This window comes from Kitasatospora sp. NPDC059795 (assembly GCF_042732175.1).
Taxonomy (GTDB): Bacteria; Actinomycetota; Actinomycetes; order Streptomycetales; family Streptomycetaceae; genus Kitasatospora.
In genome coordinates this window covers 543288-766996 of the sequence record NZ_JBHWID010000001.1, presented here as the reverse complement: position 1 = coordinate 766996, position 223709 = coordinate 543288, and the positions used below count along the sequence as shown (strand labels likewise).

Sequence of the window (223709 nt, the reverse complement as noted above, 5' to 3'; positions counted from 1 at the left end):
GGGCCACCACCCGCGCGGAGTCGTCCAGGGACAGCGCGCCGCTGACCGCGGCGGCGGTGACCTCGCCGACGCTGTGCCCGAGCACGGCGGCCGGTTCCACGCCGTGGGAGCGCCACAGCGCGGCGAGCGACACCGTCACGGCGAACAGCAGGGGCTGCACCACGTCGGCCCGGTCCCCGGCGGGTGCGCCCGGCGCGTCCGGGTCGCGGAGCACGTCGATCGGCGACCAGTCGACGAACGGTTCCAGGGCCTGCGCGCACGCGTCCATCCGGTCGCGGAACACCGTGGAGGTGTCCAGCAGGTCCACCGCCATCCGGGGCCACTGCGCGCCCTGTCCGGGGAACACGAAGGCGACCCGGCGGTCTGTCCCTGCGGCGCCCTCCAGCAGGCCGGGCATGCTCCTGCCGTCGGCGAGCGCGTCCAGCCGCTGGAGGAAGCCGTCACGGCCGTCCGCGACCAGTGCCGCCCGCCGGCTCCCCTCGGACGCGGTGTGCGCGAGGGTGAACGCGATGTCCTGGGAACTCCAGTCGTCACGACCGGCCAGGTACGCGTGCAGGCCGCGCGCGCCGGCCGCCAGCGACTCCTTGCCGCTGCCGGCCAGTGTCCACAGCAGCAGTGCTTCCGTACCGTCGGGGTGCGTCATCGTGACTTCGGACTCCTTCACGGAGGTCAGGACCATCAGTCGCCGGATCGTGGCGGGGTGCCCGCTCCCACGGGTCGCGCGTCGGCCGGGACGCCTTCGTCAGGTCCGGCGGGTGCCGCTGCCGGGCGTGCGACGTCGATCTTGCCCAAGCCGGATAGCGTCCCGATATCGCAGGCCGCGACACGGCGCGGGCCCGGGGAGCGGGCGGGTCGCGGGGCGGCGGGAGCACCGCGCGCACCCCGTTGGGGCAGGTCAGCCGTCCGTTCCTGCGGACCGCTGCGGAACCGGAGTGCGCGCCACCCCCAGCTCCTGCCAGATCCCGTCCAGCGCCGCGACGAACGCCTCGACCTCCGCGGGCTCGTGGACGGCGCCGGGCGCGCTCCGGAGGATCTCCTGGCCCGTGCGCACGCTCGGCGCGTTGATCGCCTGCACGTAGATGCCGTGGCGTTCCAGCAGCAGGGCGGAGATCCGCCGGGCGAGTGCGTCGTCCCCGACGAAGATCGAAACGATGTGGGACCCGTCGGAGACGAAGGGGATGCCGCGTTCCGTGAGCAGCCGGTGCGCCAGTCGCGCGTTCTCGTGGAGCCGGTCGCGCTCCTCGTCCGAACTGCGCAGGTGCCGGACCGCGGCGAGCGCGCCCGCCACGACCGCCGGAGGCAGGGCGGTGGTGAAGATGAACGAGCGGGACAGGCCGCGCACCGCGTCGACCAGCTCGGCGGGACCGGCGATGTATCCGCCGGTGGTGCCGAATCCCTTGGCGAGCGTTCCCATGATCACGGTGAACTCGTCCGCGATGCCCAGGCTCGCGGCGATGCCGGCTCCCTCCGGCCCGTACATCCCGACCGCGTGGACCTCGTCGAGGAAGGTCATCGCGCCGTACTCGCGGGCGATCCGGGCGATCTCGGCGAGCGGGGCGACATCACCCGCCATCGAGTAGACCGACTCCATGACGATCATCTTCGGCCGGTCGGGATCGACGGCGGATATCAGCTCTTCCAGATGCGCCGTGTCGTTGTGGCGGAAAATGTGCTTCTCGGCGCCGCTGTGGCGGAGTCCGTCGATGATCGAGGCGTGGTTCATCTCGTCGGAGAAGACGACGCAGTTCCCCAGCCGGCCGGCCAGGACCGTGAGGGCTCCGTCATTGGCGGTGTATCCGGAGGTGAAGAGAAGGGCGTCGGCCTTGCCGTGCAGATCCGCCAGTTCCTTCTCCAGCAGCACGTGGTAGTGATTGGTCCCGCCGATGTTCCGGGAGCCGCCCGAGCCCGCGCCGTGGTCGTCGAGGGCTTCGCGGGTCGCCGCCAGGACCAGCGGGTGCTGGCCCATCCCCAGGTAGTCGTTGCTGCACCACACGCTGATCTCGGAGGTGATCCCGCCTCGCACGCTCCGGGCCGCCGGGAATTTCCCGGCGTGCCGGCCGATCTCCAGAAACTCCCGTTTCGCCTCCGCGGACCCGCCTTCCTTCATATGGCGCGAGAAGAGCTCCAGGTAATGGTTCATGGCCACCCTTTTCTCCGAGGACTGCGCCGATGCGGCGCCGGACCGGTAGAGGGAATTGTCCCAGAACGGGATATCACTTCGATGGCGCGGCCTGCGACAATTACACTCGCTCATTCGTTCCTGACAGACCCGCTATTCGCGTTGTACGCTGTGCGGAAATTCCTCGGAACGACGCCACTGGAGCTCTCTATGCCGTCGGACGGAACGTATGTCGGCCAAATCCTCGAAGTGATCTCCGCAGAACCGGAGAAAGTGGTCCTGTCCTGGCGCGACCGGACACTGACCGCGGCGGAGCTGACCGCCCTGGTCCGGTCGGCCGCGCAGGCCCTGCACCGGCACGTCGGCGGCAGCGGCGGCAGCGGCGGGAGCGCCGTGGTCGCCGTCCTGACCGTCACCAACACCGCCCCGACCCTGGTCCTGCGGTACGCCGCGAACCTGGTCGGCGCCACGGTGGTCCACTTGCACACCACCAACGCGGTCGATCCGGCGGACCGCATAGCGGCCGGCGCCAAACTCAAGATCCTCCGGGAGACCGGTGCGACGCACCTGGCCGTCGACGCGGAGAACCTCGCGACCGCCCGTGAGCTGCGCGAGCAGCTGGGCACCCCGCTCACTCTCGTCGCCCTCGGCGATCTCGGCCCCGACGTCCTGGACCTGACGACCGGCGACCCGGACGCGCTGGATCCGGCCGGCATCGAGATCGGGCTCGACCGGCCCGCGGTGGTGACCTACACGAGCGGGACGACCGGCGCACCGAAGGGCATCGCCTTCGACTTCCGGACCCGCAACGGCTTCATCTCCGCCGGACTCCAGATGCGCTGGCGGTCCGTCTACCTGGCCTTCCTCCCGCTCAGTCACTCCAGCGGCGCCGCGGCCGACGACTCACTCGCGTCCGGCGGCTCGGTGGTCCTGCAGGAGGGCTTCGACCCGGGCGACGCGCTGCACGCCATCGCGCAGCACGGGATCACCCGGATGCTGCTCTCCCCTCCCCAGCTGTACCTGCTCATGGACCGTCCGGAGGTGGGCTCGACCGACCTCTCCAGTCTTCAGATGGTCACGTACGTGGGCTCCCCCGCGTCCCCCGAGCGACTGGCCGAGGCGGTCAAGGTCTTCGGCGACGTGCTGATCCAGGTGTACGCGACCAGCGAGGCGGGCTTCGTCAGCATGCTCTCGCCCGCCGAGCACCTCGACCCCCGGCTGCGGGTCACGGTCGGCCGCCCGATGCCCGGCTGGGTCCGGATCACCGATCCGGACGACCACCGCGACCTGCCGCTCGGCGAGATCGGCGAGGTCTGCGTACGGTCGCCCTTCACGATGAAGGAGTACGTGGCCGAGCCCGAACTCACCGCCCGGACCGTACGGGACGGCTGGGTGCACACCGGCGACCTCGGCTTCGTCGACGGTGACGACTACCTCCACCTGCGCGGCCGGATCGGCGAGGTGGTCAAGACCAACGGCATCAAGATCCACCCGGTGACGGTGGAGAACGCCCTGCTGGCCCACCCCGATGTCGTGCAGGCCGCCGCCTTCTGCGTCCGGGACCAGGACCGGATCGAGTACCTGCACGCCGCCGTGGTGCTGCGCGAGGCGGGCACGGCCGGCCCCGACGACCTGGCGGAACACGTCCGGGCCACCCTCTCGCCCAAGCACGTCCCCGCGCGGATCCACGTCCGCCCCACGCTGCCCCTCACCGGCGTCGGCAAGCCGGACAAGGCGCGGCTGGCCGCGGAAGCGAGCGGGTGAAACCCCCATGACCCTCTCCGTGGCAGCCATCCTCGCCGAGTCCGCGCTACGGCGACCGGAGCACCCGGCGATCGTGTCCGGCACCCGGAAGATCACCTACCGCGAGCTGTGGGACGGGGCGCGGAGGTACGCGGCGGTGCTGCGCGCGCGGGGCATCGGCCCCGAGGACAAGGTGGCGCTGCTGCTGCCCAGCACCCCGCACTTCCCGCTGGCCTACTTCGGCGTGCTCGCGCTCGGCGCGGTCGCGGTCCCGGTCCACGCCCTGCTCCGGGCGGACGAGATCGCGTACGTCCTGAAGGACTCCGGGGCGGCGGCACTGATCTGCGCCGCCCCGCTCCTCGCCGAGGGCGGCAGGGCGGCGGAGACGACCGGCACACCCGTGCTCACCGTCATGGCGGACGAAGAGGACGGTGCCCGCGCGCCGCGGCTGGACGCGCTCGCGGCGCGGAGCACCCCGATCGACCGTCAGGTGCCGCGCGACCCCGAGGACATCGCGCTGGTCCTCTACACCTCCGGCACCACCGGCCGCCCCAAGGGCGCCCTGCTCACGCACCTCAACGTGGTGATGAACGTCGACACGACCATGCTGTCGCCGTTCGACTTCACCGCGGACGACGTCCTGCTCGGCTGCCTGCCGCTGTTCCACACCTTCGGCCAGATCTGCGGCATGAACACCTGCTTCCGGGCGGGGGCGACCCTGGTGCTGATGCCGCGGTTCGACGGACCGGGCGCGCTGGACCTCATGGTGCAGGAGGACTGCACCGTGTTCATGGGGGTCCCGACGATGTACACGGCGCTCCTCGACGCGGCCCGCACCGACCCCCGCAGGCCCCCGCTCGACCGCGTGTTCTCCGGCGGCGCCGCGCTGCCGGTGGCGGTCCTGGACGCGTTCCGGGAGACGTTCGGCTGCCCGGTCCTCGAAGGGTACGGACTCACCGAGACGTCTCCGGTGGTGGCCTACAACCAGAAGGCGTGGCCGCTCAAGCCGGGCACGGTGGGCCGGCCGATCTGGGGCGTCGAGGTCGAGATCGCCAGGGCGGAGGTGGAGGACAGGATCGAACTGCTGCCCGCCGGCGAGACCGGGGAGATCGTCATCCGGGGGCACAACGTGATGGCCGGCTACCTGAACCGGCCGGAGGCCACCGCCGAGGCCGTCGTGGACGGCTGGTTCCGCTCGGGCGACCTCGGCGTCAAGGACGACGAGGGCTACCTGTCCGTCGTCGACCGCAAGAAGGACGTGGTGCTGCGCGGCGGATACAACGTCTACCCGCGCGAAGTGGAGGACGTCCTGGCCCGCCACCCGGCAATCGCCCAGGCAGCCGTCATCGGGCTCCCCCACCCCGTCCACGGCGAAGAGGTGTGCGCGGTGGTGCGGCTCCGCCCCGGCACGACGCCGGACCCGGCCCTCGGCGCCATGATCGTCGCCTGGAGCAGGGAACGGATGGCGCCGTACAAGTACCCGCGCCGGGTGGAGTTCGTGGACGCCTTCCCCCTCGGCCCCAGCGGCAAGATCCTCAAACGGGAACTGACCGCCCACCTGGCCGCCGCGGACCCGGACAACCCACCGCACCCGCACTGAGCCCGGGCCCAGCCGGTCCAACGCCGAGGGTGGCCCAACGGCCCCTACTGCCGGTGGCGATGGCCGTCCTCGGGACATCGTCCCGGCTCGTCGATGAGGTTGCGCCGAACGCGGGCGATTCTGCCGAGCGTCGCGAGGGAGTCGTTCGAGCCGCCCAGGAGCGAGGGGGCGTTGCCGACGAAGCGGGCGCAGACGCCGATGTGCGAGCGGTAGACCTCGTCGAGCGCCCTCCGCAGGACCGGGTCCGCCCGTCCCCGCCCGTCCCCGGGCAGCCGGGGCGCCTCGCCCCAGCAGCGGAGCCGCTCGACCAGGACTCGGTGGAGTACGACCCGGACGCGTGCCGCCGGTGCCGCTCTTGCCGGTGGCGACCGGGCCGGTCCCGATGTACCCGCCGGTGCCGCCGCCACCACCGTTGCCGCCGTTGGCGGTGACGGTGATCCCGTTGACGGTGACGGTCGTGTCGCCACCGGCCCCGCCTGCGCCACCGGCCCCGCCGCCCGCACCGCCCGCACCGCCCGCACCGCCCGCACCGATGGTGATGGTGACGGCCACGGTGCCGCTGGTCCCGTCGACATTGTTGATCACGCTCTGGACGTAGCCGCCCGCACCGCCGCCACCCCCGCCTTGACCCCCAGTCGCCCGGCGACAACCAGCGCTGCACGTCAGACGGTGGACAGGCCGCGCTGTTCGTTCACCGAAAGGCACCTCAGCAGCGGCGGTGAACGACGTGTGGTCCCCGGCAAGTCCCCAAAAGTCCCGCTCCGATCTCGTCGCAGCGATTGATCCGGGCCCACCTCTACGGCTCTGTCGGCTTGCCGAGGAAGGACGGCGGAGGCGAGCTCCCCGGGGCCGGGGCGGCCGGCGGGTGCGGTGGTGGACTTTTTTTCTTGACGGTCGAAAATATCTCCGCCAGACTCTGGCCCGTGCAGTGTGTCCGGCGGGGTGAATGGAGTACGACGTGGCCGCTCTGACGGCTCTGGTCCCGGATCAGACAGGGGCTCAGGTCTTCGCGCAGGTGCTCACCGCCGGGCCGATGTCCCGCACGGTGATCGCGCAGCGGCTGGGGCTGTCCCCCTCGACGGTGACCCGGCTGCTGACGCCGCTGATCGAGGAGGGCTATCTCAGCGAGACCGGCCGGCAGAGCGCGACGGGCCTGGGCCGGCCGCAGCGCCTGTTGCGGGTCAACACCGAGCAGCACCTGGCGATCGGCATCCAGATCGCGCGCACCCATGTCGCGGCCGTGCTCACCGATCTCGGCGCCCGGACCCTCCTCCGACTGGAACAGCCCCTCGACTCCCCGGACCCGGCCCGGGCCCTGGCGGTGGCGGCGGAGCTGACGGCCCGCCTCGAAGCCGGGGCGCCGTCCGCCGGTGCGAAGCTCCTGGGCATCGGCGTCGGCGTGGGCGGTCACATCGACACGGCGACGGGGGTGTGCCGGTCGGCGGTGCGTCTGGGCTGGACGGATGTCCCGATCGCCGCTCCGCTCAGTGCCGCCACCGGGCTGCCGGTGGTGGTGGACAACGACGTCAACGCCCTGGTCATCGCCGAGAGGTGGTTCGGCGAGGGGCGGGACGTCGATTCGTTCGCGGTGGTCTCGGTGGGGCGCGGCGTCGGTGGGGCGCTGATGCTCCACGGGGTGCTCCACTCGGGGGCCGGCGGGCTGGCCGTCGAGTTCGGGCACCTGCCGATCGCCCCCGACGGGCCGCTCTGCGCGTGCGGCAACCGGGGCTGCGTGGAGGCGCTGGCCTCCTCGGACGCGGTCCTGCGGATGTTCCGCGAGGCCGGCGGTCGGCCCGACGCCGACTACGAGACCGTCACGGAGCTCGCGCGTTCGGGCCCGGAGGCCGACCGGTCGGCCGCACTCTCGGCGTTCGCCACGGCCGGGGACGCACTCGGGCGCGGCCTGGCCTGCCTGTGCAACCTGCTGAACCCGGGGCTGGTGGTGCTCGCGGGCGAGGGTGTGGTGGCCCATGAGCACTTCGGGCCCGCCATGACGGCCGCGCTGGAGCGCCATGCCGTCTCCACCGCGGCCCGGGACTGCGTGATCAAGATCGACCGGGCCAGCGAGACCCTGTGGGCGCGGGGAGCCGCCTGCCTGGTCATCCGGGAAAGCGTGAGTGCCCGCCGGGCCTGATTCCATCCCCCACTCCGGCGGAATTCCCTCCGGATTGTTTCAGTAATTTCCATACCGTCCCCAGCCCACTCCGAACCGGCTTTCGGCAGGCACTGAGCTGCCCGAATCAGCTGTTCAGCGCCGTGGGCCGTCGAGCCATGCGCAAATTCTCCGCTCGAATTCGGCCGCAAAAACCTGGCCTCGAAGTATTGACCCGCCCCGTCCACGGGTGCTGAATGATCTCCGTAATTTCCGAACGCGACTGCGTGCCGCCGCCCCGGCCGCGTCGCCCGGATCATCTCCCAGCGAAAGAAGTCCCCCATGCACTCCTTCGCCCCCAGAGCCCCCAGAGCCGCCAGAGCCGCCACCGGCGCGGCGATCCTGTCCCTGGCCCTACTGGCCACCGGCTGCAGCTCCGACACGGCCGCCACGTCGGCCCCGACCGGGCCGGTCTCCATGGAGTTCTGGGGCTGGGCACCCGGCTACGACAAGCTCACCGACCAGTGGAACGCCGCCCACCCCGACATCAAGGTGACGTTCAAGCAGATCCCGTCCGGCGCCAAGGGCGGCTACGACCAGATGACCAACGCGATCACCGCGGGCAAGGCCCCGTGCCTGGCGCAGGTGACCTACAACGACATCCCGTCGATGCTGGTCAAGAACGCGCTGATGGACATCACCCCGTATGCCTCCGGTGACACGGGCAAGTACCTGGACTGGACCGTCGCGGCCTCGTCGGCCGGCGGCAAGGTCTACGGCATCCCCGTCGACACCGGCCCGATGGCGCTGTTCTACCGCACCGACCTGTTCCAGAAGTTCGGCATCGCCACGCCTCCGGCGACCTGGGACGAGTACGCCGCCGACGCCGCGAAGGTGCACGCGGCCGACCCGGGCGTCGCCTTCGGCACCGCGCCCCAGGACGCCTACGACATGGCCGGACTGTCCTGGCAGACCGGCAAGTCCTGGTTCGGCACCAAGGACGGCGCCTGGCAGGTCTCCATCGACAACCCGGGCACCCAGCAGGTCGCCGGGTTCTGGCAGGGCCTCAAGGACAGGAACGAGGTGATGAACAGCGGCAACGCCTGGGACCCGAAGTTCAACAAGGCCTCGGAGACCGGGCAGGTGATGACCTTCGTCAACGCCGCCTGGGCCGTGCCGGGCATCAAGGGCGACCTCAAGGACCTGGCCGGCAAGTGGGCGGTGGCCCCGATGCCGACCTGGGCCGCGGGCGAGTCGACGAGCGCGGACTCCGGCGGTTCCGCCACCTCGGTGCTGACCGGCTGCAGGACGCCCCAGCAGGCCGAGCAGTTCGCCGCGTTCCTGTCGAGCGACCCGGCCGCGGTGAGCACCGGCATCTCGGTCGGCGGCCTGTACCCCGCCGCCAAGGCCGGTCTGGACGACCCGCTGCTGTCGCAGGGCGATCCCTACTTCGGCGGCCAGAAGATCTACGACGTCTTCAAGCGGTCCGCGGCGAACATCCCCACCAACTGGGTGGTCGGTCCGACCTTCGGCCAGGTGGAGGCGGACTACTCGGACGCCATCGGCAAGGGCGGCTACGCCCAGGCGACGACCACGGTCCAGCAGAAGACGGTCGCGGCGCTCAAGAGCTTGGGGCTCCCCGTGTCCGGCGGCTGATGTCCGAGGGACGTCAGCTGTCCGAGGACTCCGCGGCGCCGATCGAGGGGGCGGCGCCGCGGGGCCGCCCCCACCCCGTCGCAACCGTGCGAGGAACCCACACCATGAACGCCAGGACCGCACCACCGCCCGCACCGGCCACCGCCGCACCGGCGGCGGCCGGGCCCCGCCGCCGCCACCGCCACCGGACCGCGCTCAGCGCCGCCGGCTTCCTGCTTCCGTTCGGCGCCCTGTTCACCGCGACCATGCTCGCGCCGATCGGCTACGCGATCTGGCAGAGCTTCTACCAGGTCCACCGCCAGGGCCTGTTCGGCGGCGCGCAGACCACGCGGTTCGCCGGACTCGACAACTTCTCCCAGGCCCTGCGCGACAGCGACTTCACCGCCTCGCTCGGCCGGGTGGCGCTGCTGGGCGTCGTCCAGGTGCCGGTGATGCTGGGGCTCGCACTCCTCCTCGCGCTGCTGCTGGACTCGCGCTCGGCCCGGCTGCGCAAGACCTTCCGGATGACCTTCTTCCTGCCCTACGCCCTGCCCGGCGCGATCGCCGCAGTGATGTGGTCGTTCCTGCTGGTCAAGGACCTCTCGCCGTTCACCGGACCGCTCGCGGCGATCGGGGTGCACACCGACTTCCTGTCGGCCGGCTGGCTCCCGGTGTCGATCGGCAACATGATCACCTGGGGCTGGACCGGCTACAACATGCTGATCATCTACTCGGCGCTCCAGGCGCTGCCCGCCGAGGTGGTCGAGGCGGCGGCCCTCGACAACTGCACCGGCTGGCGGCTCGCCTGGCACGTCAAGATCCCGATGGTGCGACCCGCCCTGGTGCTGACGACGGTGTTCTCCATCATCGGCACCGCCCAGCTCTACACCGAGCCGTCCGTGCTCGCCGCCGCGCGGATCCCGGGCGCCTCCAGCAGGTTCAGCCCGATCATGAACACCACGCTCACCGCCTCCCAGGCGAACCCGAACCTGGCCGCCGCCGAGTCCGTGCTGCTGGCCCTGATCACCCTGGTCCTCTCCTTCGGGGTCCTGAAGTTCACCCAGCGAAGGATGGCCGACGCATGACCACCAGCCGGAGCCCGCTCGCCGGGCGACTCGTCGTCAACGCCGTGCTGGGCCTGATGGCCCTGTACACCCTGATCCCGCTCTGGTGGCTGTTCGTCTCGGCGTCCAAGGGCGAGGGCTACCTCTACCGGGGAAACCCGCTGTGGTTCTCCCACTTCGACCTGGGCGCCAACATCGGCCGCGTGTTCACCTTCCAGGACGGGATCTTCTCCTCCTGGCTCGTCAACAGCGCGCTCTACAGTCTGGTCGGCGCGGCGGTCAGCACCCTGCTGTCCGTCATGGCCGGCTACGCCCTCGCCAAGTACCGGTTCCGGGGCCGCGAGTCGGTCTTCAACGTCATCCTGGCGTCGGTGCTGATACCCGCGCCGCTGTTCGCGCTCCCGCTGTTCCTGATGCTGGCCGAGCTCCACCTCACCGACACCTACTGGGCCGTACTGATCCCCAGCTTCGTCAGCCCGTTCGGCGTCTACCTCTCCCGGGTCTACGCATCCTCGTCCGTCCCCGACGAACTGCTGGAGGCGGCGCGCATCGACGGCGCGGGCGAGCAGCGGACCTTCTTCCGCATCGCACTGCCGGTCATGACACCGGCACTGGTGACGATCTTCCTGTTCCAGTTCGTCAGCGTCTGGAACAACTACCTGCTGCCCGCGCTGCTGCTCAACGACGCGTCCAAGCTGCCGGTCACCGTCGGCCTGGTCCAGTGGCGCTCGGAGTTCGCCAACGGCGTCTCCCCGATGCTCCCGATCGTCGGAGCGTTCGTCTCGCTGGTCCCGCTGCTCGTCGCCTTCGTCGCCCTGCAGCGCTTCTGGCGCACCGGTCTGACCGCGGGCGCCGTGAAGTAACCACTCCCCCGTTCAACGGCTCGGACACGTGGACCACCGCCGCCCCACACACCACCCGCGACCCACTGCCCGCCACCCACCGAAGACGACCGAAAGCAGCGAACGCATGACCGTGCGACCCGCCCTCACCGTTGACGGCCCCCGCTTCCTGCGCGGCGACCGCGCGCACCACGTGGTCTCCGCCGCCGTGCACTACTTCCGCATCCACCCCGACCTGTGGCACGACCGGCTGCTGCGGCTTCGCGCCATGGGCTGCAACACCGTCGAGCTGTACATCGCCTGGAACTTCCACCAGCCCACGCCGGGCCCGGCCCGGTTCGACGGCTGGCACGACGTCGCCGCCTTCGTCCGCGAGGCCGACGCGCTCGGCCTCGACGTGATCGCCCGCCCCGGCCCGTACATCTGCGCCGAATGGGACCTCGGCGGCCTGCCGGCCTGGCTGCTCGCCGACGAGTCGATGCACCTGCGCACCGGCGACCCCGCCTACCTGGCCGCCGTCGACCAGTGGTTCGACCAGCTGATCCCCGTCCTCGCCGACCTCCAGGCCTCGCGCGGCGGCCCGATCGTCGCCGTCCAGGTCGAGAACGAGTACGGCAGCTACGGCAACGACCGGGCCCACCTGGAACACCTGAAGGACGGCCTGCTCGCCCGCGGCATCGACTGCCTGCTCTTCACCTCCGACGGCCCCGAGCCCCGGATGCTGGCCGGCGGCACCCTTCCCGGTGTGCTGGCCACCGCCAACTTCGGCTCCCGGCCCGACGAGGCCTTCGCCGAGCTCGCCGCGTTCCGCCCCGGCGAGCCGCTGGTCTGCATGGAGTTCTGGAACGGCTGGTTCGACCACTTCGGCGACCCGCACCACGTCCGCGACAGCGAGGACGCGGCCGAGACACTCGACGGCATCCTCGCCGCCGGCGGCTCCGTCAACATCTACATGGGCCACGGCGGAACCAACTTCGGCTGGTGGGCCGGCGCCAACCACACCGGCAGGACCCTCACCGAGCCCGGCTACATGCCCACCATCACCAGCTACGACTACGACGCGCCCGTCGGCGAGGCCGGCGAGCTGACCGAGAAGTTCCACGCCTTCCGCGAGGTCATCGGCCGCTACCTGCCGCTGCCCGAGGCCGAACTCCCCGCCCAGCCGCGCCGGGTGGCACCGCAGAGCGCTCCCGCCACCCGCGTGGCGGCCCTGCGCGACCAGCTCGGGCTGCTGTCCGTCGCGGCACACCGTCCGGCTCCGGAACCGATGGAGAAGCTCGGCCACCACCGCGGGCTCGTCCACTACCGGCACCGCGTCACCGGCCCCGCCGGGCCCGCCACACTGACCGTCGACGGCATCCGGGACCTGGCGCAGGTCTTCCTGGACGGGAAGCCCGTCGGCGTGCTGGAACGCGACGACGCGAGCCCGACCCTCGAACTGGTCGTCCCCGAAGGCGGCGCGGAACTGGAGATCCTCGTCGAGCCCTTCGGGCGGGTCAACTACGGCCCCCACCTCGCCGACCGCAAGGGGCTGACCGCCGGCATCCGACTGGACCACCAGCACCTGTTCGGCTGGGACATCCGGGTGCTGCCGCTCGACGACCTGACCCCCCTGCCGAACGCCCTGCCCGCCGGTTCCGATGCCACCGCCGGACCCGCCTTCCACCGCGCCGACCTGCAACTGCCGGAGGCCGCCGACGCGTTCCTCGCCGTCCCCGGCAGTGACCGCACCCTGGTGTGGGTCAACGGGTTCCTGCTCGGCCGCCTGCGGACCGAACAGGGCCCCCAGGTCACGCTGTACGCCCCGGCGCCCCTGTGGCGCGCGGGGAACAACGAGGTCCTGGTCCTGGACCTCGCCGGAACTGCCGCACCCCTCACCGTGGAACTGCGCGCGCAGCCCGACCTCGGACCCACCGCACCCGCGCCCCGGTCCTGACCGCACCAGGGACACCGGCCCGTTCCGCGCCCGCCCGGCAGGCGCCCCCCAGGAACGACGCCCGCGACCGGATGTCAACTGTGGTTCCGGTGACGGGGGTTCGTTCACCGACCGGCTGCTCCGCTGCCTCTCTGCGCGTCATCGTGTCTCCGCTCCCGCACCCGCCAACGACAGGTCGCTGCCGGCGGTGGGTGTCGGGAGGCGTCGGAGAACACGGCGTTCACCGGAGTCCTCGGGCGCAGTCGACTGCACCTTCGCCCGGCGGCGGCCCGCCGTCCGCCGCTGGTAGCGTGGGCGGAAAAGGGGTGGTGGGGGGCGTTGACGACGAGCGGGGGCGCTGCCCGGCAGCAACGGCGGTCGGGGCAGGCGGAGTTCGTGCGGCGGGCGGTCCGGTCGTTGCGGTACCTGCTGGCGGTCGGCGGGACGGCGGTGCTGGCCCTGTTCGGCCTGTACGCGCTCCTGGCGGTGTTCGCGCTGAGTCTGGTGGGCCCTGGGCTGGCCCTGCTGCCGCTCGCGCTGGCCCGGCTGCGGCGGGTGGCGGATGCCCACCGGCGGCGCGCGGGGCGGTGGTTGGGCTGCGAGGTGCCGTCGTCGTACCGGCGGGTGGAGGGCGGGGTGCTGGCCCGGGCGCAGACGATGCTCACGGACCGGGCGACCTGGAGCGACCTGCTGTGGCTGCTCGTGCATGCCGTGTTCGGCACGGTCGGCGCGGCGCTGGTTCTGGGGCTGTGCACGGGGGCGACGAGCTGGCTGACCGTTCCGCTGTGGTGGCAACTGGTGCCCGAGCCCCCGCAGTTCATGGTCTGGGAGATCGATTCGTGGGGGGCTGCCCTGGCGGCGTGCCTGGCGGGCGCGGCCTACGGCGCGCTGGCCGGCTGGCTGTTGCCGTGGTGGGCGCAGCTGCACGCGCTGCTGACCCGGGCGCTGCTCGGTCCGCGCAAGCACCGCACTTCGTTGGCCGAGCGGGTCGCGGAGCTGACCATCACCCGGGCCGAGGCGCTGGAGGCGCATGCGGCCGAACTGCGGCGCATCGAGCGGGACTTGCACGACGGGGCGCAGGCCGGGCTGGTGTCGGTGGCGCTGCGGCTGGCGGTGATGAAGCAGGTGCTGCACAGCCATCCGGAGAAGCTGCCGGAACTCATCGACCAGGCCCGGGACTTGACCGATCAGGCGGTCAAGTCGCTGCGCGGGGCGGTCCGTTCGATCTACCCGCCGGTGCTGGTCGACCACGGTCTGGCGGAGGCGGCCCGTTCGCTGGTGGCGGCCTGCCCGGTGCCCACCAGTCTGGACGTCGAGCAGGACGCCGGGGGGAGTCGGGCGCCGGTCGCGGTGGAGGCCGCGGCCTACTTCGTGATGTCGGAGGCGTTGACGAACGTCGCCAAGCACAGCGGGGCCGCGGCCGCCCAGGTGCGTCTGCGGATCGCCGGCAGCGGGATCCGGATCTGCGTGCGGGACGACGGCAGGGGCGGCGCGGGGGCCGGCCCGGGCCCGGAGCCGGGCAGTGGGATCAGCGGCATCCGGCGTCGGGTCGCCGCGTTCGACGGCCTCACCGACCTGCAGAGCCCGCCCGGCGGGCCGACCGAACTTCGAGTGGAGCTGCCGTGCGGATCGTGATCGCCGAGGACAACGCCCTGCTGCGGGAGGGCCTGGCGCTGCTGCTGACGAGCGTGGGCCACGAGGTCTGCGCGACCGTGGAGGACGGCGACGGGCTGCTGCCGACCCTGCTCGACCACCGTCCGGACATCGCCGTGCTGGACGTCCGCCTGCCCCCGACGTACCGGGACGAGGGGTTGCGCGGCGCGGTGGCGGCCCGGGAGCAGCTGCCCGACCTGCCGGTCCTGGTGCTCTCCCAGTACGTCGAACACGTCCGCGCCGCCCAGCTGTTGAGCCACGGGGCGTCGGGCGTCGGGTACCTGCTCAAGGACCGGGTCGGGCGGGTGGAGGAGTTCCTCCAGGCGCTGGAGCGGGTGGCGGGCGGCGGGGTCGCCATGGACCCGGAGGTGATCTCCCAGCTGATGGTGCGCCGCACCCGGAACGACCCGCTGGACGCGTTGAGCCCGCGCGAGCGCGAGGTGCTCTCGCTGATGGCGGAGGGGCACGGCAACGGCGTCATCGGGGGGCTGCTGTTCATCGCGGAGACCTCCGTGAACAAGCACATCGGCAACATCTTCGCCAAGCTCGGCCTCCCGGCGACCGACGGCGGCCACCGCCGGGTGCAGGCCGTCCTGACCTACCTCAACTCCCTCGACGCCCGGGCCGACTGAGCGCGGCACCCCACTGGGCGCTGCATCCGGGCTGAGCTCAGCACCCGCCGGGTGGGTGCAGAAAAGTGCACCTCGAAGACGGTAGTCCGCACGAATGCGCGGGCCGGACCGGCGGCGTTAGTTTCGCTGCACGGCGGACGGACGGTCCTCCGCCGCACCGACCGCGCAGCGAACAGGAGAGCCGCCGATGTCCGATTGGCAACCTCAGAAGGAACGCCCGCTCTGGCCCCGGATCCTGCTGGTCGTCGTGGTGGCGGGCGTCTGCATCAACGTGACGCTCACCCTGTTGTAGCGCCGCTCGCCCCGGGCACCGCGCGCCCCGGGCACTACGAGCCCGCCCCTCCCGCACCCTGGATGCATCGCCATGAAACTGTCAAACTTCGTGCCTCGCACCCGAGTTGGAGAGGAACGCGCCATGCCCGAGCTCACCCCACGCAGACCGCTCGCCCAGCGGCTCCGGGCCCTGCTCACCCTGCTGATCCTGGCCGCGACGGCACTGCTCGCCGGCCCGGCGCCCGCTGCCGTCGCGGCCGGCAACGAAGCCGACGCGTACTACATCGGGGCCGACGGCGGCCTGTGGAGCTACCACTACTCGGCCACCGCCAACAGCTGGACCACCGCCACCCGGATCGGCCCGGCCTCGCTCGCCCCGCCCGGTGCGCGGGTGGCCGCGATACGGCTGCCCGGCCACCGGCCCGCCGTGTACTTCACGGCGACGGACGGCTCGGTCCTCCAGTACTGCGGCGACCACCCGACCACCGATCCGTACCCGCTCAGCGGCCCGGGCAGCGCCCAGCCCGGCGGCCGGATATCCGTGGCCTGGGCGAGCAGCCAGCTGACGTTGGCCACCGCCGGCTGGGCGGGCCTCGCGGCAGCGCCGACCGCCACCGCCTCGCTGTTCACCGACCCGTGCCTCCAGTACGCGGTGGACTGGCGCCAACTCCCGCCCTCCGCCGGTTACCCGACCGCCACGGAGTCCGCCACCTACGCGATCGCCGGCCGCGCCGGCATCCTCACCGTCGGCGACTCCGGTGCGGTGACGGTGAGTTGGACGTCGCAGGCCAGCGGCAACATGACCACGTACACCATCGCCCCGGCCGGCAGCGCCCGACCGAACGCGGGCATCGCCGTCGCCCCCGGCACCTCGTCGAGCACCTTCTCGGTGTTCTACGCGGGCCGCGACGGACGCCTCAACCAGGCGACGATCAGCGCCGGCGCGGGCCGCAGCGGCGCCCTCCAGCCCAACACCACCGCCCCGGCGGGCACCGTCCCGGACGGCGCCGTTCTCTCCGCCGCCAAGAACGCCTCCGGCACCGCCGTCGGCTACGTCGCCACCGACGGCGCCGTCACTCTCGCCCACCTCTCCACCGCCGGCCTGTGGCAGAGCACCGAGGCCGTCAGCGCCGCCGGCTTCTCCACCCCGGGAGGCTCCGTCGCCATCTCCGACGTCGACGGCTATCCGGCCTGCGGCACCAACGGCCCCGTCCCCGTCCACTTCGGCCCCGTCCGCGGCCCCTCCCCCGACCCGTGGGTCACGGCCGGCCCGAACGTCTCCCTCGGCGCCCTCATGACGTTCGCGTAGCCGGTCGACCACCTTCGTACAGCCGGTCGATCACGTTCGTACCGCCGGTTGCCGTCCACGGCAACGTCGGCACGGTGAACGTCGCCGAACACCGCCTCTGCAACCAGGCCCGCCTGGCCCTGACCGCCATCGCCGGAGCCGGCAAGCCGGTAGTCATCTGAAATCCACAGGGTCCGCACAGAGGGGAGCCGCCCGGCCGATCGCCGGGCGGCTCGAATGCGTTGGGGCGCAGCCGCGCGGCCGGGTGTCAGTCCGCCGCGCGGCCGGCCGTCAGTCCGCCAGGGTGCCGCGGTAGCCGACGGGGCCCTCGTTGGGGAACTGCGCGGTGCCCTGGAAGCTGTTGCCGTTGTCGAAGAAGGTAACGCTGCCGCTGCCCGCGTCGCCGTTCCACGTGACGGTGGTGCCCGTCGCGGGTGCGCCGTCGCCGGGGGCGACGTCGCTCCGGTTGGCGATGCTGAGGGTCAGCGGCGCGTCGTCCTGCCAGCCGCCGCCACCCGTGTGGATCTCCGTGTTGTACGTGGCCATCTCCGTGTCCTTCCTCGTTGACCGTCGGAGGGTGGAACGCGTGGTCTCCACGCGGGTCCACCGCTCCCAACGCCGCCACCGGGATCGGGGGCACGGACGGTCGCCCACTCCAACCCGTTCGCGTCACCGTCATCGCATCAACCTGACGTACCGTCAACTCCTGTGCTACGGAGGACAGATACTGTGCAACCGATCCTGGTCACCGGTGCCGCCGGTCGCGTCGGCGCCGTCGGCCGGTCCGTGGTCGAGACGCTGCGACGGCGCGGGCTGCCGGTCCGCGCCCTGGTGCGCCGTGACGACGAACGTGCGCGCGCGTTGCGCGCCACCGGCGCGGAGGTCGTCGTCGGCGACCTGACCCGTACCGGCGACGTGGCCGGGGCGCTGGCCGGCTGCGCGCGGGTCTACTTCGGCATGGGGGTGTCCGACCAGTACCTGCAGGCCGCCCTCACCACGGCGGCCGTGGCGCGGGAGGCGGCGCGGCCGGAGGTGTTCGTCAACATGTCGCAGCTGACGGTCTCCGAGCTCGGGGTGTCCGACACCGGCGAGTCGCACCAGCAGCGGCAGCAGTGGCTGGTGGAGCAGGCCCTCGGCTGGTCGGGGCTGCCGGTGGTCGAGGTCCGGCCGACCGTGTTCCTGGAGAACCCGCTGTTCCGGGCCGGTCTGTCCGCCGTCGCCACCGCCGACGCCGTCCGACTTCCGCTCGGCCCGACGGCCCGGACGTCCCCCGTGGCGGCGGCGGACGTCGCCGAGGTCGTCGCCGAGATCCTGGCCGACCCTCAGCCGCACGTCGGCCGCGCCTACGAACTGACCGGCCCCCGCACGCAGGACGGCCCGGCCATCGCCGCCGAGGTCTCCGCCGCGCTCGGCCGGCCGGTCGCGTACACGGACGTCCCGCTGGACGAGTGGATCGAGCGCGATCTGAGACCGCTCGGTCTGCCGGAACACGCCTTCCAGCACATCGCCACCATGGCCCGCCTGCATGCCGAGAACCGCTACGACCGGCATGCCGACGGCGTCCGCCAGGTCACCGGCCGCCCGGCCACCGGCATCGGCGACTGGGTCCGCCGGAACGCCGGGCTGCTGTCGGGACCCGGGCGGGCCTGAGCACAGCACCCGACCTCGTACCGTGCCCGCCGGCGCCGGCCGAGTTGACCCTCTCCTGGCGTCAGGGTTCAGCATGGGGCCTGTTCGAAGGGAGAACGGGTGTGGCCGATCAGGGCGTGAGCTATTCGGTGGGGCAGGTCGCGGGGTTCGCCGGGGTGACGGTGCGGACCTTGCACTACTACGACCGGGAGGGGCTGCTGTCTCCGAGCGAGCGGAGTGCGGCGGGCTACCGGCTGTACAACGACCGGGACTTGGCGCGGCTCCAACAGATCCTGTTCTACCGGGAGTTGGGATTCCCGATCGAGGAGATCCGGAGCATCCTCACCGACCCGGGGGCGACCGCGCTGGCGCACCTGCGCGAGCGGCACCGCCAACTCAACGAGCAGATCACCAAGTTGCAGAAGCTGGTGGAGGTCGCCGAGCAGGCCATCGAGATGGAGCGGACCGGCGTCCGACTGTCGCCCGAGGAGCGCTTCGACATCTTCGGCGAGGTCCGCTGGGATCTGAGCTACGCGACGGACGCGCAGCTGAAGTGGGCGGACAGTGCGCGCCAGCGCGAGTCGATGGAGCGGGCGGCCCGGCACAGCAAGGAGGACTGGCGGCAGCTGATGGCCGAATCGGCGTCCTGGCGGCGGGAGTTGATCGTCGCATTCGAGGACGGCCAACCGGCCGACGGGGAGCGGGCGATGGACCTGGCGGAGCAGCACCGGGCGCATGTGGAGCGGTGGTTCACGCCGTGTCCGCCGGAGTCGCACCGGGCGATCGCGGCCGACTACCTGACCGATCCGCGGGCGTTCGCGATGCTCGTGCCGCCGCCCGAGCAGCTGCCCGGGCTCGCCGCGTTCCTGCACGCCGCGATCGAGGCCAACGCCCGTCGCACCATGGAGGGTTGAGTCTTTCATGCGCATTCTGGTCACGGCGGCGGGGTCGCACGGCGATGTCGCGCCGTACACGGGGTTGGGCGTCCGGCTGGCGGAGGCGGGGCACGAGGTCGCGTTGGCGACGCACCGCAGCTACCGGGGGGTGGTGGAGCGGTGCGGGTTGGAGTTCCGGGAGCTGCCGGGCGATCCCCGTGGCGGTGGGGGGAGTTCGGGGAAGGGCGGGATGCTCCGGCGGGCGAAGGAGTTCGTCGGGGAGCTGGGCCGGGGTATCGCGGAAGTCGCGGAGCCGGGGGCGGACGTGCTGCTGCTGTCCACGTCGACGGCACCGCTGGGGTGGCACGTGGCGGACGCGACGGGCACGCCCAGCATGGGGGTGTACCTCCAACCGGTGGAGCCCACGGGAGAGTTCGGGCCGGTGGTGGGTGGCGGCCGGTCGCTCGGGCGGTGGGGGAACCGGGCGGCGGGACGGGCCGCGCTGGGGGTGGTGGACCGCCTCCACCGGGACGCCGTCGCGGAGTTGCGCACCCGACTGGGCCTCCCGCCGCTGACCGGACCGGCGATGCGGCGCAGGCTCGCGAACCGGCAGTGGCCGGCGCTGCACGGCTTCAGCTCCGCGCTGGTGCGCCGCCCGGCGGACTGGCGTCCGGGCCTGGACGTGGTCGGCAACTGGTGGCCCGCCGCGCTCGATCAACTCCCGGACGAGGTCGAGGAGTTCCTCGCGGATGGGCCGGCGCCGGTGTTCATCGGCTTCGGCAGCATGGGCGCGGGCCAGGGCGAACGCCTGGGCCGTCTCGCGGTGCAGGCGCTGCGCGCGGCGGGCCGGCGGGGCATCCTCCAGTCCGGCTGGGCCGGGCTGGCACCGGAGGCGGAGACGGACGACGTGCTGACGGTCGGCCCGCTCGACCACGCCGCGCTCTTCCCGCGGGTGGCGGCGGTCGTCCACCACGCGGGCGCGGGCACCGCGGCGGCGGCGCTGCGCGCGGGTGCGCCGTCCGTTCCCGTCCCGGTGACGGCCGACCAGCCGTTCTGGGCCCGCCGGTTGACGGCCGTCGGCGCGGCCGTGGCGCCGATCCCGTTCGCGGACCTCACGGTGGAACGCCTCGCGGCGGCGATCCGCCTCGCCGTCGACGACCCGTCCCACCGCGAGCACGCGACGGCGGCCGCCGCCCGGATGGCGAAGGAGGACGGCGCGGGACGCGTGCTGAACGCCGTCGCCCGGCTCGCCCGCCGCACCGGGGCCTGAGCGGCACCCGGCCGGTACCGGAACCGGCCGACCCGCCCCGCCCCGCCCGCGAGCCCGTCGCGGCCGGGGCCGGGGCCGGAGCCGCAGCCGCAGCCGCGGCCGGACCCGCGGCCGGACCCGCCGCCGGGACGGTCAGGCGTCGGAGTAGCTGAGGTCGCCGACCGACCAGGCGCTGATGTCGCCGATGGCGATGCGGTACATGCCGCCGGTGTGCGGGAGGCCGAAGTTGCCCTGAAGGATCCTCGCCCGGTGCAGGTGCAGGTGGGTGGGGCGGGCCGGCGGGCCTTCGACGGGCGGGGCGAAGAGGGCGGCGAAGGGCTTCAGGTGGTCGGAGGCCTCCAGGACGTCGGCCACGCGTTCCCACCACAGGGCCACCGGGGCGAGCCTGCCGGTGATGACGGCGCCGGGGACCACCACCGTGAGGGACATCTGGTTGCTGTGCTCGGATTCGACCATCGAGGCGATCTGGACGAGCAGCCCATCGGGGTTCGACATGCACTCCAGCGTAGGACACGCCCCCGCGCGTGCCCATGCTCCCGGGCCGAGCCGCCCGCGACCGCCCGCAGCCGCCCGTATCGTCGCAGGTCAAGGGCCGAACGTCCCGGCTTCGGGCGGCCGAACAGTCCATGATCATCTCGTCTACACGTGTGGTTAGCCTGGCGTTCATGGAGTTCATCAGCAGCGGCGCTCCGCGCACCGCCACCCCCACCGCCCTCACCGCCGCCCACGTCCTCACCGTCGGCGCCCACGGCGAGGACGCGTTCAGCCCGGAGTACGACCGGCTGCTCGCCCGCCACCACGCGATGCGCTTGCGTCGCAGCATCCTCGCCCCGCCCGGCCGGTCGTCCGGCCCACAGCGGCCGTCGGTGGAGCCGCCCGAGCCCGGGGACCGGGACTTGATCGTCCGCCACCTCACGCCGCTGCTGCCGTTCGACTCCCTGATCGAAGTGCTGTACGACGCGATGTTCCTCCGCCGGCCGTACCTGCGGCGGCTGTTCCCGGAGTCGATGGAGTTCCAGCGCCAGCACCTGGGGCACATGTTCCAGCACCTGATCGACCACCTCGACCGGCCGGACGAACTCGACGGCAAGCTACGGGCGTTGGGCGCGGACCACCGCAAGCTCGGGGTGTGGCCGGCGCACTACGAGGCGTTCGAGGAGGCGCTGACCACCGCACTGCGGGTGCGCGGCGGGCGGGCCTGGACCGGGCAGGTCGAGGCGGCCTGGCTGCGGATGCTGCGGTTCTCGGTGGCGGCGATGGTCGCGGGCGCGGAGGCCGCGTCCACCGAGCCGCCGTTCTGGCACGGCGAGGTGGTCGGCCACGAGCGGCGCCGCCCGGACCTGGCGGTGCTGCGGGTGCGCACCGGCGAGCCGTACCCGTACCGGGCGGGCCAGTACGCGGCGTTGGAGTCGCCGCTGCTGCCGCACACCTGGCGCACCTACTCGGTGGCGTGCGCGCCGCGCGAGGACCGGGTGCTGGAGTTCCACGTCCGCCGGACCTCGCCGGGCGGGCTGAGCGCGGCGCTGGTGGACGGCACCGGCGTCGGCGACCAGGTCCGGGTGGGCCCGGCGCGCGGCGAACTCTCGCTGGACGGCGACGGTTCGGACGTGCACCGCGACCTGCTGCTGATCGGCGGAGGGACGGGCCTGGCGCCGATGAAGGCCCTGGTGGAGGAGTTCGCGGCGGCGCACCGGGCGCGCGGCCGGCGGGTGCGGCTGGTGGTCGCGGCGCGCGGCCGGGACGACCTGTACGACTGGCCGGCGATGGTCGAACTCGCCGCCAACCGCTCGTGGTTGGAGCTGACGCCGGTGCTCGGACCGGACCTGGAGGGCCTGGCCGCGCTGCTCCGCGGCCACCAGAGCCTGCCGGGCCTGGCCCTGCTCAGCGGCCCGATCGGGATGGTCGCCGGCGCACGTTCGCTGCTGCTGGACGCGGGTGTGCCGGACCACCGGATCCGCTACGACGGCGCGACCCGCGGCTCCCGCTGAGGGGCCGCCCCGCCGCGGCCGGCCGCCCGCTTCCCGGGCCGCCCGCCGCTCGTTCCACCGGCCGGTCCGCCGCGACCGGCCACCCGGCCCACCGCCGGGCCCGTCGGCCGGTTCACCGGAGCCGGCCGCCCGGCCCACCGGCCGGTTTCACCACCGTGCCCGCAGGCCGGTTTCGCCACCCGGCCCACCGGCCGGTTCGCCGTCAGGCCCCGCCGAACGGGGCCGTTCGGCCCTTCCGCCGCGGTTTCCGGCTTGGGGACAGTGACAACCCTGGCCATCTGGTCGGCGTTTTGTGTGTTTCCGGCCCGCATGCCGCGGGCCGGTCGGGTTGGGCGTGGGTGCCCGGAGAGGCCGTGCGATGGAATCCGACGAGGTCATGCTGGCTGTCCGACTCACCACCGCCGACCGGACGCTGCTGCGGCGCCTGGCCCACGGGCACCGCGGCGACGTGTCCGAGGTGGTGGCGGACGCCCTGCTGGACGTCCTGCCGTCCGTGCTCACCGGCGGTACGCCCCAACTCGCCGACGAGCTCCGGCGGTTCGCCCCCTGCGCGCTGACGGTGTGGCTGCCGCCGGAGCTCGCCGAACTGCTCCCGGCGCTCGCCGACCGGATGACGGACCTGAGCGGCGTCCGCCCGGGCTCGCCGTGCGCGGCGCTGGGCGCGGCGGTCCGGCTGTGGCTGCGCCAGGACCCGGCCCGGCTGACGGCCGGCCTGCGCACCCTGCACAACACGGACGCGCGCCACCGCCACGCGCACCCCGTCGCGGCCTGACGCACCGCCACTTCCCTCCGACGCACAGGCGCGTCCCTTTCCGACCGCCTATCGTCCGACTACGCCCTCTTGCGTCCGATACGTGCATGTTTGTGCACCGTTCGCGACCAGGTACCCGATCACCGCGCCACCGCCGCACCACCACTGCGCACCGCCGACAACCGCCGAGAACTGCCGAGAACCGCCGCAACCTGGCGGTCCGTCAGTCCCTCCCGCCCCCGGGCCGTTCGGCTCGCGGGGCCCCGGGGACCGGGGACGCCCGGCCGTCCCGGGCGGGACCATCGGCCCAAGTCCGGGGCCTGGCGCAGGAACGAGCATGGAGCGCCGCCGCTCGACGGGGTTGCTCCACTCCCCGGAAGCACCCGCGGACCGAGCGGTCCGGCACTGCGCCGCCGCCCGGATCCGGACGACGTCACCGGTCTCCTGTCATGGCAGGTGACGGCCGGTCGGGCGGCGGCGCCACCAGGTTCGGCAAGGACGAAGGAGGGCGGCCGATGGCTGCCATTGAGGCGAGTCGGGACACGGCCGAGGCCGTACCCCGGCGCACACCGGGCAGCGCGCTGGTGCGGATGCTCACCACCACCGATCACAAGACGATCGGCACGATGTATCTGGTCAGCGCGTTCGGGTTCTTCCTGATCGGCGGTGTGATGGCGCTGGTGATGCGCGCCGAGCTCGCCCGCCCGGGCACCCAGATCCTGTCGAACGAGCAGTTCAACCAGGCGTTCACCATGCACGGCTCGGTGATGCTGCTGCTGTTCGCGATGCCGCTGTTCACCGGTTTCGCGAACTGGATCATGCCGCTGCAGATCGGCGCGCCCGACGTGGCGTTCCCTCGGCTGAACATGCTGTCGTACTGGATGTTCATGTTCGGCTCGCTGATCGCGGCGGCCGGCTTCCTCACCCCGCAGGGCGCGGCGGACTTCGGTTGGTTCGCCTACGCGCCGCTGTCGGACGCGGTGCACTCGCCGGGCGTCGGCGCCGACATGTGGATCATGGGCGTGGCGTTCAGCGGCTTCGGCAGCGTGCTCGGCGCGGTCAACTTCATCACCACGATCATCTGCATGCGCGCGCCCGGCATGACCATGTTCCGGATGTCGATCTTCGCCTGGAACGTGCTGCTGACCTCGCTGCTCGTGCTGATGGTCTTCCCGGTGCTGGCGGCCGCGCTGCTCGCCCTGGAGATGGACCGCAAGTTCGGTTCGCACGTCTTCGACCCGATGAACGGCGGGCCGATGCTGTGGCAGCACCTGTTCTGGTTCTTCGGCCACCCGGAGGTGTACATCCTGGCGCTGCCGTTCTTCGGCATCGTCTCGGAGATCATCCCGGTGTTCAGCCGCAAGCCGATGTTCGGCTACTCGGGCCTGATCGCCGCGACCATCGCCATCGCCGGCCTGTCGGTCACCGTGTGGGCGCACCACATGTACGTCACCGGCCAAGTCCTGCTGCCGTTCTTCTCGTTCATGACCTTCCTGATCGCGGTCCCGACCGGCGTGAAGTTCTTCAACTGGGTCGGCACCATATGGAAGGGCTCACTGTCCTTCGAGACGCCGATGCTGTGGGCGACGGGCTTCCTGGTCACCTTCCTGTTCGGCGGTCTGACGGGCGTCCTGCTGGCCGCGCCGGTGCTGGACTTCCACGTCTCCGACTCGTACTTCGTGGTCGCGCACTTCCACTACACGCTGTTCGGCACCGTGGTGTACGCGATGATGGCGGGCTTCCACTTCTGGTGGCCCAAGTTCACCGGCAAGATGCTGGACGAGCGCCTCGGCAAGATCACCTTCTGGACGCTCACCATCGGCTTCCACGCCACCTTCCTGGTCCAGCACTGGCTGGGCGCCGAGGGCATGCCGCGCCGCTACGCCGACTACCTGGCCGCCGACGGCTTCACCGCGCTGAACACCGTCTCCACCATCGGCTCGTTCCTGCTCGGCCTGTCGATCCTGCCGTTCCTCTACAACGTGTGGAAGACCGCCAAGTACGGCGAGAAGGTCACCGAGGACGACCCGTGGGGCTGGGGCCGCTCGCTGGAGTGGGCGACCTCCTGCCCGCCGCCGCGGCACAACTTCACCAAGCTGCCGAAGATCCGCTCGGAGTCCCCCGCGTTCGACCTGCACCACCCGGAGATCGCCGCGCTGGACTACCTGGAGAACCACGGCAAGCCCGCGCCGCACCTCGGCGACGTCACCCCGGCCACGTTCGACCTGCCGGAGCGCGAGCGCCGTCGCCTCGCCGCGTCCTCCTCCGAGGACTGACCGGCTCCCCCGTCCGTCGGACCACAGCCCGACGGGCCATCGAACGCCGTCCCCGCCCCGCCGTATCTCCCGGTCCGGGCGGGGCGGGGACGGCACCCCTCAGCTCTGGAGGAACCCGCCATGGCCCACCCCGTCCTGGCCCTCGGCACCGCCGCCGTCACCGCCGCCGGCAGCGCCTGGTACCTGCCCGCGCTGCTCGACCTGCGGGCCGGCGCGGACCGTCCGCGCACCGCCCGCCTCGCCGCCGCCGGCTGCCTGCTGTGGTGGGCCGGCCTGGCCGCGGCCGCGCTGCTGCTCACCGCCCCGCTCAGCTGGCACATTCCGCTCGGCGCGGCCCTGACCGGCGCGCTGTCGGGTGCGGCGCTGCGCGTGCTGGCCGCCGTCGAGCGGCACGCCGACCGGCGCGAACAGGACCGCGCCTGGGGCTCCCTGCCGTACGACCTGCCCACCGTCCGGGGCGTGCGACCGTCCGCCGCCACCGTCGGCTGGGTGACGGGCGGACTCGCGGTGGCCGCCGCCACCGCCGCCGCGACCCTGCTCGCCGGACGCCCGGGGCCGACCGGCTCCGCGGTGGTGACCGTCGCCGGGTCGGTCGGGCTGTGCCTGCTGATCCTGCTCGTCGCCCTGAACCGCACCCGCCCGCACTGACCCCCCGCGCTTGGAGGAAGCACAGCCATGGACGTCGCCGAGTCGATCACCCTGCACCCGGCCGGACTGCCGGGCGAGGCGGCCGCCCTCGCCCGGGCCCGGATCGCCACCGTCGCGCAGGACGCCTCCGCGCTGGTCGAAGCCGTCCGGATCCGCCTGGCCGGCGCGCCGGGACGGGTGCTCGCCCAGGTCAACGCCGAGGTGGACGGACGCCGGGTCCGGGTGCAGCTGGCCGCGCGCGGCATCGGCGAGGCCGCCGACCGGCTCGCCGACGAACTGTGCCAGCGCATCCGCACCGTCTCCGCGAGCTGGCGACCCCGGCCCTGGCCCTCCGCGACCGCCCGCGCCGTCGACCTGCCCGCGACCGGCAGCGAGCGCATCGTCCGCGTCAAGTCGCCTTCGCTGGTGTGGTGTTCACCCGACGCGGCGGTCCGCACCCTGGACGCCATGGACTACGACGTGCACCTGTTCACCGACCCCGCCACCGAGACCGACGCCGTGGTCCACCGGGTCGGCCCGACCGGCTACCGCCTGGCCCGCACCCTGCCCGCCGCACCACCGCAGCGGCCCGCCACCCCGCTCACCCTCAGCCCGCACCCGGCCCCGCCCCTGACGGAACAGCAGGCCGCCACCCGCCTCACCGCCGCCGAACTCCCCTACCTCTTCTTCACCGACCCCACCACCCGCCGCGGTCGCCTCCTCTACCGCCGCCTCGACGGCGACCTGGCCCTACTCGTCCCGGCCGGCTGAAAACCCTGGTGACCGCCTCGTCCGCTGGACTGCCTCCCGGCGGGCGCGCTCCTCCAGCAGTCCGGCAGCGTCTACGGAGACGTGCTCACCGGCCGCGAAGGGCGAGTTCATGTCGTGGGCCCACAGCCCGCGGGCGACGGCGTGCGGCACCTCGTGGTCGAAACACGGCTCGTAGTCGACGATCGGCAGCAGCAGTCGCGTCATTGAGCAGGTCTGGGCATCCCCGGCCACGTACCTCTCGTGCTCGCAAAGCGCAGGCAAAGTACGATAGTTGCCGTTCGAAACCCGAATCTGTGAGGAGTGCCCCCGGATGGTGTTCAAGCGGCTTCTCGGTGCCCTGGGCGTCGGCGGACCCGGCGTCGACACGGTGCTGTCCACCCCGGCCGTCCAGCCGGGCGGCACTGTGCACGGGCAGGTGAACCTGGTCGGCGGTGAGCGCGAGGCCCAGATCAACGGCATCACGCTCGGGCTGGTCGCCCGGGTCGAGATCGAGCACGAGAACGGGGAGAGCCACGCCGTCAGGGAGTTCACCCGGGCGCAGGTCTGCGGCCCGCTGCGGCTGGCCGCCGGGGAGCAGCGCGCCGTCCCGTTCGCGCTGCCGGTGCCGTGGGAGACGCCGCTGACGGCGGTCGGGGGCCACCACCTGGCGGGCATGGCGCTCGGGGTCCGTACCGACGTGGACATCGCCGGCCAGTTGGACCGGGGGGACAGCGACCCGCTCGCGGTGGAGCCGCTGCCGGTGCAGCAGCGGGTGCTGGAGGCGATGGTGGCGCTCGGCTTCCACTTCCACCGGGCCGATCTGGAGGCCGGCCGGATCCACGGCACCGGCCAGACGCTGCCGTTCTACCAGGAGATCGAGTACCGGGCGGCGCCGCAGTTCGCCCGCCGGTGCAACGAGGTCGAGCTGTCCTTCGTCACCTCGCCCCACCAGGTGGAGGTGGTGCTGGAGTTCGACAAGCGCGGCATGTTCCGCAGCGGCGACTCGGTGCGCACGTTCCGACTGGACCACGCCTCCGGCGGGCACGACCTGACCGGCACGGTGGACGGCTGGATCCGCGGCGTCCTCGGCCACTGACCGGCCCGGGAGCGGCCCGGGCCGGGCCCGGGCTTTCGGCCGGGCAGGCCCTACAGCCAGTCGCGCTTCTTGAAGATGAGGTAGAGGCCGCCGCAGACCACGCCCATCAGGGCGATGGCGAAGGGGTAGCCGAAGGCCCAGTGGAGTTCGGGCATTTCTTCGAAGTTCATGCCGTAGACGGTGCCGATGAGGGTGGGGGCGAAGAGGATGGCGGCCCAGGAGGAGATCTTCTTGATCTCGTCGTTCTGGGCGTGGCCGGCTTCGGCGAGTTGCTTCATCTCCTCGTTCTGGCGCTGGGAGACCAGGGTGCCGTTGACGGTGAGGATGTTCTGGAGCATCTGACGGAAGCCGTCGACGCGTTCGGCGGCGTAGGTGGCGTGGTCGGCGACGTCGCGGAGGTAGCGCTGGAGTTCCTCGTCGGTGCCGTACTTCTGGAAGCCCGCTTCGAGGGCGCGCATGATCTCCAGGAGGGGGCCGGTGGCGCGCTGGAGTTCGATGACCTCGCGGGAGAGTTCGTAGATGCGGCGGGAGACCCGGGGGTCGCCGCCGAAGACCTCGGTCTCGATCTCGTCGATGTCGTGCTGGAGGCCCGCGATGACGGGGGCGTAGCCGTCGACGACGGCGTCGAGGACGGCGTACAGGACGGCCTCGGGGCCGAGCGCGAGCAGGTCGGGGTCGGCTTCGAGGCGGCCGCGGATCATCGACAGGTCGGGCGACTGGGAGTGGCGGACCGTCAGGACGAAGTCGGGGCCGACGAAGAGGTGGATCTCGCCGAAGTCGACCTCTTCGACGTCGTCGAGGTAGCGGGCGGCGCGCAGCACCACGAACAGGGTGTCGCCGTAGCGTTCCAGCTTGGGGCGCTGGTGGGCCACGATGGCGTCCTCCAGCGCGAGTTCGTGGAGGTCGAACTTCTCGGCGGCTTCGACGAGTTGGGCCTCGGCGGGCCGGTAGAGGCCGATCCAGGCCATGGTGCCGGGCTTGCCGGGGAGCTCGCGGTAGATCTCGGCGAGGCCGGCCGGCGTCTCTATCCGCCGCCCGTCGCGGTACACGGCGGCGTCGACGACGGAGCCCTCGACGGAGGCGGGACCGCGGTCGTCGGAGTTCTGCTCGGAGCGCGGGTCCATGGAGTGCTCGGGCGCGGCGGTGTGGTCGGCCACGAGCCGGGGGCTGCGGCTGAAGGGTCGCTTGCTCGCGCGCACGGCGCGCACACGCCAGTCGGACATGGCGGGTACCTCCACGGGTCTGGTTCCGTCACGCCTCCGCACGGCGGGGGGGACGGGCGACACCGGACGGTCCGCGCGACAGCAGGGCCCGCGTTCAGCGGGCGGTGCGGGGGCGGGGGTTCCGGGTGCCGGGAGTGGGTGAGAACTGCCCGGAGCGGGGCCGACTTCGGCCCGGACTACTGCACTCCACTGCTCTCACCTCCGCATTCTCGGGACGCACCGGGGCGTCACGACCGTCGCCCAGTGTAGCCCCGCACGCGCCCGCCCCCGGCCGGGGCCCTCGCCGGGGCCCGCACCGGAGCCCGCACCGGGGCCGCACCGGGCCCCCGGCACGGCCGCACCGAGCACAGGACGCGCCGAGCACGGCCGCACCGACCGCCGGGAGCCCGGCGGCCACCGTCCGGGAGGGTGGCACTCGCAGGGTTACCTTGGGCCGCAGACTCGCCCGGTCCCCCGGGGCACACTGATGCGTATGGACACTTCGGCGGATCTCGGTGAGTTCCTGCGCAGCCGACGGGCGTTGCTGCAGCCGCAGGACGTAGGTCTGAACGCGACGGAATCCCGCCGCCGGGTGCCGGGGCTGCGCCGCGAGGAGTTGGCGCTGCTCGCCGGGGTGAGCGTCGCGTACTACACGCGGCTGGAGCAGGGCCAGAGTGTCAACGCCTCGGACGGGGTGCTGGACGCGGTGGCCCGCGCGCTGCGCCTGGACGGTGACGAGCACGCCCACCTGCACGCCCTGGCCCGTCCCGACCGGGCCTCGGCGGGCCGGAGTTCGACGCCCAGGCCGGAGCGGGTCCGGGCGTCGACGCGGCACCTGATCGCGGCGCTGGACCGCATCCCGGCCGTGGTCCTGAACCACCGCTACGACTTCCTGGCGTGGAACCCGCTGGGGCACGCCCTGCTGGCCGGGCACCTCGACCCGTCCGCGCCGGACCTCCCGGCCGAGCGTCCCAATCTGGCCAGGCTGCTGTTCCTCGACCCGCACACCCGGGAGCTGTTCACGCACTGGGAGGCCGAGACGAAGGTCGCCGTGGCGGCTCTCAGGCTGACGGTCGGGCGGTACCCGGAGGACCGCCAGCTGGCCGAGCTGGTGGGTCAGCTGGCCATCCACAGCCCGGAGTTCGCCTCGCTGTGGGCCCGCCACCCGGTGCGCGAGTGCACGGCCGGCACCAAGTCCTTCCACCACCCGCTGGTGGGCGAGCTCGACCTGGGCCTGGAGAACCTGCGCCCCTCGGACAGCAGCGACCACCGCATCCTGCTGTACATCCCCGAGCCGGGTTCCCCGTCCGCCGCCGCCGTCGACCTGCTGGCCGGCACTCTCCAGCGCTGACGGTCAGCCGGCGTTGTCGTCCAGGAGTTCGCGGGTGCGCCGCAGCAGGGCGTGGCGCACCTCGTCGGGCGCCAGCACGCGCAGGGGCGTGCCGAGGCCGAGCAGGTACCGGGCGAGGCCGTCGGCGTCGGGTCCGCCGATCTCGGCGACGGTCGCGTCGGGGCCGTCGGGGCGGTGGGTGCCGACGGTCGGCGGGATCAGTTCCAGCGCCCGGTCGAGGGGCAGCGGGAGCCGGATCGTCACGTACACCGGGTAGTCGGCGCGGGCGAGGGAGTGGAAGACCAGCAGGGCCGGGTCGGGCGGGTCGGCGAGTTCGACGGGGCGCCCGGTGGAGTGGATGCGGGCGACCCGGTCGGCGCGGAAGGTCCGCCATTCGCCGCGGGCGACGTCCCGGGCGACGAAGTACCAGTGGCGGCCGGTGCTGACCAGGCGGTACGGGTCGACGTCCCGGACGGTGGCCGTGCCCTGCCGGTCACGGTACGAGAGACGGCTGCGTTCGCCGCGTCGGCAGGCCGCGGCCAGGTCGAGCAACCGGCCCTGGGCGAGCGGGGGTTCGCCGGTTCTGGGGGTGTGCACCAGGGCGGCGTCGAGCTCGCCGAGCCGGTCCGCGATCCGCGACGGCAGGACCTGGCGGAGTTTCAGCAGCGCGGACAGCGCGGCCTGGTCGCCGCCGAGGACTCCGCTGAGCGCGGCTTCGCGCAGTCCGACCGCGACGGCGAGCGCTTCTTCCTCGTCCAGGATCAGCGGCGGGACGCGCGAGCCGGCGCGCAGCCGGTAGCCGCCCCACGGTCCGGGGTCGGACTCGACGCCGTAGCCGAGGTCGCGGAGCCGGGCGATGTCGCGCCGCACGGTGCGGTCGGTGACGGCGAGCCGGCCGGCCAGTTCGCCGCAGGTCCAGGAGGGGCGGGTGGACAGCAGCGAGACCAGGCGCAGCAGTCGGGCCGAGGTGGTGATCACGTCCGGAAAGTGTGCCGGACGACCAGGACCGGACCTGTCCTGGTCGGGTCGTAGCGTCCTGCCCATGAGCACCGGGAGCATCTCTTCGATCCGCTGGTCCGCTGTCACGTTCGACTGCGCGGACCCTGCCGCACTGGCCCGTTTCTACGGCGAGGCCGCCGGCCTGCCCGTCCTGTACGCCACCGACGGGTTCGTCCTGCTGGGCCGGGACGGCACGGCGGGCCTGGGCTTCAACCGGGTGGCCGACCACCGTCCGCCGAGCTGGCCGGACGTGTCCGGGGCGAAGCAGGCCCACCTGGAGTTCGGCGTCGACGACCTGGACGCCGCGCAGGCCCGGCTGGTCGCGCTGGGGGCGGTCGTCCCCGACTTCCAGCCGGACCCCGGTCGCTGGCGGGTGCTGCTGGACCCGGCGGGCCACCCGTTCTGCCTCTCCACCCTGGCCTGAGCCGGCCCCGGGCCGCGTCGCCCCCACCAGAGCCCCGAACGCCCCGGCCGAAGTCCCCGGCCCGAACACTCCGGCCGCGTTACCCCAGCAGAGCGCCGAGCGGACCGGCGATCAGGTGGTAGTGGGCGAGGAACGCCGTGAACGCGCAGCAGGCCAGGGCGGTCAGGGTCATCGCGAGGCGGCCGGGCAGTCGCCACCAGTGCCGCAGCCAGCCGGCGGCGGCGCCGGCCGTGACGGCGAGGGCGGCGAGCGGGAAGGGCGCGCCCCACCAGGTGGGGGCGAGGGCGAGCGGGGTGCCGAGCGGGACGGCTTCCATCATGGCGTTGCCGTCGGAGACCAGGGCGAGCAGCGCGGCGAGGAATCCGGCGGCGAGCACGCCGGCGAGGGCGGCGGCGGCCCGGGCGGCCTGTGCGGGTCGCGGGTGGGCGGGGTGGCGGCGCAGGCGCCGGGCGAGTGCGGTGGCGGGGACGGCGACGGCCGCGCCGAGCAGGACCGTCAGGGCGGCGAACAGGACCGCCAGGCGCGGGCCCGGCCGCTCGCGCCAGGTCAGTGCCCGGTACGCGGTGGACGGGTTGTCGGAGGCGCTCAACACGCCGTCATGGAAGGCGATTTCGGCCTGTCCGTCGCGTTCGCGGTAGCGGTCGCCGCCGAGCGGCAGCCAGTGCTGTTCGGGGTGCCGGGGGTCGAGTGCGAGGCCGTCGGTGCGCAGTCCGCTGCCTTCGGCGGTGACGGTGACGGAGCCGAAGAGTTCCTCGGTGCGCATCAGGCTGTCGCGGCTGACCCTGGCGGCCCGGTACGTCCCGGCGACGCGATCGGCGTCGGCGGGGCTGCCGCTGCTGCCGCCGGCGGCGGGCGGCCGGGCGCCGGGGAGGGCGTCGACGACGGCGCGGATCAGTTCCTTGCCGTCCCAGTTGGCGCTGCCGTCGACGCCGTCGCCGTTGTAGACGACGTAGATGCCGATGCCCTGTTCGGGCAGGATCAGCAGGTTGCCGTGGAAGCCGGGCAGGTCGCCGTCCTTGAACCAGCCGGTGAAGCCGTCGCGCGTCCAGCCTTCCCAGGCGTAGCCGACGCCGGGCAGGTCGGGGTGCTGCCGGTAGTGGGTGGTCTGCATCAGGCGGGCGGCGGCGTCGGGGGCGAGTTGGGCGCGCATCCAGCGGGCCATGTCGGCGGCGGTGGTGACGCCGCCGGGGCCGCTGGGCGTCCAGGGGCCGTACTGGCCGTGTTCCTCGACCCAGCCGTCCGTGCCGTCGGGCCGGTAGCCGCGGGCGGGTGGCAGGCCGTCGGGGTGCGGCTGGGCGAAGGAGGTGCGGGTCATGCCGAGCGGGTCGAGGACGGCCGTGCGGAGCTGTTCGGCGAACGGGCGGCCGCTGACGCGTTCGACGACCAGGCCGGCGAGGGCGGTGCCGTAGTTGTCGTAGGCGACGACGGTTCCGGGCGGCCGGACCCGGGCCGGGCGGTGCCCGGCGAGGCTGTCCTCAAGGCTCGAAAGGCCTTGGGGTGTGGCGGAGTTGACGCCGACCAGGTCGCTGTCGAAGCCGGCGGTGTGGGTGAGCAGGTGGCCGGTGGTGACGGGGTGCCCGGGGTAGCTGTCGGGGATGCGGTTGGCGGGCGGCAGGTACCGGTTGACGTCGGCGGCGGGGTCGAGCTTCCCGTCGGTGATCAGTCGGGCGGCGGCCTGCGCGGTGAACAGCTTGGCCAGCGAGCCGAGGTAGAACTCGGTGCGTTCGGGGTCGACGGGCGTCCGGGCGGCGGTGTCGGCGACGCCGTAGCCCCGGGTGAGCACGCTCCCGTCGGCGCCGACCACGGCCACGGCGGCGCCCGGTATCCGGTCGCGGCCCAGCTGCGCCGTCACCGTCCGGTCGATCAGCTCCCCCAGCGGGGCCGGGACGGCGGCGTGGGCGGGCGCGGCGGCGGGCAGCAGGGCGGTGACGGCGAGGGCGAGGACGGCGGCGGTGCGGCGCTTGATCATGCGTCAACGATGGCTCCGGGCAGGGCGGTCGGGGCAGTGCCCGGCGCATCCGTCGGCATGCATTCTGCACGTCCCCCAGGTGCGGAACCCCCGTGCGGAACCCACGTGCGGAACCCACGTGCGGAGCGCCCGAGTGCGGGCCCCGGGCGGTCAGAGCTCGCAGTACCTGACGCAGAACTCGTGCGGCGCCTCGCCGGCGAACTCGCAGCAGGGGGGTTCGTCCTCGCCGTCGTTCCCGAACTCGTCGCGGTTGCGGAACTCGGTCACGATCCGGTCGCCCTCGATGCGCGACACCCCTACCTGCTTGGCGAAGTCCACTTTCAGCAGGTCGGTCTCCAGGGCCAGGCACCGCACCGAGTACCGTCGTGCGGCGCCCGGGTGCTTCGCGAACACCGCGTCCAGATCCTTGAAGAACTCCGGGTCCCGTTCCGGCCCGCAGCGGGCATGCCCAGTCATGGCGACCTCCTCGGACTCCGTGGCTCCTCTCCACCCTCCCGCCGTTGCCGCAGCGGCGCGCGCCCGCGCGGTCCACCGGCCGGCCGGGGTGCCGACGCCATGATCAACTCGGGCACAATGGCCGGGTGTTCGGGGGAACGAAGGACGAGGACGAGGGCCTGCCGGGCCCGGTGGTGCTGTCGCTGGTGCTGCTGGGCGCGATGTTCGGGATGGCCGCGCCGGCCGACGGCGGGTGGTGGCCCGCGCCCGCCGCGCTGGTGGCGCTGGCCGTGCAGGCGGTGCACTGCCTGCCGTGGACGACCCGGCTGCGCGGCGCGTGGACGCTGGCCGCCCAGCTGCTGCTCGCGCCCTGGTCGGGCGTGCCCGGCTTCGCGGCCGCCTCGGTGCTGCTGCTGGTGCGCCGGCCGGTGCGCTGGGTGCTGTTCGCGGTGATCGTGGCGGGCGCGGCGGCGCTCGCCGGGGACGGCGGCTACCGGGCGGCGAACGGCGCGAGCAACGCCCTCGCCCAGGGCCTGACGGTGTACGCGCTCACCCGGCTGTTCCACCTGTACGCCGAACTCCACGCCGCCCGCGACCGGTTGGCGGCCGCGCAGGTCGCCCGGGAGCGGCAGCGCGCGGCCCGCGAACTGCACACCGCGATCGGCGTCCCGCTGGCGGCGGTGCTGCGGCTGGCCGCCGACGGCGACGCCGCCGCCGTCGCGGCCACCGCCCGCCGGGCCGCCGCCCGGGTCCGCGCGACACCCGAACCGCCGCCCCCGGCCCCCGCGCCGGACGGCCCGATGCCCGCGCCGGTGCTGCCCGTCCTGGTCGCCGTCCACCTCGGCTACCTGGCGGCCGGCGTCGCCCTCCTCCTCGACCTCGACCTCTCGGTCGGCCAACTCGCGCTCTGCCTGGCCGCGTTGACGATCGTCACCGGCCTCCAGGTGCACCACTCGCTGCCCCGCCCGCCGGGGGTGCGCCCGCCCGGGTACGGCTGGACGTGGGCGCTGCAGTGCGTCCTCGCGGCCGCGGTGCTGTTCGGCCCGGACGGCCCGCACCCGCAGCTGCTGGCCTTCGCCGCCGCGTCCGCGCTGGTGCTGCTGCCGCCCGCCGCCGGCTGGCCCGCGTTCGGCGCGGCGGTGCTCGCGGCCGGCACGGTCGACGCGACGGCGGCCGTGGACGTGGTCACCATCGCGCTGGTCTACTACGGCCTGACGCTGCTCACCACGCTGGTGCACCGGGTCCGCGAGGCCCGCCGGGCGCTGGCCGAACTGGCCGTCGCCCGGGAGCGGCGGCGGATCGCCCGCGACGTCCACGACCTGCTCGGCTCGGGCCTGACCGCCGTCGCCGTCACCGCCGAACTCGCCCTGTGCGAGCCCGCCGCCGGCCACCTGCCGCGCGCCGCCGCACTCGCCGAACGCACCCTCGCCGAGCTGCGCGCGATCCCCGCCGACCACACCGAACTCGACCTCGACCGCGAACTCGCCTCCGCCCGGGCACTGTTGGCCGCCGCCGGGATCGAGCTGCGGCTCACCGGCGCCCCGGAGAGCATCCCCGCCACCGCCCGCCCGCTGCTCGCGGCGGTGCTCCGCGAGGGCGTCACCAACCTGCTGCGGCACAGCCGGGCCACCCACTGCGCGCTCGCCCTCCACCCGGGCGGCCTGCGCCTCACCAACGACCGCCCCCGTCCCGGCCCGCACCGCCCGGGCGACGGCACCCCCAACCTGACCGCCCGCGCCGCCGCCCACGGCGCCGCCCTCACCAGCGGCCCGGCCGGCCCCGACCACTGGACGCTGGCCGTCGCCCTGGACCGCTGAGAACCGGCAGGCACCGATGGGTGATCGAGCGCACCGAACGAGGTGCCTTCTTAATCGAGTGCGAGCGCCCAGATCCGGGTGATACAAGGTCTGCGTGACTGAGCATCTCCAATTTCCCACCCTGCTGCGGATGATCGACGAGCGGTCCGCCGCGTTCCGCGCCGCCGTCGCCGCGGCCCCCAGCCTCGACGCCGACGTCCCGTCCTGCCCGGGTTGGACGCTGTACGACCTGGCGAACCACCTCAGCGAGGGGGACCGCTTCTGGGCCTACATCGTGCTGAACACCGCGCCGGGCGACGAGCGGCCGAGCAAGGACGGGCGGGCGGCGCCCAGGGAGCGCGAGGCGCTCATCGCCTGGCTGGCCGACTCGACGGAGCAGCTGCTCGCCGCTCTGCGCGAGGCCGGCCCGGACCGGGGCTGCTGGGCCTGGTGGGAGCCGCTGGCCTCGCCGCACACGGTGGCCGCCGTGGCCCGCCGCCGCGTCCCGGAGTCGCTGATCCACACCTACGACGCCCAGTTGGCCTCCGGTGCCCCGCAGGAGCTGCCGACGACCGAGGCGGTCGACGCCGTCGACGAGTTCCTCTCCACCGTCTGCACCGGCACGAACCCGTGGCCGAACGAGCCCTCCACCATGGACTACCACACAGCCGAGGCCGGCTCCTGGCGCCAGACGGTGGACGCCGCCGGTTCCCGCTTCATCCGCCTCGCCGCGGCGGAGGCCGCCGGGAGCAAGCCCACCGCGGCCGTCTACGGCACGGCGAGCGAGATGGCCCTGCTCATGTACATGCGCATCCCGGTCGGCTCGCTGCGGATGGAGGGCGACGCCGACCTGATCCAGCAGCTCCAGGACTGGGACTGAGTCACAGCGCGGCCGCGACCGCCGCCGAGGCGTGGATGCGGGTGGTGGGGAAGACCGGCACCGGACTGTCCTCGGCGCCGACCAGCAGTTCGATCTCCGTGCAGCCGAGGATCACGCCCTGCGCGCCAGCCGCCACCAGCTCCGCGATCACGCCCCGGTACGCGGCGCGGGACTCCTCGCGGACCACGCCGAGGCACAGCTCCTGGTAGATCACCCGGTGCACCAGCTCCCGCCCGGCCGCGTCGGGGACGATCACCTCCAGGCCGTGCCCGGCGAGGCGCTCGCGGTAGAAGTCCTGCTCCATGGTGAACGCGGTGCCGAGCAGCCCGACCCGCTCGACTCCCGCCGCCAGCACGGCTTCCGCCGTCGCGTCGGCGAGGTGCAGCAGCGGGATGCCGATCGCGGCGGCGACCTGGTCGGCCACCTTGTGCATGGTGTTGGTGCAGATCAGCAGCAGGTCCGCGCCGGCCGCCTCGACGGACCGGGCGGCGGCGGCGAGCAGTTCGCCCGCCTCCTGCCACCGGCCGGCGGACTGGAGCTGTTCGATCTCCGCGAAGTCCACCGAGTGCAGCACGCACTTGGCGGAGTGCAGCCCGCCGAGCCGCTCCCGGGTGAGCTCGTTGAGCAGCCGGTAGTACTCCGCCGTGGATTCCCAACTCATGCCACCGAGCAGGCCGATCGTCTTCATCGCGCCAGCCTGCCACACCCGGCCCGCCGGTCCGGCCGCGCGCCCTCGCGCGCCCCCACGCCGGAGCTCGCACCTCAACGCGCCGGTGGATCGGGCGGTCGGCGACCGGTTTTGCCGGGAATGCCCCCGGATGAACCAATCGCACGACCCGGGAGAGTGTCCGGTGACCGCAGTGATCCCCCCGAACGGCAGCCCCACCGACCCGGCCGTCCCCGCCGTCGTCTTCGACGCACCGTTCTCCGACAGCTCCCAGTGGGCGGCCGGCGCCTCCTCCGCGTACCCGCCCGACGGGCGCAACAGCGGCGACAACAAGCTCGACCACCTGGTGCCGGGCTTCGGGCCGGACGGCGACGAGTTCGCGGCGGTCCGGGAGAACCCGTTCAGCTGGCGCACGCCGCTGGTGACCACGGAGAACACCCGGGGCAACTTCGAACTCCTCCCGGAGGACGTGCTGGAGGCGCAGTGCCTGCTGTCGGCCACCCAGGGCGCCTGGCCGGCGATCTGGACCTGGGGGCGGGACGTCGCCCCCGGCCGCCCGCAGCGCGGCCACGGCGAGGTGGACCTCTTCGAGTACCACCCCGACCACCCGCAGATGCTGGAGCTCAGCAACCACGTCAACCCCGGCAACCCCGCCTACCTGGACAACCTGGTCACCCCCGACACCTGGTTCACCCTCACCTGCCGCTTCGGCGCCGGCTCCGTGGACTGGTCGATCGACGGCCGCGCAGTCCACTCCGACGCCCGCGGCGTCGGCGCCGGCTGGCGCGCCTGGATCATCGTCAACCTCTCGGTCTCCGCCGGCCAGTGGGGCCACCTCCGCCCCCGCCCCGACATCCGCCGCATCTCCTGGCACTGCCGAAACCTCCGCGTACTGCGCAACACCCCACCCCAGAAGGGCAGTTGACCGCTCGCCCGGACAGGCCCTGGCGCGACGGCGCCGCTGGGCGGTGTCCTGGCGATCACGGGCGGAGCCGGATGACGAGCAGTGGCTGCGGTGACGGTTCCGATGGGCAGTGGAGGAGCTACCCGGGCCGGGTCAGGCCAGGCAGGTGGTGGCGTAGTACTCGATCGCGGTGTGCTGGTACTCGGCCAGGCCGGGAGTGACAGCCTCGTAGGCGGCGCGCCAGGACGGGTTCTGGACGCAGCCGAGGCCCATGGCGCGGAACTCGTCGGGCGTGACGGGGTGCAGCTCGGCGAGCGCGCGGCACTGGGCGTCGATCTCGGCCTGGACGGAGTCGGCGGAGGCCGGGGTGCCGGCCGCCAGCAGCTCCGCGAGGCGGATCATCCCGGCCGTTCGCCCCCGCTGGCCCGCCCCGAGCTCGGCGGCGTCCATCGTCGCGCTGCGGCGGTCGGTCGCCTCGACGAGCTCGGGGAAGTTCTGGAGGCCGTCCTCGTACTGGTCGGGCTGGACGCCCTCGAAGAGATTCTCCGGGCGATTGATGGTCATGGGCTGGCCGTCCTTTCGGGATCGTTCCAGGTCGGCGAGGGTGCGGGCGACGGTGGCGGCCAGGGTGTCCAGCCGGTCCCGTTCGGCGAGGAGACGGCGGACCGGTCCGCACCCGGTGCAGAATCCCGTCGATCACCTGCCGATGGTCCCGCCACCGGCCACAACGCCTGTTGCTCACCTGCAGGACCGGCCGCAGCCGTTCCCACTCGGCATCCGTCGGATCACCCCGCCCCACGACAAGTGCAACGATCCAATCGAATGAAAGTCACATGATCGACCGGACAAGTCCTAGCGGGCGGCCGCCGGGGGGAGCCAGCCGGACTCGCGGGCGATGCGGACGGCGTCGAGGCGGGTGCGGGCGTCGAGTTTGATCTGGGCGGCGGCCAGGTAGTTGCGGACGGTGCCGGGCGACAGGTGGAGGCGTTTGGCGATCTCGCGGGGCTCGCAGCCGTCGGCGGCCAGCGCGAGGGCCTGGGCCTCGCGTTCGGTGAGGGGGCTGGCGGGGGCGGTCAGGGCGCGGGCGGCGAGCTCGGGGTCGATCGCGGTGCCGCCCGCCGCGACCGTGCGGATCGCCTCGGCGAGGCGCTCGGGCGGCGCGTCCTTCGGCATGAACCCCGTCGCCCCGGCGGCCAGCGCCGCCCGCAGCACCTCGGGCCGCCGATGCGCCGTCAGGATCAACACCCCACACCCGGGCAACCGTTCGCGCAGCACGCCCGCGTTGGTCAGCCCGTCCGTCCCGGGCATGTCGACGTCCAGCACCGCGACGTCCGGCCGGTGGGCGAGCGCGGCGGCGAGCACCTGGTCGCCGTGACCGGTGTCGGCCACCACCTCGATGTCACCGGCGTCCGACAGCAGCGCCCGCAGCGCACCGCGCACCAGGTGCATGTCCTCGGCCAGCAGCACTCTCACCATGACCGCCCCGATCCCCCCGTCGACACGAAGCGCCCAGAATACCCGCGCCCGACCCCACCGGACGCTCCGCCGGACGCCCCACCGCAGGGTGAGAACCGGAGGTCGGACGAGCCTTCCGGGCCCCAGTCGCACGGCCGCCGGGCCGGAATGATGAACTGGAGGGGTGAGCACCGACCTGAAAACCATCGAACCGCCGCTGCCGGGGACAGCTGTCGAGCGCCGCCCCGCCCCGGTCGTCCGGTGCCGTCGGTGCCACCGGCCGCTGCACTCCCCCGAGTCCCGCTGGGAGAAGCTCGGCCGGCACTGCGCCGACGCGCCCGAGCGCACCCGGGTCTACGTCATCGACCAGGACCAGCTGCCCGGCACCTGATCCCCCCGCACTCACCGACCCGTCAGCACGTCGGCCAGCTCGCAGCCCTGCACCGTCGCCGGGTGCAGCGGCGGCCCGTCGTACTCGGCGCGCCGCTCGCGGTCCAGCACCCCGCCCTCGAACACCGCCGCCCGCACCGCCCGCGCCAGCCGCGAGCCCCAGTGCGAACGCGGCCCGCCGAACGGCTCCACCGGCTCGCCCGCCACCGGCGTCCGCACGGCGACGCAGATCGCGTCCGACGGCGTGCCCGAGCAGTCGCGGCCCGCCTCCAGCAAGGCCTGCACCTTCGCCTCGGTGGCCGTCGCCAGCAGGTTCACCAGCCCGGCGTCCGCCACCGCCGCCGGCACCACCGCCAGCACGTTGATCGTCCCCGGAACGAAAGCAACCCGCTTGCCCGGCAACGGAATTGACGACCCGTCAGGCTGAGCGGCGGCCCACGTGGGCACCCCGATGCCGGTGGTGACCACCGCCGTCACGCCGCCGTCCTCCGCCCAGGTGCAGGCGTCCACCTCGGCGGCCGTCATCAGGCCCACGCCCGGGCCCACCAGGCCCTGCGCGGCGGCGAGTTCGGCCAGGTGCGCGTCCGGGTCCATCCGCCCGTAGCCGGCCCGGACCTGCGCGTTGAGGACCCAGTGGCGCTCGCCGAGGCCGCCGCCGAGCACCCCGGAGCTGACCATCCGCCAGCCCGGCCCGGCCCGCCACACCAGCAGGTGCCGGCACCCGCCGTCCTCGATCCGCCCGGCCCGCTGCACCGTCACCGGCCGCCCGTCCACACCGACCCCGCCTCTCGTTCCGTCCGCCGTCGAACGGCCACCCAATCACACCGCCCCGCCGACCTGGCACGGGGATTGGCCGCGACGCGACCCGATGCGGCAGAGTGTCCGGCATGACCGCGCAGCCCTCCGCCCCCGTCTCCGCCTCCCGCGCCCCGGCGGCCGGCGCCCGCCGCCGCCCGGTGCAGCAGCGCAGCCAGGAGCGGTACGAGCGGCTGCTGGACGCCTGCGCGGGCCTGCTCGACGCGGTCGGCCCGGGCGGGCTGACCACCAAGGAGGTCGCGCAGCGCGCCGAGGTGCCGATCGGCACCCTGTACCAGTTCTTCTCCGGCAAGGACGGCCTGCTCGCCGCCCTCGCCGAACGCAACCTGGCGGTCTTCCTGGACGGCCTGGCCCGCCGGGTGGACGCCGCCGGACGCCCCGGCGTCGCCGAGTTCACCGACCTCGCGGTCGAGGAGTTCGTGGCGATGAAGCGCACCCTGCCCGGCTTCGGCCACCTCGACTTCGGCCTGGTCGACGCCCTCCCCTCCTCCGTCGAGGACCTGCACATGCTCGACGCCGAACTCGACAACAACGCGGCCGTCGCCCTGCGCCTGCGCACCATCGGCGGCGAACTCTTCTCCGCCCCCGGCTACGCGCTCGCCCTGCGGGTCGCCATGGAGTGCGCGGACGCCGTCCTCAAGCTCGCCTTCCGCGCCGCCCCGGACGGCGACCCGCAGCTGATCGCCGAGTGCAAGCGCCTGGTGCGCAGCTACCTCGCCACCCCGCCGGCCGAGCTCGCCGGCTGACCGACCGCGCCGACCGACCTCGCCGACCCCGCCGACCGACGCCTCCCGCGGGCCGATCTCCCCGGTGGGCCGACCGTGTGCCGACCGTGTGCCGACTGCGGGCCGACCGTAGGCCGAGTGCGGGCTGACCGGTTCCGCCATTGCACCGCCCGGAGCGCCGCCGCACAGTGGAAACAGGGGTCCGCGGAAGCAGGGGTCCGCCCCCGCGTCCCACCGGTCCCGGCCAGCAGCCGCCGGCCGCTCGGCCAGGTCCCGCCGAACCGCAGGAGCAGCCATGCAAGCCACCGTGGGAGACCACGTCCACATGTACAGCAGGTCGGTCGGCATGACCGACCGCAAGGGCGAGATCGTCGAGGTGCGCGGCACCGACGGCGAGCCGCCGTATCTTGTCCGCTTCGAGGACGGCCACGCCGGCCTCGTCTACCCCGGCCCCGACTGCGTCGTCGAGCACCGCCTCGCCGAAGAGCAGCGCTGATCCCGGGCCTCGGCCCGGTGGGAGGAGCGGTCCGCCTTGCCCCCACCCCTGCCGGGCCCGCTGGCCCAGCTCGCGCCACTGCTGGACGACTACGGCTACCTGGCGGTCGGCGTCCTGGTGTTCCTCGACAACTGCGTGATCCCGGTGCCCGGCCAGACCATCCTGGTGCTGGCCGCCGTCTACGCGGGCGCCGGGCAGCTGTCGCTGCCGGTGGTGCTGACCGTCGCCGTGCTGGCCGCGTTCGCCGGCAACGGCCTCGCCTACCTGATCGGACGCACCGGCGGACTGGCGTTCGTCCACCGCTGGGGACGCTACCTGCGGCTCACCCCCGAGCGCCTGGCCCGCGCCGAGGACTTCTTCCGCCGCCGCGGCACCCTGGTGGTCACCGGCGCCCGCTTCGTCGACGGCCTGCGCCAGACCAACGGCGTCGTCGCCGGCACCACCGGCATGCCGTGGCGGCGCTTCCTGCCCGCCAACGCCGCGGGCGCCGTCCTGTGGGCGGGCGTCTGGGCGGCGGTCGGCTACTCCGCCGGCAGCAACATCACCGTCCTGTACCGGCAGGCCGTCCGCTACCAGGTGCTGCTGCTGATCGCCGTCCTCGCCGTCCTCGCCCTGGTCGCCACCCGCGCCTGGCTGCGCCACCGCCGCCGTCGCCGCCCGGTGTACGACGCCGGCAGCCGCATCCCGCACCAGGACAGCGGCGAGGACGTCCCCGCCGACGGCCGGCACTGACGCTCCGTCGACACCTGCTGGTCAGCGGCCGGTGGCGGCCGGTGGCGGGCGGTGATCACCGCGCTCGCGGGGCGCCGACGTCGCCGACGTGCACCATCGTGGCGCGCAGTCGGGCCGCCCGCCCCGATCGCGCCCGACGGCGGATCGCGCCCGACGGCGCCTCGCCGCCGCTCAGCGGAAGTTGACCACCTCGAAGGCCGCGGCGAACGTCGTCCCGAGGCGGGCCCCCGCCATCCGGCCCATCGACTCCAGGAACTCGGCGGCGTTCGCCATCTCGCCGCTCAGACCTGCCAGATACGCCCGGTGGGCCTCCAGCGAGGCGACGCCGGCCGCGAACGTCCCGGTGATGTCGACACCGTGCCGCCCGTCCGGCGACCCGGCCGCCCACACCTGGCGGACGCCGTTCCACGGCTCGTTGCCCTCGGCGAGCAGTTCCCGGAACACCCACCGGTTCCCGGCCGCCGGCACCGCGTCCAGCGTGGCCCGCCCTACCGCGATGTGATCCGCCTGGTTCGGGAACACCCCGCCGTACGTGTCACGGAAGTTGGTCGTGATCACGATCTCCGGCCGGTGCCGCCGGATCGCCCGCGACAGGTCCCGGCGCAGCGGCAGCCCGTACTCCACCATGCCGTCCGGGTACCCGAGGAACTCCACGGTGTCCACCCCGACCAGCGCCGCCGACTCGACCTGCTCCCGCTCCCGTATCGGCCGGCACTGCTCGGGCTCGATCCCGTCGATCCCGGCCTCGCCGCTGGTGACCATCAGGTAGCTGATCCGCTTGCCCTGCGCCGTCCATCGGGCGACGGCCGCGGACGCGCCGTACTCCATGTCGTCCGGGTGGGCGACGATCGCCAGGGCGGTGCTCCAGTCCTCGTCCAGCGGGCTGAACGGGGGCTGCTGCTCGGTGGGGTTGCTGCTCATGGTGCTGCCTCTCGCGCTCAGTTCGCGGTCCGGATCGCGTAGTTGAAGTCGGCGTGCCCGAAGTGCCGCATCAGCGTCATCCAGAACGGCATCAGCATCTCCGTCCCCCGCGCCGCCTCGATCCCGCCGAGGTCCAGCACCCGCCCCGCCGGCCAGCCGAACTCTCCCAGTAGCGCCGTGACCTGCGCCTTCGCCTCGGCGTTCTCCCCCGCCACGAACAGCTGGTGCTCGCCGGGGATCCGGTCCGGGTCCACCATGACGGTGACGGTGACGGTGTTCAGCGCCTTCACGACGCGGCTCTCGGGCAGCGCGCGCTGAAGCTGCTCGCCGACGCTGTCCGTGTTGACGGGGTCGAGCGTCATCTCCCCGGTCGGCGAGAACACCAGCGGGTTCGACACGTCGAGCACGGTCTTCCCGGCGAGGTGCTCCGACCCGGCCAGGTCCACCGCCGACAGTGCGACGGTGCCGGAGGTGGCGACGATCACCAGCTCCCCGAACTCGGCCGCCTCCGCGAACGTCCCGGCCCGCCCGCCCTGCCCGCTGCGCTCCGCCCAGTCGACGGCCGCGTCGTTGCCCTTGCTCCGCGACCCGAGAACGACCTCGTGCCCGAGCGCGACCAGCTTGCTGCCGAGAGTCTGCCCGACCGTCCCCGTGCCGAGAATTCCGATCCGCATTCCCACTCCGTCCCCGTTCGACCCGACCCGAAAATCCGAACGCACCCTACCCGAGCCCACTTTGACCCGCAGTCAGAACCCGCCCGCCCCCACAGGCCCGTCCACCCCCACAGGCCCGCCCACCCCACAGGCCCGCCCGCCCCCACCCCCCACCATGCGACCCCCGCCACCCCCACGCCACCCGCACCGACGCGACCGCCGCCGGGAGGCACCACTCGCCCGCCCGGAGCCGGCCCCCGGCGGGACGCGCCCGTCCTGCCCCGCCGGGCCGGCTCGGAAACCTGCACGCCGGGGGCGTGGAAAGCGCTTACCGAATGCCCTCCCGGACCGTTGACGCCCCAGCGGGAAAGCGCTTACCGTCGGGCAGCCGGAAAGCGCTTTCCCACCCCCTCCCGGAGGCGTCGTGCCCCTGCCTGCCCTCTCCCGTCGCACCCTGATCCAGGCCGGCACCGCCGGTGCCCTCACCCTCGCCGTCGCCGGCCCCGCCACCGCCACCGCCGCAGGTGCCGCGACCGCCGACCCGTACGAGACCCTCCGCCTGCGCTGGCTCGCGCTCCTCACCGGCACCGGGTTCGACCCGGCCGCCGACCCGTTCGCCTCCGCGCTGCGCGCCCTCGGCGACCGCGCCCGCACCCAGCAGCAGGCGATGGCACCGACCGCCGGCTCCCTCTGGCCGGACCTCCCTCTGGGCTCCGTCTCCGCGAACATCACCGGCAGTTTCGTCCGCCTCCGCACCATGGCCCTCGCCTGGGCCCAGCCGGGCACCGGCCTGACCGGTGACGCGACTCTCGCGGCGGCCGTCGCCGCAGGCCTCGACCAGCTCTGCGCCTCCGCGTACACCGCCACCGCGACGACCTACGACAACTGGTGGGACTGGCAGATCGGTTCGCCGCAGGCGCTGCTCGACACCTGCGTCCTCCTCGCGCCCCGGCTCACCACCGACCGGCTCACCGCCTACTGCGCGGCCGTCGACCACGCCGTCCCCGACTCCAAGGTCTCCGCCTACTCGGGCACGAGCACCGGCGCCAACCGCGTCGACCTCTGCCGCGTCCTCGCCCTGCGCGGCGTCGTCGGCAGGAGCGCCGCGAAGCTCGCCACCGCCTCCGCCGCGCTGTCCCCGGTCTTCCCGTACGTGCTGACCGGGGACGGCCTCTACCCGGACGGCTCGTTCGTCCAGCACACCTGGGTCCCGTACACCGGGTCCTACGGCGAGGTGCTGCTCAGCGGCCTGAGCCGCCTGTTCGCCCTGCTCGCCGGCTCGACCTGGGAGGTCACCGACCCGCAGCGCCAGAACGTCTTCGACGCGGTGGATTCGGCCTACGCGCCGTTCCTCTTCAACGGCCTCGTGATGGACTCGGTCGTCGGCCGGGCCAGCAGCCGGGGCCTCCAGTCCTCCGACCTCCTGCACCTCCAGCAGGACGACCACGGCCGGGGCCACACGATCATCGGCCACATCCTCCGACTGGCGAACTCGGGCGCAGCCCCGGCCGACCGGTCCGCGCGCTGGCGGGCGGCAGTGAAGGGCTGGATCGCCCGCGACTACTACCGCCCGTACCTCTCGGACGCGGCCGTCGACGTCCCCGAACTGGCCCGCGCCCAGGCCCTCGTCGCGGACGGCGCGGTCGCACCGGCCGCCGAGCCGGTGGGCACGCGGGTGTTCGCGATGGACCGGGCGGTGGCGCGGCGCGCCGACTGGGCGGTCTCGTTGTCGATGTGCTCGGCGCGCACGACGTTCTACGAGACCGGCAACGGCGAGAACGTGCGCGGCTGGCACACCAACAACGGGCTCCTCGCCTGGTGGAACGCGACGACCGGCAACGGCCAGTACGCCGACGCGTTCTGGCCGACCGTCGACCCGTACCGCCTGCCGGGGACGACCGTCTCGACGAAGAAGCTCGCGGACGCGGCCGGCGGCGCCTGGGGCGCGGCGCGCCCGGACAGCGGGTGGGCGGGCGGTGCGAGCGACGGCACGTACGCGGCGGTGGGGCAGGCGGTGCGCGGGCTGTCGTCGACGCTCTCGGGCTGGAAGTCCTGGTTCCTGCTGGACGATTCGGTGGTCTGCCTGGGCGCGGGCATCAGCTGCGCCGACGGCGTGCCGGTCGAGACCGTCGTCGAGAACCGCAACCTCGGCGCGTCCGGCACGCACGCGCTCACCGTGGACGGGGCGGCCCAGCCGACCGCCCTCGGCTGGTCGCAGCGGTTCACGGGCGCGAAGTCGATGACGATCGCGGGCTTCGGCGGCTACGTCTTCCCCGGCGGCGCGACCGTGCAGGCCAAGCGCGAGGCCCGCACCGGCAGTTGGCACGACATCAACTCCGGCGGCAGCTCGGAGGCGCTGACCCGCCGCTACCTGACGCTCTGGTTCGACCACGGCGCCGACCCGTCGAACGCCGGCTACGCGTACCTGCTGCTGCCGGGCGCGGACGCGGCGGCGACAGCGGCCCGGGCGGCGTCCCCGACCGTCACCGTGCTGGCCAACTCGTCCTCCGTTCAGGCGGTTTCGGACTCCGCCTCGGGCGTGACGGCGGCGAACTTCTTCACGGCGGGCAGCGCCGGCCCGATCACCGTCTCGGCGCCGTGCTCGGTGCTGGTCCGCGAGTCGGGCGGCACGCTGAGCGTCTCGGTGGCGGACCCGTCCCGCACGGTCGCCGCGGTGCAGGTGACGGTGGCCCGGCCGGGCTACGTCTCGGCGGACCCGGCCACGGGCGTCACGGTGCTGTCGGCGGGCCCGGCGGTGCAGCTGCTGGCGGAGCTCGGCGGCACCCAGGGCGCGAGCCGCACGGTGACGCTGCGCACCTCCGGCGCGGCGGCGGCGGCGAACGCCGCCCTGCTCGCCCCGGTGCAGGACACCTACGTCCGGGACGGCTCGTACGGCGACGCCAACTACGGGACGGCGAACGTGCTGACGGTGAAGAACACCGCCACCACGGCCTCCGGTTTCTCCCGCCGCGCCCTCCTCGCCTTCGACACCTCGCAGGTGACGGGGACGGTGCGCCGCGCGGTGCTCTGGGTGCGCGGCGTCGTCGCCGACTCGGGCGGCACCGAGACGGACCTCCAGGCCTTCGCCACCGCACCCGGCGGCTGGCAGGAGACGGCGGCGACGTGGAACCGCTGCCCGGCCCCGGCCGCCGCGCTCGGCACCGGCCGGATCTCCACGGCCGCCGACTGGATCGCCCTGGACGTCACCGCCGCCGTGACCGCCGACCCGGCCCTGACCCTGACGATCGGCCAGCCCGCCGGCCGCGTGGGCCTGGCCGTGAACCTCAACAGCCGGGAGAACACGGCCTACCCGCCGATCCTCCAGGTGATCACCACCGGCTGACCCTGCCGTACCCGCGCCCGCCATCCGCACCGTCGCCGAACTCCGCGCCCAGAACGCGGAGTTCGGCCGTTCGGGAACCTCGCCGAGCCACCGCTCGTCGGTCGACCGCCCTTGGCGAGAACACCTATCGCGATATATCGTAAGTTCTCGTCGCCGCCCCTTCACGGGCGGCCCTTCGCCACGCTCAGAACGGGAACCCATGCCAGGAGAGATCTCGCCCGCCGGGAAGCCCTCCGGCCTCGGCACCCACCCCGAACTCCGGGCCTCCCACGCGGACCGGGACCGGACGGCCGACATCCTGCGCGTCGCGGCGGGCGACGGCCGGCTCACGTCGGACGAACTGGACCAGCGCCTGGAGGTCGCCCTCTCGGCGCGCACCGTCCGCGAACTGGCCGAGCTCACCGCGGACCTGCCGAGCATCTCGCTCTCCGGCGACGGGGTGGTCGCGGAGGCCAAGGACGTCCTGCGGATCGAGCAGAAGTGGAGCGCGGTCAAGCGGGAGGGCCGCTGGGTGGTGCCGCGCCGCCTGGAACTCGACCTGGAGTGGTGCAGCGTGACGCTCGACCTCACCCAGGCCGTGATCACCCGGGGCACCCTGGAGATCGACATCGACATGCGCGGCAAGAACCTCACCCTGATCGTCGGCCCGGGCATGGTGGTCGACACCGACGCCCTGATGCTGGAGCACAGCCGCGTCAAGAACCGGGCCCAGGCCCCCGCCGGACCGACCACCCTGCACGTGTCGCTGACCGGCGAGAAACGCTTCGGCCGCGTCCTCGTGCGCGGCCCGCGAAAGTCCCTCCGCCGCGACCGCTGAACCGCCGGCCCCGACCGCCCTTGCCCGGCGGTCGACCCCTGCCAGGCGGTCGGCCCCGGCCCCGGCGGTCGGCCCCGGCCCCGGCGGTCGGCATAGTGGGTGCAGACCCGCTCCCCAGTTCCGGAGGATTGTCGATGGACGCGCTCCACCCCCGCCTGCTGGTCGCCGACTTCGCCGCCTGCTTCGCCTTCTACGACGCCGTCCTGCCCCCGCTGCTCGGCGCGCACCTGGCCAAGGGCACGACACAAGGCCCGTACGCCAACTGGGACTTGGGCGACCAGGCGGTCCTGGTCCTGTTCGACCGGGCGGCGATGGCCGCCACCCTCGGCACCGCCCCGGCTCCCGCCGACGCGGCCCCGGTCGACACCGGCATGTTCGTCTGTCGGGTCGCCGACGTGGACGCCGCGTACGCGCTCTGCCTGGCCCACGGCGGGACGCCCGTGCTGCCGCCGACCGACCGGCCCGAGTGGGGGCCGACGCTGCGCAGCGCCCATCTGCGCGACCCGCAGGGCACGCTGATCGAGCTTCAGTCGTACTGATCGCGGGGGCCGGTCAGTACGCTGGCGGGGTGTGCTGGAGCGCCGGGGCCGATCTGCTCGTCGGCGCCGCCGTCTCGGCGGTCGGCGTCGCCACCCTGCTGCGCACCCGGACTCCCCGCCAACTCCCGCTCGCCGCACTGCCGTTGATGCTGGGCCTGCACCAGCTGGCGGAGGCGGGCGTCTGGTCGGGCTGGGCATGGGCCCGCACGGTGTGGGCGGTGATCGCGCTGCCGCTGCTGCCGGTGTACGTGCCGGCCGCGGTGTGGTGCGCGACAGGCCGCCGCTCGGCGGCCTGGTTCACCGCGCTCGGCGCGGCGGTCGCCGTCCCCTTGGCCGTCGCCCTCGCCCGGCGCCCGGTGTCGGCGCACCCGCACGGCCACACCCTCCAGTACGCCGTCGGCGTCCCGGCCGCCGGCCTGCTGCTGGCGGGCTACCTGATCGCGACGGTGGGCGCTCTGCTCTGCTCGGGCGACCGCCTGCTGCGCCGCCTCGGCGTGGTCCTCGGCGCGGGCGCGCTCGTCTGCGGCCTGCTGTGGCGGCTGGCGTTCGTCTCCACCTGGTGCGCGCTGGCCGCCGTCACCTCCGCCCTGCTGTACGACCGGGCGCGAAGATCACCGGCCTGACCCGGCCGCGTCGATGAGCGCGAGCGCGTCCTGCACCGAGCCGCCCGGGTCGGGTACGGGGTACAGCACGGGCGGTGCCGTGCGGGTGGCGTCGAGCAGCAGGGTCAGGCGCTTGAGCCGTTCGGCGCCGCCGGCCCGGAAGGTGGGCAGGCGCAGCGCGGCAGTGAGGCGCAGCGCGGCGTCGGAGAGCAGCGGGAACGGGATGGCCTGGTGGGCGCGAACGCGGCCTGTTGGTCGGGGCGTTGGCCGCCGCCTCGCTCTGCGGCACCCGCACGGCCCTCTGGGCGGCCTGCGCGCTGACGGCGGTGGCCCCGGTGGTGGTGCTCTGCTCGCGGGTGCGCGGCCTGCGCCGCCTGGACGAGCTGGACGTACCGAACGCACCGGACGCACCGGACGCGCCGGACGCGCCGGAGGAGCAGGCGGACTGACTGTCCGTCAGTCCGACAGGCGGACGAACCGCCGCCCCGCGTCCAGCAGTCGGGGCAGCGCCTGCGCGTAGCCGGGTCCGGTGCCCGCGTCGGAGTGGTTGAAGTGGCTGATCACCACCGCCCCGGGCGGGGCCGCGCCGACCGTGCGGGCCACCTGCTCGGCGGTGAACGTCGCCCCGCCGTCGCCGTTGACCGCGAACCCGGCCACCCGCTCGCCGAGTTCGCCGACGATCCGCACCGCGACCTCGTCGTAGTGCGCCGTCCCGGAGCGGAACCAGCGCGGCGGCCGGCCGAGCAGGGCGGACAGTTTCGCCGCGTTGTCCGCCACCTCCCCGTAGGCGTCCGCGGCGTCCGCGGTACCGGCGATGCCGTACGCCGAGCGGCCGGTGACGGACAGCGGGCGGTGCGCGGTGCCGTGGTTGCCGAGTTCGAACAGCGGGTCGGCGGCCAGGTCGCCTAACGGACCGGGGTTGGCGTCGATCCACCGGGCGTTCAGGAACAGCGTGGCGGGCACCCGGTGCCGGCGCAGCGTGTCGATCAGCGCCGCGTCGTAGCCGTCCCCGCCGGGCCCGCCGCACGCGTCGAAGGTCAACGCCAGCGCCCCGTCCGGCACCTCGGCCACCACCCCGGGCAGGTCCGTCCCCCACCGGGTGGGCCGCTGCCCGGCGTACCGTGCGATCACCTCCTCCCGACCGGGCGCGGCAACGGACGAGGACGACGACGGCGAGGGAGACAGCGACGGCGACGGCGAGGGTGGCACCCGCGCAGGCGCGACGGACGCCGGCGGCCCGGAGCGCGCGCACCCCGCCGCGAGTCCGAGGGCCGCCGCCAGCACCGTCCGACGTCCGCAGAACATTCCGCCGCTCCTCACTGTTCGTCAACGTCCATCGTGACCGCCGCCACGAGTGTCACTTCCGGGCCGGGCCGGTGCCATCTGCGAAGCTCAGCCGTATGGCTTCTCCCTCTCGACCGCACTATCTGCAGTGGACGACCATCGCCCCGGTGATGGCGTTCCTGCTGCTCCTGGCGACCTGGCACCGAGAACTTCCGTGGCCGGTGGTGACGTTGGTGGCGGTCTTCCTGGCGGTGTCGGTGGTGGCGGCCGTGCACCACGCGGAGCTGATCGCGCACCGGGTCGGCGAGCCGTACGGCTCACTGGTGCTGGCGGTCGCGGTCACCATCATCGAGGTGGCGCTGATCGTGACGCTGATGGCGGACGGCGGCGACAAGAGCGCGGGTCTGGCCCGGGACACGGTGTTCGCCGCCGTGATGATCACCTGCAACGGCATCCTCGGCCTGTCGATCCTGGTCGGCGCGTTGAAGTACCGGGAGGCGGTGTTCAACGCGGAGGGCACCGGCGCGGCGTTCGGCGCGATCGCGACGCTGGCGACGCTGAGCCTGGTGCTGCCGACGTTCACCACCTCGACGCCGGGCCCGCAGTTCTCCCCCACCCAACTGGCGTTCGCGGCGACGGCGTCGATCGTCATCTACGGCCTGTTCGTGTCGACCCTGACGATCCGGCACCGCGACTACTTCCTGCCGGTGACGCCGGCGGGCGAGGTGATCGACTCGCAGGACGACCACGCCGAGCCGCCGTCCCGCAGGGAGACGCTGATCAGCGTCGGCCTGCTGTCGGTCGCCCTGGTCTCGGTGGTCGGCCTGGCCAAGGGCGTGTCGCCGACGATCGAGCGCGGGGTGGCGTCGGCGGGGCTGCCGAACGCGGTGGTCGGCGTGGTGATCGCACTGATGGTGCTGCTGCCGGAGTCGATCGCGGCCGTCCGGGCGGCGGTCCGCAACCGGGTGCAGATCAGCCTCAACCTGGCGCTCGGTTCGGCGCTGGCCTCGATCGGCCTGACCATCCCGGCGGTCGCGGTGGCCTCGACCTGGCTGAGCGGTCCGCTCGAACTCGGCCTCGGCGCCAATCACATGATCCTGCTGGCCCTGACGGTCGCGGTCGGCACCCTGACCGTCATCCCCAAGCGCGCCACCCCGCTCCAGGGCGGCGTCCACCTGGCGATCCTGGGCGCCTACCTGGTTCTCGCGGTCAGCCCCTGACCTCCTGAGACCTCTTTGTCGGACGAACGGTGGCGGGTGCGAACACGCACCCGCCACCGCCGTTCCGGAGCAGGAAGGTCACTCCACCGTCACGCTCTTGGCCAGGTTGCGCGGCTTGTCCACGTCCCGCCCGAGGGCCACGGCCGCGTGGTAGGCGAGCAGTTGGAGCGGGATGTTGAGCAGCAGCGGGTCGAGTTCCGGCTCGCTCTTCGGGACCACCACGCAGTGGTCCGCGAGCCGCGCCTCGATCGGGCGGTGCGCGACGGCCAGCACGCGCCCGGAGCGGGCCTTGATCTCGCCGAGCGCGGTCAGGTTCTTGTCGAGCAGTTCGTCGTCCGGCACCAGCGCGACGGTCGGCAGCTCGGGGCTGATCAGCGCCAGCGGTCCGTGCTTCAACTCGGAGGCGGGGTACGCCTCGGCGTGCACGTAGGAGATCTCCTTGAGCTTCTGCGCGCCCTCCCGGGCCACGGGGTAGCCGCGCACCCGGCCGATGAACATCATGCCCTGGCTGTCGGCGTACTCGGCGGCGAGCGCCTCGATCGCCTTCTCCTGCCCCAGGACCTCGCGGATCTGCTCGGGCAGCGCCTTCAGCGCGCCCACGATCCGCCGGCCGTCGGCGGGCGACAGGTCGTGGATCCGGCCGAAGTGCAGCGCCAGCAGGGCGAAGGCGATCACGGTGGAGGTGAACGCCTTGGTGGAGGCGACCGAGATCTCCGGGCCGGCGTGCAGGTAGATGCCGCCGTCGCACTCGCGGGCGATCGCCGAGCCGACGGTGTTGACCACGCCCAGCACCCGCCCGCCCTTGCGCTTGATCTCCTGCACGGCGGCCAGCGTGTCGTAGGTCTCGCCGGACTGGCTGACCGCGACGTACAGGGTGTCGGCCTCGATCACCGGGTTGCGGTAGCGGAACTCGGAGGCGGGCTCGGAGTGCGCGGGGATCCGGGCCAGCTCCTCGATCAGCTGCGCGCCCATCTCGCCCGCGTAGTACGCCGACCCGCAGCCGAGGATCTTCACCCGGCGGATCTCCCGCAGCTCCCGGGCGTCCAGGTTGAGCCCGCCCAGGTGCGCGGTGGCGAACCGCTCGTCGAGCCGCCCGGACAGGGTGCGCTCGACGGCGCCGGGCTGCTCGTGGATCTCCTTCAGCAGGTAGTGCGCGTACCCGCCGGTGTCGTACGAGCCGATCTCCCAGTCGACGGTGGACGGCTGCCGGGTGACGGTCCGGGCGTCCTCGGTGAACGTCCGGAAGCCGTCGGCGCGGACCGTCGCCAGCTCGCCGTCCTCCAGGTGCACCACCTGCCGGGTGTAGCGGACCAGCGCGGACACGTCGGACGCCGCGAACATCTCCTTCTCGCCGATGCCGAGCACGATCGGGCTGCCGTTGCGGGCCACCACGATCCGGTCGGCCTGCTCGGCGTCCAGCACCGCGATGCCGTACGTGCCGACGACCAGCTTCAGCGCGGCCCGCACCGCGTCCTCCAGCTCGCCGCCGTCCGCGCGGTGCGCGGCGATCAGGTGGGCCAGCACCTCGGTGTCGGTCTCCGAGCGGAACACCGCGCCGTCCGCCGTCAGCTTGGCGCGCAGCTCGTCGGCGTTCTCGATGATGCCGTTGTGCACCACCGCGATCCGGCCGTCGTTGTCGGTGTGCGGGTGCGCGTTCTCGTCGGACGGGACGCCGTGGGTCGCCCACCGGGTGTGGCCGATGCCGACGCCGCCCTTGAACCGGGCCGGCAGCGCCGCCGCCAGGTCCGCGACCCGGCCCTTGACCTTGCACACCTTCAGCTTCGCCGGGACGGACTTGGTGGCGGGGGCGACCACCGCCACGCCCGCCGAGTCGTATCCCCGGTACTCCAGACGCTGCAGGCCTTCCAGCAGGAACGGGGACGCGTCCTTGGGGCCGATGTAGGCCACGATTCCGCACATGGGCGTGGACTCCTGGTGTTCGAGGTTTTGTCAGGTGGACGCGGGGCCCGATCAGCCGTAGACCATCCGCCGCAGCTGCCGCACCGACAGCTCCGGCGCGGCCACCCGGCGGGCGGCCAGCTCCGCGCCGACGCGGGCGAAGATCCGATCGTTGGTCAGGCCCCTGGCCTGGAGCTCACCGTGGCGGCGGCGCACGTACTCCTCCGTGGTCTCGGAGAAGTACGCCAGCACCTCCGCGACGACCCGCGCCGCCTCCCCGGGGGCCAGCGCAGTGGTCCGGGCGAGATGGGCGAGCAGGTCCTCATGAGGGTGCGGTGAGACAGGCACGGTCGGGGAGCCTAGGCGGGAAGTGTCCATTTGCCAAAGATTCTGCCCGATTTCGGGCAGGACCGCGCACCAAAACCGTCACGGTACGGTGAGCGCATGCGCGCACTGGAGCTGGACGACGACCGGGTGAGGGCCCTGCGCACCGGGGGGCAGGGCCTCGGCCGCCCCTTCTCCTCCGCCGCCGAGACCGTCGAACGGGTCGTCGGCATCCAGGCCCAGGACGCCCGCGCCGGGGCCCTGGGCATCCGTGTCCGCACCCACGCCCTCACCGCGGCGGACCTCCGGCGCGCCCTGGAGGTCGACCGCACCCTGGTCCGCGGCTGGTTCCTGCGCGGCACCCTGCACACCGTCACCACCGCCGACCTGCACTGGCTGCTCGACCTGCTCGGCCCGCACGTCCTGCGCCTGAGCGCCCGCCGCCACCGCGAACTCGGCCTCGACGAGAACCTCTGCGACCGCGCCGAGACGGTGATCACCGACGCCCTGGCCGCCCAAGGCCCCTGCACCCGCGCCGAGTTGACCCGGCGCCTCGCCGACGCCGGCCTCCCGGCGGACGGCCAGGCGCCGTTCCACCTGATCCGCCGGGCCGCCCTGCGCGGCCGGATCTGCTTCGGCCCCGACCGGGACGGCGACGCCACCTACGTCCTGCTCGCCGACTGGCTGCCCGACGCCCCCGGCGACGGCCCCACCGGCGACGCCGCCGTCACCGCCCTGGCCCGCCGCTACCTGCACGCCCACGGCCCGGCCGCCCCCGAGGACTTCGTCGGCTGGTCCGGCCTGCCCGCCTCCGCCGCCCGCCGCGCCTGGCACTCCCTCGACCTGCTCCCCGTCCGCGTGCAGGACCAGGACTGCGCCCTGCCCGCCGACCGCGCCGACGAACTCGACGCCGCCCCGGGCCCCACGCCCGACCTCCGGCTACTCCCGATGTACGACAACTACCTTGTCGCCCACCGCACTTCGGCCCTCTCCGTGCCGGCCGCACACCAGAGGCAGGTCCGCCCGGGCGGTGGCCTGATCCGCGCCGCCGTCCTCGCCGACGGCCTGGCCTGCGGCACCTGGTCCTGGCGTCGTGACCACGCCGACGTCACCCTGTTCGACCCGACGGCCGCACCCGGTCTCGCCGCGGGCATCGCCGCCGAATCCGCCGACATCGCCCGCTTCCTACGACCGGCCTGGACACCGCCTCCCGCGACTGCCCTGTAGTCCGCGTTTGAACACGTCCGATTTCCCGATTCGGCGTCAGGGGAACTGGCCCATGCGCACGTTGAACCTCCCGTCGGGCCCCCGGTGGGCGATCGCGGCACTCACCCCGCTCGCCCTGATCGGCCTCGGGATGTTCGCCGCCAACCCGGACTACGCGGACGCCGCCGCCCCCGCCCGGTTGTCGGTGCTGGCCGTCGCGCTGCTCGCCCTGGCCCTGCTCCGGGACGAGGGGAACGACATGTACGGGCCGGAGGCCCCCGCGATCGTGCTGGCGATCGTCACCGGGCTCTGGGCCTTTCTGGTGCTCGGCACCGGCCGCCACCCGGCGGCGAAGCTCCGGCGGCATCCGGGCGCAACCGATGGGCTCCGTGACGCGTAGTGCATGGGGGACGGCCGAACGGGTGAGCGGGGCGCACCCAAGGGAACGAGGCCGTCGTTGAAGGACGGTGCGCGGTCGGTGTTCGGGTGATGGTGGCCCGGCGCTTGCATCCGTCGGCGGTGTCCGGGCGGGGGTTTCCGGTGGTCACGCCGCAGGATGGGCCGCGTACTGTCCGTGTCGATCACTGGGGGACTGTCCGTCATGCAACCGCGTGTGTTCGCCGTCGTCACCGCCGTCCTGCTGGCCGCGCTCGGCCTCGGGTCGGTCCTGGTCACCGACTGGACGCCCAAGCCCGCCTCCGCCGCCGTCTCCCCCGCCGGCCAGGTCGGCCGCACCGACCCCGCCCCCGGCGCGGCGTCCCCCTCGCCCACCGGCGACCCGGCGGTGTGGACCCGCTCCACGCTCCGCAACAAGCTGATGGCCGAGATGGACGCCGGCGACCCCGGCGTCGCCCTCGCCGACCTCGACAGGATCACCAAGGACAAGCCGTACACCGTGCGGTTCTGCCACCCGATCGCGCACGAGCTCGGCCACGCCGCCGTCCAGCGCTACCACCAGGACTTCCAGAAGGTCATCTCCTTCCCGCACGAGACCTGCGCGGCCGGCTACCTGCACGGCGCGGTCGAGGAGATGCTCGCCAACTCGCAGGACCCGCAGAGCGACATCCTCACCCTGTGCGCCCCCGCCAACAAGGGCCCCTGCATCCACGGCGTCGGCCACGGCATCATGTTCGTCACCAAGCAGGACATCCCCTCCGCCCGCGACCTGTGCAACAAGTTCCCCTCCGAGAGCCGCCGCATCACCTGCTCCGAGGGCGTCTTCATGCAGCTCTTCGCCCCCGACGAGGAGGACGAGAAGGCCAAGGCGAACCTCCCTGCGGACAAGATCGCCGCCGAACCGCTGTACCCCTGCCCCGAGCAGCCCGCGCTCTACCAGTCGGCGTGCTTCTTCTACGCCCCCACGTACTTCCTCTCCTCGCACGACTACGCCAACCACCCCGAGGTGTTCGCCCAGGCACTCCAGTGGTGCCTGAACGCGAAGGCCTCCGGCGGCGAGAACGACTGCTCCCGCGGCGTGGGCTCGCGCACCATGAAGTACAACCTCGACCGCGAGGACTGGGCGGCGCAGCAGTGCGCCACCGCGAAGGACGCCTGGCAGCGCAAGGCCTGCGCGCAGGGCCTGGTGAGCTACTACACCGTCAACTACACGGACAACGGCGCGGCCGGCCGTCTGTGCAGCAAGATCACAGACAAGGAGATCCAGGGCTACTGCCGCTCCGCGGGCGGCCTTTCCAGCACCCTGGACTGAAACGACCGTCGGGCAGGTCACGACGGAGGTCACTTCGCGGGAGGCGGGACACCGCATCCTGTGTGTTTGTTCGCCAGCGCCCGGAGGATGCGCGACGTCACGTGGTGGTCCATGTCCATCTCGGGCAGCTCGCTCGTCCGCACCACCCGCACCGCGCTGTACTCACCGTCGGACAGGGGCCGCATCAGAAGCGCGTCGACGGGCCTGATGGTGCCACGGAAGGATCTCATCAACATGTCCGCCACTCCGATCAACCGAACCGCCGCAAACTGGTTCAAGTCCAGCTACTCCAACGGTCAGGGTGCGTGCGTGGAGATCAGCACCGACTACGTGTCCTCTCACGCCACGCTGCTCGTCCGGGACAGCAAGGACCCGGACGGACCCGCGCTCAGCTTCTCCCCTTCCGCCTGGGGCGCCTTCGCGGAAGCGGCGGGGAACGGGACGTTCGGCGACGCCTGAGCCCAACCTGCGTACTCCACAGATCAGTTGATCCCCCGACGCCTTCGCCGGGGGATTCGCTGTTCCTGCGCCGAGCGCGAGCAGGTCGACCTCCGGGGTGCGGCGGCGAGTGGCACGTGCGGACCGGCGCCGGAACGGCCCTGCCCCGGCCGCGCCCGCAGGCTCTCGCACCCCGCTGTTCTACCCTTCCCTCCCATGAACGACGACTTCCGAAGTGCCGCTCAGGCAACCGCGCAGCTGGTGGCGGACTATCTCGACGCGCTGCCCTCGCGCCCGGTGTGGCAGCCGATGGACCCGGCGGAGCGCTCCGCGTTGCTGGAGTTGGAGCTGCCGGAGGACGGCGCGGGCTTCGACGAGCTGCTGAAGACCGTCGAGCAGCGGATCATGCCGCACCCGATGGGCAACGGGAACCCGCGGTTCTTCGGGTGGGTGAACTCCTCGCCGCAGCCCGCGGGCGTCCTGGCGACTCTCGCCGCGTCCGCGATGAACCCCAGTTCCGCCGGCGGCGACCACGCCGATGTGCATCTGGAGCGGGCGGTGGTCCGGTGGATGGCCGAGCTGGTGGGCTTCCCGCACCCGGCCGGCGGCGGTCTGCTGACCTCCGGGACGTCGATGGCGACCATCGTCTGTCTGGCCGCGGCCCGCAATCGCGCCGCCCGCGCCGCGGGGTGGGACGTCCGCGAGGACGGTCTCGCGGGGATGCCGCCGCTGGTGGGGTATGTCACGGGCGAGGCGCACAGCTGCGTCCGCAAGGCCGCCGAGCTGCTCGGGCTGGGCTCGAAGCACCTGCGGGTCGTGGCGGCCGACGCCGAGGGCCATCTGCGCCTGGACAGCCTGGAAGCCGCCGTCGCCGAGGACCGCGCCGCCGGCCGTCTCCCCTTCCTGGTGGTGGCGTCCGCGGGAACGGTCGGCACCGGCGCGGTCGACCCGTTCGAGCCGATCGCCGATCTCGCGGCCCGCGAGGGCCTCTGGTTCCACATCGACGGCGCGTACGGCGCGTTCGGCGTGCTGGACGGGACGATCGCGCACCGCTACCGGGGCCTGGAGCGCGCCGACTCCCTCGCGCTGGACCCGCACAAGTGGCTGGGCGTGCCGGTGGACTGCGGCTGTGCGCTGGTGCGCGACGCGCAGGAGTTGCGGGGGACGTTCAGCCTGGTGCCGTCGTACCTGCGGGACGAGGACGCGGGCGGTCTCGGGTGGTTCTCGGAGTACGGGACGGAGCAGACCCGCCCGTTCCGGTCGCTGAAGGTGTGGGCGTCGATCGCGCACCGCGGCCGTTCGGGCGTGGCCCGGGACATCGCGCACTGCACGGGCCAGGCCCGGCGGCTGGGCGAGTGGGTCGAGCAGGACCCGGAGTTGGAGCTGCTCGCGCCGGTGGAGACGTCGATCGTCGCGTTCCGGTACCGCCCGGCGGGTGTCGACGAGGCGCGCACGCAGGAGCTCAACTCCCGTCTGCCGGTGGCGATCCAGCAGCGCGGCCGGGTGTTCGTGACGGGCGCGGTGTACCGCGGGCGGGAGATGCTGCGGGCGTGTCTGCTGAACGCGTCGACCACGGACGCGGATCTGCGGCTGCTGCTGGACGAGGTGAAATCGGCCGGTGCGGAACTCCTGGACCGGGGCCGCACGTCAGAATGATCGCGGGAGCGGATCAGCGCCGATCCGACGGGGGCCCGCGCAGACATTAACCGTCGGGTCACGGGGGGTTCGTGATCGTGAAACAGCGGAGCGCCACCATTCAGGCATGGATGACACGGCGTACACCCACAGAAACGCAAAGCGACAGCACCGTTGGCGCCGGGAGGCGGTCGAGCTCGCGGCGGTGTTCAGCGCCGTCGCGGCCGCCGACCTGGTCGCGAACGTCGTGGTGCACGGCCACGACGGGCCGGTGCTGCTGTTCGCCTCCGCCGGGGCGCTGCTCGCCGCGGTGCTGTTCCGCGTCCGGCTGGCGCACCGGCACCCGCCCGGCCCGGAGGCCCTCGGGCCGCCGGGCGGGGAGTCCGAGGTGACGTCCGCGGAGGAGCAGACCGCGTTGTGGCGGCTGCGGACCAGCGTCGCGGACGCGCCGGGCAGTCTGGCCCGGGTGTGCGGGGCGCTGGCGGAGCGGCGGGTGAACATCGTCTCGATGCAGGCGCACCCGCTGCCGGACTGCACGGTGGACGAGTTCATCGTCCGTGCGCCGGCCGCGCTGACCAGGGCCGAGCTGGCGGCGGCGGTCGCGGCGGGCGGCGGCTGGGACATCTGGTCGGACCGGGCGGACGCGCACGAGCTGGTGGACGTGCCCCGGCAGGTGCTGGCGCTGGCGACGCGCACGGCGTTGGACGCGGCGGAGCTGCCGGTGGCGTTGCGGCAGCTGTTCGGGCGGGCGGCGATCCGGCAGTTCCCGGGGCGGGGCGCGGCGGTGCAGCCCGGCGTGGACGGGCACGTGATGCGCCTGCCGTTGCCGAACGGGGACCTGCTGGAGCTGTCCCGGCCGAACCTGCCGTTCACGCCGACCGAGTTCGCCCGGGCGCGGACGCTGGTGGAGCTGGACACCGTGCTGGGGCCCCGGGTGCCGCAGGTGGCGGCGCGGATCAGCCGCCCGGCGGGCGACGACCTGACGGTGCGGCGGGCCACGCCGGCCGACCGGGAGGCGGCGCTGGCGATGCACGCGCGGTGCTCGCCGGAGTCGTTGCGGCGGCGCTACCACGGCCCGGTGAAGGACGCCGACCGCTACCTGAACCACCTGCTGGACCCGCGGCACGGGCAGACCCTGGCGGTGGAGACCGCGCAGGGCCGGCTGGTGGCGCTGTCGCACCTGATGTGGGACGACGAGGGCGCGGAGATCGCGCTGCTGGTGGAGGACGCGTGGCAGCGCCGCGGCCTGGGCGTGGACCTGGTGCGGCGGATGGCGGCGCTGGCGCTGGAGTCGGGCGTGGGCACGGTGTACGCGGTGACCACGGCGGCGAACACGGGGCTGATCTCGACCATGCGGCGGCTGTCGGCGCCACTGGACTACCAGGTGGAGGAGGGCACCCTGGTGATCACCGCGCACCTGGCGGAGGCGGCGGAGAAACTGCCCGCCCCGTGGGCGGCCCGCTGACGTCCGGTCGGCCCGGCGGCGGATCTCCTTGATCCGCTTCCGGGCCCGCTGCGGCGCGGCCCTGTCCGGGGGCGGCGCGGGCCGGTAAGTTGCCCCTGCTCAAGTGTGCGGGCGGGAGTCGGTAGGCTGAGTCCGTCCCTGCCGCCCGGGGACCGTCTGAACGGCCCGGGCGGTGCCGCAGCAAGGAGGAACCCCTGAGCATGCCAGGCACCGATTCGGAAGCCGCGCGCGACGCCTCGCTGCCCGCCCGCGCAAAGATCGCCGTGACGGCCGGCAAGATGGCGGCCGCGCTGTCCCAGAAGGCCGGTCGCGGCAGCGGGTCGGTGATCGGCGGCAAGGTCGCGCTCAAGCTCGACCCCGATCTGCTGAAGACCCTCGCCGAGCACCTGGACGTGGTCCTGGTCAGCGCCACCAACGGCAAGACCACCACGACCCGGCTGATCGCCGAGGCCCTGCGCGCGGCCGGCCCGGTGGTCTCCAATGCGCTGGGCGCGAACATGCCGGCCGGTATCACGGCGGCGCTCGCGGGCGGCACCGACGCCAAGTTCGGCGTCATCGAGGTGGACGAGAAGTACCTGCCGATGGTCGCCCGGGACACCCGGCCGAAGGCCATAGCGCTGCTGAACCTCTCCCGTGACCAGCTCGACCGGGCCGCCGAGACCCGCATGATGGCCGAGAAGTGGCGCGAGGGCCTGAAGGACACCGAGGCCGTGATCATCGCCAACGCGGACGACCCGCTGGTGACCTGGGCCGCCTCGTCCTGCAAGAAGGTGGTCTGGGTGGCCGCCGGGCAGGCGTGGAAGGAGGACGCCTGGTCGTGCCCGTCGTGCGGCGGTGTGATGCAGCGTCCGGGCGACGACTGGTTCTGCGGCGACTGCGGTTTCCGCCGCCCGAACCCGCACTGGGCGCTCCAGGGCACCCACGTGATCGACCCGCACCGCGGCGCCTGGCCGATCCAGCTCCAGCTGCCGGGCCGCGCCAACCTGGCCAACGCGACCAGCTCGGCCGCCGTGGCCGCGGTGTTCGGCGTGGCCCCGCAGGTCGCGCTGCAGCGCATGCAGTCGGTGGCCGCGGTGGCGGGCCGCTACGACGTGGTGCAGTACCGCGGCCGCGACATCCGGCTGCTGCTGGCGAAGAACCCGGCCGGCTGGCTGGAGACCTTCTCGCTGATCGACGGCCCGCCGGCGCCGGTGCTCCTGTCGGTGAACGCGATGGACGCCGACGGCACCGACACCTCCTGGCTGTGGGACGTCGACTACGAGCGCCTGGCCGGTCACCCGATCTTCGTGATGGGTCAGCGCAAGCTCGACCTGGCGGTCCGCCTGGAGGTCGCCGGCCTGCAGTTCCAGGTCGTCGACTCGCTGGCGCAGGCGGTGGACGCCGCGCCCGAGGGCCGCATCGAGGCGATCGCCAACTACACGGCGTTCCAGCAGCTGCGCAAGGCCGTGGTGGCCTGATGAGCGACCAGCACTTCCAGTCGTACGGCCAGCAGCCGTACGCCGGGCAGCAGTTCGACGACCAGCAGCAGCACCAGCAGCAGCAGCACCAGCAGCAGCAGTACGGGCAGGCCCAGTACGGCGAGCAGCAGCAGCACTACGGCGAGCAGTCATACGGTGAACAGGCGTACGACGAGCAGCAGCAGTACGCCGAGCAGTCGCAGTACGGCGGGCAGCAGTACGCCGAGCAGTCCTTCGCGGAGCCCCAGCAGCAGTACGGCGAGCAGCAGTTCACCGGGCGGCGGCGCGGGTTCGACGAGCCGCAGCAGCAGTACGGGGGCGGTGCGCCGGAGGCGGCGCCGCAGTTCGGGAGGTCTTCGAGGATGAGCGAGAGCAGCCTGCGGGTGGTCTGGGTGTACCCGGACCTGCTGTCCACGTACGGCGACCGCGGCAATGCGCTGGTGGTGGAGCGCCGGGCGCAGCAGCGCGGTCTCGGGGTGACGCGGATCGACGTGCGCTCCGACCAGTCGGTGCCGACCAGTGGCGACATCTACCTGATCGGCGGCGGTGAGGACCGTCCGCAGCGGCTGGCGGCGGAGCGGCTGCGCAACGACGGCGGGCTGGTCCGGGCGGCCGAGAACGGTGCGATCATCTTCTCGGTCTGTGCGGGTTTCCAGATCCTCGGCCACGAGTTCATCAACGACCTGGGCGAGCGCGAGGCGGGCCTCGGCCTGCTGGACGTGTGGACGGCCCGTGGCGAGGGCGCGCGCTGCGTCGGCGACGTGCTGGCGGAGGTCGACCCGCAGCTGGGTCTGCCGCAGCTGACCGGCTTCGAGAACCACCAGGGCGTCACGCATCTCGGCGAGGGCGTGAAGCCGTTCGCCACGGTGCAGGTCGGCCGGGGCAACGGCACCGGCGACGGCACCGAGGGCGCATGGCGCGACACCGTGTTCGGCACCTACCTGCACGGTCCGGTGATGGCCCGCAACCCCGCCGTCGCCGACATGCTGATCAAGCTGGCGCTGGACGTGAACGCGCTGCCGCCGGCCGACACCACCTGGTACGACGCGCTGCGCACCGAGCGGATCGCCGCTGCGGCCCGCCCGGCGTGACGTTCGCCCTTTGCCCGGTGGACGGCTGACCGCCATGTGGTCAGCCGTCCGCCGCGGAACAACTTCATAGCAGAATGAATCAGGAGACCCGGGCGCAACACCCTCCTCGGCGGTCGGGTCGCAGTTACGTGAGGTGCGTCGAGGAAGCCGCCCCCGCGTCGGTTTCGGCCCGGCCGGACGCAGGAACCGTATGCTGTGCAGCAGGTCCGATTCGGGCACTATGTCCGTTTCTCAACCACCAGTCCGGCCGTCCGAATCCTGCTCGGGAGTTGGCAAAGCAATGCGTATTGGTGTCCTGACCAGCGGCGGTGACTGCCCCGGCCTGAACGCCGTCATCCGTTCCGTGGTCCACCGGGGGGTGGTCGACCACGGCGACGAGATCATCGGCTTCGAGGATGGCTGGCGCGGTCTTCTGGAGGGCGTGCACCGCCCGCTGACGCTCGACTCGGTGAGCGGCATCCTCGCCCAGGGCGGCACGATCCTGGGTTCCTCCCGGGTCCAGCCGAGCCACCTGCGCGACGGTGTCGAGCGCGCCAAGAAGTACTGCGCGGACCTCGGCATCGACGCGGTCATCCCGATCGGCGGCGAGGGAACCCTGAAGGCCGCGAAGCTGATGAGCGACGCGGGCCTGCCCGTGGTCGGCGTGCCGAAGACCATCGACAACGACATCGCCTGCACCGACGTCACCTTCGGCTTCGACACCGCGGTGTCGGTGGCCACCGAGGCGCTGGACCGGCTGAAGACCACCGCCGAGTCCCACCAGCGCGTGATGGTCGTCGAGGTGATGGGTCGCCACACCGGCTGGATCGCCCTGAACGCGGGCATGGCGGCCGGCGCGCACGCCATCGTCGTCCCCGAACGGCCGTTCCACATCGACAAGTTGACGGACGTGGTGCGCGAGCGCTTCGACCGCCAGAAGAAGTTCGCGATCGTGGTGTGCGCCGAGGGCGCCAAGCCCGAGCCCGGCACCATGGTGTGGGAGGAGGGCACCAAGGACATGTACGGCCACGAGCGGTTCACCGGCATCGCCACCCAGCTCTCCCGCGAGCTGGAGCACCGCCTCGGCAAGGAGGCCCGCCCGGTCATCCTCGGCCACACCCAGCGCGGCGGCACCCCGACCGCCTACGACCGGGTGCTGGCCACCCGCTTCGGCTGGCACGCCGTGGAGGCCGCGCACCGCGGCGCGTTCGGCCACATCACCGCGCTGCAGGGCACCGACATCCGCCTGGTGCCGCTGGGCGAGGCCGTCGCCGAACTGAAGACCGTCCCCTCGGACCGCTACCTGGAGGCCGAGACCGTCATCTGACGGTCCGTCAACTCCCGCCCCCGGGGCGCGTCGTGGCCCACCACGCGCACCCCGGGGGTTAGCCTTCGCCGCATGGAGATCCTCGCGTACGGCGTCCAAGCAGACGAACAGCCGCTCCTGGAGAAGGCCTTCGCGGGCCGGCACCCGCTGCGCACCCTCGCCGTGTTCCTCAACCACGACACCGCCCCGCTCGCCGCCGGCTACCCGGCCGTCAGCAGCAGCGTCAACGACGTCCTGGACGCCCCGACCCTCGCCGTCCTCGCCGCCGGCGGCACCCGGGTCGTCGCCCAACGCGCCACCGGCTTCAACAACATCGACCTCGACGCCGCCGCCGAACTCGGCCTCACCGTCGCCCGGGTCTCCCACTACAGCCCCTACGCGGTCGCCGAGCACGCCTGGGCACTCGCCCTCGCCGTCAACCGCCGCCTCACCCGCGCCGCCAACCGCTCCCGCGAGTTCGACTTCCGCCTCGACGGGCTCCTCGGCCGCGACATCCACGGCATGACCGTCGGCGTCATCGGCACCGGCAAGATCGGCGAGTGCTTCGCCCGCATCGCCGCCGGCTTCGGCACCCACCTGCTCGGCTGGGACATCGCGCCCAACCCCGCCTGCGTCGACCTCGGCATGGCCTACACCGAACTACCCGAACTCCTCACCCGCGCCGACCTGATCAGCCTCCACGTCCCCCTCCTCCCGGCCACCCACCACATCATCGACGCGGCCGCGCTGGCCCGGATGAAGGACGACGCCATCCTCGTCAACTCCAGCCGCGGCGGCCTCCTCGACAGCGCCGCCCTGGTCGAGACCCTGCGCACGGGACGCCTGGCCGGCGTCGGCCTCGACGTCTACGAGGAGGAGACCGGCGTCTTCTTCACCGACCGCTCCATCCAGGGCATCACCGACGACACCCTCGCCCGCCTCATCACCTTCCCCCAGGTCCTCGTCACCAGCCACCAGGCCTACTTCACCCACACCGCCGTCGGCCAGATCATCGACGCCACCCTCCGCAACATCGACGACTTCGCCGCCGGCCGCACCAACGAGAACACCCTCGTCCCGCGGAACTGACCCGAGCCCGCGCCCAGGGGCCACCAGCGGTCGATGTCGACGAGGTAGAACGTGCAGGGTCCGGTCGAGGAGACGGCGACACATTCAGCCGGTCACGCCATGTAGCGGATATGACACTTTACGTGAGCACATCGTGCAGGCATGAGACACCCACATCACACCCTGCGCGCTGCCTGCGCCCTCGCTCTGAGCTCCGGCCTGGCCCTGGCCGTTCCCGCCGCCTGCGCGGCCCGGGCCCTGCCGTCGGCGGTGACGGCCCCGGGCGGCACGGTGGACTTCGTGTTCACCGGCAACCCCGAGTCCGTCACCATGCCCGACGATGTGTGCCAGGTGGACGTGACCGCGTTCGGCGGCGCGGGCGGCGACGCGGTCTACGGGTCGCCGGGCGGCCTGGGCGGCGAGGTCCGCGCGACGCTGGACGTCCACAGCGGGCAGGTGCTGACCGTGAACGTGGCCGGCGCGGGCAGCGGCGGCAGCCTCACCGACGGCAGCCCCCCGCACGGCGGCTACGGCGGCGGCCGCCAGGGCGGCGCCTACAACAACGAGCCGTCACCGGGCAACGGGGCCGTCGCGGCCGGCGGCGGCGGAGCGACGACCGTCGCCCTCGACAGCGCCACGGTCGTCGTCGCGGGTGGCGGGGGCGGCGGCGCGGGCAGCTTCGCCGACGACGGCACCGGCGCGGGCGGCGCGGGCGGCCAGAGCGGCGAGAGCGGCATGACGCCCGCAACTCCGGGCTCCGGCCAGGGTGGCGCGTCCGGCGGCACGGGGGGTGCGGGCGGCGCGGGTGGGACTCCGACGTTCGACGGAGACTCGCCGGGCGTGGCGGGCGGGTCCGCGAACGGCATGACCGGCGGGAACGGCGCGCTCAACGTCGGCGACCCCCACATGGGCACCGGCGGAGCCGTCGGTGGCGGAGCCGTCGGTGGCGGAGCGGGCGGTTCCTCCACCGGCTCCACGCTGGGCGGCGGGGGCGGCGGGGGCGGCTCCAGTCTCGGCGCCGCCGGAGCCCAGTTCACCACCGGCGTCCGCAGCGGCAACGGCGAAGTCCAGCTCCAATGGCTGCCCTGCGGCCCCAGCCCCAGCCCCAGCCCCACGCCGAGCCCCACGCCGAGCCCCACCGGCGAAACCTCGACCGCCCCCGCGCCGACCCCGACCGGCCCGGCCCTCCCCGAAACCGGATCGCCCTCCACCGGCCCCCTGGCCATCGGCGCCGCACTGATCGCCGCCGCCGGCGCCGTACTGATCCGCTTCGGCCGAAGCCACCGCAGACACTGACCGGCGCAGGACCCCGCCGCCGGCGCGAACTCACCCTCCACAAAGGCGACTTCGCGCAGCGCATGCACACGATGCGGAAGAACGGCCACTTCCTCCACCGCCGCACCCGACCGGAGCAATGTCACGGTCGGGTAACGGCGGCTCTTTTCTGTGACCCCGCGCGTCCCTGCACCCGTGTAGAGGTCAGAGCCGCGTTCGAGCGGGTCCGCATGGCCGGCGTGCGAAGACGACGACAGAAGTGAGTTCAGAGATGAAGGACTTCCGCTTGGACCTGAGCGACGAGCTGTCCGAGCTGACGCCGCCGCCCCTGGGTGACGTGGTGGCGGAGGCGACCAGGAAGGGCCGCCGCGCCCGCCGGGTGCGGACGGTCGGGCAGGTGGCCGGGTCGGCGCTGGCGATGGCGGCCGTCGTGGCGCTGGCCGGCAGCCAGTTGCACGGCACCGGTGGCGGGAACGGGCTCGTCGGCCCGGCGGCGGGCGGCGCGCCTGCCCCGATCGTCTCGGCGGGCCCGTCCTCGACCCCGTCGCCGACGCCGTCCGGCGCCCTGGTCCGGGTGAGCGGCACGGCCGTGCTCGCGACGGTGCTGGACTCCCTGCCCGCCGGCCTGGAGACCAGCGGATACGCCGCGAACAACGCGACCGAGGCGCACGGCAAGTACGCCGCCGACGTCCCGGTCGCCCAGGTCAACGTCAAGACTCCGGCGGGCCTGGGCATGATGCGGGTCTTCGTCGGCTCCGCGTCACCCGACGCCAAGTGCACGACGTTCGACGGCTGCCGCCGGGACAAGTACGGCCAGCAGGTCCGGGTCACCCACATCGATGACAACTGCATCCAGAACACCGTGGTCACGGTCCGCCACGCCGACGGCACCGCCGTCACCGTGCAGATGGCCACCTGCCTGGCCCGGGAGGGCAGGACGAACCCGCCCGGAGTCCTCCCGCTCACCGAGGAGGCCGCCGCCGAACTGGCCGGGAACCCCGCCTTCCACAACATGATGACGCCCGCCCAGGGCGCGGCCGCGGACGCCCGCTTCCCGTCGCTCCCGCAGTTCGACTGACCTGCCCCGCTGCGGCCCCGGGACCTCCGGGGCCGCACTCCCTTTTACTCGGGATCCACCGCACGCACGATCAGGGGGCACTACTGGTGCGGAAAGAAGCAGAGTTCACCGCGTTCGCGGAGGCCGGAGCGGTCAGACTGCGCCAGATCGCCTACCTGATGTGCCGCGACTGGCACCTGGCCCAGGACCTCACCCAGACGACGCTGACCAAGATGTACCTCGCCTGGCCCCGGATCACCCGCCGGGACCTCGACCCGTTCGGCTACGCCCGCAAGGTGCTGCTCAACAGCCTGCTCGACCACAAGCGCCTGCGCAGCACCGGCGAGGTGGCGATCGACCGGGTCCCCGACCGAATCCCGGACACCGTCCACGAGGGCGTCTCGGCGGACACCCGGCTCACCCTGATCGACGCTCTCGCGCTGCTCACCGCCAGGGACCGGGCGATCGTGCTGCTGCGCTACTGGGAGGACCACACCATAGAGGCCACCGCCGAGATGGTGGGGGTCAGCAACTCCGTGGTGAAGACCCAGAGCATGCGCGCCCTGGCCACCCTACGGGCCCACCTCGGCGAGGACCGCGCCGATCTCTTCGCCTCCTGACCTGCCTGCCCCGCACCGGAGGGCCCAGCGGAGGGCCCTGCGTGGGCTCCGTCTACTGCACGTCAGTGGCGATCACGGTCCACGCGTTGGTGGACGTGTCGTCCAGCCGGAGGTCGAACGCGAAGGTGATCGGCCTGCGCTCGCGCGCGTCACCGCGGAGCACCTGCTCGCTGCGCCGGTCGACCTCGTAGTAGACGCCCTCCGCGTCGACCGAGACACGGAAGACGATCGGGTCGCGCGAGACCAGCGAGCGCACCGTGACCGACCTGACGACGGCGTTGCGCATGACGGTTCGGTTGACGGTGCGCACGGACGTGAAGTCCAGGCTGCCGTCGTTCATGACCCACTCCTCCAGGAACCGCTCGACGGCGACCTCGAGAACAGCCTTGTCGAACCGGCCGTCGAGCACGCTCAGATCGCCGACGGCGGTGTCGGCATCCGTGCTCCAGGAGATGTTGGTGAGCGACAGGATGTCGCTCACGCCCCTGACCGCGGTCCTCCCGGCCACCTCCAGCACCGCCTCGCGAGCGACCTCCTTCTGGTCCCAGCTGTCCGTCTCGATGGCGTCGGTCAGGTGGTGCGCGCCCTCGGCCGCCTGCTCGACCGACGACACGATCCACTCCCCGGCCGGGTTCTTGCGCAGCGTCCAGTACTCGACCGGGCGCGTCGAGCCGTCCTTGCGCACGGCGTCCGTGCCGTAGCCGCGGCGTACGTAGTCGTTGAGCGTCGCGGTGATCCGGAACGTGACGGTGTCGTTCACCTCGCCCGCGCGATTCGCGACGTCGACCAGCTGGACCACCGGGCCGGAGACGATCTCCACCACGTTGACCTCGCCGCGCGACGCGTAGTCGTGCAGCTCGTCCGCCCACTTGCCGTAGAGCACCGGGGACAGGATCTGCTGCAACATGGCGTGATCGTTGCGGGTCCAGGCCTGCTGGGCGGTCGTGTACAGCCAGACGGCCCGCTGCTCCAGCGCGGCGCGATCGAACGTCGCATCCGTGTCGGCGATGGCGTCGACCCGGGCCCCGACCTGGGCGGCACGCTCGTCCGCCTGCGCGTCCGCGCGGTGCGCCGTACGGTCCGACACCGTGTTCAGATCGGCCGCCTGCTTCGCCTTCCGGCGCCGGTACCTGATCCACACGATCAGCAGGATCACGGCCACGATCACCAGCAGCGGGAAGATCCCACCGCCACCGCCACCGGCCACGAACCCGTAGCCGAACCCGCCACCGGTCGACCCGTGGAAACCACCGCCCCCACCGCCACCACCCCCGAACCCGTGGCTACCGCCCCCACCCCGCGCATACGCGAGCGTCGGGCTGCTCAGCGCGACGACACCAGCAACCAACGTTATCCACCGACGGGCGCGCACCGGGCTCCCCCTTCACGAATCAGAGCTCCTCCCCGCGAGCCTACAAGCCAGACCGCCCGAACGGCGGGCTGCCCCTGCCCCCAGGGACCGGAAGCCGCCGGCCGGGGCGCACGGGGGTCGCGAAACCGGAGCAGGTCAGTAGGCCCAGGTGGATCCCGTGCCCCGGTACTCCTCAACGGGGATCGGTGTGGTGCCGTCGCGCATGCGGTCGGTGGACAAGAGGCCGGCCGGGGACGGCGACGATCGGGCGTGATCGGCGAGAACAGCGCGACGGCCACCGAGGAGTCCGGGGGCAGGCCGGCTCTCTCCAGGACATGCGTGAGGGCCGCGACAACAAGCTGGCGATCGCCGGGCTCGGCAACGCCAGTCTTCCTGCTCCCCGCGTCCGCAGAGATGCTGGTCGGCGTGCACCGGGGCGTGCCCAGTCGCGTGCGGGTGGGCCTGTTCAAGGCGAGGAGGGTCGGCGGAAGGCTGCAGCGTTCTCCGATGCCCACTGTTGGAAGGGCCTGGCCGCTGAGCCGGTGACCTGCGCAACCGTGTCGCGCACCTGTTGCAGTGCCTCGTTGACGTCTCCGCCCATCACATCGAGCACCGCATCCGCAGTCCTGGCGCCGAAGACCGCGGCCATCCGGGCGTGGGCCTCCTCCCGGTCGATCTCGGCGAACGGCACCTCCTGTCCGAGCGCCGCCGCGACGGACTCGACCTGCTGACGGGCTGTCACCTGTTCCGGACCGGTCAGTGCGTATGTCCGGCCCCGGTGGCCGGGCTCGGTCAGGGCGACGCGCGCCACGGCCGCGATGTCCGCGGGGTGGATCGTGGGCAGCCCGATGTCCGCGTACGGCATGCGGACCGTTTCCCGCTCGCGGACCGACGCCGCCCACATCAGGGCGTTCGAGGCGAACTGTGTCGGCCGCAGGATCGTCCAGGCCATACCGCTGCCCTGGAGCAGCCGCTCGACAGCGAGGTTCTCCGCGGCGGGGCCGAGGTGCGGATGGGTCTGGACGGTGATGGACGAGACGAGCACGACATGCTCCACGCCCGCCTGCCGGGCGGCCTCGATGATGTCGGCGTCCGGGCCCAGGCGCGACACGAGGAACAGCGACCGCACACCCTCCAGAGCGGGTTTCAGTGACGCCGTCTCGGCGAAGTCGCCCTCGACGACCTCGACCCCTTCAGGGAACGCGGCCCGTGCAGCGTCACGGGTGAGCCCTCTGATCGGGCCGGCACCGCACGCCTGCAGTTCCTTCAGCAGAACACTTCCGATGTTTCCGGTGGCCCCTGTCACGAGGATCACGAGCGTCTTCCCCCTCCGTCGGACGAGCAACTGGAAGGGACCCTAGAAATTCAAGCGCGCTTCAAGTCAAGGCGGCGCCGGACCGCCGAAGCAGTCGCCCGGATCAAGCACCGCTCCCCGCGCGACCGAGGATGGTCCCGCGAGCGCGTCGGTCAGCTGAGTTGGCTCTTGGTCAATCGGGCGCGCTCGCCGAACGCTCTTGTGCGCCCTTCCGGGCTCGGCGCGGGGGCGGGACGATGATGCCCGGTCGGGGGCGGTTCGGCCGGGCATCGGGGAGGTGGGGTCATGGGTGAGCATGAGAAGCCGACGCCGGATCCGGGGACGGGGACGCCTCCGCCGGGCAACGCGGACGGCAAGGTCGACAAGCCCCAGCCGGGCACCGGCAAGCACAAGAAGTAGAAGGGGAAGCACGGTGACCGCGGTCGACAACACCACGAGCCCGTCCACGGCCGGCGTGTGGCGGCAGCGCCTCGACGCGGAGATGGCGCGCACCGGGCAGTGGCCGGAGCGCTCGCCGTGGATCCGCCCCGCGGTCGCCGCGCTGCCACGGGACCTGTTCGCACCCGGCCGGCTGTGGGACTGGGACGGCCACGCCTGGCAGCCCGTCGACCGCGACACCGCCCCCGAAAGGTGGCTGGAGCTGCTATACAGCCACCCGAGCCGGCCCGCGGTCACCCAGATCGCCGACGACCTGCCGTCGTCCAGCCTGTCCGCGCCGGCCGTCGTGGTCGACATGCTCGACTCGCTGCTGTTGGAACCCGGCCACCGCGTCCTGGAACTCGGCACCGGCACCGCGTGGAACGCCGCGCTGCTCGCCCACCGCGCCGGGCCGGGCCAGGTGACCTCGATCGAGGTCGACCCCGGCCTCGCTGCGGCCGCCGCCGCCCGCCTGCGGGCCGCGGGCCTGGACGTGCGCGTGCGGGAGGGTGACGGCGGCTCAGGTCTGCCCGACGGTGCACTGTTCGACCGTGTCATCGCCACCTACGCCGTCGAGCGGATCCCCTGGACGTGGATCGAACAGACCGCACCGGGCGGGCGCCTGGTCGTGCCGTGGGGCCGGCTCGGCCACGTCGCCCTCACCGTCGCCGACGACCACAAGAGCGCGACCGGCTGGCTCCAGGGCCTGGCCCAGTTCATGCCCGACCGGACCACTACCGTCGGCATCCCGGTCCGCGGCTTCACCGACCTCCGCCGCAGCGCCCCGCCCGGCCCCGAAGAGCGCACCGACCGGGATCCGGCCGAACTCGAGGACTGGGACCTGCTGTTCCACCTGCGGGTCGCCCTCCCCGACGTCCGGGTGGAGACCGCGGTCGACGAGGACGGGGTGTCCGCGTGGATCCACGACGGCGTCTCGTCCTGGGCGACGCTGTCGTCCACGCCCGACGGCGTGTTCGTCCACCAAGGCGGCCCCCGCCGCCTCGCCGACGAGATCGGCGCCGCCGGGGACGAATGGGCCGGGCTCGGCCGCCCGGAGGTGTACGACTACGGCATGACCGCCACACCCCACGAGCAGTGGGTGTGGTTCGGCGACCCGGACACCGGACCACGCTGGCCCGCGTCGGCCTGACCCCACGCCAGCGGCGACTTCACCGGCAGATGGGAAGGCCTCCGCCCACTCACCTGAGCAAGGGGACAGACGGTGGCTCCCCGCCCACGCGGGGATGGTCCGTGGGCCAGACGTCAACCAGGTCTGCCGCAACGCTGCTCCCCGTGCACGCGGCGGGAGGTGACGGCGGAGCGCGTCACGCTGCGCGGGCTCCGCGGCCGTGGCCCTGTCGCCGGGGTGCTGCGCCACCGAGGCCGTTGGGCAGCTCTCCCTGCGCGGGATGGTGCTCGACCGTGGGGCAGCACGGATGCTACGGGGCGGGCACCAGGGCGCAGCGGCTGTTCTCGGGGCCCGTGTCGCCGCCGAGCTCCTCTGCCAGGGCGCGTCCGAGATCGCCTCCGGCCCCCTGAAAGCCGGCCTGTGTCGGCCGGATCGCCGGCCGCAGCAACGAGAGCGCCCGTCCCGGAGAGCCGACTCACCTGCGGAGGAGCACTACTCCCGCCACGGCCGTCGCCGTCAGCAGGGCTGTCGCCAGGGCGTGGATGGCCACGGTCCGCTTCTCCGAGTGGTGTTCGGCGGCTCGGTCCAGGGTGAAGTCGGACGGGTCGGCGGCCGTGTAGTGGACCTTGACGTCGCGGCCGTGCGCGCCTGCGGGGTCAGGGAGGTGGGAGGTGCAGTGGGCGGTGACGGTGGTGCCCTCGTGGGTGGTGAAGGAGACCACCGGAGTGATGGTGGTGGTGGGGCCGTCGTCCGGGTCGACTCTGATGTCCTTGAGGACGGCGACGACCCGGCCCGGCACGGTCTCCATCGCGGCCAGCCGGTTGAGGCGGGTGTTCCTGACGCGGACCGCCCAGGGCAGTTGGACGGCGCCGAGGATCGCCGGCGGCCCGCCGGAGCCGATCAGTGCCCACGGCCACCCCCGGTCGATCGCAACGAGGACCACCAGCCCGACGTAGACCAGGAAGAGCGCGAAGGCAGGCCGGCCGAGTCCGCGCGACGGCTGCTCGGGGGCGTGGGAGAACCGGTAGGCATGCGGTCGGCCCCGCGGATGGCTGACGCCGATCTCGCGGCCCTCCCACGCCGCGGTGATCATCTCGCCGCGCTCGCCGTCGTTCGTCACGGTGACCTCCTGTCCGGAGGCCGGGTCGCGGTAGCTGATCACCACCGATATCCCGCCCAGCCGCGACCCGCCGTGCCGTGGCGCCCGCACCCGCTCGATCCGCCCGGTGAGCCGGACCGTCCGCTGCGCCTTGGTCAGGCCGGCCAGCGACATGCCGACGCCGATCAGCGCCGCCGCGCCCCACACCGCGCACCACAGCACCAGCCACTCGTGCCACCCCATGTGCCCCATCCCTCGTCCCCCATCCCTCCGATCCGGTCAACTGCCGTTGCGCCGCAGGACGTTGCCCTGCCCGTCCGCCTCCAGGCTGCCCGCGCCCCGGTCGCCGGTCACCATGACCCGGAGGGTGAGCCTGCCGGTGAGGCCGTCGGCGGTCAGCTGCCAGCTCTGCGGGGAGCCGGTGCCGAGGGTGGTGCCGGCGTCCTCGACCAGCGCGGCGACCCGGTCGAAGGGCAGCGCCCGCGGGTCGAACCCGGCGACCTGCCCGCCGGCGGGCGCGAAGACGATCGTCAGCAGGCGCTCCTGGACGACGACGGTGAGCGCCCGGCGCGTCTCCCCGTCCTGCGTCAACGACTCGACGGCGGTGCGCAGTTCGCCCTGGTCGAGCATGGATCGGCCCGCCCCGAGGGCGACCGTTCCGGTGGCCGACGTCACGGTGGTGGTGGACGTGGTGACGGTGGTGGTGGACGACGTGACGGTGCCGGACGGTTGCGGCGCGGCGCCGGACCCGTCGGGGCCGAACGGGTCGGCGCCGGACAGCAGGAGCACGGAGGCCGCGCCGAACAGCAGGCCGAGCACGGTGAGGACCCCGCCGACGCAGCCTTTCCGGGCGTCGCCCGTCATGGCCGGGCCGGGCACCGAGTCCAGGTGCGCGTCGGCGGCCCGTTCCTCCCAGGCCGGTGTCGGCCGGGTCACGATCCGGACCTTCCACGGCCGTTCGGGCTCGTACTCGACCACCACGATCCCGCGCGGGCGGTAGTCGGGAAGCTCGGAGACGTGGACGCCCTGCCGGATCGCGACGCGGTACGCGGGCCCGTCGTCCGGAGCGACGGTCAGATCGAACCGGACCGGCACCTCGGTGGCCTCCCCGGCGACGGCCTCCCGGCTCTCGATCATCGCGAGCGCCGTCCGCGGCACGGCGGCCCTGTCGCGGGCGCGGCGCGGCAGCGTGCCGAGGAAGAACAGCAGGCCGTACGCCGCGGGCAGGGCCAGCCCCGTGACGACGAGCGACGCCTTCCCGACGATGCACCCTCCGATGAAGGCGGCCAGCGACCCGCCGATCACCCCACCCGTCAGAAAGCCCAGCGCGAGGCCGCCGGGCGTGGCGCGCGGGGGTGTGGCAGTCGTCATACGGGTGATTGTGCACGTCGTGGGTAACGGCCGACAGAGTGTGGGCGGACCGGCGCCGGCGCACCCGGCGGAGGCGGGTCCCCGGGGGTGCTGGCCGACGTTCCGTAAGCGCCGCCTAGGCTTGGGTCCGAACGAAACGAAACCGGAGCAAACCGGACCCGGGCCGACCGGGGCCGGAACGGACCTCACCGGCGGCGCGGCGACGCGGCGGCGGACGGCATGACGAAAGCGGGGCCGCCCGATGGGCGACGGCATGGACGGCATGGCCGGGATGCACCACCACGGCGGTAGCCCTCTGCCGCCCTACTCCTTCTCGAACGCGATCGGGTGGTCGCCGGACTGGCCGTACCTGGCTTTCTGCGGGCTCCTCCTCGGCCTGTACCTGGCCGGGGCCGTCCGGCTGTGGCGGCGCGGGGACAAGTGGCCGGTCGGCCGGATGGTGGCCTGGACCGCCGGTGTCGGCACGGTGTTCCTGGTCACCAACACCAAGCTCAACGACTTCGGCATGGTGCTGTTCAGCGCCCACATGATCCAGCACATGGTGCTGTCCATGCTGTCGCCGATCCTGCTGCTGCTCGGCGCGCCGATCACGCTCACGCTGCGTTCGCTGCGTCCGGCCCGCAAGGGCAGCGGCCGCGGCCCGCGCGAGCTGCTGGTCGCGCTGCTGCACAGCCGCCTGGTCCGGATCGTCTCGCACCCCGCGTACACCATCCCGATCTTCATCGCGAGCCTGTACGGGCTGTACTTCACCCCGCTGTTCGACTGGCTGATGCAGTACCAGCTCGGGCACCTGGCGATGATGCTGCACTTCCTCGCCGTCGGCCTGCTGTTCTTCTGGCCGATCATGGGCGTCGACCCGGGCCCGCACCGCCCCGGCTTCGTGATGCGGATCCTGGAACTGTTCATGGGCATGCCGTTCCACGCGTTCTTCGGCGTGGCCGTGATGATGGCCTCCGGGCAGCTCGTCACCACCTTCTCCGGCGCGACGGCGCCCCCCGGCACCGACCTGCACGCCGACCAGCAGCTCGCCGGCGGCATCACCTGGGCGTTCGGCGAGATCCCCACCGCGATCGTGCTGATCGCGCTCACCCTCCAGTGGGCCAAGTCCGAGGAGCGGCAGGCCCGCCGCCGCGACCGTGCCGCCGACCGCGACGGCGACGCCGAGCTGGTGGCGTACAACCAGTACCTGGCCTCGCTGAACCGCGGTGCCACCAGCTGATCGTCGTTTCTTCGGATCCGCCCGGGAGCTCCTCCCGGGCGGATCCGCTGTTTTCCGGCGTCCTTCGCTCTCGGGGCCCAGCGCTGTCGGGGGTCCTGCTTCGGGGCCTTACCGGGTCTCAGCCGATGCCCTGGCGGTCGGGGGTGAGCGCGAACGCCCGGTTCTGCTCGTCCGGGACGGACTCGGTGACGGCCCGTTCCAGCAGCCGGCGCTGGTTCAGCAGCGGGGCGCGCCGCGGTTCGGGGACGATCCGCAGCAGGTCGTCCAGGGCGGCGACCAGGCGGCGGGTGACCTGGGGCTGGCCGGCGCCGCAGATCCGGATCTCGGTGAACGCCAGGTCCACCGTCGCCTCCCAGCCCGGCACCGGCTGCACCAGCCGCACCGCGCCGTCCGCGTCCCGGTGGCGCAGCTCGCCGAGGTGCAGCGGGGCGAGGACGGCGAGCAGCTGATGGATGCGGTCGACGGCCTGCACAGCGGTGGTGGGGTCGTTGACGGCGGGCGACAGGGCGCGGATGGCGATGTCGACGAGCTGGCGGAAGCCGAAGCCGAGGTCCTGGTGCATGGTGCGGTCCACGCCGACGTTCAGCGCCGTGGTGATCCAGCCCGGCCGGGGCGGGGTGCCGCCGGCGACCAGCACGGTCGGGGTGCCGGACGCGATGAAGTCGCCGATCCGCGGCACCAGGTGCAGCACCGTCCCGTGCCGCCGCGCCACCCGCACCAGGCGGCGGATGTTGACGTCCCGCAGCACGCCGGCCCGTCCATCGTGCAGCAGCGTCGGCCCCTGCGGGGCGGGGCCGTCCGCGACCTCCGGGGCGAGCCAGCGGTACGCCAGCAGCACCTGCAGCGACTCCCGGGTGACCCGGTCGATCACGTGCGGCACCCGCAGCAGCCGCAGCGTCGCCTGCACGTACAGCACGAACAGCGCCAGGCTCAGCATCACCAGGACGAGCGCGACCACCGTCGAGACGATCGGCACCGAGACGGCGCGCGTCGGGTCGGTGGTCTCGTCGTAGCCGAGCTGCACCAGCAGCGTGAAGACGAACGTCGCCAGGCAGGTCGAGAACGTCGCCTTCGTCAGCCGGCTGCGCACGTACAGGCGCAGCACCCGGGGGCTCATCTGACCCGCCGCCATCTGCAGCGACACCAGCGAGATCGAGAACACCACGCCGATGAACGTCAGCATCGCCGAGCTGACCGTCGACACCACGCTCTTCGCCGCGGACGTGAACGACAGCAGGGTGTCGGCCGTCTGCTCGGCGGTGGCCACCGCGAAGATCTCCCGGTCGACGAGATCCGTCAGCCCGGCCAGCAGCACCGCGCCCACGCACGCCACCAGCGGCGCGAACCAGAACGACTCCCGCAGGTGCTCCCGCAACGGCGACAGCGCCCGGTACCGCGGCCGCCGGCGCCTCCCGCTGTGCTGCTGCTCCTCGCTCATCCCGCCAGGCTAGCCACGCCGCTCCCCCGGCCCCGGCAAGGACGCAGCCGTTCTCCTGCGGGCATACAAGGGTGGTGGGGATGTGACGGCGGGCCGGGAAAATCGCTGTCCGGTCGCCGGGGGGCGGTGGTAGACATCCGGCGTGCAGAAGAATCTTGAGTTTCCCGACCTGCTGCGACTGATCGACGAGCGGTCGACCGCCTTCCGCGCCGAGGTCGCCGCCGCGCCGGATCTCGACGCGCCGGTGCCGACCTGCCCCGGGTGGACGCTGTTCGATCTGGTGAAGCACCTGGGTGGGGGAGACCGTTTCTGGGCCGCCGTCGTCGCTGCGGGGCCCGCCGACGGTCCCCCGGCCGAGGCGGTCGCTGCGCGCGCCGCGCTGGAGGTGCCGCAGGAGCGTACGGCGCTGCCGGCCTGGCTGGCCGCGTCGACGGAGCTTCTGCTGAGCGCCCTGCGCGAGGCCGGGCCGGAGGCCGGTTGCTGGACGTGGTGGCCGGTGTCGCAGTCGCCGGTCACGGCCGGCGGTGTCGCCCGGCACCGGGTCCAGGAGACCGCGATGCACACGTACGACGTCCAGGTCGCCGCGGACGCCCCGCAGCCGCTGCCCCTCGACGTGGCACTCGACGGCGTGGAGGAGTTCCTGTTCACCGTCTGCGCCACGCCGGCCGCCTGGCCGCACAAGCCCACCGCCTTCGACTTCCACGCCACCGAGGGCCACTCCTGGCGCCTCACGGTCGACGGCGACGGCGCACGCACCACCCGCATCCCCACGCCCACGGCCACGCCCACGGCCCCCACCGGCGAGGACGCGAACGCGGCCGGCGCCTCCGTCCACGGCACGGCCAGTGAGCTGGTCATCTACATGTACGACCGCATCCCGGCCAACTCCCTGCGTGTGGACGGAGACCCCGGACTGCTCGACCTGCTCCGCGCCTGGGAGCCGGAGGAGTAGGACGCAGCGGAGGCGCCGACTGCCAGTCAGAACGTTGGCACGACAGTCAGCACGGATCTCACGGCGGGTACGGGGGCCGTCTCATGAGCGGGGACGGACGAGCGTGCAGTGCGCGGTCGAGGCCGCCGCCGGATTCCGGCGTTCGCCTCCGCACGTCCGTGCGTGTGGGGGACGCTGGTCGGCATGACGGACACGGGCACGGACGCGAACTTCAGGAGCCGCACACCCGAGGAGATGGAGCTGCCGCTCGACCTGGTCGAGCGGATCAGGCTGGTGTGCAGGCTGCTCGCTCTGCCGGTCGCCGAGCGCAGCGGCGCCCCTGGCGTACAACTGCGCCGTGACGACCCGTGGCGGCCGGGCGAGGTGGCCGACCACGTCACGGTGTCGTGGGGCGTGACGGACGAATTGATGGACGCCGACGAGTTCCGGCCCGTGGACACGACGAACCCCTCGCTGTACGACGCCACCGACATGCTGGAAGAGGCGCTGGTGCGGGCACTCCGCCTCGGCGGGCTGGACGTCGTGCGCGCCGAGGACACCCGCGAGTGGCACGTTCGACGGATCACCGGGCCGTCTCCGCTCGACTGATCGTCGTTGTCAGGACGCTGTCCGGTTCGCGCCGGCCGCCGCCGTGAGGACGTCGAGCAGGGGGGCGGCGTCCGTTTCGTCGGGGCCGCTGAGGCAGAGGCGGTCGGCGAGGGGGGCGTAGCGGTGGTGGAGTTCGCGGGCGACGGTGGTGGGGTCGCCGGTGAGGGCGAAGGTGGTGAGGACGGTGTCGTCGATCAGGTGGCCCATTTCCTGCCAGCGGCCGCGGACGGAGAGGGGGTGGAGTTCGTCCTGGAGGTCGGCCCAGCCGTGGGTTTCGAGGACGGGGCGGTAGGCGGGGGTGGAGGCGTAGAAGGCGAGGCGTTCGCGGACGAGGCGGAGGTTGGTGCGGTACTCCTCCTCGGTGCGGCCGGTGGCGACGAGGACGTTGGCGACCACTTCGAACGGGCGGGTGGTCCACGGGGCGTTCTCCGCCTCGGACTTGGCTCGGGCGGCGCGGACGGCCGGCAGGACGGCGGTGGCCAGGTGGTGCGGCGAGCCGAAGGGGTGAGCGAGGAAGCCGTCGGCGGCGGCGCCTGCGGTGGCGGTCATCAGCGGGCCGACGCCCGCGAGCAGCAGCGGCGGGGGCTCGAAGGGCAGCGGGGCGGGCGCGAAGACCGGTGTCATCAGGGTGTGCTGGTAGAACTCGCCCCGGAAGGCGAGGCGTTCGCCGGTCTGCCAGCTGTGCCAGACGGCCCGCACGGCGGCCAGGTATTCGTGCATGCGGGCCGCGGGGCGGTCCCACGGCATGCCGAAGCGGCGGACGATGTGGGGTTTGATCTGCGTCCCGAGGCCGATCGCCGCCCGTCCGCCGGAGCTCTCGTGCAGGCCCCACGCCTCGTAGGCGAGTGTCATCGGGGTGCGGGCGAAGGCGATGGCGACGCCGGTCGCGAGGCCGATCCGGGTGGTGCGGTCGGCGGCGCGGGCGAGTTGCAGGAACGGATTGTGCGAGGTCTCCGACAGGACGAACCGTCCGGCGCCGCGTTCCTCGGCTTCGCGGGCCAGCGCGGGTGCGGTGGCGGGCAGCGGCGGTGCGGCGAGGTCGATCTGCATGGGCGGACACTCCTGCGGGACGTACGGCGGTATGACAGTACGGCGGTATGACGGTGCGGCGGTATGACGGTGCGGCGGTGTGACCGTCCGATGCTATGCGGCGCGCGCGGAGGGCCCGTCAGGACGGCAGGACGAACGGCGACGGGGTGACCGAGGCGATGCTTCCGTCGGGGCGCTTGGAGGGCGTCGGCTCGTCCGGGTCCTGGGGGTTGACGCAGTAGATCAGGACGGTGTCGCTCGCCGGGTCGAACGAGACCTCCGCCTCGCCGCGTGCCAACACCAGCACCTTCGCGAGCTCAGGGGCGGCCACCCAGGAGGCGTTCGCGGGCACGTACGGAGCGAGCGAGGCGGGCAGTCCGGTGCCGCCGGCCGGCATGTCGTCGGCGTTGAAGGTGGGCGCGCTCGCGGGTCGGCTCGTTCGGCCGGCGAGCAGGCGGTCGACCTGGCCGGGCTTCAGGTGCAGTACGGCGTGCAGCGGGTGCTCCTGCATCGGGACCAGGTCGCGTTCGGAGCCGGGAAAGAACATCACGAACTGCGCGCTCTCCAGTTCGCCGAAGCGGTGGAAGCGCTTCACCATCGGCGCCAGGTCGGTGCGCAGGCCGGTGGTCTGGGAGGCGGCGTACTCGGGAGTCTCCCGGTAGGGCGTGCCGTTGGCCTCGAAGGCAATCAGCGTGCCGAGGGCCGTCCCGAGCACCAGGAAAGCGCTTACCGCCATCGTCCGTCGCCGCACTGCCCGTCCCCTTTTCGCCCCCGAGCCGGCCGAACGCCGCCCCGCCCACGTGTCGGCCCCATGCTGGCCGACCGCACGCAGACGATCATCAGCTCGAAGGATGACCCGCCCGGTCGGCGTACACCCGGAGGACGACACCGACCTCCACGGCCACGCCGCCCCGCCGCCCCGCCGTGCGGACGCCCCCGACCACACCGCCCCGCTCACCGGCCTCTACGGCCGCGTCGCGCCCCCGGTCATGACGACCCCCGGTCGCACAGCGCGTCGTCCACCAGGCGGTTCTCGGCCTCGGCGATCCGGGCGACGTCGTCCGGGGAGGCGATGAGGACGCCCGACAGCGAGGCCGTGACGGCGCGGCGGCCGTCGGCGGTGACGCCGGTGGCGGTGATCCAGCCGGCGTCGCCTCCCTCGTGGCCCCAGTAGAGGCCGCCGCAGGACAGCGGGCGGGAGAACAGGCCGAGGCCGTCGCGGGCGCCCGGCATCAGCTGTTCGAAGTCCTGGCCGACCGCCACCGTCTGCTGCATCAGGGCGAGTTGGGCGGGCGGGAGCAGTCGGCCGCCGAGCAGGGCGGTGAGGAAGCGGTCGAGGTCGGCGGTGGTGGAGATCAGGCCGGCCTCGCCGTTGGCGCCCATGCCGACCTGCTCGGTGACGTCCACCAGCGGGCCGCCCTCGGTGAAGCGCTGGTAGGTGGCGGCGTGCGGCTGCGGGACGGCGGGGTCGGCACCGGGCCGGCTGGTGTGGTCGAGGGCGAGCGGGCGCACGATGCGGTCGTGCACCTCCTGGTGCCAGGGGTGTCCGGTGACCCGTTCGACGATCATGCCGAGCAGGACGTAGCCGGTGTTGTTGTAGCTCCACTGGGCGCCGGGCGCGAAGTCCGGCTGGTGGGCGGTGGCGCGGGCGACGGTCTGCGCGGCCGTGGTGCTGTCGTTGCGGTGCTGCTGGAAGTCGTCGGCGGAGGTGTAGTCGGGGTAGTCGTCGTGCAGGCCGCTGCGGTGCTGGAGCAGGTCGCGGACGGTGATCGTCCGGCCGTCGTTGCCGTTGCCGGCCACCACGCCGGGCAGTCGGCTCTCCACCGTGTCGTCCAGTGAGAGCTTTCCCTCGCCGACGAGTTGCAGGACGACGGTGGCCACGAAGGCCTTGGTGACGCTGGCGATCCGGAAGTAGCCGTCGGCGGGCACGGGCTGGCGGGACGTCACGTCGGCGACGCCGGCGACGGCGGTCCGGTCGGGGTGGCCGGGGGTGGTGAGGCGGGCCTGGACGCCGGTGACGCCGAGGGCGGTGAGCGCGTCGACGTCGTGCTGCAACCGGTCCTGCCGGTCGGCGGCGTCGGCGCCGAGCAGGCCGACGGTCAGCGCCCCGGCGGCGAGGACGGCGAGGGCCGACAGCAGGAGGGTCCGGCGGCGGCGGGGAGCGGAGTTCGGTGTGGTGGTCATGGCCGTTGACGCTAGGCCGAGCCGGTCGGTGCGGTCGGTACCCCGCACGGGTGGAAAAAGAGGGTGGCAGGCTGTAGTGCCGGGCCGGGTGACGATCACTCAGACTTGTCCGAATGAACGATCAAGGGGGCGGCCGGCTGCCGGCACGGTGGCGCGGCCTCGGATATCTGATCACCGGCCTGGCCGCGGCCGTGGCCACGCTCGTCGTACTGCCGGTGCTGCTGGCGCCGGGGGCGGCGCGGGCCTGTGCGTCCTGGCACCGGCGCCGCGCCGACCGCCTGCTGGCCGCGCAGCCGTCCGGGCCGGTCCGGGCCGGCGGGTGGCGGCTGCTGGCATGGGTCGGCGCGAGCACCGGCACGGGTCTGGCGTTCGGGCTGGTCTCCGTGGTGTGCGCGGGCAACGCGGTGACGGCGGCCGTCACCGTCCCGCTCTGGTGGGCGCTGCCGCCCGGCACCCGTGCGGGCGGCTTCGCGTTCGGCGCGCCGTTGACCGGCTGGGGCGCCGCGTTGACGCTGGGGACGGCGCAGGCGGCGGTGTTCGCCGCGTTGACGTACCTGCTGGCGCCGGTGCTGGCGCGGCTGCACGCCCGGCTGTGCGTGGCGCTGCTGTCGCCGTCGGCGGCCGACCGGCTGGCCCGGCAGGTGGCGACGCTGACCGAGACCCGTACCGGCGCGATGAACGCGCACGGCGCGGAACTGCGCCGGATCGAACGGGACTTGCACGACGGCACCCAGGCCCGGCTGGTGGCGATCGCGATGCGGCTCGGCGTGGCCCGCGAACTGCTGGGCGAGCAGCCGGAGTTGGTGGAGAAGCTGTTGGCGGAGGCGCAGCAGGGCACGGAGGACGCGATGGCGGAGCTGCGGGCGGTCATCCGGACGATCTATCCGCCGATCCTCGCCGACCGGGGTCTGGCGGGGGCGTTGGCGGCGCTGGCGGCGGGGGCGGCGATCGGCGCCGACCTGGAGGCAGGCGAGCTCGGCGAGGTTCCGGCGGCGGTGGAGGCGGTGGCGTACTTCGCGGTGGCCGAGGCGCTCACCAACGCGGCCAAGCACAGCGGCGCGGCCCGGGCGGGCGTTCAGGTGGCCCGCGTGGGCGACCGGTTGACGGTGGTGGTCGCGGACGACGGGGCGGGCGGCGCGGACGAGTCGCGGGGCACCGGCCTGGCGGGGATCCGGCACCGGGTGCTGGCGCTGGACGGTGTGGTGCGGGTGGACAGTCCGGTCGGGGGTCCGACCGTGATCGAGGTGGAGCTGCCGTGCGGGTCGTGATCGCCGAGGACAATGTGCTGCTCGCCAGTGGCCTCGAACTCCTGTTGACGGCAAAGGGTTTCGAGGTGGTGGCGATCGCCGCCGATGCGCCGGCCTTCCTCGTCGCGGTCGAGGAGCACCGTCCGGACGTCGCCATCGTGGACGTCCGTCTGCCGCCGGACTTCCGCGACGAGGGCGTCCGGGCGGCGATCCGGGCCCGCCGCCGGAGGCCGGGTCTGCCGGTGCTGGTGCTGTCGCAGTACGTGGAGCGGCAGTACGCGGGCGAGTTGGTCTCGGACGGGCGCGGCGGTGTCGGCTACCTGCTGAAGGACCGGGTGGGCCGGGTCAGCGAGTTCGTGGACGCGCTGCGCCGGGTGGCGGCGGGCGGGACGGTGATGGATCCGGAGGTGATCGGCCAGTTGCTCACCCGTCCCGCCCATGACCCGACCGCCGCGCTGACGCCGCGCGAGCGGGAGGTGCTCGCACTGATGGCCGAGGGCCTGGACAACGCGGGCATCGCCGCCCGGCTGGTGATCACCGACAACGCGGTGCACAAGCACGTCGGCAACATCTTCACCAAACTGGGCCTGTCCCCGGCGGACAGCGGGCACCGCCGGGTGCTGGCGGTGCTGAGCTACCTCAGCCGGCCGTGACGGGTGGTCACTCCACGACCTCGGCGCTGACCAGGACGACGTCCTCCTTGGGGACGTCGGCGTGGCCGGCCTTGGAGGCGGTCGGCACGGCCTCGATCGCGTCGACCACGTCCTGGCCCTCGACGACCTCGCCGAACACCGCGTAGCCCCAGCCGGGGCCGGACTTGCCGGTGTGGTCGAGGAAGGCGTTGTCGGCGACGTTGACGAAGAACTGCGCGGTGGCGGAGTGCGGGTCCGAGGTGCGGGCCATCGCCACCGAGTACTTGGTGTTCTTCAGGCCGTTGTCGGCCTCGTTCTGGATCGGGGCGCGGGTGTCCTTGCGGCGCAGGCCCGGCTCCATGCCGCCGCCCTGGACCATGAAGTTGTTGATCACCCGGTGGAAGACGGTGCCGTTGTAGAAGCCGTCCTGGACGTACTGGAGGAAGTTCGCGACCGTCGCGGGCGCCTTCTCCGCGTCGAGGCGGATCACGATGTCGCCGTGGTTGGTGTTCAGCTTGACCTTGGACAAGACAACCTCACTGGGGATGACGGAATGGTCCGCCCATCCTCGCAGGCCCCGCGGGCGGCGACGCCGCGGGACCCGCAGGACCCGCCGGAGGCACCGGCGGCGAGCGCGTCGGCGACGAGCGCGTCGGCGACGTGGACGCTGCGGGCGGCCCGGGCGGGCGCCGCGCGTGGGCGGCGGACGTCCCGCACACGTACGAGGCAGTGGCGGCGGGCGTCGAGGCGTTACTGATGGTCCGTCATCCCACGCACCGATACGGCCACTTGTGGACCGCGAGTGGCATTGATCGACATCGCCGTCGCGTGGCATTGTCGCCTGACACCCCGTGGCCGACCGGCCCCGTAGCGTTGGGAGACGAGCACATGAGCACGCACAGCCCGTGGACGGCCCGGACGGTGGCCGCGGCCGGAGTCGAACTGCACTGCCGCGACTGGGCGGGCGCGGCCGACGCGCGGCCGGTGCTGCTGCTGCACGGTCTGGCGGGGCACGTCGGCGAGTGGGACGTGCTGGCGGCGGCCCTCGCCCCGGCGCACCGGGTGGTGGCGGTGGACCAGCGCGGCCACGGCCGCTCCACCCGCCGCCCGGAGGATCTCGGCCGGGAGGCGTACGTGGCGGACGTGCTGGCGGTCGCGGACGCGCTCGGCCTGGAGCGCCCGCTGCTGGTGGGCCAGTCGCTGGGCGGGCACACGGCGCTGCTGGCGGCCGCCGCGCACCCGGGGCGGTTCGCGGGCGTGGTGCTGGTGGAGGCCGCCGCGGCGGCCTCGCCGGACGCGCCGGCGGAGATCGGCGCGCTGCTGGCGTCCTGGCCGGTGCCGTTCGCGGAGCGCGCCTCGGCGGTGCGGTTCTTCGGCGGCGGGCCGCTGGGCGAGGCCTGGGCGGACGGCCTGGAGCAGCGCGCGGACGGCTGGTGGCCGCGGTTCGACACCGAGGTGATGGTGGCGGCGCTGGACGGGAACGCCGTCCGGGACCGCTGGGAGGACTGGGCGGGCGCGGCGCACTGCCCGGCGCTGCTGGTGCTCGGCGAGCACGGCGTCGTTCCGGCGGCGGACGCGGACCGGATGCTGGCGCTGCGCCCGGACGTGCACGCGGCGAGCCTGCCGGGCGCCGGGCACGACGTCCACCTGGAGCGCCCGGCCGAACTGCACCGCCTGGTCGCGGAGTTCCTGCACGCGCTGCCCGCGTGACGGCGCGCAGCGGGCCCCACCGGTACGGGAGACCGGTGGGGCCCGGGGGCGTCGACGTCAGCGCACGGCGTACGCGTCGGTGACGGTCTGGGTGACCTTGGCGCCGTCCGCCGAGGTCAGGGTGATCCGCAGGCTGACGTTCTTGCCGGAGGCGCCCGCGTGGTCGAGGACGGCGACCCTGTCGGCGCCGACGGCGGCGTCCGTCCAGGTGGCGCCGCCGTCGTAGGAGTACGCGAGCTTCGCGTCGGTCAGCGCGCCGGGGGTGTAGCCGCTCTGGCCGGTGGCGGAGAGCGCGATCCGCAGCGGCCCGGCGGCGGCGGTGTTGTTGCCGTCCAGGTCGATCCGGTAGTCGGGGAACAGCAGCGGCAGCGACTGCGAGTACGCGTTCGGGTCGCCCGCCGAGCGGAAGCCGAACTCGGTGCGGACGGCGGTGGAGCGCTGCCACAGGTCGCGGTGGTACATCCGGGACTGGTCGAGCACCAGGGTGTAGTCGCGGGCCTCGGCCGGCAGCTCCCAGACGTCCATCGGGCCGAACCAGGAGCGGCCCAACGACTCGCCGCCGCTGAAGAGTTCGACGGTGCCCAGGTCGCCGAAGTAGGCCTGGCTGCCGGTGTGGTCGGCGTTGCCGTCGCCCCACAGGGTGCGGGTGAGGTCGACGCCGATCAGGTCGGCCTGGCGTTCGCCGACCAGCAGCGCGGAGCCGTCGGCGGCACGCCCGGCGGTGGGCCGCAGCACGCCCCGGTACCACTCCTCGGTGCGCTGCTGCCCGGCCTGGTAGCGGCGCGGCAGGTCCTGCATGAACTCGGCGAACGGCCAGCTGCTCTGCCCGTCGTGCAGCCAGGTGGTGTCGTCGGCGGTGTAGCGGGCGGTGCGGGTGGACGGGGTGGCGACCAGGCCCTGCGCGACGGCGGTGCCGCCGTACGGGTTCCACGGGCGCTGGACGGTGAGGTAGTCGCTCATCCGGACGGGCGTGCCGACGGAGTGCCAGTTCTCGGTGACGGTGGCGAGGTCGCGGTCGCGGACGGTGTGGCGCTGCTTGCCGGCGATCGAACCGGTGTCGTGGAACGCCAGGTTGTACACGTAGGGGCTGTCGGCGGCGGAGGTCCAGCCGAGGGTGACGGCGCCCTTGCCGAGGGCGGCCTTCAGCGCGGCGGCCTGGTCGGCGGTGATCGGCAGCACGGGCGCGTCCAGGCTGATGTCGTTCTTGCCGAACACGCCGGGGGTGTTGCGGTACGTCAGCACGCCGACGGCGCCGGCGTTCTTGGCGTTGGTGGAGACGGTGCGCTGCGAGGTGCCGTCGTCGGGGACGAGGACCAGCTTGCCCCTGGCGTCGGCGGCGGCCAGGTCGGCCGGATCGGCGCTGGCGGCGGAGGCGAGCAACGCGCTTCCGGTGTGCGGCAGTTGGGCCTCGTCGGCGTACTGGGCGTAGTGCGGCTCCAGGGTGAGGCCGGCGCCCTTGAGGACGACCTCGGGGGCGGCCGTCCGCAGGTAGCTGCCGAACTCGAAGCCGCCGGTGCGGGCCTTGCCGGAGCCCCAGGCGGAGAGTTCGACGGGCAGCGGGCCGGTGCGCACGCCGGTGGAGTCGACCCACTTGTCGCCCCACCAGCGGCCGAGTTCGAGCGCGCCGCCGCGCACCTGGACGTCGCGGTCGGCCTGCACCTCGATCCGGGCGGCCTGGCGGGCGTCGAGCGTGAGGACGGTGTCCTTGGTGAGCTGGATCTCGGGCATGGCGAGCGCGGTGACGCCCTTCGCCGCGGCCTCGCCGGTGGGGTCGCCCCGCTCGGGGGTGACCACGAATCCGCTCAGCGCGTACGTGCCGGGGCGCAGCCGGTAGACGATCTCGCCGTTGGCGTTCGGGGCCTGGCGACTGCCGGTGGCCTGGCCGAGGTCGACCATGGTGATGCTGGTGCCGAAGTCGGCCGCGGCGGGCTTGCCGTCGCGGTCGATCAGCTTGACCCGGACGGCGAGGGTCTCGGGCTCGACGTACGCGTTGAACGGGGTGGAGACGGTGGCGCCGTCGTCGGCGGTGGCGAGCACCCGGCCGGTGACGTCGCCGTACTGGCCGCCCGTCAGCTTCGCGCTCGCGTCGAGGGTGAGCGGCACCTGCACGGTGGCCCCGGCGGCGACGGTGATCCTCTCGGCGCCGAGCTTGACGAACTTCGACTTGATCGCGGACTCGTCGTCGCCGTCGGTGCGCTGCACGCTCAGCCTGAGCGTGACGGGCTTGTCGGAGGTGTTGGTGTACGGGAGTTGGACGGTGCGGGTGTCGGACTTCCGCTGCGGCCAGGCGAAGTCGCCGAAGCCGACGGCGGGCGCGCCGAGCACGCTCTGGCCGGCGGCGACGTCGACGCGCAGCCGGCCCGCGCCGGTCTGCTGGACGTCGCCGGGGACGGTGGCCAGCGCCGAGGACACCAGCGCGGCCTTGAGCTGCGCGGCGCTCCACTCGGGGTGGCGCTGCTTGACCAGGGCGGCGCTGCCCGCGACCAGCGGGGTGGCCATCGAGGTGCCGGACATCGAGGTGTAGGCGTAGACGCCGCGTCCGCCGGCGGCGGCTCCCTTGACGTCGACGCCGGGCGCGGCGATCTCGGGCTTCAGGGTGTGCGCGCCGGTGACGGAGCCGTGCGAGGAGAACGCGGCGGTGCTGTCCTTGGCGTCGACCGCGCCGACGGTGAGCACGGCGGGCGCGCAGCCGGGCGAGCTGACGGACTGGTAGCTGCCGAGGTTGCCGGCGGCGACCACGAACAGCGCCTTGGACTGTTCGGCGATGCGCTGCGCGGCCACCGACATCGGGTCGGTGCAGTCGCTGGGTTCGGGGCTGCCGAGGGACATCGACACCACGTCGGCGCCGGAGTCGGCGGCCCACTGCATGCCGGCGATGATCTGGGAGTCGGTGCCGGAGCCGCCGTCGTCGAGGACCTTGCCGACCAGCAGCCGGGCCTGGTCGGCGACGCCGCGCTCCTTGCCGCCGGAGGCCTTGCCGGTGCCGGCGATCTCGGAGGCGACGAAGGTGCCGTGGCCGACGGCGTCGTGCACGTCCTCGTCGACGGTGTCGCCGGTGAAGTTGCGGCGGGCGTCGACCTGTCCGGTCAGGTCGGGGTGCTGGTCGTCGATGCCGGTGTCGAGGACGGCGACCTTGACGCCCTGTCCGCCGAGGCCGGCGGCCCACGCGGCGGGCGCGCCGATCTGCTTGTTCTCGGCGTCGTTGGCGGTGCGGACCTTGCGGTCCAGCCAGAGCTTGGTCAGGCCGTCGCGGCCCTTGCCGTCCGGGCCGACCAGCTGGTTCCAGGTCTTGGCGGCGTCGTCCTTGGCGGGCGCGAACGCCACGCCGTCGACGGCCTTGAGCTGCTTGGTGCCGGCGGCGCGGGCGCGGGCCTGCGGGCTGGCGTCGGCGGCCTTCGCGTCCCGGTAGGTGGCGATCAGCGGCAGCGTCCGGGCGTTCCGGTCGTCGTAGCCCTGGCGCAGCAGCGCGGTGACGTTGAACAGGCCGCGGTCGACGGTGCCGGCGGCGAGCGCGGCGGAGGCGTGCTGCGGAATGACGTACTGGTCGCCGTTCTCCTGCTGGGTGAACGTCAGCGGGACGTTGCCGTGCCCGTCGGGCAGCACGGTGACGGTGGTGCGGCCGTCGTTCCCGGTGCTGACCTGCACCCGGTCGCCGGTGATCAGGGTGACGGTGCGCGGGGCGGCGCTCTGGCGTCCCGTCAGGGTGGAGTCCGGGGTGCCGGGCTGGGCGGCGAGGGCCTGCCCGGTCGAGGTGAGCGTGCCGGTGGCGAGGATGCCCGCCGCCGCCAGGGCCATCGCGCCGCGTATGCGCGCCGTTCGTGTCATGAACGCCTCCAGGTTCGGGTCATGGCCGGTGAGCCTGGCAGAAGACGGGACTGACCGGTCATGATGTGCGCTGGCGGATCACCGCCCGGCGGCAAACCGCCACCCGCCCGCGGGCGGTGCGGGCGGGCGGCGGGCGGGTGGTCCTGGGGACGGCGGAACGGAGCGCGGATGCTGGCGGCGATAGGTCTGGACGAGCACGCCGAACGGGTCTACACCCACCTGGTGGCCCACGGCCCGGCGTCCCGCGCCGAACTGGCCGCCCGCTGCGGCCCGGTGCCGACCGGCTCGCTCGAACTGCTCCAGGCCTGCGGGCTGGTCGCCCCTGGCGCCGACCTCCGCTACACCGCCGCTCCCCCGGCGGTCGCCCTGGAGGCGCTGCTCACCGGCCGCCGACACGCCCTGCGGGAGGCCGAGTTGACGGCCTCCACCCTCACCGAGGCCTACCGGTCGGCGACCTCGCGCGCGGGCCGGGCGGACCGCGACCTGGTGGAGGTGGTGGCCGGGCGGGCCGCGATCAGCCACCGCGTCACGCAGTTGCAGGCCGGCGCGGAGCACGAGCTGCTGGCGCTGGTGACGGGCCGTCACCAGGTGGTGGCCGCCGACGAGACCGGCGCGGAGTCGGCGGCGGTGGAACGCGGCGTCACCTACCGGGTGGTGCTGGAGCGCCGCGCCCTGGACGAACCGGGCGCGGCGCAGCCGCTGTTCGAGGCGATGGACCGGCAGCAGCACATCCGGGTGGTCGAGCAGGTCCCCACCAAGCTGATCGTCGCGGACCGCTCCCTCGCCCTCGTCCCGCTCACCGACTCCACCGCCGACCCGGTCGCGCTGGTGGTCCGCGCGCCCGCCCTGGTCACCGTCCTCACCGTCCTGTTCGAACAGACCTGGGAGTGGGCCCACCCCCTCGGCCGCACCGGCCCCGCGACCGTCGCCGTCGGTCCCGTCCCCGCGGGCGAACCCGACGAGACCGACCGCCGCATCCTCGCGCTCCTGCTCTCCGGCGCCACCGACCCCGCCGTCGCCAAACAGCTCAGCCTCGGCCTGCGCACCGTCCAACGCCGCATCAGCCGCCTGATGTCACTGGCCCGCGCCGACACCCGCATCCAACTCGGCTGGCAGGCCCACCGCCGCGGCTGGGTCGACTGACGGCGCCGGCCGGTACCGTCGGGGGGCGTGATCACCCCTACGGCCGCGCCCCGCACCTTCGACCAGGACGCGCCCGACGCCGCGCTCGCCGCCCTCCTCGTCCTCCTCGCCGACCGCGGCGGCTGACCTACCGGGCGTCGCCCAGCAGCAGGGCCGCCTGCCGGAAGCGCTCGCCCTCGCCGGGTTCGCGCACGGTGCGGGCGATCTCGCCGAATCCCGCGTCGCGGAACAGCCCGGCGAGGGCGTCGACCGGCCAGCGGTACGCGGTGGCGACCCTGTGGTCGAAGGGGACGGGGTGCTCGGTGTCGGCCGCGAAGAACCCGGTCAGCAGTCGGCCCCCCGGGGCCACCACGCGCCGCAACTCCGCGATTGCGAGCGGGAGTTGCCCGGGCTTCAGATGGATCAGCGAGTAGCGCGCCAGCACCGCGCCCAGGCTCCCGCCCGCCAGCGGCAGGGCCAGCAGCGTGCCCCGCACGAACGCTTCCCCCGGCCGCGCCAGCCGCGCCTGTGCCAGCATCCCCGCCGACAGGTCGAGCCCGAACGCCCGGACCCCGAGCCCGCTCAACAACGCCGTCGCCTCCCCCGGCCCGCACCCGAGATCCCCGACCGGCAGTCCGCCCCCGACCACCGCCGGAGCCGCCACCAGCTCCCCGATCAGCGTCAACTCGTCTTCCCGCCCGGCGAGTTCACCGGTAAACAACTCCGCATACAGCTCCGCCACCACGTCGTACGCCTGCCCGACCCCGCCCCGGCCGTCCGCCATCCCCGCCGCCTCCCGTTCCGCGAAAGCGCCGAGCCTAGCCGCAGAGCCCGCAGGTTCGCGCCGATCCGGCAGGCCCGCAGGCCGGACGTGTGGTCGCGCAGGTCCGGCAGGCCGGCAGGCCGCCGCGGTGGGAAAACCGGTTGCGGGTGGCCGGGCCGGGGTGCGTAGACTCCGCCCGTGGCCGTCGTTGCGATCTCTCGCCGATTTACCGGCCCCCCGGCTCCCGATGGGCGCCGCTGGGGTCGGGTTTCGTCGCGCCGGTAGGCGGGCGGGTCGGGCCCGGGCAGCGGGTCGTGCCCAGGGGCCGGGGGGGTGTGTTGTTCGCCCACCGAATTCCGCCCCGAGGCCCCGGAGGCCGCACCATGTCCACTGCCGTTCCGCTGTCCGCCGATCAGCTCGCCCGTGATCTCGCCGTCCGCGACCTGACCGATCCCGCCGCCGGCCCGCACGCCCTCCAGCTGCTGGTGGAGCGCGCCGCCGGCGCTCTCGCCCGGCTCTGGTCCTGCCGGGCGCGGGTGCACCGCGGTGAGCGGATCGTCACCGTCGCCGACAACTACGACCACCTCAACTACCGTGCGGACGACGTCACTCGGGACACCCGCTACACCCGCTACGTGGACGACCGCCGGATGCTGCGCAGCCACTCCAGCGCGCTCGTCCCGGGCGCGCTGCGTGCGCTCGCGGCGGAAGCGACTGCCGACGACGTCCTGTTGGTCTGCCCCGGCCTGGTGTACCGCCGCGACAGCATCGACCGGCTGCACACCGGCACCCCGCACCAGCTCGACCTGTGGTACCTCACCCGTCGGCAACTCCCCGCCGGCCCGGCCGACTTGACGGGCATGATCGCCGTCCTGGCCGACGCCCTGCTGCCCGGCGCGGCGTACCGCACCGAGGCGCGCGTCCACCCGTACACCCGCGCCGGCCGCCAGCTCGACGTCGAGGCCGGCGGCGAGTGGGTGGAGGTCGCCGAGTGCGGGCTCGCCCACCCGGGGGTGCTGGCGGCGGCCGGCCTGGGCCCGGAGTGGAGCGGGCTGGCGCTCGGGATGGGGCTGGACCGGGTGCTGATGCTGCTCAAGGGCATCCCGGACATCCGGCTGCTGCGCGCGACCGACCCGGCGGTGATCGCGCAGCTCGCCGATCTCGCCCCGTACCGCCCGGTGTCCGCGCTCCCGCCGATCCGCCGCGACCTGTCGATCGCCGTGGACGGCGCCGACCTCGCGGAGGACCTCGGCGACCGCGTCCGCGACGCCCTCGGCGCGGACGCCGACTGCGTGGAGACCGTGGAGATCCTCTCCAGCACCCCGTGCAGCGCTCTCCCCCCGCAGGCCCTGGCCCGCCTCGGCGCCCGCCCCGACCAGCACAACCTGCTCGTCAAGGTCGTTCTGCGCCCCCTCCACCGCACCCTGACCGACGCCGAAGCCAACGCCCTGCGCGACCGCGTCTTCGCCGCTCTCCACCAGGGCACCGCCCACCAGTGGGCGACAACCCCCTGATCACGGCCGCACCTCCGCCACGACCGGCCCGCCGGCCCGCCCGGGCCGGCCAACCCGCCTCCGCCGCAAGGGAAGTGAGCGCCTACTGGAGGTAGCGGGCGACGCGCGCCTCCAGCGCGGCCCGGGTCTCCGGCCACTCGCTGTCGATGATCGAGAAGATCGCGGCGTCCCGCAGCCCGCCGTCCTCGCCGGGCACCCAGGAGCGGCCGGACTTGCGCAGCACGCCCTCGAAGCGGGCCCCGACGGCGGCGATCGCCGCGCGCGAACGGGCGTTGCGGGCATCGGTCTTGAGGTCCACCCGGGCCACGCCCCACTGCTCGAACGCGTGCCGGAACAGCAGCAGCTTCGCCTCGGCGTTGATGCCCGTGCCCTGCGCCGAGGCCGCCAGCCAGGTGAACCCGACCTCGACGGCGAACAGCACCTCGCTGTCCGGCAGCGTCCGCGGCTCCCAGTACGCGGTCACCCCGACCGCCCGACCGCCGGCCGCCGAGATCTGCGCGTACGGCGCGAGCCGCCCGTCCGCGGCCCGCGCGTGCTGCGCCTCGATGTACCCGGCCACCTCCTCGGGCCGCGGCACCCAGGTGAACCCGTAGCTGTCCCGGGCCTCGCCCACCGCCCGCGCCAACTCCCCCGCGTGGCGCTGCTCCAGCGGCTCCAGGCGCACCAACTGACCTTCCAGCACCGGCCCTTCGAGTCGGTACCCCATCTGCAGCTCCCCCTTCGTCCGACCTCGTTCCGCCCGGCAGCCAACCGCCGGGCCCGGGTGGCCGTCAACCGGGTTTCGGCATGCGAACGGCGGGCCCGCCCCCGTCCTGGGCGGGCCCGCCGGGTCTGTGGCGGGTCAGGCGTCGGGGGCGAGTTGGGCGAGGGTGTCGAGCAGGGCCGTCTCGGTGGCGGCCTTGTCGAGGCCGAGGCCGGTGAGGATGCCGGTGCCGGCCTCGTACTCGAGGAGGGCGAGCAGCAGGTGCTCGGTGCCGACGTAGTTGTGTCCGAGGCGGAGGGCCTCGCGCATGGTCAGTTCGAGGGCCTTCTTGGCGCCGGCGTCGTAGGGGACGAGTTCGGGGGCGTCCTCGACGGCGGGCGGGAGGGCGGCCTCGGCGGCTGCGCGGACGGTGTCGAGGGCGATGCCCCGGCCGGTGATGAACGCGGCGCCGAGGCCCTCGGGTTCGGCGAGCAGGCCGATCACCAGGTGCTCGGTGCGGACCTCGTCGTTGTGGGCGTCCTTGGCGGCCTGGTGGGCGGCCATCACGACGTTGCGGGCGCGCGGGGTGAAGCGGTTGAAGCCCTGCGCGGTGTCGATCTCGGTGACCTCGCCGGGGTTCTTGGGGACGAAGCGCTTCTGGGCGGCCTGGCGGGTGACGCCCATGCTGCGGCCGATGTCGGTCCAGGACGCGCCGGAGCGGCGGGCCTGGTCGACGAAGTGGCCGATCAGATGATCGGCGACATCGCCGAGGTGGTCGGCGACCAGGACGGCGTTCGACAGCTGGTCGAGCGCCTCGGGGTAGGAGTTCTTGATGCCCTCGATCAGGTCGTCGAGCCGGATGGAGGGCTTCTTTCCTGTGGTGTCAGCCATGAGGCAACCCTAGGTTGACACTTCGGAGGTGTCAACCGGCGGTTGACACCCACCCTGCCGCCCCCGATTCCGGCCACCCTCCATTCCGGCCACTCTCGTTTCCGGCCATCCGCTACTCGCCGGTAGGCGCTGTTTCGGCCGAGTTCACCGACCCGTTCTCCGCTGTCTTGTCCCCGTCACATCGCCCCGAGTTGACTGGCCAACATCCACCGGCACCCGCCACCCTCTCCCAGTCCCGGAGCCACGATGCCCGTGTCCCGCGCCGCCCGCCTCGCCGCTGTACTGACTGCCGCAGGCACCCTGTTGACAGCTCATCAGGCCGTCGCCGCCGCGCCCGCCGAGAGCGCCCCGCTCACCGTCGCCCCGCTGAACGTGCTCAGCTACAACACCTTCCTGATGAGCACCAACCTGTACCCGAACTGGGGCCAGTCCTACCGGGCGCAGGCCATCGCGGGCGCGGACTTCTTCCAGGGCCACGACGTGGTGGTGCTCCAGGAGGCGTTCGACAACGCGACCTCCGACGCGCTGGTGTCGAAGGCCTCGGCCGCGTACCCGTACCACACGCCGGTGGTGGGCCGCTCCACCAGCGGCTGGGACGCCACCTCGGGCAGCTACAGCAGCACCACGCCGGAGGACGGCGGGGTGGTGCTGCTCAGCAAGTGGCCGATCCTGCGCAAGGAGCAGTACGTCTTCAAGGATGCCTGCGGCTCGGACTGGTTCTCCAACAAGGGCTTCGTCTATGCCCAGTTGAACGTGAACGGCCAGCGCACCCACGTGGTCGGCACCCACCTGCAGTCCACCGACTCGGGCTGCTCCACCGGCCAGGCCGCCGACATCCGCGGCAAGCAGTTGCGCGCCATGAAGGCGTTCCTGGACGCCAAGCAGATCCCGGCGAACGAGCCGATCGTGCTGGCCGGCGACCTGAACATCGACTCGCACGGCACCGAGTACCCGGCGCTGCTGTCCAACGGCAACCTGGCCCCGGCCACCACCCGCGACGGCTGGGCGAACTCCTTCGACACGGCCGACAACTCGATCGCCGCCTACCGCTACCCCGGCGACCCCAAGGAGGACCTCGACTACGTCCTCTACCGCGCCGACCACGCCCGCCCGCAGCAGTACACCAACACCGTGCACCGCTTCCACAGCGCGCCGTGGACGGTCAGCAGCTGGGGCACCTCGTACACCTACACCGACCTGTCCGACCACTACCCGCTGATCGCCGGCTGAGCAAGCGCCCGCCCGCCCGCTCCCGGACGGGTGTCGCCCGAGCGACCTCGGGCGACACCCGTTCCAGCAGCCCGGAAGGGGTGGTCAGCGGCGCGGCTGGGCGAAGCGGACCATGTTGCCGGCCGGGTCGCGGAACGCGCAGTCGCGCACCCCGTACGGCTGGTCCATCGGCTCCTGGAGCACGTCCGCGCCGGAGGCCCGGATCTGCTCGAAGGTGGCGTCGCAGTCGGCGGTGCGGAAGTTGACGGCGCGCAGCAGGCCCTTGGCGAGCAGTTCGGCGGCGGCCTGCCGGTCGGCGTCGGTGGCGCCGGGGTCGGCGACCGGCGGTTCCAGCACGACCTCCACGTCGGGCTGGGTGGGCGAGCCGAGCGTCACCCAGCGCATCCCCTCGAAGCCGACGTCGTTGCGCACCTCCAGTCCGAGCGCGTCGCGGTAGAAGCCGAGCGCGGCGTCGTGGTCGTCGACGGCGATGAAGCACTGTGAAAGCTTGATGTCCATGGCTCCGACGCTACTGATCGGCGGCCGCTTCCGCTTCTCCGTTCCTGATCGGCTGCGCGCCCATCTGCGTGCCGGTGGGCGCGCCCGTCTGCGTGCCAGTGGGCGCAGCCGGCTGCACGCCGGTCGGCGGGCCCGGTCGGCCGGTGTCGGTGCCGCGGATCGGGCGGGTGAGGTACATCGCCACGCAGGCGGTGATGTGTTCGGCGGCGCTGTGGTCGCGGGCCCGGTAGGCGCTGGGGCTCTCGCCGACGAGTTCGGTGAAGCGGGTGCTGAACGACCCGAGCGAGGTACAGCCGACGGCCATGCAGACCTCGGTGACGGACAGGTCGCCGCGCCGCAGCAGCGTCTTGGCGCGTTCGATGCGGCGGGTCATCAGGTAGCTGTACGGGGTCTCGCCGTACGCGGCGCGGAAGCTGCGCTGGAAGTGGCCGACCGACATCAGCGCGACCTTGGCGAGCGCCGCGACGTCCAGCGGTTCGGCATAGTCGCGGTCCATGGTGTCGCGGGCCTTGCGGAGCCGCTTCAGGTCGTCGATCTGCACGCCGCCCAGGGTAGTGCGCCGCCACGCCGGTCGATCGACCGTCGATCACCTGTTGATCACACTGCAAAGCGCTGACCTGCGGTCACCTCCGTTGATTTGCACGACACTTCGGTGCGTCGCGGCGCACTGCGCGGGTTTCGCGCTGCTAGTTTCGGTGTCACGCGAGGGAGCCCGGTGGAGTGGCCGAGAGGCGAGGCAGCGGCTTGCAGGGCCGTGCACATAGGTTCGATTCCTGTCTCCACCTCCTCGCTCCCTTCGATGTCCGCCACCCCGCCCGGAAGGCCGGGCGGCGTCCGAGGAGGGAGTGGTTCCCCCATGCCCATCGCCACCGTCAACCCGGCCGACGGCCGCACCGTCGAGGTGTTCGACCCGCTGGACGAGGCAGGTGTCGAGGCCCGGTTGGCCCGCGCCCAGTCCGCGTACGAGTCCTGGCGGCTGACCACCTTCGCGCAGCGCGCCGAACTGATGCACCGCGCCGCCGAGTTGCTGGAGCAGACCAACGAACAGGTCGCCCGCACCATGACGTTGGAGATGGGCAAGCCACTGGTCCAGGCCCGCGCGGAGGCCGCGAAGTGCGCGAAGGCGATGCGCTGGTACGCGGACCGCGCGGAGGAGCTGCTCGCCGACGAGCACCCGGCGGAGCAGGACGTCAAGGACTCCGGCGGGGTGGCGGCCTCGGTCCAATACCGGCCGCTGGGCCCGGTGTTGGCCGTCATGCCGTGGAACTTCCCTTTCTGGCAGGTCGTGCGGTTCGCCGCGCCCGCGCTGATGGCGGGCAACGTCGGCCTGCTCAAGCACGCGTCGAACGTGCCGCGCACCGCGCTCGCACTGGAGGAGCTGTTCGCCCGCGCCGGGTTCCTGCAGGGCTGCTTCCAGACGCTGCTGATCCCCTCGCGCGCGGTCGAGGCGGTGATCCGGGACGAGCGGATCACGGCGGTGACGCTGACCGGCAGCGAGGGCGCGGGCCGCGCGGTGGCGCGGGTGGCCGGCGACGAGGTGAAGAAGACCGTCCTCGAACTCGGCGGCAGCGACCCGTTCCTGGTCCTGCCGACGGCCGACCTGCCCGCCGCGATCGCCAAGGCGGTCACGGCCCGGGTGCAGAACAACGGCCAGTCCTGCATCGCGGCGAAGCGTTTCATCGTCCACGCCGACGTCTACGACGAGTTCCTGACCGGATTCACCGAGCGGATGCGGGCGTTGACGGTCGGCGACCCGATGGCGGAGACCACCGACGTCGGCCCGCTCGCCACCGAACAGGGCCGCAGCGACATCGAGGACCTCGTCACCGACGCCGTCCGCCAAGGCGCGGGCCTGGCCTGCGGCGGCACCCGCCCCGGCGACCCGGAGCTCGCCGACGGCTGGTACTACCAGCCGACGGTACTCACCGGCATCACGCCCCGGATGCGCATCCACCACGAGGAGGCGTTCGGCCCGGTCGCCACCGTCTACCGGGCCGGCGACCTGGACGAGGCACTGGCGATCGCCAACGACTCACCGTTCGGCCTGAGTTCCAACGTCTGGACGCGCGACGAGAACGACCGCCGCCGCTGCGCCCGCGACCTGCGCGCCGGCGGCGTCTTCTTCAACGGCATGACCGCCTCCCACCCGGCCTTCCCGTTCGGCGGCATCAAGCGCTCCGGCTACGGCCGGGAGCTGTCCGGCCACGGCATCCGCGAGTTCTGCAACATCACCACGGTCTGGTCGGGCAGTTAGGGCTGTGCGGAATTCCTTGGCCGCGCGGGGAGTTGACGGAGGGACAGAGCGGTTTCGGTGGATCGGGGAAGGCGGTGGCACGGATGGTGCGTGCGGTGTGGAACGGTGCAGTGCTGGCCGAGTCCGAGGACACGGTGCTGGTGGAGGGCAACCACTACTTCGCGCCGGAAGCGCTGAACCGGGACTTCTTCGTTCCCAGCGACACCACGACGGTCTGCCCCTGGAAGGGCACCGCCCGCTACTGGACGGTCTCGGTGGACGGCGCCGAGAACCCGGACGCCGCCTGGTACTACCCGGAGCCGAAGCCGGAGGCCGAGCACGTCCGCGACCGGGTCGCCTTCTGGCGCGGGGTGGACGTCACCGCGGCCGAGTAGCCCCACCGCAGGCCGGGGCGGCCGGCCGGCTGCCAGGTCACGACCGGGGCGGCGCTCCGACGCCGTCGTCAGTGGCGGCGTCGGCGGCGGCGGCGTCGTTCGCCGGGGCCGCCCCGGGCAGCGGGTTCCCGGCGACGAGGTCGAGCAGCCCCGGGAAGCGGGCCTCCAGGTCGTCCCGGCGCAGGTGCGCCTTCCTGCTGTTGCCCCGGTTGATCTGCTGGACGAGTCCGGATTCGCGCAGGATTCGGAAGTGATGGCTGAGCGTGGACTTCGAGACCCCGAGCCCGAAGGACTGGCAGGTCCGCTCGGTGAGGTCCGGCAGTTCCACGAATTCCTGGACGACCCGGTACCGCAGGGGGTCCGACAGGGCGTTCAGGATCGCCGCGAGTTCCATCTCGTCCCGGCTCGGGTGGCCCTCCGCGTCGACCATCTCTCCGCCTCTCCGTCGCTTCGTCGCACCGTCGCTCGCCGACCACCGCCGCGAGAAAGGTTTGATTTGCATCATACCTTCGCCCCGTGAAAGCTTCGGGTTCGATCAACATCGAACCTAGACTCCGGAGTCCTCCGGCACGGGAGCGTCCCCCACCATGCCCGCACAGACCGAACCCGCCCTCGTCCGGGACGACGCCGGACCCCGTCCGTTCGAACGTCGGCGGCAGACGCTGACCCTGGCCGTCGTCCTGCTGGCCGTCTTCGTCGTCCCCACGTCCATCTCCGGCACCGGCGTGGCGCTGCCGTACATCGGCGCCGACCTCGACGCCGGCCTGGTGCCGTTGCAGTGGGTCGTCAACGCCTTCAACGTGGCGTTCGCGTGCTTCACCCTCGCCTGGGGCTCCGTCGCCGACATCGTCGGCCGCGTCCGCGCCTTCGCCCTCGGTGCCGCGATCTGTGCGGCCGCGTCGCTGGCCAGCGTCTTCGCCGGCAACGTGATCCTGCTGGACGCGGCCCGGGCCCTGGCCGGCGTCGGCGGCGCCGCGATCTTCTCCTGCGGGGCGGCGCTGCTCTCCACCGTCTTCGAAGGCCCCGCCCGCGGCCGGGCGTTCGCGCTCTTCGGCACCGTCGCCGGCCTCGGCATCTCCTTCGGCCCGTCGCTGTCCGGCGTGCTGATCGAGGGTGCCGGCTGGCGCTGGGTGTTCGCCGTGCACGTGATCGTGCTGGCGCCGGTCCTGCTCGCCGTCCCGACCATGGGACGCTCCGTCCGGGAGACCCGCACCGAGGGCGCGCGCATCGACGTCCTCGGCTCCGCCCTGTTCGTCCTCGCCGTGCTGCTGCTCACCACCGGCATCGTGCAGGCTTCGCAGTGGGGCTGGGCCGGCCCGGGCGTGCTCGGCCTGTTCGCCGGGACGATCGTCGTCCTCGCGGTCTTCGCCGCGGTGGAGAAGCGCCAGGAGCACCCGATGCTCGACCTGAGCATCGTCGCCGACCGCAGGTTCATGGCGCTCTGCCTGGTGCCGGTGGCCGGCTCGTTCGGCTTCGTCACCATGCTGACCTACCTGCCCGGCTACCTCACCGCCGCCGGCGGCTACTCCAGCGGCGCGGCCGGTGCGACCATGCTGATGCTGACGGTCCCGATGCTGGTCTTCCCGCTGGTGGCCGCCAAGTTGGTCGCCAAGGGCGTCTCGGCGATGGGCGTCATCCGCCTGAGCCTGGTCTTCCTGGTGGTCGGCGTCGCCGGACTCGAACTCTTCGATCCCGCCGTCGACCTCGCCCTGGTCGCCCTGCCGATGGTGATCACCGGCACCGGCTACGCCCTCGCGGCCGGTCTCGTCGACGGCCGCGCCCTGGAGCTCGTCGCCCCGGAGCGGGCCGGCATGGCCGCCGGCTTCCTCAACACCATGCGCCTCGGCAGCGAGGCCGTCGCCGTGGCCGTCTACGGCTCGCTGCTCGCGACCGTCGTCAACGGCAGGACCCGGGACGGCATCGCCGGCTATGCCGGTGACCCGACCGCCGTCGCCGGGGCTGTCGCGAGCGGCAACGTCTCCGGCCCGGCCGGGCAGGTCGCGGAGGCGCAGCGCGGCAGCTTCACCGACCTCCTGGTCCACGCGTACGACGGTGCGTTCCACACCGTCCTGTGGGTGCTCGGCGGCATCTGCCTGGCGCTGCTGGTGCTCATCACGGCGTTGCTGAGAGGCCGCAAGTCCGAGTGCGCACAGGGCAGTTGAGCCCGATGGGGCTCCGCAGCGGCGGCCCGCAGGTCACGGGTTCAGGGTCGGCGGCGCGTCGCGCAGGCGGCCGCTGCCGGGGCGCAGAACGGCGCCGGCCCGGCAGAGGCCCTTTCTCCGATCACGCCGCGTGACGGGCGTGTGACTGGTGCGGGTGGGCGTGCTCGTGGCGGCCCCAGAATTGCGAGACGAAGGCCACCACGGTCACGCCCCACACCACCGCGAACACGATCAGCAGCCACAGTTCGGTCACCTGCGGGGCGACCAGCGCCAGGCCCAGCGAGAGGGCCAGCAGGAAGACCAACGAGGAGTTGTGCTTGTCGGTCAGCCAGGCAATCGTCCCCCGTACCGGACGGGGACCCGAGGCTCCGGCAACAGTCGCGGGCATCGCTCTCACCTCCGCAGAGTTCGACATCCGTTCGAGTATCCCGCCGGTCGGTGTTCACGGCAGCCCGGTAGCATCGCCGCGAACACCGACTGGGGGGATCGCGAGTGTCGCTACGCGGGGGGCTGCGCAGCCTGGAACGCCAGGCGTCCGCGCTGCCGGACGGCGCCGAACTGTTCCGGCTGCGACCGGACGGGCGGGTGCTGCGCGCCGACCGGGCGGGCGTGCGGGAACTCGGCCCGCAGGACCCGGACAGCGGGCTGCTGCGCTTCATCGACGAGCAGCAGTACGCGCACTACTTCATCGGCGACGCGGCGACCTCCCCGGAACGCCCGTCGAACGCCACCTACAAGCTGGGCCTGGTCGCGCCGCACACCGCGTTCACGCCGCACGCGCACGGCGGCGAGCACCTGGTGTTGGCGCTCGGCCCCGCGTCCTGCGGGCTGTACGACGCGCGCCGCCGCCGGGTGGTGGCCGTCGACCTGGCGCCCGGCACGCTGATCCGCATCCCCGAGCTGATGCCGCACTCGTTCGGCAACCGTAGTGGCAACCGGCTGGCGATCCTGGCCGCGAATACCGGCTACGGCATCGACCACGAGGACTACGCGATCACTGCGGAGGTCGCCGAGCAGCGCGGCGAGCAGGAACTCGCCGCCGCCCTACGGGAGGTGACGTCCCGGCAGCGGGTGGGTACGGTGGGTGTGCGGGAGCGGTTGGCGCACCGGCTGCACCGGATCGCGGCGGCGCTGGAGGACTCCCGTTGAGGGCGCGTCCGGCCTCCCCTGATGTCCCGGACTTCCCCGACCGGTCCGATGTCCCCGACCGCTCCGACTTCCCCAACTTCTCCGACCTCTCCGACCGACCGGCCGATCGAGCACGCCCGATGACGCGGGGGAACGCCCGATGATCTGTCCGCACTGCCAGACCGACCTGCTGCAGCGCAACCGCCCCGGGCACCGCTGCTCGCACTGCGGCAAGACCTTCGCGCTGGACCCGAAGGTGGAACCGGGCCGCCTGCACGACAGCAAGTTCCGCGAGCTGGTGGCCAAGGGCACCGGCGGCACGCTGAAGATCACCGTCGAGCAGCTGTACTGGCTCAACGAGCGCCGCCTGCACCGCTTTCCGGATGCCACGGAGCGCCAGGGCACCGTCGCGGCGGGCGTCGCGCTGACGGTGGTCGCGGTGGTGGCCGGGGCGATCGCGGCCGGCATCGGCAGCTTCGTCTGGTTCCTGCTGGGCCCGGTCGCGCTGATCGCCGCCGCCTTCGCGCTGCAGCAGTTCGTCGGCTCCCGGCGGCTGAAGTCCGAGAGTCCGCTGGCTCCCACGGTCCGTCGGAACGAGTTCCAGCGCGCGGTGATCGACCGCTGGCGGGCGGTCTACGGCACGCTGCCGAGCGGGCTGCTGGAACACCCGCCGACCACCGCCGGGCCCAGCACCGTCAAGGCCCGGGCCGTGGTGCTGTGCGAAGTCCCGTCCGTGGCGGCCTTCCTGCGCGCCAACGACTTCCCCGAGCGTCAACAGGTGCTGCTGGTCACCGAGTTGGCGAAGGTCCCGGACGAGCTGCCGGTGGTGGTGCTGCGCAACCTCTCGTTGGTGGCGCTGGAGCGCACGGTGGCGATCCGGGCGAAACTGCACGGCCGGCTTGTGGTGGACGCCGGGCTCGCGCCGCGCGCCGTGTTCGCGCCCGCGAAGGCGGTGCGCCTGCGCGACGCGCCGAGGCGGACGGTGCCCTGGACGCTGGCGGCCTCGCCCGGCTGGCAGCGCCTGACCGAGCAGGAACGGGACTGGCTCACGGACGGCTGGGACTGCCCGCTGATCACGCTGCCGCCCGCCAAGCTGCTCGCCCTCGCCGAGAAGGCCGTCGAACGGGCCGTCCAGCGGGCCGTCGCCCCCGTGCCGGTGCAGGAGACCCCCGCGCAGACCCGGCGCCGCGCCGAGCGGATCGGCTTCCTCAGCTGGCCGGCGGCACCGCCTGCGGGCGGTACCGGATGATCTGCCCGCACTGCCGGACCAGCCTGACCCGGCGCGAACGCCCCGAGCACCGCTGCTCGCGCTGCCGCCGGGCGTTCGCGCTGGACCCGAAGGTCGAGCCCGGCCGGCTGCACGACATCAAGTTCCGCGAGCTGGTGGCCAAGGGCACCGGCGGTCGGCTGCAGATCACTGTCGAGCAGCTGTACTGGCTCAACGAGCGCCGCCTGTACGGCTTTCCGGGCCCCCGCGACCGCCGTCGGCACATCGTGTTCGGCTCCCTCGCCACCGCGGCGGCGCTGGGAGCCGCCGCGGTCGCGGTCCTCGCCGACGCGGCCCTCCTACCGGGCGCGATCGCGCTGTTCGCGACCGGGCGCGCGATCCAGGACTTCCACTCCGTGTGGCGCATGCGCGCCGGGGCTCCGCTGCATCCCAAGCTGTCGCCGATCCGGTTCCAGTACCAGGTGATCGACCGGTGGCGCGAGGTCTACGGCGCCCTCCCGCCCGGGCTGGTGGATGACCCACCGCCCGCTGTCCCAACTCCCGCCCTGGCCAAGGCCCGTGCCGTGGTGCTGTGCGAACTCTCGGCCGTGACCGCCTTTCTGCGCGCCAACGACTTCGCCCGACGCCACCAGGTGCTGCTGGTCGACGAGTTGGCGAAGGTCCCGGCCGGCCTGCCGGTGGTGGTGCTGCGCGACCTCTCACTGTCCGCACTCACCCGCACGGTGGCGATCCGCGCCGCACTGCCCGGCCGCCGGGTGGTCGACGCCGGACTCGCGCCGCGCGCCGTCCTCGAACCCGCCAAGGCGATACGCCTGCACGATCTGCGCAAACCCCAGGTACCGGCGGCGCTGGCCGCCGCACCCGGCTGGCGGCGCCTGACCGGTCGCGAACGGGCCTGGCTGACCTCCGGCCGGTACTCCCCACTGATCACGCTGCCGCCCACGAAACTTCTCATCCTCGCCGAGAAGGCCGTCCACCGCGCCACCACCGCACCCCCGTCGGAGCCCCCCGACCAGGCCCGCCGCCGCGCCCAACAGATCGGCTTCCTCACCTGGCCCACCGCCCCGCCCACGGACGGTGCTGCCCGATGACCCACGAATCCAGCCTGCGCCCGATACCCGACGCGACCGACCGGACGGGCACCGAGCGCCACGCAAATCCCATACAACTTCCCTGCACCGCAAGCAGCTTGCCCGACGAGGCGAGCTACACCACCCGCCCGCAGCATTCCCCCGTACGGTTCCCGACGGCACCCGTCCGGCAGGCTCAGCCGCCTCTGCCCAGCACCCCCCATACCCGTGCCATAGCGCTGCGCGGACTCCCGACCGCTCCAACCTCCCTGCCCGCCGCACGGGCAGCCATCCACGCCGCACAGCCCGGCCACCACGCAACGGACGCCGCGCTCGCCGCACCGAAGGTCTTCCTACGCCGCCACACCGGGCAGACCACCCGCCCCACCCCGCCCGAGGCACCGCCCAAGGCACCACCCGAGGCACCGCCCGCACAACGCCCGACCGCCGATGCCGTTTCGGCCCTGACCGTGGGAGGTGCCCGATGACGAGCGGACGCAACCCGATTCCGATCCCCGACCGGCTCCTCGACCGTGCCGTCCGCCGGGCCGCCGAGCGATGTGCACAACCCGGCCAACTCGCCTTCACTGCTCGCCAGTTGTACTACGAGACCGACCGGACGCTGTTCCCGCTGCACCACGGCCCGCACCGGTTGCGGTACACCACTCGGCCGCTGCTGTCCGCCGGACGCTTCGCGGGCGCGCTCGCCCGGCAGCCCCAACTGCCGGTCCTGCCGGACGTGGTGGAGCCGCGTCCGCACCGGCCGGGGCCGGAGGGCGACCTGTACGACTACGCGTTTCCCCGGCTGCTGGTCTGCCAGGACCCGGCGATCGCCGCGATGCTGCTGGCCAACCGCATCCACCTGGAGGGGGCGTGCCCGATCCTCACCCCGGAGCGGCTGCCGCTGGACGCCCGGCTGCTGGCCGCGTTGTCGCGGGCGGACGGCGCGGTGGTGCACGTGCTGCACGACGCCTCGCCCGCCGGACTCCAGCTCTTCTCGCGGGTGCGCGAGCACGCCGGCCCCCGGCTGCGGGTACGCACCATGGGCCTGCTGCCGCGCCACGCCGCCGCCCTGCACCTGGCCGCGCTCGTCGGCCAACCCCGGTGCGAGGCGGACGAGTTGCCGTCCGAGCTGCCCGCCGCGGAGCGGGCCTGGCTGGCCCGGGGCCGGGTCGCGGAGCTCGCGGCCGTCCGTCCCGCCCGGCTGCTGCGGACCGTGCTGCGCACCGTCCGCGGTGGCGGTTTCGCCCCGCCCGCCCGTCCGGCCGCGCCCACCCGGGCCCGCGACACCGGCTTCCTGACCTGGCCGACGCCCTGACCCCCGAGGACTCCGGAAGATGACCCAGCCACCCGAAATCACCTACAGCGACGAGCTGTTGGCCGACGGAACGGTGCACCGCCGGTACTCCGACGGCCGCAGCGAGTGGCGCATCCGTGGTGCCGACGGCCGCATCCACTGGCGCGACGACCGGGGCGACTCCGGCACCGACGAGCGGCTCGGCCGCGATCTGGTCAAGCGCATCCACGCCGACGGCCACGCCGGCTACGGGCGCGACATCGGCTACGGCCGCACCGTGTGGGGCCAGGGCCGCTACGTGCTGGTCAACCGCAGCTCGTTCCCGGGCCGGGTCGGCGTCGTGCTGGGCGCGCTCGGCCTCGGCGCGGGCATCGCGGCCGCCCAGTACGCGCCCGATCTGCTGTCGGCGGCAGAGGAGGAGGAACTGCGCCGCCAGGCCGCCGAACGCGCCCGCGACAGTGGCGGGGACGGCGGCGGCGGAGACGGTAGCGGTAGCGACGGCGGAGGCGACGGGGACGAAGACGGCGGGTTCGACGACGGGTTCGACGACCACGACGGTTTCGGCACGGCCGGCGACGGCGGCGACGGGCACCACCCGGCGGACGGCGACGCCTGGGACGGGGACGACTTTGGCTGAGTCGCGCCGGCTGGCCGAACCCCCTCTCCGCACCGCGCACCGGCCGGCCCGCTACACCGTCCTCTCACTGCCTGCGGACGGCGCTCGCCGCCCCGAACCCGCCCTGGTGGCAAGCCCGTTCACCTCCGGCGGCCGCACCGTCTCGGCCGCCCTGCTGACCGGTGTCCCCGGCTTCGCGGACGGCCCGTTCACCGTGGACGGCCGGACCGCCGTCGGCGAGGTCACCCTGCACAACCGGGACGAGCTGCACGCCGCCCTGGCCGCCGCCGGACACCCCGCCGAACCGGCCTGCCCGGACGGCGAGTTGCTGCTGCGCTGCTGGCTGGCGCTCGGCCCGGACGGGCTGCGGGCGGCGGACGGCATGTTCACCCTCGCGGTCCTGGACGGCCCGGACCTGGTGCTGATCCGCGACCACACCGGCGCCCGGACGGCGTTCCACTGCCGCACCCGCGACGGCGGCTGGGCGGTGTCCAGCTCGCTCCGCGCGCTGCGCGAACGCTCCGACGTGGACACCGGGTTGAACCTCGCCGCCGTCCGGTCCTTCCTCACCTTCGCCTACCTTCCGGGCACCGAGACCCTGCTGCGCGGGGTCTCCGAGCTGCTGCCCGGCAAGGTCACCCGCCTGCGCGCGGACGGCTCGGCGCACGTCGAGGAGTTCTGGGAACCGCAGGCCCGGACACTCGACCGTGCGGACGACCAATACGCCTCGGGCCTGCGGGAGTTGCTGGAGCGCGCGGTGGCGCGGCGGCTCCCGGACGGGCAGGACGTGGCGGTGCTGCTGTCAGGCGGCGTGGACAGTTCGCTGGTGACGGCGCTGGCCGCCCGGCTGCACGACCGGCCGGTGCACACCTACTCGATCAGCTTCGGCAACGAACTCCCCAACGAGCTCGGCTACTCGGGCCTGGTCGCCGCCCACTGCGGCACCCGGCACCGGGTGCTGACCGTGCCGGGCGAGCAGGTCGCGGCGCGCCTCGCCGACACCGTCGCGCTGCTGGACAGCCCGGTCGGCGACCCCCTGACCGTGCCGAACCTGATGCTCGCGGAGGCGGTCGCCGGCGACGGGCTGGCCGTGTCGCTGAACGGCGAAGGCGGCGACCCGGTGTTCGGCGGGCCGAAGAACCTGGCGATGCTGGTGTTCGAGCTGCTTCGCGACGACGCGTCCGAACAGGCCCGCGCCGACGCCTACTTGCACACCTACCGCAAGTGCTGGGAGGACCTGCCGGTCCTGCTCACCGGCGAGGCGCTGGCCGAACTGGACGCCCTCGGACCGGACGCGCACCCGCGCCAGCACGTCGCGCCGTACCTCACCGACCGCCGAATGCCGTCGCTGCTCGACCAGTTGCTGCACTGCAACCTGCGCACCAAGGGCGCCCACCACATCCTCACCAAGGTGGAGCGGCTGACCGCCTCGCAGGGCATCCAGGGCCGCTCGCCGCTGTTCGACCGACAGGTCGTGGATCACGCGTTCGCCACCCCGCCGGCGCTCAAACTCCGCGCCACCGAGGAGAAGTGGATCCTCAAGGAGGCGGTCCGCGACCTACTGCCGGACACCGTCACCTACCGGCCCAAGAGCGGCATGCGGGTGCCGGTGCAGCAGTGGCTGCGCGGCCCGCTCGCCGAACTCACCGGCGACCTGCTGCTCGGCCCCACGGCCCGGGCCCGCGGGCTGTTCCGGGCGGACACGGTGGAGACCTGGATGCGCGGCGGCGGCCTGCTGCTGCCCCGCCAGGGCGGCAAGCTGTGGCTGCTGCTCACCCTCGAACTCTGGCTGCGGGCCTACGACTTGTGACCTTGTGACCTTGTGATCTCTGGAGCAGCGCTGATGGACCTCATGGACCTGATCGACCCGCGTACCGGCGCCGTCCGCCGCACCCTCGCCCCCGGCCGCGCCGCCGAGGTGTCCGCCGCCGTCGCCACCGCCCGCACCGCCCGACCCGGCTGGGCCGCGCTCACCCCGCGCGAGCGCCACCGCCGGCTCTCCGCGCTCGCCGACCTGATCGAGCAGCACGCCTCCGCGTACGTGGAGGCCGAGCGCGCGGGCACCGGAAAGCCCGCCGCCGAGGCGGCCGGTGAGATCGCCGAGGTCGCCGACCTGTTCCGGTTCTACGGCGGCGCCGTCCGGGCCGGGACCTCGCCCGCCGCGGGCGACTACCTGGCCGGTCACCAGAGTTGGGTGCGCTGGGAGCCGGTCGGCGTGGTGGCGGCCGTCGTGCCGTGGAACTACCCGCTGCTGATGGCCGGTTGGCGCTGCGGTCCCGCCCTCGCGGCCGGCAACACGGTGGTCCTCAAGCCCGCCGAGACCACCCCCGACAGCGCCCTGCTGCTCGCCGCACACGCCGAACAGGCCCTCGGCCCGGGTGTGTTGACCGCCCTCCCGGGCGACCGGGAGACCGGCCGGCTGCTGGTCGGGGCCGGTTGCGACCTGATCGCCTTCACCGGCAGCCCCGGCGCGGGCGCCGACATCGCCGCCCGCGCCGGGCTCACCCCCGTCAGCCTCGAACTCGGCGGCAACAGCCCGGTGTTGGTCCTCCCCGACGCGCCCGCCGACACCTGGCAGCAGCTCGCCGCCACCTGCACCTACAACGCCGGCCAGAGCTGCGCCGCCCCCGCCCGGGTCATCGTCCTCGACCCGGCCTACGACGACGCGGTCTCCGCGCTCGCCGCCGCGATGGCCGAACGCCGGGCCGGACGCGACTTCGGCCCGCTCAACAACCCCGACCAGGCGGCCCGTTACGACCGCATCCTGGCCGCGAGCTCGGCCAAGAACGTGCTCGTCGCGCCCGGCCGCACGGACGGCCTGTGGCGGCCCGCGACCGTCCTCGCCGACCTTCCCGCCGACGATCCGGCCGTCGTCGAGGAGGTGTTCGGCCCACTGCTCACCGTTCAGCGCGCCGGGAGTCTCGACGAGGCCGTCGCCCTTGCCGAGTCCGTCCCGCAGGCCCTCGCCGCCTCCGTCTGGACCACCGACCTCACCACCGGACTCGCTCTCACCGACCGCATCTCCGCCGGCGAGGTCTGGCTCAACTGCCACCTCGCGCAGTCCGCCGAACTCCCCCACAGCGGCCGCCGATCCAGCGGCGCGGGCACCGACCTGTCCGCCCTCGCCCTGCGCGAGTACCAGCGGCCCAAGACCGTCACCGCCCGACTCGGCTGACACAATCGGCTCATGGACGAGCAGCAGCTGACGGGCGGTCTGGCCAACGCCGGCGCGGTGGTGCGTCGCGGCACGGTGGTGGAGCGACCTGCGGGCCCCAACGCGCCCGCCCTGCACGGCTTCCTGCGAGCCCTGCGGGCGGGCGGCTTCCCGGATGCGCCACTGCCGGTGACCGAACTCGCGGGCGGACGCGAGCAGTTGGAGTTCCTGCCGGGCGACGTCGCGGTGCTGCCGTACCCGGCGTGGGCGCTCGGCGAGCAGGCGCTGACCTCGGTGGGCCGCCTGCTGCGCCGCTGGCACGACGCCTCCGCCCGCACGCCGTTCGACCAGGACGCCGACTGGTCAACGGAGTTGGCCGACCCGGAGGGCGGGCCGCTGCTCTGCCACAACGACGTGTGCGTCGAGAACGTGGTCTTCCGCGACGGCGCGGCCGCCGCCCTGATCGACTTCGACCTGGCCGCCCCCGGCCGCCCGATCTGGGACGTCGCCATGACGGCCCGCTACTGGATCCCGGTCCTCGACCCCGCCACAGCCGCCGAGACGGACCGCCCCCACCTCCAAGTCCCGTCCCGCCTCCGCCTGTTCGCCGACGCCTACGACCTCTCCTCGACCGACCGCACCGCCCTCCCCACCGTCCTGGAGCAGGCCACCGCCACCTGCCGCGCTTTCATCGCCCGCCGACTGGCCGCCGAGGAGCCCGCCTTCCTCACCTACTTCAACTCCTACGGCGGCTGGCCCCGCTGGGACCGCCTGCAATCCTGGCTGTCCGAACACCGCCCGACACTGGAGCGCGCACTGAGGCCCTGACGGCATCCCGACTGTCACAGCCGGCCCCTAGGGTGACGCCCTGCTCGATCAGGTGTCAGGTCCGGTTCCAGCGAAGGCGTCGTTCCATTGAGTTACCACCAGCATCTCCGCGCCCTACCGCCGAGCGAACTCGTCCTCGACCCAGGGTGGTTGGCGGAGCACATGACGGCCGCATGGGAACGGCTGCCGGAGGAGTACGCGGCAGGCGTCGCCCATGCCGTCGAGAAGGACTTCTTCGTCCACGCCCTGCTCTACACGGGCGGGTCCGAGGCGGCCGACGACCCGTCGGACGTGCGGACGCTACCGGTCTTCGGCGGCCGCCCGGTGTTCCGGGAGGACGGGGAGCCGCCGTTCGCCGTCATGACACCCGAGCAGGTCGCGCGGACGGCTGCCTACCTGGCCCAGGCCGACTTCGACGCCCTGTGGGCGGCCGCCGGCGAACAACTCGGAGGAACGGCGGCCGACCGGGATCATCTGCGCGCCCTGCACGAGCAGTTGGCGGCGTTCTACGGGCGCGCGGCGGCCGCCGGGCACAGCGTGGTCAAGGCGTTCTGGTTCTGATCCGGTCGTCGGTGCCGGACGCGAGGCCGAGGCCGCACCTGTCCGCCGGCCCGCCACCTGAGCGGCCCGCCCCGGAACGGGTTGCGCCGCCGGCCGGGTGAGGGGCGGGTTGGTGGGCGGTGCGGGGCGGGAAGGGCTGACGGAATGAGCAGCGGTCGCGGCGTGATGTTGGCGGTGTCGAGCACCCGGCGGGTGTTCGACGAGGGGTGGGTGCTGGAGCGGAAGTGGGACGGCATCCGGGCGCTGGCGGTGCGGGACGGCGGGCGGGTGACCTTGCGTTCGCGCACCGGACAGCAACTGGAAAGCGCTTACCCGGAGCTGGTGGCGGCTCTCGCCGCGCAGCCCGTGCCGCGTTTCACGGTGGACGGCGAGATCGTCGCCTTCGAGGGCGGCCGGACCAGCTTCGCCCGGCTCCAGCAGCGGATGGGGCTCCACGATCCGGTCCGGGCGCTCGCCAGCGGCGTCACGGTGGAGTACGTGCTGTTCGACCTGCTGGCCCTGCAGGGGCACGACACCACCGCGCTGCCGCTGCTCGACCGCAAGCAACTCCTTTCCGAGGCAGTCGAGTTCGGGCTTCCGCTGCGCCTGTCGGAGCACACCCTCGCCGAACCGGACGTCCCCGTCCCGCTCGCGGCGGCGTGCGCGCACGGCTGGGAGGGCCTGATCGCCAAGCGCGCCGCCGGCCGGTACGTGTTCGGCCGTTCGAGTGACTGGCTGAAGCTCAAGTGCGAGACCGGGCAGGAGTTCGTGGTCGGCGGCTGGACCGACCCGGCGGGCAGCCGGGAGGCGTTCGGCGCGCTGCTGATCGGCTACCACGAACAGGGCCGACTGCGCTACGCGGGCAAGGTCGGCACCGGCTTCGACACCCGCACCCTGCACGCCCTGCACGCCGCCCTCGTTCAACTCGCCTCCCCCACCAGCCCGTTCGACCCGACCGAGGACGTGCCGACGCGCACCTCGCACTGGGTGCGGCCCGAACTCGTCGTCCAGGTCGGCTTCACCGAGTGGACCCGCGACGGCCGCCTGCGCGCACCCCGCTACCAGGGCGTCCGCACCGACCGCCCGCCCACCGAGGTGGTCCGCGAGCGGCCTTCCTGAACCCACCTGCGCCACCGCGGAGTTGACGCACTCGCACTCGCACCCGGACCGACGTCACCGTCTTCAGAACCAGACGCCGAGCAGGCCCCTTGGGACCGCACCAGTTGATTCGCAAGGCGTTGATCACGTTGCCGGCCGAGTCGTAGACGAAGGTCAGCGGGCCGGCAGGCAGCAGCGGGCCGGCGGTGGTGGTGATCACGCCCTTGGCGACGGTGCCGGAGACGGTCTCGATCCTGCCGCTCGCCCGTGCCCCGAGACGGATCTCGGAGCCGACCCAGGTGTCGCACGGCTCGGGGTCCTGGTCGCAGTTCTGGTCGGTGCGCACCATCATCGTGAACGACCCGTCGGTGCTGACCGTCATCTGGTTGCCGCGGCCGCCCCAGTCCCCCGCGAACAGGGAGACCGACCTGGTCCGGCTGGGCGTTCGACCCGGCCAGTTGCTGCCCGTCCGGGCTGACGGCCAGTCCGGTCACCGTGGCGGTCCCGCCGTCGAAGGCCGCCAGTGGGATGGTGGCTCCGTTCGGTTCCGGGTCCCACAGCCGGACGGTGCGGTCGTCCCCGCCGGACGGTGCGGTCGTCCCCGCCGGCGGCGAGCAGTCGGCCGTCGGGGCTGAAAGCGGTGGCCTCGATCGGCTGGGCCGCGCCCGGCAGCGTGCGGGTGCGCACGGGGTGGCCCGGGTCGGCGACGTCCCAAACCTCCAGGCCGCCGGCGCCGGTGCCCACGGCCAGCGCGTCCCCGTCCGGGTGGAACGTCAGGGCCGTCACGCCCACGGTCGGCAGCGTCGCCGTTGGACGCCGGGCGGGGCGGGGTGCCCGGGTGGGGGCGGGCTGCCGCATCGGCAGGCGGGCCTATCGGGTGAAAACGGCGGCCAATGCGTCAGATTCCCCCGGGCAGGGCCGAGCATGGCGGCCATGACCCTCCTCAAAACGGCGCGACGGCTCACGCCCCGCCTCCGGAACGCAGTCCACCTCGCTTCGGTCATCTGCGCCGCATTCGTGCTGGCGACCGGCTCCTCCACCGTGGCGTACGCCGCCACCGGCGACTTCACCTACACCGACATCGACGGGGTCGACCACACCCTGGTCGACCCGCCGAGCGGCGAGTGCATCAGCTTCGGCCTCCCCGTGACCGGCGCGGACAACGAGACGAACACCTCGGCGAGCGTCTACGAGAACACCGACTGCAGCGGACCGGCCCTGGACACGCTCCCCCCGAATACCGGCATGTCCTGGGGCTCGGTCCTCCCCAACGCCGTCCGCTTCAACTTCTTCTGAGCGTTCACGGCCCGCGGTCGGTGGCGGCCCACCACTCCGCTCGCCCAGTCGCTCCACTCGGATGGGTCATCTGACGTGCCGCACAAGGGATTTGACTCTACGGTGCGGTAGCGGGGGCCTGACCGAGCGAGAGGTTTCACTGGCATGGCTGGCAAGTTCGAGTTAAATCGTCGCTTTCACCAAGCCTCACCGCAGGCCTTCAGCTCTACCTATCTCCGCAGGTCAACGGCCCCATGGAGGAGCTAGAAGGCTTCATCTTTCACTGGCCTTCTCTGGCCTTCACCGCCACCAGTTCCCCACTGCATCCCCACCATGGGCGGCAACCCGACTCCTGTCAGGCACCGCCGGCACTACGACGTAGACAGTTCTACGTACCAGGACCGGGTTGCTGAGAAGTGCCATCCGGTCGCGACGCCCAATCCCGGCTAGAGCGAAGCCACTTCGCGACCCGGCGGGACCGCACAAAACCATCGAAACAATACCGGGCGGCGGGTACCAGCACTTCCCCACATACCATCCGATCCCGAGCAGCCTCCTGTCCGGTGACGCCGGACTGCCCCCATCACCCTCCACGGGCTGTGCAACAGCGCCGCCCGCCTCGCCCACACCAGCGGATCGGACCCCAAGGAGATCTCCGAGCAGCTCGGCCACAGCACCATCAAAATCACCATGGACACCTACACCAACGTCCCGCCCGAGGCGAAGAAGCTCCGGGCCAAAGCCGCGCTGGCCATCGTCTCCCGCTCCGGCCGCCAAGCTCCCGCCGCCCCGGCGGAGGCCGCCCCCGGTACAGGGCACGCCACCGCACCGGCAAAGGCCGTCATGCCGACCCCGGCCGCCGAACCCGGACCCGTGGCCGCGCCGCGCCCCGCCAGCGGCGGACGCCTCGCAGCCCTCACGCGGCTCCGCGAGAAGAAGGTGGCGACGGGGTGCGTAGCGCGGCTGGAGCCCTCACCGCAAGCCCCTTCGGGCAACCCCGCCCACGGTCGCAGAGAGTTACATTCAGGCGGCCGCCCAGGCCTCGTGACTGCCTCGGGCGCCGCCCGGCCCGCCCGACCGGACCTGGCCGAAGAAGCCTGGCCGAGGGCGCTGGTCAGGTCACCGCCGCTGCTACCCGTGGCGTTGAAGCTGGTGGCCCACGATGCCTCCCTGGGGAACTTCGATGTAGGAACCGGGGGGAATCGGGACGTCGAAGTCCTGGCTGTCGCTGGCGTCGAGGTTGTCGGCGGCAGCGCCGCCGACGACGGCGAGGATGCCGAGCAGTGCCAGAACGACGGTTACGAGGGCGTTTTGGATGCGCATGTCTCTCCCAGGGTTGTGCCGGGGCGTTGTCCTACGAGCACATCGTTCGGGGTATCCGCTGGCAACCCCGCCCATCCGATTGAGGTTGTGGCGCTCCGTTACTCGGGGACATCCCCTTGTTCGGGTTGCAGGAGACGTGGACCGCATGCGGCACTGCGAGTCGGCAGGGCGGACTTGTTGAGGTCACGGCCCGTTTCTGGGAAGCCGCCGGGCCCTTCCGGGCTGGTCCCATCGGGGACCGCACCTGTAAGGAGCCGGCACGAGCCGAGCTGCCGGCGGGTCGGCCATCGGCCAGTGACGACGCCCACGACTCGCAGGCACGGTGACAAGACATCACCTGGACGAGGTGGCTTCGGATTCCAGTACCGCTTGGTCCGAGTGGCTCCGGTCCTGTCCTGTCGAGAGCAGTCCAGGGGGTCGGGGTGGTGGTCAGAGGAGGCTTTGCTGTTCGTGTTTCGGTGCGGCGGTGAAGGTTGAGCGGTACACCTTGATCAGGTAGCCGCCTCCGCGCGCGGCGCCGGGTTCGTGCCGGTCGTTGGCGGTGGGGGTGTACACCTTGAGCGGGCCGCCGGTCTCGAACCAGCCGGGCGGGTAGGTGGCATCGAGGTAGGCGCGGATTCGTAGTGCGTTCTTGCCGCTGTTGCCCTGGGGGATGGCCGGGAGGGTTCGCCAGCCTGGGTGGGTGTGGTCGAGGCCGTCTTCGACCGCGGTGTTGTAGTCGCGGCGTGTCTGGCCCTCCCAGGGGCAGGCGAGGCAGGCTCCGCGTCGGCTGGGCAGGTCGCCGGACTGGTCGATCACGGTTGCGGTGTGCTGTTCGACTGGGCTGATGGGGTTGGTGGGGTCGAATCCGGGGCTTCCCCAGGAGATGTGCCATGCGCTGCGGATCGTGTCGCGGGGTGCGGGGGTCTTTCTCAGCGTCAGGTAGGTGTTGTGCCGGGTGATGGCACCGGCGGCGGTCCAGTTGGCGATCCATGCCGCCACGGTGCTGACGCACGCGGCGGTGTCGGCTTCGCAGCTGAGGTCTCCGGGGCCAAGGTAGACCTGAATGTAGTCGCCGGAGTCGTCGGGGTTGTGGAAGTGGATGGCGTTCCAGGCTTCGTGGTCGGTTGGCAGGTGGGAGACGTCGGCGTCCTCGGTGAGCCAGATGACGGTGTTGTCTGGCAGGTTGATGCTGATCGCGCACCCTGCGGAGCCGCGGTTGATCGTGGGGGTGATGTTGGCGGCGGTGAGGGCGTCCCAGAGGTAGTGGCCGGCGGCGGTGTAGTCGCCGAAGTCGGGGCGGTCGGATCGTCTGGTGATGAGGGCGCGCTGCTGGTCGGTGGTGAGCATGGTCGGGCCTCCGTGGTGGGTTGGAACAGGGCGGGCTGGATCGGTGGGGGGGTGAGGAGTCCGGCGGCGGCCGTTTGGGCTCCGCGCCAGAGGCTGGTGGCCGTTTCGGCGGAGGAGTAGGTGGGCGGTGTGACTGGCCGTTGGGGCTGTTGGTAGCGCGCGGGTTGGGGGTCACCTCGTGCCCGAGGCGGAACGTTGTTGTCGTGGCGTTCATGGGCGGGTGTGGGGGTGAGCAGGGTCGGTTGGTGGTGGAGTTCGTCGAGCCAGCGTTGGAGTCGGGGCAGGTTCTGGTCGGGGCCGTAGGTGAGGTAGGTGCCGTCCGCGCTGGTGCAGCCGAACCAGTCGGCGGTGGTGAGGCGGCGGCGGGAGTTGACGCGGCCCATGTGGACGTCCTTGCCGAGATGGTGGGCGTGGCGGGCGAGGCGTTCGGCGACGGGGCCGAGCTTCCAGGTGGTGCCGCCGGCGAGGAACAGGACGTCGAGGTCGGGCCAGGGGATGAGGTGGTCGATGTCGGCACCGTCCTGGGCGGCGTAGGCGGCGGGTATGCCGAGGGAGCGGATTCGGGGTAGCCAGGGGGTGGAGTCGGTGAGGGTTCCGGCGGCGTCGAACGGGCGGTCGGGGGCGACGGCGAACAGGCAGTTCTGGGGGCCGTAGCGGTGGACCTGGCCGGTGAGCCAGGTCCGCCACCGGGCGGTGCCGGGCCATCCCTTGCCGAACCGGCCGTTGTCGGCGGCCCACCACGCGCCGGGCGGCACCGGGTTGCCCTGTCGCGGGGTAGTGATGCAGCCGAGGTCGCCGGCAGTCATCGCCGCCCGGATCTCAGCCGTGGAGGGGTTGGCCAGGTACAGCATCAGCGGGTCAAGCCGGGAGGATGCGGGTGCCGAACAGGCGTCAGTGGGCCCGGACTCGGGTCGGGGAGTCGCTGTTCCGGGGGTGTGTGGAGGCGGATCGGGTCGGTGATGGGTTCGCAGGCGGCCGGGCAGGGCTGGTACTTCCAGGGGCGGCCGAAGGGGTGGCGGTGCTGTTCGTGGTGGCGGTCGGGGTCGGCGGCGGCGCAGCGGACGGGGTAGCGGCTGCGTGAGCCGCAGTGCGGGCACAGGGCGAGGGGGTCGGTGTTGTCGGGGGTGACGGGGTGGGGGTAGGGGCGGGCGGAGCCGTCGGCGGGGTGTCCGTTGGCGGGGTTGAAGAGGTAGAAGGGGCTTCGGGGGTGGATGGGCAGGGACCACCAGGGGTACCGGGGGTCGGCGGTGAGGATGTGGCGGGCGTTGTGGAGGGTGGTGCCGTGGTGGTGGGCGCCACGGACGAACGCCCAGCCGGGGCCGGCGAGGTGGGTGTAGGTGCGGGTGGCGTCGCGGGTAAGGCCGCCGGGGATCGTGGGGGCCGCCTGTTCGAGTTCGCGGCGGGTGCGGGCGATGATCACGGGGACGAGGTCGAGGGGCAGGCCGGTGAGGTCGAGCTCTATGGGCACGGTGTCGGCTTCCGGGGGTGTTGAGGCCTGGGCCGGGCGGCGGAGGTCGCCGCCCGGCGTGCGGGGGTCAGAGGCTGGTGGTTTGGGAGAGGGCCGTGTCCTGGTGGGGGCTGATGTGCGCCTGGACGTGGTAGGTGGCGGGGCCGCCGGTCCACGTGATGGTTCGGCCCGCCTCGGTGGGGTGGATGCGGAACTCGGTGCCGGGGAACACCGCGTGCAGGTGGGTGAGGAGTTCGTCGTCGGTCTTGCGGAGCTGGTAGGTGTCGGGGGTTCCGGTGCAGCCGGGGTGCCGGCGGTTGTGGCCTCGGCTGGCGCGCAGGTGGGAGTAGAAGAGGGCTCCGGTCCAGGTGCAGCCGTCTCGGCCGCAGCGCAGCTGCCAGTGGATGTCGGATCCGGGGTAGGGGTGTTCGGGGATCAGTTCGAGGTCGTCGAGTCGTCCGAGCGCGCGGTGGGCGGAGAGGGCGTTGCGGCGGGTGGAGAGGTCGAGCACGGGGCCGGTTCCTTCGTGGTCAGTGGGCGGGCTGGTGGGCGGGGGTGCCGAGGCGCAGCGCGTGGTCGTCGGTGAACAGGCGGCGGATCGCCTCGTCGCTGGTGGGCTTGGCGTAGGCGGTGCGGGTGGCGTTGTGCCAGGTTCCGTCGGTGCGTTCCCAGGTGATCGAGTCGTGGACGACGTGGTCGCCGTCCGTGAACTGGGCGGGGATCTTGGGGTAGGGGACGGGCGGCAGGGTGGCGGGGTCGTGGTGCTGGTGGGCGAGGACGGTGACGGTGTGGGTGCCGCTGCTGGAGCGGGTGAACGGGTACTGCCAGTGGGTGGTGGGAAGGTTGGCGGTGCCGCCGCGGGTGGGTGGGGTGATGGTGCGGGTGGTGCGGCGGTGCTGGCCGCTGCGGCCGAGGCGCTGGGTGGTGGTGACGACCGCTTCTGCGCCGGTGGCGGTGTGCACGGTGATGTCGCCCGGCTGGAGGTAGCGGGCCGGGAGGTCCATGACGCCGTGCCTGTCGATGGGGCGGTCCGGGTGTCGGGCGGCGGGGCTCTTGTTCCAGTTGGCGATGTAGGCGGCGGTGGCGTCGGCGGCGGTGGCGATCTCGGCGTGGACGGTGTCGGGGTTGGCGGTGTCCGGGTCTCGGGGGGCGTCGTGGACGGTGGTGAAGTTGTTCGGGTCTCCGTAGGGGTCTCCGAGGTAGTGGATGATCGTGAGTCCGAGGTTTTCGGTGGGGTCGATGTCGACCTTGGCGTCCCGGTCGGAGGCCCATATCTGGGTGCCGCCGGGCAGGTGGATCTCCAGCCAGGAGGAGCGGGCCGACCGGTCGGCGTTCTTGGTGGTCTTGGTTCCTCGTTGGTGAAGGGCGATCGCGAGGTACTGGCCGAGGGTGTAGGTGGTGCTGGTAGTCATGTCGTCTCCCGGGGGTGGTCGGGGGCGCGGCTGGCGCGCCCCCGGTGGCAGGTGGTTCAGGCGGTGGCGGTGGTGGTGTTCCGGCTGCGCGGCTTGGCCGGGGCGGCGGCCGCCTTCTTGGCGGTGGTCTTGCGAGTTCGGGTGGGCTTGCTGTCGGCGGCCGAGGCGGTGGCCGTCTTCTTGGCGGCGCGGGTTCGGGTGGGCTTGGCCGGGGCCGCGGTGGTCTTGCGGGTTCGGGTGGGCTTGGTGTCGGCGGCCGGGCGGGTGGCCGTCTTCTTGGCGGCGGTCTTGCGTGCGGGGCGGGACGGTTCCGGGGTGGCGGTGTCGCCTTCGACGGCCGGTGCGTCCGTGCCCGGCTGCTCCGGCTCGACGGTGGGCTCCGGCTCGACGGTGGGCTCCGGCTCGACGGTGGGCGATTCCCAGGGGCGGTGGCCGATGTAGCGGGGCTTCATGGTGATGGCGGGCAGCAATCGGTCGGCCAGGACGGCGTGGATGGTGTCTCCCAAGTCGCCGTCCATGCCTGCGAGTTGAAGCACGGTGTGGTAGCTGTGGCCGGGCTGGAGGGGCTGGAGGCCGCCCGGAGTCTTCAGGGGCTTGGTGCCAGCGGCGGTGATCCAGAGCTGGAGGGTGGTTCCGTCGACGCGGGCCCGGGCTCCGATGGCGTATCCGTCTGGGCTGGTGAGGCGCAGGACGGTGCGGTCGTCGGCGGACTGGGGGTTGGGGGTGTAGGTGTCGAGGAGTTCGGCGAGTCGGGGGGCGGCGGCTTGGAGGGTGCTGGGGGTGACGATCACGTTGGTGGCTCCTTGGTGGGGGCCGCTCTGGGGCGGCCGAAACACCCCCGGTTGAGTATTTTCTATACTCGCCCGGGGTGGGGTGCGCCGATTCGGCGGACTTCATCGACGGGTCGGCCCGACTGCCGGATCGACGCCGGCCAGGCCCCTCTCGCGAGCGGGATTCCCTCACCCCTCATGAGTAAATTCTATACTCACTCAGCTGATGGGTCAACACATGGGGGACTCAACTCCCCCGCCGGCGTCGCGCTTTCGTTCCTCGACAACCCGATCCTTCACCCAACCCCGCCGCTCGTGCGCCTCGGTCCGGTCGGCCACACTCCAGGCGATGCCCGCGCGGGACCGCCCTGCGGTGGCGAGGAGGAGCGCGACGGACTCGACCTCCTCGGGGGCCATGTGCGGGGCGAGGCGTTCGACGGCCTCCGGTCGGCCGAGGAGGTCGAGCGCACGGTCGAGGGTGGAGGAGAGGGTGTGGGGTCCGGTGCCCGGCCTGCCGATCCGGGTCAGGTTGAGGGGGTGGGTGAACCGGGTGCGATGGAGGGTTTCGCCTTCGCCGCGGTAGCGGTTGTGGAAGCCCCATCCGGCGCGGGCGAAGGCGGTGGTGACGATGGTCATGGCGGCGTACACCTCGTCGGCGGCGAGGGGGCCGTAGTGAGCGATGACGCTTTCGCCCAGGTAGCCGATGCGGACGGCCCCGCGGCTGCCGATGGGCAGAGCGGCCATGGCCTCGGCGATCGGGGTGGCGGCATCCAGGGCGATGTGGGTGTTCGGCGCCGGGTTGGCGACCATGGTGATTCTCTCCCGCCTTCGGGGGCCCCTCCCCCTTCCTTGTGAGTAAATTCTATACTCACCCGGCTGATGGGTCAACTCGGGGGAAGCCCAACTTCCCGACTCACGCCGCCTTTTCCATCCCGCACTCGGCGAACAGCTGCTGCGCCCGGCCGACCGCGTACGCCACCGCCATGCCGGCCTCCATGCGGTCGCGCAGCTCGAACAGCTCGGCTTTCTCCTCCTTGGCGAGCTTCGCGGTGTCCACCGGGGCCAGGGTGTTGCCGCACCACACGGTGGTGCGCGGCCCCATCCCCCACAGCATCATGTTCACCGCCGCCCCGGCCGCCGCGATCGGGTCCAGCTCCACCAGATGCCAGCGGCACTGCGCCGGGTCGATGTCGCGCTCGCGCAGCGCCTGCGCCATCGCCCGGACCATGCCGCCGGTGCCGACGGTCGGCTCCAGCATCGAGAAGCCCGGCCCGATGTCGCCTTCGTCGAGCTGCACCCGCGCCATCATCTCGCACACCTCCGGCGGGGTGTGGAACTCCCCCAGCCACTGCCGAGAGCCCCGGCTTCGCAGCCCGGTGATCATCCACGACATCAGGTCGCACTCGGCCAGGTCTCCGGGATCGCTGGAGCCGGTGACGGTCAGCAGGCCGTTGGTGATCGCCGCGCGGGCCACCGCCTTGACGCAGGCGAGGCGGTGGCGGTCCAGGTCCTCTTCCATCCACTGCGCGATCGGTGCGGCCCGCTGGACGAGGTCGGGGCGGCGCATCCACCAGTACGCCCAGCACTCGCGCAGCAGTTGGACGAGGTCCGGGGCGTCCAGGCCGAGGATGAAGTCGGCCTGGAGAGGCGCGTCCGGCCCTTTCAGCGGCCACAGCGACAGGGCGGCGACCACACCGACGGGCACCTCCATGCTGCCTCCGCCGTGGTTGCGGTGCCAGGCGTCGGCGGCGGCCTCGGCGATCCGCTGGGCCGCCCTGTGCGGGTCGGTGCCTCGCGGGACGGGGTACCGGCGGGCGGTCGGCTTCGATTTGGGCTTCGGTGCCGGGATCGCCGTCACCGTGCCGAGGGCCGGCGCGGGGACGGCGAGCAGGCGCGGGCGGGCCGGTTCCGCCGGGCGCCGGAAGAACACGTCGTCGTCTTCGTCGGGCTGCTGCGCGAAAATGTTGAGCTGCTGCGGCATCGTGGGTGTCCTTCGGGGTTTCTGGGCATGGGAAGGCCCGGCCGGTCGCGCGCGGGCGGCCGGCCGGGCCGCGGTCAGGGGGCTGGTTGGGGGCGTCGGGCGGTGAACCCGGGTTCGGTGTGGAAGACGCCGAGGGCGCGGGAGGAGCCGCCTGTGGTGGTCGTGCCTGTCGGACCTCCTTCCGGTCAGTGCGCGGGGCTGGGCATCAAGCGGTGGAGGGTGTGCAGGAGATGGGCGGAGGCGCGCTCGTACTGGCCGCCGAGGGTGAACACGCAGTGGGTGTACATCTCGACCAGGGCGCTGTCGCCGAGCTGGGCGCGGTACTCGGCGCGGGAGAGGTCCCGCATTGCCGCGGGCCGGTGGTCGTAGGCGGTGACGATCACGGCATGAAGGGTGGTGCGCGCCTGCTCGTCGATGTGCGGCGTGGCGCGCAGGCGCTTCGCGGCGGCGGTCAGCGCCTCGTCCAGGGCGGCGCTCACCGGCCCTCCCCGACGGCGGCGCGGGCCGCGTGAGCGGCCGTCCTGCGCGCCTGCTCGGCTGCGAAGCGACGGGTGAAGCCCTCGTCGTCCTTCTCGATCTCGGCGAGGAGTTCAGTGAACGCGGAGTAGAAGTCCAGTTCGTCGGCGTCGAATTCGATGACCCTGCCGTTGTGGGTCCAGACGTCAGCGAAGTGTTCCTCCTCGGTGCCGCCGGCGGCCACCGCTATGGACACGAGCTGGTCGTCCGCGTCGAGGACTGCCGTCCACCGGCGGTGCGCGGAGGCGGGTCGTTCGCGCCGTTGCGGCGCGGCGGCGGCGGGGCGGTCGCGGTCGGCTCCGTTGCGGTAGGCGAGAAGCCAGGCGAACGCGGCGTGGAGGACGGGGGCATTGACGTCGACGACCGTGCCGGTGTGCTGCCAGACGTTCCGCAGGTGGGCGTCGGTGCTGTCCGCGCTGTCGCCGGTGGCGATGGTGATGGTGACGATCTCGTCGTCGGAGCCGAGGACGGCGGTCCACCGGCTGTACGCGGGGCGTCCGGCGAGCAGGTCGTTGTGGTCGAGTCCGGCCTGTACCTGGGCGGCGAGGTCTTCGATGCGTTCGAGGGCGCCGATGCGGAGGGCGTCGTGGAACAGGTCGGCGTAGGCGAAGTGCTGGGCGGTCTGGTGGAACTGGCCGAGGTCGAGGGCGGACCAGGCCTGCGGGCGGCGCGCCCAGGCGATGGTGACGGCGTGCTGGACGAAGCCGTGGACGATGTCCGTCGTGGTCTCGCACAGGCCGTGGGTGGTGATGATCTCGTTGGTCTCGGGTCGGTGGTGGGCGGGGATGGGCAGGTCGTCGGCGTCGCCGAGGTAGTGAGCGGTCATGCTGGGCGGTCCTTCTGATCGGGGGCGGGCCCGGCCGCCGGGCGGCGGCCGGGCGGAGAGGGCTAGTTGGAGGGCTGGCGGCCCGTGAGGTCCGGGTCGGCGAGCAGCGCGACGTGGAGGGCGTTTGCGATCTCGTCGATCTGGTTGGTGTCGCCGTCCACGGCCAGGGCCAGGTGAACTGCCTGGTCGAAGAGCCGGTGGGCGACGAGCTCGTGGAACTGGGGGAACGTCAGCGGCAGGAGGCCTTCCGGGCGCGCGGGCCAGGCGAGGGTGATGGCGTGGTGGGCGAGGCCGAAAGCGGCTTCGGCGGTGGTGGCCGCAGCGCAGTGTTCGAAGATCATCCGGGCGATGGCGTCCTGGTGGTGGAGTGGCCCGGGGACTCGCAGGGCAACGACGTCGACGGCGAGGATGTCGATGATTTCGTCCAGCATGGTGTTTCCGTTCCTTTTCTGATGGACCGCCCCGGGTTCGGGGCGGTGGGGTCGGGCGGGGTCGGGCGGTCTCTCCGTCGACCCCCTCCCTAGTAAGTAACTTCTATACTCACTTCGATTGGGGGTCCACTCCTCCGGAAAGATCTCAACCGCTGGACGCCGCACGTTTTCGCAGGCCGCAGGGTCGAGAGGGCTACCTGCGAGGCCCGGCCGCCGGGCGACGGCCGGGCAGGGGCCCTACCAGCCGACCAGCCCGCAGTACTCGCAGACGTGGTCCTTCCTCAGGGCCGCGCGGATGATCTCCACGACCGCGCCGATCCGGTCGAAGTCGGCACCGACAGCCAGGGCGGCGAGCACCGCGTCCGCAAAGACCAAGGTTTCAAGGAGGTCCTGGTACTGCATGAAGGTCTGATTCCGCAGGCAGTACGGGGCCGACGCCCAGGACAGGGTGATGGCGTGCTTGGCCAGGTCGAAGGCGGCTTCGAGGGTGCGGGCGCCGGCCTGCCGCTCGGTGGCCGCCTGGAGGATGGCGGGGTGGTGGCGCCCGGGGCCCTGGAGCTTGACGGTGGCGAGGTCGCGGATTTCGTTCGGCATGGCGTTTCCGTTCTGTCTCTGATGGGGCCGCTCCGAGTTCGGGGCGGCGGGGCCGGGCGGTCTCTCCGTCGGCCCCCTCCCCGTTAAGTAAATTCTATACTCACTTTGAGTGGGGGTCCACTCCGCCGGAAAGATCTCAACCGCTGGACGCCGCACGTTTTCGCAGGCCGCAGGGTCGAGAAGTCGGCCATGAGGGCGGTGGCGCTGCCCGCGCCTCGCCCGCCGCCAATCCGAGAGACGGCCCCACCACCCCCTCCCCGTGCGAGGAGCCGGTCAAGGGGCGGCCGGGAGGTCGGAGGCACCGGCTTCCGCGTCGGCGTACCACTGGAAGCGGTTGCCGCCGCGCCCCTCCGAGCCCCAGCGGCGACAGGCGGCTTCGAGAGTGCGGACGCCGGCCCGCCGCTCGACGATCGACCGGAGGATGGCGGGGCGGTGGTGCCCAGGGCCCCGGAGCTCGACGGCGGCGAGGTCGCGGACGGGCGGCGAGGCGCTCCTCTCTTCGAGGTGACCGCCCCGGGGCCGGGGCGGTCGGAGCGGAGTGGGTCAGTTGGCGCGGTGCGGGCGGTCGTTGAGCTGGAAGTCGTTCATGACGACGATGGCGATGTGCACGGCGAGGTCCAGGGCGTGAGCGGGGCCGGGGCCGCCCGGCACGTCGAGGGCCAGGCCGACGATGTCCGCCCAGTAGCGGTCGCGGATCAGCTGCCGGTACTGCGGGTACGTCAGGTCCGCGTAGTCGTCGGGGAACTTCGCCCAGGCGATGGCGATGGCGTCGGAGGCGAGGTTGAACGCGGCGGGGCCGAGGCCGGGCCCTTCGGCCGCATGTTCGGCGAGGTGGGCCATGATGCGGTCGATGTGGTGGGCGGGGCCGGGGACGCGGATGGTGTTGGCGGCGGGCAGGTGCAGGACGAAGCGGTCGGGCAGGGTCATGGCGGGCTGCCTTTCTGGGCTGGCTGGGTGCCGGTGGTCGGTCAGGCGGTGAGGTAGTCGAGGACGTTGAGGGTGAAACCGCCGGGCAGCGCGTGCGGTCCGGCGTCGGCGCTGGTGGCGTAGGACTCGGCGATGCCGAGGGCGTCGAGGACGGCGTTCTCGCGGTCAGGTCGGGCGAGAAGTCGGGCGGCGGCGTCGAGGGTGAGGGCTGCGGCGGAGAGGGTGAGGCGCTGGAGTTCGGTGTCGGCGCGGGCGGCGCGGGAGCGGGCCTGGTTGGCGTAGTAGCGGGCTTCGTCGGCGGCGGCGTTCAGCGCGTTCACGGCGGGTTCCTCGGTCTCTCGGTCGGGGCTTCCCCCCTCCCTGTTAAGTAAATTCTATACTCACTTGGGGTGGGGGTCCACTCCGCCGGAAAGATCTCAAGGGCCGGACGCCGCACGTTTGCGCAGGTCAAAGACCGAGAAAGTCCACGATGAGGGCGGTCGCGTTGTCGGCCTCGCACACCCCCCACGCGTCCCAGCTGCGCCTGTTGGCAAGCGCGACGCTGTCGGCGACCAGCGCGCCGGCGGCCTCCTTCGACGACATCAGGGCGAGGGCCGCCGAGACGCCGCCGCCGTGGGCGGCCTCCAACGGCCCGTAGACGCCGTCCGTACACAGCAGGAGCTCGCGGACCCGCTCGCGGTGGACCCGCAGCTCCTGGATCGTCCCGCTCTCGATGCTCGACAGCAGCAGGTGCTCGTCGCCCTCCCGCACCTCCGCCCCTCGCGCCCGGTTGTACCCGGCCACGTTGTGGTCCTCGGTCAGCCGGTCCACGAAGCCGGAATCGCCCATCACGTAGATCCGGGAGTCGCCCGCCCAGGCGATCCGGACCTCCTCGGCGCCGGGCCTCCACACCGCGGCGGCCACCGTCGAGGTCGGCAGGGTCTCGGAGCAGAAATGGTCCTGCCAGGTGGGCAGTTCAGCGCGGGCCGTGTGAACGGCCGCCCCCGGGTCGCCGGTCTCGGCGGCGACGATGGCGATGCGCTGCGCGAAGGCGTGGGCCATCGCCCTGGTCTCGACGTGGTCGCCGACGCCGTCGCACACCACGTACGCCCACATGCCGGTGGCCGGGTCGGTGTGGACGGCGAGGGCGTCGCACTGCTCCTTGCGGGTGCCCTTCGCCTGGGCGGCGGTGATCGCGGGCCGGGTCGGCGGGGCCCAGTCGACCTGGCCAACGCGCCCGCAGAGGCGGTCGAGCTGGCCGGGCAGCAGCGCCGGGTACGAGCCGTCCGGGCGGCGGCGGGCCGTGACGATGACGGGGCCCCGCAGGAACGGGGCCGGCGAGCCGCCGCCGCTCAGGCCCGTCCACAGCTGCTGGGCGGGCACGTTGGCCTGCTGGTCGAAGACCGTCCGGGACTCGTGGACCAGGAACCGGCCGAGTCCGAGGGTGGCGTAGCCCTTGCCGAGGCAGGTGTGCAGCATGCGGTGCTGGCCGGTGATGTCCCCCTCGTTGATGGACAGCGCGTCGGCCTGCCCGTCCGGGTCGATGATCAGTGCGAAGTCGCGTTCCATGCGGGTGTTCTCCTTGCGGTTGGTTCGGGCGGCGGTGCGCGCCCGGCGTGGTCGGGTCGGTGGTCGGGTTCAGGTCGGCCGGGGTTTGCGTGCCCGGCGGCGGGGGTGGCGCGGTGGTGGGGGCCTGTTTCCGGGTCGAGTGGTGCGCCACCGGTGGTCGTAGGTCTGCCGCCACGGACGGGTGAGGGTCATCACCGCGCGGGACTCCGAGAACAGCGACATGGAGACGAGCCCTTCGACGACCGTCACGGTCAGGTCCTCGCGGACCCGTCCGAGGGGAACGGTGTGGGCGTCGAGCCAGTCCCCCGAGTCTGCGCGCCATCCCTCCCAGTCGGCCGCCGGGCACTCCAGGTGCCAGTGGGAGGTGATCTCGACGTTGCCCAGCAGGTCCTGTTCCTCGCTCCAGCCGGGCAGGGCCCGCAGGTAGGCGGGGCAGCCGTCCTCTCCGAGGTGAGGAAGCGATTCGAGGGCGTCGGACAGGTACCAGCAGGCGTCGCGCGCGGCGTCGGACGGGTCGGTGCCGGCGGCTTCGGCCCAGTCGTCCGCGTGCAGGTCCACCCGGAGGTCGATGCGGATGATCACCGGTTCGGCGTTCGGGACAGCAGGGTGCGCCACGCTGCCACGAAGTCCTGGATGGCCTGCTGCTGGCCTGGTTCGAGGCCGGTCGGCGCATCGCCGTCGCCGGCGGGGCCCATGATCAGGGCGGGCCCGTGGATGGGTGAGGGCAGCGGGGCGTGGCGCAGCATCTCGACGACGACGGTCGCGCAGTCGTTGCGGGGCGCGCCGGCGGGCGGGCGTTCGAGCAGGCCCACGGTGGCGAAGTGGGTGTCCGGCGTGCACGTCGGGGTGCAGCGTTCGAGGACGCTCGGTCCGCCGAGGTGGCGGGCGATGGCGAGCGGGGCGGCGTCGCTCGTGGGGAGGGTGACGGGCGTGGTGGTGCCGTCGTCGGCGATGAGCACGGCGCGGTGGCCGTTCGGGGCGCCGGTCTGGTTCGGGTTCATGCTGTTGCGCTCCGGGATGTGGAGCCGGGGGCGGATGGCTGTGGGCCGTCTGCCCCTGGCGGGTTCGGCAGCGAGAGGTCGCTGCCTGTGGGGCGGGCGGGGCGAGGGCTAGATTCCGCCGAGGTTGAAGGCGGCCTTGATGAAGGCGAACACGGCGTCGGTGAGGCCGTCCGTCCCGCCGTCGCGGTAGGGGTGGGAGGTCCAGGCCTCGGTGCCCTTCTCGGGGTGGATGAGCGAGATGGTGGCGATACCGAAGCCGGCCTCGACCTTGACGATTCGCTCGCCGTACGGGTCGAGCTGGAGGTCGATGATGTCCTCGGTGACGTTCGCGATCGAGTCGGCCGGGAAGCAGTCCCGGACGGCCGCGATCATCTCGGCGGCAGCGGCGGAGTGGGTGACGACGGGCATGATGGCTCTCCTTCTTGTTGAGGGTGACCCCCTCAACCTCATGAGTAAATTCTATACTCACCAACGCTCCCGTGCAACTCCTGACCAGGGGTTTTTCTCGCATGGCCGACCCCGCGGGCGGCGGAGGCGACTCTCGACCTAGTGGCAGATCCGGACGACGCCGGCCCGCAGCGCCGCGCCACACGCGGCGATCGCACGCAGAAACGCGCCCCGTCGTCGGCGGCGCCGGCGGCCAGAGCGAGCACCGCATGGAGGAACGGCTGCGGAAGTGAGCCCCGCCAGTGCGGGCAGTCGCCCGGCCGCCTCCACCGGCCTCCACCTCCACGGCCCGACGGTCCGGATCAAAGACCCCAGCAGGAACACCCCTTGATCACTGCCGAAAACGAACCCTGAAAGGGCATCGCCGCCTTTGCCCTGCGCTACCGCCCCTTGCCCGCCGACAGCGCGCCCGCCTCGGAGGCCCCGGGTCAGCCCTCCGGGTGAACGACGTCCAGCAGACTGCGGACGAACTGGTCAAGGTCGTTCAGGCCCGCGGCAGCCAGGGCGTCGGGGCCGTCCGCCAAGATATGGAGAATCGCGCCATGCAGGGCAAGGGTGACGATGGCGGCCTGTTGCCGCGTGCCGACGAGTCCAGCGGCCCGCTGGGCCAGCTCGAAGCCGCTGAAATCCGCGGCGGCGATCTGATCAAGAATCACTGCCAGCCAGGATTTGCGGGATGCCTCGGCCTGGAGCTCCATGTAGGCGAGCATGCGGGGCCGACCTGGGCCGGCGACGTCCTGCAACAGGCCGCGGAGCATGGCCACCAACTCCTCCCGGCCGGCGAGTTCAGCCTGGGCGTCCATCGCCTTGTCCGCGGCCTCCCGGTAATGCTCCACGCACCGCTCGGCCACTCCACGCAGCAGGGCGTCGCGAGCCGGGAAGTAGTTCTTCGTGGTGCCCAGCGGCACCCCCGACGCCAAGTCGACGGCACGGTGGGTCAGGCCGCGCCCGCCCTCCTCGGCCAGCACCTTGATGGCCGCATCCCGCAAGAGGTCCCTGCGCTCCTGATTTCCCATCAACTCTCCTTGCTGGATTACGCCTTGCTCACTCTACCCCAGTCGTGGTACCACAGCTGGGGCAGGTATCTGATCCGGTTGATTGCGGGGGACAACTGTGGATGCGGAACTGAGCGCACTCGCTGGCGCAGCTGCTACGGCGATAGTCCAACGGCTGACGACCAGCGCCTGGGAGCAGATCCGCAGCGCGGTCGGCACGCTCTGGCGGCGCCGTCACCCTGAGCGGGAAGCGACTGTTCTCGCGGAACTCGGCGAAGCCCGGGAAGAGGTGGCCGAAGCCCGCCACCACAACGACGAGCGGAGCGAGCGGGCAGTACTCGACGAATGGGAGAACCGGCTGCGGCGGCTGCTCGCGGCCGACCCTGAGGCAGCCGCCCAACTGCGGGAACTGGTAGAGGAATTGACGGGGACCGCTTTGACCGGCGGGCCGTCTCCGTCGGTTGTGATGAACGCGCACGCCTCCGGGCATGGCCGTATCGTCCAAGCCGCCAGGGACATCCACATCACCGAGAGGTGAGCGGTGAACTCCCAAACGCCCGGCCAGGAGCCGGAGCAGTGGCAGGACGACACGATCAGCGTGCGGATCGACGGCAGCGCGAGCGAAAACGGACGCCTCACCCAAGTCGGCCGCGACCAGCACTTCCACATCACGCTCCCTCTGATCGGCGTGGCCGTGATCGTCGCGGTTGTCATCGCGGTCTTCTACCAACCGCTGAGTCAGTGGGTGAGTAGCGTCGTTTCGCCTTCGTCGTCGTCTTCGAAGAGCACTGCCGCGCCTTGGACTCCCTCTCCGCCCCCGGCGCCCCCGGCACCCCCCGCGCCCCCGGCACCGCCCGCACCGCCGACACCGAGCCCGGTACCGACGAAGTCGACTCCCACGCCGTCGCCCGCTCCTGACCCGGTTGATCTGGCCTTCCGCGCCATCCGCACCGGCGACTGCCTCGACCTGCACTACACAGGATGGGCGTGGAGCAAAACGATGCCGACCGCGGTCGACTGCCGTGGCAACAGCGCCCTCAACAGGGTCACCGCAGTGGTCAACACCGATGCGGGCTGCCCGAACAACGCCGGCCAGTCGTGGTTCAGCCACAGCAACGACGACCATTCGGTGACGGTGCTCTGCATGGACCGGCAGTTCAGGGTCGGCCAGTGCTTCTTCGGCTCGACCTCCGACTACGACAAGTACACGGGCTCCTTGTACACCGTGAGCGGGTGCGAGACCGGGACGAAAATCCCGTCGGACTTCAATCTCGTCATGAGGATCACAGCGGTCGTCCCGACAGGGGCTCGCTGCCCGGTGGTGCCCGACCGGAACCCTGCGGTCTTCACGGTGCTCGATCAGACCGCCTCGGTGTGCTCCGTTGTCTGGCTCGTGGTCAAAAAGTAGACCTCTAGTGGCCGATCTGGACGGCGACAGCCCGCAGCGCCGCACTGCACGCGGCGATCGTGTGCAGTGCGCGCGCCTCGTCGTCGGCGGCGCCGGCGGCGAGCGCGAGCATCGCGTGGAGGAACGGCTGCGGCAGGGAGCCCAGCCAGTGCGGGTAGTCGCCCGGCTGTCCGGCCGCCTCCCACGCGGCGTAGGTGGCGCACTCGGTGACGCCCGCCGCGTACAGTGCGGTCGGTCCGTCGTCGAGGCCGAGCAGGTGGCGGACTTCGCCGCCGAGCGCCTCGGGGTCGCCGTCGGCGAGCAGTTCGGCAAGGGTGGCGGTATGGGTCGGGGTGGGCATGGGGGCCTTTCCGGGGATCGTTGGCGGGTTCGCGGACGGGGTCGGCACGGGGTGCGGACGCGGCACCCCGGGGCGGTTCTGGCTCGGCGGGGCGGTCTTCGTCCCGAGGAACGTGGCGAGGGCGCCGGTCATGGCGTCGGCCGGTCCTCCGCGGTCTCCGACTCGGCTTCGCGAGTCCATTCCCGCTTCTCACGTGCCCGCTCGGTTCCGACATCGAGCGACTTGGGACTGTGCCCGGGGCAGCAGTAGTCCCGGCACTTGCCCTGGGCGGTCATCATCTTTGCCATCGCTGCTCCGTGAGATCTGAAGGTTGGGCGCACGCCGGATTCGACATCGGCGGGCCGAGGGCGCGGACGCGTTCGGCACGATCCGGCAGGTCGGCCCGCGTCGCAGCGGTTCGCGCTCCTGCCAAGCGGCGGGGGCAGCGTTCTTGGCGGGGCGACGACACCGCGGCGAGCCGCCGCCCCGGTTCGGTCAGCCGAAGAGCCTGGCGTCCGCGTCCATGCGGGCGAGGGCGTGGCGGAGGGCGCGCAGGCCGTCGCCGCCCGTCCAGGGCTTGTCGACCGTGCGGGCGGCCACGTCCACCAGGACGTGGATCAGCGCGGGCTGGGCGTCGGCGAGCCACTGCTCGTACGTCAGGCAGTGGGCGAGGTTGCCCCAGGTGTCGATGAGGGTGCGGCGTACTGCGCTGCACGCCTCGGCGGCTTCTTCGTGAGAGAGGTCGTAAGACTGTTCGACGGCGTCGGCCAGCGTGCCGTCTTCGAGGGCGCGGGCGAGTTCGGCGGTCGCCAGGCGGGCGGCGTGGTCGGCGAACAGGAGCTGCATGGTCGTCCTTCGCGGTCTTCAGGGGCCCGGGGGTCCGGGCGGGGGTTCGCCGGGTTTCGGCGGCGGGCATGGTCAGTGGGTTCGGGTCGCGGCCATCGCGGCGTCGACGATCTTCATGGTCTGGGGCCAGGTCGCCGGAACCCCCACGTGCTCGGTTCCGCCCCGGCTCTCACGCCAGGTGATCTCGACCTTGGTCGCCTGCGCGTCGTCGCCCTGGCGGGGCAGGACGACCGTCCAGGTGTCGCCGGCGTGGCTGACGTCGGCCATCAGGCCGAGGTTCGTCGACTTCCAGCGGGTGGCGGTCGCGGCGGCGGTGAACACGGCGTCGGTGGTGGTGGCGGCGATGGTCATCGTGCGGGCCTTTCCGGTGCGGTGCGTGGAGGCGGTGGGTTCACCCCCTCCCCTTATGGGTAAATTCTATACTCACAAGGGGAGGGGGGTCCAGTCCGGCGGACCACGTCTTCGCCGGTGGACGAAGGTAAAAGCGCAGGTCACAGCACCGGCTGTGCCGGCTCGGGCCACGCCACCCCGGCCAGGGCGCGCCGGTGCGTCTCGGGCACCTCGACGACCGGCATACCGAGCCAGTCGCGGCCCATCAGCGCCAGCACCGCCGCGTCGGCCTTGTCATAGCGGCCGGCTCCTTCGCACTCCAGCCCGTACCGCTGGGCGACGGCGTCACGCACCATGCCCTTGGCGACGCGGGCCCGGACGTTCTTCGGGTAGTCCTTGGCCGGGTTCGCCGCGCCGCAGGCGTAGATGGTCCGCTGGACGGGCGGCACCGTCGCGTACGGGGTGCCGCGCCGCCACAGCATCTGGGTGACGTGCCACCACAACCCGGCAAGTTCGTGGTGGCCGGCCTGCGCGCCGTGCCCGTAGGCCGCGCCCTCGACCACGACGAGGTCCGCGGCGCGGGTGCGCTCGGCGATCTCCCGCAGGTGCCAGTCCAGGCGGGCATGCCCGCGCACGCCCGCCTTCGGGCGCAGCGCGTCGGCCCAGTCGACGCCGGCGATGCCGGTCGAGGTCAGGGAGAGGTCGAGGCCGATCACCAGCGGTATGGGGTGCCGGTGGGGATCCGTCGGCGTGGTCGTGCAGTCCATGTCGTCCTTGTCGTGTCGCGGTGCGCGGCGGCCCGGCCCCATCCGGGCCGTCGCGCTTTCGGTGTGTCGGTGTGTGGCTGGTGCCGCCTCTGCGGCGGCGGGCGGGTCAGCGGTCGGCGAGCGCGGCCAGGTGGGCGCCGAGGCCGGCCAGGCTGTGGATGCGGTTGCGGTGTCCGCCCTCGGCGCACGGCCGGTGCAGCATCAGGGCGGGGCCGTGGTGTTCGGGTCCCAGCGACCAGCGCAGGTACCAGCCGGGGGTGTCCGGCAGGTCGGCGCGGGCGGCGTTCACTTCGCCGCCCACGCACTGGTCCGCTTCCCACGTGAGGAGGTCGACGGGGACCCGGCCGAAGGTCTGGAAGACGAAGTCCTCGGCGCGGAAGACGGACTCCTCGGCCAGGGCCTTGGCGAGGGGGTCGCGTGCGTCCTGCCGCTTCCGCCACGCTTCCACGGCCATGTCCTTCAGGGTCGTTTCGTAGGTCAACTGCTGTTCCTTGTCCGGTGGTTGTTCGGGTTCTCGGCGTCGGCGGGCTGCGCGGCGGGGCGCGGCCTCGGGGACGGTGCGCGGTCACGCGGCAACGGCCAGCTCGGCCATCTGGGCTTCGGCGGCGGCGCGTTCGGCCTCGGCTGCGGTGAAGGCCGCGCAGGCCGGGCACTGCCGCTCCCCGCTGGCCTGGTGTTCGGCGACTCCTGCGGTCTCGCCGCACACCGTGCGGGGCTTGCCGGACAGTGGCAGATCCTCGTCGTCCACGTCGTCCGCGACGGCGATGACGCGGCCGTCGAGCCACAGGCGGCCTCCGCATATCCCGTCGAACTTCTTCGGGTGGGGCTGGACTTGGCGGATGCACTGCGCCCGGAACGGGCAGGGTGTGCACGTCGGCAGGGCGGGCTTGCACAGGTCGGTGAGGGTCTTCTTGTCCGTCCAGTCGCCTTCGGCGGGGCTGAATCGCGGGTCGTGGTAGCAGCCGGGCAGGAACCGGTCGGTGTCGGGCAGGGCGGTGAACATGGCGGTGGTCTTCTCGGTCTTGGCGGGCCCCGGCGGTGGCCGGGGCCCGGGGTGGGGCGGGATTTGTCAGGCGAAGGCGCGCGGGCTCGGTGGGCTGTGCGGTGCCGGACGGCCGGTCGGCGGCGCGGCCGTGGCGCGGCGGCGGCTTCGTGGCGTGCCGGGGGCAGAGTTCGTCCGGCGGGCTCTGGCGGGCGCGGAGGCGTTGCCGAGGTGCTTCGGGGTGCTGTAGTCCCGGCGGGGCCGGGTCGGCGGGACGGCGTAACCGGGCGGGAAGCCGAGCACAAGGGCCGGGTACTGCCCCGCCGGGTTCTCGCGGGAGGTCACAGGACCTCCAGGAGCCGCTGACCGATCCACTTGGCGACGTTCACCGACACGGCGTTGCCGGCCTGCATGGTCTGCTCTGCGCCGGTACCGAGGACGATGTAGTCGCCGGGGAACCGCTGCCCGGCCAGCTGCTCCTTCGGCTTGAGCATGCGGAACCAGCAGTCCTCGACCGTGTCGGCGCTGACGAGGACGCCGGCCGAGTCCCGGGTGGAGAGGGTATGGAGCGGGTACCCGGCGTGCTTGGCAGTGCCCTTGCGGTACGGGATGACCAGGGTGTTGCGGTCGCGCGGATCGACTCGGCCCCCGGGTATGACCAGGCCGTGGTGGTTGCCCTGGGCCGAGATGGTCGACACGGGGCCGTGGACTGGGGAGGTCGAGGCGTTGTTGCGGAACTCGACGATGTACGGGCCGGGGGTGACCAGGGCTTCGGACTCTCGGGTGGTGCGGGTCCGCAGGGGCTGGTCTGCCGGGTATGGGTCAGTGTTCCAGCTGCCGCCGACCGGCACGATCAGCGCCTCGCCCTGCTTGGTGGAGCGGGTCGGCATCGGGCGCTCGGCGACGGCGTAGGCGCGGTCTCCGCCGTCCTTGCCGTGGGTGAGGGTGATCGAGTACGGCTCGAAGGGGTACTTCGCGCGGCCGGCTTCGATGCGCTGCATGGTCGTGTCGGCGAGCTTCTTGCTGCGGGAGCCGATGCGCTGGCCGAGGTCGGTCCAGTCGATCGCGGCGGACGCCGGGCGCACCCACGGTTCGACGAGAGCGTGGTTGCATCGTGTGTTGGGGCAGCGGTAGTCGTACTGCTTGGCGTACTTGCCGATCGTCACCTTCGGGTCGCGCCAGGTCTGCACGGCGTTGACCGGCTCGCCGCACTCGAAGCACCAGGCCAGCGGCGAGGGCGTGAGGTTGGGCTTGCGCATGCCCTTGCGGGTGAAGGCGATGTAGATGCGGTCTCGCCACTGCGGGGCCCGCAGGTTGTTCTCGTCGCCGATGTGCGCCGAACTCACCGACGTCACCTGGTAGTTGTAGCCGAGGGCCTTCATCGCCGCGATCCACTGCGGGAACAGGAGCCAGTCGGTGGCGAACTCCAGTACGTTCTCCACGACGATCGCCTTGAACTTCAGGACCTCGGCGGCGCGGACGACGCACCAGGCGGTGACACGGGTCCGCTCAAAGGCGTCGGTCGGCAGGGACTTGAACCCGTCGTCGCCGTCGAGGAGGTCGAGCTGCGCGCTCTCACGGCGGCGGCCGCCGGCGGGGCTGATCTCGGTGCAGATCACCGATGCCCACAGCACGTCGGCCTTCGGCAGGTAGCGCATCGGCATGGCGGAGACGTCGATGCGCAGGTGTTCGGCGAGAGGGTGGTTCGCGGCGTGGGTGGCGAGCGCCAAGTCCCAGTGGTTGACGCCCAGTCGAAGGTCCATGCCGGCTTCGACCAAGCCCGTCGAGGAGCCGCCGGCGCCACACAAGAAATCGATCACAGATACGGACATGCCTGATGGGCTCCTTCAGCTCTCGGGGTCGGCGGCCGGGCCGGGGCCGGTCGGCAGGGGTGGGGCGGCGGGCGGGCTCGGCGGGTAGGGGCGGAGTGCGAGCCAGTTGCGGTCGGCGGCCGGGCGAATGGTCGGCGGGCGCTCGGCCGGGGTGTTGCGGGTCATCGGGAATCCAAGAGGTCAGGTCGGGCGCAATATGCGTCCACATGCATTTCCGGTGGTCAGAAGACGCGGATACCGAAGCGGGAGCCGGCGGCCTGGCGCAGGAAAGCGATCCACCGCGTCCACCCGCCGTGAAGTGCCGTGTCGGCCTCGCGGCGCTGCTCGGCGGGCCGGGAGTCGTACGCGGCCAGCGCGGCGGTGATCTCCTGGGGGGCGATCAGCCGCCCCTCGTTGTAGGCAGCCTTGTAGTGGGGGATGCCGGTCGTGGCCGGGTCGAAGTAGTCGAAGCGGTCCTGCGCGGCCTGCTGTGCGGCGGCGAAGGCGTCCGCCTTCTCCGGCTTGACCTTTCCGGCGCGGGGCGGCCCGTCGAAGTCGGCCGGACTCAGGCCGAACTCGTCGAGGGTCACAGGGTGGGGCGGTTCGGCGTCGGTGAGCATGCCGAACTCGCGCATCAGGGTGAGGAGTACTGCCATGCCGCCTGCGCTCTGGTCGTAACTGTCGCCCGGCGTGTCGGTGTCGGTCTCGATGTAGAACTGGGTGCCCATGACGGCTCCTTCGTGGTCGGTGGCCCGGGCCGCACAGCGCGGCCCGGGCGGAGGTCAGTTGCTGCGCAGGCCGGCGTGGTCGCCGGCGAGGTGGAGGAAGTCGACGAAGGCGGTCCACTCATCGATCCGGGCGGCGACCGCTTCGCGCCGCTCGGGCTCGGCCTGCTGGTAGGCGGCCAGGGCCGCGGTGATCTCCCGTGAGATGATCAGCCAGCTCTCGGCCGTGGCGAGCTTGTGCCGCGGGATGCCGGTCGGCTCGGCCGCGCCGACAGCACGCAGGTCGCCCATCACGGTGTGCACGTCGCCGGGGTCGATCTGGCTGAGCGGTCTGCCGGGGAGCGCCCGGTGGAACGCGACTCGGGCCAGGTCGAGGATGTTGAGGTCCTGGATCATGCCGAGGTTGTCCATGGCGCGGACAACGGACTCGAACGTGAAGTGGTCCAGGAACATGTGGGCGGCGGGGCTGCCGCCCTCAAGGATGAGTGCTCGGCCCATCGGGGCCTCCTTCGGTGGTTCGTGATCGGGCGTGGTCAGTGGCGCCGGCGGGCCTTGGCGACGGTGCGGACAGCTCCGACGAGTGCGGCGGTACCGGTGACGAGCGCGGTGGCGGCCAGGGCGAGCGAGATGATCTGGATGGCGTTCACGGCTGGTCGTCCTCGGGCTTGGCGTAGGCGCGGGTGGCGTTCAGGTCGAGGTGGCCCAGGCTCCGCGCGGTGCTGCGCCTCGGCCCGGCGGGTGACCAGTCGGGGCCGCACCACGGCGGGGTGGCCAACAGGTTCGACAGGCCGTCGAGGGCCGAGTGCGGCTGGTCGTCGGCGTCGGGGCCGGGCTGCTCGGCGGGGGTCTGCTCAGACACGGGCAGTGCCCTTCGGGCGGGCCGGGCAGTTGGGCGCGGTCGCGAGCCGCTTGAGGCCGACGTACACGCCGTTGGCGTCGCCGATGCTCCGGGCCTGTTCGATCTCGGCCTGGAGTCGGGCGTCCTCCTCGGGGGTCTGGGGGTGGGCGAGCAGGCAGAAGCACCGGAGGGCTGCACGGCCGCCGGGGACGAGTTCGGCCAGCGTGGTCGTCAGGATCTGGACCCGGTCGCCGGCGGCGAGGACGGTTCGACGGAACGGGGCGACGCCGTAGTCGTGGACCGTGGTGAGGCCGTCGCCGATGAGTGCGACGAGGAGGTCCTTGTGCCTGTCGGAGGCCTCCACGGCGTGCTTGAAGGTCTGCGAGGTGGCGAAGCCCGCCGGGCCGGTCTCGTGGATGGTGTCGATGGTGACGACCGCCCGGTGGTCGCTCGGGCCGCCGGGCATCTTCCGGACGTCGAGGAAGGCGTCGACGGCGAGGAGCAGCGGGGCGATGAGCGCGCCGTTTCGGCCGTAGAGGTTGTCCGGGTGGGGGGTGGAGTCGTAGACGAGGTGGCGGACGGTCGGGTTGTCGTCGCTTTCGCGGACGACGAGCCAGGAGGTGACGTTGTCGATGCCGCCGGCGGGCAGGCCGCCGTCGTCGGTGGTGGTGGTGGTGCCGATCCGCAGGAAGCTGCCGTCGGGCAGCTGGGAGTAGATCACGGTGGCGGGGCCGCAGGTGTCGATGTCGGTGATCAGCTGGCGGCGGCGCAGCGGGGTGATGAGGGGCTCGTATGCGTCGTACATCGCCTTCCAGGCGAGGTCGTTGACGCGGTTGTGCTCGGGCAGCGGGGCGAGTCGCACGGGGGGCTCCAAGAGGTTGGTGGTGCTGTCGTTCGGCAGGTGAGGTGCAGGAGGCGGCGCAGGAGGCGGTGGCGGGACTTGCGCGGGGTGGTGCGGGTCGACGGCGGGGGGAGGAATCGGTCGAGGGCGGCCAGGAGCGGGGCGGGGTTGGCGCCGTTGGCGTGGTGGGGGCCGAGCATCGTGGAGTCGTAGATGCGGTTCACGTGCCCGGTGGGGAGGGTTCGTCGGAGGGTGAATCCGGTGGTGCCTCCGGGCTTCTGGGCTGCTGCTCCTCCTATGCCGTCGTCGCCGATTTCGAGGGTGCTGCCGTCCGGGAGGTGGAGGTGGAGGACGGCGGTGCGGCGGTTGGTGCTGACGTGGAAGGGGATGCCGCGTGCGCGGGCGGTGTCGGTGATGGGGGTGTAGGCGGGGTTGAGGGGGGTGGCGTAGGTCATCCCGGTTCCGGTCCTTGATGTTTAGAGTCCACATGCATTTCCGGGCCGGGGTGTCCGGCCCGGAGATGCGGGTCAGGCGGCGGGCTCGGTTTCGGGGGCGGGCTGGGCGGCGAGCTGGTCGGCCCACTCGGTGATGCGGTCGGCCATGGCGCGGAGCTGGGCGGCGAGGACGCGGGCGGAGCCGACTGCCCAGGGGCGGGGTTCGGTGGCCAGTTCGTGGCGGGCGTGGCTGCCGAGGGTGTCGAGGAACCGGTCGACGCGGTAGCCGAGTTCGGCGGCGACGGGCTCCCTGTCGTCGGCGTCCTCGATGCGGGAGGCGGTGCCGGCGAGGTCGGCGATGCGGTCGAGGTCCTTGTCGACCTGCTCGTCTTCGGCGCGCTCGGTGGCGATGATGCGGATCAGCGGGTCGAGGAGGGAGCTGTAGTCGAGGGTCAGGGTGGTGCGGTTGTTGACGGTGCGGCTGGTAAGCGTGGGCAGCATCTCGGCTCTCCTCCTGTTCGGTGGGGACTCCCCCTCACCTCTTAAGTAAATTCTATACTCACCCCCATGGGGGTGCAAGTTTTGGACGGTTCGTCACCTATTCGTGATATTTGCTCCGTTCGCGGCCTTCACGCGCCAGTCGCTTCGCCGCCTCGCGGGCCGCCTCGACCTTCTGCGGGTTCGCCTTGGCAGTCTCGGCGACTACGCGCCCTTCCCGCAGGAGCTCTTCCGTCCGCGCCTGCTCGGCCCTGCGCGCAGCTTCCTGGCGCTCCTTGTCCCGGCCCTCGCGCTGGGCGCGGGCGCTGGTCCCGCATCCCCGGCAGTTCCGGGCTACCTTCCGATGCCGGCTGCACGGTTCCCCCGCCGACGGCTCCTGCCCGCCCCCTGCGGCATCAGCCGTGGGGGGTTGGGGGGAAGGTACAGAACGAGGAACTGACTCAGGAACTGACGGGGTTCCCGATCGGGAACCTGGAGGGTTCCCAGTCGGGAACCTGCTGGGTTCCCGATCGGGAACCCTCTCCGGGCCTTCCGCTGGGTTCCCGATCGGGAACCTGTCCTTGGCCGGGGCCTTCGCCGGCTTCTCCGCCTTGTTGCGGGCGGTCGGGCTCGGCTTGGCCCGCACCACGCCCTCCCGGGCGAGCCGCTTGTTGCGCGGTGCCGCTTCGGCAGCCGCGAACCGCTCCTCCAGTTCCTCCGAGGTGGGGATGCGCGGCACCCCTGCGGGGAACACCCGGTAGACGGCGGCCCGGCCCGGCTTGCCGATCTCCACGCGCTCCACGAGCCCCTTCTTCACCAGCTCCGTCACCAGCGTGATCGCGCGTTTCTTGCCCACCCCGGCCCAGGCGGCGAGCCGGCGGATGCCGGGCCGGGCGAGGCGCGTCTCGTCGTCGGCGGAGTCTCCGAGCTTCATCAGCGCCAGCTTCTCCGCCGGGTTGCCGACGACCTCCGGCGGCAGGTAGGCGGCGGCCAGCATCAGGTGGATCGACATGCGTGGGCTCTTTCTCGGCGGCGGGCGGGTGCGGCTGGCCGGGCCGCGCTCACTCGCGTGCCGCGCGCACGTCGATACGCCGCGGGGACCGCTTCACCACGGTCCGCATCGGCACCGCGATACCCGCCGTCACCAGCGCCTTCACCATGCGGGCCTCGTCCGGGACCATCGGGATCGGCGCTTCGAGCGTGTCGAACAGCTCGATCATCGCCCTGAGGTCGGGCTGCTGCTCCTTCTTCTCCTTCCCGCCCCAGCCAAGGACATTGGCCCCGTACCGGCCCGGATCGGAGCCGTCCACCGACTTTCGGGCGAACACCTTCCTCTTGTCCGCGTCCGACCACTGCCGGTGCGCCGCCACGTAGTCGGCCAGGTGTGCGGCCACGTCCTCGTCGCTGTGGACCAGATTCGCCTGCACCGGCCGCCCGTCCGCCGGCGCGCCCCAGCACGCTGTGGCGAACGGGCAGAAGTCGCAGGCCGCGTCGATCCCGGGCCCGAGGAAGTCACGTCGCGCCTGCTCGGGATGCTCGGTCTCCGCGACCCGCTGGAGCCACCACACCGCTTCCTCGGCGATCTCCGGGTCGTAGGGGACCTCCTGGACGAACTCCTCGCCGTTGTCGCGGCAGATGAACCGCAGCCGGATCTTCTCGACCCTGATCGGGCCGAGCCGGGCCAGGACCCGCTGACCGTTCGCGTCCTCGAACCCCGCCGTGTTCAGCAGCCGGACGTACGTCATCACCTGCCGCAGCTCCGGCGCCGTCGCCCCGTACCGCACCGTCTCGTCCCACCGGTACACGGTGCGGGTCTTGATCTCCTCCACCGTGTTTTCGTCGGCGGGCACCGTGGGCCGCATCCGACGCGGCAGCTGGCGGGCCGTCACCCGGTCGAGCTGCATGATGTCGACGGAGCCCCGCACCGAGGAATCGGCGACCTTCTTCTCCGTCAACCAGCCGAACTCCTTGCGGGCGGCGGTCGTCAGGCCCTCGTGGATGTAGGTGCCGAGCATCGCGGCGGCGCTGATGACGTGGTCGGTCGGCTCCCAGCCGTGCACCTTGTAGGCGGCGCGGCGCTCACAGGCGGTGTCGGACGCGCCGAGCTGGCGCTGCCGGGAGCGGGGCCGGGCACGGTCGATCGCGTCGGCGGCGACCCAGATGGACGGCCACGGATCGGTGATCGTCGAGGTGGACATGGTCGTGCTGCTCCAAGAGGTCATGAAGAAAGAGGGGCGCGCCGGCGCAGCCGGGGCCCCGAACGAAGAAGGCCGTTGCCGTCGCGGTCAGTTGCCGGGCAGGCAGTCGCAGGGCGGCACGCACACGCAGGCGGCGCACCGGGGGCACCAGTCCTCGGGCGGCATGCCGCACTCGCGGCAGCAGTCGCAGCGGTCGCCGCAGGCCGGGCTGGCACAAGGCCAAGCGGGCACAGGAATGTTGTCGTTCATCGTGGAGCCCGCCGGCCGGACTGCCCTCCGTGTCGGGCAGTCCGGCCGAGCGGGTCAAGCGGCGGCTGCCTGCTCGCCGAGGACTTCGGCGTCGGCCTCGGCCTGCTGCGCCTCGGCAGCGGCCCGCAGCCGTGCGGCGTCACTGCCGGGCTCGTCGTCGATCGTGGTCGGCGGCGCGGCCAACTCCCCCACACGCGCCTGCACGGCCAGGCGCACGGTCTTCCACTCGGCCTCGGACAGGGCGGTCTCGGGTCCAGGCCCGGCGTTCAGCTCGTTCCACAGGTCCACGCAGGCGTCCCGGTCGGCCGCCTCCGCGATGCGCTTCATCCACGGACCGGTGCGGTCCCCGGTCAGCTCGGGCATGTCCCGGGGCTGGCTCTCGATCGAGCAGCCGAGCATCTCGAACACCAGCTTCTCGTAGGAGAAGTGAGGCAGCGGCATGGGCTTGCCGCTCTCGACGCGGAACCGCAGGGTGCGGGCCCGGATGAGCTCGGTGGGCTGGTCGCGCCTCATCCTGACCCAGACGGTGCTGTCGAAGCCGAGGTCCTTCTGCGCGGAGACCTTCCACTCCCTGACGGGACGGCCCCGCACGACGAGCGGCTGCCCGTTGCCGTCGGTGGCGGAGATCTCCTTGCCGCGGGCGAGCATGATGGCGATGCCCGGCATCGTCTGGAGCATGTGGACGATCCGGTACCAGCGCGTGGTGGTGTCGTTCCAGAGGTGGCGGCCGACGTCGATCGTCGCGTCCGGGTTCTCGGCGAGCCGGGCGCGGTTGCTGTTGCTGCGCTTGGCCCGCTCGTAGGTCCAGGTGGACAGCGTCTTCCACAGTGCCGAGCCGGAGTCGATGACGAAGACGACGGGCTTCTCGCCGGCGGCGGCCGCCCGGTGGGCCTCCCACCAGACCGCTTCGACCTGGTCGGCGATGGACTGGTAAGAGCCGTCGTGGACGATCACCTCGAACTTCGCCCCGGGGATGCCGGCGTACTCGTCGGCGGAGCCCTCCGCCAGGTCCATCACGTACATCTGGCCGACGCGGTCGCTGCCGCTGAACTCGATGGCGCTGTATGTCTTTCCAGCGCCTTCGTCGCCTTCCACCAGGATGAACGGCCAGGGCACGATGCCGGTGGGCCGGCGGGAGTTGAGCTTGGGGGGCACGGGTTGTTCTCCAAGAGGTCATGGTGGTGCGTCAGTCCGCGCGCAGGGCACGGACTTCGAAGTAGGGCGCCCACTCCGGGTGCTGCTCGATGAGCAGGCGGGCGTAGCGCGACCTGTAGTCGTTGTTCAGCCGGAAGTCGTCGTCGGCGGAGAGGGTGGCGCGGCCGTAGGAGTAGCGGACGAGCTCGAACAGCATCCCGAGGCTGACCTTGGTGAACTTCGCGTCGATGCACTCGGCGGTCAGTCGCTCCAGGTCGGCGAGCACCCACCCGTTGAGGGCGTGGAATTGCTCGAACCGCTCCTGGATGGTCTGCTGTCGCGCGGTTCCGGTCGCCGGCTGGACGACGCGGCGCACGGTTTCCAGACCGGGCAGCTGCTCTTGCAGGACTGCGGACATCGCTACTCCCCTCATGGTGATGGGGATACTACGAAGAATCCACATGTATGTCTAACGGGAGACCGACCCCGAGCAGGGGGTTCGGTCGACCCCTCCGCCCGATCGGCGGCAGGGAGGGGATCGTGCAGACATGGCGACTCCGGCTCGAAGGAGGGGCCGGATCGCCCCTCGTTAAGTAAACTCTATACTCAACGAGTGGGAGTGGTCAACTCCCCTCCGAAGCCCCTTCCGAGCCTTCCGGCCCCGTGGGCTCCCGGAGGGCCTGCTTCTGCGACTGCTCCTTCCGGAGCTCCTCCCTCCGCTCGGCCGTACGCCCCTTCCCCGATGTGATGCGCGACCCCGGCCCGTCGTAGGTTCGCCCCTCCAGCGCCTTCTCCACCTCCGGAATCACCACCAGCGGCCGGGACTTCGGCCTCTCCCGCATCCGCTCCAGGCCGGCGAGCGCGCTCGGCAGCCGCCACAGCGGGGAACCCGACAGCCGCCAGTCCGGCGTGAGCACCCCCGCCTTCATCGCATCGGTGATCAGCTTCGCCTTCGTCGGATCCTCGCCCGTCAGCGCCAGGATTTCCTGGACGCCGACGATCGGCGGCAGGCTGTTCGCCCGTACCGCCATCACCACCTTCTCGTTCGCGCCCGGGGCCTGCTCGGCGATGAGCTGCTTCACGTAGTCCATGTCTGGCGTCTTCTGGCGCTCCGGGGTGTCACCCCACGCCAGCACGAACCCGATCGGCCAGTAGGCCCGCCCCGAGACGATCGCCGCCTCGTCGTAGTCCAGCACCCCCCGCTGAATCCACTGCGCCGTGTTGCGCGCCGGCCCGCCGAACACCGCGGCGAACTCCTGCGCCCCAACCAGGACCACGGGCGTCGTCCTCGCCTTTTCCTGTTCCACTCTCCACTCCTCACATAGATGAGTATCAAGTTTACGCGCCGGGGTCGGGGTGAGCCGATCGCTGATCGCCAGGTGCGCCCCGTCCGGGCCGGATGCGGCGGCCCAGCCTCCTTGATGGAACGTCATGATCGTTGGCCGCAGAGGGTCGATCCGCTGCTGTTACAGTGGGGGTATCCAAGAGGTCAGGCCCCCATCCCTAGGGATGGGGGCCTGGTCGTTTCCCGGGCGATGCGGGCCTGCCATCCTCTCCCGGCGCACCCGGCGCGGGCCGCTGTTCACGCACGGCACGGCGTCGAGCAGCCGGGCCCGCGGGCCCGGCGTCGGTCACGGCGTCGGTAGCGCGGCTTTCCCGCCCGGCTACTGCGGCGGCCGGGCGTAGCCGAGCAGCCAGCCCCAGCCCGGCGACAGGTAGTGCTCGGCGAAGCGGAACACCGCGTAGTAGGCGAAGCTCGCCACGGGCGCGACCACGCCGGCCAGGGCGGCCGGGTCGAGGTCGAGGCCGTACCGGGCGGCGAGGGCGATCAGCCAGCCGACCAGCGACGGCACGCCGATGCGCAGCAGGGACACGTACACGTTCAAGGGGCTCCTCAGGTGGGTCCGGTTCGGGGGCGGGGTCAGGACCACAGGCGTCGCCAGGTCTCCGGGCCGGGCAGGCCGTCGGCGTCCTGGCCGGTCCAGCCCTGGGCGCGCTGGAAGCTGGCGACGTTCTGCCGGTCGGCTTCGCCCCACGACGGGGACGGGCCGACCTTGTAGGCGGCGCCGAAGCCGCGGCGGACCAACTGCTGGCCGAGCGCGAGGATGCTGCTGTTGGACTTGCCGGGCCCGAAGGCGTCCCGGCCGGGGAACGACGGCGGCGTGGACGGCTGCGGTGCGGGACGGCCGCCGAGCCGGGCCGCGACTCGGGCCCGGAATTCGTTCATGTCGATGCCGCGGGGGTCCGGCTTGCCCGGCTGCCATTCCTTGTGACCGATGACGGACCGCTCGGTCCAGCCGTGCGCCCGGCACACGGCCGCGGCGGCACGTACCATCGCCTCGACCTGCACGCCCGGCCAACTCTCGCCGCCAGTACCGGTGTTGACGCATTCGAAGCCGTAGAACCGCGAGTTGCCGTCGGTGTTGGCCTGGTCGGCCGGCGGCAGGGCGCGCTCGGCGATCACGGCGGCGAGTACGTCTCCGTCGCCCGCGCCGGCGTGGTTGGTCCGGCCGTAGCCGACCAGGTGCACGCCGCCGTCACGGTCGATGACACCGTGACACAGCGGACCCGGAAGCCCGTCGTAGCCATCCCGGCAGATCTGCACCGAAGTGCCGGTCCCGGAGGTCGCGGTGTGGTGAATCACCACTCCGTGCACCGACCCCCATGCGCCCTTCTGATTGCGGTTGTGATGACGCCAGTCGCCGACCTCGGTGACGGAAATCCCCTCACTGCGGAGGGAGTTGAGGAAAGTATCTGCGGTCAGGGGTGCTGCCATGGCTGTTCGCTTTTCTCCCCCGCGCCTGCCAAGCATATATTCCGGTCCGCTGCCGCGAACTGGTACTCCAGCAGGACTTCGACGTTTTGCCTGTTCAGAGCAGGCCCGAGCGGTGGGTGCAGCGGTCTGATGGTTCATCAGGGGCGGTCTTCATGAGGCCGCCCCTCGATCGTTTGCAGGCGACGTTGGTAATGGCAGTGTCGGGGCAGCCTCCCGGCGTGATCAACGAGCCTGCGGCCGAGATTTGGGACAACGAACTCGGAGATCTCTTCCTCCGAGTCGGCCGCCGCTTCAGCCGAGTGGAACCACGCCGCCGGATGCGTGACTACGTCAGCGGCCTGCTCGGTGCGATCGGCCGCAAGAACGGCTGGCAGCTTGCCGAATACGCCGGGCACGCCACCCCCTACGGCCTCCAGCACCTGCCCGCTGACGCTCGCTGGGACGCGGACGAGGTCCGCGACGAACTCCAGCACCGTGTCGCCGAACACCTCGGCGAGAGCGACGGGGTCCTGATCATCGACGACACCAGCTTCGTCAAGAAGGGCACCACCTCCGCTTGCGGCGGGCTCGCCATAAGCGCGCCACGACTGGCCGCCCGGTCCGGCCAGTCATCGCCTAGAACAAGCCAAGAATGAACACCGCCATATTGATCAACTCAAACCCCGAGTAGGATTTTCGCAGGAATTAGGTCAATCATGCTTGGGGGTAGGATTGAATATCCAATGGCATCGCCTCGCGCTGGTGTTCGCGCTGACTGCGACGACTGCATTGACTGCGGCCGCGCCTGTTTCCGCAGAAATTCGCGGGACCATATCCATCGTCTCCTTCTCAAGCCCTGACCCCTCTATCACCGTGGAGATCGGGGAGAGCATTTCGCGAGTCCGGGAGCGATTCTCCGAAGCAGGTGCGGTAGAAATTGGAGACGTAGCATCTCCGGCGGCCGGCATCAAGCCGAGCCCTTCAATTGGCGAGAGTGAATCCTCGCCCCAGCGCGTGCCAAACGCTGTAGCAGGCAACACAGCGGGAATCACGGGCATTGTCGACTTCAATGCCTGTCGAGCGATCCCCGATGCCGGAATCCGCGAAGGGAAGATCACATCTCGGTATGACTTCTGCCGCTATCAGACGATCTCCTCCACTGCAATCAACACGAACGGTCAGGTCATCGGGACGATCAGCTTCCTGCAGACCGAGGTAACAACGGGATCCAACGGAACCAGGGACGTCGTCAGTAGCGTCGAAATCAGTAACATCCGCTACAGCGGCGTCTATACAGCCGCCAGCGAAATCCAGATATACAAGCTAGCCGGCACCGGTGCGAATGACCCAGAGTGCGCCGTATCAGGCGGAACCAACCCTTACACCGCAACGGCCGCCCAGTTGCAAGGAAACGGATTCTTCGGAATGAACGTAACGTCTCCGCCAACCGTCGGAGACGGGGATGACAAGATCAAGGTTTGCAATATCCAATGGTTCTACAAGATATTCTTCCCCGCCGGCACCACCCCCACTCCGTGGCTCTCCGGCGGGTTTAGCACGGTCCGATTCGACTCGGCATCCTACCTGCCCTCCAAGCAGGGCGTTGTATTCAGCGAGCTAACTCCCACGATGACCATGAGCATGAGCGACGCGCGCGTCAAGGGAGTCGCCCAGCACATCAACCAGGCATTCACCGACCCGGGAAGCACGCTTCCAGTGAAGTCCGACAATTCCCCCAAGGTTATCCCGGGGAGCGCCCAACAGGGATCCACGCTATCGCGCCTCTACTCCAAAGCCAACCCGGTGGCCGCCCAGGCGTTTGCCGACAATCGCAGTGCCGTAAGCACGGCATGCACCCCCTTGCCTCACGCTCCGCTCGAGCAGTGTGACGAATTCCCGTTCGCATCGACATGGGAGGGGGCGGGCGTCGGTAACGGAAACTTCTCCGTCAAGTATGTCAGCGCGACTGAAAACAGCAACGCGGGATACGACCTTGGAAATTTCTACGGTTCGCAGCGAGTTCTTCACAACGACAAATTCAAGGTCTTGATTACCCCGTAGGGCAGTCGGTCACTGACAGGGCGAGAAGTAGAACCAGTATTCTTCAAGGTCCTCAGGCGCACCGAGGGGGCTCTCCTCAAAAGGGAGAGCCCCCTCCGGCCTCCTGCGGAAGATCTGCAGCCACAAGGCCGACTGCGGTTCACCGAGCTCTAGCTCGACACCAGCCGGACCCGAGAAAAGTGACCATAGCTCCACTGCGGCACCCCGAGTCACGTAGCGGTACGCGCCGATCATTTCCCAGCCGTGCGCCGTTGCGACAGCTTCCTGACCATACTCCAGGGTGACTGAGGCGTAATGGTCCTTGTGCAGGCTCCGCACTTTGACACGACCTTCATCGACGGTGGCAAAGGATGGATGGTCCGCGATCTCCAGAGCCATCCAAGAACCGCCCCCTTCATCGAAGGGGTCGTCCTCCCAGAGGCCGAACTGGCTGTTCTCGACCGACACCTTGCCGCTGACCCGCCTTAACGTACTCATGCCCCACATCGTGCCATGGGCAGTACGGCCCACGAGGGAGTTCATAGAAGGTGATGCTAGGCGCGGGCGGTGGCGCAAGGTTCCACCCGCCCGAACACACCCGCAATCCGGGCCATGGCCTGGTCGAACAACGCCCGCCATCGGGCAGGGTCTACGCTATGGCCCGCGGCCACCGCGCGATCTTCAAGAGTCGACACAACCCTTGATCATCTCGCGGTGGCCGCACGCATCAGGCGTCGTAGTACTCGCCGTCGTCGCCCTGGACCCGCGCGTCCAGCACCTTCGCCACCTGGCACATCGTCGCGATCACCGCGTCGCTCGGGTTCTTGGACACGATCCGGCCGGCGGTCCACCATAGCGGTGCCATCGCGAGGCCGGAATCATCAGCGAATACCGCTTCCCACTCCACCCTGCTGATGTCCTGGCCCTCTTCGGCCCACCAGTCCACACGCCGTGTGATGTGCACGTCGTAGCCCATGGTCAGCCAGGGTAGACCGGGAAACCGACATGATCGCGAAGTCGCACTGGAGTACTAGGTGTGCTTGCCCTGCGCCAAGAGCCACAGTTGGAGGATCGCCACGACGACCGGCGCGACGAACGCGCCAACCAACCAGCGGCGTGCAGCTGACGCTGCGTCTTCGGCGTCCTCCCGGGCCTGGCGCTCCGACGCAAGGTCGCGTTCGACCACGTCGAGACGCTGCCCCAGGAGCCGCTGGTCCGCGTGGTACACGTCCTTGGTCACCGACTGCTCCAACCTGACCGCGAGTGCCTGAAGGTCACTACGAAGGTCCTCGCGGAGACCGGCGATCGAGTCGCGCTGGTCCTCACGGAGCTGTGTCAGGGATCGCTGGAGTTCCCACAGAGTGGGCTCGGCGGTCGGCGGGACGCTCACGGACTGCTCCTGAACTACGCCCCCGCGCCACCGCTCATCCTACGGCCGCCGGCTGTCACCCCATCAGTCCACACACGACCACCGGATTCCACCGAAGGACAGCCAGCCCCCCAGGTTCCCCGAGGCGCTCCACAACTCGATGTTGCCGTTCGACTGCACGAAGACGTTCCCGTTGACGTTGTTCGATGTCGCAGCCGGAAACACCTCGGACTCTGCGGGGCGCAGCTCCGGGTCGTCGATCGTGGCGATCACCCCGCTCGTCACGCCGGCGGGCACCGACACGATGCCGCGCAACGCCACCGTCCCGTCCGGCATCTTCTTCATGGTGACGGTCCGCCAGCCCCCGAGCTGCCCGCATCCCTGTTTGAACGTCAGCCCCTTCCAGGTGCCGCTGCCGACGACGAGGCCGCCGCCGACGTTCACGTTGCCGCCCTGGAGCCGCAGGCCGGTGCCGGTCTGAAGCAGGACTTCGCCGAGCACGGCCTTGACGGTCAGCCCGGAGGAGCTGAGGTACAGGCTGGCGATCTGGTCGGCGAGCTGGACGGACCACGTCTCCGGGTCGAGGTGGGTGATCGCGGTCTTGACGCTGCTGCCGGTGCGGCGAACGCTCAGCTCCACCGAAGCCGGGTCGGTGGGGGACCCGGCGTAGCCCGCGATCATGGCCTGCCCACCGGCGCTGGCCGCCCCGTACACGTCGAGGAGGAATCCGCCTCGCGCGGAGTAGCCGGCCGCGGGGCCACCGGATCTGAGGAGCAGCCGCGGGGTGTGCGCCCCGTCCGTGGTGACCTGGGGGGCAGTCAGGCGTGCCGTCGGCGCACTGCCGTCCGGAGTGCTCTGGACTTCGCCGGTCAGCCGGGCCGGGGCCCGCTCCGCCGCCGCACCGGAGTACAGCAGGGTGGACGGGGCGGCGCTGTTGTCCGTGGGGTCTACCGGCGAGAGCAGCACCCTGCGCCCGGACTGCGCGGTCTGGACCGTTCCGCCGGTGATGGTGCCACCGGTGATGGTGACGCCCTTGATGGTGCGTCCGTCGATGGCGTCGGCGGCCAGCACGGCCGCGGTGACCGCGCCGGCGGCGAGCCTGTCCGCGGTGATCGAGTTGACGGCGAGCTTGTCCGCGGTGATCGACAGCGCCTTGATCTCGCGGCCGGTGATCGCGTCGGCGGCGATCTTCCCCGCGCACACGGCGTCGGCGGCGATCTTCCCCGCGGACACGGAGTTGGAGGTGAGCTTCGACGCGGTGACCGCGCCGGCGGCGAGTTCGGCGGCGGTCACCGCCCCAGCAGCAAGTTTGGCGGTGTTCACCGCGCCTGCGGCGAGCTCGGCCGTGGTGATCGCCTCGGCGGCGATCTCGCGGGAGGTGACGGTGCCCGCCGCGATGGCGGGACCGGTGACCGCGCCCGGCGCGAGCGCGGCCGCTTCCACGGCGGCGGCACCGAGCTTGGCGGCCGTCACAGCGGCGTCGGCGATCGCATCGGCGTTGATCGCGCCCACGGCGACCTTCGCCGCCGTGATCGCCTCGTCGGCGAGGGCGAGTTCGTCGACGATGCCGGCGAGAACTCCGTCGGCGACGACCGGCGCCGGCACGGCCGTCGCGGTGTCGGACGGCGCGGACGCCCGCCCCGAGGTGCTGCGCGCCACCAGCACGATCCACACGGCACTGCTGGCGGGCACGGTGACGATGCCGCCCTGCGGGGTGTCGATGGTGGTGACCAGGGTGGTCGGGCCGGGGGTGAACTCGGCGACGGACGCGGCGTGGACTTCGACACGGGCCAGGTCGAGGGGGCTGGGCGCGCCGTCGGCGAAGGTTCCGTCCCAGCTGGCGCGGACGCCACCGAGGGCCGGAACGGCGGTCGGCGCCGAAGGGGTGGGCGGGACGGGGCCGTTGACGATGTTGATGCCCGTGGTGCCGTCGCCCTGCTGGCCGATGATGGCCCGCAGCTTGCCGTCGGCGGTGACGGTCAACGCGCCGTCGTCCACGGAGGAGTGCGCGAGCGGCGACGCGCGCGACAACTCCCTCAGGGCCTTCTCCAGGGCGGCGATGCGGGCGGCGAGTTCGTCGAGGGCGGTGGGCATGCTCAGGCTCCCGTCGTGTAGGCGCGGGCGAGGCGGAGGGTGGCGGTCTCGGGCTGCTCCCCCTCCGGGGGGTGCAGCGTCCACGCGGCGATGCGGGCCCAGCCCTCGAAGTCGGCCCACTGGTCATGGATCGACAGCCGCACGTCGTCGCCGATCTGCCAGGACCCGATCGGTGCGGCCGGGTGGTCGTAGACGGTGATCTCCTCGACCAGGGCGGTCTGCTGGCGGCGGATCCGCTCGGCGCGTGCGAGTTGGGCGAGGGCGGGCCACCTGGTGACGGACGGCCGGTCAAGAACGTGCTCCAACCGGAGCCGGCCGTCACGCACCGCATCGACGGCGCGGACCTTCACCATGCCGCTGCCGGCGCCGAGGCCGACGACCACCTGCGCGTACTCGTCGGCACTGCTGACGATCTTCGGGTTCTCGGCGACGTTGACGCCGGTGGCGAACCACAGGTCGTCGCGGCGGGTGCCGAGCCTGGGCCAGTCCACGGTGATGGTCCGGGTCGGGCGCTCGCCCTCCCACGCGACGGTCTCCGTCCACTCCGGGCCGTCGTCGATCGCGGTGACGTCGCGGATCACGCTCGACAGCGCGGTGCCCTCCCACGCCTTCACGGTGTACGGCTGTTCCGCGGTGCCCAGCCGGGTCGGGCAACCGGACAGCCGGCGGACATCCACGCCGAGGTCGCCGTCGGGCTGCTCCTGGAGGTACGCCCACGTGTCAACGATGACCCGGCCCGGGTCCGCCTCGATGTACGGGCCGCGCCCGCCGAGGTTGCCGTGCAGGTCGTACCGGCGCGTCGAATATGAGGCGAACCCTGCTGCCTCGATGGGGAGTTCGTCGTCCTGTGGCATCGCGGACCAGATCAGGCCGCCCCACATCAGCCGCTGGTCGCGTTCCGCCCACAGCAGCACCGACCCGGCTTCTGCCTGGGACGGTGCGAGGTGCGCGAACCGCGGGGCGAGGACACCGGACATCCTGCCGGGGCCGTTGAGCTCCGGTCCGAACGCAACGCCCGACAGCGGCAGGTCGTGGACCAGGACCTCGCCGGTGAGGGGGTGCGTCGTGAAGTACCGGTAGACCGCCATCAGTAGGCGCTCTCGATGAACTCGACGTCAAATGTTATCGCCGTGCTCCGGTCCACATCGGCGTTGCCCTTGGCGTCGTTGTACCGACCCGCCTGCAAGCGCAGTTCCTGCTTCTTGCCTCGGAAGCTCGGGTCCAGGTAGGGACTGTCTGCCACCATCACCGTGGTCCTCGACGCGAACGTGGTGGTGTCCATGTCGACCTGGTATTCGTTGCTGAGCCAGCCGTCGCTCCACTTGAGGCGCACACCGAAAAACGTCTCTCCGAAGACGCGGACGCCGGTGAACGTGGCCACCACGTTGGCCCTGGTAGCCCAGATGGGCACGTCGGTGTAGACCCGGGCATCCGGCGGCCAGTTCGTCTGCCACACGCCGGATGCCGGCGGCAGCACCGAGTACGGGAACCCGATGATCTGCTGCAGGGACCGGTCCCGGCGAGGGTTGGCGACCTTCCGCAGGTCGGTGATCATCGCGGCCGTGACGGTGGCACAGTTCGCTGGCAGGGTGATTCGGGCGAGCGGGATCGCGGTCATGCCGGACGGCGGTGCGGTGGTGGTAGCCGAGACGCCGGGTATGACGTGGAGGTACCCGATGTCGTCACGCGCCGGGTCCCGGTTGCCTTCGAATTCGGGGTCCTCGACCCTCAACACCAGCAGGTCGGTTCGGCCGGTGCCGCCGGTCGGGGCGATCGGCACGACGTGGTCGCCACTGTTGGCCTGGGTGTAGGAGCCCTGTCCCCAGGTCGCGCCGGCGATGACGGCGGAGCCGCTGCCGACCCGGACTCCCGGCCCGGGCGTGGACGTGGGCGCCACCTTGAGGTCGCCGCCTTCGGTGATGCCCTGCGCGCCGTGGGACAGGTCTCGGACCATCATCCGCAGGGCTCGGGCGGGGTGGGTGCCGCCGGTGACCATCAGCGGCGGCTGAATGAGCGTCATGTCGGTGTTCTCCGGTACGGGGTGGGGGGGTCAGAGAGCGGAGTACGCGTCGCGCCAGATCAGGGCGAGGCGGGAGGTGCCGGTGGCGTCCTGCGCGGCCCAGCGGACCTCGGAGCGCCCGGGCGGAAGCTGGAACAGGTCGAGTCGGGAGCCGCGGGTGAGAACGGTGGCGGCGGAGCCCTGCCCGTTGCGGACGACGTTGCGGACACCGGGCCGGGTCTCGACGTCGAGGGTTTCGCCGGCGCCGAGCGACACGGCGAAGTTCAGGACCGCGTCCGGCTGGCCGTCGATCCACACGCGCGGGTTGACGACGGGTCCGGTGATCCGCAGCGCCGGCCACGCGGGCCGGTTGCCGGTGTTGACGGCCCATCCGGGCCGGGCCGTCGTTCCGGCGGTGCCGGTGGTCATGGGGGCGCGCAGCGGCGCGGTGATGCCACCGCCCGAGTGCCCGGACGTGTCCAGGGACATGGTGAGGCCCGAGGTGGTGTCGGAGTACCAGGCCGGGTCGGATCCGGCGAAGTTGATCTCGATCGGTATCCAGCCGAACGCGGCGGCGGCGATGCTGACGGCCTGGACGCCGATCAGTCGCCCGTGCTGCCGGCGGGGCAGGCGTCCTGGGCGGCGGATCCGCAGCACGTCCGTGGCACCGGGGGTGAGGCGCACCCGGGTGTCGGCGGCGTTCTCAAGGTCCGCGAGCCGGTCGAACGCGGCTGCGGCGTCGCCGGGTGTGCGGATGCCCGCCCGGATCCGGATCTCGCGCGGCGCGAGCGTGTCACGGCCCGGGTAGGAGCCGTCCTCGCCCGGGATCGCCCGGTCACCGGCGCGCTTTCCGGGCGTGCCGATTCCGTCGATGTCCTCGATCAGGACGTCGGTGCCGTGGCCGATGCGCACACCGGCCACGTCGATCTGCCAGTCCGCGAGGTTGGTGGTGTCGATGGTCATCAGGCCCGCCCTCCGCGCTGAAGGTGACGAAGGCGGCGCATGACGGCGTCGGCGACCTGTTCTCCGGTGATGTTGGTTCCGGACACGGTGATGGGCATCTCGCCGACCAGCGGTGCCGGTGCGGCGCTCTCGCGCACGACCACCGTGGTGGTCGAGCCGCGGCCTGGGGTGAAGTTGGCCGCGCCCCGCACCACACCGGCGGTCCGGGCGGCGTTGACGATCCCGCCGGCGGCCAGGTGCAGGCGACCCGCTGCGCCGTACAGGACGGTCCCGCCGAAGCGCCGCGCGGTCTCCTCCAAGATCGCCTTGGAGCGGGCGCGCTTCGCCGGCGCGAGGGGAATGTACGACTCGCCCATGGTTTCGGGCTCGGCCATCACCCGCCAGGTTCCGGCGGGGACGATCTCCGCGACGTGGTTCTCGGGCCCGCGCGGCGCGCGGATGCCGCCGTCGGCGAAGAACTCCAGGATTCCGCCGTTGGCCTTGCGGGCGGCGAACGGCGAGTCCCACGCGCCGTTGTTGAAGTTCGCGGAGCCCTGCGGGGTCAGGATGATGGGCACGTCGATCCGCGACGGCGCGTTCACGTTGACGTTGATCGTCTTCTGCCCGGGGATGTTCCGCACCGACGCGCCTATGCTGTTCAGCTGCGCCTCGACGGCCGCCATGTCGCCGGACATGAGGGCCTTGGTGAGGTTGGAGGCCGCTTCCGAGCCCTTGGCCTGGGAGACCTGGGCGATCAGCGTGAGCATCGCCTCCCACTGGTCCTTCGACGTGAGACCGGCCTGCTGGAACGCCGAGACGACGTTGCTCAGGTCCGGCGCGTCCATCGGCGGCGACGCCCCCCACAGCGCCTTGAGCTGTGCCATCGCCTTGTCGACATCACCGTCGAGGAGGGCGTTCGCGAGGGCGTTCGCGGCGTCCAGGCCCCGCGCGGTGGCCATCTGGTTGATCAGGTCCAGGCCGTTGCCGAGGTCACGGCGCGCGGTGTCGCTGGCGGCGGTCACCGCCGCGGACATGTCGGCGACCGCCATCTGCTGCATGATCCGCCCGAAAGCCGCGACGTCGTTGGTCTCGGCGGCAGTTGCCCACGCCCTCGCCGTGTCGGCGCCGTACTTGGCGGCGATCTGCGGGACCTGCTCCAGGCCGACCCGGTACGCGGCGGTGGAGCGGCTCGCGCCCTCCTCGATGACGGCGGTCAGCTCGTCGGCGACCTGCCCCTGCCCGTTCTTGATCCTCGTCACGAGGTCGTCGAGCATCCCGGCGGAGGAGACGCCGAGCTGCGCGAAGTGGTCGACCAACTCGGTGTGGCCCATCACCGCGAGTTCGGACAGGTTGCGCTGGAAGTTGCGCTGCGCGTCCAGCTGTCGGCGCAACTCGCCCATGTAGTCGTCGAGCCCGGCGCGGGTGACCTTGGTGAGGTCGGCGAGCTGGTCCGCGGCGCCCTTCTTCCCGGCCTTCAGGTTGTTGACGAGGTCGCGGGCCATGCCGGCGGAGGCGTCGCCGAGCTTGGCGAAGTGGTCGGCGAGCGGCCCGTACCCGCGCGCGGTCAGCTCGTCCAGGTCGCCCTGGAACTGCCGGGCGGCCCGGCCCTGTTCGGTGAGCGTGTCGATGTACCCGCTGATGGACAGCTTCGACACGTCGACCTGCGCGGCACCGGCACGGCTGGATGCGCCCACCTTGTCCTGCGCGGCCTTCCACGCCTCGGCGGGCTGGACGATGTCCCCCAGGGCCTTGCCGAGGGCCTTCATCTCGTCGCTGTACTTCGGCTGGCCATTCTTGTCGGTCGGCAGCGTCAGGTCCGGCGTCCACGCCGCCATGTTGGCGTGCACGGAGCCCTTGACCTTCGCGGTGACGAGGTCCATCGCCGTGGCGGTCTCCGCGTCGGCCTTGACCGCGTCGTCCCACGTCTTGCGCCGCTGGGCGAGGATCTGCTTCGCCTTGTCGAACGACGGGTCGAAGCCCTGGAGTTTGGGGTCCCACGACGCGGCCTTGCCGAGGTCGAGCTTCTCGTTGAGCTTGGCGAGTTTCTCCCCGCCGGCCATCAGGCCGTCGATGACCTCCGTCATCTCCAGGCCTGCGGCCTTCAGCTTCTTCATGTCGTCGCTGTTGGCGAGGGATTCGGCGAGCGCCCGCATTCCGGCACCGACGTCGTGCTGCTCGCGCTCCGCGCGCAGAGCGGCGGTGAGGTCGTCGGTGACGGCCTTCGCCTTCTGCTTGCTCGCCGAGTAGGCGGCGTAGCCGAGGACGCCGATGGCGAGGATGCCGGTCAGTCCGGACACGGCGAGGCTCGCGCCGCGCAGCACCGCGGGAAGTACGGCGCCGCCGGCCTGTGCTTCGGCGGCTGCGGCACGGAACGCCACGAGCTGGGAAGAGAGTTGGGCGACTCCGGCGCGGGTGACGAGGAGCACCGCGCCGAGGGCGACGAGAACGCCCATGGCCGACTTGACCGGTGCCGGGAGGTCGGTGAACGCCCTGGCAACGATGCTGGCGTCCTGGGCGAGTTCCTGGAGGACCGGCAGCAGGACGCGCGCCACGTCCATGCCTGCGGCGGCGGCACGGTTCTTGAACAGGTCGAACTGGCCGCCGACAGTGTCCATCTGGAGCGCGTACGCCTTCTGGGTGGCGTCGGCGCGCTCCACCGCGACCGTGATGGCGTGGTACGTGTCGGCGTAGTTCTTGCCGTCCGCCGCGGCGAGCGCCAGCGCGGCCCGTGTGGCGCGAATGTCCTTGAAAAGATTGACGGTTGCTTCGGCCTGCCCGTCGGTGGCCTCATTGATCTTGCCCATGACGACGAACAGGCCGTCCTGCTGCACCGCGCTGGCCGCGGACTCGTAGCCGAGATCGTGGATCAGCCCGGCGAGGTCCTTCGTGGGCTTCATCAATCTGGTCATCAGCATGTTCAGGCTGGTCGCGGACTCGGCCGCGGGGATGCCGGACAGGGTGATCGCCGCGAGCGCGGCCGACATGTCCTCGAAACTGATCCCGGCGGCGGCGGCCATCGGGACGACGTCGCCGAGCTGCTGCGCCAACTCCTCGAAGCTGATGACGCCCTTGTTGACGGTTTGGAACATAATGTCCATGACGTCGGCGGCCTTCGACGCCGGCATGCCGTAGGCCTTCAGCACGCCGAGCAGCGCCGTCGCCGCGGTCTCCGTGGTCGTCAGACCCGCCGAGGCGCCCATCGCCGACACCTTCAGGATCGACATGGCCTCCGCACCGTCGAACCCGGTCGACACGACCTGGTACAGGCCCTGCGCCAACTGGCTTGCGGTCTGCGGGAGTTCCGTCGAAAGGCGGACGATCTCGTCGGTGAACGCGGCGACGTTCCGGCCGTCGATCTGCTCCGAGATCGTCAGGACGTTGGCCATCTCGCGTTCAAGGGAGATCGCCCCGGCCAGGCCCACCGTGAGGAGCGCGCCGAGCAGCACACCGCCCTTGACGAGGCCGGACACGCGCGCTGCGGTCGCGGCCTGCGCGGCAGCAGCGGCCTCCGTCTGCGCCCGGCCGAGTTCCATCGCCGCCGCGCCGGCGCGCCGGGCCGCCTGTTCCTCCGTCGTCGCGAGCGTCGCGCGGGCCGCACTCGCCGCCGCGGCGGCCTGCGCCGCGCCCGCACTGGTGCGCTCCGCCAGCGCGGCGGCGCGCCCGGCCGCTTCCTGCGCGGCAGCAGCGCGCACGGCCTGAGCGGCCTGCGCCTCACCGGCCCGGACGGCTGATTCTGCGGCGGCGGCGGCGGTGCGCTGCGCCGCGACCGCCCCGGCGCCGACGGTGGCCTGCGCGCGGGCGGCCATCGTCTGGGCGAGTTCCTGTGCCCGCGCAGCACGGGCCGTCGCCTCGATCGCGGCGGTCTGCTCGGCCTGCGCCCGGGCGGCGGTCCGCGCGGCGATGGCCTGCGCCCGCCCGGCCCGCTCGGCGGTGACGCCCGCGGCCTGCTGCGCGGCGGCGGACCGTTCCACCGCCGCGCGTACCGCCTGCTGGGAGGCGACGGCCTGCTCCGCCGCCGCCATCTGAGCGCGGCCGAGCCGGGCGGCGGCGGCCTCTACCCGCTCCAGCTCCGACCGTGTCGCCGACAACTGGCCGTCGAACGCCCGGAGTTGCTGCGCCCCGCCGCGCAGCCCGGTCGTCAGACCGGCCAGCCCCGCCTGGAGCTGGACGTACAGGGTGTAGGCGCCCGCCACCGGGCTGCTCCTATCTGGGCTGCGCCAGCCCGATCTTCACCCCGCGCCCTTCGGCCCCGTCCGGGACCTGCTCCTGCTCCATCTCGATCAGCTCGCAGCCCACACACCGGTGCGTCTGTGCGACGTACGCGTGCCGGTCACCGCCCCGATCCGGGTCCCACTCCTGCGGCCGGGTACCGCACCCCTGGCACACGTCCCGCTGGTATGCGGCCCACGCCGCCGCTTTCTCACGGTCCAGCCCGCTCCACCGGCCGGCGGCAGCTCCCATCAGCTGCGAGTGCGGGATGCGGTACGTCTCGCACAGCTCCATCTCCGCCCGGAAGCCCGGGTCGGAGATCAGCCTTTTCCCAGGTCCGCGCGGGTGTGCTGGTTGACGAACATCGCCCCGGTGAACAACACCTTGGCGTCCGCGTCCGACCACTCGTCCAGCAGCACCTGGGCGTCGTCCTCGCTCATGCCGTCGACTTCCGCGCCGGTGCCGTCCCGCTCGACGTGGCTGGCGGCGAGCAGCGCCGCCGGGAACGTCTCGACGTTGTAGTCCATGCCCTTGTCGGCCTGCTCCTCGGTCGGGGCGTGCTCGCGCAGAAGCGTCTCCCACACCGGGCGGGGCAGCGCCCGAAACGTCACCTCCACCGTGGCGTCCGACAGTGCCTGCTCGGCGGTGGCGAGGAGCGAACGGGCGATGACGACCTGCGGGTGACCCTCCACCTCGGCGCCACCCCGCCCGCCGTCAACACCGCCGCCGGCGGCTGCGGTTCGGGCTTCGGCTCGGGCCTTGGCGAGCTTCAGCTGCGCGTCGGTGACGGCCAGCTTCGCGGCGTCGTCGTCGCAGATCCGCACGGTCCGCTCCGGCAGCCGCCGGGCTCGGAGCCGGGCCATCTTCGCCCGCCAGTGCGCGTCCGCCGCGACCGCTGCCGCGGGCGGTTCGATGATGCTGGTGGTCATCGCCCGTCCCCTCAGCCCGCTGCCGCGGCCGGAACCGGCGCGTCCAGGGTCGGCAGATCCGAGATGGAGAAACTGACCTTGAACTTCGCCGGTTCGGTGCCGGTGCTGTAGCTCGGCGCGCGGGAGCCGACCCGGACCGGGAACACGTCCAGCGACTTCGACTGCGGAACGTCGCCCTTGCGGAGGATGCAGATGTAGCCCTGCGCATCCTTGGACAGCAGCTTCTCGACGCTGTCGCTGGCCAGGTCCTCGTAGAACGTCAGGGACGACGACGCGGCCTTGTCCTCGCCGGGGATCGACGTCGCGAACTGCGCGCCCAGGTCGGGGGTTTCGATCGGCGAGTTCTCCAACGACCAGCCTTCGATATCGCTGGTCTGCTTCGACAGGTCCGTGCCCGCGACCAGCTCGGGCCGGGTCGGGATGTTCGTGGCGGCGGCGATCGTCGTCAGGAACAGGATCTTGGTGACGCCGCGGCGCATGAACCGCTGCTGCGTGGATGCCACGCTCGACTCGCTTTTCCGGGGAGCCCAGGACCCGGTGAATCGTTCCGCCGGAGACCCGTCTTCCCCTGACGTCCACCCACGTCGGGGTGGTCGGGGAGCCAGCCCGTGCCGGCGGCCGGGCGTCCGTGCGGGGGCCTCCACGGTGAGGGTGCACACCCCCCGAAGACGGGGGCGGCGTGATCAGCTGTCAGGTGTCGTCACGTGCAGCACGATCCGCGAAATGTAACTGTATACGCCGTTCGAGACAGTGGGCCCGTCCTCCTTGTCGATCTCCCGGCCGATGACCGTGTGCCCGGCCGCGACGATCGCCGTCGCGAAGTCGCCCTTCGCGGTCTTCGCGAAGAACGCGAGCCGCACCTTGTCGGCCATCCACTCGGCCTGCTCGGCGGTCGTCCCGACGGAACTGACCTGGTACACCAGACGGCCGTCCGCCTGGCTGTCACCGAACGGAGGCCCGGACGCGGTACCGCCCTGCGGGTACAGCACCGTGTACGGGATCGTGTTGCCCGTCGGCTTGTCCGCCACGGCCGGCACCGCCCCGTAGCCGCAACTACGCCCGGTCGCCCCGCTGAGCGCGGCCTGCACCGCCAGCGACACGACCCGTCCCTGCACCGTCACCTACTCGTCTCCCTCGTCCTCGCCGCCGCTCGCGGCGTTGTCGTCGATCCGGCACGCCGTGACCTGCCCCGCAAGGTCCAGCTCGGCGTACCGCAGTAGCCCCGCCCGGTCCCACATCGGCATGTCCGCCGGCGACGCCTCCACGTACAGGCCCAGCTCGCCGGACTGTTCCTCCACGACCTCCAGCACCAGCACCGCGCGGGACAGCAACCCGGCTCCGTGGGCGTGCAGCACCCCGGCCACCGCCTGGTGCACGTCGTCGGTCAGTTGACTCACCGCACGATCCCTTCGGCGAGGTGGCCGAGCGCCGCGACGAACCCCGGGCCGAGACGGTCGACGGACGGGCCGACGTGCGGCAGCGGCGGCTGGTGGTAGACCCTGCCGAGGGAGTCCGCGCCGACGAACCCGTACTCCAGCCGGTTCGCCTGGGGCTTGTTCGTGCCGACGACCGCCTCGACCCCGGCGGCGGTGGCCCGCACTTCGGTGGTCCACGACCGGCGGTAGTCGCCCGTCGGCGCGTTCGGCCCGGGGCGGCCGGACGCGGCGGCCTTGATCGCCGTCTCCAGCAGCATCGCCTGATGGGAGACCACGGCCGCCGCGGCCGGTACCAGCGCCCCGGCCTCCGCTTCGAGACGAGCCGCGAGAACGCCGGCGTTGCTGCTCACCGCGGCCATCAGCCGGCCACCGGCTCGGGCTCGCCGGGCTGCCGCTTGCCGAGCGCCCACTCGGCGAGCTGGACGAGCAGCGCCCGCGTGAACTCGTTCGGGCCGCCGTCCTGAAGGTCGTGCCGGGCGAGCACGGCCCGCTCGGTCTCGGCCGGGTCGAGCGCGGCAAGGAACTGGGCGGCGGCCGGCCCCGGCTCGGGGTCCTCTCCGACCACGACTCGCGCAGCGCCTTCCCAGTCGGGGTTGACGTTCGGGCGGAGCACGAGAAGGAGTTCCGGGGCCTGCCCGGCGGCGTGCACCAGCTGGTAGGAGGCAACCTGGTCGGCGATGTCGTGGCCGTCGAGTTCCAGGCGGGCAGTCGGGCCGCTCGCCCGGATACGGACGCGGTGAACCTCGGAAGGTACGGGGGTGGGGGTCATGATCTTGAGCGTAGGAGCAGCAGCGGACACCAGCCGTTCCTGTCGGCCCTCCCCATGCCTCAGTGACGGGTGAACGCGCCAGGCAGCAGGCCCGCACGCCCCACATGCCGAGACCAGGCCGAACTCACACGGAGCAACACTCTATGCCTTATAGCGCGTTGAGTGAAAGGTGATTCTGGGAGACACCTGACCCCGCGCCGCCGTCGCAGATAGGAGCTAGCAGGAAACTCGCCGGAGCAACACTCTATGCATAACTTGAGAGTATTGTTCACGCGATCCCTCAGCGACCCGCCAAAAAGTCCCGGCATGGGCTATCGAAACGCACAGCAAGAGCGTTTCGGTCTGATACCGTCTGCTTCGCGGCAAGCCTCATGGCAGGCCGCTACCTCTCTCCATACAGGAAGGAGGTGAGACGGGATTTGAGCACTGGCGATCATTCGAACGCAGATTCGCCTGTGTGGAGATGGATCGGGCGAGCAGCCAGGGTGCTGACTATCGTCGTCTGCTTGATGCAGATTGTCGATCGCGCGCAGGAGTACTTGCGCATCGTCAACACCTGAGCCCGCAATGAGGGCCTCAGCGCCGCCAGCGCATGAGGCCCTCACTCCGCACCCGTCGGGGCGTCCTGCCGCCTGCATTCTGGGCCGGTGCCAGGGCGCCCCTTTTTGCGCGGTGCCAAGCCGTCCAGCCTGACGCGAAAAAGACTACCACAAAGAATGCACTCAACCTGCTTTTAACGGTCAATCTTTCGGCCTAGCGCCTAGCATTATGATCCTCGACGATCAACGGGCCATCAGCTGGCCAATAATTCAGCCCTGCCGCAGGGGTAGATTTCCGACCAGCGACAATGCGCGTTCGGCCTAGCAGGAATGCTCAATCTTTCGGAGCAACCCCGCAGGTCTCCGGCCAGCTCCGAGCGGGCGTCTCGCCAGCAAAAAGAGCCACCATATTTGAGTGCTCCACGACGCGTTTCACCGCGTTCATCTGGCACCCTCTACGCGACGATCACCTCGTCCAACCGAGTGACCCTGGCGACGGCGACGGTGCTGGCCTCCCCGGGGTCAAGGGCCTGCCACGCTCGGCCAGCCGTGCCGGCGTTCGGGGACGCTGCGGCGGTGACGGTGACAAGGTCGCCGCGTTGTGGGGTCGGCGCGGCAAGCGGGGTGACGAGGCCGTACCAGGACGCGGTGTCCTCCAGCCAACGGCCGCCAACAAGGTGTTCGACGGCGGCGAGGCCATGAGCGGACAGCACCGCGCCGGGCCCCTCCCACACCGTGGCGGTGGGGGTCGGGCCGACGAGGCCAGTGTCCGGGTCGAGGACCGGGGTCCCGGTCGGACGGGCGATCCGCACCTGATCGACCATCACCGTCGTCTCCAGCACCTGCCGGACGGATTCGAGGTCGGCGGGCTGCTCGGGCGTGAGGGTCATGCTGCGGCTCCCGCCTTCGTGATGCGCATCCACGTCACCCGCACCACCGAATGCGTGCCGGTCTCCCCCGGATCGAGAACCGTGAAGACCCGGCCGGCCGCCGCACCGTCGACGCTGCTCACGATCGTCACCTCGGCGGCCTCCGGGGCGACCGGCGCCGACAGCGGGGTGAACAGCCGGTACCGGCCGTCGCCGTCGTCCTTGTACGGCTGCCCGTCCAGGCGCAGCACCAGGCCCGGCCCGCCCGACGCCCGGTGCGCACCCGGCCCCTCGTACAGCACTTCGGGCGGGCCGGGAACGTACTGGCCGGTGTCCGGGTCAAAGACCGGGGTGCCGGGCACGCTGATCCGCACGGTCTCGTCGGACAGGAGCATCCGTTCGACGGCGGCGATCACTCCGCCGGGATCAGGCACAGCAGTACCAGGGGTGAGGGGTGGGGTGGTCATGGTTCGAGCGTAGGAACCGCGAGCGACATCCCGGCCCGCCCGGACGGGCCACCGAACAGCCATGGTGAGATGACCCGCGCAGCCACAGACCCGATTCACCCAGGCAGTTCCGGGAACAACCCCGGTGCGAGCCGCAGGAGTTCACGCCGGACCGTACCGTCCGGCGCGGCCTCGGTCCGGTAGGCGTACGGCACCGTCCCGCCCGGCAGGACCGCGACGCCTTCCTCGACGACCGGGCGGCCGCTGCTGATCGCCTCCAGCAGCAGATCGGCTTCGGCCGGAAGAACGTCGACGGGCGGCTTCCGGTGTCGACCCACGGGTCACCTCCGATCACTGGCTCACTGATCACGATGGCGCCAACCGAACGTCATGGGCGGTGATTCGGGACAGTTTCCCACGAGGACAGCAACCGGCCTCCTCCGCTCGACCGCCCCATTCCGGCATCGGATCGGCGCGCTATCGTCGGCCGCATGACCGACCAACAGCTCCCCCGTCTCGGCCTGTGGCCGGCCTGCGGCCACCAGGGACCCGAGGGCGGGACCTGTATCCGACCGCGCGGCCATCGCGAGCGCGCCGACGGCACCGAGCCACTCCTCCACCGCGATCTCGTCCACGAGTGGGAAGAGCAGCCCGAAGCGCCGTGGTCGGCGGACTTCGGCCTCGACACCGGCGGCTGACCGCCCCGGCGCAGGGGTCGTTTCGGACAGTTACCTATGAGGACAGTAAGGAGCACCTCGGCAACCCGAAACCGGTCCGACCCGCACTCCGCTGGCTCAACCTCACGTCGCCATCAGCACTTCCCTCCTCCGACGGCCGTGGCTACCGTCGGCTTCACACATTGACGGGGGACCAGTTCCACGGGAGCGGGCGGCGGGAGAGGAGGGTTTCCAGGCGGCGGTCGGCCTCGGCTTGAACTTCGGGCCTGCTGCTTCGTGCCGCCCATTCCGCGTAGTAGAGGTACGCGCCTATGCCGAACAGCGGGGTCAGCACCTGGTACTTCAGCCCGCCGTCGGCGGTGGTGACGTCGTGCCCGTAGGCGGCCGCGAAGTCCTCGTGGTGGGCGGCGTCGTAGCCGAAGACGTCGCGGGCCCACGCCATGCAGGCCCGGTCCCAGGCGGGGTCGCCGAGGTGCACGGTCTCCAGGTCGAGCAGGACGGCACCCTCGGGGGTGAGGGCCGCGTTGCCGAGGTTGAGGTCGCCGTGGACGGTGTAGGTCGACCAGGCGATGCGCTCGTGGGCGTGGGCGGCGTCCGCGAGGAGCTGGTGGAGATGGGCGCGGTCGCGGTCGGAGATCGCTTCCGACAGCAGCCCATCGATGCGGCGGGCCCTTGCCGTGATCCTGTCCGCCAGCGGTAGGCCGATCCGGGTGAGCGGCAGGGTGCGGTGCAGGCGGGCCGCGAGTTCGCCAAGCTGGCCCGGGGTAGGGCGCTGGTCGCCCAGGTCCTTGGTGAACGTGACGAGGTGGCCTCGCGCGCGCATCGGGTAGGCGATGCGCCCGACTGGGGCGGCGGTCGGGATACCGGCCGCCGTCAGTGCCTTGGCCGCACGGATCTGGAGCTTCGCCGCGCCGTGGGTGGTGCTGCGGCCGTGGACCTTGGCGACGACGCCGGCTTCGGGCAGGCGGAAGACCCAGTTCTGGGCCTCTTGGAGGAGCTGTGCACCGGTCGGGTTGAAGCCCTGGAGCAGGGCTGTCTCGGCCAACGCGGCCCGGACCTGTGTGGTGGCGGACATGAGGTGTTCCTTCGAGCGGTACTTCGGCGCGGTGACCCTGTCGTGGGACCGCCGGCAGCGGCTTCTCGTCGCGCGCGACAGGTCCTCGCCTACCTGGTGGGAGTCGAGGTGTGCGGGGCGGGGGTGGAGCTGGCCGGGGCGGGCGGGGCAACGACGCCGGAGTCGGAGCCGGAGCCGGAGCCCACGAAATGGCAGCCGACTGCCACCCCGACGGCCAGGAACACGAGCGCCCTCGGGCCCGGCCACCATTCCTTGGGGGTGTCCGGCTCGTGCGTGATCGTGTACCTGTCGCCCATCATGAGGTCCTTCGGTTGAGGCTGGGGGTTGCTGTCGTGCCACCGGGGTGCACCGGCAGCGTGCGCTGCCGTTGGGCTGCGACGACAAGCGCAACTGCGGTCGCGCCACGGGGGCGCTCCCCGCACGGTGTCGGTGATGCGGGCCCCACGGGAGTCGAGCTGCCCGTTTGGTGGTGCTGGTGGGGTGGCGCTGACGCGGTGGTGTCGGCGGCGGGCAACTTGTGCAGGCGCGGCACTCCGGGGACGTCGATGAAGCCGTTGACGGCGCAGGCGACGACGGCGCGGAGCACGCCGGGCATGCCGAGCGTCACGCAGGAATACTGCAAGCGGCTCTTGGCGGTGGTGGAGGGGATGCCGAGCATTGCGGCGGTCTCCCGGGGGGACAGGCCCGACGCGCGCAAGGCCAGGACCTCTACTTCCCCGGGGCTCAGCGGGCGCGGCAGTTCCGTCGGGGCGGCCACGTCCTCCGGCGGGACGATCCGGTGCGCGAGTCCCGCAAGAGCGGTCAACTGCCTGCCGTCCACGCCGAGGCGCTGGCGGATCCGGCGGAGCCGAATCTTCACGGTGTCGCGTGCGATGAACAGCTGCGCGCCGGCTTGGTCGTACGAAAGGCCCCGGGCGAAGAAGCGGAAGGTGTCAACGAGATGCGGCGGCCAGTCGCCGGGTCGCGGCGCGTCGGCGAACGCCTCCTCGAATCGCTCCGCCGCCAACGCCAGCGCCCCCTGTCGGGGCCGGGTCTGAGGTTTGGAGAGGGTGGTGATGGTCATGGAGGACTTTCGACTCAGGTAGTGCCGGGCCCGCGCCGGGCCCGGGTGCGCGGGACGTCAACGGGCCGGAGCTGCTGGGCCGCGGCTGCGGCCGGTATGGGGGGTGCCGTCCCGGCCGGGCCGGGACGGCACCCGTTCGGTCAGTGGCGGAAGACGACGACGGGCCGGTTCATCACGACCCACAGCCCGTGGCGGCCCCAGCGGGTGATCTGGGGTGCGTGATCGGAAAACGCCTGCACCTCGGGGCTGGTCGGGGTCTCGGAGCTGATGAGCGCGTCGGGGAGTTCGTCGGAGACGTGGGTCCGGTCGATCGGGCCGATCCCGCCGGGCGGCAGGTCCGCGTCGGGGACGAGTTGACGGATCTTGTCGGGCCCGTGTCCGGTGGTGGCCCGGTCGGCGCCCGTCTGCCCGAGCACGGTCGCCGCGTACCGGCCGACGTCCACCATGTGGCGGTACGCCATGAGCCGGTCGGCCTGGTCGTCGGGCCGCATCGTGCCGTCGGGGTCGAGGATCGAGCGGTTCAGCGCGTAGGCGCGGTCCTCTACGTTGTCCAGGGTGAGCGGGCAGCCCCACTCGGGCCAGGAGTTGAAGTCGCCGGCCACGAAGCCCAGTCGGCCGTCGTGGACCATGTTCGACAGCAGCCACCTGAGCTGGTCGCCGCGGGCCGAGGGGTTGCCGAAGTCGAGGTGGATTGAGGCGACCGACAGCTTGCGCCTGCTGAGGGCGCCGGTGGCGGGATCGATGAGGTGGAGCCTCGCGGTGGCGGGGCGGTGCCGGATCTCCGGCGGGTAGGGCGTCCACCCGGGGTCGGGCTGGAACACGGCGGCGTCGTAGAGCAGGGCGTTGCGGGAGCCGGGGCGGACGTTGGGGGCCTCCACGAAGGCCAGGCCGAGGCGTTCGGCGACCATCGCCGCCTGGTCTTCCTGGAGCTCTTGCAGCGTCAGCAGGTGCGGACGGATGCCGGTCTCGTGGGCGCGCCGGTCGATCCACTCCAAGAACTGGTTGAGCTTCCAGCCGTGCTGGATGTTCGCATTGACGTGCTCGATGACGTCGTCGGGGTCGTGGGGCTCGTCCGTGACGGCCGTGGGTGTGGTGGACATGCGGGATGCCTCTCTGTGGCGGGTATGGGGTGGGCGGCGCGCCGGGGGTTGCGCCGTGTCCGGCCTGCGGGGGCGCGCGGGCCCGTGACGGGCCGGGCGGCGCGCTCACTGCGGCGACCACGGAGCGGCCCTGCCGGCGGCGACGTCGGAGGCAGTGACCCGCGCGGCCAGCTCCAGTCGTCGCCGGTCCTCTTCGGGGAGGCGGTGGTGCAGGGCGCTTGGGAAGGCCGATCAACGGGAGCGGTGTTCCACGGCAGTGGGGTTGAGGGATTCTGCACACAGTCGGGTGAGCCACTGGACGGTGCGGCCGTCGGCTGCCCGGTCGCCGCCGACGCGTGCGAAGTGGTCGTCCAGCAGCGTGGCCACCACGCGGCCCGGTTCGGGACCGTCGGCTCGCAGCAGCGCGGCACGGTACGCGGTGAGGGCTTGGGCGCGGCGCTGCCACGCCTGGGCGAGCACGTAGCCCTCCCCGGGGGTACTCAACACGGCGGTCTGGCCGGCGAGTTCGACGGCGTTGGTCCGCACGGCGCGGGGGACGGGCATGCGGGTGTCCGACAGGTGCTCCAGCAGCCAGGAGCGCCCGTCGGCGGGGCCGAGCAGTGCGGTGGCCAGGCGCAGCATGCTTGCCGCTGTGACTGCGGCGGGCTCGGCCTGTTCGGCGTGCTGGTAAGCGAGTTGGGCGCGGACGGCGCGGGAGTCGGCTGCGAAGACGTGCTGTGCGGCGCCGAGCGCCGCGCCGCGTCCGAACTGTCCGAGGTGGGGGCGGTAGGTGTCGAAGGCGATGCGGGTCAGCAGGCCTTCGAGTCGCAGCGTGCGGGCCCACTCCCCGATTCGCTCGGCGGCGTCCGTCCAGGCGGACGGGTCGGGCAGCAGCAGGTAGAGGTTCAGGTGCGGTTCCGGGGCGGCGGCGCGGTCGAACCACCACGTCGCCGGGCGGGCCGGGCTCTCCGTCAGTTCGGCTGTGCGGGTGAGGACTTCGTTCGCCCGGTGCGGGTTTCCGTGCAGGCGGGCGACCAGGACGGAGGACATGCCGGGCAGCTGCCAGTCGCGGCTGCCGCTCTCCCGCGCCGGGCGGCGGGCTGCAGGCAGCGGCTCGCGGGTGGTGTGGAGCTGCGCGGTGATCTCCACTGTGCGGCCGCCGCACCACTCGTTGTCGGCCGGGGTGGGGGCTTCGATCAGGGTCGCCCGGTTGCCGTACGCCAGGTGGTTGCGCAGCAGCAGCAGGTGGTCGGGCACCGACAGGTCCAGCGGAAGCCTCGTGCCGTGGTGCGACAGGTGGACGCGGCCGGGGACGCGGTAGCGGTCGAGCCACGTACGGGCAGCCGACTTCCACGCCTCCCACGGTGTGTCCGGGCCCGGGAGGTCCGCGGCGGTCAGGTTCCACCGCGCCGGCGACAGCACGGCCCGGCCGTGCACCACACGGGGCAGCACAGGCAGGCCGGACGCGGCGATGCCCCAGTGGAAGGCAGCCGGCCACCGGTGGAACGCCGTGCCGATCTCGGCGAGGAACCGGACCATCGGCCGGGCGCTCGATCGCAGGCCCACCGCCGTCAGGACTCGCGCCTCGATCGGGCGGCCGTCGGCCAGCGACACCAGCCACATGCGCTGTTCGTCCGCGCACACCCCGATCCCGCCCGCGTCCACCGTGTCCACCCCGGGCTGCGGGTGCTCGCCCACCGCGAGGACGGGCAGCAGCGCCGGGACGCGGGCCGCGTTGGCCGCGCGGGTGTGCAGGGGCGGAGCGGACACCTGTACCACCCGGGCGTCGGCCCGGGCCGGGGGCGCGCCGCGCAGCGCCGCTTCTACCTCGGCGCGATCCCCCGGGTCCAGCAGGTGCAGGAACCGTCCGACTGTCGTCCCGGACGGCCTCGGCTGGGCGTCAACAACCACCCCGTACCGTTCTGGTGCTCCGTGCCGCCCGGGCGGCCCGGCTGCGACCAGGCGGACCGTCAGCTCCAGGTGCGGCGGCATCGTTTCGGCCGCCGGCAGGGGCATGATCGTGCTGATCAGCGGACCGTCGAGGCGGATCTCCGTCAGGCCCCGCACAGCGGCTTCCTGCGCCAGCGCCAGCAGCCTGGCGTCCCTGTCTCCGAACGGCCCGGCCGTCGCGTCCGGCAGTACTGACCCGCGGTAGCCGGCGGGGAAGCCGAGTCCGGTGTCGGCGCTCACCAGCTCCAGCAGCGGCACCACCGTCCCCGGTCCCCAGTTGTCGAGGAAGCGGCGCCGGTAGTCCGCCCACACCGGGTCTCCGTCGGGGTTCGGTGACAGTCGTACCAGGGCGTCGGCCGCGTCGGTGATCAGCGTCGTCACTCCGGCGGGAAGCGCCAGCGGCCCGGCGTCGATGCGCAGGTCCATCGTCAGCATCGGGCCGGTGACGCCGCGCGCCGCCTTCCGCGCGGTGAGCTGTCCGCGCACCACGCGGCGCATCGTCGGGCTGGCCGCCTGGTTGTGGGTGTCCATCTCCTGCGCGATGTAGCGGAGTTCCGCGAAGAGCGGTTCGGCGGCGGGCGCGCGGTCCGCGCCGGTCTCGGCAGCGACTGCCAGGACGTGTCGCAGAGGATCCACGACGGTCATCGGCGGCCGCAGCGCGCTGGTCAGCAGCCCGGCTGTCAGTAGCTCCCCCACCAGTCGGCGGGCCTCGCCCGTGTCCAGGTGCTTGAATTCCCGAGTCAGGTGCCCGGTCAGCTCGGCGAGCGTGTACGCCGCCCCCGCACCGGCGGCGTTCAGCGCCGCGAGGACCGGGCCGGTGGCCCTGACGGATCCTTCCGTGCCGCCGTCCCGGTCCGCCGGCACGACCCGGCCGCCGCGCCGCACCCGCAGCGGGTCGGCCACCACCGGCAGTTCGTCGCCGACCAGCGTCTCCACCTCATCCAGCATCCCGGCGAGCCATCGTGTGTCCGGCCGGATCACGACCTGGCCCGCGCCCCACCGGGGAGCTACCGGGACGTCGCCGAACCGTGCGACGCCCACCCCTGCCAGCAGGCCGGTCGGCGTCGGCCGAGTGCGCGCCAGGACGTGGATCATCACCTTCTCGACCAGATTCCGCAGCGCAGGAGTGGAGATCTCCGCGCCATCGACCGCCTCTGACACCCGCTGCGCCAGCATCGCGCCGCCGGAGCCGGTGGATTCCAGGACCTCCCTGAACTCGGGCACTGCGACGTGGGCGAGCCACCGCCGCCACGTCTCGACGGCGCCGGTTCCCTCGTCGGCGAGGCCCGGCCACCACTTCGGCACGCTGTGGGCGGGCAGGGACGCGGCACGGACAAGGGCCGGGCCGGCAATGCGGTACACGGTGTTCACCTCTGGGATCGACGGGGCGGACAGGTGGAAGGAACGAGGACGGAACGGGGTTCGGAGGACTCGGGCGTCAGGCCGCTGCCAGCACCCGTACAGGGATGCCAAGGTCGGCGAGGCGTGCGCGCAGCTTCGACGGCTGCGCGGCCGAGCCCGCCTCCATGCCGGCGGCGCGCGCACCGGTCACGGCGACCGGCTGGGCGGCGGCGAAGAACATGTGCTCCGGGTGCAGGCCCATGCGGTCGGCCACGGCGACGAAGGCGAGCGGGCTCGGCATCGTGACGGCCAGTTCGGCGGACGGGAAGGCCTCGACGTTGAGCCGGTGCGCGTTCAGGACCGTGTGCAGGGAATCGGTCGCGTTGGCGAGCACCGCGCACCGCACACCGCTGTCCTGCACCCGCCGCACCACGTCGGCCACCGCGCCGTTCAGATGCCCCCGCTCGGCCCGCCACGCGCGCACCGCCGCGCTCGCGGGCACGGTGCCGACCTCCTCTGCCAAACGCCGACGCACACCGTCCACCCACTTCCGCTCCGTGATCAGGCCCAGCAGCGCCGCTTCGTGAGAGGGGTGCTGGAAGGCGTGGCGGGCGATCGTGCCCGGCACCAGGTCCGCCGCCCGGTCGCCGGCCGCCGGGGCGGCGCTGGAGTCCACCAACACCGCCGCGTCGAAGAGGACCGCGTCCGGGCTCGGACTCGAACTGCCGCGTCTACGCAGGAACTTCCAGGTCCGCTGGCTGAGCGGCACCGGGGATCGCTCGGGCCGGGCTCTGCCGGGCGGGGCCAGGAACTGGGAACCCGAGGGGTGAGGTATCACGCGGTCACCGCCCAGCCCGGTGGAGGCCTCGGCGTCGCCAGCGGTCAAGAGCGAAGCGCCGCCGACTGGCAGGACACCGAGAACCGCTCGGCGTGTCCGGCACCGGCGGCCCGTCGACCGCCAGTGCCGGCGTCTTCGCCCTGATGTTTTCTGCCTCGCGGCGCAGCAGGTGAGCCCACACCAGGTCGTTGAGCCTCCGGATGCAGTCGGCGCACGCGTACATGGGCGCGGTGGCGCCGGCGACGGTGACGGGGCCGATCCACATGATTCGGGTCCACTGCCCGCAGTAGAGCCAGCACAGGCCGTCCACCCAGCCGTTGCCGTCGTCAGCGGTCGGCAGCGCGGGGCGGCCTCCCCGGGTGAACTCGGCGAGGCCCTGCACCGTCAGGTGATACGGCGCGACCGCGTCGGGCAGCAGCATCAGCAGGCCTCCCGTCCGCCGGGCGCGACCGGTTCGGCGTCGGCCAGGAACAGCACCAGGTGGCCGGGGCGCGACTCGGCCAGGGACTCCGCGCCGACCAGGCGCAGTGCCGGCATCCGTCCTTCACCACGTCGGTCGGGGGTGACCGTCAGCAGAGTCCGGCCGTTCCACGCGCAGGCGCGGGCCATGAGCCCGTCGTGGCGGACCTCGACGCCGGGGGTGAGCTGACCGGGGGTGGCCAGGTAGGCCCGTGCGACACGGTCGCCGCCGGGGAGCGCCCACCGAACCGCTTCCTCCGGGCTGGGACCGCCCGGCGCGTGGACCTCGCACCGCAGGCCTGCCTCGTAGGTGACGGTGGTGGAGGTGTAGCGACGCGGGGTGCCGTCGATGGACGCGGTGATCGTCGCCGGTCCGGGCTCGTCCGCGAGGAGCAGTACCGGTATTCGGGTCAGGGCGACGGTGTCGGCCGCTTGATCGCCGAGCACGGTCAGGGTGTTCATGTCGTCGGGTCCTTGGAGTGGATCAAGTGCGGTGTGGATGGCCGGATGGCCGGATCACGGCTGGGCCCGCACGGGAAGCGGGTGTGTCGGTGAAGGGGGGTCGCGCTACCTGGCGGTCAGGTCGTTATGGGCCCGGAGGCGTTGGTCGACGGCCTGGTCGGCGCGATGCCCGGGGCCGGGCTGCCGATGTCGGCCAGGGCGGCGTTGATGACGGCGAGTTGTTGCGAGGCGCGGAACGGGTCCAGTCGACGGATGCACTTGCCGATCAGGTCCGCCCGGCGGCGGTCGGTGGTGCTCTGGAGTCTGTCGATCAGCCTGCTGGCGGCGCGGCCGTCGCTGATCAGCAGTTCGCTCGGGAGGAACCGGTCGATGGTGGCGATGTCGGTGGGGCCTAGCGGCAGGCATCCGGCGAGCACCGCCTCGGGCAGCCGTTGGGAGATCGCCCCGGTGTCGGCGTAGCGGGGTGGGGCGAGCAGCACCGTTGTCACCGCGCGGCAGTGGAGCTGCTGGGCGGCGGCGAACGGGCGGCGGCCGGCGAACACGACGTGGGGCCAACGGTCGGTGTCGGTCCACTTCCCGATGACCTGGTGCAGGTGGTCGTGGGCGGCGGGCGCGAAGAAGCGGTCGAAGTGCTCGTCGCGGCCGTACTGGTTGCCGACATAGCCGAGCGCCCATGGGCGGCGGCCGCTGGCGAGTTGTTCGGGGTCGGCGGTGTCGAGGACGTGGTCGGCCACGGGCACCCGCAGGGTCCGCGCGCCGGGAGGCGGGTGCCCGGCGGGGTCGAGGACCCGCACGGTCGGGTTGGTACGCAGCGGGTCGTCGGCGGCGAGAGTCCGGTCGAGGTCCCAGATCAGGGTCGGCACGCCGCGTGCGGTGTAGTGGTCGAGGAGTTCTTGTTGGCGGTGGAGGTCGCAGGTGTGGCCGGGGGTGCCGCAGGCGGTGATGTTGCGGCCGGGCAGCGGCCAGCGCCATTCCAGGAACAGGGCGTCGAGGTCGGGCAGGCCCTGGTGCCAGGTGTAGGGGCCGGGCACGTCGTGGCCGGCTTCGGCGAGGTCGCGGTTGGGTTGGAGGAGGACGGGTTGGTGGTCGGTGGCGAGGGTGTTGAGCATGGTGGTCCGCCAGGACCGGCCGCCGTCGGGGGTGTCGGCGATGCCGTCGCCGAGGAAGCCCCAGTGGCTGTAGCCGAGGCGCATCAGGTCTCCTGGGTGACGGCGGCGATCAGTTCGTCGAGGTGGCCGCGGTTGCTGGTGCCGGGGATCGGGGCGACGTGGGGGCCGCGGTCGAGGAGGTGGCGCAGTGCCTTGGCCGCGCCGTCCGGCCCGGTGTGGCGTCCGGCGTTCAGGGGGCGGTAGGGGATGTAGGGGATGCCGAGGTCGTGGCAGTGTTCCAGGGCGGGGTCGTCGGGTTCGTCCAGGTTGAGGACGTTCTGCACGGCGTCGATGGGGATGGTGGCGCGGGCCTGCTCGATCTGGTCGACGGTGACCTTGGAGAGGCCGATGGCGCCGATCTTGCCTTCTTGCTGGAGTTCGGCGAGGGTGCCGACCTGGTCGGCGAGCAGGACGGTGGGGTCGACGCGGTGCAGGTAGCACAGGCCGATGCGCTCCACTGCGAGGCGGCGCAGGGAGGCTTCGACGGCGGCGCGCAGGTATTCGGGGCGGCCGAGGGGGTGCCACACGTTCGGGGCGGGGCGGACCATGCCGACCTTGGTCGCGATGAGCAGGTCGTCGCTGTAGGGGTGGAGGGCCCAGCGGATGAGGTCTTCGACGGTGTGGGGGCCGTAGGCGTCGGCGGTGTCGATGTGGTTGATGCCGGAGTCGACGGCGTGCCGGAGCAGGCGCACCGCGCCAACCCGGTCGGTCGGGTCGTCCCAGGTGCCGGGTCCGGTCAGGCGCATCGTGCCCAGGCCGAGGCGGGCGACGGTGACTCCGGCGAGGGTGAGGGTGCCGCCGGGGCGGGAGCCGGTCACGAGGCCACCGCCAGGCGCGTGTGAACGGTGGCGACGGCGGTTTGCACGGCGGCGTCGTGCTGCTCGTAGGTGACGGCGCGCAGCCGGCGCTGGAAGGAGCTCTCGGAAAGGAGGCTGTGCAGGTGCCAGTCGACTGCGGCCCGGAAGGCGGTGTCGGTGTAGGCGGGGTCCTTGCGGGGGTGTTCGCCGAGCGGGATGTCGGGGTCGAGGACGGTGGCCAGCAGCAGGGCGTGCTCGCGGGTGTGGAGGTCGGCGATGGCGCTGAGGATGTGCAGCTCGTCGTCGACCGGCTGTTCGCGGCGCAGCTCCATCGCGGCGTGCAGGTAGGCGAGTGCGTCGTGGGGGGTGCGGTCGACGATGACCACGTCGGCGTCGATGCCGGCGGCCAGGGTGTCGGCGCTTCCCGCCGTGATGATCCACTCGGTGGAGGTGACGGTGTGGCGGAGCATCTTGGGGAAGCCGAGTTCGGCGGCGCGCCGGGCCAGGCCGGAGGTGCGGGCGACGTTGAGGCCCGCAGCCCGCAGCTCCATCTCGATGCGCTTGGCGAGGGTGGTCTTGCCGGTGGAGTGGGTGCCGGCGATTCCGATCACGACGGGCGGGTTGGCTACCACAGGGTCTGCTCCTCTTGGGCGGGTTCGGGGGTGCCGGGCATGTTCGGGGGCACGGCCGTTGCGCGCAGTTCGGTGAAGGTCATGCCGGCGGCGAGGGTGAGCAGCAGCCGGGCGGTGACCTGGGCGTCGTAGGCGGCGCGGTGGCGCTGGCCGGTGATGCCGGTGAGGTCCAGGCCGAGGTGGACGATGAGCTTGTCCAGGCCGTGGCCGGGGGCGTCCGGGACCAGGGTGCGGGCCAGGCGCAGGGTGTCGATCACCCCGGCGGGCTTCCAGGTCGGCAGGTGCCGGGTGAGGACCGAGTACTCGGTGGAGGCGTTGTGCGCGACGATCCACGCCCCATCGAGGTCCGCCTTCACCTTGGGGGCGATGTCCTCCCAGGACGGGGCCCCGGCGACATCCCGGTCGGTGAGCTGGTGGACCCGGGTGGCGAACGGGGTGATCGGGCGCGGCGGCCGGATCAGGGTGGTCCTGACCGAGTCGAGCCGGGCCCGGCCGCCGGCCACGGGGACGGCGGCGATCTCGACGAGGTCCGGCGGGGTCTGCCCGTTGCCCTCGACGTCCACGACGAGCAGCAGCGGCCAGTCGGCGGTCCGGGCGTCGATGGCGGGGTTCGGGGTGGTGGTCACGGCGTCTCTCCCTGGGCGGCCTGTCCGGACCAGCCGATCTCGGCTCGCCCGTGCCGGCCGTGGTGGTGCGGCTTGGTCCGGTCGTGGACCTGGAAGCCGAAGCCGTGCTGCAGGAAGTAGCGAGGCGGCTCGTCCAGGCCCTCGACGATGATGGCCCGCTCCGTGATCTCGACCGCGGCCACCGCGCCGAGCTCCCGGGCGGCGGTCTCGACGGCGCCCAACTCCGGTGCCCTCCAGGCGTCTCGGCACAGGCCCAGCTGCGCCACCGGGCAGATGTCGCACAGCTCCCGGATGCCGTAGTGCCCGTTGTAGTCGGCCTCTCCGTGGGCGTGGGCGACGGCGCAGCTGGTCTTGCGGAACAGCGGGCCCCACGGGGCGGCGCTGTCCTGCGGGCGGTGGAAGGCCGCGAGGATCCGCTTCTCGGACAGCTCGGGCATGATCTTGCGGCGGGCGGTGTCCTCGTACGGCTCGGGCAGGCCGTTCTCGCGGTAGTAGGCGGCGATCTCGTCGCGGAAGAACAGGCCGGTGAACACGGTGGCGTGCGCGTGCTGGGAGAGTTCCAGGGCGCGGGCGATGTGCTCGTCGGAGTCGTTGAGGCCCGGCACGATCGGTCGCCAGTACAGGACCGTGCGGTAGCTCTCGGCGTGCTCGAACAGGGTCTTGAGGCTCGTCGCCGCGATGCGGGAGTCCACCGGCTCGATGCCGGGGTGGTCGATGCCGGAGTGCGTGACCAGCACGGTCAGCTTGATGTTGGTGAACGAGTTGAGGACGGCACAGTCCTCCTCGGTGACCCGCCAGCGGGTGATCACCAGAACGTGGTTGCGCAGGCCCTTGTCGTCCAGGCGCCGAAGTACCTCGAAGGTGTGGGGCTTGACGACGGGCAGCATCGGATCGGTGGCGCGGTTGAACAGCTGGAGGGGGGTGATGTGCGGCCGGAAGTACGGGTGGCCGGTGAGGAGTTCGACGGCTTCCTCGTCGCTCATCAGGGCGCGCGGGGTCTTCAGCTCGAAGTTGTCGAACAGGTGCCGCACGCAGTATCCGCACTCCAGCGGGCAGCCGATGATGTGGTTCAGCGACAGGCCGGACTTGCGGTACTCGATCGGGTCGGCCAACTCGGGCTTCAGCGCGCCGATCTGCTCCGGGTTGAGGACCGGGAGCGGGCGGCGGATGCGGGGAGTGGTGGTCAAGGTGCTCTCTCCTTAAGGGCGGTTGGTGCGGGAGGGAGGTGCTTGAGTTTCAGGCGGCGGCCTGGGTGGTGAGGAGGTCGCGGCGGTCGGCGCCGAACCAGGTACCGAAGTCCCGTGCCACGACGACCGGGGCGTCGCTGGTGTGGATCAGGTTCTCCACCAGCCGGCCGTCCGCACGGGCCGCGGTCAGGCTGTCGGTGCCGAAGTCGCCGCGGATCGTGCCCGGGTCGGCCTGCTGCGGGTCGAAGTGCCCGAGTGCGTTGCGGAGCAGTCCGGGGGTGCCAGCCGGGCCGCGGGCGAGGGCGACCTGAACGGCCCGGCCGACGTATGCCCGCTCCAGGCAGCCGGCCACGTCCAGGGGCTTCCACCAGTCGGCGTCGACCAGCATGTCCCAGTAGTGGACGTGGATCTGCCACGGCAGGACCGTCACCGGCATCGAGTGGACGATGTCCACCCCGGTCCTGGCGGTGACCGCGTCCAGGACCCGGCCGACGAGACCACGTCGGACACAGTCCGGCTTGAGGAGGATCACGCTGAACCGCGACCAGTCCACCTCGGCCACCACGCCCCCGGCCACGGTCGGGCGGCCGTTCACGCGGCGGCCCGCTGCGGCATCCGGGAGGGCCAGCGCCGCTCCACCTGCCAGCGGTGGGCCGGGCTGAGCGCCGCCAGCACCTCGTCCTCCACCGGGTCGGCGGCGCAGTGGACCAGTTGCCGCTGCACCTCGAACAGCAGGACGACCTGCCGCCAGTACGGGTCCAGGCCCAGTCGGGCGAGGTCGGCCGGCGTGTACTGCATCTGGTTGGTGCGTAGTACCTGCTCGTGGACGAGGACCTGCCGGATCACCGCCCGGTCGGTGTCCGTCGGCATCGAGACCGGGGCGAAGCGGTCCGGCGCGCCGGACCGGCTCGCGCCCTCCTCCAATACGGCTTCCACGCGTGGGAGTTCGGCGACCGCCACGTGCAGGGAGCCGACGTGGTGGGTGTAGGTGCCGAGTTCCAGGCCGAGCTGTCGGGCCGCGAACTCCTGGATGAAGGTGAAGGAGAAGACGTCGGCGAGCAGGCCGCGGTTGGCGTCGTTGGCCCGCATGTAGGCGACCATGTGCAACTTGCTCTCGCGGGCGAGGAGCTGGAGTCCGATCAGGCACGGCACGTCCGGGCTGGCGGGGTCGTCCAGCGATCCCGGCCAGAACACCGGCAGGAAGGCGCGCTTGGAGTCCTTCTCCGCCCGGAGCAGTTCCAGGACCTGGTCGAAGGCCTTCGGGAAGATCCGGACCCCGTAGGCGGAGCCGGCGATCGTGGCCCCGTCGCCGGAGTCCCGGCGGCGGCGCGGCGCGTAGTAGGCGATCATGTCGAGGTCGTTGCGGCCCGCGAGGTACCACAGCGCCTCGGCGTAGTGGTAGATCGGGTTGACGGGCCTGTGCTGGAGGAACAGCGAGCGCGCTCGGGGCTCGGTCAGGGTGAACGACGCCCCAAGGCACTCGTGGCTGTGGTTGCCGCGCGGGGCGTTGACGAACGACGGGTCCGTGAGGTGTTCCAGGGCTTCCAGGTACGCCCGCTCGAACGTCGGGAACTGGGGAGCGGCAAGCATGATGGCACCTCCTAGGCGCGTTGAGCGGTTGGTGTTCGAGGTTGCGGGACGGCCCGCCCGCGCTTCTGGCGGGCGGCGGCCGAGTGGGCCGCGCCGGACTCGCAGGGCGGCGCGGCCCGTGCCCTCGCGGCGGCCGTCGGATCGGGGAGAGGTGTGGCGCGCCGCGGGGGTGGGGTGTTGCGGGGCCTAGATCAGGCCGCTGATCAGGGCGCGGGCGTCGTCGCCGAACGCGGCGATGCTGCGCAGGCGGTCGAAGGCGTCCCGGAAGCGGTTGACGGCCGCCGGGTCGTTGACCGTGGAGGGGCCGTTGAAGTGGTCGAGTTCGACCCGGACGGAGTTGAGGATCGTGAACGGGTGGGGCTGGATCAGCACGGTGCTCGCGGGGATGACGCCGAGGCGCATGCCCGGAAGGCCGGTGCACTCCAGCAGGTAGGCCAGCTGCTCGCGGATCACGTCCCGCTCCGCGACGGGCGCGGTCAGGGCCTGCTCGGTGAGGATGATCTCGAACTCGCGGTCGCCGTCGATGAGTTCCCTGCGGGCCAGCCTCGCCCGCAGGGCCGCCTCGATGTCCTCGGACGAGGCGGAGTACAGCGCCTGGGAGCCGTCGAAGATCGCACGGGCGTACCGCTCGGTCTGGAGGGTGCCGTGCACGAGGCCGTTCTCGTACGCCTGGATGAGGGTGGCGGAGCGGTTGAGTTCGAGGATGGTGGTCTGGATCGGCTCCAGCTCCATCGCGGTGGCGAGGTTCACGTGGTTCTCCTCTTCTACCGGGCCCTGCGGGCAGGGACTTGTGTGGGCGAGACCGCCGTCGTTGACGGCCTCCGCTGTGCGCTTCCGCCGTGGTGCAGGATCGGCGGAGGTGTGCGGCGGCGAACGGGTCGGCCGCCGCACGTTCTGGGGTGGACGCCGGCGGGCGCGCTCGGCGTCGGGCCGGGTCAGGTGGTGAAGGGGTGACCCGCCTGAATGAGCTGGAGTCGCGCGGCGGTGAGGGCTCGGCCGAGGTCCAGCGGGTCCGTCAGGCCGGGTGCGCAGCCGGGGGCAGCTCGCGGAGGATTCAGCCACCGGCGCCCGGCGGCCTCCCGGTCGGCCGGCGGGCACTGCACGTCGCGGAGCGGCTCTTGGCTGCCGTCCAGCAGCATGGTTCCCGCGCTCTGCCACACGGGGGGCCGGACGTTCGCCAGGAACTCGACGAGCGTGAGTCGTTGGTCGACGATCACCGGGCCGAGACGCTGGGGTGCCTGCGTGGACAGCACGTGGAACGCGGCTCGGCCGAGATGTTCGTCGGTGACGCGCACCAAGGCGAAGGCCGTTCCGACGGGCACCGCCGCGGTGCTGCCGGAACTCCACTTCGCCTGTACCGCGTCCGGGCGAGGGGCCTGCTTGGCCAGCCAGAGCATGCCCGCCGTGACGGCCATGCTCGACACCTCGGTTAAGTCCGTGCTGCTCAACTCTTCGACTCTCTTTGCCAGTTAGGTTGTTGACGGCTGTACGGCGGCCGGGGTGCGTTAGGCGGCCCGACCGCCGGCGAGGGCCGGGCCCCGGCGGCGCCAGCTGGCGATCCGGACAACCGGCCTGCGCAGGCGGCCCGCGACCCGCCGCACTGGGGATCGGCGAGCCGGCGCGCTCTGCACGACCGCAGGCGGCATCGGGCGAGGCAGTTCCGCCACGCGAGCGGGGACCGAGCCCTGGGCCAGGTCGACCCCGAGTTCGAACCAGACAGCGCACCACAGGGTGCCGCCCTCGCCGGCCCGCAGCTCCCAGCCGACCTCGTCGGCCATCGTCTGCACGATGAACAGGCCGCGCCCCGTCTCCGCGTCCAGGTCCGCGTCCATGAGGGCGGACGGGGCAGTCCGGGTGCGGCAGGGGTTCATGACCGTGACGCGCAGCATGCCCCGCGTCTGGTCCGTCGCGGCCTCCACGTGCAGGATCTCACTGTCGCTCTCGCCTCCGATCCCGTGGTTCAGAGCGTTGGTGACGATCTCCGAGACGCTGAGCCGGATCGCCTCGCGCTGACTGGCCGTCAGGCTCAAGCACGCCAACTCGGTAAGGACGGTGTTACGAACCCAGCCGACACAGGCGTATCGCGCGGCAGCGGTGAAGCAGGTGATGACGTGCATGGCAGATCCTCCGGGCCGATCAGGTGGTGCGGCTGGAATCCGGCGACGACCCGAAGGCCGCCAAGAGCACGCCCAGCTCGCCAACCACACGACGGAGGCGACGCGGCTGGACGGGGGCGGCTTCATGCGAAGTGCTGACCACGGGCTCGAAGGCATGCCGCCACTTGGCGACTCGCATGAACCCGCCCTGGTTCGAGGCGTGCTCAACCAGGCGATCGCCGGTCACCGCCCGGAAGCGGCGACTTGCGATCCGTGACATTGAGGATGACAGTCGAGCACTCGCAGATTCAAGTCACTCGGTCGAATTTGAGAATTCTCATCCCTCGCGAGTGAACTCGCACACTGGATCGAACCCAGCTAGCAAGTAGCGCGTCGGAGGAGGCAAACTGACCCTGTGACGGGTCCAGACGCGAGAAAGGGGTGCTGTCGATGGCGGCAGCCGCAGCGAGGCCACGCCAACTCACGGTGAGGCAGCGTCAACTCGCCAACCAGCTTCGGACGATCCGCGAGAGTCGCGGCCTCACCCTGGAGGCTGTCGAACACCTCACCGGCATCACCACGGCGAAGCTGTCGCGGTTGGAGTTGGCCAAGACGCCGGCCAAGCCTGCCGATGTCGACAAGATCGCCCGCGCGTACGAGTGCGATGACAAGCTTCGCGAGTCACTCGTCGCGGTCGCGCGGGACGGAAACAAACGAGGTTGGTGGTTCAACTACCTCGATGTGTTGCCACCATGGTTGGCAGACCAGATCAGTTTGGAGTCCTCGGCGACCTCGTTCCGCACCTTCCAGGTGCAGCTCATCCCGGGACTCCTCCAGACCGCCGACTACGCACGCGCCGCCATCAACCGACTTGCGATAGGCGCGTCGCCCGAGGATGTCGAGGCTCGGGTACGAGTTCGTCGTGAGCGGCAGGCCGTACTCACCCAGCCCAATCCACTGGAGATGTGGGCCGTCATCCACGAAACTGCCCTTCGAAGCCTTGTCGGTGGAGAAGCAACCATGCGCGGGCAGTTGGAGAAGCTGCAGGAACTCGCAGTCCTCCCGAACGTGACCATCCAGGTGATGCCTTCGGAGACGGGAGTTCACCAGGGCATGAACGGCCCCTTCTCCATCCTCGGCTTCCCTGGAAGTGACCTCGATGTCGTCCTGCTCGAAGGTCTGCTGACCAGCGAGTGGGTGGAAGATCCGCAGCGAGTGAGCGTCTTCGACAGGGCGTTCCGTGAGATCGCCGCCGAAGCGTGGCCCGTCGACCAGTCCATCAACTTCATCACTGAGCAGAAAGACAGGCTGAAGTGACCATCGTGCGAAACTCCACAACTCTGCAGGTCGGCTGGCGGAAGTCCAGCTCCAGCGGCGGCAACGGCGACTGCGTTGAGTGCGCGTCCCTTGTCGGCGAGGTGGCCGTCCGGGATAGCAAGAACCCGAACGGACCTGCCCACGTCCACTCCGCGGGCGCGTTCGAATCGTTCGTCGCCGCCGTTGCCGCTGACCAGCTTGTTCCGGTCGTCTGATCCGAACGCCTCCGCACGGCCCGGCACCCCTGGTGGGTACCGGGCCGTCGGCATTTCGGCGGCCGTCTACCGGGCCCGGGGCGGTGGCGCTACGGTGGCCCGGCCGCAGCGCAGCGGCAGAGCTGTCCGACACGAAAACGAGGAGCTCGTGATGACTTTCCACCCAACCGCCTCCGCCCTGCCCGTGACGTGGACGAAGGCATCCGCCAGCAACCCGAACGACGACTGCGTCGAACTGGCACGCTGCGACGGCACCGTGGCCGTGAGGGACAGCAAGGACCCCGACGGCCCCGCGCACGTTCATCGGCCGGGTGCTGTCGGTGCGTTCCTCGCCGCCATCGCCGTCGGCCAGCTCGTGCCGGTGGTCTGACCGGGCAGTTCCGCCTCGGCCGGTTGCCGCGGCTCCCGTACGCCCGTCCGCCAACATTCCGGTGGTGCTCCCCCACAACCTGACCGAACCCAGCTGGCCGGTCAGGTCAGGTTGTTGAACTCTCCGGCAGCCGCCCCGTCTTGGAAGGCCGCCCACTCACCTTGGTCGAAGACCAGGGGCGGGGCGGTCGGGTCCGCGCCGTGGCGCATCACGATGTACTCGCCGACGAACGCGATCTGCGGGCCGTCGGGTGCGTCCGGGGCTGCCAGCCACTGCGCTCCGGTGAGGTCGAGGTCGTGGGGTTTCGGCGGCCGGGGGCGGGTCGGTTCGTCGGGCACTGCTGGCCTCCGATGCGAGGGTGGTCACGGGCGGGCCCGCGCCGGCGCGGGCATCCGCCAGTATCCCGCTCCGCGTGATGGTCGCGCTCCCGGGTGAACTCGTCATGCGGTGGTCCGCTCTCTTCGTGGACGGCGGGTCCGGAGCAGCATCTGCGCCGGGCTGGCCGACGCTGTCGGGGCTGCCCAGGCTCTGGGCCGCTGGTGGAAGCCACGCCCATGTACCGCGTGAGCTCGCCGGCGTCTTCCAGGCCGCCGTGGACGTCATCGACCGTAGGCGGGGCGCAGGTTGTGGTGCCAGAACGTTGCGCAGATTTGCGGAACAGGATGGGCCGGGTGCACCCCGCCCCGGACGCGCGGCACACACCCCGAGAGCCTTCGTGTGTATCGCGAACCGCGCTCCGCGTCCGCACGGTCGGGGCCTTCTTGACGCTCTCTGCTCAATCAGGAATCGTCGTGCAAATCGGCGCAACCTGCTTGCAAGGGGGAGTTGACATGGCACTACGGTTCATCGGGATCGACCCCAACACGGGGGACGACGAGTGCCCGACGGTCTGGTACAACGACGAAGCTGGAGAGATCGTCGTACAGGGCTGGAAGGCCGACGACGAGTTGCGCGCCAAGTGCTTGGAGACCGGGAGCATCCCCGACGGGGAGGACGTGGTCCGGCTGCCGGCCCGCATGGTGGCGATCTTGAGGAAGGCATGCGATGCAGCCGAAGGTGCCCACGTTCGCTGAGCAGTTGGCCGCCACGCACTCCACGGCGGTTCACCTGGAGATGCGGGACTCCTACAGCGTGACGAAGGAGTTGGAGGCGTTCGCGGCCTGGCGCGACGGCTTCCGGCACGACCCGGCGGCCCGGGAGTCCTGGTGGCGCCCGTGGCTGTCCACGATCCAGGAGACCGTCAGACGGGGCGTCGAGGTCCGCCGCGCCCGGATCGTGTCCACGCCCGTGTCGGAGTACATCCGCTTCGAGCACTCCGGGACGTTCACCAACATCGCTGCGGGAGAGCAGATTCGGTGGCTGGACCGGCGCGAGGCGTCGGACATTCCGTTGCCGGGCAACGACTTCTGGCTGTTCGACGGCGAGTTGGTGAGGTTCAACCACTTCACCGGTGCCGGGGAGTCCGCAGGGCCGTCGTTCAGCGACGACCCGGCGGTGGCGCTGTTGTGCGCCACCGCATTCGAAGCAGTCTGGGAACGGGCCCTGCCGCACGAGAAGTTCAGCATCTGACCGGCACCCGCACCTGAGTACAGCGATGTCGACCTCCCCGTCCTCCAGCGTCCAGGCGGCCCGTGCGGCGCTCGCCGCGCGCCTCGGCGAGCTGATGCGCGACGCCGGCCTGAAGGGCGGGGAGCTGTCAGTTCTCTGCGGCTGGCACGCCGCGAAGACCTCCCGCATCCTCAACGCCAAGGCCGCGCCGTCCGACTCGGACATCCGGACGTGGTGCCGGGCCTGCGGCGCCGGTGACCAGGCCCCCGACCTGATCGCCTCCAACCGGGCGGCGGACTCCCTGTACGTCGAGTGGCGGCGCATCACCCGTACCGGGCTGCGCCACGCACAGGAGGCCCGGGTACCCCTGTACGTGCGCACCAGCCACTTTCGCGCCTACTCCTCCCGGGTGATCCCCGGGGCCTTGCAGACGAAGGGCTACGCCAGCGCCCTGCTGCGCATGGTGGCCGATGTCCGCCAGACTCCTGACGACGTGTCCGATGCTGTGGACGCCCGCCTCGCCCGCTCCCGGCTCGTCTACGAAGGCGGGCGCCGCCTGGTTGCCGTCGTCGAGGAGTCCGTCCTGCGCTACCGCGTCGGCAACGAGGCGGTGATGGCCGGGCAGCTCGGCCACCTGCTGACCATCATGTCGATGCCGTCCGTGTCCCTGGGCATCATCCCGTTCACCGCGGCCCGCACCGTGTGGCCCACCGAGTCCTTCAACGTCTTCGACGACCGGCAGGCCGGCACGGAACTGCTGTCGGCGCAGGTCACGGTGACCGCTCCCAGTGATGTCGCCCTGTACACGCAGGTGTTCGCCCGGTTCGCGGGACTCGCGGTCCACGGTGCCGCTGCCCGCGCGCTGATCACCGCGGCGATCGACGCCCTCGGATGAGCCCTCGCGGCCCTTGACCCCGTCAGCGTTCTCCCCCGCCCGCTGCGGCCGCTTTCCGCTGCACCGCCTCCCGCAGGGAGGCGGTCCATTCGAGGACGCGCTTCAGCTCGGGCCGCATCCGAGCAGCCAACTCGTCGGCTTCCCGTTTCCGGCCCACGCGTTTCAGGGCCTGATGTTCCTCGACCCATGCCGTCACCACCTCGTAGATCTCCGCGCACGCCGCTCTGAAGATGTACTCCGGCCCCGAGGTGGCCTCCACGATCCCTGCGGCGGCCTGCGCGACCACCAGCAGCTGAGCGGCGGTCAGGCGGGCCTCTCGGGCGAACGCCACGGTCTCCGTGTAGCCGCCCTGCGGCAGTTGGTCCTGCGCGAGGGTCCGACGCGCGCCGCACGAGCGCAGAAACGCCAGCACGGCCTGCTCCGCGATGAATGCGCGCCGCCCGTCCTCGAAGGTGATCTCCGCCGTCGTGCGCCAGCCGTGCCGGGCGTGCTGCCGGGTCCGGCTGGTGCGGCTGGCCCGGCTCGTGACGCCGATCTTCAGGGCGTTCAGCTCGTCGGATTCGGCGATGTACAACACGGCACCGGCCCCGGTCAGCCCGTGGAAGTTTCGGCCGTGCCCGGCTCCGGTGTCCAGTGTCCTGGTGCTCACGCCGCGATGCTGCCGGACGGCACTGACAACCAGGCACCCCGGCGCGGCCTGTCCGCAGCCCGCCAGGACTTGTCTCCCGGCGCGACCGACGTCCCCGCGCGGACGCCGAGCAGTCCGCACGCACTGTCCCGGTCAGCGTGGTCGGCGCGCCATCTCCACCGCGGGCTCCTCGTGTGCAAATCTATGCAACTTCGTTGAGTCGCGCTGGGGTTGTTCCGTAGGTTCGCAGAGTTGTCGGGCCGCGCCCGGCTTCACCAGGTGCCCCAACCCGTAGGAGGAAGCGCCATGTCTACCACGTTCAAGCAGCTCACGGCCGCCCTGCCGTCCGAGGTGGTCGAGCTGGATCTGGACGTCAGCATCGTCACGGCCGGCCCTGTGGCCGCGGCTTTGCTGTCGTCCACCGACGACGGCTGCGACACCGTCAAGGGCAGCGACTGCTGACACCACCTTGCCCCGAGCCCGGGGCCTGCGAAGTGACCACTTCCGCCGGCCCCGGGCAGATCCATGAGCAGGTCTCGGCGAAGGCTACGGAAAGCAGGCGAAGATGGCGAGGGCCGCACACCTGCCGTACTACCGGCCGCTGTCGGAGGCGGTATGGCGGGCGAGCGTGTGGGACGCGGGGACGGAGCTTTCTCCGTGGCCGGGAGATGCTGCCGACGCCGGCTCGTGGCGGACCTGGCTCGCCGGGGTATGGACCGTGCGCGCGGTCCGTGAAGCCGTCTCGCTGGCGAGCCCGGCCCTGGCCGACCAAGTCGGGCATGTGCTGGCCTCGTCGCCGTCCACCGCGGCTCAACTGCACCGCACAGGCATCTCCGTGGCCCGGTACCTGATCCGCGCGAAGGGGCGGGCCACCCCGTTCGGCGTCTTCGCGGGCGTCGGACCGGCTCGCTTCAGCGACAGGACCGCCCTGGACTGGGGCGAGCGCCATCGGCTTCGCACCAGAGCCGATGCGGCGTGGCTCGCGGACGTCGTCGCCCGCGCCGAAGGACTTCTCGCCTTGCGCGAGCGGCTACCGGTCGTCGTCAACTCCCTCGCTGTCGAGCGCGGTGACCGCCTGGTGGTGCCCTGGCAGCCTCACCTGGGCGCGGCCGTCCGCAGCGTGGGCGGCGAGGTGGAGGAGGTGTCCGTCCGGTTGCTTCCCGTCGTCGCGGCGATCTGCCAGGTGGCCGGGACGCCTGTTGCTGCCGGTGTCCTGGTGGACAGGGTCGCCGCGGAACTTCCGGGGGTTGACCGCGAGGCGCTGTTACACGCGGTGGGGCAGTTGGTGGCGTCCGGTGTGTTGATCACCAGCCTGCGGGCTCCGGGGACCTGCACCGACCCTCTCGGTCATCTGTTGCGCGAGCTGGAGGCGGCCGGTGCCGACGCGTTACCTGACGCGGAGGCGCTGTACGCGGAACTGGGTGCCGTTCACGCGGGTCTCGTCGACCTCGACCGTCCGGGGAGCCGGGTCGAGGAGCGTCGGCACGTGGTCGCCGGCCGGATGCGGGCGTTGTCCGCCGTCGTCGATTCGCCCGTCTGCGTGGATCTCCGGCTCGCCGGCACGCTGGTGCTGCCGCGTCAGGTGGCCGACGAGGCCGCCGCTGCGGCGGATGCCCTGATGCGGCTCACCCCTCGACGGTCCGCCAGTGCATCGTGGCGCGAGTACCACCGCGACTTTCTGGCCCGGTACGGCCCAGGCACTCCCGTGCCGGTCGTGGAGCTGACGGACCCGGCCCGCGGGATCGGCTTCCCCCTCCACTTCACCCACCGGCCCGCCGGGCGGGAGGTGACGCCCCGCGACGAGGCACTGCTTGCCCTTGCGCACCAGGCTGCTTGGAGCCGCGCCACGGAGGTCGTCCTTGACGACCGGGCGATCGTCGGTCTCTCCCTCGGGGCGGCGGGCGAACCGCCGGTCACGGCAGTGGACCTGTGCGCGGTGGTTCTATCCGAGTCCGACGCCGCCGTTGACCGGGGCGAGTTCACGTTGGCCGTGACCGGGTTCGGCCGCACCGGCGCCACTACGGGCCGGTTCTTCGACCTCCTCGACGACGGCCGGCACCCGGCTCTCGCCCTGGCCGGCTCGCCGCCGGTCGGCGTGAACGGTGCGCTCGCCGCCCAACTCTCCTTTCCTCCCCGGCGGATTCGCAGTGAGAACGTGCTGCGCGTGCCGCGCGTGCTGCCGCACGTGATCCCGATCGCCGAACACCGCCGCACCGATGGGCAGCACATCGCGGTGGCGGACCTGGCTGTCGTCGCGGACGGCGCGCGCCTGCACGTCGTCTCCCTCTCGCGGAACCGGGTGGTGGAGCCTGTGCTGCCGCACGCTGGAGCCCGCCACACCATGCCGCCGCTGGCCCGGCTGCTGTTCGAGATCCCCCGCTCCACCCACCCGGCGATCATCGTCTTCGACTGGGGCGCGGCCGTCTGCCTGCCGTATCTGCCGCGTCTGCGGTACGGCCGTAGCGTCCTGGCCCCCGCACGATGGCGGGTCGACCCCGCGCACCTCCCCGGCCCAGAAGCGCCGGCAGGCCGGTGGGCGGCGGCCTGGGAGAAGGTCCGCCAGGAGCTGCGGATGCCCGCCACCGTGTCCGTGGGCGAAGGCGACCGCCGGCTGCGGCTGGAGCTGGGCCAGGACATGGACCTGGCCGTCCTCCGATCCCACCTCCGCGCCGCCGACGGCCCGGTCACAGTGACCGAGGCACCGACCGGTGCCGAGCTCGGCTGGTGCGGCGGCCGCGCCCACGAGATCGTCTTCCCGCTCACCCCGACTGCGCCCCCGCGCGCAGCGCCCCGGTTCCTCCCCGCTGTCACCCCGATGCGCATCACCGGCCGCAGCGACAGCCCCGGCGACGGGGGTGGTGTGGTGTTCGCGAAGCTGTACGGGCCGGGCGAGGCGATCGACACCGTCCTCACCCGGCACCTACCGAACCTCCTGTCCCGCTGGCAGACGCCGCCGCGCTGGTGGTTCGTCCGCTACCGCCACCCCCGCCCCCACCTGCGGCTGCGCATCCACGACACCGACCGGCAGCGGGCCGCCGGACACCTGGCCGTCTGGTCGGAGGAGTTGCGCCGCGCGGGCCTGGCAGGCGAGATCACCTTCGACACTTACCGGCCCGAGTCCGGCCGGTACGGCACCGGCGCGGCGATGGACGCCGCCGAAGCCCTGTTCGCCACCGACTCGGCAGCTGTCCTCGCACAACTCGCAGTCCTTGCCAACCAGGCCGACGTGCCGCCGCAGGCGCTCACCGCGGCGAGTCTGGTCGACCTGTCCGCCGCCGTCACCGGCAGCCGAATGGCCGGGCTGCGATGGCTGCTCGACCACCCCGAGCTGGCCGCCGGCGCCCTGCCGCAGGATCGCCAGGCACGCCGCCACATCCTCCGCCTCGCCGAACCGGGGGCGCTCCACGACCTGGCGGGCGGTGCGGAACTCGCCGCTGCGTGGGCGGCCCGCGCCCGCGCGGCGGCCCACTACTGCCAGACCCTCACTGCCCTGGACCCTGCCCGGCCCGGCGGCGCGAGTGTGCTCGGCTCGCTGCTGCACCTGCACCAGGTCCGCGCCCACGGCGACCCGGTCTCCGAGGCGACGACGTACAAGTTGGCCCGGTCCGTCGCCCTCGCCGACACCGCGAACCGCCCCGACCGGCAGCACGGGCAGGGCCGGTGAACACGCCAACCACCCCGCACCTGACGGCGGCCCTGCGCCGGCGGGCCGCATCCGTCGCCGACAGCATCACCGACGCCCTGTCCGCGCCGTGGCCGGTGGACTTCGGCGACGACTTCCGGCCCGACAGCCCCCGATGGCGCGACCAGTCGCTGTCGAAGGGCGCGGCCGGCGTCGCCGTCCTGCACGGCGTCCGCGCCCAGCACGGCGACGGCGACATGACCGCGGTCCACGCGTGGCTCACCCGCGCCACCGGCGACGGCCTCAGTGCCGGAGACGGTGCCGGGCTGTGGTTCGGCGCGCCCGCCGTCGCCTTCGCCCTTCACTCCGCAGCCCCCGGCCACTACCGGCGCGCGCTCTCCCGCCTGGACACCGCCGTCGGCGACCTCGTCGACACCCGGCTCGAAGTAGCCGCAGAACGGATGCGCGCCGCCCGGCGGCCCTCGCAGTACGAGTTCGACCTCACCCGAGGACTGGCAGGGATCGGCGCCCACCTGCTGCACCGCGACCCCGGCTCCGAGCGGATGGGTCGCGTCCTGGCCTACCTGGTCCACCTCGCCCGGCCGATCCCGGCCGCCGACGCGGCCGGGCCGCGCGCGCCGGGTTGGTGGACGGCCGACCTCCCCACCGGCCCGCAGCGTGACGCCGCGTTCGCCGACGGGCACGCCAACTTCGGCATGGCCCACGGCATCACCGGCCCGCTCGCCCTGCTCTCTCTGGCACTGCGCCAGGGCGTCACCGTCGACGGGCACCGCGAGGCGATCGACACCATCTGCTGGCACCTGGACACCTGGCAGCAGTCGTCCCCCGCCGGAACCTGGTGGCCCGAGCGCCTCACCCTCGGCGAGCTGCAGGCCGGGCGGTGCCGCCAGGAAGGTCCGGCCCGGCCCTCCTGGTGCTACGGCACACCAGGGATCGCGCGCGCCCAGCAGCTGGCCGCCATCGCCCTCGGCGACACCACCCGCCAACTCGCGGCCGAAGACGCGCTCGCCCAGTGCCTGGCCGACCCCCGCCAGCTCGCCAGCATCACCGACCCGGCCCTGTGCCACGGCTGGGCCGGAGTCCTCGCCACCGCATGGCACGCCGCCGCCGACGCCGCCACACCCCGTATCACCCAACACCTCGACCAGGTCCTCCGACACCTCCTCGACCACACCCGCAACCTCCCCCACCAGGACCACCCCGGACTCATCGAGGGCAGCGCGGGCATCGCCCTGACGCTCCACACCGTCGCCACCGGCACCGCCGGCAGCTGGCCCACCTGCCTCCTGATCTGCTGACGAAAGGACACGGCACACCATGACCGGCACCCCGCCGAACTTCCCCTGGCAGCAGGTCAACCTCACCTACGACACCTGGCAGGATGCCGAACACGCCGCCGTCCACGATCTCCTCCCGCTGCTTGCCCAGGCCGAGGACGCCGGGGCGCTCGGCACCTGGTGGTTCGTCCGCAAACGCGAGACCTGGCGACTGCGCTTCCGTCCCGTCCCCGGCCGCCACCAGGACGCCGCCGCGCTCGGCACACAACTCGCGGCGCTCCCCCAACTCCGCTCCCACGCCCGCGGCGTGGTCTACGAGCCGGAGATCCGCCGCTTCGGCGGCCGCGACGCCATGGCCGTCGCCCACCGGCTCTTCCACAGCGACAGCCGGCGCGTCCTCTCGCACCTCGCCCGCACCGCCGGCGGGCCCGACCACCGGCACGTGATCGCGGTGCGGCTGGCCACCCGCCTGATGCGCGCCGCCGGACAGGACTTCTACGAGCAGGGCGACATCTGGTCCCTCGTTGCCGAACACCGCGTCACCGACACCACCCCGCAGCCGTCCGTACCGCTCCTGACCAGCGTGCAGCTGCTCCTCACCGCGGAACGCGACAACCCCGACAGCCCGCTCTCCCACGCCCCCGCCTGGCCCGCCGCTTTCGAGGACGCCGGCCACGCCCTCGCCGCGCTGAACAACCGAGGCCACCTGAGCCGCGGCCTGCGCGCCGTCCTCGCCGACCACCTGCTGTTCGCCTTCAACCGGCTCGGCATCTCCGCCGAACAGCAGGCCCTGCTCGCCACCGCCGCGAGCCGCATCGTCTTCCACCGCCAACCCGGCTCCACCGCAACGGCGCCGACCGCCCAACCCCAGCCCACGACAGTCAGGCCACCCACCGTGCACAACGACAACTCCGCCGACCCGCGCGCCCTGCGACAGGCCCTCGTCGCCAAGATCGACAGCTTCGGTACCTTCCGCACCGACGCGGTCCGGGACGCGTTCCTCACCGTCCCCCGGCACCTGTTCCTCCCCGAAGTCGACCTCGCCACCGCGTACACGCCCAAGCCGGTCGTCACCAAGCGCGGACCGGACGGCACCGCGCTCTCCTCCGCCTCCGGCCCCAACGTCGTCGCCACCATGCTCGAACAACTCCAGGCCGCCCCCGGGCAACGCGTACTGGAGATCGGCACGGCCACCGGCATCAACGCCGCCCTCCTCGCCGAACTCGTCGGCCCGGATGGCCGCGTGGTGACGATCGAGCTTGACGAAGACCTCGCTGAATCCGGCCGCGCCCACCTCGCCGCCGCCGGATACAACCAGGTCACCGTCCTGTGCCGCGACGGTGCTCTCGGCGCCCCCGAGTTGGCACCGTTCGACAGGATCATCGTCACCGCCGGCGCGTGGGACATCCCCGCCGCGTGGTGGGATCAACTCGCCCCCGGCGGACGCCTCGTGGTCCCCCTGCGTCTGCACGGAAGCGGCCTGACCCGCTCCCTCGCCCTCACCCGAACCGCCGACGACCGCATGGTGTCCACCAACGCCGCTGTTTGCGGGTTCGTCCCCCTTCGTGGCTCGGCCGAGATGGGCGAGATCCACGTCCGCCTCGCAGCCGACGCCATCCTGAAGGTCGACGCCGACGACCACCCCGACCGGGACGCCCTCGCCAAAGCCCTGACCCACCCCGCCCACCAGCAGTGGACGGGCATCCAGGTACGGCACGACGAGCCGGCCGCCCACCTCGACCTCTGGCTCGCCACCATCGACTCCGGCCCGAGCTTCGGCAAGCTCTCCGTCGGACCCTCCGCCCGCAGCCTCGGCCTCGCCGACCCCGCCATCCGCTGGTCCGGCGCAGCCCTCTACGACGACGGCACCCTCGCCTACCTCACCACCCGCCCGGTCACCGACGACGCCGACGAACTGGGCATCGTCACCAGCGGCCCGCTCCACCACGACCTGGCCGCGCAGCTCGCCGACCTCCTGCACCGCTGGAGCCGGACGCGACCCGCTCAACCGACCGTCACCGCGTACCCCGCCGAGCTCCCCGGCGCCCAACTCGAAGAGGGGGACCGGATCACCCGGCCCACCACACAACTCACCATCAGCTGGTAGCCGTCGCCATCACTTCACTCGGAGCCGCAGTGCCATCAGGGCACTCGTAGAAGCCCACCAATTCCGCAGCGGGCGACGTCGTCTGCCGTCCACCGAACTCGCCGACAGCTCAACCTCACCGACGGCGCCAGCGTGCTGCCGACCGTCGCAAGGTGGGACAACTGGCACAAGCAGAGCAAGTAGCAGCACGCCGTGCCGAGCCCGCAGTGGCGCGCGCCCGGCACGGCGGCCTGAGAGAGACCAGCACCATGAGCGGACGCGCCTTCCGTCACGCGGCATCGTCCAGGAGTTCCCGTATGTCGATGCCGGCCTTCGGGCCCTCGAACTGTCCGGCACCGTCCTAGAAAGCGAGGGCTGTGTCCACCATCGACTCGTCCGTCGCCGGAACGTTCAGGGCGTTCTCGGTCCTGCTGTTCGCGAGTAGGTCCACGGGGCGGCCCACGTGTATGTCTGTCAGGCCCGTGAGACCGTCTCGCAGGAGCGGAAGGCGTGCGGCCACACGACGGGCACGGATGCACGCCAGGGAAAACCCGTTGCCCACGGCCCCGGCCCTGCCGCAGAGTATGGGCATCAGCCCGGCAGCGCCCAGCGGAGAGGAACGCCAGATGAGCAGCAGCCAGTCGTATCAGCGTTCCTCAAGCTCCCAGAGCCAGGGACTTCCCTCCTCGCGGTAGACGGGCCCGACAGCGCCCGGCCGCCCACGGGGAAGTCCCGTCCGGGCGGCCTTTCTTCTTGCCGCCCACCCGCAATGCCGGATGGTGCAACTGGCAGCACGCCTGACTCTGGATCAGGAAGTTCGGGGTTCGAATCCTCGTCCGGCAGCGCAGCACCAGGAGAGTTGGCCGAGTGGCAAGGCAGCGGCTTGCTAAGCCGTCGTCGGGTGAAAGCCCGCGCGCGTTCGATCCGCGCACTCTCCGCGCGACAACCGCAGTTCATGGAGGAGCCAGCCGACAGGTGGCGCCGGCCTCGGTCTCGAAAACCGTTGGGGTGCGCGAGCGCCCGTGTGGGTTCGACCCCCACTTCCTCCGCCAAGGGCGAGCTGAGCACTGGAGAGCCCAAGGGCCTGTAAAGCCCCCGCTTCGGCTGTGCCGGTTCGAACCCGGCCTCGCCCACCAACATCTGGCCGTCCCCGCTCACCACTCAGGCACTGCCGATGTGTCGGCGCGGAGTCCGAAGCCGCGGGTGCAGCGGGGGTGCGCGATCGGCCACTGGGCTGATGTGTGAGGGCTCAGGAGATCCTTGACGTTCCGTCATCGCCACATCCTTGACACTGTCGGCTCGTTGTTCTGCCCGGAGAAGGGGGCGGGATGGAACCGCAAGAGCTGGTGGAGCACAGGTACCGGGCCGTGCTGGAGGCGCTCGACGGGGCACCGGTGGTCGAGGTGGCGTTGAGGTACGGGGTGTCGCGGCAGTCCGTGCACGCCTGGCGGAAGCGGTACCAGGAGCTCGGCGTCGAAGGGCTGAAGGACCGGTCGCGGCGACCGCATCACAGCCCGGCCAAGCTGCTGGCGGACGTGGAGGCCCTGATCTGCGAGCTCCGCCGACAGCACCCGCGGTGGGGCGCCCGGCGAATCGTCTTCGAGCTGGGGCGCCGCAACGTCGAGCCCGTGCCGTCGCGGGCGACGGTGCACCGGGTGCTGTCCCGCAACGGACTGGTCGACCACCAGCCGCAGGAGCACAAGCGCAAGTACCGGCGGTGGCAACGGGACGCTCCGATGCAGCTGTGGCAGATGGACATCGTGTCCGGCATCCCGCTGGCCGACGGAAGGGAATGCAAGCTGGTCACCGGCATCGACGACCACTCCCGCTACCTGGTTGTCGCCGAGGTGGTGGTCCGCCCGACCGGCCGGCACGTCGCGGCGGCGTTCGTCGCCGCGATGCAGAAGTACGGGGTGCCGACGGAGATGCTCACGGACAACGGCAAGCAGTTCACCGGCCGCTTCACCAAACCGCGTCCCGCGGAGGTGCTGTTCGAGCGCATCTGCCGGGAGAACGGCATCGTCCAGCGGCTCACCAAGACCCGGTCGCCGACCACCACCGGGAAGATCGAACGCTTCCACAGCACGCTCCGGCGGGAGTTCCTGGACCAGGTCGCCCCGTTCCCCTCCGTCATGGCGGCCCAGGAGGCGGTCAACGCGTGGGTCCACAGCTACAACCACGCGCGCCCGCACCAGTCCCTGGACATGGCCACCCCAGCCAGCCGATTCCGGCCGTCCCGGGCCGACGCGGCAGCGTCCCTTAAAGCCGCAGAAGCCCTGCCCGCCGCGATCCCGCACCAGGCCGCCCCGCCGACGGTCGAACAGCCCCGGGAACCCGTGCGGTGGCCCGTCGTGGCCGGAGCCATCGAGTTCGAGCGGACGGTCCCGCCGTCCGGTCACTTCGCACTCTTCAACGGCGGCCAGGACATCTGGGTCGGCCCGGCCTACGCGGGCAGGACCATCACGCTCTGGGCCGATGACCGCAGCATCCACATCACCATGGAGGGATACCTGCTGAAGACCATCGCCTCCCGGGCCTCCTTGGAGGACCTGCACGCGCTCAAGGAGAAGTTCCAGGGCCGCCCGGCAGGGCCGCCGCCGGCAGCTCCGGCACTGCCACGGCACCAGGGACGGATCCTGCTCCCGCCGGGAACGGACGTCGAGGTCGAACGGACAGTCAACCGTGATGGCATCGTCGGGCTCGGCGAGCGGGACGTGATGCTGTCCCGGACACTGGCGGGCGGCCGCGTGCTGCTGCGGATGGACGACCGTCTCCTCCACGTGATCAGCGACGGCAAGGTCGTCAAGACCATGCCGCTGCCCATCCCGGTGGACCAGGTCCCCAAGCTCATGGGTGTCCGGGCCGCCCAGGGACCGCTGCCGACGGGCGCACCCGCTGGTCCTCTGGTCGTCGAGCGGCTGGTCGACACCAGCGGCCGAGTGATGGTGGCCCGCCAAGTCCTGAAGCTCGGCTACCCGAACAGGGGCAAGGTCGTGAAGATCATCGTGGAGGACACCCACTTCCGGGTCGTCCACGACGGCGAGGAACTGGCCGTCCACCCGCGCACCACCGACAAGCCCGTCACCCGGATCAAGGCGTGGCCCAGCCGCCAGTCCCGCCAGAAACCGTCAAGCAACTCCTGAGAACGGAACGTCAAGGATCTCCTGAGCCCTCACACATCAGGGCGGCATCCTCAACGGTGCGCAGCGTCCGGGCGGCCTTGTCGGGGTCGGGGTGGCTGGTCCATCCGCAGTCGGAGCCGTCGAAGACCTCGACGAACCGGACGTCGTGTTCGCGGGCGACGGTGAGGGTGCCGGTGTTGTAGGCGACGGCGGTCCGGGCGAGGGTGGCGGCTTCGGCCCACGCGCGGACGGGCATCCGCGCCCCGTTGCGGTAGACGACTCGGTCGAGGGGGTGGGCGGCGGCGAGTTGGTCGGCGAGGGCCTTGGCGGCCTGGAGTGCGGTACGGCCGGTCAGGGCGGTGGGGATCTGCTGGCGTGCGGCGGCACGGGCGGCCCGGTAGAACTGGCCGGCGCGGCGGACGGTCTGCTGGGAGTGGCGGAGCATGTCCGTGTAGGTGTCGGCGGTGAGGGCTTGCAGGGCGTGCTGGTGGCTGCTGGTCCAGGTGAAGGCCGTGCCGAGGGTGGCGGCCGCGGTGGCGGCTCCTTGCTCGTACATAGCAAGCACCGTCTGGTGGGCGAAGTCGTGGACGGCCGTCTCGACGGCCCTCTGGAAGCCCTGGAGCGCGCTGGTGAACTGGGCCAGGGCGCGGGCGGCTTGGGCGCGTCGGCGGGCGGCGATGGCGGTGAGGACGGCAGCTTGTGCGGCGGCGAGGTGCCGCCAGGCCGTGGTGAGGTCGTCGGCGGTCGTGGCCGCCGCGGCACTGGTGCTCTGGCGGTGCGGGGAGGACCGGCGGGTCACCGGGGCCGCCGTGGGGGCCGGATCGGCACGGCCTCGATCTGGTGGCCGGTGTCCGCGTCGGCCGGGGTGTCATCGGGCCCCACGGTGTCGTTGAGGGCGGCGAGTTGGCGTTCGAGGCCAGTGAGGTTGCCGGTGCGGTCCATGGTGACGACGCCGTCCACGACCAGGCGCAGCGGGTCGGCGAGCAGCGCGGCCCGACGCTCGGCAAGGACTTCGAGCGCGACGGCGCGGGCGGTGCCGAGGCGGTGGTGGCGGGCGGTGAGGTCGTCGGTGTCGGTGCTGGGGCCGAGTTGGGCGAGGAGCCAGGCCAGGGCGGCGGGGTCCATGGGCGGGTCCGTTCTCCGGGGTGCGCCGCCGGACCGGTGCCCCTGGGGTGTTGGGGTGCCGGTCCGGCGGCGCGGTGGCTACTCGTTGTCGGTACGGGTCTTGCGGCTCCGTGTCGGCTTCGCCGGCGGGCCGCTGTTCTCGGCGTTGTCGTCTTCGTCGGGGTCGGGGAGGAAGGCGTCGGGGTGGGTGATCAGCTCGGCGATCTCGGGCGGTACCGGGTCGCCGGGCAGGAGGACCAGCCGCTCCCCGCTGGTGGGGTGCTGGACGTGGACGGCGGCGGCGAGCCGCTTGCCGGCCGTCACAGGACCTTCGCCACGATGTGGCAATCGGGGGTGTGGAGGATCGGCATCGCCACGGCGGCGCCCTTGGTCCAGATCTGGACCGGGTCGTCCTGGGCGCCGCGGGTGAGGATGATGCCGGGGGCGTCCTCCTTCACGATCTCCGGGTTGGTGCCGCGGGTGAGGACCAGGGCTTCGGCGGTGACGCCGAACACGGTCTGGCCCCACTTCGCGCGGTCGGGCGGCAGCATGATCCACCGGTCGTCGGGGATGACCTTCGTGGCGACGTCGTCGACGTTGACCTGGCCGCGGTAGATCGTGACGGGCGGCAGGCCGTAGTTGGCGCGGACGGTGTTGACCTGGCCGGGGTTCAGGGACTGGGTGGGGGTGTTCGCCGCCGACGTGCCGAAGTACGCGGCCCGGTAGGCGTTGTTGGTGGCCAGGTAGGACAGGGCGCGCCGGGAGGTGAGGACCATCTCCGGTTCGGGTGCGCCCTGGTCGTCGAGGTACTGGATCCAGGTCAGTTCGTCGCGGATCGGGTCGGAGGTGGGGTCGGACCACGGCTTGGGCGCCACCGGCATGTTGCCGGCCGGGACGCCGAAGTCGATCTCGATGGTCAGCCCGGCTTCGTTGTTGAGGGTGAACTTGCCGTCCACGAGGACGTCCCCCGCGGCGAGTTCGAGGCGGGATCGGATCGCTTCGACGTGCCGCTCCGCGTCGTCGTACAGCAGTTCCAGCAGCCGGTCCTGGTCGGCTCCGTGCGACTGCTCCAGGAGGATCTGCTGCTGCTCGCCAACGATGAGCTTCTGGCCGAGCGCGGGCAGCAGTCCTTCCTTCGTGGTCTCCCACGCGGTGCGGTCCGCGAACGGCACCGAGCTGTCGTAGGCGCGGTACTTGGCGGTGTTGACGCGCCGTCCGTTGCTCTTGATGCGCCACTTGACCTCGTGGGTGACCAGGGTCGGGAAGACGGTGCTGGTCAGCAGGAAGTCGTCCGGGCTCGGGATCGAACGGGCGAACGTGGTGAGGTCGTGGGCGGTGACGCCCTTGATGAGTTCCTGAATCGTCATCGCTCAGGCCCCCGTCACACGAACCGGATCAGCGCGCCGCCCGCAGGCGAGAACGTGACCTTCGTCGGGTCGATGCCGCCGGGGACCTTGGCGGCGCGGGCGACGCCGTGCCACAGCAGGGCGCACGGGATCTTCGGCTGGCCCGGCGCGAACAGGGTCTCGTCGAAGACCAGGCCGGCGAGTACCTGGCGGCCGTCGGCGGCGGCCGGGTCGTACGGGCCGTACAGGCCGGACGCGGTGATCCGTCCGAGGGGCAGGCCGGACAGCAGACGGCTGTAGGGCTGGGCGGGGTCGGCCGAGGTGACGTAGTGGGTGCCGGCGGTCAGCTTGGAGGCGTCGAGGGTGACGGTCTCGGTCTGGTCGGTGCCGTGCAGGGAGGCGAGCCAGGGGCGGTTCGCGGTGTACGTCACCGAGGTGGTGATCGGCTGGATGGTCAAGGGTGATCGCCTTCGTGGTGCTGGCGGTCACGCACTCACCTGCTGGTGGTGCCGTCCACGTCGGGGGGTGGGGCGTGGTCCCCGTCCCGGGGTGCTGCCGGGTCAGGCCGGGGGTTCGACGGGCGGTCAGGTCGCCAGGTAGCCGCGGCGCTTGGCCATGTCCAGGCCCGCCGATCCGGCGGGCTGGGCGTTGTGGCCGCGCGGCGGCGGCCCGCCGGCCGGGGAGCCGCCCGGGGCCGGGGGCGGGGTGACCGGGCTGGTGGCGGCGAACAGCTCGGGACGGCGCTCGGCCAGGGACCCGGCAGCGTCGGTGACGGCCTGCTGGTCGGCGTCGGCCGGTACGTCGAGGAGACGGATCGCGTCGTCCAGGTTCTGGCCGGTCGCACCGAGTCGGCTCAGCACCGAGTGCCGGACGGCCTGGTTGAGGCGGTCGATGGCCTGCTGCTCGCGCTGGAGGGCGGCCTGCTCCCGCTGGGCGGCAGCGTTCTCGCGGCGCTCGACCTCGGAGAGGGCGGCCTGTTCGGCGGCGCGCTGACCTTCGACCCAGGTCGACAGGGCGGAGGCGTCGGCGAAGCCGAGGTCGGCGACCAGCTTCTTGACGGCGGCGCGCCCACCCTGGGACTTCTCGCGGGCCAGGAGCTGGCTCAGGCTGTCCTGCGTGATCAGGGTGCTGCCGGAATCGGTGGCAGCCGGGTCTCCGGTGGGCGGGACGGCCGCGGGCAAGGGGGCAGTCATCGGATTCCTCCAGAAGAGCGCCCCCGCGCCAGCGATCAGTGTAGCTACCCCGCTTGCGGGTCGGTGGCGAACACCCCGGGCACCGGGACGACGACCCACCCAAATGTTCTGGTCCACCGGAACAGGGTGTCGGGGGCGAAGTAGCTGGCCAGCCACAGTTCGTCGACCTGCTGCGGCACCGCCGGGTCGCCTTCGGGATGGAAGGCGTTGTGGAGCGCCATGCCGACGCTCAGGTGGGAAGAGTCCGCCCAGACGAACAGCACGGCGAGCAGGCCGCTGTCCTTGGCCCGCTGGAGCTTGCCGAGCTTATTGCCGGCGGTGCTGGTCTGCAGGAAGGCGTCGATGTACGGGGTGATGGCGTCGGCTGATGCGGACGCTACTCCTGTGGCGAGGGTGACGGGGATGATCTGGCCGCGCACCTCGGGACCGGAGCCGATCTGGGCGACGGCCCGAAGCCCGAGCGTTCGGAGGCGGGCGATGGGCTGGAAGTCTGGGTCGGAGGTGGGCGTCTGGGCGTCCGGTTCGCGGGTGCTGACCCGGTCAATTCCCCGGCGCTCCAGGTCCGCGAGGAGCTGCACCAGCTGCTTCGCCTCCGCCCGCCCGACCGGGGCGTTCGGGGAGAACTCGACGGACCAGCCCACGGACAGCTCGTCGTGGACGGTGCCGACGTGCATCTTGTCGACGAAGCCCCAGAGCCGGGCCAGCTCCTGATCCACGGTGGAGGTGATCTCCACCGCGACGTGCGGCTCCGCCCGGCCAGGATCGGCGAGAAGGAGGTCGGGCATGCCGGGCTTGGAGTTGTCGTCGCGCTCTCGTGTCTCGGTTCCGAGGACGTGGTTGACGAGGGCTTCGGCGGCCTGCTCCTCGTGGCGGGGCGGCTTCGGGCTCTTCGGCATGCTGGCACGGTAGCGATCCGGCTGCTCTACCTCCACCGTCTTTTCTGGTGGGTTCCCGTTCGGGAACCCACCACGTCTTTCGGCATGGGTTCCCAGGCGGGAACCCAGCAGGTTCCCAACGGGGAACCCAGGAGTTCCCGAACGGGAACCCCTTTCTGTGCCTAGTCTTTTCCTCTCTCAGTACCTTCCCCCCTACCCCCCATCGGACTGAGCGCGGAGCCTCGACGGCACCCGCCGTTGGCCGGTGGGCGGGCGCGGCGAAGACGGGCGGGTGACCGTTCGGCCGGTGCAGGGCACCCTGGTCTCGCGCAGTACGGGACCTGCGGCAACACGGCGGACCGGAGGCAACGCCGGGAGGCCCTGAAGGGCCCTTGGGCGGACCGTCGCGATCTTGGAGACTCCCAGGATGCAGGACCGTTCCTGCGGTCTCTGGGGGGCCTTCCAGGGCCTCGCCGGTGCAGGCTGGCGAGCTGGCCGAGGGTGCAGCTGTGCAGGTCACCCCGGCCAACTACGGCAGGCCGGGCGGCTCCTGTCCCGGCAGCAGCTTGCCGCAGGGGTGGTGAGGAGCCGGCCTGCGCGCGTCACTCCACGGCGGCCCCAGGGCTGGCGGGCTGCGGCACCTTCGGCAGCTGCGGTCCGACCGGGCCCAGGCCGAGGAACTGCCTGACCGCTTCGTTGTCGCCGGTCGCATCGGCCAGCCGGGCGGCAGCCTCGAAGCTGGCCTGCCTGATCCGGCGGACCTCGGCGGCGGCGTCCTCGATGGGGTAGCCGGCCGAGGCGAGCATCCGCACCGCGGTCTCCAGACTGAGCACCCCGGCGCCGATGCCCTTCACGACCTCGTCCAGGGTGGCGGTCCGGTCGGTCGGCATGTGCGGCCCCCACACCAACTCGGCAGCCGGGAGTTCACCCGCGGGCCAGCCCTCGACCCGTCCGGCCTGATACAGGCGCCCGACCATCTTGAAGAGGAGCACGTACTTGTGGGCGCGGGCCAGCCGCATCTCCCCGACGAGGGATTCCAGGGGGCCGAGCGCCAGCGCCAGCGCGTACCCGGACGGCACCTGGGAGGGCTGCAACGTGCCCAACCCGGACGAGGTGAGCCTGCTGTTCCCGGCGAGCCGGTCGAGGAGGTGGTCGGTGCGCTCCCGCAGTTCGGCGAGTTGCGCGGACGTGTCCAGCACGGTCATCGACCCGCCGTCGCCCAGCGAGATGACCGTGCCCGGCTTGACCTCGATCGGCAGCGGCGCGCCGGTGGCGCGGTCCTTCTGCGTCCGGACTCCGGAGACGGCCAGCAGCGGCTGCCCAGTGGTCGCCGAGGCCGCCGACGAGTCCGTGTCGGTGGCGGCGATCTCGTCCAGCACCTGCATCACCCGGGCGATGACGGGCTGCCCCCAGTGCTCGCCGGCGTCGGGAATCCCGTTGGTGACGTGCACCACCGGCAAGAAGTCGATCTGCAGGTCCAGCCCTTGGAGGGCTTCGCCGTCCGCGCGAACCCGGTAGACGGCCTTGTCGGCGGGCAGGTTGTAGACGTCGTGCCTGGCCTTGAGGTCTTCGAGAAGCCACTCCGCGTCGGTGAGGTAGCAGGTGACCGGCGACGGCTTGCCGGGTGCCCAGGGGTAGATGCGGCTGATCAGCCCGCTGACCGGGTCCGCGGCGTCTCCGGCGGGCAGGACCTGCCCGCCGTCCGGGCCGGTCACCCACTCCCGGTGCGCACCGGCCTTCCCCGACGCCGGCACCGACCGGGTCGCCGCCCCGATCGGCCCCAGCTCGTACGTGATCCTCCGCAACCGGGCCTTGCTGCCGGTGCGCGGGTCCTCCGGCAGCTCCCACGCGAAGTGGACCCTGGCGGGGAACTCGGCCGCATCGACTTCGTCCCCCCACTCGGGGAAGAAGAACCCGGGATCCATGGTCCGCAGCACCGGCCGCCCGGCCTGCGGGTCCCACGCGAGGGTGTACACGCCGTCACCGGAACGCACCGCGGCCCGCTCGCACTGCTGCATCCGCAGCGGCAGCAGCTCCCGCCGCGCCCAGTCCCTCAGCCGCTTCTGCACCTCCGACGCCGCCTGCGCCCCGGGCGTATCGGCGTCGTCCTGGTTGCCCTCGGCTCCCGGAACGACGATCTGCTGGGACGCGCCAAGGAGGTATCCCAGCGCCGCGGCGATGAGCTTCGCCGGGTCGCCCAGCTCCCGCCGGTCAAGGCCCGCCTCGTCGCCGGCGGCGAAGGCGAGCTGCCCGGCCTGCCCCTGGTCGTAGGCGGCAAGGACCTTGTACGCCTGCAAGCGCCGCAGATCCTCCAGCGGCACCCACCCGCCGGCCAAGTCCCCGAAGGGGCCGACGCCGCTTCGGATCGGCGCGGACAGCACCGGCTTGTAGTTCAGCCACGACCACGCGTCGATGATCAACTCACGAAGCCCCACGGGCGCTTCCCTCCGGGCAACCACGCCCCCGCGCTGAAGACCAGCCTAGATGGCGAATGGAGGTACGGACCCTTTCCTCGCTCGGCGGGCCGAGAGGCGGAGCGGTGCCCATGGACCGGCCGAGCAGAGCCTTCAGCATCGGGCCATGCAAGTTTTTCAAAAGACTTTGCGCAGGCACTAAAGGAACCGAGTGCCCCGAACGTCATAGAGGGTGACTGACAACTCTGTCTGTCGCCGGTCTGGCTGTCGGGCTCCGGGAAGAGTTGCCGACAGCCAGACCCCCAGCACGACGCCTACCACGCATCGGTGGTCGGCGCTGTCGTTATGCCAAAAAATGACTGCGAAGAGTGATGTCTGATTGCCTTTGAGTGATCACATCCATGAGGATTGAATCGCACTACCAGGCCACCAGGCCGACCCACCTGCGCGGCAACTACCCGGAGCCCGCCAGGTGGTGTTCCACGGCGACAAGACAGTGGAGTAACAAGATGGAAGAGCGAAGGAGCACGTCAGATAGGGGGGCCCCAGCGACCGCCCGAGCGGAGCGAGATGTCCGCGAGCTGGTCCGCGGCGGTCAGCGTTGGATCGCCCCCGCGACGCTCACCGGCACTGTCCTCATCGAGTACGTTCACCTCGCGCCTGAACCGTGGACCCCATGGGTCAACCACATCCAGGTCGGCAGCGCGGTCAGCCTGACCGTCCAGATGACCGTTATGGCCGCGATGCACACGCTCAAGTGGCTGGCGCCCAACGGCAAGATCGAGTTCAGCTGGAGCTTGAACAGCTCCGGCAAGGCGTGACGAACGAAATCACGGACAGCGGCAGGGCCGGGGCGGACGCCCCGGCCCTGCCGGTCGTGTTCGAGGACTTCTACAGGCAGTCCGCCCCCAAGCTCCTGGCCTACGCCAGGCATCGCTATCAGCTCGACGGCACCGTCGCGGAGGACTTGGTACAGGAGGCCCTCATCTCGATATACAGGCGGTGGGATGAGATTCGTAACGTCCAGTCCCCTCTGGCCTACGCCTACAGGGCAGTCCGGAACAGAGTGGTCGATCACCACCGCCAGAGCCACCGTCGCGAGATTCGCGAGATTTCTGCCGATGCGGGAGATGGAACGAACGCGTTCGAGGACCCGATGTCCAACATCGACGAACTGCTGTCAGTCACGCCCCTGATCGATCAACTCCCCCAACGGCAGCGCGAGATCCTGCTGATGAGCACGGTCTACGGAATGACGCACGATGAGATAGCTCGTGCCCTGCGGATCAATCCCTCCACTGTGGCGGTGCACCTATCAGCGGCGCGTAAGCGACTTGCCCAGCAGCGCGAACAAGAAGTTCAGGCGTAGGAGCTCCGGACGCCGGTGCCGCGATCACCTGCAATCGTCAGCTCATCCGGCAGCCGCCGGTGAACGCGCGCTCATCCAAGTCCTGCTGCTGCCCGCCGTCGAGCTTGCCCCACGCCACCGCGCACAGCTCGTCGGTGGGCTCCTGGCCGCGGCCTCGGATCATGTCGCGGTGGACGCGGCCGATGTTTTCACCGGGGTGAAGTGGTTCAGGCACGGATTCCGTGAAGGTGGCCAAGAGTCGGTTACGTTTCGTGGTCGGCCGGAGTTCTGCTCGGGCCGCTGCGCCGGGCAGAGTTCTGTGCGCGAGAATGTTCGACATGACGACTTGAAGAGCACCAGCCGGGCGACAGCATTGGCGAAAGGTCGGGAGCTGGGACACGATTCCCGACGGTGATCGACGCGTCTGTGCTGACTGCAGAACGCCCGTCAGTTCCTACCAGTACCGTTTTCATTCGCCCGAGTCCTCGATGTTCGAGCGGTGTATCGGGCTCGCCTGGTGTCCCACTTGCCGGATCTACTCCGGCAACATGGTGCACGTCCCGCGGGAGCGAGTACTGGTCGACCTCCTCGCGTCTCTTCTGCCTGAGCAGCGAGAACGGCTTCTGCGTTCGGAGACACGACTCATCGAGTACCTGGACCGCCAGGCCCGAGGCGCAAGAGGTTAGGGTCGGCGGCTGGCCGCGATCAGGAGGAGCCGCTTGCGCAGCAGTGGAAGTTTCGCTCTGCCGAACATGCTGCGCTTGAGGGCTTTGAGATCGTTGACGCGGCCCTCGACGGGGCCGGAGGACCATTCGGTGCTCATGCCGAGGACGACGGCGTCGAGGTCGGTGATCAGCCCGGTGGCGAAGGAGACCAGCCCGCACTGCTGATCGGCACAGACATCTGCGATCCATCCGCGCAGCCGTTCTCCTTCACGGTTGGTCATGATGGTCGCGAACGTCCGGACGTGGGTGATGGCGGCCGCGAGCTCGGGCGAGCGGGCCAGCAGCGTCTTGAGCCGTAGCTGGTCGTCGTCGCGCAGGTGGTCGGGGTGGCTCATGATCCATCGGGTGGCTTCGCGGGGGGAGGGTGGCCGGGCCATCGGCGGACGCGTGGCTGCGGGCTGGCGCCCGGGACGCAGCGGCTGGACGTAGTCGCGCAGGGTGCTGTAGGCACAGCGGGCCCCGCGTTCTTGCAGCTCGCGGTGGAGGGTCGACAGGTTGGTGCAGCCCTCGGCGATCCGTTGCTCCAGGTAGGGCCGGTAGCGGTCGAGTTTGCTGATCCGGTCCTGCCACTGGCCGTGCAGCATCGCCTCCGGGCTGGCCGCGCGGGCGTACTTGCGCACCGTGTTGCGGCCCAGCCCGAGCCGGCGGGCGACTTCGCGCAGGCTCAGGCCCTGTTCGACCTGAGCGCGGACCGCCGCGTGGGTGTCTCGGAGCCGGTCGAGGAACTTCCCTGCGGGGTAGGTCTCGGCCGGCTCCTGGCCCATGGAGGTCGGCACGGGTTCGGGTTCGGGCGAAGGCATCGGCTCGACGAGGTCGCGCAGGAGAACGCGGTGGTGGGAGACCAGCCGTTCGACGGCTTCGCCGAGGTTGTGCCAGACATGCCACCTGTCTGCGCAGTGCTGGGCCTGCGGGGCGCCGGTGCGGGCACCTTCGGCGAAGAACGCCGCGCGGTCGCGGCAGACGATCTCGACGCCGGGGTGCTCGCGCAGCCATGCGGCCAGGGTCTCGGCCTCGCGGTCGGGCAGCAGGTCCAGGGGCTGGTGGGTCTCGCAGTCGATCAGGATCGTGCCGTACCGACGCCCCTTCCTGGTCGCGAACTCGTCCACTCCGAGCACCCGCGGCACCGCCCAGCTCGGCTCCGGTAGCGCCATCACCACTCGAAGGACGGTCATCCGGCTGACCGCGATGCCCAGCACCAGCCCCAGCCGGACCACGGTGCGAGCGGCCAGGACAACACCAAGAGCACCGACGATCCGCTGCAGAAGGGGCGTTCGCCGGCCGTAGCGGCTGGTCAGTCCCTCAACCTGTTCGGCGAAGGTCACTCTCGCGCAGCCGCTGTTGTCGCAGAACAGGCGGCGCACCGACAACTCGATGAGTACCGGCCGGGTGCCGACCGGAACATCGGCGATCCTGCGTCCGTAGCGGCTGTGCACCCGCCTTGACGATGCCCCGCACCCCGGACACGCGGCCGACGTCCCACCCTTCGTGCTCGCCGCGATCCGCAGCACGCCGCTCTCTACCACCACGTGTTCCACCAGCACCGTTACCAGATGCGGGAACACCAACTCCGTCAAGGTCTCACACGACTGAAGGATGACGCCCAGGATGACGGAGCGTCACCGGCGCACGGCGGCACGATCCACTTCACGGAATCCGTGCCTGAACCCATATGACCCGACAAAATCACGGCCGAGGTCCGCCGACCTCTTCGTCTTCACATCGAGCGCCTGCACCCACTCCGGGCTACCCTCGGCCGGCGGCTTCGGGCCGCCGGAGAACGCCACGATTCCGCCGACGATTCCGCCCAGCACCAGCAGCGCGCTGCCGGCCTCCACGGCTATCCGCTGCCGCCCCGTGATCTTCATGATCGGGAAGGTAGCAGGGTGTTCGAACTGTTGGCAGGCCAAGAAAACGAAAAGTCCCTTTCGAGAACGTTTGCTACTTTTGCCCGCCTGGCCCTATGGTCCAGGACGTGGCCAGCGCATGTGCCACGAAGGCGGGCCGCCGCCTCCCCCGTTCACGTCCCGAGCTGTGCCGTGACCAGCGGGCCGGGGGAGTTCGACGGCCCGCCTTCGACAAGCCAAGGGGGGCGACATGGGGGCTTTCACCGCAGGCATCGACTGGTCGGAGAAACTCAACGACCTGGCCGTGGTCGACCGGACCGGAAAGGTCCTCGCCGCCCACCGCTTCGAAGCCACCCCCGCCGGCATCCGCGAAGCCCTGGCAGTGCTGTCCGCACTCCGCACCGGCCACAGCTTCTCCCGGAAGTCGGTGCCCGTCGCCATCGAGGTCAGCCGCGGCCTTCTCGTCGCCGCGCTGCGCGCACACGGACAGACCGTGGTGCCCGTGCACCCGGCCACCATGGCCCGCTACCGGGGCCGCATCAACCCGGGGAACCTGAAGAAGTCGGACTCGGGCGATGCCGCGCTGCTGGCCAACATCCTCCGCACCGACAGCCACCTCCACCGGCCACTGCACCGCAACACCGACCTCGCCGCGGCCGTCGGCGCGTTGACCCGCGCACAGCTGCGCGCCGTCCGGACCCGGCAGCACCACTACCTCCAGCTCCGGTCCCAGCTCCGGGCCGTCCACCCTGCGGCGGTCACGGCCTGGGCGCACCTCGACGGCCGCCTGTTCCGGCCCGAGGCCCGGGAGGTCATCGCGCTCGCGTCGACCAGCGGCAGCGCCGCTCGCCTGACGCGCCGACAGATCCGTGCCGCCCTCGAACGCGCCGGCCGGACCCGCCTGCTGGACTCAGAGACCGAACGGCTGCACGCGCTGTTTCGCGTCCACGTCCTCCGCAACCCGCCCATGGTGGAAGACGCACTCGGCCGCGAAGTCCGCGCCACCGTGCGGCTCCTGTCCGAGGCGTGTGCCAGCGCCGAGGACTTCGCCCACGCCGCCGGCGAGCTGTTCGTCCAGCACCCCCAGTTCGCGATCTACCGGTCGTTCCCCGGTGTCGGCCTTCTCACTGGGTCCCGGCTGCTCGCCGAACTCGGCGACGACCCGGACCGGTTCGCCACCGCGAAGGGCATGGCCGCCTACGCCGGCGCCCGCCCCTTCACCTGGGCGAGTGGCAGCTCCCGCAAGGTGCTGCACCGCCGGATCGCCGCGAACAAGCGCCTCGCCGCCTACGGGCACCACTGGGCGTTCTCCACGCTGACCAAATCCCCGGAGTGCCGCGCCTACTACGACCGCCGGCGCGCAGCGGGCGACCGGCACACGGCGGCACTGCGCCGCCTGTTCGCCCGGCTGCTGTCGTCGCTGCACCACTGCCTGCGTCACGACGAGGAGTTCGACGCCTCCGTCTGGCCGCGTGCTCCCGTGACGCCGACCGGCTGACCCCCCGGGTCGGCGGACGGGCGGCCGGGCCGGGAGAACGCCTGAAGATCAACCCCGGGCCTTGAGTCCCGGCGCGGGAACGGTGCCGCGTCCGGCCGCCTCTCCGTCCACCCGGAACCCCGGGTGGGCGGGCGGCCGGAGCGAGATGCCCGATTCTACGAGCCGGGCCCCGAGCCCTGAGGAGGGTACGGAGCCGCCCGGCCGCCAACCACCACCCTTCAACTCCCAATATGTGGAAGGACTTTGATGAGCGGCCTCCTCGACAAGTCGTACCTGAACGACCTCTGCGAGCACCTCGCTGGACGGCCGCCGGCGCACGGCGTGTGGCTGGACCGGGCGCGAGGCTGGTCGGCCCCGCCGGGCGGCCGCCGTCCGGGAGCCTGGCTGCGGATCGTCACCACGCCGCACGTCCTCTACGAAGTCGCCGTCGAAGCCGAGCTGCCGCTTCCCCCGGCCACCGGCGACATACACCCCCTGCAACTCGCTGCCCAGGACAACGCGTTGGCCACGGCCCTCGCCGTCCACGCGGCACTGACGCCGACCGCACCCGGAGGTGAAGCCCATCTTGCCGGCGGCCCGAGCATCGGCACGATCATCGGCTCGCTGACCAAGCGGGGCCCAACCCACGAGGTGACCGCCCGCGCCACGATCCGGGAGATCGCCCGCAGCGGACGACCCGCCATGTCCCGGGTCGTCCACGACGCCGGACGGGCCCGCGGCTCCCACGTCGACCTGCGCACCGTCGCCGCACTCGCCTTCGCCGTCCCCGGCAGCAACCGTCCACAGCGGCTCACCACCAACCCCACCGGGCACTGGCCCCACGCCCTCGACACCGAGCAGCGGACGTGGGAACCCGCCACCGAAGTGATCAGGGACTTCACTGCCGCGACCCGGTAGGCGGTCAGCGTTTGACGCGGGAGCGGACGGCGAGCGCGGCGAGACCGAGGAGGACGGGCTCGCCGATCCGGGACGCCATCTCGATCGCGGTGCCGGGCAGGGTGAGGTTCTGGCCGCTGGAGCGGAACACCACCGAGTTCACCACCACCAGCGCGCCCTTCTCCGCCCGGCCCACGGTCAGCCGCTTGCGCCACGACAGGGTCAGGGACGGGTCGGGGGTCTTCGTCACCGTCTTCACCGTGCCGGCCGAGTAGGTGCCGGTGGTCTGCGGGTCCGGGCTGTCGTTCGGCAGCCCGAGAAGCATCAGCGCCAGCAACGTCACCCCCATCGCCGCCACCAGCCACGACAGCGCCCGCGAAGCCCGCAGCCCGTACCCCGATGCCAGCCAGTACAGCCACAGCAACCGCCGCTCCGCCCGCGGCCGCGAACGGTCGTGACGGCGCATCTCCATCTCGCCGTAGTAGAAGTCCGCCGCGTCCGGCTCGTTCCCTGCTTCCTCGAACGCCTTCCGCAGCTGCTGGTACGCCCCGGCCAGGTCCTCTGGCCCAGCCTCCAGCTCAGGCGAGACGTGATACGGGCCCCCCAGCCACCCCGTGCCGCCCGCCTGCGCCCGCCAGTACCGTTCCTCGGCAAGTACCTTGCGAGCCGACCATCGTGCGGGTAGCAGACCCGTCCAGCGCCAGCCCGGCGGGGGCCCAGCGAAGACGCATCCGAACCCGATCTGGATCTGATCCAGATGGAACGCACCGGTGAACTGACATAGCGACAGATCAACGTCGGTAAGGACCAGTTGGGCCGCATCGACGCCGTCCAGAGACAGGAGCTTAACACCCGCCGAACGCGCGACAGTAGGGAGGATCTCCTCGGACAACTGACCACCAACCACGGCAAAGGGCACCGGTCTCGCCTGGATTGCGCTCGGCCCGCCCAGTGTTAGTGGCTGTTGTCTTTCCGGGCTTGAGGGCTGAGTTTCCGCTGTTCATGCATGGGGTCGGCGGTTTCGGAGAGTGGTGAGGCGTCGAGTCGTCGCTCTGGTGGAGGTCGGGGATGCCGTCGGTCGTGGGGCTGCTGGAACAGCGCGAGCTGACCGCTCGCCGTCGTGTGGAGGAGCTGCGGGAGGAAGCCGACCGGATCCAGGCCGAGTTGGCCATTGCCGAGCGGGAGTGGAACGAGTGGGTCATCGCCCGTTCGCGCGTCGGCGAGGTGCTGTCCCTGGGCGAAGGCGACGCGGTCGGTCCGGACGCCGCCGAGGAGCCGTCGGATCGCGGTGAACCGCCCGTGCTGCCCGCATCTTCGGAGGCGGCGAAGCCGAAGTCGGTGGTGCCGATATGGCGTGCGGGCCTGGCCCGGTCGGCGCTGTCGGCGGACTATCAACGCATCGTGCGGGTTCTCGCGGACCGGGGCCGGCTCGGCCAGGGGCCGCTGACCTGCCAGGAGATGGCCGGCTGCTTCGGTCTGGATCCGGTGCCCGCGAAGATCGAGGCGTTGCGGTCGAAGGCGAAGCGGCTGACAGCGCGCGGGTGGCTGGCCGAGCCGGCGCCGGGCCGGTTCACGCTCGCGAAGGCCGTGGCCTGGCAAGGCGCCGGGTCATGAGCATCGTCGCCGACCAGTGGACCACCGCCTCGGCGCTGCCTGTGGACCTTTCGAAGTCCCGCGCGAGGCGGCGGCTTCGCATCAGGTGGGCGAAGAACCGCTCCACGATCCAACGCTTGGGAAGCACGACGAAGCCGCGCATGCCGTCGCCGCGCTTGACGATGGCGAGGACCAGGGCGAAGACGGCGAGGCAGTGCCCGACGAGGCTGCCGGTGTAGCCGCCGTCGGCCCAGACCAGGGCCAGCCGGTGGTGCGCGGCGGCGACCCGGGCGAGCAGCGCACGGGCGGCGGCGCGGTCGCCGATGTCCGCCGAGGTGACCATCACCGCGAGCAGCAGGCCGAGGGTGTCGACCACGACGTGCCGTTTGCGGCCGTTGATCAGCTTGCCGCCGTCGAAGCCGCGGCTGTCACGGCCGACGACGGCGTCCGCCTTGACGGACTGGGAGTCGATCACGCCCGCGCTCGGTTCCGGGTCCCGCCCGGCCTGCTCGCGAACCGTGCGGCGGAGCCGGTCGTGGAACTCGCGGACCAGACCGAGGTCGCGCCAGCGGCGGAAGAAGGCGTAGACCCGGTCCCACGGCGGGAAGTCGACCGGCATCGCCCGCCACTTCGTTCCGTTGTCGACGAGGTAGCGGATCGCGTCCAACATCGCGCGGTGGCAGTACGCCTCCGGCTGACCGCCCCGCCCGCGCAGCCAGGCCGGCACCGGCAGCAGCGGACGCACCACCGCCCACTCCGCGTCGGACATGTCCGACGGGTATCGGCGCTCGCGCGTCCCGTGGTCGGCGGCATTGCCGAACCGGTGAGCGAGGCAGTCACACGCGAGGGTGGCCGAAGTGGACCCTGCCCCCGCGATGGCGTAGAACTGCGACAACAGGGCCTCCTGGACAGCTCCTTGGCGTAGACACCCTCCGAGCTACCAAGAGGCCCTGCTTTCATGCACGGCGGCGGCTGCACTCACCCGATCGAGACCTCCGTTCGATCGGTGCCCCTCAACATCGGTACGACAACAGCCACTTAGGCGCGCCAGTTGCACATACGCGTAGCGCAGCCGCATCACTACCGATCCGACAAAGGTGGAACGACTGAAGGATGCTTCCCGGGCGGCCACCTCGATTGCTACTTGAGGTCCTGTGAACTGCGCCTTGTCGAACGCTGCTCGACCCAAGCAAAGCATAGGACCTAGGTGTTGCAGGCCATCGAATCGTGCAGAGTCGAACGAGACATCGCTACGAAAGGTCGCGGACTCGAACAGGGCGACATCACCGAAAGCGGCGGAGTCAAAACTGGCCTCATCGAAGGCGGCTTTGCCGAACTGGGCAGCGCGCTTGAATGTCGCAGACCCAAAGGAGGCATGATCGAAATTGGCGTCCTCAAACTGAGCGACATCATTGAAGGTTACGAACTCAAACCTAGCCATACCTCCGAAGGTGGCACCATGGAATTGGGCGGTGCCATCGAAGGTGGCGGAGACGAACCGGGCCAACCGCGCGAAGGTAGCGGATGCGAACCCGGCGTAGTTGAAAGCCGCAGACTGGAACTTGGCCTTTCCATTGAAGGTCGCAGATCCAAATCCGGCTTGACCCTTGAAGGTAGCGAATGCGAACTGCGTTTCACCGTTGAAGGTGGCTGAATCGAACTCAACGTAGCTACTGTTGAAGGCAGCGTGATCGAACCCGGCTGAGCCGTTGAAGGTTGCAGAGATGAACTTGACAGTGCCATTGAAGGTAGCTGAACCGAACCAAGCGTGGCCATTGAAGATGGCCGAGTCGAACCCGGTATAGCCATTGAAGATAGTGGAATCGAACCGTGCGGTGCCGTCAAAAGCAACGGACTCAAATAGGGTGTTGCCGTTGAAGGTAGCGGAATCGAAGCAAGCAGCGCCAAGTCGGGCATGTCCAGTGGCAGGGTCGACACAGGCGGCCAGCAGGGCGGTCAGAAGAAGATCATCGATAGTTGTACCGCGAAGGTCTAGTTCGCTGCCAGGCGAGAGGGCGGCCAGGTACGCGGTTTGGTCTCCGATTGGAGCGTGTTGCAGGCACCGGGAACCAGAGTTGATTCGGATGCCCTGGCAGCCCACCGGATCGGCTGCGGAAGCTCCGTCCCCGCAGTGCGGCCAACGGGGTGTAGTGGGACTGGGCTCGGTCGTCATGGCGCTGTTCTAGCCTCTGCCCACTGCTTCGCGCAGCGAATTGGCGAACCGCGACTCGGAATAGCTCCGCTTCTCTGACTGCATAGCCCGACACTGACCAAGATTCAGCCTCAGCCCGAGCCGACACTGGGCGAAAGCCGAGGATCCTCCCCAGCCAGGTCATCGCGTCGCCGTACGACCTACCGCCGGCCGCGCAGGCGGCCGTCGTCCACACCCTGCCCGAGGGCGTCGGCCTGGACGCCACCCGCCAGCTCGGTGAGGCCGTGGACTGCGGCGTCCATCCGGTCCGGGGAGTCCATCGTCGCCACCCACGTCACCATCTGCCCCTCCAACTCGGGGAAGTGACCGACGTGGTGGACGCGCTGCTGCTCGTACAGCTGCGCCACCGGCTCGGCCCTGAGCCGTTTGCCGACCTTCGCCGTCACCTCCAGCAGCATCGGCATCAGCACGCTACGGGTCTTCCCCTCCCGCTCCAGCTGCTCCCACGCCTGGCGAACGATCTGTTTGGCCATCGCACCGCCGTAGTTGCTCTCCACCACGATCGCGTCGGCCCGCAGGTCCAGCGCCAGCTTGCAGGCCCGCAGCCCCCAGTCGTTGGGGCCGAGCGTGCCGGACTCGTCGGCCAACACGTACAGGTGATCGTCGAACCCTGCCGCGAGGCCGATGATGCCGGTCTCGTCGTTGACCGCGGAGTCGCCGCCGGACGGGTCGACGGCGACGACGATCCGGGCCATCTCCAAGCCGCCGAACTGCACGGGGGTGATCCGGGACGCGTCGATCCACTCGCGGTTCCACACGCCGCCTTCGACCGGGCGGGGCTTCTGCTGGAACAGGCTCCACCACACCCGCTCGCCGACGGCGCGCCGGATCGCCGCCAAGGCCTTGCGCCCGTACCGGGCCGGCCACAGCGGCTCGCCGACCTTCCGGCCGAGCGCGTCGTCCTCGCTGTCGGCGAGCGCGGGCAGGTCGATAATGATCCAGTCGGAGGCGGTCTCCCCGGTGAGGATCCGCCCCGCAAGGTCGTCCTCGTCCCAGCGGGTCTGGATGACGATCACGCTGCCGCCCGGCTCGACGCGGGTGAGGAGTACGGCCTGCCACCACTCCCACAACCTCCGCCGCATCGTGGGCGATTGGGCGTCCGCGGCGTCCTTGATCGGGTCGTCGATGATCGCGAGGTTCGCGCCCTTGCCGGTCAGGCCGCCGCCGACGCCGGCCGCGAACAGGCCACCCTCCCGTCCGAGGACGTCGAACCGGTTCGCCGCCTTCGACCCCGGGTGCAGGCGCAGCCCGAACTGCTCGCCCCACTCGGTGATCGCATCCCTGATCCACCTGCCGTGATCGTCCGCCAGGTCCGACGAGTACGACGCGATCATGACCCGGTGGTCCGGTCGCTGGAGCAGGTACCACAGCGGCGCCCACCGGGCGGCCCGCCGGGACTTTCCGTGCCGGGGCGGCATCGTCAGCAGCAGCCGGATCGACTCCCCCGCGGCGATCCGCTGGAACGCCTGGTCGATCAGGTCCAGGTGCGCGGCCTGCATCTCCCGCCCGTCGGTGAGCAGCGCGGCCAGCGACCCGGGTGAGTGACGCATCGCCAAGTCCCGCTCCACCGCAGCCAACCGCGTGCGCAGAGCTGGCGATGCCTGGGCGGCGATCTCCCGGCGCCGTTCCGCTGGCAGTGCCCGGTACTGCTCGACCATGCCGTCGACGCCGCTCACTGCCCGCCCCGCTCGGCGGCCGGGTCGGTCAGCGCGATCAGCGTCGCCAACTCGTCGGCGGTCGCGTCGGCGACCTCGATCGGGCCGCCGTCCTGCCCGCTGATCTCCGTACGCAACGGCCGGTCCAGACCGCGCAGGCGCGCCCGGCGCTCCATGATCCGCAGCGCCCGGTCGATCGCCGGCAGCTCACCGTCGCGCACCGCCCGCCGGTACGCGACGAGGAACAGCCGGTCCAGGCGGGCGTCCTCCAGCGCCCGCAGCGCCTCCACGTCGGCCTGCGACGCGGCAGTCCGCTGCTCCAGGGCCTCCGCGATGTCCCGGTTCACGGACCGGACCAGGGTCTCTTCGTCCGGCGCGGGGCGGCCCTTGGCGTACAGCTCGTGCCCGTACCCGCACGGGTACGCGGCCCTATCCGAGTTCAGGGCCGGGTCGGCAGCGAGCTTCCGGCCGATGGTCAACGGGTCGGCGCCGGCAAGGCGCAGTTCGACGGCGTCCGCCCGCCGCTGGGCGATAGCGGCGCGCTGGGCCCGGGTGGGGCGGGGCATGGGCGCAGATCCTTCATGGTGCACCCCGCGCCATATCCCATGGTCTCGCATCGTCCCGCCCAGACGAGGCAGCCCAACCTCACCGTGACCTGGATCACGCGAATTTCCCGGCCTTCCGGGAATCAGCCACCACGCCGCTGCGCTGGATCTGGCGCGACCACTTAGATCACACCCAGTGCCAAACTTAGCCTCGAACTTGACCTAAGTTCCCGCGTCCAGGTAGCGTGGCCCCACCATGGAAGAAGTGCCGATCCCGCAAGGAGGTGGCGAGAATGAATGAATCAATTCGACCGGGCGACGAGATGACCCGCCAGGAGATCCACGCACAACTCGGCGGCCGACTCCAGGGCGGGATCTCCCCCACGCACGGGCCGAACATCCTCCTGTTCGCCCAGCACCGCCCGGGGATGACCCCCCTGGGGTTCAGCTCCGACGGAGCCCTCCACTTCGAAGGCGAGGGACTGGAGGGCGACCAGCAGTTCACCCAAGGCAACAAGGCCGTCCTTCACCACAAGGAAGATGGCCGCGCTCTGCGTCTCTTCCAGGACGTAGGCGCGCCCGACCACGCGGCCTTCCTCCGCCGGTATCGCTACATCGGGGAGTTCGAGCTGGACTCCGAAGAGCCGTACACCTTCCTCGACCGGCCCAGCCGGCGGGGCGAGCCGCGCCGTGTCATCGACTTCCGCCTGCGTCCGACGGGAGCGACCGCCGCGCTCTCAACGTCGACCGCCGTCACGGTGGAACGCCTGACGCCGCTGGAGAGCGCCGCGGCCCAACTCCTCCACCAGTCCCGCTTGCCGTACGCGCCCGCCAACCTCCCGGAGAAGAGGCATACCCGCCGTGAGGTCGGACTCATCTCCCGGTTGGCGGCCTATCTGAACTCCCTCGGCCACGCTATCGCGGGCCATCACAGGTTCCCCGTACAGGGCGGCGGATTCGTTGTTGCCGACCTAGTCGACAGCACCACCAACACCATCTACGAGGCTAAGGGCTCCGCTTCCCGGTCTGCAGTCCGGGAAGCCATCGGCCAGTTGATGGAGCTCCGCTGGAGGCACGGCGGTGATGCCTCGATCGGAATTGTCCTGCCGTCAGAGCCCTACGAAGACCTGCTCGACCTGTGCGCCAGCCTCGACATCGAGGTCCTGTGGCCCGACCCGGACCAGGAGTTCAGGTCCAGCAAGAGCTGATGTCGGGGGTCGCCACCCCCGACACCAGCGTGTTTCAGCTGCGCAAGGCACCCACGCCGTGCGCGGCTCTCGCTCGCCGTCCTCTCGTGAACAGGAGCAACCCCCAGTATGTCCGAGCACTCCCACCTGCGGAAACCGCATCCCACCGCAGGTTAGAAGCGTCGCTGCCATCTCGATAGGCGTCCCGGCCACTGCCTGCCGAGGCGTCCGACCGGCACACCCTCGATGTGCCGCCCTGCCGGCCGCGGGCCGGACACGCCGTCACATCACCGCCGCCAAGGCGGGACCTGCCCAACCCACACTGGGGGAGTACCGTGCAACACGTCCTGGAACTGCTTACCGACAAACTCGTCGTAAAGGCGCTCGTGGTCTTCCTCGGCGCCCTCGCCGATCTGGCCCGGCAGGCGCTCGCGCAGCGGGCATCCACCCGGACCGATCCACAGCTGCCGACCGACCATCCCAAAGCCGTGCAGCGGGCAGTCCGGCCTGCCGCGCCGGTACGCCACCTCGCCCGTCCCGGTCGGCGCAGCCGCGCAGGTGAGCTGCGCCGGGTGAAGGACCGGCACACCCTCCGCGCCGCCCAGCTGCCCGCGAGCGTCCCCACGTCGGCGCTTCTCACCCCTCGGCGCAGGGGCGGGGCCGGAAGCCGGCCCCGCAACCGGAAGCCCTGACTGCCGGCTTCGCGGAGCGGCATGGCCAGTGGTCGACGGCAGAACCGCAAGAGCGCCGCCGTCCCTGGCCCGCCGTTGATCACCTCGCGGGGTGTTGCCAGCCAGCCCCCCACGTTGGGACGCTCACCCCGACGTGCGGGCACCGAGGCATCGGCAGTAAGCGATCCCCGGGCTACTTGCCGGGGCGGCCGAGCTGGCGCACGATCCAGCCCGCTGCGCGCCACGGCTCGGGGTTCAACGTCGTGCGGCAGTCGACCAGCACGGCGTTGGCGGGATGGCCTGCCAACGCCTGCGGGTCGGCCTGCTGGTAGTCGGGCCACTCGGTGGCCAGGACGACCAGTTCGGCGCCGCCCAGCGCGCCCGGCAGGTCGTCGGTGAAGTCGAGTTCGGGGTTGCGGGCGGCGGCGTTGGCCACAGCCTGGGGGTCGTGCACCGTGACGACGCACCCGGCCCGGCGCAGGGCCTGTGCGAGCGCGAGCGCGGGGGACTCGCGGACGTCGCTGGTGTTCGGCTTGAACGCGGCACCCAGCACGGCGACCCGGGCCCCGCGCAGGGGCCGGTCACCGAGGGCGTCGACGATTAGGTCCATGGCGGTGCCGGTGCGGGATTCGTTGATCCGCTCGGCGGCGAGGAGCAGGTCCACAGCGGTGTCCGCGCCGAGCTGCTTGGCGGAGGCGGTGAACGCGCGGACGTCCTTGGGCAGGCAGCCGCCGCCGTAGCCGATGCCGGGCCGCATGCTGCCCGCGCCGATCCGCGGGTCGACGCCCAGGATCTCCACGATCTTGGCGACGTCGCCGCCGGCCTTCTCGCACATGTCCGCGACGCCGTTGATGTAGGAGATCTTGAGGCCAAGGAAGGTGTTCGCCGCGCCCTTCGCCAGCTCGGCGGTCGCGGGGTCGGTGACGAAGATCGGAACACCGGTGTCCAGGATGCCGGCGTACACCGCACGGATCGCCTTCTCGCCCTCGGTGTTGACGACGCCGGCGATGATCCGGTCCGGACGCAGGGTGTCCTCGACAGCGTGGCCCTCACGCAGGAACTCCGGGTTCCACACGACCGCCACATCCGCGCCGGCCGGCGCGATGCGCTGCGCGAGGGCGGTGACCTCGGCGGTGGTGCCGACGGTGACGGTCGACTTGCCGACGATGGTGCACGGCCGGTCGAGGTGGGGCGCGAGCTGGCGGACGGCGCCGAAGACCTGGCTGTTGTCGTAGCTGCGGCCGTCGGCGTCGATCGGGGTTCCGACGCCGATGAAGTGCAGTTCGGCGAACGCGGCGGCTTCCGTGATGTCGGTGGTGAACCGCAGGCGGCCGCTGCTGGTGTGGGCGGCCAGGAGTTCGGGCAGGCCGGGCTCGTAGATCGGGCACTCGCCGGCGTTCAGCCGGGCGACCTTGTCCCGGTCCACGTCCACGCCGATGACTTCGTGGCCGAGTTCGGCCATCGCCGCGGCGTGCGGGATTCCCAGGTGACCGCAGCCGATCACGGAGACGCGCATGGAGGAGTTCCTTGTCTGCCGGAGGGCGCACCGCTGCTCGGTGCGCCTCCGACGCTACAGGCTGAGGGGCCGGACCCGGGCCGGGTCCGGCCCCAGGCTATTCGCCGAACAGCCGTCCGATACAGGGGAGTTGGATCAGGCGCATCGCCCGCTCGTTGGGGGTGAATCCCAGGTCGCGGTAGAGCGGAGCGCCATCGTCGGTGGCGTTGAGGGTCACCAGGCCGCAGCCCTGCCGGGTGAGCCAGTCCACCAGGGTCGTCACCGTGGCCCGGGCGTGCCCGCGGCGCCGGTACTGGGGGTCCGTGTACACGGTGTGGATGTGGGCGTAGGTGCCGCAGTGGTCCGGGCCGGGCACCGAGTGGGTGATGGTGGCGCAGGCGCAGGCGGCCAGTCCGCCGTCGGGGCGGTCGATAACGAACGCGGCGACGCGGTCCGATTCGACGTGGTCGTGGAAGAAACGGGCCAGGCGGCCGGTCCACTCTCCGCTTTCGCCGGCGAGTGCTGCCCCGAGTCGGGCGAGTTCGCCGGCGTCGGAGGCGGTGGCCCGGCGGGCGGTCAGCACTCGACGTTCAGGAGTTCGGCCAGGTGCCGCAGGGCCGGGATCGCTTCGGAACGCACGATCACGTCGCCGCCCCTCGCGCCCTCGATCAGGTACTCCTTGTGGACGCCGCCCTCGGTGACGCCCTCGGTGTCCAGGTAGAAGACCTTCAGGCCCAGCGCGCGGGCCCGCGCCTGCACCGCGCGCCGGTCGGCGTGCAGGCCGATCACCAGCAGCGCCTTGGCGTGGGGCGGGTAGTCCATGTGGGGCGTGCGCTGGTCGTACCGGCGCATGAACGCCTCCGGCAGGCCGGCGCGGGCGAAGAGCCGGTCGAAGTTGTGCGTGGCCACGGCGCCGACCGCGTGCCCGGCATCGTGGAGGGCCTTCAGGGTCCGGTGTGCCTGGGTCGGTTCGGCCTCCAGCAGGCGCCGGAACATGCCGGCCATGTCGTCGACCTTGCGCTCGGTGTCGGTCAGCATCTCCTTCACCAGGATGTCCTGGGCCGGGGCGAGGGTGAACGGGAAGGCCTGGGTGAGTTCGTTGCTCTGGCGGGCGGTGACCCGGTAGACCTCGTGCAGGTGGTGCAGGGGCGGAACGCCGGCCTCGATCGACGTGCCGCACCCGGCCTCGACGATGAACGGCAGGTGGTTCAGCAGGCCGGACAGGTCGTCGGCGTACTCGGGGGTTCCGCGTTCCTCCTTGACGCGCATCCCGCCGGCCAGCACGTCCCAGGGGACGTTTCGGGAGGCCCTGGGCAGGTGGTAGTCGGCGGACCGGATCACCACGTCGATCGAGCGGAACCCCGGCGGGGTGTCCCGGTCGGCCCGCTCGTCCTGCGGGTGGACGTCGTACTCGGCGATCACCACCCGCAGGTCGCCGCGCCGCCAGGACCCGTCCTCGCCAGCGAACTTCCAGCGGCTCTCGATCAGCCACTTCTCCACCTCGCTGCGGTGAGCGGCGATCTCATCGACGGGGGCCAGCCACGACACGTACAGGTACAGCTCGTTCAGCACGAGGCGGTCGGTCGGGCGGCTCTGGTCGATGCCGTAGTGGAGCCGGTAGTGGACGACACGGCGCCGGCCGTTCTCGTCCTGGCTCCACCCGGACTGCTCGGCGTTGCGCGGGTCCTGGGTACGCCGCCAGATGCCCTCCTCGACGCCCGGGTCACGGCCGCCGGCCTCCGGGGAGAAGTGCTCGCGCCACACGGCGGACTGTTCGGGCGTCAGGGAGTCGATCACGACATGGGGCAGCAGCAACACGGGGTTTGCCTCCTCGGCTCATTCACACAGGTAAAGGTCCGCGGCCGACCCGGCCGCCCGGGGTTCAGCAGCAGGCGTCGATCGCGCCGCGCAGCGCGGCGGCCAGGAAGTCGAGGTCCTCGTTGGTGGAGATCAGCGGCGGCGCGACGACCAGGCCCTCGCTGCGCGGCTCCCCCGCCCCGGTGAACGGGTAGAAGAACACCCCGCGCTGCTCAGCCTGCCGCAGCACCGGCCACAACAGGCCGGGCGCGAGCTCCACCCCGTACAGGTGGCCCAGGCCCCGCACCTCCCGCACGCCGGGCAGGCCGGCCATGGACCGCAAGGCCGCGCCGAGCGTGTCGCCGCGCGTCCGCAGCGCCTGGTGGTCGATGGCCTCCAACTCGTCCAGCACGCCGAGGCAGGCCGCCGCCATGAGCGGGTGCGCGGCCATGGTGCCCATCGCGGGCAGCGGGTCCGCGTCGGCGGACCGGAGCAGTGGCGCGAGCTCGGGCGACACCATCACCGCGGCCACCGGCGTGTACCCGGCGCCCAGGCCCTTGGACAGGATCACGATGTCCGGCTCGCAGCCGTCCCAGTGCCGGCTGGCCAGCGGCTCACCGGTACGCCACAGGCCGGTCAGCACCTCGTCGTGGATGACCAGCACCCCGCGTTCCCGGCAGATCTCGCCGACCCGGCGCAGGTACCCGGCCGGCGGAACGTACGCGCCGCCCGTGGTGCCGTTGACCGGCTCGATCAGGACCGCGGCGACGAACTCCGCGCCCCGGGCGTCGATCGCCTTCGCCACCTCCTCCGCGCAGGACGCGTCACACCCGGCCCCGCCGTGGGAATGGGTCGGCGGGTACGGCGCGGGGAAGCCCGGCCCGAGGCCGAGCGCGTCCTCCGGGCGCGGCCGACGGGCGTGGTTGCCGGCGAGCGCCAGCGTGAGCGCGCTCATCCCGTGGTAACTGAGGTCGGACGTCAACACGGCGGCGCCGCGCTTGCCGCCGCGCGCCCGCACGATGCCGCGTGCCAGGCCGACGGCGACCTCGACGCCGAGCGTGCCGCAGGTGACCAGCGAGACCGAGTCGTCCGGCCGGCCGACCGCCTCGCACAGACGGTCCACCAGTTCCAGCTGGACAGTGGGGCGGACGACGGCCGCGCCCCCGAACGTGTACTTCGGGAACTGCCGCTCGATCCGGGCGAAGACCCGCTCGCTGGACTGCCGACGTTCGCGCACAGCAGCCCGCTCGACCCGTCGAAGATCCGGCTGCCGTCGGAACGCAGCAGCCACGGCCCGTCGGCGGCCACGACATCGAAGTCGGGCATGGGCCGGGCCGACGTCAGCAGCCGGCCGCGACGCTCCACGTAACGGTCCACGGAGAACTCCCTTCTGGCTACGCCCACTTACCGCGCAGCGGACACGCCGGCGACAGACACCGGCACCAGCCCGCGCACATGGGCGGCCCGCCCATCACCGGGCGGGGTGACGCCAAACGTCGGGCCACAGCCCCGACCAGGAGAAGAGCCCACGTGTTGCTTCCGGTTGCCTCCCTGTTGCCTCCTGTTGCCTCCCACCCCGAACCGCCTTCCCAACCACCCGCATTGGCACGGAGACTGGGCCGTTGCTTCCCGGAAGAGGTAGACCACCTGTGATCACCGCCGACGCTGTCGAGCCCCACCCGCTCAGCACGCTGATGGCCCGGCACGGCCTGACCGCAGCCGCCTACCTCAAGCGCGTCGCCGACCGCCACCAGGCCCTCGGCTTCGGCACGATGGCCCGGCGCCGGGAGAAAGTCACCCGCTGGACGCGAAAGGACGTCACCCCGGAAAGGACCGCCCTGTTAGCGATCGCCAGCCTGCACGGCATCGGCTTCGCCGACGTCGACCGCTACGGCTGGCCCGGCTTCCTCCTCCAGGCCTTCGACGACGACCGCCTCGTCCTGGAATCACCGTGGACCGTGGCGGGTACCGTCAACTCACTGACAGACGTGGGAGGTCCAGTGGACCGGCGCGGATTCCTGATCGCTTCCACCAGCACCCTGGCCGCGGCCTTCGCACAGTGGACCCGCGCCCAACCCGCCCTCGCGGTCACCGACCGCGGCCGACGGGTCGGCACCGAGGCCGCCAACCTCTTCGACGCACGCCTCGACGCGCTGCGCCACCTCGACGACACCATCGGCGCCAGCCAGGTCTACGACGCGGCCGCCCTCGAACTGCGCCTGATCACCGACCTCCTGAAGAACGCCTCCTACACCGAGGACACTGGGCGGCGCCTGTTCGCCGCCGCAGCGGAGGCATCCCGACTGGCTGGCTGGTGCGCGTACGACCACAGCCACCACGCAGCCGCCGAACGGCACTTCGTCACCTCCCTGCGCGCCGCCGCCTCCGCCGGCGATCCGACGATAGGAGCGGTCACCCTCGCATTCTGGGCCAACCTCCGCTACAACGCCGCCGACCCCCACGGCGCACTCCACCTCATCGACGGTGCCCTCGCCGACCGCCACAAGATCTCCTCACCCCGCGTACTGGCCATGCTCCACGCCCGCGCAGCCCGCGCCCACTCCAAAGCTGGCGAGTCCACCGCCACCTGGCACCACATCGACGCCGCCTTCGACGCCTACAGCCGAGCCGACACCCCACAGTTAGACCTGCCGTCGATGTACTGGATCAACCACGGCGAGCTCCACCAGGTCGCCGCCAGCTCCGCCCTCAGCCTCGGCGAACCCCGGCGGGCACTGGCCCACTTCGACGCCGCCCTCCACCGCGACGACGACCCGTACGACACCCAACGCGAAACCCGCGGAACCGTCATCTACCTCGCCCGCCAAGCCGAAGCCCACCTCGCACTCGGCGACATCGACGCCACACTCGACATCGGCCACCAGGTCATCACCACCATGGGCGGCATCGACTCCGCCCGCGCCACCAACACCCTCAAAGACCTCCGCCGACACCTCGCCGGCCACCAACACATCCCCGCCGTCCGCGACTTCCTCGACTACGCAGCCTGAACGCCCAAGGCCGCTGCCCAGGAGCTGATGCACTTTCCCACCGCGCACCCCTGTAGCGGCAACCGGAACACCGTCATGGAGATCGTCCGCTGCGGCGCGCGGCAGCCGGGGTGGGGCGGACGGATGGCCGCACGCGGGGTAGCCCGCGTGCACTCCGGGGCAAGCCGGGCACCGACGGCAAATGTTGAGCAAACCTGGCATAAACGACTGTCTTTTGCCCGCGTTTGCACGAGGGGCTGTTTGGCGCTGCGCGCCGGAGCGAGCGGGGTAGCGTTTCGTGTCGAGGCCGCGACTCACCGTTCGGGTGGGGTTGTGGGGGGGGGGGGGGCAGCGGGCGGCGCACCCCCAGCCCCCTCCAAAAAGAACAATAGGGCATAGAATTAATAGCGCCAGCGCCGCGCGACTAACAATTAAAAAGGCTA

At 72.0% G+C, this 223709-nt stretch carries 227 protein-coding genes, 5 tRNA genes and 2 pseudogenes (1 of these 234 only partly in view); 101 read left to right on the top strand and 133 right to left on the bottom strand.

The genetic code is table 11. The annotated features are described in order from the left end of the window. Together ACFV4P_RS03720 and hemA are read right to left on the bottom strand one after the other, a co-directional pair. Positions 1-643, bottom strand: partial view of a type I polyketide synthase gene (locus ACFV4P_RS03720; RefSeq protein WP_380466977.1) — the beginning only. The gene continues 13670 nt to the left of window position 1, outside the view; only the first 643 of its 14313 coding nucleotides appear in the window; its start codon is at positions 641-643; its stop codon lies off the left edge, out of view. A gap of 252 nt (positions 644-895) precedes the next feature. Next, positions 896-2140, bottom strand: coding sequence for a 5-aminolevulinate synthase (gene hemA, locus ACFV4P_RS03715; RefSeq protein WP_380466974.1), 1245 nt, complete (start codon positions 2138-2140; stop codon positions 896-898). A gap of 189 nt (positions 2141-2329) precedes the next feature. On the opposite strand from hemA, the gene ACFV4P_RS03710 reads away from it, so the two are divergent. From ACFV4P_RS03710 to ACFV4P_RS03665, 10 genes are all read left to right on the top strand, one after another. Continuing rightward, on the top strand, positions 2330-3883 hold the full coding sequence (locus tag ACFV4P_RS03710) for a fatty acid--CoA ligase family protein (RefSeq protein WP_380466971.1): 1554 nt from the start codon (positions 2330-2332) through the stop codon (positions 3881-3883). Positions 3884-3890: 7 nt separating this feature from the next. Further along, positions 3891-5462, top strand: coding sequence for a long-chain fatty acid--CoA ligase (locus tag ACFV4P_RS03705; RefSeq protein WP_380466969.1), 1572 nt, complete (start codon positions 3891-3893; stop codon positions 5460-5462). A gap of 958 nt (positions 5463-6420) precedes the next feature. Then, positions 6421-7596 (top strand): ROK family protein, encoded by a 1176-nt coding sequence (locus ACFV4P_RS03700; RefSeq protein ID WP_380466967.1) that lies wholly within the window; start codon positions 6421-6423, stop codon positions 7594-7596. 300 nt (positions 7597-7896) lie between these two features. Further along, positions 7897-9210 carry an ABC transporter substrate-binding protein gene (locus ACFV4P_RS03695; protein WP_380466964.1) on the top strand — a complete coding sequence of 438 codons (1314 nt, stop codon included), beginning with the start codon at positions 7897-7899 and terminating at the stop codon, positions 9208-9210. Positions 9211-9314: 104 nt separating this feature from the next. Continuing rightward, positions 9315-10274: a carbohydrate ABC transporter permease gene (locus ACFV4P_RS03690; protein WP_380466962.1), complete on the top strand. Its 960-nt coding sequence runs from the start codon at positions 9315-9317 to the stop codon at positions 10272-10274. Then, positions 10271-11116 carry a carbohydrate ABC transporter permease gene (locus ACFV4P_RS03685; RefSeq protein WP_380466959.1) on the top strand — a complete coding sequence of 282 codons (846 nt, stop codon included), beginning with the start codon at positions 10271-10273 and terminating at the stop codon, positions 11114-11116. Before ACFV4P_RS03690 ends, ACFV4P_RS03685 begins: the two co-directional genes overlap by 4 nt. A 106-nt stretch (positions 11117-11222) precedes the next feature. Then, complete coding sequence (locus ACFV4P_RS03680) at positions 11223-13031, top strand: beta-galactosidase (RefSeq protein WP_380466957.1); 1809 nt, start codon at positions 11223-11225, stop codon at positions 13029-13031. 318 nt (positions 13032-13349) lie between these two features. After that, positions 13350-14645: a sensor histidine kinase gene (locus ACFV4P_RS03675; RefSeq protein WP_380466954.1), complete on the top strand. Its 1296-nt coding sequence runs from the start codon at positions 13350-13352 to the stop codon at positions 14643-14645. Beyond that, positions 14633-15295, top strand: coding sequence for a LuxR C-terminal-related transcriptional regulator (locus ACFV4P_RS03670; RefSeq protein WP_380466951.1), 663 nt, complete (start codon positions 14633-14635; stop codon positions 15293-15295). The genes ACFV4P_RS03675 and ACFV4P_RS03670 overlap by 13 nt, the downstream gene beginning before the upstream one ends. Positions 15296-15710: 415 nt before the next feature. Beyond that, entirely contained in the window at positions 15711-16877 is a 1167-nt protein-coding gene (locus ACFV4P_RS03665; RefSeq protein ID WP_380466949.1) for a hypothetical protein, read from the top strand. 270 nt (positions 16878-17147) lie between these two features. Here the strand turns inward: ACFV4P_RS03665 and ACFV4P_RS03660 are convergent, their stop codons facing one another. Beyond that, a complete protein-coding gene (locus tag ACFV4P_RS03660; RefSeq protein WP_380466946.1) occupies positions 17148-17402 on the bottom strand; it encodes a hypothetical protein in 255 nt (84 codons plus the stop codon). 183 nt (positions 17403-17585) lie between these two features. Here ACFV4P_RS03660 and ACFV4P_RS03655 point away from each other — a divergent pair, with 183 nt between their 5' ends. The 3 genes from ACFV4P_RS03655 (at position 17586) to ACFV4P_RS03645 (ending at position 20630) form a co-directional block, all read left to right on the top strand. After that, entirely contained in the window at positions 17586-18506 is a 921-nt protein-coding gene (locus tag ACFV4P_RS03655) for an NAD(P)H-binding protein (protein ID WP_380466944.1), read from the top strand. Positions 18507-18622: 116 nt separating this feature from the next. Next, entirely contained in the window at positions 18623-19399 is a 777-nt protein-coding gene (locus ACFV4P_RS03650) for a MerR family transcriptional regulator (protein ID WP_380467118.1), read from the top strand. Positions 19400-19406: 7 nt separating this feature from the next. After that, entirely contained in the window at positions 19407-20630 is a 1224-nt protein-coding gene (locus ACFV4P_RS03645) for a glycosyltransferase (protein ID WP_380466941.1), read from the top strand. Between the two features lie 132 nt (positions 20631-20762). On the opposite strand, the gene ACFV4P_RS03640 is transcribed toward ACFV4P_RS03645, so the two are convergent. Further along, entirely contained in the window at positions 20763-21125 is a 363-nt protein-coding gene (locus ACFV4P_RS03640; RefSeq protein ID WP_073810165.1) for a hypothetical protein, read from the bottom strand. Positions 21126-21295: 170 nt separating this feature from the next. Between ACFV4P_RS03640 and ACFV4P_RS03635 the strand changes: the two genes are divergently transcribed. The 5 genes from ACFV4P_RS03635 (at position 21296) to ACFV4P_RS03615 (ending at position 27043) form a co-directional block, all read left to right on the top strand. Beyond that, positions 21296-22618 carry a globin domain-containing protein gene (locus ACFV4P_RS03635; RefSeq protein WP_380466938.1) on the top strand — a complete coding sequence of 441 codons (1323 nt, stop codon included), beginning with the start codon at positions 21296-21298 and terminating at the stop codon, positions 22616-22618. A 358-nt stretch (positions 22619-22976) separates the two neighbouring features. After that, positions 22977-23390, top strand: coding sequence for a hypothetical protein (locus tag ACFV4P_RS03630; protein ID WP_380466935.1), 414 nt, complete (start codon positions 22977-22979; stop codon positions 23388-23390). A 494-nt stretch (positions 23391-23884) separates the two neighbouring features. Next, positions 23885-25645: a cytochrome c oxidase subunit I gene (ctaD, locus tag ACFV4P_RS03625; RefSeq protein ID WP_380466932.1), complete on the top strand. Its 1761-nt coding sequence runs from the start codon at positions 23885-23887 to the stop codon at positions 25643-25645. Positions 25646-25765: 120 nt separating this feature from the next. Further along, entirely contained in the window at positions 25766-26293 is a 528-nt protein-coding gene (locus ACFV4P_RS03620; RefSeq protein WP_380466930.1) for a hypothetical protein, read from the top strand. A gap of 27 nt (positions 26294-26320) precedes the next feature. Then, positions 26321-27043, top strand: coding sequence for a sigma 54 modulation/S30EA ribosomal C-terminal domain-containing protein (locus ACFV4P_RS03615; RefSeq protein WP_380466928.1), 723 nt, complete (start codon positions 26321-26323; stop codon positions 27041-27043). Here the strand turns inward: ACFV4P_RS03615 and ACFV4P_RS03610 are convergent. Further along, complete coding sequence (locus tag ACFV4P_RS03610) at positions 27023-27247, bottom strand: hypothetical protein (RefSeq protein ID WP_380466925.1); 225 nt, start codon at positions 27245-27247, stop codon at positions 27023-27025. The two genes, ACFV4P_RS03615 and ACFV4P_RS03610, sit on opposite strands and share 21 nt — an antisense overlap. Before the next feature lie 106 nt (positions 27248-27353). On the opposite strand from ACFV4P_RS03610, the gene ACFV4P_RS03605 reads away from it, so the two are divergent. Further along, positions 27354-28118, top strand: a complete 765-nt coding sequence (locus ACFV4P_RS03605; RefSeq protein ID WP_380466922.1) for a sporulation protein — start codon at positions 27354-27356, stop codon at positions 28116-28118. Between the two features lie 50 nt (positions 28119-28168). Here ACFV4P_RS03605 and ACFV4P_RS03600 read toward each other — a convergent pair whose 3' ends face one another. Further along, positions 28169-29341: a magnesium and cobalt transport protein CorA gene (locus tag ACFV4P_RS03600; protein WP_380466919.1), complete on the bottom strand. Its 1173-nt coding sequence runs from the start codon at positions 29339-29341 to the stop codon at positions 28169-28171. A gap of 472 nt (positions 29342-29813) precedes the next feature. Here ACFV4P_RS03600 and ACFV4P_RS03595 point away from each other — a divergent pair, with 472 nt between their 5' ends. Beyond that, complete coding sequence (locus ACFV4P_RS03595) at positions 29814-30671, top strand: helix-turn-helix domain-containing protein (RefSeq protein WP_380466917.1); 858 nt, start codon at positions 29814-29816, stop codon at positions 30669-30671. Between the two features lie 3 nt (positions 30672-30674). Here ACFV4P_RS03595 and ACFV4P_RS03590 read toward each other — a convergent pair whose 3' ends face one another. Further along, the gene (locus tag ACFV4P_RS03590) at positions 30675-31628 is read right to left on the bottom strand and encodes a helix-turn-helix transcriptional regulator (RefSeq protein WP_380466914.1); all 954 of its coding nucleotides are present in this window, start codon (positions 31626-31628) and stop codon (positions 30675-30677) included. Between the two features lie 64 nt (positions 31629-31692). On the opposite strand from ACFV4P_RS03590, the gene ACFV4P_RS03585 reads away from it, so the two are divergent. Then, positions 31693-32073 (top strand): VOC family protein, encoded by a 381-nt coding sequence (locus ACFV4P_RS03585; protein WP_380466911.1) that lies wholly within the window; start codon positions 31693-31695, stop codon positions 32071-32073. 79 nt (positions 32074-32152) lie between these two features. On the opposite strand, the gene ACFV4P_RS03580 is transcribed toward ACFV4P_RS03585, so the two are convergent. Both ACFV4P_RS03580 and ACFV4P_RS03575 read right to left on the bottom strand, forming a co-directional pair. Further along, positions 32153-34042 carry a serine hydrolase domain-containing protein gene (locus tag ACFV4P_RS03580; RefSeq protein WP_380466909.1) on the bottom strand — a complete coding sequence of 630 codons (1890 nt, stop codon included), beginning with the start codon at positions 34040-34042 and terminating at the stop codon, positions 32153-32155. A 150-nt stretch (positions 34043-34192) separates the two neighbouring features. Continuing rightward, entirely contained in the window at positions 34193-34498 is a 306-nt protein-coding gene (locus ACFV4P_RS03575; RefSeq protein WP_380466907.1) for a hypothetical protein, read from the bottom strand. Between the two features lie 125 nt (positions 34499-34623). Here ACFV4P_RS03575 and ACFV4P_RS03570 point away from each other — a divergent pair, with 125 nt between their 5' ends. Further along, positions 34624-36294, top strand: a complete 1671-nt coding sequence (locus ACFV4P_RS03570; protein ID WP_380466904.1) for a sensor histidine kinase — start codon at positions 34624-34626, stop codon at positions 36292-36294. A 94-nt stretch (positions 36295-36388) separates the two neighbouring features. Next, positions 36389-37153, top strand: a complete 765-nt coding sequence (locus tag ACFV4P_RS03565; RefSeq protein WP_380466901.1) for a maleylpyruvate isomerase family mycothiol-dependent enzyme — start codon at positions 36389-36391, stop codon at positions 37151-37153. 1 nt (position 37154) lies between these two features. On the opposite strand, the gene ACFV4P_RS03560 is transcribed toward ACFV4P_RS03565, so the two are convergent. After that, positions 37155-37841, bottom strand: a complete 687-nt coding sequence (locus ACFV4P_RS03560) for an aspartate/glutamate racemase family protein (protein WP_380466898.1) — start codon at positions 37839-37841, stop codon at positions 37155-37157. A gap of 163 nt (positions 37842-38004) precedes the next feature. Between ACFV4P_RS03560 and ACFV4P_RS03555 the strand changes: the two genes are divergently transcribed. Next, positions 38005-38745: a beta-glucanase gene (locus ACFV4P_RS03555; protein ID WP_380466895.1), complete on the top strand. Its 741-nt coding sequence runs from the start codon at positions 38005-38007 to the stop codon at positions 38743-38745. 132 nt (positions 38746-38877) lie between these two features. Here the strand turns inward: ACFV4P_RS03555 and ACFV4P_RS03550 are convergent. Both ACFV4P_RS03550 and ACFV4P_RS03545 read right to left on the bottom strand, forming a co-directional pair. Beyond that, positions 38878-39396 (bottom strand): annotated as a pseudogene (locus ACFV4P_RS03550) (TipAS antibiotic-recognition domain-containing protein); the annotation flags it as partial. A 180-nt stretch (positions 39397-39576) separates the two neighbouring features. Further along, positions 39577-40200: a response regulator gene (locus ACFV4P_RS03545; protein ID WP_380466893.1), complete on the bottom strand. Its 624-nt coding sequence runs from the start codon at positions 40198-40200 to the stop codon at positions 39577-39579. Positions 40201-40363: 163 nt separating this feature from the next. On the opposite strand from ACFV4P_RS03545, the gene ACFV4P_RS03540 reads away from it, so the two are divergent. Then, the gene (locus tag ACFV4P_RS03540; protein ID WP_073810144.1) at positions 40364-40570 is read left to right on the top strand and encodes a DUF6011 domain-containing protein; all 207 of its coding nucleotides are present in this window, start codon (positions 40364-40366) and stop codon (positions 40568-40570) included. A gap of 11 nt (positions 40571-40581) precedes the next feature. On the opposite strand, the gene ACFV4P_RS03535 is transcribed toward ACFV4P_RS03540, so the two are convergent. Continuing rightward, entirely contained in the window at positions 40582-41328 is a 747-nt protein-coding gene (locus ACFV4P_RS03535; RefSeq protein WP_380466890.1) for an adenosylcobinamide amidohydrolase, read from the bottom strand. A 128-nt stretch (positions 41329-41456) separates the two neighbouring features. Between ACFV4P_RS03535 and ACFV4P_RS03530 the strand changes: the two genes are divergently transcribed. The 3 genes from ACFV4P_RS03530 to ACFV4P_RS03520 all read left to right on the top strand — a co-directional run bounded on the left by ACFV4P_RS03530 (position 41457) and on the right by ACFV4P_RS03520 (position 43338). Further along, positions 41457-42131: a TetR family transcriptional regulator gene (locus ACFV4P_RS03530; protein WP_380466887.1), complete on the top strand. Its 675-nt coding sequence runs from the start codon at positions 41457-41459 to the stop codon at positions 42129-42131. A 274-nt stretch (positions 42132-42405) separates the two neighbouring features. Beyond that, complete coding sequence (locus ACFV4P_RS03525; protein WP_380466885.1) at positions 42406-42606, top strand: DUF1918 domain-containing protein; 201 nt, start codon at positions 42406-42408, stop codon at positions 42604-42606. A gap of 36 nt (positions 42607-42642) precedes the next feature. Continuing rightward, complete coding sequence (locus tag ACFV4P_RS03520) at positions 42643-43338, top strand: DedA family protein (RefSeq protein ID WP_380466882.1); 696 nt, start codon at positions 42643-42645, stop codon at positions 43336-43338. A gap of 171 nt (positions 43339-43509) precedes the next feature. On the opposite strand, the gene ACFV4P_RS03515 is transcribed toward ACFV4P_RS03520, so the two are convergent. Together ACFV4P_RS03515 and ACFV4P_RS03510 are read right to left on the bottom strand one after the other, a co-directional pair. Then, entirely contained in the window at positions 43510-44259 is a 750-nt protein-coding gene (locus ACFV4P_RS03515) for a PIG-L deacetylase family protein (protein ID WP_380466879.1), read from the bottom strand. A gap of 17 nt (positions 44260-44276) precedes the next feature. Continuing rightward, entirely contained in the window at positions 44277-44933 is a 657-nt protein-coding gene (locus ACFV4P_RS03510) for an NADPH-dependent F420 reductase (protein WP_380466876.1), read from the bottom strand. 403 nt (positions 44934-45336) lie between these two features. Between ACFV4P_RS03510 and ACFV4P_RS03505 the strand changes: the two genes are divergently transcribed. The 4 genes from ACFV4P_RS03505 (at position 45337) to ACFV4P_RS03490 (ending at position 50234) form a co-directional block, all read left to right on the top strand. Continuing rightward, positions 45337-48255, top strand: coding sequence for a polysaccharide lyase family 8 super-sandwich domain-containing protein (locus ACFV4P_RS03505; RefSeq protein ID WP_380466873.1), 2919 nt, complete (start codon positions 45337-45339; stop codon positions 48253-48255). Between the two features lie 199 nt (positions 48256-48454). After that, positions 48455-49072: a DUF1707 domain-containing protein gene (locus ACFV4P_RS03500; RefSeq protein WP_380466870.1), complete on the top strand. Its 618-nt coding sequence runs from the start codon at positions 48455-48457 to the stop codon at positions 49070-49072. Positions 49073-49206: 134 nt separating this feature from the next. Beyond that, on the top strand, positions 49207-49611 hold the full coding sequence (locus ACFV4P_RS03495) for a VOC family protein (protein ID WP_380466867.1): 405 nt from the start codon (positions 49207-49209) through the stop codon (positions 49609-49611). 29 nt (positions 49612-49640) lie between these two features. Beyond that, positions 49641-50234, top strand: a complete 594-nt coding sequence (locus ACFV4P_RS03490) for a DUF6629 family protein (protein ID WP_380466864.1) — start codon at positions 49641-49643, stop codon at positions 50232-50234. Here ACFV4P_RS03490 and ACFV4P_RS03485 read toward each other — a convergent pair. Further along, a pseudogene (locus ACFV4P_RS03485) lies at positions 50223-50482 on the bottom strand (HxlR family transcriptional regulator); the annotation flags it as partial. The gene ACFV4P_RS03490 and the pseudogene ACFV4P_RS03485 sit on opposite strands and share 12 nt — an antisense overlap. Here ACFV4P_RS03485 and ACFV4P_RS03480 point away from each other — a divergent pair. After that, entirely contained in the window at positions 50465-50662 is a 198-nt protein-coding gene (locus ACFV4P_RS03480; protein WP_380467129.1) for a hypothetical protein, read from the top strand. The pseudogene ACFV4P_RS03485 and the gene ACFV4P_RS03480 sit on opposite strands and share 18 nt — an antisense overlap. Before the next feature lie 7 nt (positions 50663-50669). On the opposite strand, the gene ACFV4P_RS03475 is transcribed toward ACFV4P_RS03480, so the two are convergent. Beyond that, positions 50670-51344 carry a polysaccharide deacetylase family protein gene (locus ACFV4P_RS03475; protein ID WP_380466861.1) on the bottom strand — a complete coding sequence of 225 codons (675 nt, stop codon included), beginning with the start codon at positions 51342-51344 and terminating at the stop codon, positions 50670-50672. A 269-nt stretch (positions 51345-51613) separates the two neighbouring features. On the opposite strand from ACFV4P_RS03475, the gene ACFV4P_RS03470 reads away from it, so the two are divergent. Beyond that, positions 51614-52717: a calcium:proton antiporter gene (locus tag ACFV4P_RS03470; RefSeq protein WP_380466858.1), complete on the top strand. Its 1104-nt coding sequence runs from the start codon at positions 51614-51616 to the stop codon at positions 52715-52717. A 78-nt stretch (positions 52718-52795) separates the two neighbouring features. Here ACFV4P_RS03470 and glmS read toward each other — a convergent pair whose 3' ends face one another. Then, positions 52796-54637 (bottom strand): glutamine--fructose-6-phosphate transaminase (isomerizing), encoded by a 1842-nt coding sequence (gene glmS / locus ACFV4P_RS03465; RefSeq protein ID WP_380466855.1) that lies wholly within the window; start codon positions 54635-54637, stop codon positions 52796-52798. Between the two features lie 51 nt (positions 54638-54688). Further along, complete coding sequence (locus tag ACFV4P_RS03460) at positions 54689-54994, bottom strand: hypothetical protein (RefSeq protein WP_380466852.1); 306 nt, start codon at positions 54992-54994, stop codon at positions 54689-54691. A gap of 66 nt (positions 54995-55060) precedes the next feature. Here ACFV4P_RS03460 and ACFV4P_RS03455 point away from each other — a divergent pair, with 66 nt between their 5' ends. From ACFV4P_RS03455 to ACFV4P_RS03395, 13 genes are all read left to right on the top strand, one after another. Further along, positions 55061-56167, top strand: coding sequence for a winged helix DNA-binding domain-containing protein (locus ACFV4P_RS03455; RefSeq protein ID WP_380466849.1), 1107 nt, complete (start codon positions 55061-55063; stop codon positions 56165-56167). 52 nt (positions 56168-56219) lie between these two features. Next, complete coding sequence (locus tag ACFV4P_RS03450) at positions 56220-56546, top strand: hypothetical protein (protein ID WP_380466846.1); 327 nt, start codon at positions 56220-56222, stop codon at positions 56544-56546. Between the two features lie 201 nt (positions 56547-56747). Next, positions 56748-57854 carry a hypothetical protein gene (locus ACFV4P_RS03445; RefSeq protein WP_380466844.1) on the top strand — a complete coding sequence of 369 codons (1107 nt, stop codon included), beginning with the start codon at positions 56748-56750 and terminating at the stop codon, positions 57852-57854. Between the two features lie 234 nt (positions 57855-58088). Continuing rightward, on the top strand, positions 58089-58313 hold the full coding sequence (locus ACFV4P_RS03440) for a DUF397 domain-containing protein (protein ID WP_380466841.1): 225 nt from the start codon (positions 58089-58091) through the stop codon (positions 58311-58313). Positions 58314-58508: 195 nt separating this feature from the next. Then, positions 58509-59948 (top strand): pyridoxal phosphate-dependent decarboxylase family protein, encoded by a 1440-nt coding sequence (locus tag ACFV4P_RS03435; protein ID WP_380466838.1) that lies wholly within the window; start codon positions 58509-58511, stop codon positions 59946-59948. 106 nt (positions 59949-60054) lie between these two features. Next, positions 60055-61392, top strand: a complete 1338-nt coding sequence (locus ACFV4P_RS03430) for a GNAT family N-acetyltransferase (RefSeq protein WP_380466835.1) — start codon at positions 60055-60057, stop codon at positions 61390-61392. Between the two features lie 200 nt (positions 61393-61592). After that, the gene (locus ACFV4P_RS03425; protein ID WP_380466832.1) at positions 61593-62849 is read left to right on the top strand and encodes a MurT ligase domain-containing protein; all 1257 of its coding nucleotides are present in this window, start codon (positions 61593-61595) and stop codon (positions 62847-62849) included. A gap of 362 nt (positions 62850-63211) precedes the next feature. Then, a complete protein-coding gene (locus ACFV4P_RS03420) occupies positions 63212-63940 on the top strand; it encodes a type 1 glutamine amidotransferase (RefSeq protein WP_380467116.1) in 729 nt (242 codons plus the stop codon). A 280-nt stretch (positions 63941-64220) separates the two neighbouring features. Next, a complete protein-coding gene (locus ACFV4P_RS03415; RefSeq protein WP_073810114.1) occupies positions 64221-65246 on the top strand; it encodes a 6-phosphofructokinase in 1026 nt (341 codons plus the stop codon). A gap of 72 nt (positions 65247-65318) precedes the next feature. After that, entirely contained in the window at positions 65319-66314 is a 996-nt protein-coding gene (locus ACFV4P_RS03410) for a 2-hydroxyacid dehydrogenase (protein ID WP_380466829.1), read from the top strand. 141 nt (positions 66315-66455) lie between these two features. Continuing rightward, positions 66456-67589 carry an LPXTG cell wall anchor domain-containing protein gene (locus ACFV4P_RS03405; RefSeq protein WP_380466826.1) on the top strand — a complete coding sequence of 378 codons (1134 nt, stop codon included), beginning with the start codon at positions 66456-66458 and terminating at the stop codon, positions 67587-67589. A 250-nt stretch (positions 67590-67839) separates the two neighbouring features. Then, on the top strand, positions 67840-68646 hold the full coding sequence (locus tag ACFV4P_RS03400; protein WP_380466824.1) for a hypothetical protein: 807 nt from the start codon (positions 67840-67842) through the stop codon (positions 68644-68646). A gap of 86 nt (positions 68647-68732) precedes the next feature. Further along, positions 68733-69245, top strand: coding sequence for a SigE family RNA polymerase sigma factor (locus tag ACFV4P_RS03395; protein WP_380466822.1), 513 nt, complete (start codon positions 68733-68735; stop codon positions 69243-69245). Between the two features lie 52 nt (positions 69246-69297). Here the strand turns inward: ACFV4P_RS03395 and ACFV4P_RS03390 are convergent, their stop codons facing one another. After that, entirely contained in the window at positions 69298-70617 is a 1320-nt protein-coding gene (locus ACFV4P_RS03390) for a TIM44-like domain-containing protein (RefSeq protein ID WP_380466819.1), read from the bottom strand. 445 nt (positions 70618-71062) lie between these two features. Then, positions 71063-71911 carry an SDR family oxidoreductase gene (locus ACFV4P_RS03385; protein WP_380466816.1) on the bottom strand — a complete coding sequence of 283 codons (849 nt, stop codon included), beginning with the start codon at positions 71909-71911 and terminating at the stop codon, positions 71063-71065. A gap of 412 nt (positions 71912-72323) precedes the next feature. Between ACFV4P_RS03385 and ACFV4P_RS03380 the strand changes: the two genes are divergently transcribed. Further along, entirely contained in the window at positions 72324-73478 is a 1155-nt protein-coding gene (locus ACFV4P_RS03380; protein WP_380466813.1) for a methyltransferase domain-containing protein, read from the top strand. A gap of 454 nt (positions 73479-73932) precedes the next feature. Here the strand turns inward: ACFV4P_RS03380 and ACFV4P_RS03375 are convergent, their stop codons facing one another. Together ACFV4P_RS03375 and ACFV4P_RS03370 are read right to left on the bottom strand one after the other, a co-directional pair. Continuing rightward, positions 73933-74799 carry a DUF3592 domain-containing protein gene (locus tag ACFV4P_RS03375; protein WP_380466811.1) on the bottom strand — a complete coding sequence of 289 codons (867 nt, stop codon included), beginning with the start codon at positions 74797-74799 and terminating at the stop codon, positions 73933-73935. Between the two features lie 36 nt (positions 74800-74835). After that, positions 74836-75927, bottom strand: a complete 1092-nt coding sequence (locus tag ACFV4P_RS03370; RefSeq protein ID WP_380466808.1) for a hypothetical protein — start codon at positions 75925-75927, stop codon at positions 74836-74838. Between the two features lie 271 nt (positions 75928-76198). Between ACFV4P_RS03370 and ACFV4P_RS03365 the strand changes: the two genes are divergently transcribed. Further along, on the top strand, positions 76199-77146 hold the full coding sequence (locus ACFV4P_RS03365) for a cytochrome c oxidase assembly protein (protein WP_380467113.1): 948 nt from the start codon (positions 76199-76201) through the stop codon (positions 77144-77146). A 118-nt stretch (positions 77147-77264) separates the two neighbouring features. Here the strand turns inward: ACFV4P_RS03365 and ACFV4P_RS03360 are convergent, their stop codons facing one another. Then, positions 77265-78584 (bottom strand): DUF2254 domain-containing protein, encoded by a 1320-nt coding sequence (locus tag ACFV4P_RS03360; protein WP_380466806.1) that lies wholly within the window; start codon positions 78582-78584, stop codon positions 77265-77267. Positions 78585-78726: 142 nt separating this feature from the next. Here ACFV4P_RS03360 and ACFV4P_RS03355 point away from each other — a divergent pair, with 142 nt between their 5' ends. Beyond that, positions 78727-79536 (top strand): maleylpyruvate isomerase family mycothiol-dependent enzyme, encoded by an 810-nt coding sequence (locus ACFV4P_RS03355; RefSeq protein WP_380466803.1) that lies wholly within the window; start codon positions 78727-78729, stop codon positions 79534-79536. Positions 79537-79719: 183 nt separating this feature from the next. Next, the gene (locus ACFV4P_RS03350) at positions 79720-80124 is read left to right on the top strand and encodes a hypothetical protein (RefSeq protein WP_380466801.1); all 405 of its coding nucleotides are present in this window, start codon (positions 79720-79722) and stop codon (positions 80122-80124) included. 9 nt (positions 80125-80133) lie between these two features. On the opposite strand, the gene ACFV4P_RS03345 is transcribed toward ACFV4P_RS03350, so the two are convergent. From ACFV4P_RS03345 to ACFV4P_RS03335, 3 genes are all read right to left on the bottom strand, one after another. Then, positions 80134-81174, bottom strand: coding sequence for a TIGR03617 family F420-dependent LLM class oxidoreductase (locus tag ACFV4P_RS03345; RefSeq protein WP_380466798.1), 1041 nt, complete (start codon positions 81172-81174; stop codon positions 80134-80136). Between the two features lie 118 nt (positions 81175-81292). After that, positions 81293-81889: a hypothetical protein gene (locus ACFV4P_RS03340; protein ID WP_380466795.1), complete on the bottom strand. Its 597-nt coding sequence runs from the start codon at positions 81887-81889 to the stop codon at positions 81293-81295. A 251-nt stretch (positions 81890-82140) separates the two neighbouring features. Next, positions 82141-83337 carry a serine hydrolase domain-containing protein gene (locus ACFV4P_RS03335; RefSeq protein ID WP_380466792.1) on the bottom strand — a complete coding sequence of 399 codons (1197 nt, stop codon included), beginning with the start codon at positions 83335-83337 and terminating at the stop codon, positions 82141-82143. 113 nt (positions 83338-83450) lie between these two features. On the opposite strand from ACFV4P_RS03335, the gene ACFV4P_RS03330 reads away from it, so the two are divergent. Together ACFV4P_RS03330 and ACFV4P_RS03325 are read left to right on the top strand one after the other, a co-directional pair. After that, a complete protein-coding gene (locus tag ACFV4P_RS03330) occupies positions 83451-84605 on the top strand; it encodes a histidine kinase (protein ID WP_380466789.1) in 1155 nt (384 codons plus the stop codon). Next, entirely contained in the window at positions 84593-85237 is a 645-nt protein-coding gene (locus ACFV4P_RS03325; protein ID WP_380466786.1) for a LuxR C-terminal-related transcriptional regulator, read from the top strand. The genes ACFV4P_RS03330 and ACFV4P_RS03325 overlap by 13 nt, the downstream gene beginning before the upstream one ends. A gap of 7 nt (positions 85238-85244) precedes the next feature. Here the strand turns inward: ACFV4P_RS03325 and ACFV4P_RS03320 are convergent, their stop codons facing one another. Then, a complete protein-coding gene (locus tag ACFV4P_RS03320) occupies positions 85245-85745 on the bottom strand; it encodes a peptidylprolyl isomerase (RefSeq protein WP_380466783.1) in 501 nt (166 codons plus the stop codon). 359 nt (positions 85746-86104) lie between these two features. On the opposite strand from ACFV4P_RS03320, the gene ACFV4P_RS03315 reads away from it, so the two are divergent. After that, a complete protein-coding gene (locus ACFV4P_RS03315) occupies positions 86105-86926 on the top strand; it encodes an alpha/beta fold hydrolase (RefSeq protein ID WP_380466780.1) in 822 nt (273 codons plus the stop codon). Positions 86927-86983: 57 nt separating this feature from the next. Here ACFV4P_RS03315 and ACFV4P_RS03310 read toward each other — a convergent pair whose 3' ends face one another. Further along, complete coding sequence (locus ACFV4P_RS03310; protein ID WP_380466777.1) at positions 86984-90751, bottom strand: S8 family serine peptidase; 3768 nt, start codon at positions 90749-90751, stop codon at positions 86984-86986. A gap of 168 nt (positions 90752-90919) precedes the next feature. Here ACFV4P_RS03310 and ACFV4P_RS03305 point away from each other — a divergent pair, with 168 nt between their 5' ends. After that, entirely contained in the window at positions 90920-91894 is a 975-nt protein-coding gene (locus ACFV4P_RS03305) for a helix-turn-helix transcriptional regulator (RefSeq protein ID WP_380466774.1), read from the top strand. Between the two features lie 127 nt (positions 91895-92021). Here ACFV4P_RS03305 and ACFV4P_RS03300 read toward each other — a convergent pair whose 3' ends face one another. Continuing rightward, entirely contained in the window at positions 92022-92657 is a 636-nt protein-coding gene (locus ACFV4P_RS03300; protein WP_380466771.1) for a class I SAM-dependent methyltransferase, read from the bottom strand. A gap of 362 nt (positions 92658-93019) precedes the next feature. On the opposite strand from ACFV4P_RS03300, the gene ACFV4P_RS03295 reads away from it, so the two are divergent. Continuing rightward, positions 93020-94150, top strand: a complete 1131-nt coding sequence (locus ACFV4P_RS03295; RefSeq protein ID WP_380466768.1) for a hypothetical protein — start codon at positions 93020-93022, stop codon at positions 94148-94150. 82 nt (positions 94151-94232) lie between these two features. Here ACFV4P_RS03295 and ACFV4P_RS03290 read toward each other — a convergent pair whose 3' ends face one another. Continuing rightward, entirely contained in the window at positions 94233-94856 is a 624-nt protein-coding gene (locus tag ACFV4P_RS03290; protein ID WP_380466765.1) for a GNAT family N-acetyltransferase, read from the bottom strand. Positions 94857-94991: 135 nt separating this feature from the next. Then, positions 94992-95723, bottom strand: a complete 732-nt coding sequence (locus ACFV4P_RS03285; protein ID WP_380466762.1) for a Clp protease N-terminal domain-containing protein — start codon at positions 95721-95723, stop codon at positions 94992-94994. 246 nt (positions 95724-95969) lie between these two features. Here ACFV4P_RS03285 and sph point away from each other — a divergent pair, with 246 nt between their 5' ends. Next, positions 95970-96953 carry a sphingomyelin phosphodiesterase gene (sph, locus tag ACFV4P_RS03280; RefSeq protein WP_380466759.1) on the top strand — a complete coding sequence of 328 codons (984 nt, stop codon included), beginning with the start codon at positions 95970-95972 and terminating at the stop codon, positions 96951-96953. Between the two features lie 84 nt (positions 96954-97037). Here the strand turns inward: sph and ACFV4P_RS03275 are convergent, their stop codons facing one another. After that, a complete protein-coding gene (locus tag ACFV4P_RS03275) occupies positions 97038-97451 on the bottom strand; it encodes a VOC family protein (protein WP_043907915.1) in 414 nt (137 codons plus the stop codon). Positions 97452-97461: 10 nt separating this feature from the next. Beyond that, positions 97462-97947 (bottom strand): helix-turn-helix transcriptional regulator, encoded by a 486-nt coding sequence (locus ACFV4P_RS03270; RefSeq protein WP_380467111.1) that lies wholly within the window; start codon positions 97945-97947, stop codon positions 97462-97464. Positions 97948-98165: 218 nt separating this feature from the next. On the opposite strand from ACFV4P_RS03270, the gene ACFV4P_RS03265 reads away from it, so the two are divergent. The 3 genes from ACFV4P_RS03265 (at position 98166) to ACFV4P_RS03255 (ending at position 100079) form a co-directional block, all read left to right on the top strand. After that, a tRNA-Cys gene (locus ACFV4P_RS03265) sits at positions 98166-98236 on the top strand. A 71-nt stretch (positions 98237-98307) separates the two neighbouring features. Further along, positions 98308-99705, top strand: a complete 1398-nt coding sequence (locus ACFV4P_RS03260; RefSeq protein WP_380466756.1) for an NADP-dependent succinic semialdehyde dehydrogenase — start codon at positions 98308-98310, stop codon at positions 99703-99705. 95 nt (positions 99706-99800) lie between these two features. Continuing rightward, on the top strand, positions 99801-100079 hold the full coding sequence (locus tag ACFV4P_RS03255) for a DUF427 domain-containing protein (protein ID WP_380466753.1): 279 nt from the start codon (positions 99801-99803) through the stop codon (positions 100077-100079). Positions 100080-100116: 37 nt separating this feature from the next. Here ACFV4P_RS03255 and ACFV4P_RS03250 read toward each other — a convergent pair whose 3' ends face one another. Next, the gene (locus ACFV4P_RS03250; protein WP_380466750.1) at positions 100117-100509 is read right to left on the bottom strand and encodes an ArsR/SmtB family transcription factor; all 393 of its coding nucleotides are present in this window, start codon (positions 100507-100509) and stop codon (positions 100117-100119) included. 157 nt (positions 100510-100666) lie between these two features. Between ACFV4P_RS03250 and ACFV4P_RS03245 the strand changes: the two genes are divergently transcribed. Continuing rightward, positions 100667-102241, top strand: coding sequence for an MFS transporter (locus tag ACFV4P_RS03245; RefSeq protein WP_380466748.1), 1575 nt, complete (start codon positions 100667-100669; stop codon positions 102239-102241). Positions 102242-102362: 121 nt separating this feature from the next. On the opposite strand, the gene ACFV4P_RS03240 is transcribed toward ACFV4P_RS03245, so the two are convergent. Continuing rightward, positions 102363-102629, bottom strand: a complete 267-nt coding sequence (locus ACFV4P_RS03240) for a hypothetical protein (RefSeq protein ID WP_380466746.1) — start codon at positions 102627-102629, stop codon at positions 102363-102365. Between the two features lie 104 nt (positions 102630-102733). On the opposite strand from ACFV4P_RS03240, the gene ACFV4P_RS03235 reads away from it, so the two are divergent. The 10 genes from ACFV4P_RS03235 to ligD all read left to right on the top strand — a co-directional run bounded on the left by ACFV4P_RS03235 (position 102734) and on the right by ligD (position 113221). Further along, positions 102734-103390 carry a cupin domain-containing protein gene (locus ACFV4P_RS03235; protein ID WP_380466743.1) on the top strand — a complete coding sequence of 219 codons (657 nt, stop codon included), beginning with the start codon at positions 102734-102736 and terminating at the stop codon, positions 103388-103390. Positions 103391-103529: 139 nt separating this feature from the next. Next, complete coding sequence (locus ACFV4P_RS03230) at positions 103530-104618, top strand: hypothetical protein (protein WP_380466740.1); 1089 nt, start codon at positions 103530-103532, stop codon at positions 104616-104618. Further along, the gene (locus ACFV4P_RS03225) at positions 104615-105688 is read left to right on the top strand and encodes a hypothetical protein (RefSeq protein ID WP_380466737.1); all 1074 of its coding nucleotides are present in this window, start codon (positions 104615-104617) and stop codon (positions 105686-105688) included. The genes ACFV4P_RS03230 and ACFV4P_RS03225 overlap by 4 nt, the downstream gene beginning before the upstream one ends. 463 nt (positions 105689-106151) lie before the next feature. After that, a complete protein-coding gene (locus tag ACFV4P_RS03220; protein WP_380466734.1) occupies positions 106152-106985 on the top strand; it encodes a hypothetical protein in 834 nt (277 codons plus the stop codon). A gap of 19 nt (positions 106986-107004) precedes the next feature. Next, positions 107005-107601 (top strand): hypothetical protein, encoded by a 597-nt coding sequence (locus ACFV4P_RS03215; protein WP_380466731.1) that lies wholly within the window; start codon positions 107005-107007, stop codon positions 107599-107601. Then, positions 107594-109390 (top strand): asparagine synthetase B family protein, encoded by a 1797-nt coding sequence (locus tag ACFV4P_RS03210; protein WP_380466728.1) that lies wholly within the window; start codon positions 107594-107596, stop codon positions 109388-109390. The genes ACFV4P_RS03215 and ACFV4P_RS03210 overlap by 8 nt, the downstream gene beginning before the upstream one ends. 33 nt (positions 109391-109423) lie before the next feature. Continuing rightward, positions 109424-110755: an aldehyde dehydrogenase family protein gene (locus tag ACFV4P_RS03205; protein WP_380466725.1), complete on the top strand. Its 1332-nt coding sequence runs from the start codon at positions 109424-109426 to the stop codon at positions 110753-110755. Positions 110756-110767: 12 nt separating this feature from the next. Continuing rightward, positions 110768-111562, top strand: coding sequence for a phosphotransferase enzyme family protein (locus tag ACFV4P_RS03200; protein ID WP_380466722.1), 795 nt, complete (start codon positions 110768-110770; stop codon positions 111560-111562). 87 nt (positions 111563-111649) lie between these two features. Continuing rightward, on the top strand, positions 111650-112123 hold the full coding sequence (locus ACFV4P_RS03195; protein ID WP_380466719.1) for a DUF1877 family protein: 474 nt from the start codon (positions 111650-111652) through the stop codon (positions 112121-112123). Positions 112124-112267: 144 nt separating this feature from the next. After that, the gene (gene ligD, locus ACFV4P_RS03190) at positions 112268-113221 is read left to right on the top strand and encodes a non-homologous end-joining DNA ligase (protein WP_380466716.1); all 954 of its coding nucleotides are present in this window, start codon (positions 112268-112270) and stop codon (positions 113219-113221) included. Between the two features lie 357 nt (positions 113222-113578). Here ligD and ACFV4P_RS03185 read toward each other — a convergent pair whose 3' ends face one another. Next, positions 113579-114058, bottom strand: a complete 480-nt coding sequence (locus ACFV4P_RS03185; RefSeq protein WP_380466714.1) for a WD40 repeat domain-containing protein — start codon at positions 114056-114058, stop codon at positions 113579-113581. 75 nt (positions 114059-114133) lie between these two features. On the opposite strand from ACFV4P_RS03185, the gene ACFV4P_RS03180 reads away from it, so the two are divergent. Continuing rightward, positions 114134-114496: a hypothetical protein gene (locus tag ACFV4P_RS03180; protein WP_380466711.1), complete on the top strand. Its 363-nt coding sequence runs from the start codon at positions 114134-114136 to the stop codon at positions 114494-114496. 1110 nt (positions 114497-115606) lie between these two features. On the opposite strand, the gene ACFV4P_RS03175 is transcribed toward ACFV4P_RS03180, so the two are convergent. Next, the gene (locus tag ACFV4P_RS03175) at positions 115607-115798 is read right to left on the bottom strand and encodes a hypothetical protein (RefSeq protein WP_380466708.1); all 192 of its coding nucleotides are present in this window, start codon (positions 115796-115798) and stop codon (positions 115607-115609) included. Positions 115799-116227: 429 nt separating this feature from the next. After that, complete coding sequence (locus ACFV4P_RS03170) at positions 116228-117127, bottom strand: DUF6349 family protein (protein ID WP_380466705.1); 900 nt, start codon at positions 117125-117127, stop codon at positions 116228-116230. A 245-nt stretch (positions 117128-117372) separates the two neighbouring features. Here ACFV4P_RS03170 and ACFV4P_RS03165 point away from each other — a divergent pair, with 245 nt between their 5' ends. Continuing rightward, the gene (locus tag ACFV4P_RS03165; RefSeq protein WP_380466702.1) at positions 117373-117696 is read left to right on the top strand and encodes a hypothetical protein; all 324 of its coding nucleotides are present in this window, start codon (positions 117373-117375) and stop codon (positions 117694-117696) included. Positions 117697-117977: 281 nt separating this feature from the next. Here the strand turns inward: ACFV4P_RS03165 and ACFV4P_RS03160 are convergent, their stop codons facing one another. The 17 genes from ACFV4P_RS03160 to ACFV4P_RS03080 form a co-directional block, all read right to left on the bottom strand. After that, positions 117978-118595: a hypothetical protein gene (locus ACFV4P_RS03160; RefSeq protein ID WP_380466699.1), complete on the bottom strand. Its 618-nt coding sequence runs from the start codon at positions 118593-118595 to the stop codon at positions 117978-117980. Positions 118596-118662: 67 nt separating this feature from the next. Next, complete coding sequence (locus ACFV4P_RS03155; protein ID WP_380466696.1) at positions 118663-119085, bottom strand: hypothetical protein; 423 nt, start codon at positions 119083-119085, stop codon at positions 118663-118665. 19 nt (positions 119086-119104) lie between these two features. Next, entirely contained in the window at positions 119105-119986 is an 882-nt protein-coding gene (locus ACFV4P_RS03150) for a hypothetical protein (protein ID WP_380466693.1), read from the bottom strand. Positions 119987-120042: 56 nt separating this feature from the next. Continuing rightward, positions 120043-120777, bottom strand: coding sequence for a hypothetical protein (locus ACFV4P_RS03145; protein ID WP_380466690.1), 735 nt, complete (start codon positions 120775-120777; stop codon positions 120043-120045). Between the two features lie 210 nt (positions 120778-120987). Continuing rightward, positions 120988-121566 (bottom strand): hypothetical protein, encoded by a 579-nt coding sequence (locus ACFV4P_RS03140; RefSeq protein ID WP_380466687.1) that lies wholly within the window; start codon positions 121564-121566, stop codon positions 120988-120990. Positions 121567-121669: 103 nt separating this feature from the next. Then, positions 121670-122737 carry an N-6 DNA methylase gene (locus ACFV4P_RS03135; RefSeq protein ID WP_380466685.1) on the bottom strand — a complete coding sequence of 356 codons (1068 nt, stop codon included), beginning with the start codon at positions 122735-122737 and terminating at the stop codon, positions 121670-121672. A 185-nt stretch (positions 122738-122922) separates the two neighbouring features. Continuing rightward, on the bottom strand, positions 122923-123216 hold the full coding sequence (locus tag ACFV4P_RS03130; protein WP_380466683.1) for a hypothetical protein: 294 nt from the start codon (positions 123214-123216) through the stop codon (positions 122923-122925). Next, the gene (locus ACFV4P_RS03125) at positions 123213-124079 is read right to left on the bottom strand and encodes a hypothetical protein (protein WP_380466682.1); all 867 of its coding nucleotides are present in this window, start codon (positions 124077-124079) and stop codon (positions 123213-123215) included. Before ACFV4P_RS03125 ends, ACFV4P_RS03130 begins: the two co-directional genes overlap by 4 nt. Positions 124080-124141: 62 nt before the next feature. Beyond that, complete coding sequence (locus ACFV4P_RS03120) at positions 124142-124510, bottom strand: hypothetical protein (protein ID WP_380466680.1); 369 nt, start codon at positions 124508-124510, stop codon at positions 124142-124144. A 237-nt stretch (positions 124511-124747) separates the two neighbouring features. Next, positions 124748-125104, bottom strand: coding sequence for a hypothetical protein (locus ACFV4P_RS03115; protein ID WP_380466678.1), 357 nt, complete (start codon positions 125102-125104; stop codon positions 124748-124750). 543 nt (positions 125105-125647) lie between these two features. Continuing rightward, positions 125648-126031 carry a hypothetical protein gene (locus ACFV4P_RS03110; RefSeq protein ID WP_380466676.1) on the bottom strand — a complete coding sequence of 128 codons (384 nt, stop codon included), beginning with the start codon at positions 126029-126031 and terminating at the stop codon, positions 125648-125650. A 41-nt stretch (positions 126032-126072) separates the two neighbouring features. Then, positions 126073-126351 carry a hypothetical protein gene (locus ACFV4P_RS03105; RefSeq protein ID WP_380466674.1) on the bottom strand — a complete coding sequence of 93 codons (279 nt, stop codon included), beginning with the start codon at positions 126349-126351 and terminating at the stop codon, positions 126073-126075. Between the two features lie 127 nt (positions 126352-126478). Then, positions 126479-127579: a PP2C family protein-serine/threonine phosphatase gene (locus ACFV4P_RS03100; protein ID WP_380466672.1), complete on the bottom strand. Its 1101-nt coding sequence runs from the start codon at positions 127577-127579 to the stop codon at positions 126479-126481. 69 nt (positions 127580-127648) lie between these two features. Next, positions 127649-128194, bottom strand: coding sequence for a hypothetical protein (locus ACFV4P_RS03095; RefSeq protein ID WP_380466670.1), 546 nt, complete (start codon positions 128192-128194; stop codon positions 127649-127651). After that, positions 128158-128580, bottom strand: coding sequence for a hypothetical protein (locus ACFV4P_RS03090; RefSeq protein WP_380466668.1), 423 nt, complete (start codon positions 128578-128580; stop codon positions 128158-128160). The genes ACFV4P_RS03095 and ACFV4P_RS03090 overlap by 37 nt, the downstream gene beginning before the upstream one ends. 108 nt (positions 128581-128688) lie before the next feature. Next, on the bottom strand, positions 128689-128988 hold the full coding sequence (locus ACFV4P_RS03085) for a hypothetical protein (RefSeq protein WP_380466666.1): 300 nt from the start codon (positions 128986-128988) through the stop codon (positions 128689-128691). A gap of 467 nt (positions 128989-129455) precedes the next feature. Continuing rightward, the gene (locus ACFV4P_RS03080) at positions 129456-130043 is read right to left on the bottom strand and encodes a TetR/AcrR family transcriptional regulator (RefSeq protein ID WP_380466664.1); all 588 of its coding nucleotides are present in this window, start codon (positions 130041-130043) and stop codon (positions 129456-129458) included. Positions 130044-130140: 97 nt separating this feature from the next. Here ACFV4P_RS03080 and ACFV4P_RS03075 point away from each other — a divergent pair, with 97 nt between their 5' ends. Together ACFV4P_RS03075 and ACFV4P_RS03070 are read left to right on the top strand one after the other, a co-directional pair. Continuing rightward, positions 130141-130560 (top strand): hypothetical protein, encoded by a 420-nt coding sequence (locus ACFV4P_RS03075; protein WP_380466662.1) that lies wholly within the window; start codon positions 130141-130143, stop codon positions 130558-130560. A gap of 3 nt (positions 130561-130563) precedes the next feature. Further along, the gene (locus ACFV4P_RS03070) at positions 130564-131430 is read left to right on the top strand and encodes a hypothetical protein (RefSeq protein ID WP_380466660.1); all 867 of its coding nucleotides are present in this window, start codon (positions 130564-130566) and stop codon (positions 131428-131430) included. 4 nt (positions 131431-131434) lie between these two features. Here ACFV4P_RS03070 and ACFV4P_RS03065 read toward each other — a convergent pair whose 3' ends face one another. The 20 genes from ACFV4P_RS03065 to ACFV4P_RS02970 form a co-directional block, all read right to left on the bottom strand. Next, positions 131435-131770 (bottom strand): hypothetical protein, encoded by a 336-nt coding sequence (locus ACFV4P_RS03065; RefSeq protein ID WP_380466658.1) that lies wholly within the window; start codon positions 131768-131770, stop codon positions 131435-131437. Between the two features lie 474 nt (positions 131771-132244). After that, positions 132245-132595, bottom strand: a complete 351-nt coding sequence (locus tag ACFV4P_RS03060) for a hypothetical protein (protein WP_380466656.1) — start codon at positions 132593-132595, stop codon at positions 132245-132247. Positions 132596-132667: 72 nt separating this feature from the next. After that, the gene (locus ACFV4P_RS03055; protein WP_380466654.1) at positions 132668-132946 is read right to left on the bottom strand and encodes a hypothetical protein; all 279 of its coding nucleotides are present in this window, start codon (positions 132944-132946) and stop codon (positions 132668-132670) included. Between the two features lie 140 nt (positions 132947-133086). Next, positions 133087-133692, bottom strand: coding sequence for a hypothetical protein (locus ACFV4P_RS03050; protein ID WP_380466652.1), 606 nt, complete (start codon positions 133690-133692; stop codon positions 133087-133089). 106 nt (positions 133693-133798) lie between these two features. Next, positions 133799-134173 carry a hypothetical protein gene (locus tag ACFV4P_RS03045; protein ID WP_380466650.1) on the bottom strand — a complete coding sequence of 125 codons (375 nt, stop codon included), beginning with the start codon at positions 134171-134173 and terminating at the stop codon, positions 133799-133801. Between the two features lie 84 nt (positions 134174-134257). Next, complete coding sequence (locus ACFV4P_RS03040; RefSeq protein WP_380466649.1) at positions 134258-134695, bottom strand: hypothetical protein; 438 nt, start codon at positions 134693-134695, stop codon at positions 134258-134260. Positions 134696-135015: 320 nt separating this feature from the next. Next, on the bottom strand, positions 135016-136506 hold the full coding sequence (locus ACFV4P_RS03035) for a DNA cytosine methyltransferase (protein ID WP_380466647.1): 1491 nt from the start codon (positions 136504-136506) through the stop codon (positions 135016-135018). Positions 136507-136521: 15 nt separating this feature from the next. After that, positions 136522-136671 (bottom strand): hypothetical protein, encoded by a 150-nt coding sequence (locus ACFV4P_RS03030; protein ID WP_380466645.1) that lies wholly within the window; start codon positions 136669-136671, stop codon positions 136522-136524. A gap of 56 nt (positions 136672-136727) precedes the next feature. Then, on the bottom strand, positions 136728-137213 hold the full coding sequence (locus tag ACFV4P_RS03025) for a hypothetical protein (RefSeq protein WP_380466643.1): 486 nt from the start codon (positions 137211-137213) through the stop codon (positions 136728-136730). Positions 137214-137267: 54 nt separating this feature from the next. Further along, on the bottom strand, positions 137268-137708 hold the full coding sequence (locus tag ACFV4P_RS03020) for a hypothetical protein (RefSeq protein ID WP_380466641.1): 441 nt from the start codon (positions 137706-137708) through the stop codon (positions 137268-137270). Positions 137709-137853: 145 nt separating this feature from the next. Further along, positions 137854-138069 (bottom strand): hypothetical protein, encoded by a 216-nt coding sequence (locus ACFV4P_RS03015; protein ID WP_380466639.1) that lies wholly within the window; start codon positions 138067-138069, stop codon positions 137854-137856. Further along, on the bottom strand, positions 138062-138910 hold the full coding sequence (locus ACFV4P_RS03010; protein WP_380466637.1) for a hypothetical protein: 849 nt from the start codon (positions 138908-138910) through the stop codon (positions 138062-138064). The genes ACFV4P_RS03015 and ACFV4P_RS03010 overlap by 8 nt, the downstream gene beginning before the upstream one ends. A 506-nt stretch (positions 138911-139416) precedes the next feature. Continuing rightward, positions 139417-139824, bottom strand: coding sequence for a hypothetical protein (locus ACFV4P_RS03005; RefSeq protein WP_380466635.1), 408 nt, complete (start codon positions 139822-139824; stop codon positions 139417-139419). Between the two features lie 97 nt (positions 139825-139921). Continuing rightward, a complete protein-coding gene (locus tag ACFV4P_RS03000) occupies positions 139922-140812 on the bottom strand; it encodes a helix-turn-helix domain-containing protein (RefSeq protein ID WP_380466633.1) in 891 nt (296 codons plus the stop codon). 49 nt (positions 140813-140861) lie between these two features. Then, positions 140862-141998: a hypothetical protein gene (locus ACFV4P_RS02995; RefSeq protein WP_380466631.1), complete on the bottom strand. Its 1137-nt coding sequence runs from the start codon at positions 141996-141998 to the stop codon at positions 140862-140864. A 303-nt stretch (positions 141999-142301) separates the two neighbouring features. Beyond that, complete coding sequence (locus ACFV4P_RS02990; RefSeq protein ID WP_380466629.1) at positions 142302-143402, bottom strand: AAA family ATPase; 1101 nt, start codon at positions 143400-143402, stop codon at positions 142302-142304. 31 nt (positions 143403-143433) lie between these two features. Continuing rightward, positions 143434-143799 carry a hypothetical protein gene (locus ACFV4P_RS02985; protein WP_380466628.1) on the bottom strand — a complete coding sequence of 122 codons (366 nt, stop codon included), beginning with the start codon at positions 143797-143799 and terminating at the stop codon, positions 143434-143436. Between the two features lie 205 nt (positions 143800-144004). Beyond that, positions 144005-144688: a hypothetical protein gene (locus tag ACFV4P_RS02980; protein ID WP_380466626.1), complete on the bottom strand. Its 684-nt coding sequence runs from the start codon at positions 144686-144688 to the stop codon at positions 144005-144007. Between the two features lie 357 nt (positions 144689-145045). Beyond that, entirely contained in the window at positions 145046-145267 is a 222-nt protein-coding gene (locus tag ACFV4P_RS02975; protein ID WP_380466625.1) for a hypothetical protein, read from the bottom strand. Between the two features lie 35 nt (positions 145268-145302). Next, a complete protein-coding gene (locus ACFV4P_RS02970) occupies positions 145303-146157 on the bottom strand; it encodes a peptidoglycan-binding protein (RefSeq protein ID WP_380466623.1) in 855 nt (284 codons plus the stop codon). Between the two features lie 152 nt (positions 146158-146309). Here ACFV4P_RS02970 and ACFV4P_RS02965 point away from each other — a divergent pair, with 152 nt between their 5' ends. Together ACFV4P_RS02965 and ACFV4P_RS02960 are read left to right on the top strand one after the other, a co-directional pair. After that, positions 146310-146792 (top strand): transposase, encoded by a 483-nt coding sequence (locus ACFV4P_RS02965; RefSeq protein ID WP_380466621.1) that lies wholly within the window; start codon positions 146310-146312, stop codon positions 146790-146792. Positions 146793-146898: 106 nt separating this feature from the next. Continuing rightward, a complete protein-coding gene (locus ACFV4P_RS02960; protein ID WP_380466619.1) occupies positions 146899-148197 on the top strand; it encodes a NucA/NucB deoxyribonuclease domain-containing protein in 1299 nt (432 codons plus the stop codon). 9 nt (positions 148198-148206) lie between these two features. Here the strand turns inward: ACFV4P_RS02960 and ACFV4P_RS02955 are convergent, their stop codons facing one another. The 17 genes from ACFV4P_RS02955 to ACFV4P_RS02875 form a co-directional block, all read right to left on the bottom strand. Then, positions 148207-148719 carry a hypothetical protein gene (locus ACFV4P_RS02955; protein WP_380466615.1) on the bottom strand — a complete coding sequence of 171 codons (513 nt, stop codon included), beginning with the start codon at positions 148717-148719 and terminating at the stop codon, positions 148207-148209. A 184-nt stretch (positions 148720-148903) separates the two neighbouring features. After that, positions 148904-149152, bottom strand: coding sequence for a hypothetical protein (locus tag ACFV4P_RS02950; RefSeq protein ID WP_380466613.1), 249 nt, complete (start codon positions 149150-149152; stop codon positions 148904-148906). A gap of 54 nt (positions 149153-149206) precedes the next feature. Next, on the bottom strand, positions 149207-149566 hold the full coding sequence (locus tag ACFV4P_RS02945) for a hypothetical protein (RefSeq protein ID WP_380466611.1): 360 nt from the start codon (positions 149564-149566) through the stop codon (positions 149207-149209). 63 nt (positions 149567-149629) lie between these two features. After that, complete coding sequence (locus tag ACFV4P_RS02940) at positions 149630-151639, bottom strand: hypothetical protein (protein ID WP_380466609.1); 2010 nt, start codon at positions 151637-151639, stop codon at positions 149630-149632. Between the two features lie 2 nt (positions 151640-151641). Then, the gene (locus tag ACFV4P_RS02935) at positions 151642-152727 is read right to left on the bottom strand and encodes a hypothetical protein (RefSeq protein ID WP_380466607.1); all 1086 of its coding nucleotides are present in this window, start codon (positions 152725-152727) and stop codon (positions 151642-151644) included. Continuing rightward, entirely contained in the window at positions 152727-153659 is a 933-nt protein-coding gene (locus tag ACFV4P_RS02930) for a hypothetical protein (RefSeq protein ID WP_380466605.1), read from the bottom strand. The genes ACFV4P_RS02935 and ACFV4P_RS02930 overlap by 1 nt, the downstream gene beginning before the upstream one ends. 30 nt (positions 153660-153689) lie before the next feature. Further along, complete coding sequence (locus tag ACFV4P_RS02925; protein ID WP_380466603.1) at positions 153690-154601, bottom strand: hypothetical protein; 912 nt, start codon at positions 154599-154601, stop codon at positions 153690-153692. Beyond that, positions 154601-158773 carry a phage tail tape measure protein gene (locus ACFV4P_RS02920; protein ID WP_380466601.1) on the bottom strand — a complete coding sequence of 1391 codons (4173 nt, stop codon included), beginning with the start codon at positions 158771-158773 and terminating at the stop codon, positions 154601-154603. The genes ACFV4P_RS02925 and ACFV4P_RS02920 overlap by 1 nt, the downstream gene beginning before the upstream one ends. A 336-nt stretch (positions 158774-159109) precedes the next feature. Next, on the bottom strand, positions 159110-159718 hold the full coding sequence (locus ACFV4P_RS02915; protein WP_380466599.1) for a hypothetical protein: 609 nt from the start codon (positions 159716-159718) through the stop codon (positions 159110-159112). Between the two features lie 11 nt (positions 159719-159729). Then, on the bottom strand, positions 159730-160197 hold the full coding sequence (locus ACFV4P_RS02910; protein WP_380466597.1) for a hypothetical protein: 468 nt from the start codon (positions 160195-160197) through the stop codon (positions 159730-159732). Positions 160198-160401: 204 nt separating this feature from the next. Continuing rightward, complete coding sequence (locus ACFV4P_RS02905; protein ID WP_380466595.1) at positions 160402-160818, bottom strand: hypothetical protein; 417 nt, start codon at positions 160816-160818, stop codon at positions 160402-160404. Between the two features lie 21 nt (positions 160819-160839). Continuing rightward, positions 160840-161115 (bottom strand): hypothetical protein, encoded by a 276-nt coding sequence (locus ACFV4P_RS02900; RefSeq protein WP_380466594.1) that lies wholly within the window; start codon positions 161113-161115, stop codon positions 160840-160842. Then, a complete protein-coding gene (locus ACFV4P_RS02895) occupies positions 161112-161504 on the bottom strand; it encodes a hypothetical protein (RefSeq protein WP_380466592.1) in 393 nt (130 codons plus the stop codon). The genes ACFV4P_RS02900 and ACFV4P_RS02895 overlap by 4 nt, the downstream gene beginning before the upstream one ends. 8 nt (positions 161505-161512) lie before the next feature. After that, positions 161513-161923 (bottom strand): hypothetical protein, encoded by a 411-nt coding sequence (locus ACFV4P_RS02890; RefSeq protein WP_380466591.1) that lies wholly within the window; start codon positions 161921-161923, stop codon positions 161513-161515. Between the two features lie 994 nt (positions 161924-162917). Continuing rightward, entirely contained in the window at positions 162918-163352 is a 435-nt protein-coding gene (locus ACFV4P_RS02885) for a DUF6093 family protein (RefSeq protein ID WP_380466589.1), read from the bottom strand. Then, a complete protein-coding gene (locus tag ACFV4P_RS02880; protein ID WP_380466587.1) occupies positions 163349-163798 on the bottom strand; it encodes a DUF6093 family protein in 450 nt (149 codons plus the stop codon). Before ACFV4P_RS02880 ends, ACFV4P_RS02885 begins: the two co-directional genes overlap by 4 nt. Positions 163799-163893: 95 nt before the next feature. Then, on the bottom strand, positions 163894-164115 hold the full coding sequence (locus ACFV4P_RS02875; protein ID WP_380466585.1) for a hypothetical protein: 222 nt from the start codon (positions 164113-164115) through the stop codon (positions 163894-163896). 153 nt (positions 164116-164268) lie between these two features. Between ACFV4P_RS02875 and ACFV4P_RS02870 the strand changes: the two genes are divergently transcribed. Further along, positions 164269-164475, top strand: coding sequence for a hypothetical protein (locus tag ACFV4P_RS02870; protein ID WP_380466583.1), 207 nt, complete (start codon positions 164269-164271; stop codon positions 164473-164475). Between the two features lie 154 nt (positions 164476-164629). Here the strand turns inward: ACFV4P_RS02870 and ACFV4P_RS02865 are convergent, their stop codons facing one another. The 18 genes from ACFV4P_RS02865 to ACFV4P_RS02780 all read right to left on the bottom strand — a co-directional run bounded on the left by ACFV4P_RS02865 (position 164630) and on the right by ACFV4P_RS02780 (position 180818). Further along, positions 164630-165529 carry a phosphotransferase family protein gene (locus ACFV4P_RS02865; RefSeq protein ID WP_380466581.1) on the bottom strand — a complete coding sequence of 300 codons (900 nt, stop codon included), beginning with the start codon at positions 165527-165529 and terminating at the stop codon, positions 164630-164632. A gap of 89 nt (positions 165530-165618) precedes the next feature. Continuing rightward, the gene (locus ACFV4P_RS02860; RefSeq protein WP_380466579.1) at positions 165619-165825 is read right to left on the bottom strand and encodes a hypothetical protein; all 207 of its coding nucleotides are present in this window, start codon (positions 165823-165825) and stop codon (positions 165619-165621) included. Next, on the bottom strand, positions 165825-166592 hold the full coding sequence (locus ACFV4P_RS02855) for a helix-turn-helix transcriptional regulator (RefSeq protein ID WP_380466577.1): 768 nt from the start codon (positions 166590-166592) through the stop codon (positions 165825-165827). The genes ACFV4P_RS02860 and ACFV4P_RS02855 overlap by 1 nt, the downstream gene beginning before the upstream one ends. Positions 166593-166732: 140 nt before the next feature. Continuing rightward, a complete protein-coding gene (locus tag ACFV4P_RS02850; protein WP_380466575.1) occupies positions 166733-167692 on the bottom strand; it encodes a hypothetical protein in 960 nt (319 codons plus the stop codon). A 231-nt stretch (positions 167693-167923) separates the two neighbouring features. Further along, positions 167924-170983 (bottom strand): lantibiotic dehydratase, encoded by a 3060-nt coding sequence (locus ACFV4P_RS02845; protein ID WP_380466573.1) that lies wholly within the window; start codon positions 170981-170983, stop codon positions 167924-167926. A 76-nt stretch (positions 170984-171059) separates the two neighbouring features. Then, the gene (locus tag ACFV4P_RS02840) at positions 171060-171731 is read right to left on the bottom strand and encodes a hypothetical protein (RefSeq protein ID WP_380466571.1); all 672 of its coding nucleotides are present in this window, start codon (positions 171729-171731) and stop codon (positions 171060-171062) included. Positions 171732-171804: 73 nt separating this feature from the next. Next, positions 171805-172221: a hypothetical protein gene (locus tag ACFV4P_RS02835; protein ID WP_380466569.1), complete on the bottom strand. Its 417-nt coding sequence runs from the start codon at positions 172219-172221 to the stop codon at positions 171805-171807. Next, a complete protein-coding gene (locus tag ACFV4P_RS02830) occupies positions 172221-172721 on the bottom strand; it encodes a hypothetical protein (RefSeq protein ID WP_380466567.1) in 501 nt (166 codons plus the stop codon). Before ACFV4P_RS02830 ends, ACFV4P_RS02835 begins: the two co-directional genes overlap by 1 nt. Before the next feature lie 116 nt (positions 172722-172837). Further along, positions 172838-173914, bottom strand: coding sequence for a hypothetical protein (locus ACFV4P_RS02825; RefSeq protein ID WP_380466565.1), 1077 nt, complete (start codon positions 173912-173914; stop codon positions 172838-172840). Beyond that, the gene (locus tag ACFV4P_RS02820; RefSeq protein WP_380466563.1) at positions 173914-174687 is read right to left on the bottom strand and encodes an aldo/keto reductase; all 774 of its coding nucleotides are present in this window, start codon (positions 174685-174687) and stop codon (positions 173914-173916) included. The genes ACFV4P_RS02825 and ACFV4P_RS02820 overlap by 1 nt, the downstream gene beginning before the upstream one ends. Continuing rightward, positions 174684-175298 (bottom strand): AAA family ATPase, encoded by a 615-nt coding sequence (locus tag ACFV4P_RS02815; protein ID WP_380466561.1) that lies wholly within the window; start codon positions 175296-175298, stop codon positions 174684-174686. Before ACFV4P_RS02815 ends, ACFV4P_RS02820 begins: the two co-directional genes overlap by 4 nt. After that, a complete protein-coding gene (locus ACFV4P_RS02810) occupies positions 175292-175924 on the bottom strand; it encodes an exonuclease domain-containing protein (protein ID WP_380466560.1) in 633 nt (210 codons plus the stop codon). The genes ACFV4P_RS02815 and ACFV4P_RS02810 overlap by 7 nt, the downstream gene beginning before the upstream one ends. Then, positions 175921-177111: a radical SAM protein gene (locus ACFV4P_RS02805; RefSeq protein WP_380466558.1), complete on the bottom strand. Its 1191-nt coding sequence runs from the start codon at positions 177109-177111 to the stop codon at positions 175921-175923. Before ACFV4P_RS02805 ends, ACFV4P_RS02810 begins: the two co-directional genes overlap by 4 nt. Positions 177112-177160: 49 nt before the next feature. Continuing rightward, positions 177161-177706 carry a nucleoside-diphosphate kinase gene (locus tag ACFV4P_RS02800; protein WP_380466556.1) on the bottom strand — a complete coding sequence of 182 codons (546 nt, stop codon included), beginning with the start codon at positions 177704-177706 and terminating at the stop codon, positions 177161-177163. After that, positions 177703-178701: a thymidylate synthase gene (locus ACFV4P_RS02795; RefSeq protein ID WP_380466554.1), complete on the bottom strand. Its 999-nt coding sequence runs from the start codon at positions 178699-178701 to the stop codon at positions 177703-177705. Before ACFV4P_RS02795 ends, ACFV4P_RS02800 begins: the two co-directional genes overlap by 4 nt. A 186-nt stretch (positions 178702-178887) precedes the next feature. Beyond that, positions 178888-179451 carry a DUF5753 domain-containing protein gene (locus tag ACFV4P_RS02790; RefSeq protein ID WP_380466552.1) on the bottom strand — a complete coding sequence of 188 codons (564 nt, stop codon included), beginning with the start codon at positions 179449-179451 and terminating at the stop codon, positions 178888-178890. 185 nt (positions 179452-179636) lie between these two features. After that, positions 179637-180149, bottom strand: coding sequence for a hypothetical protein (locus tag ACFV4P_RS02785; protein WP_380466550.1), 513 nt, complete (start codon positions 180147-180149; stop codon positions 179637-179639). A 57-nt stretch (positions 180150-180206) separates the two neighbouring features. Beyond that, positions 180207-180818 carry an ATP-binding protein gene (locus tag ACFV4P_RS02780; RefSeq protein ID WP_380466548.1) on the bottom strand — a complete coding sequence of 204 codons (612 nt, stop codon included), beginning with the start codon at positions 180816-180818 and terminating at the stop codon, positions 180207-180209. A gap of 429 nt (positions 180819-181247) precedes the next feature. Between ACFV4P_RS02780 and ACFV4P_RS02775 the strand changes: the two genes are divergently transcribed. The 3 genes from ACFV4P_RS02775 to ACFV4P_RS02765 all read left to right on the top strand — a co-directional run bounded on the left by ACFV4P_RS02775 (position 181248) and on the right by ACFV4P_RS02765 (position 182699). After that, complete coding sequence (locus tag ACFV4P_RS02775) at positions 181248-182114, top strand: helix-turn-helix domain-containing protein (protein WP_380466546.1); 867 nt, start codon at positions 181248-181250, stop codon at positions 182112-182114. Beyond that, positions 182111-182329, top strand: coding sequence for a DUF397 domain-containing protein (locus ACFV4P_RS02770; protein ID WP_380466545.1), 219 nt, complete (start codon positions 182111-182113; stop codon positions 182327-182329). The genes ACFV4P_RS02775 and ACFV4P_RS02770 overlap by 4 nt, the downstream gene beginning before the upstream one ends. A 151-nt stretch (positions 182330-182480) precedes the next feature. Then, on the top strand, positions 182481-182699 hold the full coding sequence (locus tag ACFV4P_RS02765) for a DUF397 domain-containing protein (RefSeq protein ID WP_380466543.1): 219 nt from the start codon (positions 182481-182483) through the stop codon (positions 182697-182699). Between the two features lie 101 nt (positions 182700-182800). On the opposite strand, the gene ACFV4P_RS02760 is transcribed toward ACFV4P_RS02765, so the two are convergent. Continuing rightward, on the bottom strand, positions 182801-183037 hold the full coding sequence (locus ACFV4P_RS02760; RefSeq protein WP_380466541.1) for a DUF397 domain-containing protein: 237 nt from the start codon (positions 183035-183037) through the stop codon (positions 182801-182803). 492 nt (positions 183038-183529) lie between these two features. Here ACFV4P_RS02760 and ACFV4P_RS02755 point away from each other — a divergent pair, with 492 nt between their 5' ends. Genes ACFV4P_RS02755 through ACFV4P_RS02745 form a run of 3 tightly spaced genes read left to right on the top strand, consistent with a single transcriptional unit; the run spans position 183530 to position 185142 of the window. Then, on the top strand, positions 183530-183772 hold the full coding sequence (locus tag ACFV4P_RS02755) for a hypothetical protein (protein ID WP_380466540.1): 243 nt from the start codon (positions 183530-183532) through the stop codon (positions 183770-183772). Continuing rightward, on the top strand, positions 183744-184268 hold the full coding sequence (locus ACFV4P_RS02750) for a DUF6879 family protein (RefSeq protein ID WP_380466538.1): 525 nt from the start codon (positions 183744-183746) through the stop codon (positions 184266-184268). Before ACFV4P_RS02755 ends, ACFV4P_RS02750 begins: the two co-directional genes overlap by 29 nt. Before the next feature lie 25 nt (positions 184269-184293). Continuing rightward, on the top strand, positions 184294-185142 hold the full coding sequence (locus ACFV4P_RS02745; RefSeq protein ID WP_380466536.1) for a DUF5753 domain-containing protein: 849 nt from the start codon (positions 184294-184296) through the stop codon (positions 185140-185142). A gap of 22 nt (positions 185143-185164) precedes the next feature. Here the strand turns inward: ACFV4P_RS02745 and ACFV4P_RS02740 are convergent, their stop codons facing one another. Then, positions 185165-185716 (bottom strand): hypothetical protein, encoded by a 552-nt coding sequence (locus ACFV4P_RS02740; protein WP_380466534.1) that lies wholly within the window; start codon positions 185714-185716, stop codon positions 185165-185167. Between the two features lie 360 nt (positions 185717-186076). Between ACFV4P_RS02740 and ACFV4P_RS02735 the strand changes: the two genes are divergently transcribed. The 9 genes from ACFV4P_RS02735 (at position 186077) to ACFV4P_RS02695 (ending at position 195919) form a co-directional block, all read left to right on the top strand. Further along, positions 186077-186232: an FxLD family lanthipeptide gene (locus ACFV4P_RS02735; protein ID WP_363484082.1), complete on the top strand. Its 156-nt coding sequence runs from the start codon at positions 186077-186079 to the stop codon at positions 186230-186232. Between the two features lie 103 nt (positions 186233-186335). Next, positions 186336-189434: a lantibiotic dehydratase gene (locus ACFV4P_RS02730; RefSeq protein ID WP_380466532.1), complete on the top strand. Its 3099-nt coding sequence runs from the start codon at positions 186336-186338 to the stop codon at positions 189432-189434. Continuing rightward, a complete protein-coding gene (locus tag ACFV4P_RS02725; protein WP_380466530.1) occupies positions 189431-190711 on the top strand; it encodes a lanthionine synthetase C family protein in 1281 nt (426 codons plus the stop codon). Before ACFV4P_RS02730 ends, ACFV4P_RS02725 begins: the two co-directional genes overlap by 4 nt. A gap of 19 nt (positions 190712-190730) precedes the next feature. After that, positions 190731-192797: a methyltransferase, FxLD system gene (gene fxlM, locus ACFV4P_RS02720; RefSeq protein ID WP_380466529.1), complete on the top strand. Its 2067-nt coding sequence runs from the start codon at positions 190731-190733 to the stop codon at positions 192795-192797. A 749-nt stretch (positions 192798-193546) separates the two neighbouring features. Continuing rightward, a tRNA-Gln gene (locus tag ACFV4P_RS02715) sits at positions 193547-193619 on the top strand. A 10-nt stretch (positions 193620-193629) separates the two neighbouring features. Beyond that, positions 193630-193714 (top strand) — tRNA-Ser (locus tag ACFV4P_RS02710). A gap of 19 nt (positions 193715-193733) precedes the next feature. Next, positions 193734-193828 (top strand) — tRNA-Ser (locus ACFV4P_RS02705). A 1-nt stretch (position 193829) separates the two neighbouring features. After that, positions 193830-193912: transfer RNA gene (locus ACFV4P_RS02700), tRNA-Tyr, on the top strand. Positions 193913-194104: 192 nt separating this feature from the next. Next, positions 194105-195919 (top strand): IS481 family transposase, encoded by a 1815-nt coding sequence (locus ACFV4P_RS02695; RefSeq protein ID WP_380466527.1) that lies wholly within the window; start codon positions 194105-194107, stop codon positions 195917-195919. A 10-nt stretch (positions 195920-195929) separates the two neighbouring features. Here the strand turns inward: ACFV4P_RS02695 and ACFV4P_RS02690 are convergent, their stop codons facing one another. The 8 genes from ACFV4P_RS02690 to ACFV4P_RS02655 form a co-directional block, all read right to left on the bottom strand. Next, the gene (locus ACFV4P_RS02690; protein WP_380466526.1) at positions 195930-196697 is read right to left on the bottom strand and encodes a hypothetical protein; all 768 of its coding nucleotides are present in this window, start codon (positions 196695-196697) and stop codon (positions 195930-195932) included. Beyond that, the gene (locus ACFV4P_RS02685; RefSeq protein ID WP_380466524.1) at positions 196694-197023 is read right to left on the bottom strand and encodes a hypothetical protein; all 330 of its coding nucleotides are present in this window, start codon (positions 197021-197023) and stop codon (positions 196694-196696) included. The genes ACFV4P_RS02690 and ACFV4P_RS02685 overlap by 4 nt, the downstream gene beginning before the upstream one ends. Before the next feature lie 78 nt (positions 197024-197101). After that, the gene (locus ACFV4P_RS02680) at positions 197102-197326 is read right to left on the bottom strand and encodes a hypothetical protein (RefSeq protein WP_380466523.1); all 225 of its coding nucleotides are present in this window, start codon (positions 197324-197326) and stop codon (positions 197102-197104) included. Beyond that, a complete protein-coding gene (locus tag ACFV4P_RS02675) occupies positions 197323-198369 on the bottom strand; it encodes a major capsid protein (protein WP_380466521.1) in 1047 nt (348 codons plus the stop codon). The genes ACFV4P_RS02680 and ACFV4P_RS02675 overlap by 4 nt, the downstream gene beginning before the upstream one ends. Positions 198370-198383: 14 nt before the next feature. Further along, on the bottom strand, positions 198384-198806 hold the full coding sequence (locus ACFV4P_RS02670; protein ID WP_380466520.1) for a head decoration protein: 423 nt from the start codon (positions 198804-198806) through the stop codon (positions 198384-198386). Positions 198807-198932: 126 nt separating this feature from the next. After that, entirely contained in the window at positions 198933-199541 is a 609-nt protein-coding gene (locus tag ACFV4P_RS02665) for a hypothetical protein (protein WP_380466518.1), read from the bottom strand. Between the two features lie 44 nt (positions 199542-199585). After that, a complete protein-coding gene (locus tag ACFV4P_RS02660; RefSeq protein ID WP_380466516.1) occupies positions 199586-200437 on the bottom strand; it encodes a hypothetical protein in 852 nt (283 codons plus the stop codon). A 581-nt stretch (positions 200438-201018) separates the two neighbouring features. Next, positions 201019-202851, bottom strand: a complete 1833-nt coding sequence (locus ACFV4P_RS02655; RefSeq protein WP_380466514.1) for a hypothetical protein — start codon at positions 202849-202851, stop codon at positions 201019-201021. Between the two features lie 488 nt (positions 202852-203339). Between ACFV4P_RS02655 and ACFV4P_RS02650 the strand changes: the two genes are divergently transcribed. Then, on the top strand, positions 203340-203651 hold the full coding sequence (locus ACFV4P_RS02650; RefSeq protein ID WP_380466512.1) for a hypothetical protein: 312 nt from the start codon (positions 203340-203342) through the stop codon (positions 203649-203651). Further along, positions 203648-204199, top strand: a complete 552-nt coding sequence (locus ACFV4P_RS02645) for an RNA polymerase sigma factor (RefSeq protein WP_380466510.1) — start codon at positions 203648-203650, stop codon at positions 204197-204199. Before ACFV4P_RS02650 ends, ACFV4P_RS02645 begins: the two co-directional genes overlap by 4 nt. Positions 204200-204236: 37 nt before the next feature. Here ACFV4P_RS02645 and ACFV4P_RS02640 read toward each other — a convergent pair whose 3' ends face one another. The 3 genes from ACFV4P_RS02640 to ACFV4P_RS02630 all read right to left on the bottom strand — a co-directional run bounded on the left by ACFV4P_RS02640 (position 204237) and on the right by ACFV4P_RS02630 (position 206768). Then, positions 204237-204362, bottom strand: coding sequence for a hypothetical protein (locus ACFV4P_RS02640; protein ID WP_380466508.1), 126 nt, complete (start codon positions 204360-204362; stop codon positions 204237-204239). Positions 204363-204860: 498 nt separating this feature from the next. Further along, positions 204861-206438 carry an ISL3 family transposase gene (locus ACFV4P_RS02635; RefSeq protein WP_380467109.1) on the bottom strand — a complete coding sequence of 526 codons (1578 nt, stop codon included), beginning with the start codon at positions 206436-206438 and terminating at the stop codon, positions 204861-204863. Between the two features lie 81 nt (positions 206439-206519). Continuing rightward, entirely contained in the window at positions 206520-206768 is a 249-nt protein-coding gene (locus ACFV4P_RS02630) for a hypothetical protein (RefSeq protein WP_380466506.1), read from the bottom strand. A 229-nt stretch (positions 206769-206997) separates the two neighbouring features. Between ACFV4P_RS02630 and ACFV4P_RS02625 the strand changes: the two genes are divergently transcribed. Together ACFV4P_RS02625 and ACFV4P_RS02620 are read left to right on the top strand one after the other, a co-directional pair. Continuing rightward, on the top strand, positions 206998-208245 hold the full coding sequence (locus tag ACFV4P_RS02625; RefSeq protein WP_380466504.1) for an IS110 family transposase: 1248 nt from the start codon (positions 206998-207000) through the stop codon (positions 208243-208245). A gap of 246 nt (positions 208246-208491) precedes the next feature. After that, positions 208492-209142 carry a hypothetical protein gene (locus tag ACFV4P_RS02620; protein ID WP_380466502.1) on the top strand — a complete coding sequence of 217 codons (651 nt, stop codon included), beginning with the start codon at positions 208492-208494 and terminating at the stop codon, positions 209140-209142. Between the two features lie 4 nt (positions 209143-209146). Here ACFV4P_RS02620 and ACFV4P_RS02615 read toward each other — a convergent pair whose 3' ends face one another. Then, entirely contained in the window at positions 209147-210013 is an 867-nt protein-coding gene (locus tag ACFV4P_RS02615) for a hypothetical protein (protein ID WP_380466501.1), read from the bottom strand. 176 nt (positions 210014-210189) lie between these two features. Between ACFV4P_RS02615 and ACFV4P_RS02610 the strand changes: the two genes are divergently transcribed. Then, positions 210190-210735, top strand: a complete 546-nt coding sequence (locus ACFV4P_RS02610; RefSeq protein WP_380466499.1) for a hypothetical protein — start codon at positions 210190-210192, stop codon at positions 210733-210735. Here the strand turns inward: ACFV4P_RS02610 and ACFV4P_RS02605 are convergent. The 4 genes from ACFV4P_RS02605 to ACFV4P_RS02590 form a co-directional block, all read right to left on the bottom strand. After that, a complete protein-coding gene (locus ACFV4P_RS02605) occupies positions 210692-211483 on the bottom strand; it encodes an IS5 family transposase (protein ID WP_380466497.1) in 792 nt (263 codons plus the stop codon). The two genes, ACFV4P_RS02610 and ACFV4P_RS02605, sit on opposite strands and share 44 nt — an antisense overlap. A gap of 168 nt (positions 211484-211651) precedes the next feature. Further along, a complete protein-coding gene (locus tag ACFV4P_RS02600) occupies positions 211652-212887 on the bottom strand; it encodes a hypothetical protein (protein ID WP_380466495.1) in 1236 nt (411 codons plus the stop codon). A gap of 179 nt (positions 212888-213066) precedes the next feature. Beyond that, entirely contained in the window at positions 213067-214602 is a 1536-nt protein-coding gene (locus ACFV4P_RS02595) for a terminase large subunit domain-containing protein (RefSeq protein WP_380466493.1), read from the bottom strand. Continuing rightward, complete coding sequence (locus ACFV4P_RS02590; RefSeq protein WP_380466491.1) at positions 214599-215147, bottom strand: hypothetical protein; 549 nt, start codon at positions 215145-215147, stop codon at positions 214599-214601. Before ACFV4P_RS02590 ends, ACFV4P_RS02595 begins: the two co-directional genes overlap by 4 nt. Positions 215148-215419: 272 nt before the next feature. Here ACFV4P_RS02590 and ACFV4P_RS02585 point away from each other — a divergent pair, with 272 nt between their 5' ends. Both ACFV4P_RS02585 and ACFV4P_RS02580 read left to right on the top strand, forming a co-directional pair. Further along, positions 215420-216334 carry a hypothetical protein gene (locus ACFV4P_RS02585; RefSeq protein WP_380466489.1) on the top strand — a complete coding sequence of 305 codons (915 nt, stop codon included), beginning with the start codon at positions 215420-215422 and terminating at the stop codon, positions 216332-216334. Positions 216335-216648: 314 nt separating this feature from the next. Then, the gene (locus tag ACFV4P_RS02580) at positions 216649-217005 is read left to right on the top strand and encodes a hypothetical protein (RefSeq protein ID WP_380466488.1); all 357 of its coding nucleotides are present in this window, start codon (positions 216649-216651) and stop codon (positions 217003-217005) included. Positions 217006-217177: 172 nt separating this feature from the next. On the opposite strand, the gene ACFV4P_RS02575 is transcribed toward ACFV4P_RS02580, so the two are convergent. The 4 genes from ACFV4P_RS02575 to ACFV4P_RS02560 form a co-directional block, all read right to left on the bottom strand. Beyond that, positions 217178-218500, bottom strand: a complete 1323-nt coding sequence (locus ACFV4P_RS02575) for a UDP-glucose dehydrogenase family protein (protein WP_380466486.1) — start codon at positions 218498-218500, stop codon at positions 217178-217180. A gap of 97 nt (positions 218501-218597) precedes the next feature. Then, on the bottom strand, positions 218598-219062 hold the full coding sequence (locus tag ACFV4P_RS02570) for a GNAT family N-acetyltransferase (protein WP_380466484.1): 465 nt from the start codon (positions 219060-219062) through the stop codon (positions 218598-218600). After that, positions 219056-220297, bottom strand: coding sequence for a hypothetical protein (locus ACFV4P_RS02565; RefSeq protein WP_380466482.1), 1242 nt, complete (start codon positions 220295-220297; stop codon positions 219056-219058). The genes ACFV4P_RS02570 and ACFV4P_RS02565 overlap by 7 nt, the downstream gene beginning before the upstream one ends. Positions 220298-220361: 64 nt before the next feature. Continuing rightward, a complete protein-coding gene (locus ACFV4P_RS02560) occupies positions 220362-221513 on the bottom strand; it encodes an aminotransferase class III-fold pyridoxal phosphate-dependent enzyme (RefSeq protein ID WP_380466480.1) in 1152 nt (383 codons plus the stop codon). A gap of 412 nt (positions 221514-221925) precedes the next feature. Between ACFV4P_RS02560 and ACFV4P_RS02555 the strand changes: the two genes are divergently transcribed. Then, complete coding sequence (locus ACFV4P_RS02555) at positions 221926-223287, top strand: transcriptional regulator (protein WP_380466478.1); 1362 nt, start codon at positions 221926-221928, stop codon at positions 223285-223287. The last annotated feature ends 422 nt before the right edge of the window (positions 223288-223709 follow it).

Excerpts from the sequence above, each read along its gene's own strand:
- ACFV4P_RS03410 (WP_380466829.1), top strand. The coding sequence starts at position 65,319 with ATGGAGATCCTCGCGTACGGCGTCCAAGCAGACGAACAGCCGCTCCTG.
- fxlM (WP_380466529.1), top strand. The coding sequence starts at position 190,731 with ATGACCGGCACCCCGCCGAACTTCCCCTGGCAGCAGGTCAACCTCACC.
- ACFV4P_RS02625 (WP_380466504.1), top strand. The coding sequence starts at position 206,998 with ATGGGGGCTTTCACCGCAGGCATCGACTGGTCGGAGAAACTCAACGAC.
- ACFV4P_RS02600 (WP_380466495.1), bottom strand. The coding sequence starts at position 212,887 with ATGACGACCGAGCCCAGTCCCACTACACCCCGTTGGCCGCACTGCGGG.
- ACFV4P_RS03120 (WP_380466680.1), bottom strand. The coding sequence starts at position 124,510 with ATGCTGGACGAAATCATCGACATCCTCGCCGTCGACGTCGTTGCCCTG.
- ACFV4P_RS02660 (WP_380466516.1), bottom strand. The coding sequence starts at position 200,437 with ATGCCGAAGAGCCCGAAGCCGCCCCGCCACGAGGAGCAGGCCGCCGAA.
- ACFV4P_RS03275 (WP_043907915.1), bottom strand. The coding sequence starts at position 97,451 with ATGGACATCAAGCTTTCACAGTGCTTCATCGCCGTCGACGACCACGAC.
- ACFV4P_RS03400 (WP_380466824.1), top strand. The coding sequence starts at position 67,840 with ATGAAGGACTTCCGCTTGGACCTGAGCGACGAGCTGTCCGAGCTGACG.
- ACFV4P_RS03615 (WP_380466928.1), top strand. The coding sequence starts at position 26,321 with ATGGACGTCGCCGAGTCGATCACCCTGCACCCGGCCGGACTGCCGGGC.
- ACFV4P_RS03640 (WP_073810165.1), bottom strand. The coding sequence starts at position 21,125 with ATGTCGAACCCCGATGGGCTGCTCGTCCAGATCGCCTCGATGGTCGAA.
- ACFV4P_RS03370 (WP_380466808.1), bottom strand. The coding sequence starts at position 75,927 with ATGACGACTGCCACACCCCCGCGCGCCACGCCCGGCGGCCTCGCGCTG.
- ACFV4P_RS02995 (WP_380466631.1), bottom strand. The coding sequence starts at position 141,998 with ATGTCCACCTCGACGATCACCGATCCGTGGCCGTCCATCTGGGTCGCC.
- ACFV4P_RS03660 (WP_380466946.1), bottom strand. The coding sequence starts at position 17,402 with ATGGCCACGTACAACACGGAGATCCACACGGGTGGCGGCGGCTGGCAG.
- ACFV4P_RS03635 (WP_380466938.1), top strand. The coding sequence starts at position 21,296 with ATGGAGTTCATCAGCAGCGGCGCTCCGCGCACCGCCACCCCCACCGCC.
- ACFV4P_RS03240 (WP_380466746.1), bottom strand. The coding sequence starts at position 102,629 with ATGCCCGCGACTGTTGCCGGAGCCTCGGGTCCCCGTCCGGTACGGGGG.
- ACFV4P_RS03695 (WP_380466964.1), top strand. The coding sequence starts at position 7,897 with ATGCACTCCTTCGCCCCCAGAGCCCCCAGAGCCGCCAGAGCCGCCACC.
- ACFV4P_RS03205 (WP_380466725.1), top strand. The coding sequence starts at position 109,424 with ATGGACCTCATGGACCTGATCGACCCGCGTACCGGCGCCGTCCGCCGC.
- ACFV4P_RS03305 (WP_380466774.1), top strand. The coding sequence starts at position 90,920 with ATGCTGGCGGCGATAGGTCTGGACGAGCACGCCGAACGGGTCTACACC.
- ACFV4P_RS02750 (WP_380466538.1), top strand. The coding sequence starts at position 183,744 with ATGCAGCCGAAGGTGCCCACGTTCGCTGAGCAGTTGGCCGCCACGCAC.
- ACFV4P_RS03425 (WP_380466832.1), top strand. The coding sequence starts at position 61,593 with ATGCCAGGCACCGATTCGGAAGCCGCGCGCGACGCCTCGCTGCCCGCC.
- ACFV4P_RS03580 (WP_380466909.1), bottom strand. The coding sequence starts at position 34,042 with ATGATCAAGCGCCGCACCGCCGCCGTCCTCGCCCTCGCCGTCACCGCC.
- ACFV4P_RS03175 (WP_380466708.1), bottom strand. The coding sequence starts at position 115,798 with ATGCGCATCCAAAACGCCCTCGTAACCGTCGTTCTGGCACTGCTCGGC.
- ACFV4P_RS03460 (WP_380466852.1), bottom strand. The coding sequence starts at position 54,994 with ATGGACACTTCCCGCCTAGGCTCCCCGACCGTGCCTGTCTCACCGCAC.
- ACFV4P_RS03595 (WP_380466917.1), top strand. The coding sequence starts at position 29,814 with ATGGACACTTCGGCGGATCTCGGTGAGTTCCTGCGCAGCCGACGGGCG.
- ACFV4P_RS03510 (WP_380466876.1), bottom strand. The coding sequence starts at position 44,933 with ATGCGGATCGGAATTCTCGGCACGGGGACGGTCGGGCAGACTCTCGGC.
- ACFV4P_RS02610 (WP_380466499.1), top strand. The coding sequence starts at position 210,190 with ATGCCGTCGGTCGTGGGGCTGCTGGAACAGCGCGAGCTGACCGCTCGC.
- ACFV4P_RS02940 (WP_380466609.1), bottom strand. The coding sequence starts at position 151,639 with ATGCCCACCGCCCTCGACGAACTCGCCGCCCGCATCGCCGCCCTGGAG.
- ACFV4P_RS03290 (WP_380466765.1), bottom strand. The coding sequence starts at position 94,856 with ATGGGGTACCGACTCGAAGGGCCGGTGCTGGAAGGTCAGTTGGTGCGC.
- ACFV4P_RS03100 (WP_380466672.1), bottom strand. The coding sequence starts at position 127,579 with ATGGAACGCGACTTCGCACTGATCATCGACCCGGACGGGCAGGCCGAC.
- ligD (WP_380466716.1), top strand. The coding sequence starts at position 112,268 with ATGAGCAGCGGTCGCGGCGTGATGTTGGCGGTGTCGAGCACCCGGCGG.
- ACFV4P_RS03470 (WP_380466858.1), top strand. The coding sequence starts at position 51,614 with ATGGCTTCTCCCTCTCGACCGCACTATCTGCAGTGGACGACCATCGCC.
- ACFV4P_RS03375 (WP_380466811.1), bottom strand. The coding sequence starts at position 74,799 with ATGGGGTGGCACGAGTGGCTGGTGCTGTGGTGCGCGGTGTGGGGCGCG.
- ACFV4P_RS03000 (WP_380466633.1), bottom strand. The coding sequence starts at position 140,812 with ATGTCGATCCACCTGATGCTGGCCGCCGCCTACCTGCCGCCGGAGGTC.
- ACFV4P_RS03360 (WP_380466806.1), bottom strand. The coding sequence starts at position 78,584 with ATGAGCGAGGAGCAGCAGCACAGCGGGAGGCGCCGGCGGCCGCGGTAC.
- ACFV4P_RS03030 (WP_380466645.1), bottom strand. The coding sequence starts at position 136,671 with ATGACCCGCAACACCCCGGCCGAGCGCCCGCCGACCATTCGCCCGGCC.
- ACFV4P_RS03035 (WP_380466647.1), bottom strand. The coding sequence starts at position 136,506 with ATGTCCGTATCTGTGATCGATTTCTTGTGTGGCGCCGGCGGCTCCTCG.
- ACFV4P_RS03605 (WP_380466922.1), top strand. The coding sequence starts at position 27,354 with ATGGTGTTCAAGCGGCTTCTCGGTGCCCTGGGCGTCGGCGGACCCGGC.
- ACFV4P_RS03230 (WP_380466740.1), top strand. The coding sequence starts at position 103,530 with ATGATCTGTCCGCACTGCCAGACCGACCTGCTGCAGCGCAACCGCCCC.
- ACFV4P_RS02675 (WP_380466521.1), bottom strand. The coding sequence starts at position 198,369 with ATGACGATTCAGGAACTCATCAAGGGCGTCACCGCCCACGACCTCACC.
- ACFV4P_RS03220 (WP_380466734.1), top strand. The coding sequence starts at position 106,152 with ATGACGAGCGGACGCAACCCGATTCCGATCCCCGACCGGCTCCTCGAC.
- ACFV4P_RS03455 (WP_380466849.1), top strand. The coding sequence starts at position 55,061 with ATGCGCGCACTGGAGCTGGACGACGACCGGGTGAGGGCCCTGCGCACC.
- ACFV4P_RS03500 (WP_380466870.1), top strand. The coding sequence starts at position 48,455 with ATGCCAGGAGAGATCTCGCCCGCCGGGAAGCCCTCCGGCCTCGGCACC.
- ACFV4P_RS03690 (WP_380466962.1), top strand. The coding sequence starts at position 9,315 with ATGAACGCCAGGACCGCACCACCGCCCGCACCGGCCACCGCCGCACCG.
- ACFV4P_RS03295 (WP_380466768.1), top strand. The coding sequence starts at position 93,020 with ATGTCCACTGCCGTTCCGCTGTCCGCCGATCAGCTCGCCCGTGATCTC.
- ACFV4P_RS03525 (WP_380466885.1), top strand. The coding sequence starts at position 42,406 with ATGCAAGCCACCGTGGGAGACCACGTCCACATGTACAGCAGGTCGGTC.
- ctaD (WP_380466932.1), top strand. The coding sequence starts at position 23,885 with ATGGCTGCCATTGAGGCGAGTCGGGACACGGCCGAGGCCGTACCCCGG.
- ACFV4P_RS03345 (WP_380466798.1), bottom strand. The coding sequence starts at position 81,174 with ATGCAGATCGACCTCGCCGCACCGCCGCTGCCCGCCACCGCACCCGCG.
- ACFV4P_RS03125 (WP_380466682.1), bottom strand. The coding sequence starts at position 124,079 with ATGACCGCTCACTACCTCGGCGACGCCGACGACCTGCCCATCCCCGCC.
- ACFV4P_RS03050 (WP_380466652.1), bottom strand. The coding sequence starts at position 133,692 with ATGGACTGCACGACCACGCCGACGGATCCCCACCGGCACCCCATACCG.
- ACFV4P_RS03200 (WP_380466722.1), top strand. The coding sequence starts at position 110,768 with ATGGACGAGCAGCAGCTGACGGGCGGTCTGGCCAACGCCGGCGCGGTG.
- ACFV4P_RS03085 (WP_380466666.1), bottom strand. The coding sequence starts at position 128,988 with ATGCCCGTCGTCACCCACTCCGCCGCTGCCGCCGAGATGATCGCGGCC.
- ACFV4P_RS02590 (WP_380466491.1), bottom strand. The coding sequence starts at position 215,147 with ATGCCCCGCCCCACCCGGGCCCAGCGCGCCGCTATCGCCCAGCGGCGG.
- ACFV4P_RS02685 (WP_380466524.1), bottom strand. The coding sequence starts at position 197,023 with ATGGACCCCGCCGCCCTGGCCTGGCTCCTCGCCCAACTCGGCCCCAGC.
- ACFV4P_RS03150 (WP_380466693.1), bottom strand. The coding sequence starts at position 119,986 with ATGACTACCAGCACCACCTACACCCTCGGCCAGTACCTCGCGATCGCC.
- ACFV4P_RS02835 (WP_380466569.1), bottom strand. The coding sequence starts at position 172,221 with ATGCTGCTGCCCGACGCGGTCGCGCCGTATCACCTGACGGTGCAGGGC.
- ACFV4P_RS02605 (WP_380466497.1), bottom strand. The coding sequence starts at position 211,483 with ATGTCCGACGCGGAGTGGGCGGTGGTGCGTCCGCTGCTGCCGGTGCCG.
- ACFV4P_RS02825 (WP_380466565.1), bottom strand. The coding sequence starts at position 173,914 with ATGCGCCTCGGCTACAGCCACTGGGGCTTCCTCGGCGACGGCATCGCC.
- ACFV4P_RS03620 (WP_380466930.1), top strand. The coding sequence starts at position 25,766 with ATGGCCCACCCCGTCCTGGCCCTCGGCACCGCCGCCGTCACCGCCGCC.
- ACFV4P_RS03005 (WP_380466635.1), bottom strand. The coding sequence starts at position 139,824 with ATGCTGCCCACGCTTACCAGCCGCACCGTCAACAACCGCACCACCCTG.
- ACFV4P_RS02915 (WP_380466599.1), bottom strand. The coding sequence starts at position 159,718 with ATGACCACCAGCATCATCGAACCGCCCGCGGCAGCGGTCGCGGCGGAC.
- ACFV4P_RS03585 (WP_380466911.1), top strand. The coding sequence starts at position 31,693 with ATGAGCACCGGGAGCATCTCTTCGATCCGCTGGTCCGCTGTCACGTTC.
- ACFV4P_RS03140 (WP_380466687.1), bottom strand. The coding sequence starts at position 121,566 with ATGGTCGCCAACCCGGCGCCGAACACCCACATCGCCCTGGATGCCGCC.
- ACFV4P_RS03245 (WP_380466748.1), top strand. The coding sequence starts at position 100,667 with ATGCCCGCACAGACCGAACCCGCCCTCGTCCGGGACGACGCCGGACCC.
- ACFV4P_RS03340 (WP_380466795.1), bottom strand. The coding sequence starts at position 81,889 with ATGGCGGTAAGCGCTTTCCTGGTGCTCGGGACGGCCCTCGGCACGCTG.
- ACFV4P_RS03135 (WP_380466685.1), bottom strand. The coding sequence starts at position 122,737 with ATGCCGCAGCAGCTCAACATTTTCGCGCAGCAGCCCGACGAAGACGAC.
- ACFV4P_RS02730 (WP_380466532.1), top strand. The coding sequence starts at position 186,336 with ATGGCGAGGGCCGCACACCTGCCGTACTACCGGCCGCTGTCGGAGGCG.
- ACFV4P_RS03020 (WP_380466641.1), bottom strand. The coding sequence starts at position 137,708 with ATGGGCCGAGCACTCATCCTTGAGGGCGGCAGCCCCGCCGCCCACATG.
- ACFV4P_RS02890 (WP_380466591.1), bottom strand. The coding sequence starts at position 161,923 with ATGACCCCCACCCCCGTACCTTCCGAGGTTCACCGCGTCCGTATCCGG.
- ACFV4P_RS03575 (WP_380466907.1), bottom strand. The coding sequence starts at position 34,498 with ATGACTGGGCATGCCCGCTGCGGGCCGGAACGGGACCCGGAGTTCTTC.
- ACFV4P_RS03115 (WP_380466678.1), bottom strand. The coding sequence starts at position 125,104 with ATGCCGAACGAAATCCGCGACCTCGCCACCGTCAAGCTCCAGGGCCCC.
- ACFV4P_RS03630 (WP_380466935.1), top strand. The coding sequence starts at position 22,977 with ATGGAATCCGACGAGGTCATGCTGGCTGTCCGACTCACCACCGCCGAC.
- ACFV4P_RS02965 (WP_380466621.1), top strand. The coding sequence starts at position 146,310 with ATGAGGCCGCCCCTCGATCGTTTGCAGGCGACGTTGGTAATGGCAGTG.
- ACFV4P_RS03350 (WP_380466801.1), top strand. The coding sequence starts at position 79,720 with ATGACGGACACGGGCACGGACGCGAACTTCAGGAGCCGCACACCCGAG.
- ACFV4P_RS03270 (WP_380467111.1), bottom strand. The coding sequence starts at position 97,947 with ATGGACCGCGACTATGCCGAACCGCTGGACGTCGCGGCGCTCGCCAAG.
- ACFV4P_RS02745 (WP_380466536.1), top strand. The coding sequence starts at position 184,294 with ATGTCGACCTCCCCGTCCTCCAGCGTCCAGGCGGCCCGTGCGGCGCTC.
- ACFV4P_RS02575 (WP_380466486.1), bottom strand. The coding sequence starts at position 218,500 with ATGCGCGTCTCCGTGATCGGCTGCGGTCACCTGGGAATCCCGCACGCC.
- ACFV4P_RS03515 (WP_380466879.1), bottom strand. The coding sequence starts at position 44,259 with ATGAGCAGCAACCCCACCGAGCAGCAGCCCCCGTTCAGCCCGCTGGAC.
- glmS (WP_380466855.1), bottom strand. The coding sequence starts at position 54,637 with ATGTGCGGAATCGTGGCCTACATCGGCCCCAAGGACGCGTCCCCGTTC.
- ACFV4P_RS02630 (WP_380466506.1), bottom strand. The coding sequence starts at position 206,768 with ATGAAGATCACGGGGCGGCAGCGGATAGCCGTGGAGGCCGGCAGCGCG.
- ACFV4P_RS03685 (WP_380466959.1), top strand. The coding sequence starts at position 10,271 with ATGACCACCAGCCGGAGCCCGCTCGCCGGGCGACTCGTCGTCAACGCC.
- ACFV4P_RS03040 (WP_380466649.1), bottom strand. The coding sequence starts at position 134,695 with ATGTTCACCGCCCTGCCCGACACCGACCGGTTCCTGCCCGGCTGCTAC.
- ACFV4P_RS03610 (WP_380466925.1), bottom strand. The coding sequence starts at position 27,247 with ATGACGCGACTGCTGCTGCCGATCGTCGACTACGAGCCGTGTTTCGAC.
- ACFV4P_RS02855 (WP_380466577.1), bottom strand. The coding sequence starts at position 166,592 with ATGACCATCACCACCCTCTCCAAACCTCAGACCCGGCCCCGACAGGGG.
- ACFV4P_RS03170 (WP_380466705.1), bottom strand. The coding sequence starts at position 117,127 with ATGCTCACCACCGACCAGCAGCGCGCCCTCATCACCAGACGATCCGAC.
- ACFV4P_RS02925 (WP_380466603.1), bottom strand. The coding sequence starts at position 154,601 with ATGACCATCGACACCACCAACCTCGCGGACTGGCAGATCGACGTGGCC.
- ACFV4P_RS03090 (WP_380466668.1), bottom strand. The coding sequence starts at position 128,580 with ATGAACCCGAACCAGACCGGCGCCCCGAACGGCCACCGCGCCGTGCTC.
- ACFV4P_RS03530 (WP_380466887.1), top strand. The coding sequence starts at position 41,457 with ATGACCGCGCAGCCCTCCGCCCCCGTCTCCGCCTCCCGCGCCCCGGCG.
- ACFV4P_RS03665 (WP_380466949.1), top strand. The coding sequence starts at position 15,711 with ATGCCCGAGCTCACCCCACGCAGACCGCTCGCCCAGCGGCTCCGGGCC.
- ACFV4P_RS02885 (WP_380466589.1), bottom strand. The coding sequence starts at position 163,352 with ATGACCCTCACGCCCGAGCAGCCCGCCGACCTCGAATCCGTCCGGCAG.
- ACFV4P_RS03495 (WP_380466867.1), top strand. The coding sequence starts at position 49,207 with ATGGACGCGCTCCACCCCCGCCTGCTGGTCGCCGACTTCGCCGCCTGC.
- ACFV4P_RS03260 (WP_380466756.1), top strand. The coding sequence starts at position 98,308 with ATGCCCATCGCCACCGTCAACCCGGCCGACGGCCGCACCGTCGAGGTG.
- ACFV4P_RS02775 (WP_380466546.1), top strand. The coding sequence starts at position 181,248 with ATGGCGGCAGCCGCAGCGAGGCCACGCCAACTCACGGTGAGGCAGCGT.
- ACFV4P_RS03545 (WP_380466893.1), bottom strand. The coding sequence starts at position 40,200 with ATGGTGAGAGTGCTGCTGGCCGAGGACATGCACCTGGTGCGCGGTGCG.
- ACFV4P_RS03215 (WP_380466731.1), top strand. The coding sequence starts at position 107,005 with ATGACCCAGCCACCCGAAATCACCTACAGCGACGAGCTGTTGGCCGAC.
- ACFV4P_RS03445 (WP_380466844.1), top strand. The coding sequence starts at position 56,748 with ATGCAACCGCGTGTGTTCGCCGTCGTCACCGCCGTCCTGCTGGCCGCG.
- ACFV4P_RS03250 (WP_380466750.1), bottom strand. The coding sequence starts at position 100,509 with ATGGTCGACGCGGAGGGCCACCCGAGCCGGGACGAGATGGAACTCGCG.
- ACFV4P_RS02650 (WP_380466512.1), top strand. The coding sequence starts at position 203,340 with ATGGAAGAGCGAAGGAGCACGTCAGATAGGGGGGCCCCAGCGACCGCC.
- ACFV4P_RS02795 (WP_380466554.1), bottom strand. The coding sequence starts at position 178,701 with ATGCTTGCCGCTCCCCAGTTCCCGACGTTCGAGCGGGCGTACCTGGAA.
- ACFV4P_RS02780 (WP_380466548.1), bottom strand. The coding sequence starts at position 180,818 with ATGCACGTCATCACCTGCTTCACCGCTGCCGCGCGATACGCCTGTGTC.
- ACFV4P_RS02665 (WP_380466518.1), bottom strand. The coding sequence starts at position 199,541 with ATGACTGCCCCCTTGCCCGCGGCCGTCCCGCCCACCGGAGACCCGGCT.
- ACFV4P_RS03365 (WP_380467113.1), top strand. The coding sequence starts at position 76,199 with ATGCACCACCACGGCGGTAGCCCTCTGCCGCCCTACTCCTTCTCGAAC.
- ACFV4P_RS03065 (WP_380466658.1), bottom strand. The coding sequence starts at position 131,770 with ATGCCCACCCCGACCCATACCGCCACCCTTGCCGAACTGCTCGCCGAC.
- ACFV4P_RS02735 (WP_363484082.1), top strand. The coding sequence starts at position 186,077 with ATGTCTACCACGTTCAAGCAGCTCACGGCCGCCCTGCCGTCCGAGGTG.
- ACFV4P_RS03080 (WP_380466664.1), bottom strand. The coding sequence starts at position 130,043 with ATGGGAAATCAGGAGCGCAGGGACCTCTTGCGGGATGCGGCCATCAAG.
- ACFV4P_RS02865 (WP_380466581.1), bottom strand. The coding sequence starts at position 165,529 with ATGTCCGCCACCACACAGGTCCGGGCCGCGTTGGCCGAGACAGCCCTG.
- ACFV4P_RS03450 (WP_380466846.1), top strand. The coding sequence starts at position 56,220 with ATGCGCACGTTGAACCTCCCGTCGGGCCCCCGGTGGGCGATCGCGGCA.
- ACFV4P_RS03440 (WP_380466841.1), top strand. The coding sequence starts at position 58,089 with ATGTCCGCCACTCCGATCAACCGAACCGCCGCAAACTGGTTCAAGTCC.
- ACFV4P_RS03180 (WP_380466711.1), top strand. The coding sequence starts at position 114,134 with ATGACCCTCCTCAAAACGGCGCGACGGCTCACGCCCCGCCTCCGGAAC.
- ACFV4P_RS03600 (WP_380466919.1), bottom strand. The coding sequence starts at position 29,341 with ATGTCCGACTGGCGTGTGCGCGCCGTGCGCGCGAGCAAGCGACCCTTC.
- ACFV4P_RS03285 (WP_380466762.1), bottom strand. The coding sequence starts at position 95,723 with ATGGCTGACACCACAGGAAAGAAGCCCTCCATCCGGCTCGACGACCTG.
- ACFV4P_RS02970 (WP_380466623.1), bottom strand. The coding sequence starts at position 146,157 with ATGGCAGCACCCCTGACCGCAGATACTTTCCTCAACTCCCTCCGCAGT.
- ACFV4P_RS02910 (WP_380466597.1), bottom strand. The coding sequence starts at position 160,197 with ATGCGCCGCGGCGTCACCAAGATCCTGTTCCTGACGACGATCGCCGCC.
- sph (WP_380466759.1), top strand. The coding sequence starts at position 95,970 with ATGCCCGTGTCCCGCGCCGCCCGCCTCGCCGCTGTACTGACTGCCGCA.
- ACFV4P_RS02860 (WP_380466579.1), bottom strand. The coding sequence starts at position 165,825 with ATGGGCGACAGGTACACGATCACGCACGAGCCGGACACCCCCAAGGAA.
- ACFV4P_RS03430 (WP_380466835.1), top strand. The coding sequence starts at position 60,055 with ATGGATGACACGGCGTACACCCACAGAAACGCAAAGCGACAGCACCGT.
- ACFV4P_RS03055 (WP_380466654.1), bottom strand. The coding sequence starts at position 132,946 with ATGACCATCGCCGCCACCACCACCGACGCCGTGTTCACCGCCGCCGCG.
- ACFV4P_RS02955 (WP_380466615.1), bottom strand. The coding sequence starts at position 148,719 with ATGAACTCCCTCGTGGGCCGTACTGCCCATGGCACGATGTGGGGCATG.
- ACFV4P_RS02585 (WP_380466489.1), top strand. The coding sequence starts at position 215,420 with ATGAATGAATCAATTCGACCGGGCGACGAGATGACCCGCCAGGAGATC.
- ACFV4P_RS02950 (WP_380466613.1), bottom strand. The coding sequence starts at position 149,152 with ATGGGCTACGACGTGCACATCACACGGCGTGTGGACTGGTGGGCCGAA.
- ACFV4P_RS02870 (WP_380466583.1), top strand. The coding sequence starts at position 164,269 with ATGACCGACCAACAGCTCCCCCGTCTCGGCCTGTGGCCGGCCTGCGGC.
- ACFV4P_RS02930 (WP_380466605.1), bottom strand. The coding sequence starts at position 153,659 with ATGACGCTCATTCAGCCGCCGCTGATGGTCACCGGCGGCACCCACCCC.
- ACFV4P_RS02765 (WP_380466543.1), top strand. The coding sequence starts at position 182,481 with ATGACTTTCCACCCAACCGCCTCCGCCCTGCCCGTGACGTGGACGAAG.
- ACFV4P_RS03185 (WP_380466714.1), bottom strand. The coding sequence starts at position 114,058 with ATGCGGCAGCCCGCCCCCACCCGGGCACCCCGCCCCGCCCGGCGTCCA.
- ACFV4P_RS03225 (WP_380466737.1), top strand. The coding sequence starts at position 104,615 with ATGATCTGCCCGCACTGCCGGACCAGCCTGACCCGGCGCGAACGCCCC.
- ACFV4P_RS03025 (WP_380466643.1), bottom strand. The coding sequence starts at position 137,213 with ATGGGCACCCAGTTCTACATCGAGACCGACACCGACACGCCGGGCGAC.
- ACFV4P_RS02880 (WP_380466587.1), bottom strand. The coding sequence starts at position 163,798 with ATGACCACCCCACCCCTCACCCCTGGTACTGCTGTGCCTGATCCCGGC.
- ACFV4P_RS03110 (WP_380466676.1), bottom strand. The coding sequence starts at position 126,031 with ATGACCCTGCCCGACCGCTTCGTCCTGCACCTGCCCGCCGCCAACACC.
- ACFV4P_RS03710 (WP_380466971.1), top strand. The coding sequence starts at position 2,330 with ATGCCGTCGGACGGAACGTATGTCGGCCAAATCCTCGAAGTGATCTCC.
- ACFV4P_RS03330 (WP_380466789.1), top strand. The coding sequence starts at position 83,451 with ATGAACGATCAAGGGGGCGGCCGGCTGCCGGCACGGTGGCGCGGCCTC.
- ACFV4P_RS03310 (WP_380466777.1), bottom strand. The coding sequence starts at position 90,751 with ATGACACGAACGGCGCGCATACGCGGCGCGATGGCCCTGGCGGCGGCG.
- ACFV4P_RS03435 (WP_380466838.1), top strand. The coding sequence starts at position 58,509 with ATGAACGACGACTTCCGAAGTGCCGCTCAGGCAACCGCGCAGCTGGTG.
- ACFV4P_RS03335 (WP_380466792.1), bottom strand. The coding sequence starts at position 83,337 with ATGACCACCACACCGAACTCCGCTCCCCGCCGCCGCCGGACCCTCCTG.
- ACFV4P_RS02640 (WP_380466508.1), bottom strand. The coding sequence starts at position 204,362 with ATGATCCGAGGCCGCGGCCAGGAGCCCACCGACGAGCTGTGCGCGGTG.
- ACFV4P_RS02985 (WP_380466628.1), bottom strand. The coding sequence starts at position 143,799 with ATGTCCGCAGTCCTGCAAGAGCAGCTGCCCGGTCTGGAAACCGTGCGC.
- ACFV4P_RS03680 (WP_380466957.1), top strand. The coding sequence starts at position 11,223 with ATGACCGTGCGACCCGCCCTCACCGTTGACGGCCCCCGCTTCCTGCGC.
- ACFV4P_RS02755 (WP_380466540.1), top strand. The coding sequence starts at position 183,530 with ATGGCACTACGGTTCATCGGGATCGACCCCAACACGGGGGACGACGAG.
- ACFV4P_RS03060 (WP_380466656.1), bottom strand. The coding sequence starts at position 132,595 with ATGCAGCTCCTGTTCGCCGACCACGCCGCCCGCCTGGCGACCGCCGAA.
- ACFV4P_RS03705 (WP_380466969.1), top strand. The coding sequence starts at position 3,891 with ATGACCCTCTCCGTGGCAGCCATCCTCGCCGAGTCCGCGCTACGGCGA.
- ACFV4P_RS02935 (WP_380466607.1), bottom strand. The coding sequence starts at position 152,727 with ATGGCGGTCTACCGGTACTTCACGACGCACCCCCTCACCGGCGAGGTC.
- ACFV4P_RS03415 (WP_073810114.1), top strand. The coding sequence starts at position 64,221 with ATGCGTATTGGTGTCCTGACCAGCGGCGGTGACTGCCCCGGCCTGAAC.
- ACFV4P_RS03645 (WP_380466941.1), top strand. The coding sequence starts at position 19,407 with ATGCGCATTCTGGTCACGGCGGCGGGGTCGCACGGCGATGTCGCGCCG.
- ACFV4P_RS02850 (WP_380466575.1), bottom strand. The coding sequence starts at position 167,692 with ATGTCCACCACACCCACGGCCGTCACGGACGAGCCCCACGACCCCGAC.
- hemA (WP_380466974.1), bottom strand. The coding sequence starts at position 2,140 with ATGAACCATTACCTGGAGCTCTTCTCGCGCCATATGAAGGAAGGCGGG.
- ACFV4P_RS03300 (WP_380466771.1), bottom strand. The coding sequence starts at position 92,657 with ATGGCGGACGGCCGGGGCGGGGTCGGGCAGGCGTACGACGTGGTGGCG.
- ACFV4P_RS03405 (WP_380466826.1), top strand. The coding sequence starts at position 66,456 with ATGAGACACCCACATCACACCCTGCGCGCTGCCTGCGCCCTCGCTCTG.
- ACFV4P_RS02695 (WP_380466527.1), top strand. The coding sequence starts at position 194,105 with ATGGAACCGCAAGAGCTGGTGGAGCACAGGTACCGGGCCGTGCTGGAG.
- ACFV4P_RS03560 (WP_380466898.1), bottom strand. The coding sequence starts at position 37,841 with ATGAAGACGATCGGCCTGCTCGGTGGCATGAGTTGGGAATCCACGGCG.
- ACFV4P_RS02620 (WP_380466502.1), top strand. The coding sequence starts at position 208,492 with ATGAGCGGCCTCCTCGACAAGTCGTACCTGAACGACCTCTGCGAGCAC.
- ACFV4P_RS02830 (WP_380466567.1), bottom strand. The coding sequence starts at position 172,721 with ATGAACACCCTGACCGTGCTCGGCGATCAAGCGGCCGACACCGTCGCC.
- ACFV4P_RS03420 (WP_380467116.1), top strand. The coding sequence starts at position 63,212 with ATGAGCGAGAGCAGCCTGCGGGTGGTCTGGGTGTACCCGGACCTGCTG.
- ACFV4P_RS03315 (WP_380466780.1), top strand. The coding sequence starts at position 86,105 with ATGAGCACGCACAGCCCGTGGACGGCCCGGACGGTGGCCGCGGCCGGA.